Source organism: Rhizobium sp. CNPSo 3670 (assembly GCF_057784555.1).
Window position 1 is genome coordinate 1 of the sequence record NZ_JBXSOL010000005.1, and the last position, 227118, is coordinate 227118.

The 227118-nt window shown below is 61.6% G+C and carries 218 protein-coding genes, 1 pseudogene and 1 riboswitch (1 of these 220 only partly in view); of the genes and pseudogenes, 108 read left to right on the forward strand and 111 right to left on the reverse strand.

Annotated features, from left to right (window positions below; genetic code table 11):
- Nucleotides 1–77: 77 nt before the first annotated feature.
- Nucleotides 78–1103 (reverse strand): LacI family DNA-binding transcriptional regulator, encoded by a 1026-nt coding sequence (locus AC13QO_RS06245; RefSeq protein ID WP_488540186.1) that lies wholly within the window; start codon nt 1101–1103, stop codon nt 78–80.
- A 172-nt stretch (nt 1104–1275) separates the two neighbouring features.
- Between AC13QO_RS06245 and AC13QO_RS06250 the strand changes: the two genes are divergently transcribed.
- From AC13QO_RS06250 to AC13QO_RS06275, 6 genes are all read left to right on the forward strand, one after another.
- Complete coding sequence (locus AC13QO_RS06250; RefSeq protein ID WP_488540187.1) at nt 1276–2535, forward strand: ABC transporter substrate-binding protein; 1260 nt, start codon at nt 1276–1278, stop codon at nt 2533–2535.
- A gap of 60 nt (nt 2536–2595) precedes the next feature.
- Nucleotides 2596–3477: a carbohydrate ABC transporter permease gene (locus tag AC13QO_RS06255; protein ID WP_085781152.1), complete on the forward strand. Its 882-nt coding sequence runs from the start codon at nt 2596–2598 to the stop codon at nt 3475–3477.
- A complete protein-coding gene (locus AC13QO_RS06260) occupies nt 3470–4306 on the forward strand; it encodes a carbohydrate ABC transporter permease (protein WP_488540188.1) in 837 nt (278 codons plus the stop codon). Before AC13QO_RS06255 ends, AC13QO_RS06260 begins: the two co-directional genes overlap by 8 nt.
- A gap of 13 nt (nt 4307–4319) precedes the next feature.
- A complete protein-coding gene (locus tag AC13QO_RS06265) occupies nt 4320–5462 on the forward strand; it encodes an ABC transporter ATP-binding protein (protein WP_488540189.1) in 1143 nt (380 codons plus the stop codon).
- 49 nt (nt 5463–5511) lie between these two features.
- Nucleotides 5512–6873 (forward strand): NosD domain-containing protein, encoded by a 1362-nt coding sequence (locus AC13QO_RS06270; RefSeq protein ID WP_488540190.1) that lies wholly within the window; start codon nt 5512–5514, stop codon nt 6871–6873.
- Between the two features lie 110 nt (nt 6874–6983).
- Nucleotides 6984–8645 carry a glycoside hydrolase family protein gene (locus tag AC13QO_RS06275; RefSeq protein ID WP_488540191.1) on the forward strand — a complete coding sequence of 554 codons (1662 nt, stop codon included), beginning with the start codon at nt 6984–6986 and terminating at the stop codon, nt 8643–8645.
- Nucleotides 8646–8776: 131 nt separating this feature from the next.
- On the opposite strand, the gene AC13QO_RS06280 is transcribed toward AC13QO_RS06275, so the two are convergent.
- Nucleotides 8777–9184, reverse strand: coding sequence for a carboxymuconolactone decarboxylase family protein (locus tag AC13QO_RS06280; protein ID WP_085781147.1), 408 nt, complete (start codon nt 9182–9184; stop codon nt 8777–8779).
- A gap of 302 nt (nt 9185–9486) precedes the next feature.
- Between AC13QO_RS06280 and AC13QO_RS06285 the strand changes: the two genes are divergently transcribed.
- Nucleotides 9487–10416, forward strand: a complete 930-nt coding sequence (locus AC13QO_RS06285; protein ID WP_488540192.1) for a TauD/TfdA dioxygenase family protein — start codon at nt 9487–9489, stop codon at nt 10414–10416.
- Between the two features lie 85 nt (nt 10417–10501).
- Here AC13QO_RS06285 and aspA read toward each other — a convergent pair whose 3' ends face one another.
- The 12 genes from aspA to AC13QO_RS06345 all read right to left on the reverse strand — a co-directional run bounded on the left by aspA (nt 10502) and on the right by AC13QO_RS06345 (nt 24538).
- Nucleotides 10502–11929, reverse strand: a complete 1428-nt coding sequence (gene aspA / locus AC13QO_RS06290) for an aspartate ammonia-lyase (RefSeq protein ID WP_488540193.1) — start codon at nt 11927–11929, stop codon at nt 10502–10504.
- Between the two features lie 123 nt (nt 11930–12052).
- Nucleotides 12053–13129 carry an asparaginase gene (locus AC13QO_RS06295; protein ID WP_488540194.1) on the reverse strand — a complete coding sequence of 359 codons (1077 nt, stop codon included), beginning with the start codon at nt 13127–13129 and terminating at the stop codon, nt 12053–12055.
- Nucleotides 13130–13194: 65 nt separating this feature from the next.
- Complete coding sequence (locus AC13QO_RS06300) at nt 13195–14667, reverse strand: amino acid permease (RefSeq protein WP_488540195.1); 1473 nt, start codon at nt 14665–14667, stop codon at nt 13195–13197.
- Nucleotides 14668–14899: 232 nt separating this feature from the next.
- On the reverse strand, nt 14900–15607 hold the full coding sequence (locus tag AC13QO_RS06305; protein WP_183701072.1) for a FadR/GntR family transcriptional regulator: 708 nt from the start codon (nt 15605–15607) through the stop codon (nt 14900–14902).
- A 48-nt stretch (nt 15608–15655) separates the two neighbouring features.
- Nucleotides 15656–16375, reverse strand: coding sequence for a FadR/GntR family transcriptional regulator (locus tag AC13QO_RS06310; protein ID WP_097600753.1), 720 nt, complete (start codon nt 16373–16375; stop codon nt 15656–15658).
- An 84-nt stretch (nt 16376–16459) separates the two neighbouring features.
- Entirely contained in the window at nt 16460–17281 is an 822-nt protein-coding gene (locus tag AC13QO_RS06315; protein WP_085781141.1) for a bifunctional allantoicase/(S)-ureidoglycine aminohydrolase, read from the reverse strand.
- A gap of 55 nt (nt 17282–17336) precedes the next feature.
- Nucleotides 17337–19193, reverse strand: coding sequence for an ABC transporter ATP-binding protein (locus AC13QO_RS06320; RefSeq protein ID WP_488540196.1), 1857 nt, complete (start codon nt 19191–19193; stop codon nt 17337–17339).
- A 34-nt stretch (nt 19194–19227) separates the two neighbouring features.
- Nucleotides 19228–20424, reverse strand: a complete 1197-nt coding sequence (locus AC13QO_RS06325; protein WP_085781139.1) for an aminotransferase class V-fold PLP-dependent enzyme — start codon at nt 20422–20424, stop codon at nt 19228–19230.
- Nucleotides 20425–20557: 133 nt separating this feature from the next.
- Nucleotides 20558–21070, reverse strand: a complete 513-nt coding sequence (locus AC13QO_RS06330) for a RidA family protein (protein ID WP_085781138.1) — start codon at nt 21068–21070, stop codon at nt 20558–20560.
- Between the two features lie 48 nt (nt 21071–21118).
- Nucleotides 21119–21988, reverse strand: a complete 870-nt coding sequence (locus tag AC13QO_RS06335) for an ABC transporter permease (protein WP_488540197.1) — start codon at nt 21986–21988, stop codon at nt 21119–21121.
- The gene (locus tag AC13QO_RS06340) at nt 21988–22929 is read right to left on the reverse strand and encodes an ABC transporter permease (protein ID WP_488540198.1); all 942 of its coding nucleotides are present in this window, start codon (nt 22927–22929) and stop codon (nt 21988–21990) included. The genes AC13QO_RS06335 and AC13QO_RS06340 overlap by 1 nt, the downstream gene beginning before the upstream one ends.
- Nucleotides 22930–23011: 82 nt before the next feature.
- A complete protein-coding gene (locus AC13QO_RS06345; protein WP_085781135.1) occupies nt 23012–24538 on the reverse strand; it encodes an ABC transporter substrate-binding protein in 1527 nt (508 codons plus the stop codon).
- 224 nt (nt 24539–24762) lie between these two features.
- On the opposite strand from AC13QO_RS06345, the gene AC13QO_RS06350 reads away from it, so the two are divergent.
- From AC13QO_RS06350 to AC13QO_RS06405, 12 genes are all read left to right on the forward strand, one after another.
- Entirely contained in the window at nt 24763–25347 is a 585-nt protein-coding gene (locus AC13QO_RS06350) for a DUF1349 domain-containing protein (protein WP_085781134.1), read from the forward strand.
- Nucleotides 25348–25480: 133 nt separating this feature from the next.
- Nucleotides 25481–25577: riboswitch (TPP riboswitch) on the forward strand.
- 45 nt (nt 25578–25622) lie between these two features.
- Nucleotides 25623–26426, forward strand: a complete 804-nt coding sequence (gene thiM, locus AC13QO_RS06355) for a hydroxyethylthiazole kinase (protein ID WP_488540199.1) — start codon at nt 25623–25625, stop codon at nt 26424–26426.
- Complete coding sequence (thiE, locus tag AC13QO_RS06360) at nt 26423–27058, forward strand: thiamine phosphate synthase (protein WP_488540200.1); 636 nt, start codon at nt 26423–26425, stop codon at nt 27056–27058. Before thiM ends, thiE begins: the two co-directional genes overlap by 4 nt.
- Nucleotides 27055–27864 carry a bifunctional hydroxymethylpyrimidine kinase/phosphomethylpyrimidine kinase gene (gene thiD, locus AC13QO_RS06365; protein WP_488540201.1) on the forward strand — a complete coding sequence of 270 codons (810 nt, stop codon included), beginning with the start codon at nt 27055–27057 and terminating at the stop codon, nt 27862–27864. Before thiE ends, thiD begins: the two co-directional genes overlap by 4 nt.
- A gap of 215 nt (nt 27865–28079) precedes the next feature.
- Nucleotides 28080–28559 carry a GNAT family N-acetyltransferase gene (locus tag AC13QO_RS06370; protein ID WP_085781130.1) on the forward strand — a complete coding sequence of 160 codons (480 nt, stop codon included), beginning with the start codon at nt 28080–28082 and terminating at the stop codon, nt 28557–28559.
- Between the two features lie 24 nt (nt 28560–28583).
- Nucleotides 28584–29606: a glycoside hydrolase family 3 N-terminal domain-containing protein gene (locus AC13QO_RS06375; protein WP_488540202.1), complete on the forward strand. Its 1023-nt coding sequence runs from the start codon at nt 28584–28586 to the stop codon at nt 29604–29606.
- A 42-nt stretch (nt 29607–29648) separates the two neighbouring features.
- Nucleotides 29649–31295, forward strand: a complete 1647-nt coding sequence (locus AC13QO_RS06380; protein WP_085781128.1) for an ABC transporter substrate-binding protein — start codon at nt 29649–29651, stop codon at nt 31293–31295.
- A gap of 57 nt (nt 31296–31352) precedes the next feature.
- A complete protein-coding gene (locus AC13QO_RS06385) occupies nt 31353–32330 on the forward strand; it encodes an ABC transporter permease (protein ID WP_488540203.1) in 978 nt (325 codons plus the stop codon).
- Nucleotide 32331: 1 nt separating this feature from the next.
- Nucleotides 32332–33210: an ABC transporter permease gene (locus AC13QO_RS06390; RefSeq protein WP_488540204.1), complete on the forward strand. Its 879-nt coding sequence runs from the start codon at nt 32332–32334 to the stop codon at nt 33208–33210.
- Nucleotides 33207–34010 (forward strand): ABC transporter ATP-binding protein, encoded by an 804-nt coding sequence (locus tag AC13QO_RS06395; RefSeq protein WP_488540205.1) that lies wholly within the window; start codon nt 33207–33209, stop codon nt 34008–34010. The genes AC13QO_RS06390 and AC13QO_RS06395 overlap by 4 nt, the downstream gene beginning before the upstream one ends.
- Complete coding sequence (locus AC13QO_RS06400) at nt 34007–34906, forward strand: ABC transporter ATP-binding protein (protein WP_085781124.1); 900 nt, start codon at nt 34007–34009, stop codon at nt 34904–34906. Before AC13QO_RS06395 ends, AC13QO_RS06400 begins: the two co-directional genes overlap by 4 nt.
- 69 nt (nt 34907–34975) lie before the next feature.
- Complete coding sequence (locus tag AC13QO_RS06405) at nt 34976–35653, forward strand: spermidine synthase (RefSeq protein WP_488540206.1); 678 nt, start codon at nt 34976–34978, stop codon at nt 35651–35653.
- A gap of 7 nt (nt 35654–35660) precedes the next feature.
- On the opposite strand, the gene AC13QO_RS06410 is transcribed toward AC13QO_RS06405, so the two are convergent.
- From AC13QO_RS06410 to AC13QO_RS06420, 3 genes are all read right to left on the reverse strand, one after another.
- Complete coding sequence (locus tag AC13QO_RS06410) at nt 35661–36455, reverse strand: HpcH/HpaI aldolase family protein (RefSeq protein ID WP_085781122.1); 795 nt, start codon at nt 36453–36455, stop codon at nt 35661–35663.
- A 63-nt stretch (nt 36456–36518) separates the two neighbouring features.
- Entirely contained in the window at nt 36519–36719 is a 201-nt protein-coding gene (locus AC13QO_RS06415) for a hypothetical protein (RefSeq protein ID WP_488540207.1), read from the reverse strand.
- A 91-nt stretch (nt 36720–36810) separates the two neighbouring features.
- Nucleotides 36811–37716 (reverse strand): choline sulfate utilization transcriptional regulator, encoded by a 906-nt coding sequence (locus AC13QO_RS06420; RefSeq protein ID WP_488540208.1) that lies wholly within the window; start codon nt 37714–37716, stop codon nt 36811–36813.
- Nucleotides 37717–37811: 95 nt separating this feature from the next.
- On the opposite strand from AC13QO_RS06420, the gene betC reads away from it, so the two are divergent.
- The gene (gene betC / locus AC13QO_RS06425) at nt 37812–39326 is read left to right on the forward strand and encodes a choline-sulfatase (RefSeq protein WP_488540209.1); all 1515 of its coding nucleotides are present in this window, start codon (nt 37812–37814) and stop codon (nt 39324–39326) included.
- A gap of 18 nt (nt 39327–39344) precedes the next feature.
- Here betC and AC13QO_RS06430 read toward each other — a convergent pair whose 3' ends face one another.
- Together AC13QO_RS06430 and AC13QO_RS06435 are read right to left on the reverse strand one after the other, a co-directional pair.
- On the reverse strand, nt 39345–40205 hold the full coding sequence (locus AC13QO_RS06430; protein WP_285195249.1) for a sugar phosphate isomerase/epimerase family protein: 861 nt from the start codon (nt 40203–40205) through the stop codon (nt 39345–39347).
- Between the two features lie 65 nt (nt 40206–40270).
- Entirely contained in the window at nt 40271–41641 is a 1371-nt protein-coding gene (locus AC13QO_RS06435) for an amidase (protein WP_488540210.1), read from the reverse strand.
- Between the two features lie 270 nt (nt 41642–41911).
- On the opposite strand from AC13QO_RS06435, the gene AC13QO_RS06440 reads away from it, so the two are divergent.
- The 3 genes from AC13QO_RS06440 to AC13QO_RS06450 all read left to right on the forward strand — a co-directional run bounded on the left by AC13QO_RS06440 (nt 41912) and on the right by AC13QO_RS06450 (nt 43626).
- Complete coding sequence (locus AC13QO_RS06440) at nt 41912–42187, forward strand: hypothetical protein (RefSeq protein ID WP_285195281.1); 276 nt, start codon at nt 41912–41914, stop codon at nt 42185–42187.
- Nucleotides 42188–42297: 110 nt separating this feature from the next.
- The gene (locus AC13QO_RS06445) at nt 42298–42735 is read left to right on the forward strand and encodes a DUF1810 domain-containing protein (RefSeq protein WP_488540211.1); all 438 of its coding nucleotides are present in this window, start codon (nt 42298–42300) and stop codon (nt 42733–42735) included.
- A gap of 369 nt (nt 42736–43104) precedes the next feature.
- A complete protein-coding gene (locus tag AC13QO_RS06450) occupies nt 43105–43626 on the forward strand; it encodes a tetratricopeptide repeat protein (RefSeq protein WP_097600785.1) in 522 nt (173 codons plus the stop codon).
- A gap of 117 nt (nt 43627–43743) precedes the next feature.
- On the opposite strand, the gene AC13QO_RS06455 is transcribed toward AC13QO_RS06450, so the two are convergent.
- The 14 genes from AC13QO_RS06455 to AC13QO_RS06520 all read right to left on the reverse strand — a co-directional run bounded on the left by AC13QO_RS06455 (nt 43744) and on the right by AC13QO_RS06520 (nt 56633).
- On the reverse strand, nt 43744–44313 hold the full coding sequence (locus tag AC13QO_RS06455; protein ID WP_183701124.1) for a hypothetical protein: 570 nt from the start codon (nt 44311–44313) through the stop codon (nt 43744–43746).
- A 77-nt stretch (nt 44314–44390) separates the two neighbouring features.
- A complete protein-coding gene (locus AC13QO_RS06460; protein WP_488540212.1) occupies nt 44391–45692 on the reverse strand; it encodes an ATP-binding protein in 1302 nt (433 codons plus the stop codon).
- A gap of 15 nt (nt 45693–45707) precedes the next feature.
- Entirely contained in the window at nt 45708–46649 is a 942-nt protein-coding gene (locus AC13QO_RS06465; RefSeq protein WP_488540213.1) for a type II secretion system F family protein, read from the reverse strand.
- 7 nt (nt 46650–46656) lie between these two features.
- Nucleotides 46657–47610, reverse strand: coding sequence for a type II secretion system F family protein (locus tag AC13QO_RS06470; RefSeq protein WP_488540214.1), 954 nt, complete (start codon nt 47608–47610; stop codon nt 46657–46659).
- Complete coding sequence (locus AC13QO_RS06475) at nt 47607–49055, reverse strand: TadA family conjugal transfer-associated ATPase (RefSeq protein WP_488540215.1); 1449 nt, start codon at nt 49053–49055, stop codon at nt 47607–47609. Before AC13QO_RS06475 ends, AC13QO_RS06470 begins: the two co-directional genes overlap by 4 nt.
- 16 nt (nt 49056–49071) lie before the next feature.
- On the reverse strand, nt 49072–49635 hold the full coding sequence (locus AC13QO_RS06480; RefSeq protein WP_488540216.1) for a L,D-transpeptidase: 564 nt from the start codon (nt 49633–49635) through the stop codon (nt 49072–49074).
- The gene (locus AC13QO_RS06485; protein WP_085781107.1) at nt 49632–50774 is read right to left on the reverse strand and encodes a response regulator/pilus assembly protein; all 1143 of its coding nucleotides are present in this window, start codon (nt 50772–50774) and stop codon (nt 49632–49634) included. Before AC13QO_RS06485 ends, AC13QO_RS06480 begins: the two co-directional genes overlap by 4 nt.
- A 29-nt stretch (nt 50775–50803) precedes the next feature.
- Nucleotides 50804–51430, reverse strand: a complete 627-nt coding sequence (locus tag AC13QO_RS06490) for a TadE/TadG family type IV pilus assembly protein (protein ID WP_488540217.1) — start codon at nt 51428–51430, stop codon at nt 50804–50806.
- Nucleotides 51424–51903 (reverse strand): TadE/TadG family type IV pilus assembly protein, encoded by a 480-nt coding sequence (locus AC13QO_RS06495; RefSeq protein WP_488540218.1) that lies wholly within the window; start codon nt 51901–51903, stop codon nt 51424–51426. The genes AC13QO_RS06490 and AC13QO_RS06495 overlap by 7 nt, the downstream gene beginning before the upstream one ends.
- Nucleotides 51900–53501, reverse strand: a complete 1602-nt coding sequence (locus AC13QO_RS06500) for a TadE/TadG family type IV pilus assembly protein (protein ID WP_488540219.1) — start codon at nt 53499–53501, stop codon at nt 51900–51902. The genes AC13QO_RS06495 and AC13QO_RS06500 overlap by 4 nt, the downstream gene beginning before the upstream one ends.
- A gap of 90 nt (nt 53502–53591) precedes the next feature.
- On the reverse strand, nt 53592–53897 hold the full coding sequence (locus AC13QO_RS06505; protein ID WP_085781103.1) for a hypothetical protein: 306 nt from the start codon (nt 53895–53897) through the stop codon (nt 53592–53594).
- On the reverse strand, nt 53881–55371 hold the full coding sequence (locus AC13QO_RS06510) for a type II and III secretion system protein family protein (RefSeq protein WP_097600795.1): 1491 nt from the start codon (nt 55369–55371) through the stop codon (nt 53881–53883). Before AC13QO_RS06510 ends, AC13QO_RS06505 begins: the two co-directional genes overlap by 17 nt.
- Nucleotides 55372–55426: 55 nt before the next feature.
- Nucleotides 55427–56341 carry a Flp pilus assembly protein CpaB gene (gene cpaB / locus AC13QO_RS06515; protein WP_088392444.1) on the reverse strand — a complete coding sequence of 305 codons (915 nt, stop codon included), beginning with the start codon at nt 56339–56341 and terminating at the stop codon, nt 55427–55429.
- A gap of 97 nt (nt 56342–56438) precedes the next feature.
- Complete coding sequence (locus AC13QO_RS06520; RefSeq protein WP_085781100.1) at nt 56439–56633, reverse strand: Flp family type IVb pilin; 195 nt, start codon at nt 56631–56633, stop codon at nt 56439–56441.
- A 257-nt stretch (nt 56634–56890) separates the two neighbouring features.
- On the opposite strand from AC13QO_RS06520, the gene AC13QO_RS06525 reads away from it, so the two are divergent.
- Nucleotides 56891–57427 carry an A24 family peptidase gene (locus tag AC13QO_RS06525; protein ID WP_488540220.1) on the forward strand — a complete coding sequence of 179 codons (537 nt, stop codon included), beginning with the start codon at nt 56891–56893 and terminating at the stop codon, nt 57425–57427.
- Nucleotide 57428: 1 nt separating this feature from the next.
- Here AC13QO_RS06525 and AC13QO_RS06530 read toward each other — a convergent pair whose 3' ends face one another.
- Both AC13QO_RS06530 and AC13QO_RS06535 read right to left on the reverse strand, forming a co-directional pair.
- On the reverse strand, nt 57429–57629 hold the full coding sequence (locus AC13QO_RS06530; protein WP_097600797.1) for a hypothetical protein: 201 nt from the start codon (nt 57627–57629) through the stop codon (nt 57429–57431).
- Between the two features lie 64 nt (nt 57630–57693).
- A complete protein-coding gene (locus AC13QO_RS06535; RefSeq protein ID WP_085781097.1) occupies nt 57694–58317 on the reverse strand; it encodes a TetR/AcrR family transcriptional regulator in 624 nt (207 codons plus the stop codon).
- A gap of 126 nt (nt 58318–58443) precedes the next feature.
- Between AC13QO_RS06535 and AC13QO_RS06540 the strand changes: the two genes are divergently transcribed.
- Together AC13QO_RS06540 and AC13QO_RS06545 are read left to right on the forward strand one after the other, a co-directional pair.
- On the forward strand, nt 58444–58659 hold the full coding sequence (locus AC13QO_RS06540; protein ID WP_183701157.1) for a hypothetical protein: 216 nt from the start codon (nt 58444–58446) through the stop codon (nt 58657–58659).
- Between the two features lie 71 nt (nt 58660–58730).
- Entirely contained in the window at nt 58731–58907 is a 177-nt protein-coding gene (locus tag AC13QO_RS06545; RefSeq protein WP_488540221.1) for a hypothetical protein, read from the forward strand.
- A gap of 97 nt (nt 58908–59004) precedes the next feature.
- Here AC13QO_RS06545 and AC13QO_RS06550 read toward each other — a convergent pair whose 3' ends face one another.
- A complete protein-coding gene (locus tag AC13QO_RS06550; RefSeq protein WP_488540222.1) occupies nt 59005–59862 on the reverse strand; it encodes an SDR family oxidoreductase in 858 nt (285 codons plus the stop codon).
- 115 nt (nt 59863–59977) lie between these two features.
- Here AC13QO_RS06550 and AC13QO_RS06555 point away from each other — a divergent pair, with 115 nt between their 5' ends.
- The 5 genes from AC13QO_RS06555 to AC13QO_RS06575 all read left to right on the forward strand — a co-directional run bounded on the left by AC13QO_RS06555 (nt 59978) and on the right by AC13QO_RS06575 (nt 62415).
- The gene (locus AC13QO_RS06555) at nt 59978–60226 is read left to right on the forward strand and encodes a type II toxin-antitoxin system Phd/YefM family antitoxin (RefSeq protein WP_085781292.1); all 249 of its coding nucleotides are present in this window, start codon (nt 59978–59980) and stop codon (nt 60224–60226) included.
- Between the two features lie 192 nt (nt 60227–60418).
- Nucleotides 60419–60646, forward strand: coding sequence for a type II toxin-antitoxin system VapC family toxin (locus tag AC13QO_RS06560; protein ID WP_488540223.1), 228 nt, complete (start codon nt 60419–60421; stop codon nt 60644–60646).
- Nucleotides 60647–60796: 150 nt separating this feature from the next.
- Nucleotides 60797–61636 carry an IclR family transcriptional regulator gene (locus tag AC13QO_RS06565; RefSeq protein WP_085781093.1) on the forward strand — a complete coding sequence of 280 codons (840 nt, stop codon included), beginning with the start codon at nt 60797–60799 and terminating at the stop codon, nt 61634–61636.
- A gap of 81 nt (nt 61637–61717) precedes the next feature.
- The gene (locus AC13QO_RS06570) at nt 61718–61972 is read left to right on the forward strand and encodes a FitA-like ribbon-helix-helix domain-containing protein (protein ID WP_488540224.1); all 255 of its coding nucleotides are present in this window, start codon (nt 61718–61720) and stop codon (nt 61970–61972) included.
- Nucleotides 61969–62415 carry a PIN domain-containing protein gene (locus AC13QO_RS06575; RefSeq protein WP_488540225.1) on the forward strand — a complete coding sequence of 149 codons (447 nt, stop codon included), beginning with the start codon at nt 61969–61971 and terminating at the stop codon, nt 62413–62415. Before AC13QO_RS06570 ends, AC13QO_RS06575 begins: the two co-directional genes overlap by 4 nt.
- Nucleotides 62416–62439: 24 nt before the next feature.
- Here the strand turns inward: AC13QO_RS06575 and AC13QO_RS06580 are convergent, their stop codons facing one another.
- Nucleotides 62440–63648: an amidohydrolase/deacetylase family metallohydrolase gene (locus tag AC13QO_RS06580; protein WP_488540226.1), complete on the reverse strand. Its 1209-nt coding sequence runs from the start codon at nt 63646–63648 to the stop codon at nt 62440–62442.
- A 169-nt stretch (nt 63649–63817) separates the two neighbouring features.
- Nucleotides 63818–64687: a sigma-70 family RNA polymerase sigma factor gene (locus AC13QO_RS06585; RefSeq protein WP_488540227.1), complete on the reverse strand. Its 870-nt coding sequence runs from the start codon at nt 64685–64687 to the stop codon at nt 63818–63820.
- Nucleotides 64688–64795: 108 nt separating this feature from the next.
- Between AC13QO_RS06585 and AC13QO_RS06590 the strand changes: the two genes are divergently transcribed.
- A complete protein-coding gene (locus tag AC13QO_RS06590) occupies nt 64796–65254 on the forward strand; it encodes a carboxymuconolactone decarboxylase family protein (RefSeq protein ID WP_085781091.1) in 459 nt (152 codons plus the stop codon).
- Between the two features lie 63 nt (nt 65255–65317).
- On the opposite strand, the gene rhaI is transcribed toward AC13QO_RS06590, so the two are convergent.
- Entirely contained in the window at nt 65318–66610 is a 1293-nt protein-coding gene (gene rhaI / locus AC13QO_RS06595) for an L-rhamnose catabolism isomerase (protein WP_488540228.1), read from the reverse strand.
- Between the two features lie 78 nt (nt 66611–66688).
- On the opposite strand from rhaI, the gene AC13QO_RS06600 reads away from it, so the two are divergent.
- Nucleotides 66689–66847: a YqaE/Pmp3 family membrane protein gene (locus AC13QO_RS06600; RefSeq protein WP_442135343.1), complete on the forward strand. Its 159-nt coding sequence runs from the start codon at nt 66689–66691 to the stop codon at nt 66845–66847.
- Nucleotides 66848–66910: 63 nt separating this feature from the next.
- Here the strand turns inward: AC13QO_RS06600 and AC13QO_RS06605 are convergent, their stop codons facing one another.
- Complete coding sequence (locus AC13QO_RS06605; RefSeq protein ID WP_488540229.1) at nt 66911–69007, reverse strand: bifunctional rhamnulose-1-phosphate aldolase/short-chain dehydrogenase; 2097 nt, start codon at nt 69005–69007, stop codon at nt 66911–66913.
- Nucleotides 69008–69209: 202 nt separating this feature from the next.
- Between AC13QO_RS06605 and AC13QO_RS06610 the strand changes: the two genes are divergently transcribed.
- From AC13QO_RS06610 to AC13QO_RS06650, 9 genes are all read left to right on the forward strand, one after another.
- Nucleotides 69210–70022, forward strand: a complete 813-nt coding sequence (locus AC13QO_RS06610) for a DeoR/GlpR family DNA-binding transcription regulator (protein WP_183701181.1) — start codon at nt 69210–69212, stop codon at nt 70020–70022.
- A gap of 47 nt (nt 70023–70069) precedes the next feature.
- Nucleotides 70070–71065 (forward strand): rhamnose ABC transporter substrate-binding protein, encoded by a 996-nt coding sequence (gene rhaS / locus AC13QO_RS06615; RefSeq protein WP_221156450.1) that lies wholly within the window; start codon nt 70070–70072, stop codon nt 71063–71065.
- A gap of 72 nt (nt 71066–71137) precedes the next feature.
- Nucleotides 71138–72673 (forward strand): sugar ABC transporter ATP-binding protein, encoded by a 1536-nt coding sequence (locus tag AC13QO_RS06620; RefSeq protein WP_488540230.1) that lies wholly within the window; start codon nt 71138–71140, stop codon nt 72671–72673.
- 10 nt (nt 72674–72683) lie between these two features.
- Nucleotides 72684–73685, forward strand: a complete 1002-nt coding sequence (locus AC13QO_RS06625) for an ABC transporter permease (RefSeq protein ID WP_488540231.1) — start codon at nt 72684–72686, stop codon at nt 73683–73685.
- On the forward strand, nt 73682–74689 hold the full coding sequence (locus AC13QO_RS06630) for an ABC transporter permease (RefSeq protein ID WP_488540232.1): 1008 nt from the start codon (nt 73682–73684) through the stop codon (nt 74687–74689). Before AC13QO_RS06625 ends, AC13QO_RS06630 begins: the two co-directional genes overlap by 4 nt.
- A complete protein-coding gene (rhaM, locus tag AC13QO_RS06635; RefSeq protein WP_097600811.1) occupies nt 74686–75006 on the forward strand; it encodes an L-rhamnose mutarotase in 321 nt (106 codons plus the stop codon). The genes AC13QO_RS06630 and rhaM overlap by 4 nt, the downstream gene beginning before the upstream one ends.
- Nucleotides 75003–76382: an FGGY-family carbohydrate kinase gene (locus AC13QO_RS06640; RefSeq protein ID WP_488540233.1), complete on the forward strand. Its 1380-nt coding sequence runs from the start codon at nt 75003–75005 to the stop codon at nt 76380–76382. The genes rhaM and AC13QO_RS06640 overlap by 4 nt, the downstream gene beginning before the upstream one ends.
- An 81-nt stretch (nt 76383–76463) precedes the next feature.
- Nucleotides 76464–77222: a fumarylacetoacetate hydrolase family protein gene (locus tag AC13QO_RS06645; protein ID WP_285195218.1), complete on the forward strand. Its 759-nt coding sequence runs from the start codon at nt 76464–76466 to the stop codon at nt 77220–77222.
- 169 nt (nt 77223–77391) lie between these two features.
- Nucleotides 77392–78171, forward strand: coding sequence for an ABC transporter ATP-binding protein (locus AC13QO_RS06650; protein WP_488540234.1), 780 nt, complete (start codon nt 77392–77394; stop codon nt 78169–78171).
- Nucleotides 78172–78180: 9 nt separating this feature from the next.
- Here the strand turns inward: AC13QO_RS06650 and mmsB are convergent, their stop codons facing one another.
- The 7 genes from mmsB to AC13QO_RS06685 all read right to left on the reverse strand — a co-directional run bounded on the left by mmsB (nt 78181) and on the right by AC13QO_RS06685 (nt 85307).
- The gene (mmsB, locus tag AC13QO_RS06655) at nt 78181–79062 is read right to left on the reverse strand and encodes a 3-hydroxyisobutyrate dehydrogenase (protein ID WP_183701216.1); all 882 of its coding nucleotides are present in this window, start codon (nt 79060–79062) and stop codon (nt 78181–78183) included.
- A 9-nt stretch (nt 79063–79071) separates the two neighbouring features.
- Nucleotides 79072–80667: a GMC family oxidoreductase gene (locus AC13QO_RS06660; RefSeq protein WP_488540235.1), complete on the reverse strand. Its 1596-nt coding sequence runs from the start codon at nt 80665–80667 to the stop codon at nt 79072–79074.
- 62 nt (nt 80668–80729) lie between these two features.
- A complete protein-coding gene (locus tag AC13QO_RS06665) occupies nt 80730–81719 on the reverse strand; it encodes a branched-chain amino acid ABC transporter permease (RefSeq protein ID WP_085781078.1) in 990 nt (329 codons plus the stop codon).
- A 1-nt stretch (nt 81720) separates the two neighbouring features.
- Nucleotides 81721–82608 carry a branched-chain amino acid ABC transporter permease gene (locus tag AC13QO_RS06670; protein WP_488540236.1) on the reverse strand — a complete coding sequence of 296 codons (888 nt, stop codon included), beginning with the start codon at nt 82606–82608 and terminating at the stop codon, nt 81721–81723.
- Nucleotides 82609–82612: 4 nt separating this feature from the next.
- Entirely contained in the window at nt 82613–83314 is a 702-nt protein-coding gene (locus tag AC13QO_RS06675) for an ABC transporter ATP-binding protein (protein WP_488540237.1), read from the reverse strand.
- The gene (locus AC13QO_RS06680; protein WP_221156434.1) at nt 83314–84096 is read right to left on the reverse strand and encodes an ABC transporter ATP-binding protein; all 783 of its coding nucleotides are present in this window, start codon (nt 84094–84096) and stop codon (nt 83314–83316) included. The genes AC13QO_RS06675 and AC13QO_RS06680 overlap by 1 nt, the downstream gene beginning before the upstream one ends.
- A gap of 5 nt (nt 84097–84101) precedes the next feature.
- A complete protein-coding gene (locus tag AC13QO_RS06685) occupies nt 84102–85307 on the reverse strand; it encodes an ABC transporter substrate-binding protein (RefSeq protein WP_085781074.1) in 1206 nt (401 codons plus the stop codon).
- A 175-nt stretch (nt 85308–85482) separates the two neighbouring features.
- Between AC13QO_RS06685 and AC13QO_RS06690 the strand changes: the two genes are divergently transcribed.
- The gene (locus AC13QO_RS06690) at nt 85483–86430 is read left to right on the forward strand and encodes a LysR family transcriptional regulator (protein WP_097600826.1); all 948 of its coding nucleotides are present in this window, start codon (nt 85483–85485) and stop codon (nt 86428–86430) included.
- On the opposite strand, the gene AC13QO_RS06695 is transcribed toward AC13QO_RS06690, so the two are convergent.
- Nucleotides 86431–86769, reverse strand: coding sequence for a cupin domain-containing protein (locus AC13QO_RS06695; protein WP_097600895.1), 339 nt, complete (start codon nt 86767–86769; stop codon nt 86431–86433).
- Between the two features lie 171 nt (nt 86770–86940).
- On the opposite strand from AC13QO_RS06695, the gene AC13QO_RS06700 reads away from it, so the two are divergent.
- The 4 genes from AC13QO_RS06700 to AC13QO_RS06715 all read left to right on the forward strand — a co-directional run bounded on the left by AC13QO_RS06700 (nt 86941) and on the right by AC13QO_RS06715 (nt 90627).
- Nucleotides 86941–88128, forward strand: coding sequence for an acyl-CoA dehydrogenase (locus tag AC13QO_RS06700; protein WP_488540238.1), 1188 nt, complete (start codon nt 86941–86943; stop codon nt 88126–88128).
- A gap of 97 nt (nt 88129–88225) precedes the next feature.
- A complete protein-coding gene (locus AC13QO_RS06705) occupies nt 88226–88687 on the forward strand; it encodes a DUF4126 family protein (RefSeq protein WP_488540239.1) in 462 nt (153 codons plus the stop codon).
- A complete protein-coding gene (locus AC13QO_RS06710; protein WP_488540240.1) occupies nt 88684–90045 on the forward strand; it encodes an FAD-containing oxidoreductase in 1362 nt (453 codons plus the stop codon). The genes AC13QO_RS06705 and AC13QO_RS06710 overlap by 4 nt, the downstream gene beginning before the upstream one ends.
- A gap of 12 nt (nt 90046–90057) precedes the next feature.
- Nucleotides 90058–90627 carry a DedA family protein gene (locus AC13QO_RS06715; protein ID WP_488540241.1) on the forward strand — a complete coding sequence of 190 codons (570 nt, stop codon included), beginning with the start codon at nt 90058–90060 and terminating at the stop codon, nt 90625–90627.
- A gap of 14 nt (nt 90628–90641) precedes the next feature.
- On the opposite strand, the gene AC13QO_RS06720 is transcribed toward AC13QO_RS06715, so the two are convergent.
- The gene (locus tag AC13QO_RS06720; protein WP_183701250.1) at nt 90642–91685 is read right to left on the reverse strand and encodes an NAD(P)-dependent alcohol dehydrogenase; all 1044 of its coding nucleotides are present in this window, start codon (nt 91683–91685) and stop codon (nt 90642–90644) included.
- A gap of 495 nt (nt 91686–92180) precedes the next feature.
- Between AC13QO_RS06720 and AC13QO_RS06725 the strand changes: the two genes are divergently transcribed.
- From AC13QO_RS06725 to AC13QO_RS06760, 8 genes are all read left to right on the forward strand, one after another.
- The gene (locus tag AC13QO_RS06725) at nt 92181–92543 is read left to right on the forward strand and encodes a copper resistance CopC family protein (protein WP_488540242.1); all 363 of its coding nucleotides are present in this window, start codon (nt 92181–92183) and stop codon (nt 92541–92543) included.
- A 326-nt stretch (nt 92544–92869) separates the two neighbouring features.
- Complete coding sequence (locus AC13QO_RS06730) at nt 92870–92959, forward strand: K(+)-transporting ATPase subunit F (RefSeq protein WP_003547774.1); 90 nt, start codon at nt 92870–92872, stop codon at nt 92957–92959.
- A 64-nt stretch (nt 92960–93023) separates the two neighbouring features.
- Nucleotides 93024–94727, forward strand: a complete 1704-nt coding sequence (gene kdpA, locus AC13QO_RS06735; RefSeq protein ID WP_488540243.1) for a potassium-transporting ATPase subunit KdpA — start codon at nt 93024–93026, stop codon at nt 94725–94727.
- A 64-nt stretch (nt 94728–94791) separates the two neighbouring features.
- On the forward strand, nt 94792–96852 hold the full coding sequence (gene kdpB / locus AC13QO_RS06740) for a potassium-transporting ATPase subunit KdpB (RefSeq protein ID WP_488540244.1): 2061 nt from the start codon (nt 94792–94794) through the stop codon (nt 96850–96852).
- Between the two features lie 21 nt (nt 96853–96873).
- The gene (gene kdpC, locus AC13QO_RS06745; RefSeq protein WP_285195204.1) at nt 96874–97443 is read left to right on the forward strand and encodes a potassium-transporting ATPase subunit KdpC; all 570 of its coding nucleotides are present in this window, start codon (nt 96874–96876) and stop codon (nt 97441–97443) included.
- Between the two features lie 316 nt (nt 97444–97759).
- Nucleotides 97760–100468, forward strand: a complete 2709-nt coding sequence (locus AC13QO_RS06750) for a DUF4118 domain-containing protein (protein ID WP_488540245.1) — start codon at nt 97760–97762, stop codon at nt 100466–100468.
- Nucleotides 100465–101157, forward strand: a complete 693-nt coding sequence (locus tag AC13QO_RS06755) for a response regulator transcription factor (protein ID WP_285195202.1) — start codon at nt 100465–100467, stop codon at nt 101155–101157. Before AC13QO_RS06750 ends, AC13QO_RS06755 begins: the two co-directional genes overlap by 4 nt.
- Nucleotides 101158–101210: 53 nt before the next feature.
- Nucleotides 101211–101666, forward strand: a complete 456-nt coding sequence (locus AC13QO_RS06760) for a PTS sugar transporter subunit IIA (RefSeq protein WP_285195201.1) — start codon at nt 101211–101213, stop codon at nt 101664–101666.
- A gap of 47 nt (nt 101667–101713) precedes the next feature.
- Here AC13QO_RS06760 and AC13QO_RS06765 read toward each other — a convergent pair whose 3' ends face one another.
- Nucleotides 101714–102730 carry a porin gene (locus tag AC13QO_RS06765; protein ID WP_097600840.1) on the reverse strand — a complete coding sequence of 339 codons (1017 nt, stop codon included), beginning with the start codon at nt 102728–102730 and terminating at the stop codon, nt 101714–101716.
- A gap of 344 nt (nt 102731–103074) precedes the next feature.
- Here AC13QO_RS06765 and AC13QO_RS06770 point away from each other — a divergent pair, with 344 nt between their 5' ends.
- The 5 genes from AC13QO_RS06770 (at nt 103075) to AC13QO_RS06790 (ending at nt 107929) form a co-directional block, all read left to right on the forward strand.
- Nucleotides 103075–104100, forward strand: coding sequence for a sulfate ABC transporter substrate-binding protein (locus AC13QO_RS06770; RefSeq protein ID WP_097600841.1), 1026 nt, complete (start codon nt 103075–103077; stop codon nt 104098–104100).
- Nucleotides 104101–104108: 8 nt separating this feature from the next.
- The gene (gene cysT, locus AC13QO_RS06775; protein WP_011428112.1) at nt 104109–104966 is read left to right on the forward strand and encodes a sulfate ABC transporter permease subunit CysT; all 858 of its coding nucleotides are present in this window, start codon (nt 104109–104111) and stop codon (nt 104964–104966) included.
- Nucleotides 104956–105828, forward strand: a complete 873-nt coding sequence (gene cysW, locus AC13QO_RS06780; RefSeq protein ID WP_488540246.1) for a sulfate ABC transporter permease subunit CysW — start codon at nt 104956–104958, stop codon at nt 105826–105828. The genes cysT and cysW overlap by 11 nt, the downstream gene beginning before the upstream one ends.
- Nucleotides 105829–105838: 10 nt before the next feature.
- Nucleotides 105839–106879: a sulfate/molybdate ABC transporter ATP-binding protein gene (locus AC13QO_RS06785; RefSeq protein ID WP_085781057.1), complete on the forward strand. Its 1041-nt coding sequence runs from the start codon at nt 105839–105841 to the stop codon at nt 106877–106879.
- Between the two features lie 231 nt (nt 106880–107110).
- The gene (locus tag AC13QO_RS06790) at nt 107111–107929 is read left to right on the forward strand and encodes a cell wall hydrolase (RefSeq protein WP_085781056.1); all 819 of its coding nucleotides are present in this window, start codon (nt 107111–107113) and stop codon (nt 107927–107929) included.
- Between the two features lie 29 nt (nt 107930–107958).
- On the opposite strand, the gene pepT is transcribed toward AC13QO_RS06790, so the two are convergent.
- Nucleotides 107959–109191 (reverse strand): peptidase T, encoded by a 1233-nt coding sequence (gene pepT / locus AC13QO_RS06795; RefSeq protein WP_488540247.1) that lies wholly within the window; start codon nt 109189–109191, stop codon nt 107959–107961.
- A gap of 305 nt (nt 109192–109496) precedes the next feature.
- Between pepT and AC13QO_RS06800 the strand changes: the two genes are divergently transcribed.
- Together AC13QO_RS06800 and ligD (AC13QO_RS06805) are read left to right on the forward strand one after the other, a co-directional pair.
- Complete coding sequence (locus tag AC13QO_RS06800; protein WP_285195198.1) at nt 109497–109811, forward strand: DUF982 domain-containing protein; 315 nt, start codon at nt 109497–109499, stop codon at nt 109809–109811.
- Between the two features lie 248 nt (nt 109812–110059).
- Entirely contained in the window at nt 110060–112705 is a 2646-nt protein-coding gene (gene ligD / locus AC13QO_RS06805) for a DNA ligase D (protein WP_488540248.1), read from the forward strand.
- Between the two features lie 23 nt (nt 112706–112728).
- Here ligD (AC13QO_RS06805) and ligD (AC13QO_RS06810) read toward each other — a convergent pair whose 3' ends face one another.
- The 9 genes from ligD (AC13QO_RS06810) to AC13QO_RS06850 all read right to left on the reverse strand — a co-directional run bounded on the left by ligD (AC13QO_RS06810) (nt 112729) and on the right by AC13QO_RS06850 (nt 121985).
- Nucleotides 112729–113790, reverse strand: coding sequence for a non-homologous end-joining DNA ligase (ligD, locus tag AC13QO_RS06810; RefSeq protein WP_285195196.1), 1062 nt, complete (start codon nt 113788–113790; stop codon nt 112729–112731).
- Nucleotides 113791–113793: 3 nt separating this feature from the next.
- Nucleotides 113794–114612 carry a non-homologous end joining protein Ku gene (gene ku, locus AC13QO_RS06815; protein ID WP_285195195.1) on the reverse strand — a complete coding sequence of 273 codons (819 nt, stop codon included), beginning with the start codon at nt 114610–114612 and terminating at the stop codon, nt 113794–113796.
- A 12-nt stretch (nt 114613–114624) separates the two neighbouring features.
- Nucleotides 114625–115524 (reverse strand): non-homologous end joining protein Ku, encoded by a 900-nt coding sequence (gene ku, locus AC13QO_RS06820; protein ID WP_285195194.1) that lies wholly within the window; start codon nt 115522–115524, stop codon nt 114625–114627.
- Between the two features lie 228 nt (nt 115525–115752).
- Nucleotides 115753–116811, reverse strand: coding sequence for an ABC transporter ATP-binding protein (locus AC13QO_RS06825; RefSeq protein WP_488540249.1), 1059 nt, complete (start codon nt 116809–116811; stop codon nt 115753–115755).
- Nucleotides 116812–116816: 5 nt separating this feature from the next.
- Complete coding sequence (locus tag AC13QO_RS06830; RefSeq protein ID WP_285195192.1) at nt 116817–117647, reverse strand: carbohydrate ABC transporter permease; 831 nt, start codon at nt 117645–117647, stop codon at nt 116817–116819.
- A 4-nt stretch (nt 117648–117651) separates the two neighbouring features.
- A complete protein-coding gene (locus AC13QO_RS06835) occupies nt 117652–118587 on the reverse strand; it encodes a carbohydrate ABC transporter permease (protein ID WP_085781048.1) in 936 nt (311 codons plus the stop codon).
- A 211-nt stretch (nt 118588–118798) separates the two neighbouring features.
- Nucleotides 118799–120058 carry an ABC transporter substrate-binding protein gene (locus tag AC13QO_RS06840; RefSeq protein WP_085781046.1) on the reverse strand — a complete coding sequence of 420 codons (1260 nt, stop codon included), beginning with the start codon at nt 120056–120058 and terminating at the stop codon, nt 118799–118801.
- 35 nt (nt 120059–120093) lie between these two features.
- On the reverse strand, nt 120094–121266 hold the full coding sequence (locus tag AC13QO_RS06845) for a PLP-dependent transferase (RefSeq protein WP_488540250.1): 1173 nt from the start codon (nt 121264–121266) through the stop codon (nt 120094–120096).
- Nucleotides 121263–121985 (reverse strand): FadR/GntR family transcriptional regulator, encoded by a 723-nt coding sequence (locus AC13QO_RS06850; RefSeq protein ID WP_221156424.1) that lies wholly within the window; start codon nt 121983–121985, stop codon nt 121263–121265. The genes AC13QO_RS06845 and AC13QO_RS06850 overlap by 4 nt, the downstream gene beginning before the upstream one ends.
- Before the next feature lie 738 nt (nt 121986–122723).
- Here AC13QO_RS06850 and AC13QO_RS06855 point away from each other — a divergent pair.
- Nucleotides 122724–125252, forward strand: coding sequence for a methyl-accepting chemotaxis protein (locus tag AC13QO_RS06855; protein ID WP_488540251.1), 2529 nt, complete (start codon nt 122724–122726; stop codon nt 125250–125252).
- Nucleotides 125253–125772: 520 nt separating this feature from the next.
- Here AC13QO_RS06855 and AC13QO_RS06860 read toward each other — a convergent pair.
- Nucleotides 125773–126588: an endonuclease/exonuclease/phosphatase family protein gene (locus AC13QO_RS06860; protein WP_285195189.1), complete on the reverse strand. Its 816-nt coding sequence runs from the start codon at nt 126586–126588 to the stop codon at nt 125773–125775.
- A gap of 95 nt (nt 126589–126683) precedes the next feature.
- Nucleotides 126684–128147, reverse strand: coding sequence for a phospholipase D-like domain-containing protein (locus AC13QO_RS06865; protein ID WP_488540338.1), 1464 nt, complete (start codon nt 128145–128147; stop codon nt 126684–126686).
- Between the two features lie 159 nt (nt 128148–128306).
- Between AC13QO_RS06865 and AC13QO_RS06870 the strand changes: the two genes are divergently transcribed.
- The 4 genes from AC13QO_RS06870 to AC13QO_RS06885 all read left to right on the forward strand — a co-directional run bounded on the left by AC13QO_RS06870 (nt 128307) and on the right by AC13QO_RS06885 (nt 131108).
- A complete protein-coding gene (locus AC13QO_RS06870) occupies nt 128307–128948 on the forward strand; it encodes a UdgX family uracil-DNA binding protein (protein ID WP_488540252.1) in 642 nt (213 codons plus the stop codon).
- Nucleotides 128949–129090: 142 nt separating this feature from the next.
- A complete protein-coding gene (locus AC13QO_RS06875) occupies nt 129091–129357 on the forward strand; it encodes a DUF2934 domain-containing protein (protein ID WP_085781041.1) in 267 nt (88 codons plus the stop codon).
- Between the two features lie 269 nt (nt 129358–129626).
- Nucleotides 129627–129797: a hypothetical protein gene (locus tag AC13QO_RS06880; RefSeq protein ID WP_198175570.1), complete on the forward strand. Its 171-nt coding sequence runs from the start codon at nt 129627–129629 to the stop codon at nt 129795–129797.
- Between the two features lie 105 nt (nt 129798–129902).
- Nucleotides 129903–131108: an MFS transporter gene (locus AC13QO_RS06885; RefSeq protein WP_488540339.1), complete on the forward strand. Its 1206-nt coding sequence runs from the start codon at nt 129903–129905 to the stop codon at nt 131106–131108.
- Between the two features lie 31 nt (nt 131109–131139).
- Here the strand turns inward: AC13QO_RS06885 and AC13QO_RS06890 are convergent, their stop codons facing one another.
- Genes AC13QO_RS06890 through AC13QO_RS06915 form a run of 6 tightly spaced genes read right to left on the reverse strand, consistent with a single transcriptional unit; the run spans nt 131140 to nt 136669 of the window.
- Nucleotides 131140–131832 carry an amino acid ABC transporter permease gene (locus AC13QO_RS06890; protein ID WP_097600899.1) on the reverse strand — a complete coding sequence of 231 codons (693 nt, stop codon included), beginning with the start codon at nt 131830–131832 and terminating at the stop codon, nt 131140–131142.
- A gap of 18 nt (nt 131833–131850) precedes the next feature.
- Complete coding sequence (locus AC13QO_RS06895; protein WP_183701300.1) at nt 131851–132558, reverse strand: amino acid ABC transporter permease; 708 nt, start codon at nt 132556–132558, stop codon at nt 131851–131853.
- A 56-nt stretch (nt 132559–132614) separates the two neighbouring features.
- Entirely contained in the window at nt 132615–133433 is an 819-nt protein-coding gene (locus AC13QO_RS06900; RefSeq protein ID WP_488540253.1) for an amino acid ABC transporter substrate-binding protein, read from the reverse strand.
- Between the two features lie 15 nt (nt 133434–133448).
- Entirely contained in the window at nt 133449–134189 is a 741-nt protein-coding gene (locus AC13QO_RS06905) for an amino acid ABC transporter ATP-binding protein (protein ID WP_285195185.1), read from the reverse strand.
- A gap of 9 nt (nt 134190–134198) precedes the next feature.
- Complete coding sequence (locus AC13QO_RS06910) at nt 134199–135674, reverse strand: NAD(P)-binding domain-containing protein (protein WP_488540254.1); 1476 nt, start codon at nt 135672–135674, stop codon at nt 134199–134201.
- A complete protein-coding gene (locus AC13QO_RS06915) occupies nt 135671–136669 on the reverse strand; it encodes a LysR family transcriptional regulator (RefSeq protein ID WP_488540255.1) in 999 nt (332 codons plus the stop codon). The genes AC13QO_RS06910 and AC13QO_RS06915 overlap by 4 nt, the downstream gene beginning before the upstream one ends.
- Before the next feature lie 158 nt (nt 136670–136827).
- On the opposite strand from AC13QO_RS06915, the gene AC13QO_RS06920 reads away from it, so the two are divergent.
- The 5 genes from AC13QO_RS06920 to AC13QO_RS06940 all read left to right on the forward strand — a co-directional run bounded on the left by AC13QO_RS06920 (nt 136828) and on the right by AC13QO_RS06940 (nt 141762).
- Nucleotides 136828–137310, forward strand: a complete 483-nt coding sequence (locus tag AC13QO_RS06920) for a CMD domain-containing protein (protein ID WP_488540256.1) — start codon at nt 136828–136830, stop codon at nt 137308–137310.
- Nucleotides 137307–137882: a peroxidase-related enzyme gene (locus AC13QO_RS06925; protein ID WP_085781035.1), complete on the forward strand. Its 576-nt coding sequence runs from the start codon at nt 137307–137309 to the stop codon at nt 137880–137882. Before AC13QO_RS06920 ends, AC13QO_RS06925 begins: the two co-directional genes overlap by 4 nt.
- A 170-nt stretch (nt 137883–138052) precedes the next feature.
- A complete protein-coding gene (locus AC13QO_RS06930) occupies nt 138053–138259 on the forward strand; it encodes a hypothetical protein (RefSeq protein ID WP_488540257.1) in 207 nt (68 codons plus the stop codon).
- A gap of 11 nt (nt 138260–138270) precedes the next feature.
- Nucleotides 138271–138819 carry a hypothetical protein gene (locus tag AC13QO_RS06935; protein ID WP_285195179.1) on the forward strand — a complete coding sequence of 183 codons (549 nt, stop codon included), beginning with the start codon at nt 138271–138273 and terminating at the stop codon, nt 138817–138819.
- Nucleotides 138820–139026: 207 nt separating this feature from the next.
- Nucleotides 139027–141762, forward strand: a complete 2736-nt coding sequence (locus AC13QO_RS06940) for a hybrid sensor histidine kinase/response regulator (RefSeq protein ID WP_488540258.1) — start codon at nt 139027–139029, stop codon at nt 141760–141762.
- Here the strand turns inward: AC13QO_RS06940 and AC13QO_RS06945 are convergent.
- Entirely contained in the window at nt 141722–142147 is a 426-nt protein-coding gene (locus AC13QO_RS06945; protein WP_488540259.1) for a hypothetical protein, read from the reverse strand. The genes AC13QO_RS06940 and AC13QO_RS06945 overlap by 41 nt on opposite strands.
- Before the next feature lie 176 nt (nt 142148–142323).
- Here AC13QO_RS06945 and AC13QO_RS06950 point away from each other — a divergent pair, with 176 nt between their 5' ends.
- The 3 genes from AC13QO_RS06950 to AC13QO_RS06960 all read left to right on the forward strand — a co-directional run bounded on the left by AC13QO_RS06950 (nt 142324) and on the right by AC13QO_RS06960 (nt 143766).
- Entirely contained in the window at nt 142324–142638 is a 315-nt protein-coding gene (locus AC13QO_RS06950; RefSeq protein WP_302749270.1) for a plasmid stabilization protein, read from the forward strand.
- Between the two features lie 109 nt (nt 142639–142747).
- A complete protein-coding gene (locus tag AC13QO_RS06955) occupies nt 142748–143038 on the forward strand; it encodes a DUF3175 domain-containing protein (RefSeq protein ID WP_183701329.1) in 291 nt (96 codons plus the stop codon).
- A 2-nt stretch (nt 143039–143040) separates the two neighbouring features.
- A complete protein-coding gene (locus AC13QO_RS06960; RefSeq protein WP_488540260.1) occupies nt 143041–143766 on the forward strand; it encodes a glutathione S-transferase in 726 nt (241 codons plus the stop codon).
- On the opposite strand, the gene AC13QO_RS06965 is transcribed toward AC13QO_RS06960, so the two are convergent.
- From AC13QO_RS06965 to AC13QO_RS07000, 8 genes are all read right to left on the reverse strand, one after another.
- Nucleotides 143739–144776: a DNA topoisomerase IB gene (locus AC13QO_RS06965; protein ID WP_285195176.1), complete on the reverse strand. Its 1038-nt coding sequence runs from the start codon at nt 144774–144776 to the stop codon at nt 143739–143741. The genes AC13QO_RS06960 and AC13QO_RS06965 overlap by 28 nt on opposite strands.
- A gap of 15 nt (nt 144777–144791) precedes the next feature.
- Nucleotides 144792–146948 carry a glycogen debranching protein GlgX gene (gene glgX, locus AC13QO_RS06970; protein WP_285195175.1) on the reverse strand — a complete coding sequence of 719 codons (2157 nt, stop codon included), beginning with the start codon at nt 146946–146948 and terminating at the stop codon, nt 144792–144794.
- A gap of 101 nt (nt 146949–147049) precedes the next feature.
- Complete coding sequence (locus AC13QO_RS06975) at nt 147050–147844, reverse strand: SDR family NAD(P)-dependent oxidoreductase (RefSeq protein ID WP_488540261.1); 795 nt, start codon at nt 147842–147844, stop codon at nt 147050–147052.
- 344 nt (nt 147845–148188) lie between these two features.
- Nucleotides 148189–149403 carry an MFS transporter gene (locus AC13QO_RS06980; protein WP_085781027.1) on the reverse strand — a complete coding sequence of 405 codons (1215 nt, stop codon included), beginning with the start codon at nt 149401–149403 and terminating at the stop codon, nt 148189–148191.
- Between the two features lie 133 nt (nt 149404–149536).
- The gene (locus AC13QO_RS06985) at nt 149537–150019 is read right to left on the reverse strand and encodes a GNAT family N-acetyltransferase (RefSeq protein WP_488540262.1); all 483 of its coding nucleotides are present in this window, start codon (nt 150017–150019) and stop codon (nt 149537–149539) included.
- 49 nt (nt 150020–150068) lie between these two features.
- Nucleotides 150069–151274, reverse strand: a complete 1206-nt coding sequence (pcaF, locus tag AC13QO_RS06990; RefSeq protein WP_488540263.1) for a 3-oxoadipyl-CoA thiolase — start codon at nt 151272–151274, stop codon at nt 150069–150071.
- 10 nt (nt 151275–151284) lie between these two features.
- A complete protein-coding gene (locus AC13QO_RS06995; RefSeq protein ID WP_488540264.1) occupies nt 151285–151974 on the reverse strand; it encodes a CoA transferase subunit B in 690 nt (229 codons plus the stop codon).
- Nucleotides 151971–152678: a 3-oxoacid CoA-transferase subunit A gene (locus AC13QO_RS07000; RefSeq protein WP_488540265.1), complete on the reverse strand. Its 708-nt coding sequence runs from the start codon at nt 152676–152678 to the stop codon at nt 151971–151973. The genes AC13QO_RS06995 and AC13QO_RS07000 overlap by 4 nt, the downstream gene beginning before the upstream one ends.
- Nucleotides 152679–152802: 124 nt before the next feature.
- On the opposite strand from AC13QO_RS07000, the gene AC13QO_RS07005 reads away from it, so the two are divergent.
- The gene (locus AC13QO_RS07005; RefSeq protein ID WP_488540266.1) at nt 152803–153561 is read left to right on the forward strand and encodes an IclR family transcriptional regulator domain-containing protein; all 759 of its coding nucleotides are present in this window, start codon (nt 152803–152805) and stop codon (nt 153559–153561) included.
- A 51-nt stretch (nt 153562–153612) separates the two neighbouring features.
- Here the strand turns inward: AC13QO_RS07005 and AC13QO_RS07010 are convergent, their stop codons facing one another.
- The 3 genes from AC13QO_RS07010 to AC13QO_RS07020 all read right to left on the reverse strand — a co-directional run bounded on the left by AC13QO_RS07010 (nt 153613) and on the right by AC13QO_RS07020 (nt 157413).
- Nucleotides 153613–154704, reverse strand: coding sequence for an acyltransferase family protein (locus AC13QO_RS07010; RefSeq protein WP_488540267.1), 1092 nt, complete (start codon nt 154702–154704; stop codon nt 153613–153615).
- An 89-nt stretch (nt 154705–154793) separates the two neighbouring features.
- Nucleotides 154794–156308, reverse strand: coding sequence for a lipopolysaccharide biosynthesis protein (locus AC13QO_RS07015; RefSeq protein WP_488540268.1), 1515 nt, complete (start codon nt 156306–156308; stop codon nt 154794–154796).
- Between the two features lie 19 nt (nt 156309–156327).
- A complete protein-coding gene (locus AC13QO_RS07020) occupies nt 156328–157413 on the reverse strand; it encodes a polysaccharide pyruvyl transferase family protein (protein WP_488540269.1) in 1086 nt (361 codons plus the stop codon).
- A gap of 359 nt (nt 157414–157772) precedes the next feature.
- Between AC13QO_RS07020 and AC13QO_RS07025 the strand changes: the two are divergent.
- The 9 genes and pseudogenes from AC13QO_RS07025 to AC13QO_RS07065 all read left to right on the forward strand — a co-directional run bounded on the left by AC13QO_RS07025 (nt 157773) and on the right by AC13QO_RS07065 (nt 168179).
- Nucleotides 157773–158030: pseudogene (locus AC13QO_RS07025) on the forward strand (FitA-like ribbon-helix-helix domain-containing protein).
- 410 nt (nt 158031–158440) lie between these two features.
- Nucleotides 158441–159505 (forward strand): acyltransferase family protein, encoded by a 1065-nt coding sequence (locus AC13QO_RS07030; RefSeq protein ID WP_488540270.1) that lies wholly within the window; start codon nt 158441–158443, stop codon nt 159503–159505.
- 165 nt (nt 159506–159670) lie between these two features.
- The gene (locus tag AC13QO_RS07035) at nt 159671–160597 is read left to right on the forward strand and encodes an ArsR/SmtB family transcription factor (protein ID WP_170965829.1); all 927 of its coding nucleotides are present in this window, start codon (nt 159671–159673) and stop codon (nt 160595–160597) included.
- A gap of 210 nt (nt 160598–160807) precedes the next feature.
- Entirely contained in the window at nt 160808–162316 is a 1509-nt protein-coding gene (gene arfA, locus AC13QO_RS07040) for an arabinosylfuranosidase ArfA (RefSeq protein WP_488540271.1), read from the forward strand.
- A 179-nt stretch (nt 162317–162495) separates the two neighbouring features.
- Nucleotides 162496–164400 (forward strand): ABC transporter substrate-binding protein, encoded by a 1905-nt coding sequence (locus AC13QO_RS07045; RefSeq protein ID WP_488540272.1) that lies wholly within the window; start codon nt 162496–162498, stop codon nt 164398–164400.
- Nucleotides 164401–164517: 117 nt separating this feature from the next.
- Nucleotides 164518–165522: an ABC transporter permease gene (locus AC13QO_RS07050; RefSeq protein WP_488540273.1), complete on the forward strand. Its 1005-nt coding sequence runs from the start codon at nt 164518–164520 to the stop codon at nt 165520–165522.
- 2 nt (nt 165523–165524) lie between these two features.
- Nucleotides 165525–166382 carry an ABC transporter permease gene (locus AC13QO_RS07055; RefSeq protein WP_064808333.1) on the forward strand — a complete coding sequence of 286 codons (858 nt, stop codon included), beginning with the start codon at nt 165525–165527 and terminating at the stop codon, nt 166380–166382.
- Nucleotide 166383: 1 nt separating this feature from the next.
- A complete protein-coding gene (locus AC13QO_RS07060; RefSeq protein ID WP_488540274.1) occupies nt 166384–167373 on the forward strand; it encodes an ABC transporter ATP-binding protein in 990 nt (329 codons plus the stop codon).
- A 47-nt stretch (nt 167374–167420) separates the two neighbouring features.
- The gene (locus AC13QO_RS07065) at nt 167421–168179 is read left to right on the forward strand and encodes an ABC transporter ATP-binding protein (RefSeq protein WP_285195276.1); all 759 of its coding nucleotides are present in this window, start codon (nt 167421–167423) and stop codon (nt 168177–168179) included.
- Between the two features lie 170 nt (nt 168180–168349).
- Here AC13QO_RS07065 and AC13QO_RS07070 read toward each other — a convergent pair whose 3' ends face one another.
- Nucleotides 168350–169297 (reverse strand): quinone oxidoreductase family protein, encoded by a 948-nt coding sequence (locus AC13QO_RS07070; RefSeq protein ID WP_488540275.1) that lies wholly within the window; start codon nt 169295–169297, stop codon nt 168350–168352.
- Nucleotides 169298–169407: 110 nt separating this feature from the next.
- Here AC13QO_RS07070 and AC13QO_RS07075 point away from each other — a divergent pair, with 110 nt between their 5' ends.
- Complete coding sequence (locus tag AC13QO_RS07075; RefSeq protein ID WP_488540276.1) at nt 169408–170337, forward strand: AraC family transcriptional regulator; 930 nt, start codon at nt 169408–169410, stop codon at nt 170335–170337.
- Between the two features lie 265 nt (nt 170338–170602).
- Complete coding sequence (locus tag AC13QO_RS07080) at nt 170603–171049, forward strand: methyltransferase family protein (protein ID WP_488540277.1); 447 nt, start codon at nt 170603–170605, stop codon at nt 171047–171049.
- A 316-nt stretch (nt 171050–171365) separates the two neighbouring features.
- Here the strand turns inward: AC13QO_RS07080 and AC13QO_RS07085 are convergent, their stop codons facing one another.
- The 9 genes from AC13QO_RS07085 to AC13QO_RS07125 form a co-directional block, all read right to left on the reverse strand.
- Nucleotides 171366–172772 carry an NAD(P)/FAD-dependent oxidoreductase gene (locus AC13QO_RS07085; protein ID WP_488540278.1) on the reverse strand — a complete coding sequence of 469 codons (1407 nt, stop codon included), beginning with the start codon at nt 172770–172772 and terminating at the stop codon, nt 171366–171368.
- Nucleotides 172773–172776: 4 nt separating this feature from the next.
- The gene (locus AC13QO_RS07090) at nt 172777–173631 is read right to left on the reverse strand and encodes a PfkB family carbohydrate kinase (RefSeq protein WP_285196349.1); all 855 of its coding nucleotides are present in this window, start codon (nt 173629–173631) and stop codon (nt 172777–172779) included.
- Entirely contained in the window at nt 173631–173789 is a 159-nt protein-coding gene (locus tag AC13QO_RS07095; RefSeq protein ID WP_488540279.1) for a hypothetical protein, read from the reverse strand. Before AC13QO_RS07095 ends, AC13QO_RS07090 begins: the two co-directional genes overlap by 1 nt.
- Before the next feature lie 19 nt (nt 173790–173808).
- A complete protein-coding gene (locus AC13QO_RS07100; RefSeq protein WP_488540280.1) occupies nt 173809–174669 on the reverse strand; it encodes a carbohydrate ABC transporter permease in 861 nt (286 codons plus the stop codon).
- Nucleotides 174666–175622 carry a carbohydrate ABC transporter permease gene (locus AC13QO_RS07105; protein WP_488540281.1) on the reverse strand — a complete coding sequence of 319 codons (957 nt, stop codon included), beginning with the start codon at nt 175620–175622 and terminating at the stop codon, nt 174666–174668. The genes AC13QO_RS07100 and AC13QO_RS07105 overlap by 4 nt, the downstream gene beginning before the upstream one ends.
- 11 nt (nt 175623–175633) lie before the next feature.
- Nucleotides 175634–176974 carry an ABC transporter substrate-binding protein gene (locus tag AC13QO_RS07110; RefSeq protein ID WP_085781009.1) on the reverse strand — a complete coding sequence of 447 codons (1341 nt, stop codon included), beginning with the start codon at nt 176972–176974 and terminating at the stop codon, nt 175634–175636.
- 121 nt (nt 176975–177095) lie between these two features.
- A complete protein-coding gene (locus AC13QO_RS07115; RefSeq protein ID WP_221095317.1) occupies nt 177096–178109 on the reverse strand; it encodes an SIS domain-containing protein in 1014 nt (337 codons plus the stop codon).
- A gap of 274 nt (nt 178110–178383) precedes the next feature.
- Entirely contained in the window at nt 178384–179415 is a 1032-nt protein-coding gene (locus AC13QO_RS07120; RefSeq protein WP_488540282.1) for a LacI family DNA-binding transcriptional regulator, read from the reverse strand.
- Nucleotides 179416–179552: 137 nt separating this feature from the next.
- A complete protein-coding gene (locus tag AC13QO_RS07125; RefSeq protein WP_085781006.1) occupies nt 179553–180449 on the reverse strand; it encodes a GGDEF domain-containing protein in 897 nt (298 codons plus the stop codon).
- A 348-nt stretch (nt 180450–180797) separates the two neighbouring features.
- Between AC13QO_RS07125 and AC13QO_RS07130 the strand changes: the two genes are divergently transcribed.
- A complete protein-coding gene (locus AC13QO_RS07130; protein WP_488540283.1) occupies nt 180798–183410 on the forward strand; it encodes an AMP-binding protein in 2613 nt (870 codons plus the stop codon).
- Between the two features lie 86 nt (nt 183411–183496).
- Here AC13QO_RS07130 and AC13QO_RS07135 read toward each other — a convergent pair whose 3' ends face one another.
- Nucleotides 183497–184333, reverse strand: coding sequence for an AraC family transcriptional regulator (locus tag AC13QO_RS07135; protein WP_488540284.1), 837 nt, complete (start codon nt 184331–184333; stop codon nt 183497–183499).
- 158 nt (nt 184334–184491) lie between these two features.
- On the opposite strand from AC13QO_RS07135, the gene AC13QO_RS07140 reads away from it, so the two are divergent.
- Nucleotides 184492–184680 carry a YjiS-like domain-containing protein gene (locus tag AC13QO_RS07140; RefSeq protein WP_488540340.1) on the forward strand — a complete coding sequence of 63 codons (189 nt, stop codon included), beginning with the start codon at nt 184492–184494 and terminating at the stop codon, nt 184678–184680.
- A 46-nt stretch (nt 184681–184726) separates the two neighbouring features.
- The gene (locus tag AC13QO_RS07145; protein WP_488540341.1) at nt 184727–185461 is read left to right on the forward strand and encodes a class I SAM-dependent DNA methyltransferase; all 735 of its coding nucleotides are present in this window, start codon (nt 184727–184729) and stop codon (nt 185459–185461) included.
- Nucleotides 185462–185525: 64 nt separating this feature from the next.
- Here AC13QO_RS07145 and AC13QO_RS07150 read toward each other — a convergent pair whose 3' ends face one another.
- Together AC13QO_RS07150 and AC13QO_RS07155 are read right to left on the reverse strand one after the other, a co-directional pair.
- Complete coding sequence (locus tag AC13QO_RS07150; RefSeq protein ID WP_245362218.1) at nt 185526–186680, reverse strand: TadA family conjugal transfer-associated ATPase; 1155 nt, start codon at nt 186678–186680, stop codon at nt 185526–185528.
- Entirely contained in the window at nt 186680–186811 is a 132-nt protein-coding gene (locus AC13QO_RS07155) for a hypothetical protein (RefSeq protein WP_257784635.1), read from the reverse strand. The genes AC13QO_RS07150 and AC13QO_RS07155 overlap by 1 nt, the downstream gene beginning before the upstream one ends.
- A gap of 510 nt (nt 186812–187321) precedes the next feature.
- Between AC13QO_RS07155 and AC13QO_RS07160 the strand changes: the two genes are divergently transcribed.
- The 11 genes from AC13QO_RS07160 to AC13QO_RS07210 are packed head-to-tail and all read left to right on the forward strand — an operon-like array spanning nt 187322 to nt 197617.
- On the forward strand, nt 187322–187525 hold the full coding sequence (locus tag AC13QO_RS07160) for a Flp family type IVb pilin (RefSeq protein ID WP_488540285.1): 204 nt from the start codon (nt 187322–187324) through the stop codon (nt 187523–187525).
- Between the two features lie 13 nt (nt 187526–187538).
- A complete protein-coding gene (locus tag AC13QO_RS07165) occupies nt 187539–188102 on the forward strand; it encodes an A24 family peptidase (protein ID WP_488540286.1) in 564 nt (187 codons plus the stop codon).
- Between the two features lie 5 nt (nt 188103–188107).
- Nucleotides 188108–188905, forward strand: coding sequence for a TadE/TadG family type IV pilus assembly protein (locus AC13QO_RS07170; RefSeq protein ID WP_488540287.1), 798 nt, complete (start codon nt 188108–188110; stop codon nt 188903–188905).
- Nucleotides 188902–190545 (forward strand): TadE/TadG family type IV pilus assembly protein, encoded by a 1644-nt coding sequence (locus tag AC13QO_RS07175; RefSeq protein ID WP_488540288.1) that lies wholly within the window; start codon nt 188902–188904, stop codon nt 190543–190545. The genes AC13QO_RS07170 and AC13QO_RS07175 overlap by 4 nt, the downstream gene beginning before the upstream one ends.
- Nucleotides 190517–191197 (forward strand): TadE/TadG family type IV pilus assembly protein, encoded by a 681-nt coding sequence (locus tag AC13QO_RS07180; protein ID WP_285195496.1) that lies wholly within the window; start codon nt 190517–190519, stop codon nt 191195–191197. The genes AC13QO_RS07175 and AC13QO_RS07180 overlap by 29 nt, the downstream gene beginning before the upstream one ends.
- A 1-nt stretch (nt 191198) precedes the next feature.
- Nucleotides 191199–192110: a hypothetical protein gene (locus tag AC13QO_RS07185; RefSeq protein ID WP_488540289.1), complete on the forward strand. Its 912-nt coding sequence runs from the start codon at nt 191199–191201 to the stop codon at nt 192108–192110.
- A complete protein-coding gene (cpaB, locus tag AC13QO_RS07190) occupies nt 192107–193045 on the forward strand; it encodes a Flp pilus assembly protein CpaB (protein ID WP_488540290.1) in 939 nt (312 codons plus the stop codon). The genes AC13QO_RS07185 and cpaB (AC13QO_RS07190) overlap by 4 nt, the downstream gene beginning before the upstream one ends.
- 19 nt (nt 193046–193064) lie before the next feature.
- Complete coding sequence (locus tag AC13QO_RS07195) at nt 193065–194963, forward strand: TadA family conjugal transfer-associated ATPase (RefSeq protein WP_085780995.1); 1899 nt, start codon at nt 193065–193067, stop codon at nt 194961–194963.
- A gap of 10 nt (nt 194964–194973) precedes the next feature.
- Entirely contained in the window at nt 194974–195837 is an 864-nt protein-coding gene (locus AC13QO_RS07200; protein ID WP_085780994.1) for a type II secretion system F family protein, read from the forward strand.
- The gene (locus tag AC13QO_RS07205; RefSeq protein WP_085780993.1) at nt 195834–196739 is read left to right on the forward strand and encodes a type II secretion system F family protein; all 906 of its coding nucleotides are present in this window, start codon (nt 195834–195836) and stop codon (nt 196737–196739) included. The genes AC13QO_RS07200 and AC13QO_RS07205 overlap by 4 nt, the downstream gene beginning before the upstream one ends.
- A 2-nt stretch (nt 196740–196741) precedes the next feature.
- Nucleotides 196742–197617, forward strand: coding sequence for an FHA domain-containing protein (locus AC13QO_RS07210; protein WP_085780992.1), 876 nt, complete (start codon nt 196742–196744; stop codon nt 197615–197617).
- Nucleotides 197618–197873: 256 nt separating this feature from the next.
- Here the strand turns inward: AC13QO_RS07210 and AC13QO_RS07215 are convergent, their stop codons facing one another.
- Nucleotides 197874–198116 (reverse strand): hypothetical protein, encoded by a 243-nt coding sequence (locus tag AC13QO_RS07215; RefSeq protein WP_085780991.1) that lies wholly within the window; start codon nt 198114–198116, stop codon nt 197874–197876.
- A gap of 575 nt (nt 198117–198691) precedes the next feature.
- On the opposite strand from AC13QO_RS07215, the gene AC13QO_RS07220 reads away from it, so the two are divergent.
- Nucleotides 198692–200449, forward strand: a complete 1758-nt coding sequence (locus AC13QO_RS07220) for an adenylate/guanylate cyclase domain-containing protein (protein ID WP_488540291.1) — start codon at nt 198692–198694, stop codon at nt 200447–200449.
- A 243-nt stretch (nt 200450–200692) separates the two neighbouring features.
- Entirely contained in the window at nt 200693–201463 is a 771-nt protein-coding gene (locus AC13QO_RS07225) for an SDR family NAD(P)-dependent oxidoreductase (RefSeq protein WP_085780989.1), read from the forward strand.
- A 115-nt stretch (nt 201464–201578) separates the two neighbouring features.
- On the opposite strand, the gene AC13QO_RS07230 is transcribed toward AC13QO_RS07225, so the two are convergent.
- The gene (locus AC13QO_RS07230; RefSeq protein ID WP_488540292.1) at nt 201579–202478 is read right to left on the reverse strand and encodes a LysR family transcriptional regulator; all 900 of its coding nucleotides are present in this window, start codon (nt 202476–202478) and stop codon (nt 201579–201581) included.
- A gap of 119 nt (nt 202479–202597) precedes the next feature.
- Here AC13QO_RS07230 and AC13QO_RS07235 point away from each other — a divergent pair, with 119 nt between their 5' ends.
- Nucleotides 202598–203461, forward strand: coding sequence for an NmrA family NAD(P)-binding protein (locus AC13QO_RS07235; RefSeq protein ID WP_085780988.1), 864 nt, complete (start codon nt 202598–202600; stop codon nt 203459–203461).
- Nucleotides 203462–203552: 91 nt separating this feature from the next.
- Here the strand turns inward: AC13QO_RS07235 and AC13QO_RS07240 are convergent, their stop codons facing one another.
- The 7 genes from AC13QO_RS07240 to AC13QO_RS07270 all read right to left on the reverse strand — a co-directional run bounded on the left by AC13QO_RS07240 (nt 203553) and on the right by AC13QO_RS07270 (nt 208471).
- Nucleotides 203553–204413 carry an NmrA family NAD(P)-binding protein gene (locus tag AC13QO_RS07240; protein WP_085780987.1) on the reverse strand — a complete coding sequence of 287 codons (861 nt, stop codon included), beginning with the start codon at nt 204411–204413 and terminating at the stop codon, nt 203553–203555.
- A gap of 226 nt (nt 204414–204639) precedes the next feature.
- Nucleotides 204640–205467, reverse strand: a complete 828-nt coding sequence (locus AC13QO_RS07245) for an aminoglycoside phosphotransferase family protein (protein ID WP_085780986.1) — start codon at nt 205465–205467, stop codon at nt 204640–204642.
- 44 nt (nt 205468–205511) lie between these two features.
- Nucleotides 205512–205877 carry a VOC family protein gene (locus AC13QO_RS07250; protein WP_488540293.1) on the reverse strand — a complete coding sequence of 122 codons (366 nt, stop codon included), beginning with the start codon at nt 205875–205877 and terminating at the stop codon, nt 205512–205514.
- A gap of 99 nt (nt 205878–205976) precedes the next feature.
- Nucleotides 205977–206480 carry an SRPBCC family protein gene (locus AC13QO_RS07255; protein ID WP_085780984.1) on the reverse strand — a complete coding sequence of 168 codons (504 nt, stop codon included), beginning with the start codon at nt 206478–206480 and terminating at the stop codon, nt 205977–205979.
- The gene (locus AC13QO_RS07260; RefSeq protein ID WP_085781273.1) at nt 206473–206820 is read right to left on the reverse strand and encodes an ArsR/SmtB family transcription factor; all 348 of its coding nucleotides are present in this window, start codon (nt 206818–206820) and stop codon (nt 206473–206475) included. The genes AC13QO_RS07255 and AC13QO_RS07260 overlap by 8 nt, the downstream gene beginning before the upstream one ends.
- A gap of 166 nt (nt 206821–206986) precedes the next feature.
- Nucleotides 206987–207496 carry a P-loop nucleotide/nucleoside kinase family protein gene (locus AC13QO_RS07265; protein ID WP_488540294.1) on the reverse strand — a complete coding sequence of 170 codons (510 nt, stop codon included), beginning with the start codon at nt 207494–207496 and terminating at the stop codon, nt 206987–206989.
- Between the two features lie 72 nt (nt 207497–207568).
- Nucleotides 207569–208471, reverse strand: a complete 903-nt coding sequence (locus AC13QO_RS07270; RefSeq protein WP_488540295.1) for a LysR family transcriptional regulator — start codon at nt 208469–208471, stop codon at nt 207569–207571.
- A 125-nt stretch (nt 208472–208596) separates the two neighbouring features.
- On the opposite strand from AC13QO_RS07270, the gene AC13QO_RS07275 reads away from it, so the two are divergent.
- The 3 genes from AC13QO_RS07275 (at nt 208597) to AC13QO_RS07285 (ending at nt 212702) form a co-directional block, all read left to right on the forward strand.
- Nucleotides 208597–208782 carry a 4-oxalocrotonate tautomerase gene (locus tag AC13QO_RS07275; RefSeq protein ID WP_085780981.1) on the forward strand — a complete coding sequence of 62 codons (186 nt, stop codon included), beginning with the start codon at nt 208597–208599 and terminating at the stop codon, nt 208780–208782.
- Between the two features lie 481 nt (nt 208783–209263).
- Nucleotides 209264–210349, forward strand: coding sequence for an AAA family ATPase (locus AC13QO_RS07280; protein ID WP_085780980.1), 1086 nt, complete (start codon nt 209264–209266; stop codon nt 210347–210349).
- Between the two features lie 121 nt (nt 210350–210470).
- The gene (locus AC13QO_RS07285; protein ID WP_085780979.1) at nt 210471–212702 is read left to right on the forward strand and encodes a S8 family peptidase; all 2232 of its coding nucleotides are present in this window, start codon (nt 210471–210473) and stop codon (nt 212700–212702) included.
- A 196-nt stretch (nt 212703–212898) separates the two neighbouring features.
- Here the strand turns inward: AC13QO_RS07285 and AC13QO_RS07290 are convergent, their stop codons facing one another.
- The 9 genes from AC13QO_RS07290 to AC13QO_RS07330 form a co-directional block, all read right to left on the reverse strand.
- Nucleotides 212899–213210, reverse strand: a complete 312-nt coding sequence (locus AC13QO_RS07290) for a DUF982 domain-containing protein (protein ID WP_085780978.1) — start codon at nt 213208–213210, stop codon at nt 212899–212901.
- Between the two features lie 292 nt (nt 213211–213502).
- Nucleotides 213503–214255 (reverse strand): NYN domain-containing protein, encoded by a 753-nt coding sequence (locus AC13QO_RS07295; protein WP_085780977.1) that lies wholly within the window; start codon nt 214253–214255, stop codon nt 213503–213505.
- Between the two features lie 173 nt (nt 214256–214428).
- Complete coding sequence (locus tag AC13QO_RS07300) at nt 214429–216834, reverse strand: protein kinase domain-containing protein (RefSeq protein WP_488540296.1); 2406 nt, start codon at nt 216832–216834, stop codon at nt 214429–214431.
- 41 nt (nt 216835–216875) lie between these two features.
- Nucleotides 216876–218057, reverse strand: a complete 1182-nt coding sequence (locus AC13QO_RS07305; protein WP_488540297.1) for a serpin family protein — start codon at nt 218055–218057, stop codon at nt 216876–216878.
- Between the two features lie 14 nt (nt 218058–218071).
- Nucleotides 218072–220621: a trypsin-like serine protease gene (locus tag AC13QO_RS07310; RefSeq protein ID WP_488540298.1), complete on the reverse strand. Its 2550-nt coding sequence runs from the start codon at nt 220619–220621 to the stop codon at nt 218072–218074.
- Entirely contained in the window at nt 220618–222234 is a 1617-nt protein-coding gene (locus AC13QO_RS07315) for a caspase family protein (RefSeq protein ID WP_488540299.1), read from the reverse strand. The genes AC13QO_RS07310 and AC13QO_RS07315 overlap by 4 nt, the downstream gene beginning before the upstream one ends.
- A gap of 22 nt (nt 222235–222256) precedes the next feature.
- Nucleotides 222257–224218, reverse strand: a complete 1962-nt coding sequence (locus AC13QO_RS07320) for a DUF4384 domain-containing protein (protein ID WP_488540300.1) — start codon at nt 224216–224218, stop codon at nt 222257–222259.
- A gap of 210 nt (nt 224219–224428) precedes the next feature.
- Nucleotides 224429–224806 (reverse strand): hypothetical protein, encoded by a 378-nt coding sequence (locus AC13QO_RS07325; RefSeq protein WP_488540301.1) that lies wholly within the window; start codon nt 224804–224806, stop codon nt 224429–224431.
- A gap of 226 nt (nt 224807–225032) precedes the next feature.
- On the reverse strand, nt 225033–225623 hold the full coding sequence (locus tag AC13QO_RS07330) for a hypothetical protein (RefSeq protein WP_488540302.1): 591 nt from the start codon (nt 225621–225623) through the stop codon (nt 225033–225035).
- Nucleotides 225624–225870: 247 nt separating this feature from the next.
- Here AC13QO_RS07330 and AC13QO_RS07335 point away from each other — a divergent pair, with 247 nt between their 5' ends.
- Nucleotides 225871–227118: the 5' portion of a hypothetical protein gene (locus tag AC13QO_RS07335; RefSeq protein ID WP_488540303.1), read on the forward strand. The gene runs 357 nt beyond the window's last position; 1248 of the gene's 1605 nt are visible here — the first part of the coding sequence; its start codon is at nt 225871–225873; its stop codon lies off the right edge, out of view.

Consider the following 227118-nt stretch of genomic DNA (forward strand, 5'->3'; position numbering starts at 1 on the left):
GCAGCGGATCGTTTTGTCGAAGGCAAGGCTCAAACCAGACATGATCATTCGAGGCAGGCAGTAGAGATTCTCCACGCCTACTGAGGGCCAAAGGCGGCAGAGCTACGTTCAACCAGTTTGCAAGGGACAACCCGACCGCTCGGATAAATCTTCTCGCCCGCTATCAAATCGTTCAGCCACTTCGCACCCTCTCCGCCGAGATCGTAGTATGGCAACGCCGCTGTGGTGAGCTCCGGCTTCAGCGCCATAGTGACTGTTCGAAAATCATCAAAGCCGACGATGCTGACGTCTTGTGGAATTCGCAAGCCCAGTGCCATGGCGGCAATGTAGATTTGAATTGCCATTTCGTCGTTGCCGCTCATGATCGCGGTCGGACGGTCGTCTTGTTTGAGCATTTCGGTCGCTGCCGCAAAGACGTAGTTGTTTTCTGCCCCCACAGGCCCATCCATGCCAAGGCTGATAGAGAGGTCGTTCTCTGTGAGACCGAATTCGCTTGTCGTTCGGCGAAATGCCTCCAGGCGCAGTTCGGCTCCCAATAGGATCGGATTGAGCCGGATGTAACCGATTCTGCGATGACCTCGTTCAAGGAGGTACCGGGTAAGATCTCGCGCCCCCTGATAATCATCGGGCTCGATGGACGGCAGGAGCTCCCTTGTTTGCGGCCGACAGTTTATCATCACTGTCGGAATGCTGACATCGCCGGTCTCCGGATCCACAATGCGGCGGTACATGGTTACATACAAGACTCCATCAATGCGATGGGACTGGAACATTTTCCAGATTTCCACCTCTCGCTCGGAAGAACCACCGGTGTTGGCTATCAGGATGGTTTTCCCATTCGCATTGGCCCAGTCTTGAATTCCGCGGACAATATCCACCGAATAAGGCGTCGTGGAAACATAATCGGTGATAATCCCAAAGGTGTTGGAACGGCTGGATCGTATGAGGCGCGCCGCCATATTCGGGATATAGCCGAGGTCCCGAATGGCTTTTTCCACCCTCTCCCGGGTTTCCTCAGTCACGTAGGGCTCGCCATTGATGACGCGAGAGACTGTTTTATTCGAAACCCCGGCCGCTTTCGCGACGCTGACGATGCTTACCATGTCCGCTAATTCTCCTGATGCGGGTCTGTTGTAAACTACACGCATGACAACGTCGACATATTTTTCTGACAACGTCGACAATTACAATTGACAACGTCGTCATAGCGCGCCTATGGTCCCAACGATGGAACAGCCCGAGGCAAGTGCTTCCGGCGGAACAAGGGAGGAATTCATGAAAAAACTGCTTGGCGCCAGCGCGCTCGCGTTCGTTTGCATTGCGGCCTCCGTCAAGGCCGAAACCATCAATGTCCTCGTGGAAGGCGGCGGCGAAATGCTGCAGAAGGCAGCCGCGGAGAAGTTTACCGCCGAGACCGGTATCAAGGTGGACTTCACCGTCGTTCCCTATCAGGGCGTCTTCGACAAATTTTCCGCCGAAATCGCCTCCGGCTCATCGGCGTTCGATGTGGTAACGATCGACGTCGTGTGGAACGCGAAATTCGCAAGCCATGTCGAAGACCTCGCGCCGCTCTTCACCGACGCGGTTCGCAAGGACCTGCCGCCTGCCTTGCTTGCCGACGCGAAGATCGGCGACAAACTGATCGGCATGCCTGCTTGGGCCAATGCCGAAATTGTTTTTTATCGCAAGGACCTCTTCGACAAGCCGGAAGAACAGAAAACATTCCAGGCAAAATATGGTTATCCCCTCGCCCCGCCGAAGACTTGGCAGCAATGGCGCGACATCGCAACATTCTTCACCCGAGACACCGATGGTGACGGCAAGACTGACTTTTGGGGCACCGACACCATCGGCAGCTTCTCCGAAGAGTGGATGGCACATGTGCTTCAGGCGGGCTCGCCAGGTGTGATCCTCGACAAGGATGGGAAGGTGATCATCGACAACGAAGCGCATAGGAAGGCGCTCGAATTCTACATCGCGCCTCACTGCATCGATCATTCCGTGCCCGAAAACGTCAACGAGATTGGCTGGGGCGAAGCTCAGAACCTGTTCTATCAAGGCAAGACGGCGATGATGAAATTCTGGGCGCACGCCTACAAGATGACGCCCGCCGATTCCAAGGTCAGCGGAAAGGTCGGCGTCGCCCCGATGCTGGCTGGCGATGCAGGAATCGCGGCAATTCCGGGTCCTTGGTACAATGTCGTTCCGTCGACCTCCCAACACAAGGACGCGGCCAAGAAGTTCATAGCCTTCGCGATCGCCAACAATGCTCTTGGTATCGAAGCGCCGCTTGGATTGGCTGCGACGAATTCGGCCTATAATGGCTATGCCAGCAAGCCCGGTTATGAGCATTTCACGCCGCTACTTGAGACGTTGGGCGCTCCTGCGACGCAAGGCCGTCCGATGAACGAAAAATATCAGGAAATTGTCGACGAAGCGGTTCTGCCAGCTGTGCAGCAGGCCCTGACATGCAAAGCGGATGTTGGCAAGGTCCTGACGGACGCCAAGGAAACGATCCAAGACATCCTCGACTAGTCCCTCGGCGGCGAGGAGGACGGGTGGTCCTCCTCGCATCATCAGCTTTCGGAGAGCGCCATGTCGGGTGAAGACCGATTCGTGCTGTGCATGCTTGCGCCAGCCCTCGCCATCCTTGGCTTGCTAGTCGCATACCCGGTAGGGCTTTTGGTGTTCGATTCCTTTTTTAAGGTCGACACCATTACTCCCCACATACGAGAATGGATCGGGCTCAAGAACTATATCGACGCGCTAACCTCGAAGCGTGTCGCGGAAAGCGCATTCAGAACAATCCAGTATTCGATCTTTGCGCTGTTCTTCGAATTTACCTTCGGTTTCTGCGCCGCGCTGCTGTTCACGGCGCTCCCCGGTCAATCGCGCTGGCACCGCACGATCTTCACGCTGCCATTAATGGTGCCGCCCATTGTCGCCGGCCTCTTGTGGCGCTTTCTCCTGGTCGGGAACATCGGCATCTTGAACTACGGGCTCCTCCATCTGGGCGTCATCAGCGATCCCGATGCGATTGCCTGGTTGTCCGACGAAGATATCGTCATCTATTCCGTCTCTTTCGCCGATATCTGGCTGACGACATCCTTTGTCGCCCTCGTCTCCTATGCCGGATTGACAAACATTCCCAAAGACCTGCTCGAGGCCGCGCGGATCGACGGCGCGAACGCGTTCAAGCGCTTCTGGCATGTCACGCTGCCACTGATGCGCCCGGTGATCGCCGTCGTCGTCATCGTGCGTGGGGTGGATGCGGCCAAGACCTTCGACCTCATCTGGATTCAGACGCAGGGTGGCCCCAACCACGCTTCTGAAGTGTTTTCGATGAACATCTATCAGCGCATGGTGCGCTTCGGCGATCTCGGCGAGGCCTCGGCCTCCGGCACGCTGTTTCTGATCGTCATGATGGCTCTGGCTGCTGCTGCCTATTGGAAGATATGGAGGCCGGTCCATGCGTAGTGCGCGCCGCCTCAATTTCAACGGCATCGTGATCAATGCCGCCGCGTTCGTCCTCGTCCTGTCCTATGCGCTGCCTTACGTCTATCTGCTCATGACGTCGATCAAGCCGGCAGCGGATGTCCAGCAGATTCCGCCGAGCTTCTTTCCCGTCGTGATCTCTTTCGAGAATTTTCGCGATGTCCTGCAATCGTCGACCCTGCCGCGGGCCTTCGCAAGCTCGCTGATGGTGGCGGTGCTGACAACCATCCTTTCCCTCGCTGTGGCGGTTCCGGCCGCCTATGTCGCGACCCACTATAGGCGCCGGATCACCACCCTGTTCCTGCTTTTCGCGCTGGTCACGCGCATGGTGCCCTCGGTGTCGCTCGGCGTGCCATTGTTTCAGCTTCTGAAGTCGCTCGGTCTGCTGGATACCGTTCCCGGTCTGGTGCTCGCCCACACATCAGCCGCGGTACCTCTTGCGCTTCTTCTCATGGCAGCCTTCTTCGAAGGCGTTCCGAAGGATCTGGAAGAGGCGGCGCGCATGGACGGCTGCACCCGTTTCCAGGCCTTTCTGAAGGTTATTCTTCCGATCATGACGGGCGGAATCGCCGTTACCGCGCTCTTTACCTTCATCACGAGCTGGAACGAGTTCCTCTATGCACTGCTGCTGACGTCAGAGTCGACCAAAACGGCACCGATCGTCATTGCTGAATACAACTCGGTCTATGGCCTGGCCTGGGGAGCGATGACGGCGGCAGCCGTGCTCTATTCACTGCCCGTCATCATCGTAACGCTCGCACTTCAAAAGCAGATCGTCGGCGGCCTGACTTTCGGCGCTGTAAAAGGATGAGGGAGGCTAAGACATGGCCAGTATAGAACTGCGCAACGTCAACAAGATCTACGGCAACAGCTTTCATGCGCTACACGACCTGAGTTTCAACATCAGGGATGGTGAGTTCATGGTGTTTGTCGGTCCCTCGGGATGCGGGAAATCGACGGCGCTTCGGATGATCGCCGGCCTTGAGAGCATTTCGAGCGGCGAACTCAGGATCGGGGACAGGATCGTCAACCATGTCGATCCCAAGGATCGCGACATCGCCATGGTCTTTCAGTCTTACGCGCTGTACCCGCACAAGACCGTGCGCGAAAACATCGCCTTTCCATTGCTGATGGCGGGGTTGCCAAAATCCGACATTGCCAGCCGCGTGGACGAGGCCGCGCGCATCCTCGAACTGACGGCTCTGCTCGACCGCAAACCGGCGCTGCTCTCGGGCGGCCAGCGGCAGCGCGTCGCCATGGGTCGGGCGATCGTCCGCCAGCCGTCCGCCTTCCTGATGGATGAACCCCTGTCCAATCTCGATGCAAAACTGCGTGTGCAGATGCGCGCCGAGATTGCCAGCCTCCAGAGAAAACTCAACGTCACCACGATCTACGTCACTCACGATCAGGTCGAGGCAATGACGATGGGCGACCGTGTCGCTGTCATGAAGGGCGGCGTGTTGCAGCAAGTCGACACACAGCAGAACCTGTACAGTCGCCCCGACAACGTCTTTGTTGCGGCCTTTATCGGATCGCCCTCGATGAACTTGTACGAGGCCGTCCTGAATGGAAGGACGGTGATCCTGGGCAGCAACAGTTTCGAAATTCCTGACCGGGTTTTCGAATGCCGTCCCTCGCTCAACGGTGCGTCTCACCGTCAAATCCTTCTCGGCATCCGGCCGGAGCACATGAATGACGCTTCAATCCGGCCTTCTTCGGCCGAGATCTCGGCGCCGGTCACTCTTGTTGAGGCGCTGGGTTCTGAATCCATGGTGCATCTGAATATCGATGCACCCTGGGTGGATGCTGGCGACCCGGACGCCATCGCCGACATCGGCGACGAAAAAGCTGCTGTAGCCCGTTTTTCCCCTAAGAGCACAGTGCGAGCAGGTGACATCGCGCGCATCGCTGTCGATGCCGAAGAACTTCACTTCTTTGACCCGGGCACCCGTACCAGCATCTGGTGATGGCACAGCCAAAAGACAAGATTAACCCTCGCTGTCCGCGGAGATGATAATGATTAGCGAAAACTGTTACGACGTTACGAAGTATCCATCAGGCAATTCCCGTGAGGATATTGGCGCCGTCATCAATAACATCATTGCGGATATCAAGAACAGGCAAGCGGTAGTCGATGCAAATGACGGCGGAAAACCTGGATCAGTTATCTATATACCGCCAGGCGATTATCGTCTTGTCACTCAAGTCGTTATAGACGTGAGCTATCTGAAGATCGTTGGCTCTGGGCATGGTTTTACGTCGTCGAGCATCCGCTTCAACACACCAGCAGGCGAGTTGACCCACTGGCACGAGGTGTGGCCGGGCGGAAGTCGAATCCTTGTGGACATTTCTCCAGAGGCCACAGACGTTGAGGCTGCTGGTGCCGCGTTTTATGTCAAGCGCAATGGAAATCCTCGTATAAGCTCTGTGGAGTTTGCTGACTTTTGCATCGATGGCTTGCACTTCATCGATGATGGTTCGGGGCAAGACGACGCAGAAAACACATACAGGAATGGCAAAACGGGAATCTATGTAGGCAGCGCCAATGACTCATTTCGAATAACCGGTATGGGCCTTATCTACCTGGAGCATGGAGTCACTGTTCATGATGCAGATGCGCTCGCGATAGATAATAATTTCATCGCAGAGTGCGGCAACTGTATCGAGCTGAAAGGTATGGGGCAGGCCTCAAGAATAGCAAATAATTTTGTCGGCGCCGGATATAGGGGACACTCAATTTACGCCGAGAATTACGCGGGCATTCTGGTATCCTCGAACAACGTATTTCCGCGAGGAGCAAGCAGTCTCCATTTCTCCGGCGTGGTGCGTTCCTCGGTCACGGGAAATAGGTTCCATTCCTTCTATCCCGGAATGTTGGTGTTTGCTGCTAACTGCTGCGAGAATTTGGTCTCCTCAAATCACTTTCTGCGAGATCGCGAGCCATGGGCGCCGATGCAGAAGTACGACAATGGCTTGGATGATCTGTTTGGGCTTCTGCAGATTGACGGCAGCAACAATTCGCTGATCGCGAACCATATTTCGCACACCATTGACACCCAATATATCAAGCCTCCCGCAGCAAAACCTGTCATGATCAATGTAGTTTCCGGCAGTGGAAACTACATAGCCAACAACCACATTGTGGCCACCACCGAAATACCTCAAAAAGCCGGGAGCGATGCGCCAAACAGCGCCTGTTTTTCAACACAAGTGCGCGCATTGCTTTCAATCGGGAATTCGACTTCGCGCGACGTAACGACCGTGCTGGTGCAAAGGAACTCGGTGGGGAATACGGTCCTGGACTGCGGAAACGTCGAACAAGTGGTGATGGACCGAACGGTAAATGCATTCAGGGGCACTCCGGCTCCTGGGCAATAGACCGCAGCCGCCAGGCCTCTCCCGCCGGTCGTGGGACCACAAGTCCTCTTCCAAGAAAAACCTGGGCCAGTCTTCGGACCGGCCGTTCTTCACTCAGATTGCGTCTCCAAATGGCTAAAGCGACTGTCTCTTTTGTTTCGGGCGAGCGTTTGGAATTCTGGGCCGTTGGCCCCGGGGCCGTCAGTATTTCGCAAGATGGTGAGACCCTCTGGCATGTGCCCGCTTTCGAAGCTCATCCATCATACTATGCCTATCATCACCGCGAGGCCGGCAGCGTTGTCGTTGAATGGGATCAGCCGGAAGCATTCCTCTGGGCCTACTCCTACGATCCGGCAACCGTTGCGGAGGCCGGCATAAAGCTATGGGAATTCAGCACGGATGAAATTCTAATTCGCGCAGGAAAGGAAATTGGCTCATGGCTGCGAGGCGATCCTCAGCGGCCTCGACTTCATTTTTCTCCTTGTCGCAACTGGATGAACGATCCCGTGGGTCTCTGCAGGATCGGCGAGTGCTGGCACCTGTTTTATCAATTCCATCCATGCGGCGGCGACTGGGGGCCAATGCACTGGGGGCATGCTACTAGCCCTGACCTGTTCAGCTGGACACACATGCCGGTTTTTCTCCATCCGGAGCAGAACCTCTGGCGTCTCGGTGCGACCGGAGGCGCATTCTCCGGCAATGCATTTCAGGACAGGGATGGCAGCCTGATGTTCTTCTATACAGAACGCCTGCCCGCCTATGACCTTTTCAAAGGTTATCGAGAAATACAGAAGATCGCCCGGCCGGACCGGCGGATGATCAAGGCGGAAAGCATCTCGACCGTGCTCGAGCAGCGCCCCGAAGGAGTCGAGCACGATTTCCGCGATCCAAAGGTGTGGTGGGACGGAGCCTCCGGCGCTTATCGCATGGTGCTCGGCGCCTCCATTCATGGCGACCCGGCAGTCTTGCTTTACGGTTCGGAGGATCTGCTTGAGTGGAAATACCTGGGACCGCTCTACCGTGCACCGCCCTTCTTCCGCGAGCAGGGCGCCAGGGCAGTTGAATGCCCCGACTTTTTTCCCGTCGACGGCAAATGGGTGCTGATCATGGGACTTGTCGGACACTGTGATCCTGACAGCGGGCGACACAACCTGCTCTATGGGCTCGTCGGAAGTTTCGTCGATGACCGCTTCATTCCGGACTCCGATGCGCTGCAACTCCTCGATTTCGGCAGCGACTTTTATGCGATGCAAAGTTTCGCGACGGGTGGCAGGCAGCTTTCCTTTGCGTGGCTCTTCAATTGGCAGTTCCGCAAGCCTGCCGGATCGCCGTATTCCGGCGAGTTGTCCTTACCCCGCCAGCTATCGCTGGATGCGCGCAACAGGATATGTATGAGACCCGCTGACGAAGTGGAGGAGGCCCTCACACATGCGCCTCTGCCTTCCGCTGAACCCGGCAGATATGTTCTTGACGAAGCGCCCGTCGATATCCGACTGAACGGAATGCTCGACGGAACAAGGATCACCGCGACCGAGGCCGGACGATTGTCATTTTCCATCGTGGTGGAAGATCAAAGTATCTCCGTGCAGCTGCCACAAGATGACGGATCGATCCGTTACGCCGCGATGATTGCCGATGCGACGGATCTGAGAGTCATCCACGATAAGGGCATCTTAGAGATTTTTGCTGACGGAGGAGCTGTCTGCGGCACGCGACGCAACTATCTCAACGTCAGACCGGACAAGCTTGTTATTCTGTCAAAGGCACATGTGAGCGCTTTCAGCGGGGAGTAATCGCATCATGCTGAAGTCGTTGAGGTAGCCGCAAAGTTAAGCAAAGTTGGAATGCAACACTCTCCGCATTTGATGATGCGGGAGATTGCGGACGGGACTGGTTGCATGTGCTTGATCTGAGACATCGTTTCCTATCGCACCTCGAATTCCGGATCTGTGGGAATCTGCATGGCGAGAGCGAGATGATTTGTCTGTGCGGCAAGGCCGATGATCGTCAGGAGTTCGCCATGTTGGGCATCGGTCATGCCGCGCGCCCGGGCGGCTGCGGTATGGGATTGAATGCAGTACTGGCAGGCATTGGCCGTCGACACGGCGATGTAGATCATCTCCCGCGTCAACGGATCGATGGCGCCTTCGACAGTCATGACCGATTTGAGCGTCTCCCACACCCGCTTGAGATTTGCGGGATCGTTTGCGAGAGCACGCCAGAAATTGTTGATGAAATCGGTCTTGCGTGTCGCCCTGATGTCATCAAACACGGCTTGCACGGCCGGAATGGCTGCCGCCTCTTGGTCCGACAGGAGTTTAACTGTTGCCATCGAAAGTTCCTTTCCGCGCGCCGGTCTACGGCCTCAAGCATCACTTGCTCGGCAATCCCACGCTGACGGCGGAACATACGAAGAAATGACAACGCCCGCCAGCCTCGCCTCCCGGCGAGGAAAATCGAAGACGGCCGTTTCAGGAAAACAGTCAAATTTAGAAATTATTGTCTACAGATTTTGTAGATTATAAGGTTCCATAGCCCTGTCGACTTTCAACGATGAGATTTCGAACGCCCGATGAATCCTTCATCTGGCTCAAGCGACCTTCCGACTTCTTCCAATATCAACAGGAGATTTCCATGAGCAATCCGGTTCTCGTCAATCAGATCATTCCCGAGTCCGACGTCGTGCCGCTGACCGGCCGTGTCGGAGCCGAAATCAAGGGTATCCGCCTTGGTGGAGATCTTTCGGATGCAACGGTGACGGCCATCAATCAGCTTCTCTTGAAACACAAGGTCATCTTTTTCCGCGATCAGGGACATCTTGACGATTCCGCCCAGGAAGCCTTCGCACGCCGCCTCGGCGATCTTGTGCCGCATCCGACCCAGGGACCGGTCGCCGGCACGGCGTCCATCCTCAATCTCGATTCCAGCCGCGGCGGCGGCAGAGCGGACCAGTGGCATACCGACGTTACCTTCGTCGACGCCTATCCCAAATTCTCCGTCCTGCGCGGCGTCGTCATCCCGGCGGCCGGCGGCGACACGATCTGGTCCAATACCCATGCCGCCTATGAAAGCCTGCCGGCGCCGCTCAAACTGCTGGCGGACAATTTGTGGGCCATTCACAGCAATGCCTATGATTATGCCGCCGTTCGCCCGCGCGCCACCGCCGAAGAGAAGAAGCATTTCGAGGAAGTTTTCACCTCCACCATCTACGAGACCGAGCATCCGGTCGTGCGTGTCCATCCGGAAACCGGCGAAAGATCGCTGCTGCTCGGCAACTTCGTTCAGCGCCTTGTCGGCCTGTCGAAGAGCGACTCCGTAAAACTCTACGAGGTGTTCCAGTCCTACGTCACTGCCCCGGAAAATACCGTGCGCTGGCGCTGGAGAGCCGGCGACGTCGCGATCTGGGATAATCGCGCCACCCAGCACTATGCCGTCAACGATTATGGCGACCAGCACCGGGTCGTCCGCCGCGCCACGGTTGACGGCGATGTTCCCGTCAGCATCGATGGCCGCCGCAGCACAACCCATGTCAAGACTGCCAAGCCGCAAGCCAAGGCGGCGTGATCGCACACATAGGAGTGTTGCCCGGCCCATGATGCGACAAGAGCTTCATGGGCCGGCCTTCGCAAGGGGAAATGAGCCGCATGCCCTACGAGAAGGAAAGCCTCTCGCTCGGCCGGGTCAGCGTTTCCGGGCGCAAGACCGCATCGAGATGCTCCTTCTGCATCAGGCCGCGCTCGAGAATGATTTCGTAGACCCCACGGCCCGAATGATGCGCCTCCAGCGCGACCTCCGTGGCATTGCGATAGCCGATATAGGGGTTCAACGCCGTCACGATGCCGATCGACTGCTCGACTGTCTGGCGCAGCCGGTCACGGTTGGCGGTTATGCCTTGAATGCAATTGGCTTCGAGCGTCAGGCAGGCATTGGTCAGGTGGCTAAGACTGCGGTAGAGACTGTAGAAGATCACCGGCTCGAAGGCGTTCAGCTGAAGCTGGCCGGCTTCCGCGGCCATGGTGATCGTCACGTCGTTGCCGATCACCTCGAAAGCGACCTGGTTGACGACTTCCGGGATGACCGGGTTGACCTTGCCCGGCATGATCGACGAGCCGGCCTGGCGCGCCGGCAGATTGATCTCGTTCAGGCCCGCGCGCGGCCCCGAAGACAAAAGCCGCAGGTCGTTGCAGGTTTTGGACAGCTTGACCGCCACGCGTTTGAGCACGCCCGACAGCTGCACGAAGGATCCGCAATCCTGCGTCGCCTCCACCAGATCCGGTGAGGTCACCAGATCGACGCCGACGATATCGGACAGGCGCTCGCGCACCAGCGCCGCATATTGGGGATGGGCGGTGATGCCGGTGCCGATAGCCGTGGCGCCGAGGTTGATCTCGCGGATCAGCGAGACGGCTTCGGCAAGGCGCGCCTCGTCCTCCGCGAGCATCAGCGCGTAGGTCCCGAATTCCTGTCCGAGCGTCATCGGCACAGCGTCCTGCAATTGGGTGCGGCCCATCTTGAGGACGTCGGCGAACTCGACCGCCTTGGCCTCGAACGACCGGCGCAGAACGGCCATGGCATCGACCAGACGGTGAACGCCGATCCAGGCGGCGAGCTTCAGCGCCGTCGGATAGACGTCGTTGGTGGATTGCGAGAGATTGACATGCTCGTTCGGATGCAGGTGCTGGTAATCGCCCCTGTCATAACCCATGATTTCAAGCGCCCGGTTCGCAATCACCTCGTTGGCATTCATGTTGGTCGAGGTGCCGGCGCCGCCCTGAATGAGATCGACGACAAAGTGCTCGTGCAGCGCGCCGTCGCGAATCTCGACACAGGCGGCGATGATGGCGTCGGCGCGTGCCCGATCGAGAAGGCCGAGGCTTGCATTGGCCTGAGCCGCTGCCTGCTTGATCGCGGCGAGCGACGCAATCAGATCCGCCGATTCACGCAGGGTCTGACCGGTAATCGGGAAATTCTCGACCGCACGCAGCGTATGCACGCCGTAATAGGCCGAGGCCGGCACCTCGCGATCGCCGATCAGGTCATGCTCGACGCGGATTTTCGCAATATCGGAGATAGTCATGGCTGGACTTTCGAAAGCGGCGCTGCGGACCTGAACTGCGGCGGCAGGCCGGAGAGATGATCGGTTAGGCGCGGCAGAATTGCCGCGTCCGGAAGCGTCGTTGTATCAAGCTGCAGGACTGGACTACTCCCCCTCCGGCTCCGGTATGCGCAGCCTGAACGGAAAGGACACGCCACCGGTCGAAACACCCATGGTGTTCACCCGCTTGGGACGATGGAACGTTGCAAGCTCATGGCGGAGTTCGGGCGAACCGATGCCGAGCTGATCGAGGATTTCCGTCACAACCGCGTAGAGGATTTCGATGTTGCCATCCTCGACCTTGACCGAAATGCCGAGCGCCCCATCCGCCCCCGATCGCCTGGTGTCATCCGAGGCGCGCACACCGATTGCATAGCTGGCATCGGCGCCGAGCTTACCGATCAGCGCGCCGTTGAACGCGCGCATCAGCACTGTGCAGTAACGCCCCTCGCCCGCGACCATTGCGGGGTAGCGCGCCATCGCCCGGAAAATGCGAGCGAGTGCTGCGTCTCGTCTCGACAAACCCTCCTGCCCCTCGCCCCGATCTGCTGCCGAAGCAAGCTTGGCGTAGAGGCGCGCCAGGCGATCCAACGGAAAAGCGGGCGTCGGCAGATTGCATCCGTCGATCCCCCATTCGACGTCCTGCGGATCAAGATCGCAAAGTTCAGCGACTGTACGCTTCACGAGCACCTGCATCGGATGATCCGGCAGGTGATAGTCTTCGGCGCCCGCGCCGATGGCCCGGGCGCCTGCAATCATTCCAACATGTTTTCCCGAACAGTTGCTGCAGACCGCCGACGGCGTATAGTCCTGCCTGATCCAGGCGCGGTTCACGGTTTCGGACAAGGAAGGATGGCCGCCGCAGCGAAGATCGGCCTCTTCTGCCCGGATCTTCGCCAGCATGGTCCGCGTGTGCGCGATATGCCGCTCTTCGCTGCTGTGCGAAGCGCACATTAGCGCGAGATCCGCATCATCGAAGCCGTAACGCTCGATCCCACTCGTCTCCAGGATGGCGAGCGCCTGGGCCGGCTTGGCGGCAGACCGGGCAAGCGTCAGGCGCGTCGGGTTTCCCAGCGCATAAAGCAGCCGGCCTTCTGCATCAACGACCGCCGCATGGACGCGATGGCGGTTCTCGACGATGCCGCCACGGTCGGTGACGACGAAATCCTCACTCGGGATCATTTCTCTCTCCATTGAAGCGGCCCCGGCGGCATTTGGCGCCGGGGCAAGCCTTGCTGTCGCGCCGGTCAGGCCAGATCGAAACCGCCGCGATCGTCGCCTTGTTCGGCCGCGATCATGTGGATGCGCTCCCGCATCAGAAGCCAGCCGACCACCAGCGCCGGAATGATCAGCAGCAGCGACGCGACCGTGTAGGTGCCGACCGGATAATCCAGCGCCATCAGGATCACGACGACCGCAAGGAAGCCGAGCGTCAGCACGCCGGTATAGGGCGCGCCGAACATCCGGAATTCGGGCCGCGCCAGCTTGCCCTGACGCGACAGGTGCCACAGCTTGAGCTGGCACAGAACAATCACACCCCATGCCGCGATGATGCCGAGCGCGGCGACATTCAGTCCGATCTCGAACGCTTCTGCCGGAACGGCGGCGTTCAGCACGACGCCGAAGGCGGTCACGACAGCCGTCACCGCAATGCCGCCATAGGGCACGCCGGATCTGTTCATCTTCGCCAGCGCGGCCGGCGCCGAGCCCGAAATCGCCATGGAATGCAGGATGCGGCCGGTCGAATACAGGCCGGCATTGAGCGACGACAGGACCGCGGTCAGCACGACGAGGTTCATGACGACGTCGGCGCCCTCGACGCCGATCTTGCCGAAGAAGGTCACGAACGGGCTCTCGCCGCCCTTATAGGCGGTATAGGGCAGCAGCAGCGACAGCAGCAGAACCGAGCCCACATAAAAGACCACCAGGCGCAGCACGACCGTTCGAATCGCGCGCGGCATGACCTTGCGCGCATTTTCGGTTTCGCCCGCGGCGGTGCCGATCAGCTCGATCGAGGCATAGGCGAAAACCACGCCCTGGATCACCACAAGCGCGGGCAGGATTCCGTTCGGGAACATGCCGCCGAAGTCGACAATCGTATTGAGGCCTGGAGCGTGGCCGTCGATCGGCGTGCCGGTCACAACGAAGTAGACCCCGACAAGCAGGAAGACGACCAAAGCGAGAACCTTGACGAGGCTGAACCAGAATTCCAGTTCGCCGAAAACCTTCACCGACAGAAGGTTCATTGCGAGAACGAGAACCAGCGCCGCCAGCGCAAAGACCCACTGATCGATCATGGCGATCCATGGAACGTAGGCCTTGAAGAAATTCATGTAGAGAGCCACGGCGGTGACATCGGCGACCGCCGTCATCGCCCAGGTCAACCAGTAGAGCCAGCCGACCGCGAAGGCGAGCTTTTCACCGTAGAATTCACGGGCATAGGAAACGAACGAACCGGAGGTCGGGCGGTGCACGATCAGTTCGCCGAGAGCCCGGAGAACGAGGAACGCGAAAAAGCCGCACAAGGCATAGACCAGCACAAGCGCCGGACCGGCAGCGGCAAGCCGCCCGCCCGCGCCCAGAAACAGCCCGGTGCCGATCGCTCCGCCGATGGCGATCATCTGGATCTGCCGCGGCTTCAGCGCCTTTTTGTAACCGAGATCCTCCTCGGCGAAAATCTGCCCATCGGCCTCGGTTCTGGTGGATTCCATCACTGTCATTTCTCCTCCCTCTCCTGGGTTCGGCAGCCTCCCCGGCCGCCCTCCGCGCAGCTCCGACAACATGTCAATCTGCTATGCGGTCTGACAGGTTTAGCGGATAAATGGAAACATACACCTCCGTCAAGCTCCTTCGTTTGAGGATGTGCATTATATGGAAGCCGGTTCGCCCATCAGGCAGCTACCGATGCGGACGCAACGGTGTGTCAGAAAGCTCCGATAGCGTTGGCGCCGCTTAGCGCGGTTCGGCGCCGATGATGCGATTGACGGCCGCCTCCACCTTTTGGAGATGGATTTCCATCGCGGCCCGGGCTTCGATGTCCGAGCCTGCGCGGATGGCCTCGACGATTGCGCGATGCTCATCATTCGACTCCTGCCGCCGCGGCCCCAACACCGTTAGAAGGCCGGATTGCTGCGCCATCGCCTCCCGAACCTCATCGACGATATCGCGGAAGACGGCATTCTTCGATGCAGCGGCGATCAGTCCATGAAACTCCGAATCCAGCTGCACCCAGGCCTCGGTATTTTCCTCTTGCTCCATCTCGTCGCAAAGCCTGAGCAACCCGGACAGTTCGTCATGGTTTCGACGCAGCGCCGCCCAGCCGGCGGCCGACACCTCGACGTGAGGCCGCGCCTCCCTCAGATCACGCGCCGAATAATCGCCGTAACTGATGTCTCCGTCGCCGGCAGCCGCAAGCACATATGTGCCGCTGCCCGTTCGTGTCTCCGTCAGCCGCAAAATCTGCAGCGAGCGCAGCGCCTCCCGCACGATCGGGCGGCTGACGCCATATTTTGCAGCGAGCTTGGCTTCTGACGGAAGTTTCGAACCGGCGGCGAAACGGCCGGAAAGGATCAGGCTGCGCAATTCCTCGAACACAAGTTCCGAGGCGCTTTTGCGACTGAGGGTCGCGGAATCGGACAGCCAGTTTTCTAGATCGTTCATCGCTTGCATTCGATCGGCCGCACGGGACATCCGGGCGTAAATTTGAAATCATGCCTTCTGGGCAGTTCGCCTTTCATCGGAAATCCCGATGATGGAGCGCTTGACCTCCAGCAGGTGCTCTGCCATTGCCGCCCGCGCATCCTGCTCGCTGCCTGCAGCAACTGCCTCCAGAATTCGGCGGTGCTCCGCATTGGACCTTTGGCGCCGCCCGCGAACATGCTCGACCAGTTCCGACTGCGTCGAGAGCGCGCCGCGAACATCGGCGACGACTTTCCGGAAGATCGCATTGCCTGAAGCCTCCGCGATTTCTCCATGAAAGGCCGCGTCCATCCGCACCCATTTCTGGACATCCTCCTCCTCATCCATTCGGTCGCACAAGGATGTCAGCCGGGCCAGCTGCTCGCCCGAACGACGCAATGCCGCCCAGCCGGCTGCCGGGATTTCAATGCAGGGCCGCGCTTCCATCAGGTCGCGGGCGGAATAGGCGCCGCCGCCGAGCTGCCGCGCGGGGCTGTCCGAAACGATGAAGGTGCCCCGGCCGGTTCGGGTTTGCGTGAAGCCCAGCGTCTGCAGGGAGCGAAGCGCTTCACGCACGATCGCCCGGCTGATGCCGTAGCGTTCGGCCAGTTGCACCTCCGAGGGAAGACGGCTTCCGAGCGGCAGTTTCTGATCCACAATGGCCGTGCGGATATCTTCGAAGACCGCTTCGGCAGCGTTTCTTCGGTTGATTTCGTTCTTCTCCGACAGCCATGAATCCATATCCCGCATCGAACGACGATGCGTGTTAACCAGAGAGCTGTCAAGCAACCGGACAGGTGCGAGCCTGCCTCGTGTGCGGCCTATGCGAGCCGCCTACCAGAGCTTCATATGCCGATTGACATCTTTGTAGAGCAGGTAGCGGAAGCGGCCGGGACCGCCGGCGTAGCAGGCCTGCGGGCAGAAGGCGCGCAGCCACATGAAATCGCCGGCTTCGACCTCGACCCAATCCTGGTTCAGGCGATAAACCGCCTTGCCCTCCAGCACATAGAGGCCGTGCTCCATGACGTGCGTTTCCATGAAGGGGATCACCGCACCCGGCTCCAGCGTCACGATATTGACATGCATGTCGTAGCGCACATCGGCCGGATCGATGAAGCGGGTCGTGCCCCAGCGGCCGTCGGTGTCGGGCATGGCCTGGATCGGATGGTCATCCTCATGCGTAAAAATTGCCGGCGGCGGCTCCAGCCCCTCGACTTCCTGGAATGCCTTCCGGACCCAATGGAAGATCGCCGCGGTCGAACCATCATTTTTGAGGCGCCAAGCCGAGCCGGCCGGAAGATAGGCGAAGGAACCGGCGCGCAGCGCATGGCTGACGCCCTCGAGCTCAACCGTCATGCCGCCTTCGACGACGAAGAGCACCGCTTCGGCTCGTTTGTCGGGCTCCGGCCGGTCGCTTCCGCCGCCCGGCTGAACTTCCATCACATATTGCGAGAAGGTTTCGGAGAAACCGGAAAGCGGCCGTGAGAGCACCCATGCCCGCGTTCCCGTCCAATGCGGAAGGAGGCTCGTGACAATATCGCTCATGACGCCGCGGGGAATGACCGCGTAAGCCGTGGTGAAAACGGCCTTACCGGAAAGCAGTTGGGTCTGCGGCGGCAGGCCGCCGAGCGTCGAAAAATACTCTGTCTTGTTCATCGGTGCGGCTTTCCAAGCATTTGTCTCCGCATCTGCTTTATGCGCCGCTGATCCGTTAGGCAACTCCCAGCCCGGACGAGCGCTCGGCCATGACCAGATGGCCCGGCCCGACCTCGCGATAGGAGGCTATCGGAGGGGCGTAGTCGACCGGGCGCATCGGGCTCTTGATCTCGTCGTTCGCCGCCATCCGCTTCTCGTGGCGGCGGTCGGGATCTGGCACCGGCACGGCGGCGATAAGCTTCTTGGTATAGGGATGCTGCGGATTTTCGAAGACGGCGGCGCGCGGGCCGATCTCGACGATCTCGCCGAGATACATCACCGCCACGCGGTGGCTGACGCGCTCGACCACCGCCATGTCATGCGAGATGAACAGGAAGGCGAGGTTGAGACTCTGCTGCAGATCCAGCATCAGGTTGATGACCTGCGCCTTGATCGAGACGTCGAGCGCCGAGACGCTTTCGTCCGCTACGATCACCTTCGGCTGCAAGGCAAGCGCGCGGGCGATGCAGATGCGCTGGCGTTGGCCACCGGAAAATTCATGTGGGTAGCGCGCCGCCATATCCGCGGACAGGCCAACCTTCACCAGCAGGTCGGCGACGACCTCCCTTGCCTGTTTCGCATTGCCCATCCGGTGTTCGAGATAGGGTTCGGCGATCGCAGCCCCCACCGTCATGCGCGGATTGAGGCTGGCGAAGGGATCCTGGAAGATCATCTGCACGGATTTGCGCATCTCGCGCAGCTCCTTCCTGTCGAGGCCGAGCACCTGCCTGCCCTCGACGAGAACGGAACCCGCCTGCGGCTCGATCAGGCGCATGATGGCTCGCCCCGTCGTCGATTTGCCACAGCCGGATTCGCCGACGAGCGACAACGTCTCGCCGGCATGAAGATCGAAGGAGACGTTTTCGACCGCGTGCACGCGGCTGGTCAGCCGGCCGAAAAGGCCGGAATGGATGTCGAAGCGCTTGGTGAGGTTCTTCACCTGCAGGACGGGCCTTGCCGCGACCGTATCGGCAGCCTCGGCGGGAATGTCCGATTCGCCCGTCGCGGTGTTAACCACGGGAAAGCGCAGCGGCCTCTGCCGGCCCTGCATCGAGCCGAGCACCGGCACGGCGGACAACAGCGCCCTTGTGTAGGGATGTTTGCCGCGGTGAAAGATATCGGCAGTGGCGCCGCTTTCCACCTGTTCGCCGCGATACATCACCACGGTCCTGTCGGCGATCTCGGCGACGACGCCCATGTCATGGGTGATGAAGAGAACAGAAGTCCCCTCCTCTTCCTGCAGCAGCTTGATGAGATCGAGGATCTGCCCCTGGATCGTCACGTCGAGTGCGGTCGTCGGCTCGTCGGCGATCAAGAGCTTCGGCCGACTGGCGAGCGCCATGGCGATCATCACCCGCTGGCGCATGCCGCCGGAAAAACGATGCGGATATTCGTCGAAGCGCGAGGCGGCCGAGGGGATACGGACCTTTTCCAGCAGCCTGATCGTCTCGGCCCTGGCATCGGCCTTGCTCATTGCGGAATGGCAGAGCAGCGCTTCGGAGATCTGATCGCCGATGGTGAAGAGCGGATTGAGCGAGGTCATCGGCTCCTGGAAGATCATCGCCACCTCATTGCCGCGCACCTGCCGCATCGCATGTTCCGGCAGGGCCAGCAGGTCGCGGCCGCCGAGCATGACGCGGCCCTCGATGCGGCTCGTCTCCGCCTGCAGCAGCCGCATGATCGAAAGCGAGGTGACGCTCTTGCCCGAGCCGGATTCGCCGACGATCGCCACAGTTTCACCGGGCGCGACGGTGAAGGAAACGTCGCGCACGACCGGTTTCCAGGCGCCGTCGACCAGGAAGGACGTGGTCAGCCGGTCGACGGAAAGAACGGGGCTCAATGTCTCGATCGGCTGGGCTTGGGCGTTGGCCATATCGGCTCCTCTTGCGGCGGATGAGAACGGCCGATCAATCCGGCCAGCGCAGCAATCCGTCGAAACGGTGCCGGCTGCGGTTTTCGATCGGTGTGGCGATGATCTCGTTGGAGGCGCGCGCCTTGTCGAGTTCCTCAGCGAGGCGGTTTGCGACGATGACCTCCTCGCCCGGATGCAGGTTGCAGGGGTCGAGATAGAAATAGCGGTGCTCCACCTCATGATCGCGCACGATGATCGGCGGACTGCCCTTGGCGAGCGCATCGGCCAGATCCCAGGCGGTGATATGCGCCTCTTCGGGATCGACGATGAGGCGCAGCCGATCGAGCGGATTGTTGGTCGGGTCGGGCTCGATCAGGGCGGTGACGCCCCGACGGCCGTCGAGCGTCTTCTTCCAGAGATTGAGATAGCCGGTCTCGCGCTCGCGGATGCCGGCATGATCGCGCCTTTCCCACGCCTCCAGCGCCGCCATGACGCCGAAGATACTTTCCTTGCCGACCTTCATGCCGCGCCCGATCCCCATATTCTGCAGGAAGGCGTGCCGCACCAGTTCCTTGCTGCCGGCGACGATGCCCGAGGTCGGGCCGCCGAGAAACTTGTGGCCGGAATAGAGCGCGATATCGGCCCCCTGCTCCAGGAAGGTCCTCAGGTCATATTCCGAGGCCGCATCGACGATGACGGGAATGCCCCTGGCATGGGCGATCTCGATAAATTCCTTGAGGTTCAGCAGGCCATAATCGACGACATGGTGGGAAACGACATAGACGGCAGCAGCCGTCTTGTCGGTGATCGCCCTTTCCATGTGGAAACGATGCGTCGAGGTCGCCTGTCCCACAAGCACCACCTTGCCGCCGGCAAGCCGGATCGCCTGGTCGACCGGCGCGCCGTAGCTTACCATATGGCCCATCTGCACCAGCACCTCGTTCCTCTCCGGCACGGCGTCCGGCAGTTTCTCGATCGCCAACAGATTGTCGCCGGTGATTGCGCCGGCGACGGCAAGCGAAATTCCGGCCGAGCAGGAGGCGGTGACGAAACCCGCCTCGCCGCCGGTCAGCCGGGCGATGACGCTGCTTGCCTTGCGCTGCAAGTCGTTAATTTCGACGAAGTGCGGCAGGATCGCTGTCATCGCCTCGATCGCCTGCGGAACGACGATCGAGGCGCCGAGGCTGGTCATCGTGCCGGACACATTGATGACGGGACGAAGGCCGAGCGAAGGTCTGATATCATCGGGCATGAAGATCTCCGGAAGTCTGGGAGGAAGGGCAGAACATGGCGCTGCCATGTGGCAGTGTCGAGCAGCCGGGGGAAGGATGCGTGCTTAAATAGAAAAAAGTCATCCGAAGACCACTCCAAACACGAAAACACGTTCAGCAATGCAGGGCGACGATGGCCTCGATCTCAACGGTGATATTGCCGGGCAGCGAGCCGAAGCCGACGGCCGAGCGGGCATGTTCGCCGGCTGCGCCGAACACGGCGATCAACAGATCCGAGCAGCCGTTGATGACGCTCGGATGATCCTCGAACTCGGGCACGGCATTGACCATGCCGAGCAGCTTGACCACCCGCCTGACGCGGGAGAGATCGCCAAGCGCCTCATGCATGACGGAAAGCAGGTTGATGCCGGTCAGCCGCGCATGCCGGTAAGCTTCCTCGACACCAACGCTGCCGCCGACCTTGCCGGCATGCAGGAAGCCATCGGCCTCGCGCGGCCCCTGGCCTGACAGATAGAGCATGTTGCCTTCTATCACATGCGTCACGAAATTGGCGATCGGCGGCGGTGGCGGCGGCAGCGTTATGCCGAGCGCGGCTAACCGTTGGTAAGGCGAGTTCTCGACCTTGCCGGCGGCGGCGGGGAACTGATTCACGCGAACTCCTGTCATGCGAATTTCGATTGGCGGATTTGGATTGGGCGACCTCTGGTCGGCGGATTAAAGGTCCTTGCGAAGTCTTGGATCGAGCATGTCTCTCAGGCCGTCGCCGACCATCTGCAGCGACAGCACCGAGAGGACGATCGCCACGCCGGGGAAAGCCGTCATCCAATCGGCCTGCCCGATATATTGCCGGCCGGCAGCGATCATCGTTCCCCAGGTCGGCACTTCGGGGCTGACGCCGAGGCCGAGGAAGGAGAGGCCGGCTTCGGCAAGCATAGCGCTGGCAAAGAGGAAGGTGGCCTGTACCAGGATCGGCGACAGCAGATTGCGCAACACGTGTCGGGTCATGATATGGAAGGTCGAGATGCCAAGCGCCCTCGCCGCCTCGACATAGGGCAGCTCGCGGATGACAAGCGTCGAGGCACGGACGATACGGGCAAGGCGCGGCGAGTAGACGAGCGACAGCGCAATGATGACCGTCGTCAAGGACGGGCCGAGAGCGGCGACGAGGGCGATGGCGAGCAGGATATCCGGAAAGGCCATCATCGCGTCGATCAGCCGGGCGATCGGCGTATCGAGCTTTTGAAAGAAGCCGGCAAGCAGGCCGAGCGTCACGCCGATGGCGGCCGACAAGGCCACAACAGCCGCACCGACGAGCAGCGACAGGCGGCCGGCGAAAATCGTGCGCGAGAAGACGTCGCGGCCGAACTCGTCAGTACCGAAAAAGAAGATCTCGCTCGGCGGCTTCAGCCGGTTGACGATGGAAAGCTTCGACGGCGAATAGGGCGCGACGAGCGGCGCGAAGACTGCGAGCAGCACGAAGACCACCAGGATCAGCAGGCCGAAGGCCACTGTCCTGCGCTTCATGAGGCGGCGGACGAACTTGCTGCCTTCGCTTTCGACAGGTTTGGTTGCGACATCCGCCATCAGTAGCGCACCCTCGGATCGACCAGCAGGTAGAGCATGTCGATCGCAAAATTGATCAGCACGTAGAGGGCGGCGATGACGAGCAGCGCCCCCTGGATGACGGGATAGTCGCGGCGCAGCACCGCCGAGACCACGAGATTGCCAACCCCGGGCAAGCCGAAGACGGTTTCGGTGACGACAGCGCCCGAGATCAGCACGGCGGCGGTCAGGCCGAGCACCGTCAGGATCGGGATCAGCGCATTCTTCAGAGCGTGCTTGAGGATGACCTTACGCTCGATTAGCCCCTTGGCGCGCGCCGTGCGGATATAATCGTCGCCGAGCACATCGAGCATCGAGGCACGGGTGAAGCGCAGGATCAGCGCCGAAGAGACGATGCCGAGCGCAAAGGCCGGCAGCGTCAGATGATACATCCGGTCGATGAAAGTTGAGCCCGGGCCGCCATAGCCGGAGACCGGGAAGAGATTGAATCGGACAGCGAAGAACTGCATCAGGATGAGACCGAGCCAGAAGCTTGGAATACTGGCGGCGAAAATGGCGAGGGTCGTTGCCGCCTGATCAATGAAGGAACCACGCCGATAGGCGGCATAGATGCCGATCGGCAGGGCGATGATGCTGGCGATGGCAAGCGAAAACAGCGTCAGGAAGAAGGTCGGTTCGGCCCGGTCGACGAGTGCTACAGTGACCGGCATGTTGAGGAAGATCGACTGGCCGAGATCCCCCTTCAGCAACTGGCCGATATAATAGACATATTGCAGCCCGAGCGACTGATCGAGGCCGAGCCGAGCTCTCAGATCGGCAATATCCTGCGGCGTCGCATCGGGGCCGAGCATGACGGCGGCTGGATCACCCGGCGTCACGCGCACGATGACGAAGACGATCGTGACGACCAGGAACATCACGACGATCATGCCGAACAGGCGTTGGAGGATGTAGCGTATCATGAATGCCGGCCTTCAATCCCTTGCAGATGCGGCAGAAAAGATGACCGGTACCGGTCCCGAAGGGCGGCACCGGCGGTGTTGCTTACTTCTTGATCGAGGCGTTCCAGAAATATGGCCACGGAGCCGGATCGACGCCTTCGAGCTTGATCGACTTCGCCGAGACGGCGTTGAAATCGCCGATCTTCATGAAGGGTGCGTCTGTATAAACGGCCTTCTGGACATCGGCCCAGAGCGCCACGCGCTTCTTCGGATCGACTTCGGAGGTGAAGGCATCGACCGCGGCCTTGCGGGCCGGCGTGTCCCACCAGCCGGGCGAACTCGTCGACAGCGAGCCGATGAGCGCCGGCTCCGGCAAGAAGGGGCTGTGGGTAATGTAGATATCCCAAAGCTTCGGATCGGTGCGACGCTGAGTTAGCGTCGCCCAGTCCACGACCTGCATATCGACGGTGAAGCCTGCAAGTTTCAGATATTCGGCGGCGACCTGCGCCATCTTGTAATGGAACTCGTATTGGCGGCTGGTCAGGATGCGGATCGGCTCGCCATTGTAGCCGGCTTTCTTGGCGGCAGCGGACGCCCCTTCCGGATCGGCGACATTATAGGCGCCCTCGGCGCCGGCATCGGTCGACCAGGCAAAGGACTTCGGGTAGATGGCCCCGTCGAGCGCATAAAAATCCCTGCTGCCGAAGGCCGCCGCCAGCATGTCTTCCATGCTGAGCGCCTGCCGGATCGCCTTGCGCACCTCGACGTTGGCAGCAGCACCTTCCTTGGTGTTGAAGACGAAGACAGGATAACCGAAGGGCTTCAGCATTACCGGTTGCGAGGCGGTCGAGGCTTTCAGCTTGTCGTAGGATTCGACAGGAATCGAGTCGACATAATCATACTGGCCGGAAACGGCGGCCTCGACGCGGGTGTTCGGGTCCGGCACCGGCACAAAGCGGATTTCATCAAGATATTGATGACGCGCGCCGCCATAGCCATCGCTCTCGCCGCTGCGTGGCTTGTACCCATCGAAGCGGACAAGCTGGATATACTGGTCGGCTTTCCGTTCCTTCAGCATATAGGGACCGGTGCCGATGAACTCCTTCATCGGCTCGTCCTGCTTTTCGGACGGGATGATGATGGCCGCCGAATTGTTGAAGGCAAGCAGCGAGGTCAACGGCGCATAGGGCTGCTTCAGCGTGATCGTAACCGTCGAAGGATCGGTAGCCGCGATCTTGTCGATAAAGCCGGCCACCTGCTTGCCCCGCGAGGCGATCTTCATCCAGCGGGTAAGCGAAGCGACCACATCCTCGGACGTCATATCGGTATTGTCGTGGAACTTGACGCCAGTCCTGAGCTTGATCGTATAGGTTTTGCCGTCGGCGCTGATCTCGGGCAGGCTTTCGGCGAGAAGCGGCGTGACGTTCCAGCTCTTGTCGAAAGTGTAGAGCGTCTCGAAAATATGCTGGGTGACGATGCCGACGAGATCGGCCGTCGACGACATCGGATCGAGCGTCGGCGGCTCGCCGATCGTCGCGACATTGATGACGCCGCCCTTTTCCTGGGCAAGCAGGGTCGAAGGCAGGGCGACGAACGCGGTTCCGAGAAGGAATGCGACGAATGTTTTCATATGAGAGCTCCCGATTTAGTTCCACAATTATGTAATTCATCTTTTTGTAACAGAATAGAAGCTGGAGCTATCGTGTCAAGCATGAGTGGTCGATTATGCAGCCGCGGATAGCGCGTTGCCGGAAAAGCACCATCTTCAGCTGCGCTAGTTCTCCGCACGGGGCCTGCGTGGTACGCCAAGTGAGACGACTGCCCTGCGGCAAGATTAAAGGAAGGGAGAAGCGAATGAGCATCGACTTCAATGACGGGAAATGGCTGAACGAGCCGGGCAGCTGGCACGCCGACGAAACCGGCCTGACGATGACGACAGGCGAAAAGACCGATTTCTGGCGCGAGACCTATTACGGCTTCACCCGCGACACCGGCCACTTCCTCGCCTTTCCCACCGGCGACAGCTTCACCGCACAGATCCGCGCCCAGGGCGAATTCCGCACCCTCTACGATCAGGCAGGCCTGATGGTACGCATCGACGAGAGCCGCTGGGTGAAAACGGGCGTCGAATTCACCGACGGAGAAGCCTTCCTCAGCACCGTCGTCACCGACGGAAAGTCAGACTGGTCGGTGTCGCAGCCCTTCAAGGAATTGGAGGATTTCCGCATCCGTGTGACGGTCGCAAACGGCGCCGTGCGCATCCAGGGCTCCCGCGACGGTAGCCGCTGGCCGTTGCTGCGGTTAGCACCCTTCCCGGCTGCCGATCGCTATGAGGTCGGGCCGACAGCCTGTACGCCGGAGCGAAGTGGTTTGAGGGTTCGATTTTCGGAGTTTTCAATCAGCCCGGCGATTACGACGGGGCTGCATGATTTGAGTTAGGCAAAATTGGATGCCGTCAGGATTGCGCTGGGAAGGCCTCCAGCAATGTCCACGCCCAAGGGCAGCCGCTCCGAAATACCGGAATACTCACTTTCGGAGTGACAGCCGCGCCATTCTCTGCGAAAAAGAGCGTGATGAGAGACAGGGGCGTTCGTCGACAGACGGGCTGAGAAGAACCCTTCGAACCTGAACCGGATAATGCCGGCGGAGGGAGTCGCTCGGGGCATCGCCGTAAGAGCAGCGCCCCGCGCCCGCCCCCGCCTGAAAGGGGCACCATGCAGAGCAAGATCACGTCGGGAGCCATGCTGAAGGCGATGCGCGAAAAGCCGCCGCTCGTTCAGTGCATCACCAATTATGTCGCGATGAATATCGCGGCCAACGTCCTGCTGGCCGCGGGCGCTTCGCCCGCCATGGTGCATGCCGCCGAAGAAGCCGGCGAATTCGCCGGCATCGCCAATGCTTTGACCATCAACATCGGCACGCTCTCGACGCAATGGCTCGAAGGCATGCAGGGGGCTGCCAAGGCCGCCAATGCGGCGGGCAAACCCTGGGTGCTTGATCCGGTGGCCCATTACGCCACGGGCTTCCGCCGTGCCGCGTTGGCCGACCTTCTGGAGCTTCGCCCGACGATTATCCGCGGCAACGCCTCCGAGATCATCGCGCTTGCCGGCGGCGAGAGCCGTGGTCAGGGCGTCGACAGCCGCGATCCAGTCGAACAGGCGGAGGGTTCGGCACGGCGGCTGGCGGAGAGGCAGCGGGCCATCGTCGCCGTCACCGGTGCTGTCGATTTCGTCACCGATGGCGCAAGGGCAGTCCGTATTGCGGGCGGATCGGCCCTGATGCCGCAGGTCACCGCGCTCGGCTGCTCGCTCACCTGCCTCGTCGGCGCCTTTGCCGCGACCGCGCCCGAAGATCTCTTCGGCGCGACTGTCGCCGCGCTTGCGACCTTCGCCGTCGCCGGCGAAGATGCAGCGCTCGGCGCCGCCGGCCCGGGCTCCTTTTCCTGGCGCTTCCTCGATGCGCTGGCTGCGATCGACGCCGAAACGCTCGATGCCAGGGCAAGGGTATCGGTCGCATGAAGCGCTTCGACCTTTCGCTCTACCTCGTTCTCGATCCTGATCTCTGCGTCGGGATCGGGATGGTCGAGACCGCGCGCCTTGCCGTTGCCGGCGGCGCGACGATGGTGCAACTGCGCGACAAACAGGCCGGCACGGCCAGGATGATCGAGACCGGCCGCGCCTTGAGAGAGGCGCTCGGTGGAACCGACGCCCTGCTCATCGTCAACGACGATGTCGAGGCGGCCATCGCCATCGGCGCCGATGGCCTGCATATCGGCCAGGAGGATATGGATGCGCGCACGGCGCGCGGGATGATCGGACCCGGGATGATCCTCGGCCTCTCGGTCGAGACCGAGACACTTGCCGCTGCCGTCGATCCCGGTCTCGTCGATTATGCCGGCGTCGGACCGGTGTTTGCGACGCCGACCAAGGCCGATCACAAGCAGCCGATCGGCTTTGATGGGCTTGCTAGGCTGGTGATGGCCTCGCCGGTGCCGTCCGTCGCCATCGGCGGCCTCAAGGCGGAGCATGTGGCGGAAGTGTTTGCAGCCGGCGCCGAAGGGTTAGCCGTTGTCTCCGCCATTGCGGGCACGTCGGACCCCGAAGCGGCCGCCCGCCGCATCGCCGCAGAAATCCGAAAGGTCCGCCCATGATCCGCAACGTTCTCTCCATCGCCGGCTCCGACCCCTCGGGCGGCGCCGGCATCCAGGCCGATCTCAAGGCGTTTGCCGCCCGCGGCGTCTACGGCATGGCGGTGCTGACGGCGCTGACGGCGCAGAATACCCAAGGCGTCAGCGGCGTGCATCTGGTGCCGCCGCAATTCGTCGCCGACCAGATCGATGCCGTCTTCGCCGACGTGCGAGTCGACGCCGTCAAGATCGGCATGATCGCCAATGCCGGCATAGCCGAGGCTGTCGCCGCAGCCCTTGCCGATCGACGGGGAATCCCCATCGTTCTCGACCCGGTGATGATCGCCAAGGGTGGGGCCGCCCTGCTCGCGCCCGAAGCGGTCGACGTGCTGACCCGGCGGCTGCTGCCGCTCGCAACCCTCCTGACCCCGAACCTGCCCGAGGCCGCGGCCCTGTTGCACCAGCCGGTCGCGACCAATCGCGATGAGATGGCGGCGCAGGCCGAGCGGCTGCGCGCGCTTGGCCCCGCCGCCGTATTGGTCAAGGGTGGCCATCTCGGCAGCGACGAGAGCCCAGACGTGCTTGCCACGGCCGACGGCCTGCACTGGTTCGAGGCCAGGCGAGTGCCGACGAAAAATACGCACGGCACTGGCTGCACGCTCTCCAGCGCACTGGCCGCCGAGCTTGCCAAGGGCGCATCGGCCGAGCAAGCCGTCGCCATTGCGAAGGATTACCTTGCCGATGCAGTCGCCGCCGCCGGCAGTCTCACTGTCGGCTCCGGACATGGCCCGGTGCAGCATTTTCATGCGCTTTGGAAGCACGGCGAATAACCGATCCCGCCGAAACGCGCAGGCTCAGGATTACGAGAGAAAAACGGCCCGGCCTCCCCCGGGCCGTTTTCATTCGCGCCAGCCGGCGCTGATCCGAAGCTGGGCGCACCGCTCCGTTTGAAAAATCCCTGTTGACAAGGCCAGTTAGATAGCCAAGTCTATGACATTAAACGGATATATATTCCGTTATAAAGGAATACCTGGAGGAGAGACAGGTGCCAGACCTGCTTGTGAGCTTATATTCCAACAGGCTCGCCGACCTGAAAGAGCGGGCCGACAATGTCCGCGCCTCCATTCGTCCGGCTCTTCCTCCAGAATTGCACCTAGTCGTCAACTGGGTTCGCGAACGATTCAGCGAGAAATGGGCAAGCGAGGTTTCGGTTGCTTTTTCCCGCCAACCCGTCGCCTGCCAGATTGCCATCGACGGCGGCAAGCTGCTCGGCTTTGCCTGCTATGACACGACGGCCCGCGGCTTCTTCGGCCCAACCGGCGTCGATCCCGAGGCGCGTGGCAAGGGCATCGGTCTCGCGCTGTTTTCCGCCTGCCTTCAGACGATGAAGACGCTCGGCCATGCCTATGCCTTCATCGGCGATGCCGGGCCTGTCGATTTCTACGCCAGCACCGCGGGTGCGATCGCCATCCCTGCCCCCGACAAGGGCATTTACGAAGGCATGCTGCGAAGCGCGCCGAAATGACCAGCTGATACCGGAGTTCCAGAAGTGTCCTCGACCCCGCTCGCCCTTTTTGTCGGTCTCCCGAACCCTGCGATTTCGGACGACGAATTCGCCCTGTTTCGCGAGACCAATCCGCTCGGCCTGTTCGTCGGCCGGCGCAATCAGCGCGAGCCGGAGCAGACAAAGCGGCTGATCGAACGCTTCCGCGAAGCCGTCGGCCGAGAGGATGCGCCCGTCTTCACCGACCAGGAAGGCGGCCGCGTCCAGCATCTCGACGCCGGTCCCTGGCCGCTCTTCCGCAGCTTCGGCCAGTTCGCCGAACTGGCCCGCCGCGATTTCGATCTCGGCCAAAAAGCACTGCGCCTTTCCTCCCAGGCCATGGGCGCGATGATGACGGAACTCGGCCTTTCCAGCGGCTGCTCGCCCGTTCTCGACCTCGTCTTCGAGACGACGAGTGCGGTCATCGGCGCCCGCTCCTTCGGCCCCGATCCCGACTTCATCGCTGCCCTCGGCCGCGAGGTGGTCGACGGGCTGCTAGAGACCGGCAACATGCCGGTCATGAAGCATATTCCCGGCCACGGCCGCGCCACGCTCGACTCCCACAAGGAGCGTCCGGTCGTGGATGCCAGCCGTGAGACGCTCACCGCCACCGATTTCAAGCCTTTCGTCGCACTGAAGGATACGCCCTGGGCCATGGTCGCCCATGTCGTCTACTCGACCTACGATGCCGAATTGCCGGCATCCGTCTCGCCTGTCATGCACGACGTGATCCGCAAAGAGATGGGTTACGAGGGCGTGCTGATCTCCGACTGCATCTTCATGCAGTCGCTCACGGGCACCTTGCCGGAACGCGTTGCCCAAGTCCTCGATGCGGGCTTCGATATCGCCCTCCACAGCCACGGAGACGTCAGGGAAAGCGAAGCCGCCGCCAAGGCCGCCCGCCCGCTGACGGACGCCGCGCTGAAGCGTATCGCCGCCGGCAAAGCCCGCCTCGGCAATCTCAAGATCGACGTCCGCGCCGCCCATGCCGAGGTGGAAGATATGTTTGCCAGCGTGCCGGCCGCCTGACCGGCAGATCATTTTTCACGCATAAGAAAAGGGGAATGGAACATGAAAAAATATCTATTTGCAGCCGCCGCACTGACGCTGCTTTCGGGATCCGCCATGGCGCAGGCGATCCTGACGGCGAATATCGAACCGGCCACGACCTGGGTTCGCAACTTCAACCCGTTCAACCAGACCTCGGCGCGCCAATCGACGCTCGATTTCATCTATGAGCCGCTGGTTATTTTCAATCGCTTCGACAGCAACAAGCCGGTCTATCGCCTGGCCGAAAGCTTCAAGCTCTCTGACGACCTGAAGAGCATCGACTTCAAGCTGCGCCCGAACCTGAAATGGTCTGATGGCAAACCGCTGACGGCAGCCGACGTCAAGTTCACCTATGATTATCTGAAAAAGTTCCCGGCGCTCGACTTCGTCAGCATCTGGACCTTCGTCACCGACGTGCAGGCCGTCGACGGCCAGACGGTGCGCTTCGCGCTCGCCAATCCGAGCTCGCTTGCTGCCGAGCAGATCTCGCAGCTGCCGATCGTTCCCGAACATGTCTGGAAGGATGTCGCCGATCCTGTCACCTTCGCCAACGAGAACCCGGTCGGCAGCGGGCCGTTGACCGAGGTGCCGCGCTTCACCGGCCAGACCTACGACCAGTGCCGCAACCCGAATTACTGGGACAACGCGCATCTGAAGGTCGACTGCATTCGCTTCCCGCAGCTTGCCGACAACAACCAGATCCTGACGGCAACCGCCGACGGCACGCTCGACTGGGGTGTCTCCTTCATTCCCGATATCGACAATGTCTATGTCGCGAAGGACCCGGCGCATTTCCATTACTGGTATTCGCCGAGCAGCATGGTCGCCTTCCTGTTCAATCTGGAAACGGCGAACGAGAACAATAGAAAGGCCTTCAACGATGTGAAATTCCGCCGTGCTATCGGCATGGCGCTCGATCGCAAGACGATGATCGACGTCGCCGGCTACGGCTATCCGACGCTGAACGAAGACCCCGGCCTGATGGGCGAGCTCTACAAGAGCTGGGCGGATCCGTCCGTCAAGGCCGACTTCGGCAAGTTCGCGACCTATGACGCCGACGCCGCCAAGGCCCTGCTCGACGAGGCGGGCTACAAGGACAAGGACGGCGACGGCTTCCGTGACAATCCCGACGGCAGCAAGATCTCCTTCTCGATCATCGTCCCGAACTCCTGGACGGACTGGGTCGACACGGTCAACATCGCCGTCGAAGGCATGCAGGCGGTCGGCATCGACGCCAAGATCGAAACACCGGAGGAAGCCGTCTGGACCGGCAACCTCATCGCCGGCAAGTTCGATGCGGCGATCAACAGCCTGCCGGCTTCGGCCTCACCTTATTATCCCTACAAGCGCGCCTTCAGCGCTTCGGACAAGGGCAAGACCCGCTTCACCGCGCAGCGCTGGTTCAACCCGGAGGTCGAGAAACTCGTCACCGAATTCACCCAGACAGCAGACCTTGCCACGCAGAAGGAGGCGATGAACAAGGCACAGCGCATCGTTGCCGAAAACATGCCGATGATTCCAGTCTTCAACAATCCGAACTGGTATCAGTACAACACCAAGCGCTTCACCGGCTGGTCGACCAAGGAAAACCCCTTCGTCAATCCGTCGATCTCGCGCACCAATCCGGCACGTCTGCTGAACCTGCTCGCCCTGGAACCTGTGAAGTAAAGCATCATGGTCTCGGGAGCGGTCTTGAAACGCCGCTCTCGTCACGACGGAGTTCCCATGGCTTTCCTGCTTCGCCGCCTCGTCTTCTATATTGCAGCCTTCATCGCTGCAGCGACGATCAATTTCTTTCTGCCCCGGCTGATGCCGGGCGATCCCGTGCAGATCATGTTCTCAAGCGCCGGCACCGAATTGCCGCCGGAAAGCCTGCAGGCGCTGAAGCTCACCTTCGGCTTCGTCGACGGCCCGCTCTGGCGGCAATATCTCACCTATCTCGGCAGCATCTTCACCGGCGATCTCGGTCGCTCGATCAAATATTTCCCGCTGCCCGTCACCTCGGTGCTCGGCCACGCTCTCGTCTGGACCGTCGGCCTGATGGGAACAGCGACGGTCGTCAGCTTCGCGCTCGGCACCTTTCTCGGCATCGTCGCCGCCTGGCGGCGCGGCAGCCGGTTCGACGTCATCGTCTCCGTCGGCGCGATCTTCGCGACCTCGGTGCCAGCCGTCGTCACCTCGCTGATCGTGCTCTTCATCTTCGGCTTCACGCTCGGCTGGTTTCCGAACGGCTATGCCGCCGACCCGTCGCTCGATCCGGCCTTCAGCCTGCATTATATCGGCAGTGTGGCCTATCACGGCATCCTGCCGATGGTGACGCTCTGCACAGTGCTGATCGGCGGCTTCACCGTCACCATGCGCAACAACATGATCAATCTGCTCGGCGAGGACTATATCGTCATGGCACGCGCCAAGGGCCTTTCCGACCGGCACGTGATGCTGTGGTATGCGGCGCGCAACGCCCTGCTGCCGACCGTTTCCAGCCTGGCGATCGCCATCGGCACCATCCTCGGCGGTTCGCTGGTGACCGAAGTCGTCTATAACTATCCCGGCCTCGGCAATATTCTGTACCAGGCGATCCTCGCCCGCGATTATCCAGTCATCCAGGGCCAGCTCCTCATCATGACCGCGACCATGCTGATCGCCAATTTCATCGTCGACGTCAGCTATATCTTGCTCGACCCGCGGCTGAAGGGAGCTTGAGATGAAAAGCCTGCTTCGAAACCGCAAGGCCCTTGTCGGCCTCATCATCATCGCTTTCATCGTCGTCGTCGCGATCGCAGCGCCGCTGCTGACGCAATACGATCCCGCCGCCCGCACCGGCAGGCCGCACCAGCCGCCGTCGCTCGACCATCTGCTCGGCACCACCCGCATCGGCCAGGATGTTTTCGCCCGGCTGCTCTACGGCGCCCGCACCTCTCTTGCCGTCGGCTTCGGCGCCGGGCTGCTGATTACCCTCGCCGGCACCGCGCTCGGCATCATTTCCGGTTATCGCGGCGGCAAGACCGACGAAGTCATCAGCTTCTTCACCAATATGGTGCTCGTCGTTCCCAACCTGCCGCTGCTGCTCGTGCTCGCCGCCTTCATCGGTCAGGCAAGCCCCGTCGTCATCGCCCTCATCCTCGGCGCCACTTCGTGGGCCTGGGGCGCGCGCGTCACCCGCGCCGAGACGCTTTCCGTCAAGCAGAAGGATTTCGTCAAATCGGCCGAGATGATGGGCGAGCCGCAATGGCGCATCATGACATTCGAGATCTTCCCCAACGTGATCTCGATCGTCGGCATCAATTTCATCGGCAGCGTCATCTTCGCCATCATCACCGAGGCGACGCTTGAATTCTTGGGCCTCGGCGATCCCAAAGCGATCTCCTGGGGAACGATGCTCTACAATGCCCAGAAGGCCTCCGCCCTTTCGGTAGGCGCCTGGTGGGATATCCTTACCCCCTGCTTCGCGCTTGCTTTCCTCGGCATCGGCATGTCGCTGCTGAACTTCGCCGTCGACGAGATCGCCAACCCGCGTTTGCGCACCGGCAATCATCTGAAGCGCTGGTCGCTGCTCATCCGTTCCGGGGAGGGTCGCCTGTGACCCAGCCGCTGCTTTCGGTGAGGAACCTCACCATCGACTACATCGGCGAGGAGAAGGATTTTCGCGCCGTCGACGACGTCAGCTTCGATGTCGCGCCCGGCGAAGTTTTCGGCCTTGCCGGCGAATCCGGCTGCGGCAAGAGCACCATCGCCTTCGCCATCAGCCGCCTGCACAGGCCGCCGGCGCTGATCCGCAAGGAGAGCCGGATCCTGCTCGACGGCCGAGACGTGCTCGGTCTCGACCGGCAGGCGCTTGCCGCCTTCCGCTGGCGCGAGGTGGCGATGGTCTTCCAGAGCGCCATGAATTCGCTGAACCCGGTGCTGCGCATCGAGGCCCAGTTTTACGACGTGCTGCATACCCATAAGGGCATGAGCCGAGCGCAAGCCCGCGAGCGCACCGCCGAGATGCTGAAGCTGGTCGACATCGCGCCGGACCGAATGCGCGACTACCCGCACCAGTTTTCCGGCGGCATGCGCCAGCGCATCGTCATTGCCATCTGCATGGCGCTCGATCCGAAGCTGGTCGTCATGGACGAGCCGACGACGGCGCTCGACGTCGTCGTTCAACGCGAAATCCTGCAGCGGATCAACGAGCTACGCCGCAGCTTTAGCTTCTCCGTGCTGTTCATCACCCATGATCTCGGGCTGATGGTGCAGTTCTGCGACCGAATCGGCATCATGCTTGCGGGCAAGCTTGTCGAACAGAACGGCGCCAAGGCGATCTACAGGACGCCGAAACACGCCTATACGAAAAAACTGTGGGCCTCCTTTCCCTCGCTTCATGGAGGCGTGCTGCTGTGAGCGATGCCATCCTTGCCCTCGACAAGGTGACGAAGACCTTCGGCCACGGCGCCTCCGCCGTTCATGCCGCCCGCTCGATCTCCATTTCGCTGCATGCCGGCCGGGCGCTGGCGCTCGTCGGCGAATCCGGCAGCGGCAAGACCACCTGCGCCCGGATGGCGATGCGCGAATATCAGCCGACATCGGGGCAGATCCTCTTTAAAGGCCGCCCGGTGGAAGGGGCGAGAGCAGATGAGATCGCTCGCTATCGCCGCTCGGTACAGATGATATTCCAGGACCCTTTTGCTTCGCTCAACCCGGCGCATACCATCGCCCATCATCTGAGGCGGCCATTGAAGCTGCACCGGCCGGAGATCAACGGAGCTGAGATCGACATCACGGTCCGCAGACTGCTACAGCGCGTCAGGCTCGATCCCGATCTCGTCGCGCCGAAATATCCGCACGAACTCTCCGGCGGTCAGCGCCAGCGCGTCAATATCGCCCGCGCCCTTGCCGTCAAGCCGGAGGTGATCGTTGCGGACGAGCCGACCTCGATGCTCGACGTCTCGGTGCGCCTGGGGGTGCTCAACCTGTTGAACGAAATGAAGCAGGATATGAATCTCGGCCTGCTCTACATCACCCATGACATCGCCACCGCCCGCTATGTCGCCGAGGATATCGCCGTCATGTATGCCGGCCAGATCGTCGAATGGGGCAGCACCGCCCGAGTGATCGACAATCCGCTGCATCCCTACACAAGACTGCTGCTCTCGGCCGTGCCCGATCCCGATGTCCGCTTCGAAGACCCGAAAGCCCGGCTGAGGCCCGATGAAGTCGAGGATATCCGCCGCCGTTCTGCCGCGCCACGGGATGATATCGTCGAAGTGGAGCAGGGTCACTTCATCCGGATGGTCTAAGATCGGCTCGCTGGCCTCGCTCTTTGCGCTATGCTAGGGACGGTCCCTTTCATGTGAGGCGAAACCATCATGCTGCCCTGGATCCAGCTCGATTCCGCGACCATTCCCGGCGAAGACGGCGAACTCAGGCTGAAGCGGCGCGGCAGCGAATTCTCGATCATGCTCGGCGCCAACGAACTGATGAACAGCCGCCTCAGCGGCTCGGAAGAAGCGCTGGCGACCCTTTCCTGGGAACGGATCAGGACGCATCAGAAACCGAGGATCTTGATCGGCGGGCTTGGCATGGGCTTTACCCTGCGCGCCGCTCTCGCAGTGCTGCCCGAGGATGCCGGCGTCACCGTCGCCGAACTGGTGCCCGCTGTCGTCGCCTGGGCGCGCGGACCAATGGCCGAAGTCTTCAAGGGCTGTCTAGACGACCCGCGCGTCCACCTTCACCAGGGCGATGTCGGCGAGGCGATCCATGCAGGCAAGGCTGCCTATGACGCGATCCTGCTCGATGTCGACAACGGCCCGGACGGGTTGACCCGCAAATCCAATGATCGGCTCTACGATTTCGCCGGCCTTCGCGCCACCCGCGACGCGCTTCGCCCCGGCGGCGTGCTCGCCGTCTGGTCGTCCGGCCCTGATCCCGATTTCACACGCCGTCTCAAGGACAGCGGCTTCTCCGTCGACGTGGTCAATACCCGCGCCAACCGCAAGCGCGGCGCCCGCCACGTGATCTGGCTGGCGGCCAAACCGGCTCGCTGAGACGAGCTCAGCCGCCGGAAGCGATTCTGCGCGCAGCGTTGATCGCCCGGCGAGCGCCGGCGCGCAGTTGCACGGTCTCCGCACCGGCGATGACCAGATCGAATCCGTACTTCAGCAGTTCCCCGGCCCGCTCGCCATCGCCGGCATAGGCGCAGGCGAATTTGCCGTGGGCGCGGCAGCGCGCGACGGCATGCTGCATGGCGCTGTCGATCTCGGCGGCGTTCGGCGCCACCTGATCGCCGTTCGACAGAGCTATCGAAAGATCGGCAGGGCCGACGAAAATGCCGTCGATGCCGGTGACGCCAAGAATGCCGTCGATAGCGTCGAGCGCGGCGCGGGTCTCAACCATGGCGATGGCGACCGTGAGCTCGTTGGCGCTCCTGAGATAGGCATCGGCCGACAGGCCGGTATGGTTCAGCGCCAATGACGGCCCCCAGCTTCGCTCGCCGAGGGGCGGATATTTCGTGGTCCTGACCAGCGCTCGCGCATCTTCGGCCGAATTGATCATCGGCGCGATGATGCCGGAGGCGCCGGCATCGAGCAGGCGCGAGGCGGAAGCGAAATCGCCGACGGGTATGCGGGCGATGGCCGGCTTTCCGGCGAGACGAACCTGAGCGACGGCGTTTGCCGCCGATTGCATATCCCACATCCCGTGCTGCATATCGAGCACGACGGCATCGAAAGCCTCTTGCGCCAAATGGTTGACGAGCATGGCATCGGGGATGCCGACCCAGGCGGAGATCATGCCGCCCTGGTGCTTTCTGATACGGTCGGCAAAACCGTCGATTTCAGCTGCGCTCATGCCATTCTCCTCATTTCGACAGGCCGTCAGCGGCCGGATTTGCCGCCAGACGGCAGCAGCAATTCATCCTCTGCGACGCAGCCGCGAGAGGATGACGATCACCACGATACCCGCTGCGGCCAGAATGGCTCCCCAGAGCATCCAGATCTTTTGAGCGATCATGAAACTGGACGCCGGATAGGGAAAATAGCCGCTTCCCTGCCCGATCCAGATCAGGCCGAACAAGACCATGAGCAGACCTATGACATATCCGATCGTTCGCATGCTTCAGCTACCTTCGCCATCGATTCGGCCCCACAATGTCGATCGCGATCGCCGATGACAAGGCTTCTCCTGGACAGAACTGCAACCGCCGCTAATCATTTCTCTTCACCTCATCCGCCAGCCAGGCGCTGAGCCTCTCGCTGTGAACGTTTGGAGACCGCGGCGGCACCAGCCAGTAACCGCGGTCGGGCGCCTCCAGCGGTGGACCGGCTTCGACGAGCATGCGTGCCGAAAGAAGCGTATCGACGAGGCCCTTCCAGCCGATCGCCACGCCCTGCTCGCTGAGGGCGGCCTGGATGACCAAGGAATAGGTATTGAAGCTGATATCGCCGCGCCCGGCGTTGATGTCGCGCAGGACTGAGAATTCGGCAAAGTAGCTGCGCCAGTCGAACCAGGGCGATGGCAGAGGCCCGTCAAGATGGATCAGCCGCGCCTTTGCGAGCACTCTTGGATCGTCGAGGGGGCCGTTGCGATCGAGAAATCCGCGCGTGCAGACGGGCACGACCCTCTCCGGCAGCAGGAGCGTACCGACGGCTGCAAATTCCTTACGCGTACCGAAAACCACCGCGACATCGGCTTCATCGCGGAATCCGGCCGCGAGCCTCTGCGTCGCAATGATCTGTATGTCCGTTTCTGGATGCAGAAGGCGAAACCTCTCCATCCGTGGTATCAGCCAAAGTGCGGAGAATGCATAGTCTGTCCTGAGCCTGACGACCGGCCGTTGAGCTTCGACGCGAAAACTGCGGGCGAGTGCATCGATGTCGCCGACTGCCTTGGCGGTCACCGCGAGAAGGCGCTCGCCTTCCGCGGTCAGCTCAACGCCACGATGCTGGCGGCGCAGCAGGCTGACACCGAACTGTTCTTCCAGCCGGCGGATCTGGTAGCTGACCGCCGGCTGGGTCAGCCCGAGAAGCGTTGCAGCCGCCGAAAAGCTTCCCAGTCGCGCGACTTCAACGAAAAGGCGCATCCATCCAAGCTCAGGCGGGTGTTCTGCCATAAAAATCCCTTTAGGCAGCTATCGAAAAAAGCTGCCTTTACAGGCGCAATGATAGGCGCTTCAATAAAATCTTCAAATAGCAAAAGGCAAATTATATGGCGCGCCCGAATATCCTCATTCTCATGGTGGACCAGTTGAATGGGACCTTGTTTCCCGATGGTCCCGCCGATTTCCTTCATGCGCCGCATCTGAAATCCCTGGCCGAGCGCTCGGTGCGCTTCGCCAATACCTATACGGCAAGCCCGCTCTGCGCGCCGGCGCGGGCGTCCTTCATGTCCGGACAGTTGCCGAGCCGGACGCGCGTCTACGACAATGCCGCCGAATTCGCCTCCGACATTCCGACCTATGCCCATCATCTGCGCGCCGCCGGTTACCAGACCGCACTGTCAGGCAAGATGCATTTCGTCGGCCCCGATCAGCTGCACGGTTTCGAAGAGCGCCTGACGACGGACATTTACCCCGCCGATTTCGGCTGGACGCCCGACTACACCAAGCCCGGCGAGCGCATCGACTGGTGGTACCACAATCTCGGCTCGGTCACCGGCGCCGGTGTGGCCGAAATCACCAACCAGATGGAATATGACGACGAGGTCGCCTATCACGCCACGCGGAAACTCTACGACCTGTCGCGTGGCCATGACGAGCGCCCCTGGTGCCTGACCGTCAGCTTCACCCATCCGCATGACCCCTATGTCGCGCGCCGCAAATTCTGGGATCTCTATGAGGACTGCCCGGCTCTCGACCCTGCGGTCGCGCCGATCGCCTATGATCGGCAGGACCCGCACTCGCAGCGCCTGATGAAAGCCTGCGACCACGCTGCTTTCGACATCAGCCGCGAACAGATCAGGCGGGCAAGACGCGGCTACTTCGCCAATATCTCCTATGTCGATGAAAAGATCGGCGAAATCCTCGACGTGCTCGAACGCAGCCGCATGGCCGACAACACGATCATCCTCTTCGTGTCCGACCATGGCGACATGCTCGGCGATCGCGGCCTCTGGTTCAAGATGAACTTCTTTGAAGGATCGGCTCGCGTTCCATTGATGATCGCAGCGCCCGGCTGGGCGCCGAAGCGCATCGACCAGCCGGTTTCCACCCTCGACGTGACGCCGACGCTCGCCGGCCTGATCGGCATCGACATCGCCTCGCTGAAGCCGTGGACCGAGGGCTGGGATCTCGCCCCGCTTGCCCAGGGCACCGGCAGCCGCGGCCCCGTGCCGATCGAATATGCCGCTGAAGGTTCCGAAGCGCCGCTCGTCTGCCTGAGGGATGGGCGATACAAGCTGTCGCTCTGCGAGAAGGACCCGCCGATGCTGTTCGACCTCGAGGCCGACCCGCAAGAACTCGACAATCTGGCAGCCGACCCGGCGCATGCCGACACTTTGGCGCGGCTTGTCGAACAGGCCGGGCAGCGCTGGAACCTTGGCGATTTCGACGCAGCCGTGCGCGAAAGCCAGGCGCGACGCTGGGTGGTCTATGCAGCGTTGCGCAACGGCGCCTACTATCCCTGGGACTACCAGCCGCTGCAGAAAGCCTCGGAGCGCTACATGCGCAATCACATGGATCTGAATGTGCTGGAGGAGAGCCAAAGGTTCCCGCGTCAGGAATAAGCGCGAAATCCTTGGACTTTAAGCCGTCCTGCGCTCTGGCGCCTCGCGCAGAAAATCCTCGATGAATTGTTTTTGAAGCAGGATGCCGTCCCATTCATCGGCGAAGAAGGGCGAGTCATAGATGAGCGTGAAAGGCCCGGCGTAACCGGCCTTCTCGCACATCTCCAGGCACTTGCGGTAATCGTCAGCATCGAGACCTGCAGGGCCGTAATCGGCCTTGGCGTGGCAGATTTCCGCCCGGCGCATGATATCGGCAAGACCTTCGTACTTGGCGGGTGCCGACCAATTGCCGAGGTCGCCGTTAAGGCCGACCTTGCCGTCCAGCCGCTCCAGCAGCCAGTTCATCTCCACCGGCGACGGCAGCAGGTCGAACCAGTTCTCGACAACGACGCGCACCCCACTGCCTTTGGCCTTGTCGGCCAACCAGTTCAGATGGCGGGCAGCGCGAGCAAGGTTTTCCTCCGTCGGCTTCTGCTTGCCGGCAATGACGCGCATCCTCTGCGCCCCGAGCGCCGCCGCGATATCGATCCATTCTGCCATCCATCTGACATCGCGTTCGGCCGTTTCGGGATGGCTTGGATCGCCGTCCTCGATCAGCAGGGTCTGGAACAGCACGTTCGAGGCCGCCATCGCGTCGCTGAGTTCAGTTAGATAAGCGGCATCAAGGCTCGGCAGATGGAAGGAACAGATCTCCAGCCGGTGGATACCACGCGCAGCGAGCGCCGCCGGCATGTCGATCAGCGCCGCACCGCCGGGGCCGTAGGGCTCTTTGGGCGCCGCACTTTTATCGGGATCGGGGCTATAGCCATAAACGGCGCCGAGCAGCCGATGCAACGACCAGGTCGAAACCGCCAAGCGTCCGTTCTGCAAAACCTGCACGTGCGTTCCTCCAGGATCTCCTCATCCATCAATGGCAATAAAAACCCGGTGCTTCAATTGCCAATTCAGACGAAATCGCCGCGGACCACCACCTCGGCGGCAAGTGCCGCCCCCAGCAGCGCCTCATCGCGATTTGCGGTCGCCGAAAGAAGCAAACCGACCGGCATGCCTGCTACACCCGTCCCGCAGGGGATGGAAACGCCGCACCAGTCGAGGAAATTGCCGAGCGCGGTGTTGCGCAGCGTCTTGTTATTCGCAGCGAAGAAGAGTTCATCATCCTCTTCCAGCGGCGCGATCGGCGGAGCGACATGGGCGACCGTGGGAAAGGCGATCAGACGATTGCCAATGAGACGGTCGGTATCGGCGATCAGGCGGCTGCGCGCCTGCAGCATCGCGATGTAATCGGGCGCCGTCGTCCTGCTTCCCAAGCGAGTGCGCATGACGACGCGATGGTCCATACGCTCTGCGTCCGGTCCCGCCAAACGCTCCCGGTGAAGGGCGAAAGCCTCCGCCGTCACCAGCGGACCGTATCTTGTCATAAGATCGAAAATTTCGTTGAAGGCGGGAATGACCGTGCGGGAAACAGCGGCGCCCGCGCTTTGAAGGCGTTCCAAAGCTGCCTCGAAAGCCTCGACAACGCCTGGTTCCGCCGCATCGAAAACGATATTTTCGGGCACGAGCAATTCCAGCCCCCGCAGCGGACGCTCGACGACATCGGGCGCGGTCAGGCCACGCATCGCCGCATCGATCCACACGGCATCCCTGACGCTGCGGCAGAGCGGCCCCAGCGAATCGAGGCTTTTTGCCAGCGGGTAAACTCCATCCATCGTATAACGGCCACGTGTCGCCTTGTAGCCGACGATTCCGTTGAACGCAGCGGGAATGCGCACCGAGCCGCCGGTATCCGTACCCATCGCGACAGGCACCAACCCGGCTGCGACGGCAACACCGGCGCCAGAGGAGGAGCCGCCGGGGATGCGCGGGAGATCGGTGCCGCGCGGATTGACCGGCGTGCCGTAATGCGGATTGATGCCCAGACCGGAAAAGGCAAATTCGCTCATATTGGTTCGGCCTATGGCGACCATGCCAGCCTGCCTGAGAAGACCGACGACCGCCGCATCACGGCCGGCGGGTGTGTCGGAAGCCAGGACGATTGACCCCGCCGTCGTCGGCAGGCCTTCAATGTCGAAAAGATCCTTCCAGGCGATCGGAATGCCGTCCAACAAACCGAGCGAGCGCCCTTCCCGCAAACGTTTGGAGCAGGCGCGCGCCTCTTCCATCGCCCGACCTTCGAGCAGTGTGGTGAAGACCGCCTTGTCGGGATAATTCGCAATGGATTCAAAGACCGTCTCGGCCACATCGACCGGATCGGCGGCGCCGCCTTGGATGAGAACGGAAAGCTGGGCGACCGACATCGCGCCGAAGGATTTGCTCATGGGGCGGTCCTTATGAGAGATGCAGTCAATGACTAACCCGGATCATTCCGGCGAGCCAGAGCTTCACGATATTTTGCATCTATTGGTACGAATTTTTGAACACTGAGTTTGAAAATTGCCCCTTCAATTGCCACGATTGAAGACACACATGCTTGCACGCATGCCGAGCCGGTTCGACGCGAGGGTGAGAGTTTACTCTTCGACCGGCCGCATGTGTTGCAGGAGTAATTAAAAATGACAGATTGTGAAACTTTAAGCCGTCGCCAAGACATGGTGACCCTCCACGTGAAAGAGGACGAATCTCTCGGTCCAGGCGAGCGTGACTATGTGGAACATGTCAGCGCGCAGAAACTTTCCGGTTTCGAGCGCATCGTGGTGGTCGCAGCGTTGGTTGTCTTGAGCTTTGTTGGTTTTGCCGCATATTCTTCCAACGTGACGGATCCGGTGACGACATCGGCCATTGCTGCCACCCCTGGCGATACGCCGCATCATCAGCCTTACGGCCATTGCCGTGACAGCAGCCCTTATGCTGAACGGGTCTGCTGACAGCAAGCCGACTACCCCGGGCGACATTGTTGTTCGCCCAGGGAGAAATTTCTTCGCCGGGCATGGAGCCCCTCTGACTCAAGCTGCGTTGACAGCAAAAGGGAAGAACCATGGCCGGCAAGATCGATTACAATCTCGAACGTTTCGTCAATGCCCAAAACGGCGTCTACGAGCAGGCGCTTTCCGAGCTGAAGGCCGGACGGAAAACGTCTCATTGGATGTGGTTCATCTTCCCGCAGATCGCTGGGCTCGGCACTTCTGCAATGGCGGAAAAATATGCCATACGCTCGGCCGGGGAAGCGGCCGCCTATCTCGCCGATCCCACGCTCTCAAGCCGGCTGCTGCGCTGCGTCGAGGCTCTTTTATCGATCGACGGCCGATCGGCCCATGACATCCTCGGCTCGCCTGATGATCTCAAGCTGCGCTCATCGATGACCTTGTTTGCAGCGATCAGCGATCAGGGGTCGCCCTTCCACCGGGCGATCGACCGTTTTTATCAAGGAAAATTCGACGAGCGGACGATCGAGATCCTCAGCGCCAAGGACTAGAGCGGTTCGGCTTTTCACGGAAGCGCAGCACCGCTCCAAGTTTTTGTTTTTACGCAATTCCCGGCAAAGGCGCTTCGCGCTTTGCCTGGGAAAACCGTTTCATAATTTTCCTGGAATTGCTCTAAGCGGAGTTGGTGAACGACATGCGCCGCCAAGTTTTTCTATCAGGCCGAGATTTTGGGGCGCACATGTTGCCTACCCCGAGTAGTTGGCGTTTATTGCCCATGGCGCAAGCCAGCGAAGACCGCCTCTGTCGCCTTTTTTGTGAGTATCTGCTTAAATTCTTGAGTTGTTAGCTTTTTTTCACGATGATGCCACTGAACGCATCCGAGTCTTGGGTAAGAATGTCTGATGGGGATCAAATTGCCAATGCTGCAGATCAGAGCTGGGACTAAATGCATTGCCTTTTTGCTGGCGACCGGAGCGATTTTGGCGGGTTGCCAGTCATCCGGCGTTGATGGTCTGGCTGCTTACGGCGACAGCGCAAAAACTCTCCAGGATGACTCGGCCGTCGCCTTCTACAAGAACGACGAGCTGATAACCAACGGCAAACTGCAGTTTCAGGAAAAGAATTACGGAAAATCCTACGCCATCTACAAGCGAGCGGTTGACGTTTTTCCGGAAGACCCGGCCGCCTGGTTAGGCTTGGCGGCTTCCGCCGATATGGTTGCCCGCTTCGATACCTCCGACCGCGCTTATCAGCAACTCTCGCGGATGATCGGCAACACCCCGGTCTACTACAACAATATCGGCTATTCTCACCTGTTACGCGGTGACCTGCGTACCGCCAGGCGCTATTTCCTGAAAGCCTATGAACTTGATCCCGGAAACGAAGTCACTGCCCGTAATCTCGAACTGATGAAGAACAGCGTGAAGTATGCTCAGCGGTAATCGGTCCTTCAGCGATCGGCAATCTGCGTCGAGATGAGAACGCCCTAGATATGAGCAGCGGCACGGCGCCCCGGGCGGCGTCCACCGATTGCTTTGGAGATTTCGGCGAGTCGGAGTTTACCGTGCCTTCCGAAGAATGAGCTTGCCTTCCGGTGAGAGTGTGCGTTCGTAACGCGGCAGGTTACTGACGGAAATGCCGCCGGCTTCGATCGACGCAAGGGTGCTATCTGCAGTTTGTGTTTCCGCTGACACGCCACGGGGTGCGAAAAACTGTGCCGGTTCCTTGCCGGGTGCACTGAGGACCAAAGCTGAACCCATGCGTGCACCGCTCATGTCGTTGCGCATTCCTTCGTTGATCGACAGAATGGACTTTTGCAGGCTATCCATCTCCTGGCGGATCAGTGCGACTTCGTCGGCCTTGGCATTCTCCGCGATGTTGCGCGACTGCTTTTCCATTTGTCCTCTCAGGCCATCGATGGACCTTTTAAGCGCAGCGATGGTCTCGCGGCTCTCGCGGACATCGGCCGAGTTCTTGGCCGTATAAATGAGAACGCCGGCATTCACAGGCAGGAGCATGAGGATCAAACCGACGAGCAGCGGGTTTCTTGAGACTCTCGGCTCTGGCGTTCGCATATGGCTTGGTTTTGCGCCGTCGACTTCGACGTCGATATTCGGGATGCCGGTCATTCGCTTACTCCCCGTAAGTCATCAAATCTGCGTTGGCATTGTCCAGGAACAGGCCGTGATCAGCGCCAAGTCCGCAATCATTCCGACGTAAATACACCTTCCCACGCGCGTTCGAGCATATCAAGCGACGCGATTCGCGCTAAGCCATTAAACTCGCAGTAGGAACTGACGAAATCGAGAAGATATTTCGGATGGTAGCAAGACGCTAGCACATCGCCGTTGTACTTGCGATCGTAGAACAAGTTCAGCTCTGGGTCAGAGACAACCAATCCAGTGCCGCTGGCGTAGGATTTGAAAATTCTGAGATATTCGTCGCGCGACGGAGTGTTGACAAAAATCTTGTATTTGAGGCGCCGCAAGCCCGCCTCGTCGGAGAGGTCCTTCGGCGCGATATTCGTCGAAAACACGACCAGCTCGTCAAAGGGAACCTTGAACTTCTTGCCGGTGTGCAGCGTCAGAAAGTCATATCCGCGCTCGAGCGGCACAATCCAGCGATTGATGAGCGCCTGTGGCGCCACTTGCTGACGCCCGAAGTCGTCGATGATGAACACGCCGCCGGACGCTTTCAAGTGTATGGGTGCTTCATAGACATTTGGCCCGGCGTTGAAGGTGAGATCGAGCTGATCGAGGGTCAATTCCCCGCCCGTCTTGATCACCGGACGGCGGCATTCGATCCATCGTTGATCGGCTTTCGAATGGGATTCCGTGCCAGCCTCCGATACGGGGTGATGCACGGCCTCGTCATAGAAACTGATGACATGACCGCCGACCTCGATGGCATATGGCACCCAGATCGTTTGCCGAAACAGTTGCGACGTCCGCTCGGCGATGCTGGTCTTCCCGTTGCCGGGCGGTCCGTAAAGCAGGATAGAGCGACCGGAGTTGATGGCCGGGCCGAGTTTCTCGACCAGGGTGTGCGAGAGCACCAGCCCCTCAAGGCTGTCGGTCAGCCGGTCTGGGGTCACGCGCTCGTGATGGATGGACTGCAAACCTATTTGCCGGCAGAACGCGTCGAGCGACACAGGCGCCGGCCCGACATATTGGCATTGGCGCGACGCGGCGTGGGCATATTCGAACCCCTTCATTGACAGCGCATATCGAACATCGGATCTGACATCCTCACCCGCCAGGCCGCGAGCCTCGAGGTATGCGAGTTTCACCAGTTCCTTGATCAGGATATTGACGATCACTTTCGGCAATTTCATGCGTTCAGCGAGATGAGAGGCCGTGGTCGTATCCTGCTCGGCCGCACATTTTGCGGCCAGCCGAAGCAAGAACGACTGATCCAATCCCGCTTGCTCTATGCTTCCCGGTGCCATTGGCATACGCGGATCGAGGGAAATGATGGCATCACGATTCTGTTCGAGCGAATACTGCATACGACCTCGCTTGGCTTAACCGCCGGGTTTCATGCCGACAAGAAGACTGATGACACGCATAACAACGGGCACGAGCACAATGACGAGGCTTACCGGAAAAAGGAACGCGCCCAGCGGCAGCAGCATCTTGACCGGCAAGGCGTTCGCCTTTTCCTCGGCGCGCACAATACGCAGGTCGCGCATTTCCTTGCTGTAGACCCGCAGCGTCTGGGTGACGCTGGTCCCGAGCTCCTCCGATTGGCGGAACAGAACGGACAGGGCCCGGGCCTCGTCGATTCTCAGGCGGGTGGCCAGGTTAGCGAGCGCCTCACGCAGTCGCCGGCCGCCCCGCACTTCCAGCATCATGATCGAGAGATGGAGGCCGAAGTCCTGCTGCTTGGCCACGAATTCCCGGGCAACACGGTTCGCGGCCGCTTCGATGCTCATCCCTGCATCGAGGCAGACGATCAGCATATCCATGAAATCGGGAAAGAGGCGGCGGTACTCCCTCTCCTTGGCGGTGCCACGCCGGTCGATATAAATGTTGACGAGAATAAAGGTCGCGCCCGCAGCAAACATGGCAATGATCAGGGCGCCTATCTGCGGCATGTTCGGCGCGATCCGGTTTAGGGCCCAGACCGCCCCGACCAGCATGCAGATACAAATCACCGCGCGGACCACCTGGAAGGTGGTCACCGCGCCGGCAGCAAAATAGCCCGCCCGAATCAGCCGGTTCTGGGTGGAGTTCAGATTCGTGTCACGTCGCGTAATTTCGAAATAGCGGCGGATCAGGCGGTTTTCCGCCTCGCCGAGATCGGCAATCGTCGTATCGCCGACATGGAAGTCGTCGCCCATCGCCGAGCTCTTCGACACCCGAACGGAGACCTCGCGCTGTCGAAAAAACAATTCCGAGGCTGCCGCCGAAAATATCAGCACTGCAAAGAAGACGATGAGGTAGATTCCATACTCGCTCGACATGACCGCCTCAGTACTCGAAGTTGACCATCTTGTAGAGAATGACATTCCCGATCGCCATGATGGCCAGCAGAATGCTCACAACGGCAGGTCCGTGGCCGCTGTCCCAGACGGGGTCGAAGTAGGTCGGCGATAACGCCTTGATCATCGCGTAGAGCAAAAACGGATAGATCGACATGAAGATCGCCGTGATGCGTCCTTCAGACGAAATCGCCCTGACCTTTGCCTTGAGCATCGACCGGTCTCGCAGAGTTTTCGAAAGGTTCTGCAAGATCTCCACGAGATTGCCGCCGGTTCCGGCCTGTACGCTCAACGATATCGCAAGCAGATTCAGGTCCTCGACCCCGACCCGATCGGCTAAGTTCACAAGGGCATCGTCCAGCGTCACGCCGTAGGTGAGTTCATCCGAGAGGAGGCCGAACTCGGTGCCGATCGGATCAGGCATCTCGCGTGCCACCAAAGAAATCGCCGCCGGCAGCGGGTGGCCGGCGGCCAGGCTGCGATTGGCGACATCGAGCGCTTCAGGAAGCTTCAGCTCGAATTTCTTCATGCGGCTCGCCCGGGCGCGCCAGACGACTAACGCGGGGATGAGCAGGCAGATCAGCAGAAAGACGATTATTCTAAACAGAGTGCTCGGCACGAGGAACTGAACTGCCAGCCACGTAAAAAGTGCGCCAGCGATCGCGAAGAGAGCAAATCGCCTGGCATCGAACTTGATTCCCGACTGGGCGTAGAACCGCAGCAGCCGCTGCATCATGGGGGTTTGTCGCCAACCGCCGGCGACACCGCGCTCCTTGAGCATATCGCTATAGGTCTTGCGATGATCATCGCTGACCTCGAGCAAGCTCAACCGATGGTTCACGGCGCGGTGGCGTTCGGATGTCTTGAAGTAGCCGCGCATAATCGCTTCAACAGCGACAAGGGCCGCAGTAAAAACGGCAGCGTAAACGAGAGTCAGGGTCATTGAACAGGTCCCGTTTGGAGCGGTTTACCGGGATCAAAAATTGTCACGGGAATCTCGATCCCGAGTTCCGCAAATTCCTCGACGAATCGCGGCCGGATGCCGGTGGCGCGGAATTCGCCATGGATCCGCCCGCCTTCGTCAGTGCCGATTTTCTTGAACTTCATAATCTCCTGCATCTGCACGACTTCGCCCTCCATGCCGGTGATCTCGGAAATCGAGACGACTTTGCGGCTGCCGTCGCTCAAGCGCTGGACCTGCACGATGATGGTGATGGCCGACGAGATCTGTGAGCGAATGCTCAACTGCGACATCGGCATCCCCGCCATGCCGACCATCTGTTCGAGTCGGCCGACGGCGTCGCGGGGCGTGTTGGCGTGAATGGTCGTCATCGACCCCTCGTGACCAGTATTCATCGCCTGCAGCATGTCGAACGCCTCGTCGCCGCGGACTTCGCCGACGATGATGCGGTCGGGACGCATGCGAAGAGCATTTTTCAAAAGTTCGCGTTGACGGATCTCGTTGCGTCCGTCGAGCGTCGGCGGTCGGGTTTCCAAACGCCCGACATGGGGTTGCTGCAGTTGGAGTTCGGCCGCATCCTCGATGGTGATCAGGCGCTCCTTTGGAGAAATCTGCGAGGAGAGAGCATTGAGCAAGGTGGTCTTGCCGGAACCGGTGCCGCCTGAAATGACCATCGACACTTTGCCCTTGACGGCGGCGCTGAGAAGGATGCGCATCGCATCGGCCATGGCGCCATATTGCACGAGGCGCTCCAATGTCAGCGGCTTGCGGGTGAATTTGCGGATGGAAACGAGCGGCCCATCGACCGAGATCGGCCTGATGGCGACGTTGACACGTGAGCCATCCTTGAGGCGGGCGTCGACCATCGGCGTCGATTCGTCGACGCGGCGGCCGACGGCCGAGACGATCTTGTTGATCACCCGAAGGAGATGGTCCTCGTCCTTGAAACGCACGGCGGTGCTTTCAAGCTTGCCGCTCCGCTCGACATAGACGCTGCTGTAGCCGTTGATGAGAATATCTGCGATCGTCTCGTCGGCCAGCAGCGGCTCGATCGGCCCCAGCCCGAGCATCTCGTCGGTGATATCGCGGATCAGATCGTTGATTTCCTTGGCATTCAGCGGAAAGTTGTTACTCCGGATATAGTCCTTGACGAGCGGCCGGATCTCGGTCGCGATCTCCTCATTGTCGAGCGTGTCGAGTATCCCGAGGTTGATACGATCGAGCAGGTAACGGTGCAGATTGACCCGCTCGGAAACCATGTCCGGCCCGAGCGACGCCTCATCGCCACCCGCCGTGGCGCTGTCAGAGACCGGTCGGGCAGGCATGTTCTGAGCTGCGACGAGAGACAGGTCGGCGGCCTCCGGATGTTCCCGGCTTTCAGGCTCCTGCTGATGCTTGTAGAAACGCCCCATGATGCCGTTCGCCATGCTTCCCACCCCTGAACTATTTTACAATGACCGTGGAACCGACTTTCACCCTCTCATAGAGATCGATGACGTCGGCATTGCTCATGCGAAAACAGCCCGATGAGGCGAAATCGCCGACCGTCGACTGCTCGTTCGTTCCGTGAATGCGGTAGAGCGTGTCGGTCCCGCCCTTGAAGAGATAGATCCCGCGAGCGCCCAAGGGATTGAGCGGTCCGGCAGGTACCAAGTCCGGAAGTCCGGCCGCGCGCGCCTTCATCTCAGCAGGCGGGCGCCAGTCGGGCCACTCTGCCTTGCGTCCAACCTTGACGGTCCCGCTCCAGCGAAATCCATCACGTCCGACGCCGATCTTGTAACGGATCGCGCGTCCATCAGAGATCACGAGATCCAGCGTACGGTTCGCGCTGACGATGACGATCGTTCCAGCGGCGTAGCCTCTTTCGATCGTCACCACGGTGCTTGTCGTCGGCCCAAGGCTTCGAGGCACAAGTCCGCCTGCCGCAGCATCCCCGGCAACGGCCAGAATGGCCAGAACCACAAGGCCAACGCAGGACCTTAGGCGGCCACGGTCAATCGCCTTCATCGCACCAATGCTCCAAGTTTACCGACCGCGCCGCAGAAGCGCGCGCGGGAATTCACCTGAGCCGGCAACACGCCGCGGTTAACCGCCTCGCTCAAAGTATCCCATTCATCCGCAATGACATGCGTCGGGATGCCCTTGAAGATCTTCTCCGTCTGTTGCCGGCGCAGGCCGAGGCCGAAAAGCTTGGCGCGGTATTTGTTGATGACGATGAATATCTGATCCGAACTGCCTCGCAGCCGCGCCAGATTGGTAAACAAATCCTTGGCTTGGGAAAGCGCGGGAATCGTCATTTCGGTGACGATGTAGATGCTGTTGACCGAAGTGAGCACCTCGTATTTCCACGGCGTGTCATAATAGGGGACGTCGACGACCGTGTGGTCGCTCTCGAAGGCGGCCACGTCGAGCATACGCAGCACGAGTTCACCGCCTTTCGGCGACAGAAGGACTGACGGCTGCTTGAAGGAAAGCAGTGAAAAGCCTCCCGGATGCCGCTTTCGGACGAGATCGATGAATTCAAGATCGACCCGGGAAGGATTGGCGATCACCGGTTTCAAGTCATAGTCGTTCACAAGATTGAGATAGTAGCCAAGCGCCCCGGAGCAAAAATCCGTATCGAACAGGTCTACCCGCGGCGTCGAGTTCTTGGTCGGCTGAGCCAGCGAATGCGCAAGCGACGAAGCGATCATGCTGGCGCCCGCGCCACCGACGGCTGAGACCACGGCATGCACCCGGCTGTCGCTGGCCCCGGTGCCTGGCGCATGGGTCGAAATCATGTCGATGAGGGCGCGGCGCTCCAGCGGCTTCTTCAGCCAGTCATTGCCGTTCAGGCGGAAGAGCAGCCGCATCATGTCGTCCGGCAGGTCTTCGGAAACGACGACTAGCGGAATGTCCCGGTAGCTGGTACGAAACGCGAAGAGCTCCGGTTGCTGCAGCAATTCCCCGTTGTCGACATCGAGAACGATCAGGTCGAACTGCGTTGGATCGAGCCGGCCCTTTTCTCCGAGTGCCTTCAGCGAGAAATGGCGGACATCATAACGCGAAAGAGACCCGAACGTATCGAGCATGAAGCTCGCTGCAGCCGCGTCGTCGGAGAGAACCAGGATCTTGGCGGATGCGGCAATGTTCATGTGCGCTGTCATTTTCGCTTTCCTACGCGTTAATTAAGGAATCAGCAGGTTGAGCAGGTCTTCAGGTCTTCCGTCGTGATCGTTACTGGATGGGCCGGGATGGTGACGTCGTTCAATCCCAACAGCCCGCCGAGGATCGGCAGATCGAAGGTGATGTCGCGCACCTCCAGCCGCATCGTCACCACCGGCCCGTCAGGGCGGCCCCAATAGCCAAGTCCCGATCGCTGATAGGTGACAACCAGATTCTCCCGGTTGATGCGCCAGTTAAGGTCACAAATGCCGGGATGCGGATCGGTTCCTACGTTGCAAACGCCATCGCTTCCCAGGACGATGCGGTTCAATGCCGCCATGCTGCAATTGGCAAGAGCCGGTCCGCAGGTCGACGATATCGTGGCATCGTTCGGAGTGGCTTTGCCGTTGTTGAGCGGATCGGCAGCGTCGGTCGGGAAAACGGCATTGAAATTGGTTGTCAGCGGATCTGATACTGCCGCCAGTCGGGCACCATATTGCAGTGCCTTGACCGTCTGATTCCACTGCGACATGGCATAGCCGAACTCGATGAAAGCGGCGAATACCAGCATGACGATCGGAAAGGTCAGCAATGCTTCGACAAGGCTGACACCACTGCTATCCCGCCAGAATGTCTTGATCTGCCGAAAGATCACCATCCGATATATCTCTCTTCATGGAAGGAACTGAGGGTGATGGCGTCGATTCCAAGAAAGCCGAATACCGGCGAGCTCTGGTAGAGATGCGCAGTGGAAATGGTAATGTTCCCATCGGCATCGGGCGCACTGATGGTAATGTCGGCAGGGTCGTTCCAGCCGGGGACGCGCGGTTGAGCGTTTGCCGCAGGTGTCTGCGTTCCGTAAAAAGCGATCGTCTTTGCCGTTGCCTGATTGCATGTCGGCACATAAGTTCCCGACAGCGGTCGGCATCGCGACAGGTAACGCCCAGCATCCCGCAGACCTGCGTCGATCTGCATCCGCTGCCAGAAAATGCTGCCGAACTCCAGTATGGCCGCGGCAAAGAGCGTCACAAAGGGGATCGCGAGCAGCGCCTCAGCAAGCACTGCGCCCTCATCCCGCCGCCACAAGCCGAGGCAAAGCTGATGCAAGATAAACTTGCGGAGCGCCATCATCTGACCAACTCCGCTTCTTCCCGCAGGAATTCGTCTGCCGTACCGCGACCACCCTTGCCGGTGATGTCGATCATCTCCAGGGAAAGGTATCGTTCGCTGGAATCCTTTATCGCCGGCTTGGTCAGGAACATGCGCGCGAAGGCCACGGCGCGGGTGGCCTTATGACCGTTCAGATGCCCGACTGAGGCTTCATAGCCACAATTGACGATGGCTGAGAAGATTTCGCGGCGATCACCATATTCAGCCGCGGTATAGTTCGAAAGGTCCGGGCCGGTATAGCACTGGCCGCCGGTTGTCGGTTTGCCGGTTTCGCCATTCGCCGAGGCATGGTTGATCAGAGATGGGTTAGCAAGCTCGTAACGATAAACGTCGTAGGCGGAGGGCTGGCTCGGTGTTCCGGTCGCCTGCGGGGGATAGCTGGAGTAGTTGCTGAGGACCGTGCTCACCGAGGGCGCAGCCGTGCCCTGCGCGACATTCCAATAGGTCGTGTAGTTCCAATTGTTGCCGCTGCTGATCTTGCCGCCGGCAAGCGAGCTCATGGCCGCTCCGTAGCCGAGCGGCAAAGCCTTGGTCGCATCGCCGACAACGGATCCGACCATGACCGGAGCATAGGTATCGCAGCCCGGCTTTCCCTTGGTGGTTGTCCGAGCGGAGCGTACGTTTCGCGCAGGACGGTAACGATAATCTCCCCTCGCGCTATTGAACGAGGAGGCGTAAAAGCCGAAGCGCGTATTCACCCCGTCCTCGATGGGCCCCGCCATTGCGCCGGTCTCGGTATCAAGATTGTCCTGTGTGTAGCAGGCGCCGGGATTGCCGGTGGCAAGAGCCTCCGCCAGCACGGACGCACCGTTGCCCAAGGGGGTCCGCAGGAAGCCAAAATTGCCGGGGCCGGGACTGGACGACGAGGTGCTGTGAAGCTCGATCTGCCGACCGTAGAGATTGCCGGCCGCAAAATTGGTGTGCAAGGCGGTTGCGGCAGCTGCGTCTGCGCTTGCACTGGTGTTGCCAGCAGGCTCGAACGGATTGCAGATAAAGATCGGCGTCACGTCGCATGCGCTGGCGTGGTATACCGCCACGGCGTCGGCGGCAATGTTGATCGTATCGCGGTTGAAGCCGACCGGGATCGGAAAGATCGTCTGCATCGCTTGCGGCTTGGCGATGACCCAGGCATAGGAAGCTTCGCTGGGCTCTGTCGTTTCCATCGAAGCCGGGATGGGCGTATCGTCATTGGCCGGGATGCTCTTCAGAAAAAGCACGGTAACCGTGCTTCCGGCATCATTGCCGGCGTCATAGCTCACGCTGATATACGAGCCAAGCGACATGCCGGTCCCGCCGCCGGAGAAAGCCGCGCTATTGGCGATTTTCTCGATCGCCGTCTGCGCCCTCGAAATGGCATCATCGCGGCCATCGAGTTCCCGGGCCCCCGCCAACGCCATCGCATCGACCGCGTTCTGGAGATCGGTATGCAGGTTGCTGCTGCGGCCGACATCGATGACCAGCAGCGAAAAGCCGAGAAGCATTGGCATGGCGATGAGGGTCAAGGCGATGACATAGCCACGATGATCATTCCAGAACCGTCTGACAACCCTGCTGAGCATTGGCGTCCCCCCATCACGGCGCTATCGCCGTGATGACCCGTTTCGTGCATTTCCCCTGCGGCGCGCTGCGCCGTTCATGCCTTCCGCCAGCTACTGGCTGGCGATCGCCCCGTTGGAGGCCCCATTCGCCCCCATGGCCGGCGACGGCTGAACAACGCCCAGCCCGCCGTTCTGATATTGAGTGACCACCCTGCGGATCACCTTGCCGTCGCTTGCGATTCGGGTTCGCTGGGCTTCCGGCGGGAATGGGTCCTCGATCTGGATGGCCTTGTTTGCTTCCACGGCGTTGCCGACCCCGAAGGTGATCGTGTCGCGATGGTTCATGTAGTCGGCGCAGCCGGAAGCGAGGCCGGCGGCCGCAAAGACGAGAAGGACGCGCTTAGCGTTTTGTAGCAACGGCTTGGACTCCCTGGTTCAAGTCGAGACGGTGGCCATAAGGCCCGGTCACACCTACGCCATTTCGAAAGCGTCGGAGCATGTCCTTGTCGACTTCCAGCACACCGAGCGCGAAGAGCTCGACGTCGTTGGACGAACGCGTCTGATCGAGCGGACTGTAGAGGTCCTCACCCGGGCGGGCCGGGCGCACAATGTGTGGCGTGACGACGATGACGAGGTCGGATTCCTTCTTCTGGAAACTGGTCGAACGGAACAGAGCGCCGAGCACCGGTATCTGCCCGAGTCCCGGCAATTGCTGGATGTCTTTGGCATTGATCGACTGCAGCAGGCCCGCCAGGGCAAAGCTCTGGCCGTCGCGGAGCGCGACCGTGGTGCTGGCAGCGCGCGAGATGAATCCCGGATTGCCGTTGACGTTGATCGACGGATCAATCTCGGAAACCTCAGGCTCGATCTCCAGGTTGATGAGACCATCATCAAGAACCACCGGCTTGAAGGTCAGCCGCACACCGAATGGGCGATAGTCCGTCTCTGTGGCCACCGTCGTGCCGTTGTTCGTCGTCTTCAGGATCGGCACTTCACCGCCGGCATGAAAGCTGGCGGTAGAGCCACTCATGGCGATGAGGTTCGGCTGAGCCAGGCGGCGCACCAATCCCTTCTGCTCGAGGGCGTTGATCACAACGTCGATGTGGCCGCCGGAGATTTCCAACACCTTGGCGATCAGCTGGCCGAAGGGCAACGCACCCGTTGCCGCACCCTTGGGATCAAGGAGGGTACGGGCCAAGTTGCCGTTGTCATCAACGGTGATCCCCTGGCTGGCCGTTGCCTTGCCGATGCGATTGTTGTTGCCATAGCCGGACCAACCGATCCCGAGGTCACGACCCGTCTGGCGCGAGGCTTCGATGACACGGACCTCCAGCATCACCTGCTGGCTGTCACTGACGCGCAACTGGTTCAGCACTGGCTGGTCGGAATAGGATTGGGCGATTTCCATCACCCGCTGCAGTTCGATGCCGTCACGGACGAAGCCTGTCAGGCGAATGCGATCGTTGGAGTTGATGACCCTGACCCGAGCCGAGGGCGCGGCAGAGCGAATGGCGGAAGCGACTTCGCTGAAATCGCTCGCAACGCGGATGTCGATGACCCCAAGCAGCGACTTGTCGTCGCCATAGACCGAAATATTGGTGGCGCCGGGCTTTTTGCCGCGGATGAACAGCGACTTGTCGGAAAGCGGCACCACGTCGATCATATCGGCGCTGCCGATGACAAGATCACCGAAGGGCTGGCCTGTATTGAGCGTCAGCGTCTCGTTCGGAGGCAAGGTCACATGCTGGACTGATTCGCCTAAAGTGATGGACTTCTCCTGTGCGTTGGCGCGGCCGGCAACTCCGGGGCCTAAACACACACAGGCCGAAAACACTGCCGCTAGTGCCGCAAGGCTTTTCGTCCTCGCGATTTTTCTCTTGCCGTTCGCCATGCCTGCTTTAGCCCCCTCATCCGGCTCGCCGCACCTGCGGCATTCCGCATCAACATCACTGGACCAGGCCGACTCGGTGCTCCTCGCGCTTCGTCGTGTTCCAGACTCCCACTGTCACCCACTTCGGCTCAACCGGCAACACCGGCTCAACCTTTTGTTCCACAATCTGCACTTGTTTTGCCGGTTCTGGCAACTGCTTTTCCAAATCCTTGCCCAGTTCTGTCGCCATCGCCCCGCCACCGAGGTCGGCGACAGTGATCGGCCGGGTCTGCTCGACTGAGGAAGAGGCAACATTGCGAAGCGCCAGCGAGAGCGTGCCGACACTGGAGCCGAGGGTCAGGCGCTGCGCCTCGTCGGTCGTGACCTCAAAGGTCACCGTTTTCACGACGGATGGCTCGTCCTTGCGCTCGTCTGCCGTCTGGTCCACCGCAAGGACCTTGACGCCTTGCAGCAGCACGTCGACGAAGGTCTGATCGTTGCCCGCCTGCCCGCGCACGACCCGCGTCAGAAGCACGTCGACGCGATCGGAAGGCCTAACGAAGCCGGCCACGCCGAGCACATCGTTGACGCGAATGGAAACGGCCTTCATGCCCTGATCCAGCGCCGCCGACAGAGTGGCGCGTTCGCCAGTACCGGTGATTTTCGACGATAGAACCGGCTCGCCAGGGTCGATCGCCGCCATGGCATAGCGCGGCTGGGCATCATTGCCGACGACCATCTCGATGCTGACGAATGAGCCTGCGGGTGTTTCATTGGAAGGCCACGGAATGGCCCTGAGGTTTTCGGATCGGATCCGGTCACCGAAGCGCATCGGAGTGGCAGCGACAACAAGTGTCCTTTCCTCGGCCTTTACGCCGCTCATCGCCAGCAGCTTGGCCTTCTGATCGGAGAGATACGCGCGCATGCCGAAAACTGCGGCGGCGGCGAGTACAAATGCAATAACGAGGCTTAAAATTGTTGAAGAACGCATCGCGGTTACTCGCTACACTGGACGGAGCGCATCCATTCATTGATGCTAATTTAGAAGAGAGGGGTTAACAAACCCCTCGCTTCTGCGAATGCCAGCTTCAGGCTGGAGCCGTCAGGTTGGCCGTAAACCAAGCTGCCCAGCCGTTCCACACGGTAGCGAGATTGGTACCGGCCAGTGTCACCGCCCCGATCACTCCACCAACCAGCAAGGCAAGCAGAATAAGGTATTCGGTGAGTGCGACGCCATCTTCTTCCCGCGCGAAAGCGCGTACGCTATTTACAAATGCTTTCATCGAGAATTACCTCCCAGGTAAGTGGTGCGCCGTATTTCCCCCGGCACTAGTCGTCGAGACCGCCCCTTCGACTGGAAATATTAATAATCTGTTAAGTCTAATTTAGTCAATTGTTTTATACGCAGACATTCGACATCTATACTTTATGGTTAAGACGAAAAATCGCCGAACTGGTCGTAAAAGCCGACTCCTGTGGCCGATGTTCAGTGACGATGAGCGTACATGGTAGATTAACGTAGCCCAAAAAGGTTGATCCGATGCTGGAAATGGTCGTTGTTATTAATACTATTTCAGTATTACTTTTTCTCTGCGCCGCCTGGACAGATTTCCGTACTTGGAAGATTCCCAACACGCTCGTGCTTGCGCTCGTGACACTTTATGCGCTGCGCGCGCTGGCCGTTATGCTTGGTTCCGAGGATGTCGGCGCGGCCCTGTTTGCTTCGAACGGAATTGGTGGCGACATCGGAGCCGGTCTGCTGATGTTCATGCTTGGGGTGGCGCTCTGGGCGTTCCGGCTGTTTGGCGCAGGAGACGCCAAGCTTTTCCTGCCGATCGGCCTTTTTGTCGGATGGCACGGAATGCTGCCGTTTGCGATGTTGCTGCTTGTGCTGGGCATCGTGACGCTGCTGGCCCTGCGGCTGCCGGTGCCGCTGCCCGTCGCGCATCTCGCCTTTTTCATGCGCATCGAGGAAATTCGGGTGAGCCGGAAGATACCCTATGGCGTCATCATGGTTTTCGCGACGCTCCTGACCCTGGCTTTGCCAATGATCCGGCAGCACCTGCAGCTACGGTGACCTACCCTGAAAGGGCTCTGGCCGACCTGTTCTCCAACGCGGCGATCTCCTCGGAGACCTCGCTCAATCGCTGACGCAGGTCGCTGTCGGTGCCGTCATCGACCTCTTCCTCGCCAAAACAATAGCGTGCCTCGTGAAGCTCGAGCTTGGCTTCGAGCTCGGCGCGTCTGGCATATAGGCGCTTGAGATAGGCGTAGTTCATCTCCCGGTCTCCACATCGTCCCGGTGATGGAAAAACGGTGTGGAGGCGGTAAGGTTCCGGTCTATCAGGTGAAAGAAGCGATCGCTGCTCGGCAGGCCTTGGCGAAATGGCCGCAACAGCCGGCGGCGCCCATTGCCTGACGGCTGACGCGCGCGCCTTCGAGCAGCAGCGTCAGCGTATCGGCAAGAAGTTGAGGTTCGCGCGCACCGGCCGCCGAACAGAGCGCGGCCAGGCGATCGCGCTGTGCGGCCTTGTGCCTCTCGATCATTTCATGGGCGGGATGCCCTTCTCCCTTGAGCTCGATGGCGGCGTTGGCGAGATCGCAGCCGGCGGGCTCGCCGTTCAGACACTGCGCCCGCATCTCCACCCAGGCGTCGAGCTGGGCGCGGGGATCGCCGGGATGAGCGGCCTCCAGATCGCGCCAAATGGCATCGGCCCTTTCGGAGGCACGCCGCAGCGTCTCGCAGACGAGTTCGTCCTTCGAGCCGAAATGCCGGTAGAGCGTCATCTTATTGGTCGAGGCGGCATCGGCGATGGCATCGACGCCGATGCCGCGGATGCCGCGCTCGCGGAAAAGCTCCACGGCCGTCGAGACGATGCGCTCCCGCGGCGGGATGCGATCTTCTGAAACGGTTGCGGAGATTTCATTCGAAGTTTCTGATTTTTTTGCGGACGAAGTCCTTGACATCAATGTGACCGATCGGTAACAACAGCATTGTTACTTACCGGTAACACCACAGGCCGCGAAAGTCAACGCAGAGGGTTGGCGGCGGATGTGGAACACGGGCGACCGCCCACGAAAGGAGGACAAGCCATGAGACAGACCAGAGACGACCTGACAATATCCGAAGCCCTTCGCGACCCCCTGATCGCCATGGTGTTGCGCGCCGACGGCGTGAAGCTTGAAGACTTCAAGCAACTCCTGGAAACGGCCGCCGGGAAACGCGAATCGCGCCCGACGCCGGTGGGCAAGATGATCGGAGCGCTTGCGAGCCGCGCCAATCTGCCGGCTATTCCCTGCTTCGGCTGAAAGCCGCCTGAACACCGGGGGATCTCTCCCTGCCCCCGACAAGGGCTGTCGTCATAAAGAGGCGGCGGCCCTTGCTGCTTCATCGTAGTGGCCGGAAAGCGGCGGCGATCAACTTCTCCTTGTCCGCCCGCGCGCCTTTCACGAGGCCGCGCTTTTCGAACTTTCTCCGCTGCGACCAGGCCCTGCTCGCCGCCGGCGACGCCGTGATCGTCACGACGCCGACCGGCGGCGGCTACGGCAAGCCGTGACTGAAGCGCGCATCCTGCCAGATCGTGATTACGCGCTTCAGCTCCTTCTATCCGTGCACGCCTTCATCCCGGAACCGCCAATTCCGGGCGACATGCATTAAAGGATTGGCTTGCCGCCTGTAACCGCGATGGTCGTGCCGGAAACATAGCTCGACAAGGGATCGGCCAGCATGACATAGGCGGTGGCCAGTTCGGCCGGCTGACCCGGCCGTTTCATCGGTACCTGCTTACCGAAATTGCTGACGCTGTCTTCGGGCAGCGTCGAAGGAATGAGCGGCGTCCAGATCGGGCCCGGCGCCACGGCATTGGCGCGAATGCCCTTGTCGGCCAGAAGCTGGGCCAGGCCGGCGGTGAAATTCTGGATCGCGCCCTTGGTCGTGGCATAGGCCAGCAGCGTCGGGTTCGGATTGTCCGAATTGATCGAAGCCGTGTTGATGATGGCGCTGCCGGGCTTCATATGGGCGACAGCCGCCTTGGTCAGGTAGAACATCGCATGGATGTTGACCTTGAAGGTCAGTTCCCACTCCTCGTCGCTGATCTCGTCGATGCTCTTGAAGCTTGCCTGGTGCGCGGCATTGTTGACGAGAATGTCGATACCGCCGAGCTCCTTGACCGCCGTCTCGACAATTTGTCGGCAATGGGCCGGATCCTGAATATCGCCGCTGACGAGCACGGCCTTGCGCCCGGCCTGCTCAACGAGCCGCTTCGTCTCGTCGGCATCCTCATCCTCGTCGAGATAGGAAATCAACAGATCGGCGCCTTCCCTTGCATAGGCGATTGCCACTGCGCGGCCGATGCCGCTATCGCCGCCGGTAATGATCGCCCGCTTGCCCTTCAGCCGTTCGGATCCGCGATAGGTTTTTTCGCCATGGTCGGGAACCGGGTCCATCTGGGCGGTGAAACCCGGCATCGGCTGTTTCTGGGATGGGAAAGGGGGTGTTGGATAATGCGTCATTATAGCCTCCTGAGTTGAGGGACAAACTCAGGCTGCGGCTGGTTGTTCCAACGGCATTGCAGCCACATCGCTTTCCGAATAAAATGACCAGAAAGTTGGTCACGGGGACAATATGATGGCACGTGTCAACCTGGCGGAAGCAAAAGCCCACCTGAGCGAGTTGCTCAATAGGGTGGAGGCCGGCGAAACGATCGAGATATTGCGGCATGGCAAGCCGGTGGCGCAGCTCGTGCCGGTGAAGACGCCGAAACAACCGATCGATGTCGAACGGCTGAAAGCATTGACGGCCTCGATGAAGCCACCGGCCGAGCCGGTCGATTCCGCGACCTTCATTCGCGATCTGCGCGATACCAATCGTTATTGATGCTTTACATCGACACACCAGTCCTCGTCGCCGCATGGACGGTCGAAACCCGCACGGACGACGTGCAGCAATGGCTGGCGGAGCGTCGATCCGATGAGATCGCCGTCAGCAGCTGGATTAACCGAATTTTCAAGCGCTGTCGGAGTCAAGGCGAGAAACGGACAGATCGATCCGGCCGATCGCAGCAAAGCTTTGGCGCTGTTCAAGGAACTATGTTCAACGAGCTTCGAGTGCCTGCCGATATCGCGGGCGCACTTCATCGAAGCGGCGCGAATGATCGAACAGTTCAATATCGGTCTTCGTGCCGGTGATGCGCTGCATCTCGCCGTCGCAATCGATAGCGACGCCACGCTCGTCACGCTGGACAAGGGGCTGGCAAAAGCCTGCAGCCTCATCGGAGCGCGTCACCGCTTGTTATGAGGTCGGCGGTATCGGCGGATGCGGAAACGCAGTCTCCCGGTTCCACCGCCGCCACATTCGCACCGACGATCAACCTACAAAATGTTGCGATTTGCCACAGCGACCGCTGTACCATAGTAATGTAATATGGTCGCAGTGTTCATGAGGTGCATGAAATTGGACGGAAAGACATCGCCCGCAGTTTACTCCGAAGATGAGAGCCTTGCCGGCGAAGCCGGCGGCAAGAGCGCGCGCCGCGCCCGCGTCAGCGGCATCGACCGCGCTCTTCAGGTGATCGATCATCTCTATGAAACAGGATCGCCGGCCGGCGTCTATGCCATCGCCAAGGCGGTAAAGGCGCCGCTATCGACCGTCTACGTCATCGTCGACGACCTCGTCGAAAAGAATATGCTGACGCGCCAGGCGGATGGCTCGATCTGGCTCGGCGCCCGGCTTTATCATTACGGGCTTGCCTATGCCCGGTCGCTGGATTTCATGAGTATCGCCACCCACGAAATGCACGATCTCTGTCGCCAGGCCGGCGAAACCGTGCAGGTCTGCGGCCGTGACGGCGATTACATGCTGGTGCTTGCCATGGCCGACGGCCCGAGCCACTTCCAGGTGGCGTCGCGCGTCGGTACCCGGGTGCCGCTCAACTGGACGGCGTCGGGCCGCCTGCTCGTCGGCCACCTGCCCGAAGAGGAACGCATCGAGCTTTTCAAACGCTGCGCCCGCTCGTCGCCGACCGGCCGCGCCGAGATCGATCCGCGCACCCTATCGGAAGCGGCCGGCAAGGCCTTCGAGTCGCGCCTGTCGATCCAGGCCGGCGAATCCGATTATGCGGTCGCCTGCATCGCCTCGCCGATCTGCGATCGCGAGGGCCAGTGCGTTGCCACCATTTCGATCGTGCTGCCGGAGCAGAAGGCCTTTTCCGACGAGAACCATTATACGGCGCATGTGCGCAATTCTGCGGAGCGGATCGAAAAACTGATGGGTTGGCGCAACCGCTGACGCGACACGATCCTTGAAGGATTGTCCTCTGACTCGCATTGCATCTATGTTGACGTCACTGACAGCATTTGGGGTCTGAATATGGCCGTTCTGACAGTTCGAAACGTGCCCGATGACGTGCATCGCGCATTTCGTGTCCGGGCGGCGATGCGTGGCCGCAGCACCGAGGCGGAAGTTCGCGAAATCCTGGAAAATGCCGTAAAGCCCGAGCAGCGCATTCGCATGGGAGACGCATTGGCTGAACTCGGCCGGCAATTGGCGCTGACCAATGATGATCTCGAGGTGCTTGATCAGCTGCGCGAAAGGGCGGCGGCGGAGCCCTTGAGGTTTGAATGATCGTACTCGATACGAATGTGCTTTCCGAGACGATGAAACCGACGCCCAGTTTGGCTGTGCGCGCGTGGCTCAACGAGCAAGCCGCGGAAACACTGTATTTGTCGAGTGTTACCTTGGCCGAATTGATGTTCGGCATCGGCGCCTTACCGGACGATCGACGCAAAGCGGCCCTGACCGAGATGTTTGGCGGCTTATTAGCACTCTTTGGGGATCGGGTATTGCCATTCGACGTCGGAGCGGCCCGGCATTATGCCGACCTTGCCGTCAGAGCTAGAACGAACGGCAAAGGCTTCCCGACGCCGGACGGACATATCGCCGCCATCGCCGCTTCGAAGGGCTTTGTTGTCGCGACACGCGATATAAGCCCCTTCGAGGCGGCCGGACTGACTGTCGTAAATCCCTGGAACCATCGATCATCTGAGGCCTCTCGGGAGAATTTATGATCGAACCCCGCCTCGCGGCGGATTCTATCTGTAGGAATAGCCGTGGCTGTGGCGCACCAGCCTGCGCGCCCGCGGCACGTAGCGGCTAGCGGCGACAGCCTCGGCACCCATCACTGCATAGCGTGGCTCGAACAGCTTGTTGAGGACCGAGACATCACCATTCGAATCCGTCGCCTCGAGTTCGGACTCGACGAGGTCGAAAACGGTGAATTCGGCTTGCGCGCCGACCGCAAGCCGGTTCTCCATCGACAGCTTGATGACCGAGGCCGGCGCATGGGTGACTGCTTCCACGACCTTGTCGAAGGGCATGCCGACGCTCAGCAGCTTCGACATCGTCGTCGCCAGGTCCCAGACCGGAAAGTTCATCGAATGGCCGTGCAGGTCGGTCGAGATCGAGAACGGCAGAAGCCCGCGCGCGATCGCCGCTTCGGCGACCTTGAAGGAGAAGGAGGCGCCGCCATGGCCGATGTCGAGGCGGATGCCTTCGGAGGCGCAGCGCTCGGCGAGATTGAAAAGATCCTCGTCCTCCATGAGGCTCGAACCGGCCTTGCCGTTGAAGCAATGGGTGACGACGTCACCGGGGCCGAGAATTTCAAGCACTTCGTCATAAAGCGCCGGCGGCTCGCCGACATGGACCATCATCGGCACTTTCAGGATCTTGGCGATCTTCTTGCCGAGCTTGACGGGAGTGACACCCCAGGAGCCGGTGATGACGTGGCTGGCGCGCACCTTGATGCCGACGATGTGCTCGCTGTTTTCAGCGTAGACTTGGAGAATGCGGTCGAGATCGATATCTCTGATATCCCGGAGCTCGGCGACGCGGTTGCAGGCGACGAGACCGATCGAGCCCAGGTTCAGGAAGGCCTTGATGCGCTCGCGCGAGGGCTCGATGATATACTCGCGGAAGCCATGGAAATTCGCCTCGCCGGCCGAACCGGCGTCGACGAGGGTGGTGACGCCGCGCTCGAGACCGCATTCGGACGGGCGGATGGAGATGTCGGTGCCGCCATGCCAGATGTGGACGTGCAGATCGATCCAGCCCGGCGAAATGAAAGCCCCCTTGCCGTCGATCAGTGCCACATCCTCAGCGGCTGGAAGCGATGGACCGATCCGGGCGATGCGGCCGTCGGCATTGACGAGAATGTCGATCACCCCCTCGGATGCGCCCGCACCGAAAGCCGTCGGCCTGACATTGGTGAGGAGAAGCGGCTTTTTCGCCTGGTCGCCCGACATGATCATAATCCAAATTACATAGTTATGGCATACGAAGCCTTATAATAGAATAAAGTCGAAGAGACTGCTGTCAAGAGAAATGAAGCGCAGCTAGCCGCACGGGAACGGCGGCAGCGCGCTCGTTCTCAGCCGCACCCGCCGTCAAGGAGCGGCAAATTTTCCAGCGATTTCAATCCCGCAGGATTGAATATTCAAGCCGTTCGAGGTGGTGTGGATCGGCGATAGCTTCGATTGCCGCAATCCTGTTGTCGGCGATGGTGAACGCCACCACGACGCGGATCTGACCCGCGATGCGCACGACGAAGCCAAGCTCGCCGTCGACGATGGCGATCTCTGCCGCCTGCGCCCGGCCCTTGAACAACTCTGCCACTTCGGATGCGCCGCGTCTTTCGCCGAAGGCGCCGAAACGCGCCGCCGTCGCATCCAGGCGAAACACGACATCTGGAGCGAGCACGGCAATCAGCGCCTGCAGATCGCCGCTGCGCGAAGCCGTCAGAAAGGCCTCGGCAATCGTTCGTTTGCGGCCGAGATCGACATCCGGCGTCTCGTCCGCGCCCTGCACCCGGCGGCGGGCACGGCTCGCGAGCTGACGGGCGGCGGCGGATGACCGGCCGATAATCGGCGCAATTTCTTCGAAGGGAAGATCGAACATGTCGTGCAGCACGAAGGCAACTCGTTCGGCAGGCGCCAGCGTCTGCAACACGACGAGCAGCGCCACGCCCACCGAATCGGCGAAGGCGGCGTCGCGTTCCGGATCCTTGGCCGGATCGGCGATCGCTGCATGGACCGATGTCTCCAGCCGCTCCTCGCGCCGGGTCCTGCGGGCACGCAGCATATCGAGGCAGATGCGCGCCACCACCGTCGTCAGCCAGCCGGCGAGATTGCCGACGTCAGTCCTATCCGCGCGGGTGAGCCGCAGCCAGGCCTCCTGAACCGCGTCTTCGGCCTCGCTGCGCGACCCCAGCATGCGATAGGCGGCCGCCTTCAGATGCGCCCGGTTGGCTTCGAATTGATCGGCCAGCCAATTATTCTCGTTCATCCGTCACATTCCTTCGCTGCGTTCCGTCACATCAATGACGAATGAAACCGGGCCGGTGTGACAGCGCCGGTGGATCGTCGCACCCTAAACCAATCAAGGAGACCTATGATGCAGGAGAGAATGGGAAATCCCGCCCTCGTGCTTCCAGAAGCCATGCAGGCGCTCAATGCGCTCAGCAAGGTGCCGACCGAAACAGGCCTTTCGCCAAGGCTGCTCGAACTCGTCAATCTGCGCGCCAGCCAGATCAACGGCTGCAGCGTCTGCATCGATGGTCATTGGCGCATTGCCCGCAAACACGGCGAAACGGATGAGCGGCTCTTTGCCGTCGCCGGCTGGCGCGACGCTCCCTATTATAGCGAGGCTGAACGCGCCGCTCTCGCCTTGACCGAGGCGGTGACCCGCACCAGCGACCGCGCCGACCCGGTGCCTGACGAGATCTGGGACGAGGCGACCCGGCATTATGACGGCCGCAGCCTTGCGGCTCTCGTCATCGCCATCGCCAACATCAATGTCTGGAATCGGCTGAACATCGCAACCCGTCAGATCGCCGGCGCCTGGAAACCCTGAGCGATTGCCGGCAGCGTTTCACCCCACGTTGCCGGCGACCACACTTTTATTCAGCCGGGCAGCTCAGATGATACCGCCGCCACCGGCAACGGAAGCCGGACGTTCGGCCGCCACCTTGTTGCGGTAGCCGCTGGCGCGATAGGCCGCGATCGGGTCGATCGCGCCGCCGGCGCGGCGGCGAGCCTCGGCAAGGATCGGCTCGACATCGGCGCGATAGGCGCGCTTCAGCGTTTCTGACGCCATCAGCGCGTCATTGTCCTCTTGGTAGCCCACGAGGGCCTTCCGGTCGACGAGGAGCGCCTGCGCATAGGCGCGGCGGATTTCGTTGGCGCTGTTGATCAGGCTCTCGATCGGATCGGTGACATTGTGCGACTGGTCGATCATGTGGGCCGGATTGAAATCGTTGACGCCGCGCTGTTCGGCATCCACCAGCTCGTTGAACACCAGGAACAGCCGGTAGGGATCGATCACGCCGGCATCGAGATCATCGTCGCCATATTTCGAATCGTTGAAGTGGAAACCGCCGAGTTTGCCGAACTGGATCAGGCGGGCGACGATCATCTCGATATTGGTGTTCGGCGCATGGTGGCCGAGATCGACGAGGCACTGGGCTTTGGGGCCGAGGGTCTGGGCGACCAGATAATTGGTGCCCCAGTCCTGAACGATCGTCGAATAGAAGGCCGGCTCGTACATCTTGTGCTCGGAGAACAGCTTCCAGTCGTCGGGCAGCACCTTGTAAATGTCAGCCATCGAGGCGAGGTAACGCTCGAATGCCTTGGTGAAATTGCTCTGGCCGGGGAAGTTCGACCCATCGCCGATCCAGACGGTCAGCGCCTTGGAGCCGATCGCTTTGCCGATCTCGATGCATTCGAGATTGTGCTCGACCGCCTGGGCGCGTGTTGCCGCGTCGGTGTGGCTAAGCGAACCGTATTTGTAGGAATAAGCCTGCCCCGGCGCGTCGGAAAAGGTGTTCGAATTCATTGCGTCGAAGCCGAGGCCGAGCGCATCACCCTTGGCCTTCAACTCCCGTGCATCCGCCTTGTCCCAGGGAATATGCAGCGACACATTCGGCGTTGCCTGGGTCAACTGGTTGATGACGGCGCAATCGTCGAGCTTGTCGAAGATGCCGCGCGGTTCGCCGGCGCCGGGGAACCGGGCGAAACGCGTGCCGCCGGTGCCCACGCCCCAGGAAGGAACGGCGACGGAAAATTCGCTGACCTTGCTTGTCACCGCCTCGATATCGACGTCGCGCCGATCAAGCGTCGCACCCAACGCCTCATAGTCGGCTTTCAGCGCCGCCGCCCGCTTGTCATTTTCACTCGCGATCAGATCTTGTGCGATCCTGAATTCAGCCATTGTTTCCTCCCACGTCGCGAACCACAGAACGTGGTTTGCGTTCTAAAGCTTACATGTCTTCAAAACTCAGGAGCTACGATGGACGTTATCCGCATTCTTCTTGCGATCATCCTGCCGCCCCTCGGCGTATTTCTGCAGGTCGGGATCGGCCTGCATTTCTGGCTCAACATATTGCTGACGCTTTGCGGCTATGTGCCGGGGATCATCCACGCAATATGGGTGATCCTCCGGAAGTAGCTCTGCCCGTTTGCTTGCGCAATTCCGGACGCAAAACCGCTGCACACTTTTGCCGGAATTGCTCTAGCGCGTAAAACTCTGCACGTTGCCGGCGTCGACGTTGATGATGTTGCCGGTCGATTTCGCCGATAGATCTGACGCCAGGAAGTAGACCGCCTCGGCGATATCTTCCGGGAAGACGTTGAGCTTCAGCATCGACCGCTTGCGGTAATGTTCCTCCAGCTCGTCGACCTCGATCTTCGAGGAGGCCGCACGCTGCTCGCGCCACTCGCCGCTCCAGATCTTCGAGCCACGCAGGACTGCATCGGGATTGACGGTGTTGACGCGGATGCCGGCATCGGCGCCTTCCAGCGCCAGGCAGCGGGCGAGATGGATTTCAGCCGCCTTCGCCGTGCAATAAGCGGACGCGTTCAGCGAAGCGGCAAGACCGTTCTTCGATGCAATGAAGACGATATTGCCGCCGAGCGCCTGACGGCGGAACAGCCGGAAGGCTTCACGCGAGACGAGGAAATAACCGGTCGCCAGAATGTCGATATTGCGGTTCCACGTCGACAGTTCCGTCGTTTCAATCGGCGCGGACGAAGCGATACCGGCATTCGAAACGAGGATGTCGATGCCGCCGAATTCGACGCAGGATTCGGCGAAGGACGCGATAACCGCATCTTCCTTGGTGACGTCGAGCTTCGCCGTGCGCACGGCGTCCGCGCCATACTTCTTCACGAACTCGGCTTCAGTCGATTCAAGTGCCGCCTGATCGATATCGGCGAGCACCACACAGGCGCCCTCGCCGACGAGGCGCGCTGCCGTCGCCCGGCCGATGCCGCCGGCGCCGCCGGTGACGAAGGCGACCTTGCCGGCAAGGCTCTTCGGCTTCGGCATGCGCTGCAGCTTGGCCTCTTCGAGTAGCCAATATTCGATGTCAAAGGCTTCCTGCTCCGGCAGTCCCTGATATTCCGAGACCGTCGAGGCGCCGCGCATGACGTTGATGGCGTTGACGTAGAATTCGCTGGCAATGCGAGCCGTCGCCTTGTCGCGGGCGAAGGACAGCATACCGACACCCGGCACGAGGAAGATGACGGGATTGGCGTCGCGCATGGCGGGCGAATTGTCATGTTTGCAGTCGTTGTAGTAGCGGGCGTAGTCAGCGCGGTAATCCTCCAGCGCCTTGTCGAGACCCGCGACGATCGCGTCGACATCCGGTTTGGCCGGGTCGAAATCGACGATCAGCGGCCGGATCTTGGTGCGCAGGAAATGGTCCGGGCAGCTGGTGCCGAGCGCCCCGAGCGGACGCAGGTTCTTTGAATTGACGAATTCCAGAACGGCATCCTGATCGTCGAAATGGCCGAGCTTGCGCTCCTGCTTGCCGATGCGACCGCGAATTTCGGGCATCAGGCGAGCGGCGATCGCCCGGCGTTCGGCAACCGGCAGACTCTGCACGACCGCGCCGCCGAAGATCGTCTTGCCTTCGGTCTGAGCGGCGAACCATTCAATCGCCTTGTTGATGATATCGAGCGTCAGCTCGTAGCAGGCCTTGGCGTCGTTTGCCCAGGTGAAGAGACCATGGCTTTCGAGCACGACGCCCTTGGCGTTCGGGTTCGCCTTGACGAAGGCTTCGAGATCGAGGCCGAGCTGGAAGCCCGGACGGCGCCAGGGCAGCCAGCCGATCTCGTCACCGAAGATTTGCTTGGTCAGCTCCCTGGAATTCTTCGACGCGGCGATCGCAATGATCGCATCGGGATGCATGTGATCGACATGGGTGAAAGGCACGAAGCCGTGCAGCGGCGTGTCAATCGATGCGGCGCGGCCATTCAGGTTGAAGGTGCAATGCGGCAGGAAGCCGACCATGCGGTCCTCGTCCTCGACACCTTGGTAGATGCCCTTCAGCGATTCCAGCTTGTCCTGGTAGAGTGTGGCGAAGCCGTCGAGCTTGATAGTGCCGACGTCGCCGCCCGAGCCCTTGACCCAGAGAACCTTGACCTTCTCGCCGGTCAGCGGATCGGTCTCCATGACCTTGGCCGAGGTATTGCCGCCACCGTAATTGGTGATGCGCTTGTCGGCGCCGAGCAGATTTGAGCGATAGAGAAGCTTGCCGGGTTCGTCGAGGCCTGCCGCGTAACCCTCGTCCCACCGGTTTTCCAGAAGCCGGACGTTCGCCGCCATGTCATCCTCCCATATGAAATCATTATCGGGACGCGATAGTTCGCGCCCCTTTTCGCTGACCGGTATCGCTCATGAAAATGGGGTTTGTCAATCGAAAACGATCAAATTCGATTATTGTGCAGCGCAATATGAAAATTTATGATCGTTTATGATTGACAGCTTTTAACGGATACGAAATAAATACGACACGAGGAGGAGCCCAATGCACGAACGCGAACGTCATCGCATCATCTTGAGCGCCGTTCAGGAAAAATCCGTCGTCACGATCCAGGACATTTCCGAATTGACGGAAGCTTCTGAAGCGACAATCCGGCGCGACATTGCGGCTCTTCATGTGCAGGGCAAGATCCGTCGCGTCCGCGGCGGAGCGGAGGCGGTGCATCCGCCGCAGCTCGGCAATCTCGCCGGCCGCCCATTCCGGGTTTCAGAATCGGTCAACATCGATAAAAAACGCGCAATTGCACGCGCCGCGGTCGATCTCTGCGAAGCCGGCGACGCCATCATTATCAATGGCGGCACCACGACCTTCCAGATGGTGCATTACATGGCCGGCCATCGCATGCAGGTGATGACCAACTCTTTTGCCATCGCCGAACATCTGGTGAAGCATTCCAAGAACACGGTGACGGTGCCGGGCGGCGCGATCTATCGTGAACAGAGCCTCATCCTGTCGCCTTTCGACAATGACGCGATCCGCAATTTTTATGCGCGGCGCATGTTCATCGGCGCGCAGGGCGTCGGCCCGCTCGGCATCATGGAGGCGGACGCCCTCATCATCCAGAGCGAGCAGAAGCTGATGCACCAGGCCGACGAACTCGTCGTCATGGTGGATTCAAGCAAATTCAATCGCCGGTCGAGCCTCATTCTCTGCGCGCTCGACCGCGTTTCTGTGGTCATCACCGATGACGGGATTACCGACGAGGCGGCTCGCATGGTCGAGAATGCCGGCGTTCGGCTCGTCGTCGCCAGCCCGGTGACCCAGCTTGTGAAGGAGGATTCCTCGTCGGTCGCATGAGGCGCCGCCGAGGTGTGGAAGTCTAATCTTAATGGGAGGAAAGTGACATGAAATTCGCAAAGACACTGGCGCTCGGCGTAGCGCTCGCCGTCGCCATGATGGCCGGCACCGCCAGCGCCAAGGACATCAAGATCGGCCTCGTCGTCAAGTCGCTCGGCAACGGCTTCTTCGACGCCGCCAACAAGGGCGCGCAGGAAGCAGCCAAGGAACTCGGCGGCGTGGAGGTAATCTACACCGGCCCGACCTCGACGACGGCCGAGGGTCAGATCGAAGTCATCAACTCTCTGATCGCTCAGGGCGTTGACGCCATCGCCGTGTCGGCCAACGATCCGGACGCGCTCGTTCCGGCGCTGAAGAAGGCTACCCAGCGCGGCATCAAGGTCATTTCCTGGGATTCCGGTGTTGCACCCGAAGGCCGCATCCTGCAGCTCAACCCGTCGTCCAACGAGCTGATCGGCAAGATGTGCCTGACGCTCGCCAAGGATCATCTGGAAGGCGGCAAGGGCGACTTCGCCATCCTGTCGGCGACGACCACCTCGACCAACCAGAACATCTGGATCGACCAGATGAAGAAGCAGCTCAAGGATTTCCCGGGCCTCAACCTCGTCACCACGGTTTACGGCGACGACCTCTCGGACAAGTCCTATCGTGAAGCCGAAGGGCTGCTGAAGTCGTACCCGAACGTCAAGGTCATCGTCGCTCCGACGACGGTCGGCGTTCTCGCTGCTTCCAAGGTCGTCGAAGACAAGGGTCTTGTCGGCAAGGTCTACGTCACCGGTCTCGGCCTGCCGTCCGAAATGGCCGGCGCCATCAAGTCGGGCGCCACGAAGGAATTCGCCATCTGGAACCCTATCGACCTCGGCTACTCCGCCACCCAGATCGCCTATCGCCTCGTCAAGGGTGAAACCGACGGTAAGCCGGGCAGCGAAATCGAAGCCGGCCGCATGGGCAAGATCAAGGTCGGCGACAACGGCGAAGCCGCCATGGCCGATCCCTTCGTCTATAATGCCTCGAACATCGACCAGTTCTCCAAGGTCTTCTGATCCGAAGCAGCCGTATAAAGCCCGGCGGCCTGATAGCCGCCGGGATTTCTCATTCGACACTGGTAGAAGCTGATGAACGCTGCCTTTCAACAACCCGCCACGGACAGCAAAACCGGCGAAGCGCCCGCCATTCTGGAAATGCGCGGCATCTCCCAGATCTTTCCCGGGGTGAAGGCGCTCGACAATGTCAGCATTGCGCTCCATCCCGGTACGGTGACGGCGCTGATCGGCGAAAACGGCGCCGGCAAATCGACGCTCGTGAAGATCCTGACCGGCATCTACAGGCCGAACGAAGGCGAGATTCTCGTCGATGGCCAGCCGACGAGCTTCGCCAGCGCCCAGGCCGCGATCGACGCCGGAGTCACCGCCATCCATCAGGAAACCGTGCTGTTCGACGAGCTGACGGTTGCCGAAAACATCTTCCTCGGCCATGCGCCGCGCACGCGCTTTCGCACCATCGACTGGCAGGTGATGAACAGCCGCTCGAAGACGCTGCTGACCGCACTTGAAAGCAATATCGACCCGACGATCCGGCTGAAGGACCTCTCGATCGCGCAGCGCCACCTGGTAGCGATTGCCCGCGCTTTGTCGATCGAGGCCCGCATCGTCATCATGGACGAGCCGACGGCCGCCCTTTCGCGCAAGGAGATCGACGATCTCTTCCGCATCATCAAGGGCCTGAAGGAGCAGGGCAAGGCGATCCTGTTCATCAGCCATAAGTTCGACGAGCTTTACGAAATCGCCGACGATTTCGTTGTCTTCCGCGACGGCCGCGCCGTCGGCCAGGGGCGGCTGAAGGAAACGCCGCAGGACGAAATTGTCCGCATGATGGTCGGCCGCGACGTCGAAAACGTTTTTCCGAAGATCGAGGTTGCCATCGGCGGCCCGGTGCTCGAAGTCGAAAAATACAGTCACCGCACCGAGTTCCGCGACATTTCGCTGACGCTTCGCAAGGGCGAGATCCTCGGCATTTACGGCCTGATCGGCGCCGGCCGCTCGGAATTGGCGCAATCGCTCTTCGGCATCACCAAGCCGCTCTCGGGGCGGCTGACGCTCGAGGGCCGGGAAATTTCGATCCATTCGCCGCATGATGCCATCAAGGCCGGCATCGTCTATGTGCCGGAGGAGCGCGGCCGCCACGGCCTGGCGCTACCGATGCCGATCTACCAGAACATGACGCTGCCGTCGCTGACACGGACCTCGCGCAAAGGTTTCCTGCAGGCGGCGGAAGAACTCGCGCTCGCCCGCAAATATGCCGAGCGGCTGGATCTGCGCGCCGCAGCCCTCTCCGTCCCGGTCGGCACCCTGTCGGGCGGCAATCAGCAGAAGGTCGTCATCGGCAAGTGGCTCGCCACGATGCCCAAGGTCATCATCCTCGACGAGCCGACGAAGGGCATCGACATCGGCTCGAAGGCTGCCGTCCACGGCTTCATCAGCGAGCTTGCCGCAGAGGGCCTCTCGATCATCATGATCTCTTCCGAACTGCCCGAAATCATCGGCATGTCGGACCGGGTGCTTGTCATGAAGGAAGGCCTGTCCGCCGGGCTCTTCGAGCGCGATCAGCTTTCGCCGGAAGCGCTGGTGCGCGCGGCGACCGGAAATGCATGAGGTGATGAGCATGGCCAAACTGATCAAAAAACGCGAAAACCTGCTCTTTGCCATCATCGTGGTAATGATTGCCGCCTTCTCGACGCGGGCCGCCGATTTCGCCACACCGGACAATCTCGCCGGCATCTTCAACGACACCGCGATCCTCATCATCCTGGCGCTTGCCCAGATGACGGTCATCCTGACGAAATCGATCGATCTCTCGGTTGCCGCCAATCTCGCCTTCACCGGCATGGCAATCGCGATGATGAACGCGGCCTTTCCGGGCCTGCCGCTGATCGTGCTGATCCTTGCGGCGGTGGTGATCGGCGCGGCCCTCGGCACTATCAACGGCTTCCTCGTCTGGCGCCTCGAAATCCCGCCGATCGTCGTCACCCTCGGCACCCTCACCATCTATCGCGGCATGGCCTTCGTGCTGTCGGGCGGCGCCTGGGTGAACGCACACCAGATGACGCCGACCTTCCTCGCCGTTCCCCGCACGCCGATCCTCGGCCTGCCGGTGCTGAGCTGGGTTGCGATCGTCATCGTCGCGCTGATGTATATGCTGCTGCGCTACAGCCAATTCGGCCGCGCTGCCTATGCGACCGGCGGCAATCCAACAGCGGCCGTTTATGCCGGCATCGATACCGGCCGGACGAAGTTCCTTGCCTTCGTGTTGTCGGGCGCGCTTGCCGGCCTCTCCAGCTATCTCTGGGTGTCGCGTTACGCGGTCGCCTATGTCGATATCGCCAACGGCTTCGAACTCGACAGCGTCGCGGCCTGCGTCATCGGCGGCATTTCGATTGCTGGCGGCGTCGGCTCGGTCGCCGGCACGGTGCTCGGCGCACTCTTCCTCGGCGTCATCAAGAACGCCCTGCCGGTCATCGGCATTTCGCCCTTCACGCAGATGGCGATCTCCGGCACCGTCATCATTCTCGCCGTCGCCTTCAACGCCCGGCGTGAGCGCAACCGGGGCCGCATCATCCTGCGCGACCGCGCCGCAGCCGAAATCAGAACGGAGGCCGCAGCATGAGCACCGCATCCACCTACGAAAAGCGCGTCATCCCCGACCGCCTCGGCACGCCCTTCCGCCGCATCGTCGCAAGCTGGGAAGTGCTGCTCTTTGGCGTCGCCGTCCTGATCTTCATCTTCAATTCCCTGGCCTCGCCCTATTTCCTCGATGCCTGGAACCTGTCGGACGCCACCTTCAACTTCACCGAAAAGGCAATGATCGCCTTCGCCATGGCGCTGCTCGTCATCTCAGGCGAGATCGACCTCTCGGTGGCCGCGATCATCGCGCTCGCCTCGACGGCGATGGGCGCGGCAGCACAGGCCGGCATCGGCACGCCGGGCCTGGTGCTGATCGGCATCGGCACCGGCCTTGCCTGCGGCATCTTCAACGGCGTGCTCGTTTCGGTGCTGAAGCTGCCGTCGATCGTCGTCACCATCGGCACGATGAGCCTGTTCCGCGGCATTTCCTATATCGTGCTCGGCGACCAGGCCTATGGCAAGTATCCGGCCGACTTCGCCTATTTCGGCCAGGGTTATGTCGTCTGGGTGTTCTCGTTCGAATTCGTGCTGTTCATCGTGCTGGCGATTCTCTTCGCCATCCTGCTGCACGCGACGAATTTCGGCCGGCAGGTCTATGCGATCGGCAACAACGATTTCGCCGCCCGCTTCTCCGGCATTCCGGTCGAACGCGTCAAATTCATTCTCTTCCTGCTGACCGGCATCATGAGCGGCATTGCTGCCGTTTGCCTGACCTCGCGCCTCGGCTCGACCCGGCCGTCGATCGCCCAGGGCTGGGAACTCGAAGTCGTCACCATGGTCGTTCTCGGCGGCATCTCGATCCTCGGCGGCTCCGGCACGATCGGCGGCGTCGTCATCGCCGCCTTCGTAATGGGCCTCGTCACCTTCGGCCTCGGCCTCTTGAACGTGCCCGGCATCGTCATGTCGATTTTCATCGGCCTGCTTCTGATCATCACCATCGCCATCCCGATCCTCGCCCGCCGCATCAAGCTCATGAGCTCCCGATGACCCTGGAAAAACACGCCTTCAAGATGCAGCTCAATCCCGGAATGGAAGCCGAATACCGCAAGCGGCATGACGAGATCTGGCCGGAACTGGTCGATCTCCTGCATCAGTCGGGCGCCAGCGACTATTCCATCCATCTCGACCGCGAGACCAATACGCTGTTCGGCGTTCTCACGCGGCCAACCGATCACACGATGGCGAGCTTGCCGGACCATCCTGTCATGAAGAAATGGTGGGCTCATATGGCCGATATCATGGCGACCAATCCGGATAATTCGCCCGTTCAAAGCGACCTCGTCACCCTCTTCCATATGCCATGACCGCCAGCTCCTACCGCCGCATCGCCGTCCTCGACATCGGCAAGACCAATGCCAAAGTCGTCGTGCTCGACAGCGCGACCGGTGCCGAAATTGCCGTCCTGAAGCGGCCGAACATTGCGATCAAGAAAGGTCCCTACCCGCATTACGATATAGAGGCGCTCTGGTCCTTCGCCCTCGACGCGCTGAAGAGCCTGGCGCGGGAACCCGGCTTCGATGCCATTTCGATCACCACCCATGGCGCCGCAGCCGCGCTGCTCGACCGCAATGGCGCGCTCGCCATGCCTGTGATCGATTACGAACACGAATATCCTGAGGCGATCCGCGATTCCTATACCGCTTTGCGTCCCTCCTTCGCCGAAACCTTCTCGCCGCGCCTGGCGATGGGCCTCAATGTCGGCGCGCAGCTGCACTACCAGAAGAGCGCCTTTCCGGAAGACTTCGCCGAGGTCGCAACCATCCTCACCTATGCGCAATACTGGACGGCGCGACTGACCGGAGTCGCCGCCAATGAACTGACGTCGCTCGGCTGCCACACCGACCTCTGGAACCCGAAAACATCAAGCTATTCCTCGCTCGTCGACCGGCTCGGCATCCGCGATCTGATGGCGCCGATCCGTTCCGCCTTCGATGCGCTCGGCCCGGTCCTGCCCGAGATTGCCGCCGCGCTCGGGCTTTCAGCGCCGGTGCCGGTCTATTGCGGCATCCACGATTCCAACGCCTCGCTGCTGCCGCATCTGGTTCATCGCGAAGCGCCCTTCGCCGTCGTCTCCACTGGCACGTGGGTGATCAATTTCGGCGTCGGCGGCGAGCTCGACCATCTTGATCCGAGCCGCGATGCGCTTGCCAACGTCGACGCCTATGGCCGCGCCGTTCCCTCCTCGCGTTTCATGGGCGGGCGGGAATTCGAAATTCTTTCGGCCGAGATCGGTCCGGTGGATGACGAGGCCGCCTGGGCTGCGATCGGTGCGGTGATCGGCAAGGGCATGATGCTGTTGCCCAACGTCGCCCCCGGCTCCGGACCCTTTCCCGGAAAGGCAAGCCGGTGGATCGGCGCGGAGGGAGCAGGCCGCGAGGCGCGTCATGCCGCTGCCTGTCTTTATCTGGCGCTGATGACCGATGCCTGCCTCGGGCTGATCGGCGCCAAGGGCCCTGTTGTCGTCGAAGGGCCTTTTGCCCTGAACGAACCCTATCTTAAGCTGCTCGCCGCCCTCACCGGCCGTGTTGTTGTCGCCCATCCAGGCTCCACCGGCACCAGCCAGGGGGCTGCACTTCTGACTGGCATCAGGCCAGTCTCCGGTGCCGAGACACATGTTCCGCCGTCCGAAATTGCCGGGTTGAAGGTCTATCGCGATCGCTGGTTCGCGGAAATGGAATAGGAGCTTTTCCTGCAACGCCCCCTTGTTCCTCACCGGCTTGCGGTTAGTGTGACGCCTCGAAACTCAGGTCCGGGAGACAGCATGACAGAAGCATTCGATCCGCGCGCCCTAGCAGCCAGGCTTTACAGTCTGCGGCGGGCCGGCAGACAGGAGGCGACCAGCGCCTTTCTGTCGCCTGCCGACCTCCAACAGGCGATGGAAGCGCAGCATTTTCTCGCCGCGGCCGACGGCATTTCCAGCAATGCATGGAAGGTGACGGTTTCGCCGCAAGGCCAGGCCGTCAGCGGTCCGCTGCATCCCTATGCCGAAGCCGTCTCAGGTGCTGAAATCCCCTGGTATCCAGGGCTGAAATTCGAAACCGAGATCGCCGTGCGCCTCGGCAAGGACCTGCCGATCCGCGCGGGCAAGCCGTACAGCCGCGCCGACGTGGTCGAGGCGATCTCCGCCGTCCATCTCGGCGCCGAACTGCTGATCAGCGCCGTCAGGGAAAGCGGCAGCGTTTCCTTCCTGCTGTTTGCCGCCGACCGCCTCGGCAACAGCGGCTATGTGCTCGGCCCGAGGCTCGACAACAGCCTTGTTGATACCGCCGGCGGCACCCCGCTCAAGGTCACGCATGCCGGGCGCACCATCTATGACGGCCCTGCCCAGCATCCGAAGGGCGACGTTCTCACTTGGCTCGTCGACTACGCCAATGACGGCTTGCGTCCGCAAACATCACTTAAGGCAGGCGCGCTGATCACAACGGGCACGTTGAGCGGCGCGATCGAACTGGCCGAACCCGGCGAGATCGACATCCTTTTCGGCGATGCCAGGCTAAGTTTTTCGGTATCGAAGACATGATGAACGTTGATTATACCCGCGGCCGCGGCAATTCCCCGCGGTCTCACCTTCTCCAGAGAAAAGGTAAGTTGACAATCCAGGTTTAGTTTTGCAGGAACCGGGTGTGGATGGGAGGCCGATGCATGTCAGAGGCACTCCCCAACCTGCAGCGCCGAACCCGGAGCAGACCATGCCGTCGTCTTTCCTTGCCCTGTCGGGAATCACCTATGCCATCGGCCCGAAGCCAATCCTCTGCGGCATCGACCTGACCCTTGAAGCAGGCCGCATCTACGGGCTGGTGGGGCCGAACGGGTCCGGCAAGAGCACGCTTTTGAAGATCATCGCCCGCCAGACCGGGCCGCAATCCGGCACCATTACCTTCGGCGGCAGGGCGGCGGCTGACTGGGGGGCGCGGGAATTTGCCCGGCACGTGGCCTATATGCCGCAATTCACGCCGGCGACCGACGGGATGTCTGTGCGGGAACTGGTGGCGCTTGGCCGTTTTCCCTGGCATGGCACGCTCGGCCGCTTCACCGCGACGGATCACAGCAAGGTGGAGGAGGCAATCGCCCGCACCGAGCTTCAGGATTTTGCCAATCGCCTCGTTGCCGACACGTCCGGCGGCGAGCGCCAGCGCGCCTGGATTGCCATGATGCTCGCCCAGGATGCCCGCTGCCTGATGCTCGATGAACCGACATCGGCGCTCGACCTCGCCCATCAGGCCAGCGTCCTCTCCCTGGTACAGCAACTCAGCCATGAACGCGGGCTGACCGTCATCATCGTGTTGCACGATATCAATCTCGCCGCCCGCTACTGCGACGCGATCGTCGCACTGAACCGCGGCCGGATCACGGCCGAAGGCACGCCCGGCGAGATCATGCAGGCCGAGAAGCTGCATTCGATTTTCGGCGTCGGAATGGGCGTCTTCGCGCATCCGGTGCGAAACGAGCCGGTCAGCTATCTCTTATAGGCCGCCGCCTCACACCTTTTCGCGGAACATCTCGATGATGGCGGAGAAATCCCGACCGCCGTTACCCTGCTTTTCGAAGAGCGAATAAAGCTGCGCTGCCTCCGCGCCCAGAGGCGTCGAGGCGCCGCTTGCCAGCGCCGCCTCCTGCGAGAGCTTGAGATCCTTTAGCATCAGCGCCGCGGCGAAACCCGGCTTGTAGCCGTTGTTGGCGGGCGAGGTCGGCACCGGCCCGGGCACCGGGCAATAGGTATTGATCGACCAGCACTGGCCTGATGAGGTCGAGGCGACGTCGAACAGAGCCTGATGCGAGAGGCCGAGTTTTTCGGCCAGCACGAAAGCCTCGCAGACGCCGACCATCGAGATGCCGAGGATCATATTGTTGCAGATCTTCGCCGCCTGGCCAGCGCCGGCCTCGCCGCAATGGACGATCCTCTTCCCCATCGCCTCGAGGATCGGCTTCGCCCGCGCGAAGGCTTCGTCCGAGCCGCCCGCCATGAACGTCAGCGTGCCCGCGCTCGCCCCACCCGTACCGCCGGAGACGGGCGCGTCGAGCGACAGGCAGCCTGCGGCCTTGGCCATTTCATGCGCCTTGCGGCTGCTTTCCACATCGATTGTGGAGCAATCGATGACCAGCGTGCCCTGCGCAGCGGTCTGCAGGATATCGGTCCAAGCCGTCAGCACATGCCGGCCCTGCGGCAGCATCGTGATGATGATCTCCGCGTCCTTGACCGCTTGGCTGGCATGGCTTGCCGGCTTGACGCCGCTTGCCTCGGCCGCCTTCAGCACCGAAGCAGCGAGATCGAAGCCAAGGACCTCGTGGCCTGCCTTGACGAGATTGGCCGCCATCGGGCCGCCCATATTGCCGAGGCCGATGAATGCAATCTTTGCCATGGTCTTCTCCTATCGATTGTCTTCGAGGATCATCGCCGCCGCCTTTTCGGCGATCATGATGGTCGGCGAATTGGTGTTGCCCGAGGTGATCGACGGCATCACCGAGGCGTCGGCGATCCTGAGCTTGCCGAGCGCCCTTAGTTTCAGCCTGGGATCGACGACGCTGTCCCGGTCGGCCCCCATACGGCAGGTACCAACCGGATGAAAGATCGTCGTGCCGATATCGCCCGCCGCCCGCTCCAGATCGGCCTCCGTCTGGTAGTTCGGCCCGGGCTTGAATTCTTCCGGCCTAAAACGGGCGAAGGACGGCTGCGCCACGATCCTGCGCGTCAACCGTATTGAACGGACAGCTATGTCACGGTCGCGCTGCGTCGAGAGGTACTTCGGGCTGATGGTCGGCTGGGCGGCGAAATCCGGGCTCGACAGGTGCACCGAACCGCGGCTTTCGGGCCTCAGATTGCAGACGCTGGCAGTGATCGCCGGGAAAGGATGGACCGGATCGCCGAACTTCTCCAGCGACACCGGCTGCACATGATATTGCAGATCCGGCGTTTCCCGGTCCGGGCCTGACCGGGTGAAGATGCCGAGCTGGCTCGGCGCCATCGCCATCGGGCCGGAGCGGCGGACGAGATATTCGAGCCCGATCGCCGCCTTGCCGATCAGCTTCGTCGCCTTCTCGTTCAGCGTCGGAACCCCGGTCACCTTATAAGCCAGGCGCAGTTGCAAATGATCCTGCAGGTTCTCGCCGACCGCCTTTACCTCGGTGACCACATCGACACCCGCCTGCCGCAGAACTTCGCCCCTGCCAATGCCCGATAGCTCGAGAATATGCGGCGAACCGATGGAACCGGCCGAAAGCACCGTTTCTTTCGCCGCATAGGTGCGCTTCGCAGCGCCCTGATGCTGGAATTCGACGCCGACGACGGCCCCCTCCTCCACCAGCAGCCGCCGGACCTGCGCCTTGGTCAGCACCGTCAGGTTGGCGCGCCGCATCGCCGGGCGCAGGAAGGCCTTCGACGTGTTCCAGCGAATGCCGGAGCGCTGGTTGACGTCGAAATAGCCGGAGCCTTCGTTGTTGCCGCGGTTGAAATCCTCTGTCTCCGGAATGCCGGCTTCCCTCGCCGCCTGCTGGAAAGCGTCCAGCACGGCCCAGCGCACACGCGCCTTCTCGATGCGCCATTCGCCGCCGGCCCCATGCATCTCGTCTTCGCCGCGGTAAAAATCCTCTGACTTGCGGAAGAAGGGCAGAACATCGTCCCATCCCCAGCCGGTGCAGCCCATCTGCCGCCAGAGATCGTAATCGCGCGCCTGCCCGCGCATATAGATCATGCCATTGATCGAAGAGCAGCCGCCGAGCACTTTTCCGCGGGGATAGCTCAGCGCCCGGCCGTTCAGCCCGGCTTCCGGCGCGGTGGTGAAGCACCAGTCGGTGCGTGGATTGTTGATGCAATAGAGATAGCCGACCGGGATGTGGATCCAATGGTAGTTATCGCTGCCGCCCGCTTCCAGCAACAGCACGCGGCTCCTGCCATCGGCGGATAGCCGGTTGGCGAGCACGCAACCGGCACTGCCTGCCCCGATGATGATGTAGTCGTAGCGGTCCATGCCCCTCACGAAACTCCAGATGCTTGACGCCTGCCTCTGCCCGCGCTGCGGGAGAGGAGAGGTCAGCGGCGATAGACGAAGCCCAGCTTCCGCCCCAGTCGCGAAGCGTAGAATTCGCCGATAATGCCGCGGCGGAAGATCAGCACGCAGACCATGAAGACGACGCCGGTGATGATCGTCACCGGGAATTCCGAGGTGGCGAGGTAGTTTTCCAGCGCCACCACCAACCCAGCACCGAAAAGCGGGCCGATCAACGTGCCGATACCGCCGAGCAGTGTCATCAGGATCACCTCGCCCGACATCTGCCAGGCGACGTCGGTGAGCGTCGCGAACTGGAAGACGATCGATTTCACCGCGCCCGCCAGCCCGGCCAGCGCCGCCGACATGACGAAAGCGCCGAGCTTGTAGCGCGCAACCGAATAGCCGAGCGAGATCGCCCTTTGCTCGTTTTCGCGGATCGATTTCAGGATCATGCCGAAGGGCGAATTGATGAAACGCCAGATAATCAGCACGCCGATAATGAACACGGCGAGCACGAAATAATACATGTTGGTCGAGCTGTTGAGATCGATGACGCCGAAGAGATGGCCGCGCGGCACCGACTGGATGCCGTCTTCGCCCTCAGTGAACTTCGCCTGCAGGCAGAAGAAGAAGAACATCTGCGACAGTGCCAGCGTGATCATCGCGAAATAGATGCCCTGGCGGCGGATGGCGAAGAAACCCATGACGAGGCCGAGGAACGCAGCGCCCGCCACGCCAATCAGAATGCCGAGCTCCGGCGGCAGCCCCCATGACTTTACCGTATAGGCGGTAAAATAGGCCGCCCCGCCGAAGAAGGTGGCATGGCCGAAGGAAAGCAGGCCGGTATAGCCGAGCAGCAGGTTGAACGCGCAGGCAAACAGCGCGAAGCACAGCAGCTTCATCAGGAAGATCGGATAGAAGAAGAACGGGGCGAGCAGCAGAAGCAGCAGCCCCACGAGAAGGAAGCCGGCCTGGACCGACAGAGCGGTTCGGCTTTTTTCAGTTCGGATGGTTTCGGTGATGTCAGCCATGTCAAGCATCCCGGCCGAAAAGGCCCGCGGGCCTGATGAGAAGCACGATCGCCATGATGACGAAGATCACGATGTTGGAAGCCTCGGGATAGAAAACCTTGGTCAGTCCCTCGGCGATGCCGAGCACGTAACCGGTGATGATCGCGCCCATGATCGATCCCATGCCGCCGACGACGACCACGGCGAAAACGACGATGATCATGTTCGAGCCCATCAGCGGCGAGACCTGATAAATCGGTGCGGCCAGCACGCCGGCAAAGGCCGCAAGCCCGGCGCCAAGCGCGTAAGTGAGCGTGAGCAGCACCGGCACGTTGACGCCGAAGACCTGCACCAGGACCGAGTTTTCGGTGGCGGCGCGAAGATAGGCCCCGAGTTTGGTCTTCTCGATCAGCAGCCATGTTCCGAGGCAGACGACGAGCGAGACGACGACCACCCAGCCGCGATAGATCGGCAGGAACATGAAGCCGAGATTGGCGCCGCCTGCAAGGGCTGGGGGCGTCGCGTAGGGCTGGCCGGACGAGCCGTAGAGATAGCGGAAGGTGCCCTCGACGGCGAGCGCCAGCCCGAAGGTGAAGAGCAGGCCGTAGAGCGGATCGAGATCGTAGAGCCGGCGCAGGAACAGCCGCTCGATGATCGCGCCGGCAAGTCCGACGATGACGGGCGCCAGGATCAGCGACGGCCAGTAGCCGATGCCAGCATAGGTCAAAAACAGATAGGCGACGAAGGCGCCGAGCATATATTGGGCGCCATGGGCGAAGTTGATCACCCTTAGAAGGCCGAAAATGATCGCGAGGCCGAGGCTGAGCAGCGCATAGAAGGAGCCGTTGATCAGGCCGATCAGAAGCTGGCCGAGCAGCGCCTGCAGGGGAATGCCGAAGATCATCGTCATCTGGTCACACTCCCAGAACCTTGTGCAGCGTATCCATACGCTGCGGCAGTTCGCCGACCGGGAATTCCGACACCATCTGCCCATGATCCATCAGATAGAAGCGATCGGCAATACGGCTGGCGAAGCGGAAGTTCTGCTCGACCAGCAGGATCGTCATGCCGCGCTCCTTGAGTTTCTTCAGCACCTCGCCGATGCGCTGGACGATGACGGGAGCAAGCCCTTCCGTCGGTTCGTCGAGGATCAGCAGCCGCACGCCGGTGCGCAGGATACGCGCGATCGCCAGCATCTGCTGCTCGCCGCCTGATAGTTTGGTGCCCGGGCTGCCGCGGCGCTCGTAGAGATTGGGGAAGAGCTCGTAGATCTCCTCGAGCGTCATGCCACCGCTGGCAACGACCGGCGGCAGCAGCAGATTTTCCGAAACGGTGAGCGTCGAAAAGATACCGCGCTCCTCCGGCACGAAGCCCATGCCGCGATGCGCCGTCTTGTGCAGCGGCACATGCATCATGTCGCTGCCGGCAAAGCTGATCCTTCCCTTGCGGGTTCGCACGATGCCGGTGATGGTGCGCAGCGTCGTCGTCTTGCCGACGCCGTTGCGACCGAGAATGGTGATCGTCTCGCCCTCGCCGACAAGCATGTCGACGCCGTGCAATATATGGCTTTCGCCGTACCAGGCGTTGAGGCCCTGAACTTCGAGGAGAGCGGCCATCAGTGCTCCTCCGTGCCCATGTAAGCCTCGCGCACGCGCTCATCCTGACTGACCGTGGCATAGTCGCCCTCGGCAAGGATTTCACCGCGCTGAAGCACGGTGACGTGCTGGCAGATATTGGCGACGACGGAGAGATTGTGCTCCACCATCAGCACCGCCCGATCGCGGGCGACATCGCGGATGATCGCCGAGACGACGCCGACATCCTCATACCCCATGCCGGCCATCGGCTCGTCGAGTAGCAGCACTTTCGGGTCGAGCGCCAGCGTCGTGGCGATCTCCAGCACGCGCTTGCGGCCATAGGAAAGATCGGCGGCGAAATGGTCGCGCTCCTTGGAAAGGCCGACGCTCGCAAGCAGCTGTTCGGCGCGTTCGTTCAGCCGGTCGAGTGCCGACAGCGGCCGCCAGAATTGCGTCGACAGATGGTTCGGCCGCTGCAGCGCCACACGCACATTGTCGAGGACGGAAAGGTGCGGGAAGACCGCCGAAATCTGGAAGGAGCGCACCAGCCCCATGCGCGCCACCCTGTCGGGCGGCGTGTCGGTGATATCGGTGTCCAACAGGGTGATGGTGCCAGCCGTCGGCTGCAGGAACTTCGTTAGCAGGTTGAAGACCGTGGTCTTGCCGGCGCCGTTCGGGCCGATCAGCGCATGCACGCTTGCGTCGTGCACGTCGAGATCGACATTCTTGACGGCGGTGAAGCCGCCGAAATCGCGGCGCAGGCCGCGGGCGGACAATACCACCCGCGGCTTTTCCTGAGTTTCAATCGCGGAAACCGCCATCGTGCTTACTTCACCAGATCGCAGCCGCTCTTGGCGGGATCGATATAGGCGTCCTTGCCGGGAATGGTCGCGAGAACGTTGAAGTAATCCCACGGCTCCTTGCTGTCGGCCGGCTTCTTGACCTGCAGCAGATACATGTCATGGATCATGCGGCCGTTGGCGCCGACCGTGCCGCCGCGGCCGAAGACGTCGTCAACAGGCATCTCATGCAACTGCTTGGCGACGGCTTCTGTCTCGTCGGTGCCGGCTTTCTGCACCGCCTTCAGATATTGCGTCACCGCGGAATAGGTGCCGGTATGGATCATATTCGGCATCTTGCCGGTGCGGTCAAAGAACTTCTTGGCGAAGGCGCGGCTTTCGTCGTCGCGGTTCCAATAGTAGCCCTCGGTCAACGTCAGGCCTTGAGCCGCTTCGAGACCGAGCCCATGGACTTCGGCCAGCGTGAAGAGCAGCGCCGCCAGATGCTGGCCACCTTGGGTAATGCCGAATTCGGCTGCCTGCTTGATGGCGTTCGAGGTATCGAGGCCGGCATTGGCAAGGCCGATCACCTTGGCGCCGGATGATTGCGCCTGCAGCAGGAAGGAGGAGAAGTCCTGGGTCGACAGCGGATGGCGGACGGCACCGACGACCGTACCGCCACTCGCCTTGACATATTCACTGGTCTGCTGCTCCAGCGAGTAACCGAAGGCGTAGTCGGCGGTCAGGAAGAACCAGCTGTCGCCGCCCTGCTTGACGAGCGCACCGCCGGTGCCGACAGCGAGCGCGTGGGTGTCATACGCCCAGTGGAAGCCGTAGGGCGAGCAGGCCTTGCCGGTGAGATCCGTCGTCGCAGCACCGGTGACGATATCGATCTTCTTCTTCTCCTTGGCGATCGCCTGCACGGCGAGCGCTACGGACGAGGTCGTCAGTTCCATGATCGCATCCACCTGCTCGGTGTCATACCATTGGCGGGCGATGTTGGAGGCGATATCCGGCTTGTTCTGGTGGTCGGCATCGACGATCTCGACCGGAACGCCGAGCACCTTGCCGCCGAAATCCTCGACCGCCATCTTGGCCGCCTCGACGGAAGACTTGCCGCCGAAGTCGGCATAGACGCCCGATTGATCGTTCAGGATGCCGATCTTGACCTTGCCATCGGTCGCGCTCTGCGCGAGCACCGCTGTGCTGCTCGCAAGCAGAAATGCAACTGATGCAACGAGATTCTTACGCATATTCTCTCCTCCCAGAGATGAGCCAGATTGCGGGTCTGTTCAGATTTGGCCAGCCGCACTCCTCAGAGCGGCCGAGCCTTGGCCTACGATCACGGAAATTCCGCATTGAAGCAACGGGTGGTTTACAACTAATTCCAAACAGTATCTGTTCGTTTTTGCACAGATAGGGACGGCGATGACCAATCCACCGCAGTTTACTTGGGATGATCTTCAGTTTTTTCTAGCGGTCGCCCGTACCGGACAGCTCTCGACGGCGGCCCGGCAGTTGCGCTCCAGCCATGCCACCGTTTCGCGACGTATCGACCGGCTGGAATTTACCCTCAAGGTCAAGCTGTTTGAGCGCAATCCGCGTGGTTACGTGCTGACTGCCATGGGCACGCGTTTCATCGAGACGGCCGAGCGGATGGAGCAGGAGACCGAGCGGCTGCGCGCCGACCTTGCCGATGGCTCGATGGCGCAGCGCGGCCTGGTGCGCCTCAGCGCGCCCGAGGGCTTTGCCAATTTCTTCTTCGCCACCGTGCTGCCGCGCTTTGCCGCCCAGCATCCGCATCTTTCGCTCGAGCTGGTGACAATCCAGCAGATCATGTCGCTGTCGCGCAAGGAGGCCGATCTTTCCGTTGTGCTCGACGAGCCGAAAGGCGGGCCTTATTACGCTGAAAAGCTGACCGACTATCACCTGCAGATCTACGGCTCGCGCGACTATCTGGCAAAGGCGCCTGATATCACCAGCCGCGAAGATCTGCTTCAGCATCCCTTCGTTAGCTATATCGAGGAAATGATTTTTGCGCCGGGGCTGGATTATCTCAGCGATGTGCATCCGCGCATCAAACCGCAGTTCCAGAGCTCCAGCATTTTCGCGCAGCTAACCGCCACCCGAAACGGCCTCGGCCTATGCATCCTGCCCTATTTCTTCGCCAGCCGTTATCCCGAACTCGTGCGCGTGCTGCCCGAGGAAATCGACCTCAAGCGCCATTACTGGATTACCTGCCATCGCGACCTGAAACAGGCGCCGCGTGTGCGGGCCGTTATCGACTTTCTGCGAGAGGCAGTGCGCGGCGAAGATGCGCGCTTCGTGCCGCCTTTTGTCGCCAACGCCCCGCGCCAACCAGAATCCGAAACGTGATTACTTGAGAAACTCTGCCCGGTGCGGCGTGAAGGTATCGATCAGCCGGCCCTTTTCCAGTGCCTTGACGCCATGGACGAGATTGGGCGGCACGATGAAGCTGCCACCCTGCCGCAGCAGTTCAGTGCGGCCATCGATCGTCACCTCGAAGCTGCCTTCGGCGACATAGCTTGCCTGGATGTGCGGATGCGAATGGGCTGCACCGACGGCGCCGCTTTCGAACGCCACTTCCACCATCATCATCTCGGGCAGATAGGTCATGATGCGCCTGGTGACGCCCGGCTCCGGATTGACCCATTGGGCACCTTCGGCCGACACGAACAGATCGCTTGACGACATTTCCGCCTCCTCATTCCAGAATCGAACGCGGGCAAACTGGATCATGCCGCGGCGTTTGAAAAGATGGTGCGGCTCGTCTTTTAGACGCGAGCGCCCGCTGTTGACGCCATCGGCCGGGGGGTCTATGGCCAGTTTGAAGGCAAGCCTGATGAATGGTGAGGAGACGCCGCCATGCAGCATACGCGCGAGGTTTTCGACTGGGCCGACCCATTCCGCCTGGTGGAGCAGCTGACCAATGAGGAGCGTATGGTGCAGGATACCGCCCATGCCTATGCGCAACAAAAACTCGCTCCTCGCGTCCTCGACGCCTTTCGCAATGAAAAGACCGATCCCGCCATCTTCCGCGAGATGGGCGAACTCGGCCTGCTCGGCCCGACGATTTCGCCCGATTATGGCGGCGCCGGCCTCGGTTATGTCGCCTACGGCCTGATCGCTCGCGAGGTCGAACGGGTCGACAGCGGCTATCGTTCGATGATGAGCGTGCAGTCCTCGCTGGTCATGGTGCCGATCGAAACCTTCGGCTCAGAGGCACAGAAAATGAAATACCTGCCGAAGCTAGCGGCCGGCGAATGGATCGGCTGCTTCGGCTTGACCGAGCCGGATCATGGCTCCGACCCCGGCTCGATGGCGACACGCGCCAAGAAAGTCGACAGCGGCTACAGCCTGACCGGCTCGAAGACCTGGATCTCGAATGCGCCGATCGCCGATGTCTTCGTCGTCTGGGCAAAGACCGAGGACGGCCTCATCCGTGGCTTCATCCTCGAAAAGGGCTGGAAAGGGCTTTCCGCGCCGGCCATCCATGGCAAGGTCGGCTTGCGCGCCTCGATCACGGGCGAAGTGGTGATGGATGGAGTTTTTGTGCCGGAGGAAAACCTGCTGCCCGGCGTCACCGGCCTCAAGGGGCCGTTCACCTGCCTCAACTCGGCCCGCTTCGGCATTGCCTGGGGCGCACTTGGTGCGGCCGAGGATTGTTATGCGAGGGCCCGGCAATATACGCTGGAGCGCAAGCAGTTCGGCCGGCCACTCGCCGCCAACCAGCTGATCCAGAGGAAACTCGCCGATATGGCCGCGGAAATCGCGCTCGGCCTTCAGGGCTGCCTGCGGCTCGGCCGGATGAAGGAGGAAGGCCATCCGCCGGTGGAGCTGACCTCGATCCTCAAGCGCAACAGCTGCGGCAAGGCGCTTGACATGGCGCGCGCCGCCCGCGACATGCTCGGCGGCAACGGCATCTCCGACGAATTCGGCATCGCCCGCCATCTCGTCAACCTCGAAGTGGTCAACACCTATGAGGGCACGCACGACATCCACGCGCTGATCATCGGCCGTGCGATCACCGGCATCGCCGCCTTCGCGAACTAAGTCAGCGGCGTCGGTCAGCGCTGGCGAATTGCCACGCGCCTGACAATGTGCGACCTTCCCTGGCTGCGGCACACGGCCGGCAATGAGGGGATCGCGCATGTTTCTGCTTCTTGCATTGGTGATCGGTGTCATCTCTGGCCTTCGCGCCATGACGGCGCCGGCCGCCGTAGCCTGGGGCGCGGCGCTCGGCTGGTTCGACGTGTCGCAGACGCCGCTTGCCTTCATGGGCTACCGGTGGACGCCTTGGATTTTCACCCTTCTCGCCGTCGTTGAACTCGTCACCGACCAGCTGCCGTCGACGCCGTCGCGCAAGGTACCGGTGCAGTTCTCCGCCCGCATCGTCACCGGAGCACTTGCCGGCGCCACTATCGGCGCAGCCAGCAGCCTGCTCTTCGGCGGGCTGATCGCCGGGGTGATCGGCGCCGTCATCGGCACCTATGGCGGCGCCGCGCTCCGCGCCAGGCTTGCCGCCGCCTTCGGCAAGGATCTGCCGGCCGCCCTCATCGAGGATGCCGTTGCCGTTGTCGGCGCTCTATTAATCGTGGGAGCCGTATCATGAAGAGCTTCGACGCCATCGTTATCGGCGCCGGCCAGGCCGGCCCGTTCCTCGCCGCCCGCATGGTCGAAAAGGGCATGAAGGTAGCGCTGATCGAACGCAAATTTCTGGGCGGCACCTGCGTCAATGCCGGCTGCATGCCGACCAAGACGCTGGTCGCCAGCGCCCGCGCTGCCCATGTCGCAAGAAGTGGTGCCGCCTACGGTGTCAATATCCCCGGCGAAATCGCTATCGACATGAAGGTGGTGAGAGCCCGGGCGGAAACCGTGACGATGAATGCCCGCAACGGCCTGATCGGCTGGTTTGACAGCATGGAGGGCATGAGCGTGATCTACGGTCATGCCCGTTTCGAGGATGCGAAAACCATCCGCGTCAACGGCGAGACGCTGACGGCGCCGCACATTTTCCTCAATGTCGGCGCGCGGCCCGTCATCCCCGAACTGCCGGGTATCGACGATATCGATTACCTCACCAGCACGTCGATCATTCATCTTGACACGCTGCCGCGGCACCTTGCGGTGATCGGCGGCAGCTATATCGGGCTGGAATTCGCGCAGATGTATCGCCGCTTCGGCGCCGAAGTCAGCGTCGTCGAGCACGGCCCGAAGCTCGCATCACGCGAGGACGAGGATATATCGGACGCGATCGCCGACATCCTCCGTTCCGAAGGCATTGCAGTCCACACCGACGCCGGCGACATCGCCTTTGCCCGAAACGGAAGCGGAGTGAGCGTCACCGCCGGCGCGGCGAAGATTGAAGCAAGCCATGTTCTGATCGCCACCGGCCGCCAACCGAATACCGACGACCTCGGCCTCGATGCCGCCGGCGTGGCGACGGATAAGCGCGGCTACATCACCGTCGACGACAAGCTTGCCACCAATGTCGAGGGCATCTTTGCGCTCGGCGACTGCAACGGCCGCGGCGCCTTCACCCATACCTCCTACAATGATTTCGAGATCGCCGCCGCCAACCTCCTCGATGGCGACGACCGCAAGGTCTCGAGCCGCATCCCGGCCTATGCGCTCTATATCGACCCGCCGCTCGGTCGCGTCGGCATGACGGAGAAGCAGGCGCGTGCATCCGGCCGCAGGATCATGGTCTCGACCCGGCCGATGAGCCGCGTCGGCCGCGCCAATGAACGCGGCGAGACCAAGGGCTTCATGAAGGTGATTGCCGATGCCGAGACCAAAGAGATCCTCGGCGCGGCGATCCTCGGCATCGAAGGCGACGAGGTGATCCACGGCCTGATCGATGCGATGAATGCCGGAACCACCTATCCCGCACTGAAATGGTCGGTGCCGATCCATCCGACGGTGTCGGAGCTGATTCCGACCCTGCTTGGGGATCTGAAGCCGGTTTAAGGCCAAGAACGCGTGTCCATCGAACTACTGATCGAAAATTATGGCCTGCTGGCGATCTTTCTGGGCGCCGCCTTCGAGGGCGAAACCGCGGCTTTTCTCGGCGGCGTGATTTCCCACCGCGGGCTGCTGTCCTATTGGTCGGCGTCGCTCGCGGCCGTCGCAGGCTCCTTCGCCGGCGATCAGTTCTGGTTCTTCGCCGGCCGCTATGCTGGGCAATGGGCTGCCGTCCGCCGGCTGATGGAACGACCCGCGCTCGCCCGTGCGACACGGCTGCTTGAAAAATATCAGACCGGCTTCATCCTGGCGTTCCGTTTTCTCGTCGGCTTGCGCACGATCAGCCCGATCGTCATTGGCACGACGCGGATAACGACCGGTAAATTCGTCATCCTGAATGCGGTAGCCGCTCTGGTGTGGGGGCAGCTCTTCACAGCACTCGGTTATCTGTTCGGCAACGGCATCCAGCAGATACTGGGCCACCTTCCCCTGCACCGGCATCTGCTGATCGCCGTCGCGGCCGCCGCTGTCGTCGCAGCCGCGGCTCTACTCTTTCGCAGGATGAAACCAAGCGGCAGGCATCCGTAAAGGCGCTGCGGCGCCTATTCCATAACGATCTGCAGCTTCACGTCGCTCGGCCGGGCTTCGACGGCGCGGTCGAATGCCTTGACCGAATCTTCGAACTTGAACGTCTCGGAGATCAGTGGCTTCAGATCGACCCGGCCCGAACCGAGCAATGCGATCGACCGCTCATATTGGTGAGCATAGCGGAACACCGTTTCGATGCGGATTTCCTTGGTGGAGGCCATCGAGACGTCGAAGCCGATCGGGTTCACCGGCAGGCCGACGGCGACGATGACACCGCCCGGGCGCGGCAGCGCCACGATCGTCTCCCAGGCCTTCGGCGACCCGGAGCATTCGAAGACGACATCCGCACCCCAGCCGTCGGTCAGCCGACCGACCTCTTCGGCCAGGTTCTTCTCGCGGATGTTGACCGGGATGACACCCTGATATTGCGCGGATATATCGAGCTTCGGCTGGGCGAGATCGGCAACGATCGCGCGAGCGCAGCCGCCGGCAAGAGCGGCAATCGCGACCATCGTGCCGATCGGCCCGGCGCCGAGCACGACGGCAGTATCGCCGGGCGCGATCTTCGCCTTGGCTGCCGCCTGCATGCCGACGGCAAAGGGTTCCACCATCGCGCCTTCCGCGAAGCTGACGTTGTCGGGCAGCTTGAAAGTATAGTTGGCCGGATGCACCACTTCGGGCGTCAGTACGCCATGGATTGGCGGTGTCGCCCAGAAGCTGACGGCAGGATCGATATTGTACATGCCGAGCCTGCTCGCCTTCGAGTTCGGATCGGGAATGCCGGGCTCCATGCAGACACGGTCGCCGATTTTCAGATGTGTCACACCGGCCCCGACCTCGACCACCGTGCCGGCCGCCTCATGGCCGAGCACCATCGGCGCGTTGACGACGAACGGGCCGATCTTGCCGTGGGTGTAATAATGAACGTCCGAACCGCAGACGCCGACAGTATGAATCTTGATCCTCACCTGCCCTGGCCCTGTCTCCAGCGGCAGATCGATATCGCGCAACGCAAGCTCATGCTGGCGCTCCAGCACCAGCGCACGGACTTTGGTCATTGTCGGTTTCCTTCCCTATGGCCCCGAAGATTCAGAGGTGCCGTTGAGGCGACTATAAGACCGCAGGGCGCTTCGATTCAACCGCCTGAGTAAGCTTTTGCCCATCACGCGACGAAATGCTCATGTGCGTAGCCCGAAAGATAAGCGCCGATAAACCTCCGTATGATTCCGGAAGAGCACAGCGCGCGGTACAGTCTTACTCGTGAGCCACGGCAAGGCGGGAAGGCGACAAGTGATGAAGCATGATAACGACAATGTCGGCGGAAGCCGGCTTTCCCAGAGGATGCTTAGACCGCTTCGAAAATTCTGGCGCAGACTGGTGGCCGATTTGAACGCCGCCCTTCGCAGAGACAACCCGGGGCAGCCAATGCGCGTCATTCTGCGGACGCGGGATCGAAATCGCCCCCGGCAGCGTTGATAGCATGCAGCCCGCATGGCGTGGCGGGAGCATGACGGCTCCCGGCGCCAATGGCTCGGCAATATAGGAAGGCCATCATGAAGTCGGTCGTGTCATTCTGCCTGTTCGCATCCCTTCTTTTCGCCGGCAACCAGGCGGCCGCGGCCCTCGAACAAGCGTCGCTGCCCCCGCAGCAGCAGGAACAAGAGCTCGTGCCGGCCAATGTCGAGCTTACCTTCAGCGGTCCCGTCGATCTTGCCCGCTCGACCGCCACCTTGCTCGATGCCCAAGGCAGGGCGCTCCCCCTCGGCAAGCCGTTCCTATCCGGCCCCGAAGGATCCATATTCAAGATCCCTCTCGATCCCGCAATGGCGCCCGGCCTCTATACCCTCGACTGGCGCGTCCTCTCGATGGACGGCCGCAGCGCCGAAGGCCGCTACCAGTTCCGGGTCGACCCTTGAATTTCAAGATCGCGCCCTGCTCTCGTTCCCGCTGCAGCCGCCTGAAAGCATTTATAAGATTTTTATATTGATGCGGTTTCGGCCGTCTCGAACCTTTATGCGCTCCGGCTCCATATTGGTACCCGAGAGATCGAAGGATCCTCTCCACGCCAGACAGCATAAAAGGCAGTCTCCAACGGCGGCGCCCTTTGTCTTGTCTGACTCCAACAAGAACAACATGAGTCACGATCATGATGGATACCATTCTGCTCGGCACAGCGATCCTATTCTTCGCGCTGTGCTTTGCCTATGTCGCAGCCTGCGACAAGCTCTAAGGAGAAGCGACGATGACCCTCGATTATGTCCTGAGCGGCGCCGTAACCGTGTTTCTCACCGTTTATCTCACCTACGCTCTCTTACGCCCAGAACGCTTCTGAACCGGCGCTTGCGAGGCCGCGCTGCGCGACCGAGAACCAGCCGGGTATTGAAAGTTTTAGCTCCATGACCCTCAACGGATGGCTTCAGATCCTGCTCTATTGCGGGATCGTCCTTTTGCTCGTCAAACCGCTCGGCGGCTATATGACGCGCGTCTATAACGGCGAGCGAACGTTCCTCTCGCCCGTCCTCGTCCCGATCGAACGCGGACTTTACCGTATGGCCGGCACCGGCGAAGGCGAGGAGCAGCATTGGACCTCCTATGCCTTGGCGATGCTGATGTTCAACCTTCTCGGCGTCCTCCTCCTCTACGCGTTGATGCGCCTGCAGGGCGTTCTGCCCTATAATCCGGCCGGCATGGCCGCTGTTCCGCCCGACCTTTCCTTCAACACCGCCGTCAGCTTTCCCACCAATACCAACTGGCAGAACTACGGCGGCGAAAGCACCATGTCGTATCTGACGCAGATGGCCGGCTTCACGGTGCAGAATTTCCTTTCCGCCGCCACCGGCATGGCCATCGCCGTCGCCTTCATCCGTGCCTTCGCACGGGCGTCCGGCAAGGCGATCGGCAATTTCTGGGTCGATATGATCCGCGGCACGCTCTACATCCTGCTGCCGATCTGCATCGTGCTGACGCTCGTCTTCGTCTATCTCGGCGTACCGCAGACGCTCGGGCCCTATGTCGACGCGACGACTCTCGAAGGCGGCAAGCAGACGATCGCGCTCGGCCCGGTCGCCTCGCAGCTCGCCATCAAGATGCTCGGCACCAATGGCGGCGGCTTCTTCAACGCCAATTCGGCCCATCCGTTCGAAAATCCCGATGCGATTTCCAACCTCATCCAGATGGTTTCGATCTTCGCGATCGGTGCGGCTCTGACCAACGTCTTCGGCCGCATGGTCGGCAACCAGCGCCAGGGCTGGGCGATTCTGGCCTCGATGGGCGCGCTGTTCGTCGTCGGCGTCGGCATCACCTATTGGGCCGAAGCGGCCGGCAATCCGCTGATGCATGGCTTTGGCCTCGCCGGCGGCAATATGGAGGGGAAAGAAGTCCGCTTCGGCGTCGCGCTGTCCTCGCTCTTCGCCGTCATCACCACCGCCGCCTCCTGTGGCGCCGTCAACGCCATGCATGGCAGCTTCACCGCGCTCGGCGGCCTCATTCCGCTGATCAACATGCAGCTCGGCGAAATCATTGTCGGCGGTGTCGGCGCCGGCTTCTATGGCATCCTGCTGTTCATCATCGTCGCCGTCTTCGTCGCCGGGCTGATGGTCGGGCGTACACCGGAATATCTCGGCAAGAAGATCGAGGCGAAAGAAATGAAGATGGCCGTTCTCGCCATCCTCTGCCTGCCGCTCGCCATGCTTGTTTTTACCGCCATAGCCACGGTGCTGCCCTCCGCTGTCGCCTCGGTCGGCACTCCCGGACCGCACGGCTTCTCCGAGATCCTCTATGCCTACACCTCGGCTGCGGCCAACAACGGTTCGGCCTTCGGCGGTCTCACAGGCAATACGCCCTGGTACAATGTTACGCTTGGAATCGGAATGCTTGCCGGCCGGTTCCTGGTCATCATCCCGGCGCTCGCCATCGCCGGTTCGCTCAACGCCAAGAAGACGATTCCGGCCTCGGCAGGCACTTTTCCGACCGACGGTCCGCTCTTCGTCGGCCTGCTGATCGGCACGATCCTGATCGTCGGCGGCCTGACCTTCTTCCCGGCGCTGGCCCTCGGTCCAATCGTCGAACACCTGGTCGCGATCGCCGGACAGAGCTTCTGAGGCGATGCCGTAACCCACATCCCCAGGTTTCCTTGTCGTCCTCGTTTCAAAGCTGGAGTCTCTTATGAGCCAGGCAAAATCCGCGAGCATCATCGATTCTCGCATCCTTATTCCGGCCGTCGGCGCCGCCTTCAAGAAGCTCGACCCGCGCGCCCTTGCCAGAAATCCCGTCATGTTTGTCGTGGCCACTGTTTCAGTGCTGACCACCGTGCTCTTCCTGCGCGATCTCGTGCCGGGCAACGGCAATCTCGGCTTCTCGTTCCAGATCAACCTCTGGCTCTGGTTCACCGTGCTCTTTGCCAATTTCGCCGAGGCCGTCGCCGAAGGCCGCGGCAAGGCGCAGGCAGATTCGCTGCGCAAGGCGCGCACCGAAACCCAGGCCAAGCTGCTCACCGCCAATAATGGCAGCGACTACCGCATGGTGCCGGGCACCAGCCTCAAGGTCGGCGATATCGTGCTGGTCGAAGCCGGCGACATCATCCCTTCGGACGGCGAAGTCATCGAAGGGGTCGCCTCCGTCAATGAAGCGGCGATCACAGGTGAGTCCGCTCCCGTCATCCGTGAATCCGGCGGCGACCGCTCGGCGGTGACAGGCGGGACGCAGGTGCTCTCCGACTGGATCCGCGTGCGCATCACAGCGGCCGCCGGCTCCACCTTCCTCGACCGGATGATTTCGCTGGTCGAAGGCGCGCAGCGCCAGAAGACGCCGAACGAGATCGCGCTCAACATCCTGCTCGCCGGCATGACGCTGATCTTCGTGCTGGCGACGGCTACGATCCCGAGCTTTGCCATCTATGCCGGCGGCTCGATCCCGATCATCGTGCTCGTCGCGCTTTTCGTCACCCTGATCCCGACGACGATCGGTGCGCTCTTGTCGGCGATCGGCATTGCCGGCATGGACCGGCTCGTCCGCTTCAACGTGCTTGCGATGTCCGGCCGTGCCGTGGAAGCGGCCGGCGACGTCGACACGCTGCTGCTCGATAAAACCGGCACGATCACGCTCGGCAATCGCCAGGCGACGGCCTTCCACCCGGTGCGCGGCGTCTCCGAGCAGGAGCTCGCTGATGCCGCGCAACTCGCCTCGCTTGCCGACGAAACGCCGGAAGGCCGTTCGATCGTCGTGCTCGCCAAGGAGAAATATGCGATCCGCGGCCGCGACATGGCGAGTCTCAAGGCCAGCTTCGTGCCTTTCACCGCCCAGACCCGCATGAGCGGCGTCGATCTCGAAGGCGCTTCGATCCGCAAAGGCGCGGTCGATACGGTGCTCGCCTATGTCAAAGGCGACGCCCCCTCGAAGAATGGCAACGAGCTGTTGCGCGAGCTGCAGTCGATATCGGACGAGGTCGCCAAGTCAGGCGGCACGCCGCTCGCCGTTGCTCGCGACGGCAGGTTGCTCGGGATCATCCAGCTGAAGGACATCGTCAAGGGCGGCATCCGCGAACGCTTCACCGAGCTTCGCCGCATGGGCATCCGTACCGTCATGATAACAGGCGACAATCCGCTGACAGCAGCGGCCATCGCCGCCGAAGCCGGCGTCGACGACTTCCTTGCCCAGGCAACACCCGAGATGAAGCTGGCGCTGATGCGCGAGGAACAGTCCAAGGGCAAACTCGTCGCCATGTGCGGCGACGGAACCAACGATGCCCCGGCGCTGGCCCAGGCCGACGTCGGCGTTGCCATGAACACCGGCACCGTCGCAGCCCGCGAGGCCGGCAACATGGTCGATCTCGACTCGGACCCGACGAAGCTCATCGAGATCGTCGAAATCGGCAAGCAACTGTTGATGACACGCGGCGCGCTGACGACCTTCTCGATCGCCAACGACATCGCCAAGTATTTCGCCATCATCCCGGCGATGTTCCTGACCTTCTACCCGCAGCCCGGCATCCTCAACATCATGGGGCTTTCGACTCCGCAGAGCGCCATCCTTTCGGCGATCATCTTCAACGCGTTGATCATCATCGCGCTGATCCCGCTGTCGCTGAAGGGTGTGCGTTACCGTCCGATCGGCGCTGGCGCGCTTCTGTCACGCAACCTGCTGATCTACGGCCTCGGCGGCATTGTGGTTCCCTTCATCGGCATCAAGGCGATCGACATGGCCGTCGCGGCCCTCCGTCTCGCCTGACATCTCTAGGAGCTAAGAACAATGTTGAAAGAACTTCGCCCGGCCGTCGTTATGATCGTTGCCACTACAGCCATCACGGGCCTGCTTTATCCGCTCGCCATGACGGGAGCGGCCCAGGCGCTCTTCCCGACCCAGGCGAATGGCAGCCTGATCGAGAAGAACGGTCAGGTGATCGGCTCGAGGCTGATCGGCCAGGCGTTCACCAGCGACAAGTATTTCCACGGCCGTCCCTCGGCCGCCGGCGATGGCTACAATGCCGCCGCCTCCGGCGGCTCGAACCTAGGCCCGACCAGCCAGAAACTGATCGACCGCGTAAAGGGCGACTACGAAACAGCCAAGGCGGCAAACCCAAACGCCAAGGTGCCGGCCGACCTCGTCACCGCGTCCGGCAGCGGGCTCGATCCTGATATTTCGCCGGAGGCCGCCTACTTCCAGGTGGCGCGCGTCGCCAAGGCACGCAACATCGACGAGGCGAAGATCAAGGCGCTGGTCGACGGCGCCGTCCGGGACCGCGAACTCGGCATTTTGGGAGAACCTACCGTCAATGTTCTGGCGTTGAACCAGAGCCTTGATGCTTCTATGACTGAGTGAGTTTGGCAGGTTAGATGCTGTGGTTTGGCGACAAGGCCAACCCCACTCTGCGTCATCCTCGGGCTTTACTCACTGGTGTCCGGTTGGCGCTAACGGCTGCCCCTCATCCTAACCCTCTCCCCGTTCTGACGGGGAGAGGGACGTGCCAAGCGAGAGCTAGGCGAGGGACGGAGAGGTCGCGGCGCGTCCCCTTCGCCCCGTTTACAGGGAGAAGGTGGCGGCAGCCGGATGAGGGGCTGCTCTCGCCGCGTCAACATCGGGAATGCCATCCGCCAGCTGAACCTCGATTGCAGCCATTCGCAGAAAGACAACACGCATGCCAGACGACAACCGCGACCAGGCCGGCAGGCCCTCGCCCGATGCGCTTCTCGAAAAAGCCCGGGCGGAGATGCGCGGCCGTCTGAAGATCTTTCTGGGCGCCGCCCCAGGTGTCGGCAAGACCTATGAAATGCTGGTCTCCGGCCGTGCCAAACTCTCCGACGGCCTCGACGTTGTCATCGGCGTCGTCGAGACTCACGGCCGCAAGGAGACCGAGGCACTGCTCGCCGGTTTCGAGATCATTCCTCGCGTCAAAATCGACTATAAGGGCCGTCCGCTCGAGGAAATGGACCTCGACGGCATCCTCGCCCGCAGGCCCGATCTCGTTCTGGTCGACGAACTCGCCCATACCAATGCCGAAGGCAGCCGCCATCCGAAGCGCTACCTCGACGTCAAGGAATTGCTCGGCCGCGGCATCGACGTCTACACGACGCTCAACATCCAGCATGTCGAAAGCCTGAACGACGTCGTCTCGCAGATCACCCGCATCCGCGTGCGCGAGACGGTGCCGGATTCGATCATCGACCTGGCCGACGACGTCGAGATCATCGATCTGACGCCGGACGATCTGATCAAGCGCCTGCATGACGGCAAGGTCTATGTGCCCCGCACCGCCGAGCGGGCATTGGCAAACTATTTCACCCCGGGCAACCTGACGGCGCTGAGAGAACTTGCGCTACGCAAAACCGCCCAGCGCGTCGACGATCAGTTGCTCACCCACATGCAGGCTCACGCGATCTCCGGCCCTTGGGCGGCGGGCGAACGTATCCTCGTCTCGATTGACCATCACCCGCGCTCCGCCTCGCTGGTGCGATATGCAGCTCGTATGGCCTCGCGCCTGCGCGCGCCCTGGGCCGCCGTCTATGTCGAGACCAACCATTCGGTCAATCTGACCGAAGCTGAGCGCGACACTGTTGCCGCAACGCTGCGTCTTGCAGAACAGCTCGGCGGCGAGGCGATCACGATTCCGGGCCGCGAGGTCGCCGAAGAGCTCGTCCGTCACGCCACAGCAAACAATGTCACCCACATCGTCATTGGCGCCCCAAAGATGGCGACATGGCGCGACTGGTGGAGCCGTTCAATCACCGACGAACTGATCCGCAAGACCGGCGAGATCAGCGTCCATGTCATTTCCGGCAATGAGAAGGACGGCACCACCGCGCGCGGCATCCGGGCGGCGGCCACGGCCCCTGAATTCGATTTCAGAGCCTATCTGCTGGCGACCGTCTATGTCGTCATCGCGCTTGGCGTCAGCATCGTGCTCGATCAGGTGCTCGACGTGCGTAACCTTGCCCTCGTGTTCCTGATGGCGGTGCTGACCTCCGCCGTGCTGCATGGGTTACGGCCGGCGCTCTACAGCTGCATTCTCGGCGCGCTGTCCTTCAACTTCTTCTTCCTGCCGCCGCGCTATACGCTGACGATCAGCGATCCGGAAAGCGTGCTGGCCCTGTTCTTCTTCCTCGGCGTCGCCATCATCGCCAGCAATCTGACCGCGACCGTGCAGCGGCAGGCTGCCGCCGCCAGGCAGCGGGCCCGCACGACGGAAGATCTCTATCTTTTCTCAAAGAAGCTCGCCGGCACCGGTACGCTCGACGACGTGCTCTGGGCGACCGCCTTCCAGCTCGCCTCCATGCTGAAGGTCCGTGTCGTGCTGCTCTTGCCGGAAGAGGGCACCATCGCCGTCAAGGCCGGTTATCCGCCCGACGACACGCTCGACGATGCCGATATCGCCGCCGCCCGCTGGGCCTGGGAGCACAATCACGCCGCCGGCCGCGGCGCCGATACCCTGCCCGGCGCCAAGCGGCTCTATGTGCCGCTGAGGACCGGGCGCACCGCCGTCGGCGTCATCGGCCTCGACAGCGACCGCCGCGACGGGCCGCTGCTGACGCCGGAGCAGCAGCGGCTGCTCGATGCGCTGGCCGATCAGGCGGCTCTTGCGATCGAACGCGTCCAGCTGGTCGCCGATGTCGACCGGGCAAGGCTTGCGGCCGAAGCCGACAGGCTGCGTTCGGCCCTGCTCACCTCGATTTCGCATGATCTGAAAACGCCGCTTGCGGCTATCCTGGGCGCCGCCGGCACGCTGCGCGACTATTTCGCCTCCATGCCGGAGGAGGACCGCGCCGATCTGCTTTCCACCGTCGTCGACGAATCCGAGCGCCTCAATCGTTTCATCGCCAACCTGCTCGACATGACCAAGATCGAATCCGGTGCGATGGAGCCGAATTTTGCGCTGCATTATGCCGGCGATATCGTCGGCAGCGCGCTGCGTCGCGCCGCAAAGATCCTCGAGCGCCACAAGACCGAGACGAGCATTCCCGCCGACCTGCCGATGGTGCGCGTCGATCCTGTCCTGTTCGAGCAGGTGATCTTCAACCTCCTCGACAATGCCGCGAAATATGCGCCCGAGGGATCCGTGGTCCATATTGAGGGCTGGGCCGATGCCGACAATGTCGTGCTGCAGGTCTCGGACGAAGGCCCGGGCATTCCACCCGCCGACCTTACCCGCGTCTTCGACACCTTCTATCGCGTGCGCAAGGGCGATCAGGTGCGCGCCGGCACCGGCCTCGGCCTTTCCATCTGCCGCGGTTTCGTCGAGGCGATGGGCGGCACGATCACCGCCGCCAACCGAAAGGGCCGCCCGGGCGCCGTCTTCACCATCCGCCTGCCGAAACCCAACGACATACCGAAACTGGATGAACTCAGATGACCGGTTCAGCCGTCAAGATCCTCGTCGTCGACGACGAGCCTCCAATCCGCAAGCTTCTTCGCGTCGGCCTGACCGCGCAGGGCTACGAGGTGCAGGAGGCGCCGAATGCGGCAATCGCCCGCCAATCGGTTGCCGACGGCAGGCCCGATCTCATCCTGCTCGATCTCGGCCTGCCCGACACGCCTGGCCATGACCTCTTGCAGGAGTGGCGCGACGAAGGCCTGTCCCTACCCGTCGTCATCCTCTCCAGCCGCACCGACGAGGCCGGCATCGTCAAGGCGCTGGAAAGCGGCGCCGACGATTATGTCACCAAGCCCTTCGGCATCAACGAACTTGGCGCCCGCATCCGCGTGGCGCTGCGCCATCGCTTGCAGCAGCAGGGCGAAAAGGCGATCTTCCAGACCGGCGGGCTGTCGGTCGACCTCGTCAAGCGCATCGTCAAGGTCGACGGCGAGGAAATGAAATTGTCGCCTAAGGAATATGACATCTTGCGCGTGCTCGCCCAGCATGCCGGCAAGGTGCTGACACACCAGTTTCTTTTGAAGCAGGTATGGGGGCCGGCGGCTGACGTGCAATATCTGCGCGTCTATATCAGGCAGCTCAGGCAGAAGATCGAGCAGAGCCCCGACCAGCCACACTATATCACCACCGAAACCGGCGTCGGCTACCGGCTCAGGGAAGCGGACTGACATCTCCTCCCCCCCGATGCCGACCACATCGAGCCGCCCACATCGAGAATGACATGAACCTTCACAACATCATCCGGCCGGAGCACACTTTCATCGGTGTCTCGGCACCGACGAAATGGCGCGCGCTGCAGATCATCGCCGATAAGGCGGCGAAGGCCTTCTCCGTCGACGGCCAGACCATCCTGAAGGCGCTCGAAGCGCGTGAGAGGCTCGGCTCTACGGGGATCGGCAATGGCATTGCCATCCCGCATGCCGCCATAGACGGCATGACGAGCCCTCGCGGCCTTCTCATTCGTTTCGCGCAGCCGCTGGATTTCGAGGCGATCGACGATATCCCGACCGATATCACCTTCGTGCTCATCTTCGGGGCGAACAATCGCGCCGAATATCTGAATGTGCTCTCGGCCATCGCCCGGCGGCTGCAATCGGACGGCGTGCTTGCTGCCATGCGCAAGGCAAGGACGGCGGACGAATTCTATTCCGCTTTCATCGCTGATTCCCGGGAATAAAAAGGCGCGGCCCGAAGGCCGCGCCCGCTCGTCTGTATAGGACGATCTTAGAAATCGCGCTGGAAGCGCAGGAAGCCGAAGACTTCGTCGTCGCCTTCGTCCTCATCGTGGTACTGCACGCTGAGCTTCGTCCTGAGGTCGTCCACGATGCGGTAGTCGATCGTCACCCCGGTCGTGTAGGCGCTGCCGCCAGTGAAGCCGTTACCGTCAGCCTCGAGGGCGATGTTTTCGAAGTACTGGAACCCCGGGGTTACCGTCCACTTGTCGTTGACCTTCAAGGCGTATTCTGCTGCGATCGTCCATTCGGACTCTTCGTAGTAGTAGTTGGCGCCGCTTGCCCAGACGCCGGCGATGCCGAGCGTGCCCGGACCGATGTCGGCGTAGACGATGCCGCGGACGGCGACTTCGCTGGTGTCGGTGTCATAACCGGCAAGCAGGTAAGCGCTGATGGCGCCGGCCTTGTAGGAAACCTGGCCTGCGACACCGAAGTTGTTCGGGCCTTCGCCCGGCTTGGTGGCATAGTCTTCTTCCAGCTCGTCGACCGAGAGGCCGGCGGCGAAAGCGCCATTCTCGTACTGATAACGGATCGAGTTGTGGGTCGTCTCGTTGCTGGCGAGCGTATCGGTCTCGCCGCTCATGTCGTCGTCCCACCAGCTATAGAGCTTACCGACGCGGAAACCGGCGATATCGATGTAGCCCTCGTCCAGCAGCGCTTCCTGATCGGAGGCGTTGTCGGCATTGTAACGCAGCGTCAGGACGCCGGTCAGCGTGCCGTACTCGGTGTCGTTCTTGGCCTGGAAGGTGACCTGACCGCGAGTCCAGAAGTTTACGTCGGAATCGCCGGCAATGTTGTCACCGAAGCGCACTTCGGTACGGATGTAACCGCCGATCGAAAGGCATGTTTCCGTTCCCGGAATATAAAAATAGCCGGTACCGTAAGCGTCGCAAACGCGAACATATTCCACGGGCTCGGGTTCCGCCGCCACGATGGCGTCGGCTGCGCGTGCTCCGGAGGCCGCGGCAAGGGCGGCAACGGAGGCAAAAAGGATAGTTCTGATATTCATTTTGAATGGCCCTAACAGGTTTGAATTGTGAGGCGCATTTCAAGGGATGCCCCCACGTAGCGGCCGGTGAACACGACCGCACGGAGGCCCATATAGGAATCCGCAAGTGTCATCGCGGCAAAACCATCACAAAAATCGGCTTCACCATGGCGCTTTCGTGGAAGAACTGTGGCTAAAAAAACACGGTCTGCCCCAATTGGCCGCGGCCAACTTCGGCACGCTCATTTCCAAATCAGCCCCGAAATGGAATGACATTCTAAGGCCAAGCCCGGAACCGGAAGAACCTTTGTTTCATTATACGACTGACTTGATAGAGTTAAGACATAACAGGAGAGGGTTCCTCAATGCAGACACAACGGTTCACCCGGCTCATCGCAGCCGCGGTCATGGCAGGCAGCTTTGCGATCGGGGGCATCGCTCCGGCATTCGCCGATCAAACGCTTCTCAACGTTTCCTATGATCCGACTCGCGAATTGTATAAGGATTTCAACGCCGCCTTTGCCGCCAAGTGGCAGAAGGATACGGGTGAAACCGTGACGATCCAGGCCTCGCATGGCGGCTCCGGCGCTCAGGCCCGCTCGGTCATCGACGGTCTCGACGCAGACGTGGTCACCCTGGCCCTCGAAGGCGATATCGACGCCATCGCCAAGAAGACCGGCAAGATCCCGGCCGATTGGAAGACCAAGTTGCCCAACAATTCGACGCCCTATACGTCGACGGTTGTCTTCCTCGTCCGCAAGGGCAACCCGAAGGGCATCAAGGACTGGGGCGACCTGGTCAAGGATGACGTGCAGGTCATCACCCCCAACCCCAAGACCTCGGGCGGCGCACGGTGGAACTTCCTGGCAGCCTGGGCATGGGCCAAGCAGGCAAATGGCGGTGACGATGCCAAAGCGCAGGAATATGTGACGAAACTGCTGCAGCATGTTCCTGTTCTCGACACCGGCGCCCGCGGTGCCACGACCACCTTCGTCCAGCGCGGCCTCGGCGACGTGTTGCTCGCCTGGGAAAACGAAGCCTATCTTTCGCTCGAAGAACTCGGTCCTGACCAGTTCGAGATCGTGACGCCAAGCTTCTCTATCCGCGCCGACCCGCCAGTCGCCGTCGTCGACGGCAATGTCGACAAGAAGGGCACGCGCAAGGTCGCCGAAGCCTATCTCAACTACCTCTATTCGGATGAAGGCCAGAAGATCGCCGCAAAGCACTACTACCGGCCGATCAAGCCTGAAGCCGCCGATCCGGCCGATATCGCCCGCTTCCCGAAGCTGCAGCTCGCCACCATCGACGACTTCGGCGGCTGGAAGGAAGCCCAGCCGAAATTCTTCGGCGATGGCGGGGTATTTGACCAAATCTACAAGCCGGCCCAATAATAGACTTCATGAAAGCACATAGCCCCACGCGGTGGCGGTTCAAGCGGCCGAGCGTCATTCCGGGTTTCGGAATGGCGCTCGGTCTTACATTGACCTGGCTCACCCTTCTGATCCTCATCCCGCTCTCCGGCCTTGCCGTCCGGTCGAGCGCGCTCGGCTGGGAGAAATTCTGGTCGATCGCGTTCGATCCGCGCATATTGAACGCGCTACGCATCAGCTTCGGCAGCGCTTTCATCGCTGCGATCATCAACGCCGTCTTCGGCATCATCCTCGCCTGGGTGCTGGTACGCTACCGTTTCCCCGGCAAGCGCGTCATCGACGCCATGGTCGACCTGCCCTTCGCGCTGCCGACGGCCGTCGCCGGCATTGCATTGGCGGCGCTCTACGCGCCGAACGGCTGGGTCGGCCAGTTGCTGACACCGCTCGGCATCAAGATTGCCTTTACCCCGGCCGGCATCGTCGTGGCGCTGATCTTCGTCGGCCTGCCCTTCGTGGTGCGCACCGTGCAGCCTGTCATGGAGGAAATCGACAAGGAGGTCGAAGAGGCCGCGGCAACGCTCGGCGCCAACCGCTTCCAGACGATTTTCCGCGTGCTGCTGCCGGGGCTGGCGCCGGCCGTGCTGACCGGCTTCGCGCTCGCCTTTGCCCGCGGCGTCGGCGAATACGGCTCGGTCATCTTCATCGCCGGCAACCTGCCGTTCAAATCGGAAATCGCACCGCTGCTGATCGTCATCAAACTCGAAGAGTATAATTATGCGGCAGCGACTGGCATCGCGGCGATCATGCTGGTGATCTCGTTCGCCTTGTTGCTCGTCATCAATCTCATCCAGAGCTGGAGCAGGCGGAGGTACGGCTATGGCGCTTGATGCGACCGTTCAACCGACGAAACTGCGTTCGGTGACCACCGAACACAGAATGGCGCGATACACGCTGATCGCCGTTTCGCTGCTTTTCTTGCTGCTAATCCTGCTGTTGCCGCTCGCCGCCGTCTTCGTCGAGGCTTTTCGCAAAGGTGCCGGCCCCTTCCTCGAGGCGCTTGGCGATGCAGAGACCTTCTCGGCGATCCGCCTTACGCTCGTCGTCGCCGGCATCAGCGTACCGCTGAACCTCGCCTTCGGGGTCGCCGCCGCCTGGGCGATCGCCAAGTTCGAGTTCAAGGGCAAGGCATTCCTCACGACGCTGATCGACCTGCCCTTCTCGGTTTCACCCGTGATTTCGGGCCTGGTCTTCGTGCTCTTGTTCGGCGCCAACACGTGGCTCGGCCATTGGCTCAGCGCAAACGACATCAAGATCCTCTTCGCCGTGCCGGGGCTGATCCTGGCGACGATGTTCGTCACCTTCCCGTTCGTCGCCCGTGAGCTGATCCCGCTGATGCAGGAGCAGGGAACGGCCGACGAGGAGGCAGCCCTGTCGCTCGGCGCCAGCGGCTGGCAGACCTTCTGGCACGTGACGCTGCCGAACATCAAATGGGGCCTGCTCTACGGCGTGCTGCTTTGCAATGCCCGCGCCATGGGCGAATTCGGCGCGGTCTCTGTCGTCTCCGGCCACATCCGCGGCCAGACGAACACCATGCCGCTGCAGGTCGAAATTCTTTATAACGAATATAATTTCACCGGCGCTTTTGCCGTCGCCACGCTTTTGGCCTTGCTCGCGCTCGTGACTCTTGTTTTGAAGACGCTGCTGGAAATGCGCTACAGCGCTGAAATCTCCGCCAGCCGGCGGCACTGAAGGATCTGGAATGGAAGTACGCGTTCAAAACATCCGCAAGGAATTCGATCGTTTTCCGGCGCTCCACGATGTCTCGCTCGACATCCGCTCCGGCGAGCTGATCGCACTGCTCGGCCCTTCGGGCTCCGGCAAGACGACATTGCTGCGTCTGATTGCCGGCCTGGAAAGCCCGACCGAGGGACAGATCTTCTTCGGCGACGAGGATGCCTCGAAGAAATCGGTGCAGCAGCGCAATATCGGCTTCGTCTTCCAGCATTACGCCCTCTTCCGCTACATGACGGTGCTCGACAACGTCTCCTTCGGCCTGAGGGTCAGAAAGGGCGCGCGGCGGCCTGCGAAGGCCGATATCCGCCGACGGGCGCTGGAACTGCTTGACCTCGTCCAGTTGTCCGGCCTTGAAAAACGCTATCCCGCCCAGCTTTCCGGCGGCCAGCGTCAGCGCGTGGCGCTCGCCCGCGCCATGGCCGTCGAGCCGAATGTGCTCTTGCTCGACGAACCCTTCGGGGCGCTCGATGCTCAGGTGCGCAAGGACCTGCGCAAATGGCTGCGCGAGATCCACGACCGTACCGGCCACACAACCGTCTTCGTCACCCACGACCAGGATGAGGCACTGGAGCTTGCCGATCGCGTCGTCGTGATGAGCCAGGGCGCGATCGAGCAGGTCGGGACGCCCGACGAAGTCTATGATTATCCGAACTCGCCCTTCGTCTTCGGCTTCATCGGCCAATCCAACTGCCTGCAGGTCGAGATTTCGGGCGGCGATATTCTCTTCGAAGGCCGCTCGCTCGGCCTCAATGCCGAGGGCGAGCCGGATGGACCGGCGCAGCTCTACTTCCGCCCGCATGATGTCAGGCTCTGCGAATCAGCCGAAAACTGCATTGGCGGCCAGCCGGTCTCCAGCCGCCGCGTCGCCGGTACGCGCCATATCGAACTCGATATCGGCAATGACCGGCCAAATATCGAAATCGAGCTGCCGCCGAGCGAGGCTGACCGGCTCGACCGTCACCGCGTGGCGTTCAAGCCGACCCGCTGGAAGCTGTTCCGCGGCTGATCCCGATTGCGCGCGTCGTTCCTGACGCGCTCACGGCGCTTGCTTAATAATTCGTTAACCCTCCGGATTTATGCATCGGTCGGTCCCAGGCCTCAGCCGGAATCGCCCTTCGCGGGAGTCCATCCGGCCTTTTGTTATCTGAGGTTGTTTGTATTTCAGTCATATGACGAGTAAAAGATTTTGCGCGTTAATCATAAAGGGCTGGACTAATCCCATAGGAGGCACCTGGCGTTGAGGGCGGAGATTTCCTTTCGAAAATCCCTGATCGGGATTTTATTCGTAGGACTGGCGGCTGCAGGCTGCACCACAACACCGAAGCCGGCGACGACGCCGGCAAAGACAAAACAGGCTCAAGCGGCGAAAGTCACTTTCAATTATACCGCCAAGGATCGCGACTGCCTAAAGCGCGCGATGTATTTCGAATCGCAGCATTCCGACGAGGATGGTTATCTGGCCGTCGGCACCGTCGTCATGAACAGGCTGACGTCAGGCGCCTACCCCCCATCGATCTGCGGTGTCGTCGCCCAGGAGAAGCAGTTTGCGCCCGGGGTCATGACGCGCGAAGTCAAGCCTCAGGCGGAACCGGAACTTGCCACCGCGGCTGATGCGATCCTGCTGAAGGGGGCGCGCCATCCGGCCGTGAAGGATGCAATGTTCTTCCACACCGATGGTCTGAAATTCCCCTACGACAACATGCATTATGTGACGGTCGCCGGCGGCAACGCCTTCTACGAGAAGCGCGATTCGAACGGCATGCTGGAAACGCCGCCGCCGCTGCCGTCCTATGAGGTGGCGATGAATTATGTGCCCGGCGAAAGCATGCTGCCGCCGCAATTCGAGGCGCTGATACCCTCGGCCGTTCCCGTTCCTCTGCCCGCGCCCGATCCGATGGCGACGGCGAGCACGGCGCCAATGCAGATAACGGCTCCGGTGACCCAACCGGAAACCGCGCCTGCGCCCGAGCCGGCGATGCGGATCGCGATCCCGACCCCCCGTCCCGCCTATGACAGCGTGATGCTGCGCGGCGAGATCCCGGTAAATGGCGGCTAAAACTGGATTTTCCTAGCGGGAGGAGCGCCTTAGGCGCGCTCTTCCCAGATCTTTGCAAGCTCCACGATCGTTGCGACCGCCTTTTCCATATCCTGGCGGCTCACCCATTCGAGCGGCGAGTGGAAGGCATGGCCGCCGGCAAAAATGTTCGGGCACGGCAGCCCCATGAAGGAGAGGCGGGAGCCGTCCGTGCCGCCGCGGATGCTGCCGCGTACCGGCGTCATGCCGGCACGACGCACCGCTTCAAGCGCGTTCTCGACAATCTCCGGATGGCGGTCGAGCACCGTCTTCATGTTGCGATATTGTTCCGTCACCTGGAAATGGTAGGTCGAGCCGGGATAGGCCGACATCACCTGCTTGACGATAGTTTCCAGCATCGCCTCCTTCTCAGCGAGCCCCTCCTCCGTGAAGTCGCGGATGATGAAGCTCAGCGACGCCTTTTCCATCGAGCCGGTCACGCCGACCGGATGGATGAAGCCCTGCCGGCCTTCCGTCGTCTCCGGCGCCAAATCTTTCGGCAGCCGGTCGATGATGGCGCCGGCGATCTTGATAGCGTTCTCCATACGGTCCTTGGCGAAGCCCGGATGGATCGCCACGCCTGTTATGCCGATCTCGACGCCGTCGGCCGAGAAGGTTTCGTCCTCGATGTGACCCGCCGTCTCGCCGTCCATCGTATAGGCGAAGTCCGCTCCGAGTTTATCCAGGTCGACCTTGTTGACGCCGCGACCGACCTCCTCGTCAGGCGTGAACAGGATCTTGATCGCTCCGTGCCGGATATCGGGATTGTCGACAAGGATCTGGGCCGCAGTCATGATTTCCGCCAGCCCCGCCTTGTCGTCGGCGCCGAGCAATGTCGTTCCATCGGTCGTGACGATATCGTTGCCGACCTGGTTGTTCAGTTCGGGATGTTCGGCGACACGGATCACCCGGCTCGACTCGCCAATGAGCCGAATATCGCCGCCGGCATAATTCCTGACGATCTGTGGCTTGACATCCGTGCCGCTGAAATCGGGCGCCGTGTCCATATGCGAGCAGAAACAGATGACCGGCACCGCCTTGTCGCTATTGGCCGGAATGGTGGCATAGACATAGCCATGTTCATCGAGATGGGCATCGGAAAGCCCGATCTCCAGCAGTTCGTCGACCAGAATCCGGCCGAGATCCTTCTGCTTCTCGGTGGTCGGCTGCGTCGACGAGGAGGGATCGGATTGAGTGTCGATAACGACATAACGGAGGAAGCGGTCGAGAACAGTGTCGGTCATTTCAATCCAATCCAATGAGATCACCAGAGGATATAGCCCTTCCGGGCGAGGCGACAAAAGAATTTTCCGCTCGGCGCATGGTTCTATGACGACGGCCCCTACTGAGGAGCGGGGATGATCTGGCTCGCCCGGGCGCGTCTAGCCGAGGAGCTGTAGCAATCGTTCTCTCGCATCCAACAGCGGCAGGCGGAATTTGTCCTGTAGGCATACGCCATTAATGGATTATCGCTGCGGTCTTGAACTACCGGCAGCCATTTCCAATATTTTTATGGGATCAAGCTGGCATCGAAAGGAGGAAGAAGAAAATGCCGCTGAACGATGTGCTCTGGACTCGTCCAGTGACGGTCCGGCTGCAGTGCGGCCTGGAACGAACTTTTACGGGCGTCTATGACGCCTTGGATTTCCTGGAAAACGAATGGCCGTTGGGCCACGGAGAGCGCCACAAGCGCGCGGTCAAGACCTGTCGGGGCGCTCTTAACCGGATTATTGCCCCTTTGATTGCGCGGGAGGCTTTCATGGCCGCGTGCGTCGAAGCCGGCATGCCCGCGGTCGTGGCTCCCTGGCAGGTGCAGGCTACGAGCCGCCCGGTGCGACCCACGCGTGTCGCTGCTCTTGGCTAAGGGCCAGGCGTGCGCAGTTCACGTCGGGACCCTGATTTCAAGATACCTGTCGCGGCCCCGGGAGGAGCCGCGCCAGATCAAAACCCAAGGCATCTCGATCTCCTTTGCCGTCTGGGCTTCGGAGCTGAAATTGTAGTTGTTTCCCCGTAGAACCGTCGCTGTCGTGCCTACTCAAACGGGGAACGCTGCCGCGGCTGGAACAACGATCACCAATATTTCGTTTGAGGACCGAATGCCCGGGAACAGCCATGGCCAGCGACAAGCTATCAAGCTATCGATCAAAACGCGACTTTCAGAAGACTGCTGAGCCCAGCGGCGAGCGGCCCCTCAAACGGAGCAACCGCCGTCGCTTTGTCATTCAGAAGCACGATGCGACACGTCTGCACTACGACCTGCGGCTTGAGCTCGACGGCGTGTTCAAGAGCTGGGCTGTCACGAAAGGTCCGTCGCTCGATCCGCAAGACAAGCGGCTGGCCGTCGAGGTCGAGGACCATCCGCTCGATTATGGCGATTTCGAAGGGACGATTCCGAAAGGCCAGTATGGCGGCGGCACGGTCATGCTGTGGGATCGCGGCTATTGGGAGCCGGAGGGGCGGAAGAGCCCTGAGCAGGCGCTTGCCAAGGGCGATTTCAAGTTCACGCTCGAGGGCGAGCGCTTGCACGGCAGCTTCGTGCTTGTGCGCATGCGCAACGATCGCGACCGCAGCAAGCGTACCAACTGGTTGCTGATCAAGCATCACGACGAGTTCTCCGTGGAGGAAGACGGTGCTGCCATTCTGGAAGAGAACGTCACCTCGGTCGCCTCGGGCCGCAGCATGGAAATGATCGCGGCCGGCAAGGGGCGCAAGCCGAAACCCTTCATGGTGGAAGGCGGCAAGATCGAAGCTGACGCCGTCTGGGACAGCAATCACGGACTGGCCGCCGAGGAGCGGCAGGAGGCGAGAGGCGGAAAGCGCGCCAGCACCGCGACGGCGGTTGATCTTCCGGATTTCATCGCGCCGCAGCTTTGCGAGAAGCTGGAGCGGCCGCCTGGCGGCGACAGCTGGATCCACGAGATCAAGTTCGATGGCTACCGCATCCAGATGCGTGTGCTCGACGGCGAAGCGACGCTGAAAACCAGAAAAGGTCTCGACTGGACGGCCAAATACCCCGAAATCGCCGAGGCGGCGTCAGCGCTTCCAGACTGCATAATCGATGGTGAAATCTGCGCTCTCGATGAGCACGGCGCGCCTGACTTCGCCGCGCTTCAGGCGGCGCTGTCGGAAGGCAAGACCGGCAGCCTCGTCTACTTCGCCTTCGACCTCCTCTATGACGGCGGTGAGGATCTCCGCCTCAAGCCCATCATTGAACGAAAAACGCGACTGCAGGAGCTTCTCGCGGAGGCCGGCAACGACCCTCGCATCCGCTACGTCGAACATTTCACAGGCGGCGGCGACGCCGTGCTCAGGTCGGCATGCAAGCTATCGCTGGAAGGCATTGTGTCGAAAAAGGCAGATGCCCCCTATCAATCCGGTCGAACGGCAAGCTGGGCGAAGTCGAAATGCCGGGCGGGGCACGAGGTGGTCATCGGCGCCTATGCCAAGACCAACGGCAAGTTTCGATCTCTTCTCGTCGGCGTTTTCAGCGACGATCATTTTGTCTATGTCGGCCGTGTCGGGACCGGCTACGGCGCCAAGAAAGTCGAAACACTGCTTCCGAAACTGAATGCGCTGGAGACGACGAAGTCGCCGTTCACCGGTATCGGCGCTCCGAAGAAGCAGGCTGAGGTGGTGTGGGTAAAGCCCGAGCTTGTCGCCGAGATCGAATTCGAGGGCTGGACCGCGGACGGTCTCGTCCGGCAGGCGGCCTTCAAGGGCTTGCGGGAAGACAAGCCGGCCAAGGAAGTCGAGGCGGAGAGATCGCCAAGATCATCAACAGCTGAGATTACGGGGCCGACGCCGAGCGCCACACCGAGAACAACGCGCCGTAAGGGTCAGAAGGCCGATGTCATGGGTGTGCTGATTTCAAGCCCGGACAAACCATTGTGGCCGGACGCCAATGATGGTGAGCCGGTAACCAAGGAAGACCTTGCCCGCTATTACGAGGCGGTCGGCGACTGGATGATCGAGCACCTCAAGGGCAGGCCCTGCTCCATCATCCGCGCGCCGGATGGCGTTGGTGGCGAGCAGTTCTTCCAGCGTCATGCCATGCCGGGACAATCCAAACTGCTCGAATTGGTCAAGGTATTCGGCGACAAGAAGCCATACCTCCAGATCGACCGCATCGAGGGGCTCGCCGCAGTCGCCCAGATCGCGGCGGTCGAGCTCCATCCGTGGAACTGTGAACCCGGGCAACCGGAAGTTCCTGGCCGCCTGGTATTCGATCTTGATCCCGGTCCCGATGTTCCCTTTTCCACGGTTGTTGCCGCTGCCCGCGAGATGCGCGACCGGCTGGAAGACCTCGGATTGATCAGCTTCTGCAAGACGACTGGCGGCAAGGGCTTGCATGTCGTGACCCCGCTTACAATCAACAAGCGAAAACCGTTGTCATGGCCCGAAGCGAAGGCCTTCGCGCATGACGTCTGCCAGCAGATGGCCCGAAACAACCCCGATCTCTACCTTATCAAGATGACCAAGAGCCTGCGGGGCGGTCGCATTTTCCTCGATTACCTGCGCAATGATCGCATGGCGACGGCCGTGGCGCCGCTTTCCCCTCGAGCCCGCCCAGGGGCGACCGTGTCAATGCCTCTGACGTGGACGCAGGTGAAATCGGACCTCGATCCTAAAAGGTTTACGATCCGAACCGTGCCTGCTTTGCTATCGAAGTCATCCGCCTGGAAGGATTATTGCGAGGGGCAGCGTCCCCTGGAGCAGGCGATCAAGAGGCTCGGCCGCACCGGTAAGCATGCCGCCTGACACGACTGATCGCCCCGCGGCACTCATCTGATTGCAGCGGCATCAGTCATATCGAAGACGGCTGCGTTATCCTGGATCTCGCGGAGGCCTTTGTATGAGGGGTGGCGGAGGCTGCCCTCACGCGTCCAGCCGCGAAACTCGATTTCCGCGACGAGGGTTGGTTGAGAAAAGACGAGGCGCTTTCCTTTGAGCGGCACGACAGGTTTTTTCGTCTGGAGGCGGTTCAACGTCTTGCGCAGATATTCCGCCTCCGTTCGGTTGAAGCCTGTGCCGACGGAGCCGACATAGATCCAGTCGTGACCCTTTCGACCCGCAAGCAAAAGACTGCCGAGCCCACCGCGGTTGCTGACGGATTCCTCGTACCCGACGATCATGAAACTTTCGCTCTGAACGCACTTGATCTTCTGCCAGTCCCCCAGACGACCACTGCGGTAAGGGCTGTCCCTGCGCTTTGCGATGATGCCTTCCAGGCCGCGATGGCATGCGTGCTCAAGCAGTTCCTCGCCACCCAGATCCAGGTCTTGCGAGAACCGAATAGCGCCATCCTCGGTCTCGGGGATCAGATCTTCGAGAAGATGGCGGCGGACCGAGAGCTCGGTGCGCGTTAGGTCGTGACCGTCGAGATACAATAGATCGAAGGCGTAGAAGAGGGATTCGGTCGAGATTCGTTTGCCGCCCCGTCCGCCGAGCGAGCGCTGCAACGCCCCAAAGTCGGAGCGACCCTCGTCATCAAGGACGACCGCTTCTCCGTCGAGAATGCAGGTCGATACACCGAGTTCTCTTGCCCCTGCGGCGATGTTAGGAAATCGGTGGGTCCAGTCATGTCCGCCACGGGTGAGAATGCGGATACCCTTTGGCTCGATGTGGAGCGCCAATCGGTAGCCGTCCCACTTCACCTCATAAAGCCAATCCGGCCCTTGCGGCACCGTCTGCTTCAGCAAGGCCAGGCACGGCTCCACTCTCGACGGCATCGCATCGAACGGCAGGTTTGGCTGGTCGGGATCACGCCGACGGAGAGGTCGTGATTGTATGGAGGAATTCGAATCGCGAAGAAGCGGAGCGGAGGGGCCGCGTGGTCTGGTCATCGCTCAATGCCTGTCGGGTCGGTTCTCGGCATCGACGGATTTACGCAGGGCGTCCATGATGTTGATGACGTTGCTGGGCACCGGCTCCGCCTTCTCCTTGCCCTTGGATTTTGCTCTGACGGGCTTCTTCATTTGTTTCTTCTTGGCCTCGATGATGTCGAGCAGCCTATCCTGCACGGGGTCGGAGACCATCTTCGGGGTCCAGTGCTGCGTCTGCTTCTTGATGAGCTGCTGGACCAGCGGCATCATCTCACTGTCCGCCGGTTGATCGTCTACCCGCTCGAAATAGCTCTCCGCGTCGCGCACCTCGTCCCCGTAACGCAGGGTCCAAAGAACGATGCCTTTGCCGCGTGGCTCCAGCATCACGGCGCGCTCGCGGCGCGCAATCACCAGTCGCGAGATGCCGACCATGTCCTCGGCGGCCATCGCATCGCGGATCACCGAGAACGCCTCCTGGCCGACCGGATCGTCCGGTGAAAGATAGTAGGGCGTGTCGAGCCAGATCCATTCGACGCCGTTGCGCGGCGTAAAGACCTCGATATCGATCGTCTTGGTGCTTTCAAGCGCAACGTTCTCCAACTCCTCGTCTTCAAGCAAGACATATTCGTTCTCGCCACGCTGATAGGCTTTCACTTCGTCTTCATCTTTCACGTCTTTGCCGGTCACGGCGTCGACATAGTGGCTAACGACGCGGTTTTGGGTGGCGCGATTGAGCGTGTGAAAACGCACCTTCTCATTTTCGGAAGTGGCCGGCATCATCTGCACCGGGCAGGTGACGAGCGACAGTTTGAGGTAGCCTTTCCAGTAAGGCCGGATCGCCATGGAAACCTCCGATCACCCGGCGCGGCGCTGGTGGGCGCCGGCCGGGCTGCGTGATTTCGTCGTCGACGCGCGCGCGGCCTTCTGTCTGCTCTTTCCGGCATTGGCATTTGCAGCGGTGCGCTTCGTCTTGGCCGGCGTCGCCATGCCGGCGCTTTCGCGTAGCGCCTGTAGCAGGTCGCTCGGTTTGGGAGCCGGCGGCGCCTTTTTCTTCGGAAGGGTGCGGCCTTCGATCTTGGCCTTCACCAGTTCGGCGACGGCCGCTTCATAACGGTCGTCGAACTGCTTCGGGTCGAACTCGCCCTTCTTGGTGTTGATGATGTGCTTGGCAAGCTCCAGCATCTCGCCTTCGATCTTGAGATCCGGCATCTCCTCGAATGCCTTCTCGGAGGAGCGAACCTCATAATCGAAGTTCAAGGTTGAGCCGACCAGCCCTTTTCCATGGGGCCGGATGAGGAGCGTTCGCAGGCGCCGGAACAGCACCGTTCGGGCAATGGCCGCGACCTTGGCTTTCTTCATACCATCCCTCAGGAGTTTGAAAGCGTCGCTGCCCATCTTGTCGGGAGCCAGATAATAAGGTTTGTCGAAATAGACGTCATCGACCTCGTCAAAAGGAATAAAGGCCTCCACCTTCAGCGTCTTGTCGCTTTCGGGAATGGCGGCCGCGACTTCCTCGGGCTCGAGCACGACATAGCGGCCGTCCTCGATCTCAAAACCCTTGACCTGGTCCTCGCGCTCGACCGGATCGCCGGTCTCACCGTCCACGAATTCTCGGCGCACCCGGTTGCCGGTCTTCCTGTTCAGCGTATGAAACGCGATCCGCTCGGATGTGGAGGCGGCGGTATAGAGCGCCACCGGGAAAGCCACCTCTCCGAACTTGATAAAACCCTTCCAATTCGCCCTCGGGGCAACCATCTCGCTCGCGCTCCTGACGCAACCTGTGCGAGTCAACCGAATCAGTTTACGATTGGTTCCGAGTCAAAACGAATCAAATTTCAATAGCTTAATCAGAATTACCCACGCTTTTTCCGAGTCTCTTTCATCTCCTTGAATCTGATAGGTGTTTTTCTTGACTAAGTGCTTTTAAGGTGAAAACAACCAGAAGATAAAGCCGCTGCGGACCGATCTCCCTGTAGTGACTGCTCATTCGATGCGTTGTCCCTCGCCGTCGAACACATGCAGATATTGGGGCGGGAAGGCGACATTGACCTTCGGCCCCGCCTTCAGCGCTTCGCGGTCCAGAGTGAAGATCTTGAACGGCAGGCCATGCAGGGCGAGGTGCAGGATAATGCCGAAGCCGGTGGGTTCGACGAGTTCCACGTCGGTGGCAAGCCCGCTCCCGTCGTTCGTCATCAGCACATGCTCCGGCCGAATGCCGAGCGTCACCTTCGTGCCGTCTGCAAGCGGCAGCGGCTTTGCCAGCGGCACGATCGTTCCATCCTTCAGCTTGACGCCGCCTGCGGTGTAGCTGGCCTCGAGGAAATTCATTCCGGGCGAGCCGATGAAACCGGCGACGAAGAGATTGGCGGGGCGATCATAGAGTTCCAGCGGACTGCCGACCTGCTGCACCACGCCGCCATGCATGGCGACGATCCGGTCCGCCAGCGTCATCGCCTCGATCTGGTCGTGGGTGACGTAGATCGAGGTCGCCCTCAGCTCGCCGTGCAGTTTCTTGATTTCGGCGCGCATCTGTTCGCGCAGGCGCGCATCGAGGTTGGAGAGCGGTTCGTCGAACAGGAACGCTTTCGGCTGGCGGACGATGGCGCGGCCCATGGCGACACGCTGGCGCTGGCCGCCGGAGAGCGCTTTGGGCCGCCGTTCAAGCAACGGGTCGAGGCCGAGCTTGGCGGCGGCCGCGGAGACCGCGCTCGCGATCTTCTCCTTCGCCGTTTTCCGCAGCCTCAGGCTGTAGCTCATATTGCCGGCGACATTCATATGCGGATATAGCGCATAGGACTGGAACACCATGGCGATGTCGCGGTCCTTGGGATGCAGTTCGTTCACCCGGGCGCCTGCAATACGGATCTCACCTGATGTGACTTCCTCCAGCCCGGCAATCATCCGCAACAGCGTTGACTTGCCGCAGCCGGAGGGACCGACGAGCACGACGAATTCGCCATCTCTGATGTCTAGGTCGACGCCGTGCAGCACCTGCACGTGGCCATAGGCTTTGCGGATATTCTGGATATCGATCGATGCCATTCTGTTTAACCCTTGACCGCGCCGGCCGTCAGGCCCTGGACGAGATAACGCTGGATGAGCAGGAAGAAGAGGCCGGCAGGAATGAGCGCCATGACGCCCGCCGCCATCATCTGCCCGAAATCCACCGAGAATTTCGAAACGAAGGTGAGAAGCCCGACGGGGAAGGTCGCCGCATCGTTGCCGTTGATCAGCATCAGCGCGAAGAGCAGTTCGCTCCAGGCGGCGGTAAAGACGAAGCCGAGCGTCGCGGCGATGCCGGGCAGCGTCAACGGCAGGATGATCTGGCGAAACGCGGTGAACTGCGTCGCCCCGTCGATCATCGCCGCCTCTTCGAGATCCTTGGGAATGCCGTCGAAGAAGGACTGCATCAGGAAGGTGGCGAAAGGCACGTTGAAAGCGGTGTAGACGATGACGAGGCCGGTCAGGCTGTTGGTCAGATGCAGAGGCGACAGGATCTTGAAGATCGGCGCGACCAACATGACGAGCGGGAACATCTGGGTCAGCAGCATCAGGGCGACGATCCAGTATTTCGCCCGAAAATCGAAGCGCGACAGCGCATAGCCGGAAAGCGAGGCGCAGATGGTCACGGTCACGGCCGTCGAGGCCGAGACGATCAGGCTGTTCTTGAAGAAAGTGGGAAAGGCGCTGTGCTGCAGCACGAAAGCATAGTGATCCCAGCTGGTGCGCGACGGCCACATCCGCACGCCCTCGGTATAGAGCAGATCGTTCGGCGTCACCGAGACCTTGAGCAGCCAGAAGAGCGGGAAGAGCGCGAAAGCGATATAGCAGAGGATCGCCAGACGGTGCGCGATCGTTGGGATGACGGATCGTTTCATGGCCTCAATCCTTGTTCAGCAGCGTCTGCCGCAGCAGGATGATCAGCATCGAATAGGCAAGCAGCAGGGCCAGCAACACCAGCGCGATCGCCGAGGCGTAACCGAAATCGAGCCGCTTGAAGGCCGTGGTGAAGATGTAGCTCGCGACGATCTGCGTCCGGTCGGCCGGCCCGCCATTGGTCATGACGACGATGAGATCGGCGAAGTTGGAGATCCACACGGTGCGCAAGAGCACGGTGATGGCGATCGTCGGCGCGAGAAACGGCAGGGTGATCGAGCGGAAACGCTGGAACCAGCCGGCACCATCGATAGAGGCCGCCTCGTAGAGATCGCGCGGGATGGCCTGCAGCGCCGCAAGCAGGGTGATGGCAAAAAACGGAATGCCCCACCAGACATTAGCGACGATCGGCCCCCACATCGCATGATCGGGATCGGATAGAATGTTGCCCGGCTCATGCATCAGCCCGAGCGCGAAGAGCCAGTGCGGGATCGGCCCGATGACCGGATTGAACAGCCAGGCCCAGTTGAGACCTGCGAGAAAGGACGGCACCGCCCAGGGCAGGAAGACCAGCGCCTGCGCGATTGCGCGGCCCGGGAACGGCTTGTCGAGCAGCAACGCCAGAATGAGGCCGAAGATGAATTGCAAGACGACGGATGCGCCGGTCCACCACAGCGTGTTCCTCAGCGCACCGTAAAAAGCCGCGTCGCTCGACAACTCGCGAAAATGCTCGAGCCCGATGAAGCCGCCGGAAAAGGGGTTGAGCAGCTGAATATCGCGGAAGGCATAGGACAGCCCGAGCGTCAGCGGCACCAGCATCACCGCAATGATCAGGATCAGCGACGGCGCGCTGTAGAGATAGGGCTCCGAAGCATCGGCAAGACGGCGCAGCCACGGCCTGCGGTCGCGACGCATGTCGAGCATATCGGCGGAAATGGTCATCGGATTGCGGTTTCCATTGTCTTGATCAGCGGAGTCTCGCCCGGGTGATACTTCTGAAGCAGGAGGTCGAGGCCCCCTCATCCGCCTGCCGGCACCTTCTCCCCGCTGGGGAGAAGGGAATATGCCGCGACGTCTCCGTTCTCTTCTCCCCAGCGGGGAGAAGGTGGCCCGAAGGGCCGGATGAGGGGGCTCCGCACTCAGCGCCCACCAATTACTTTTTGGCCAGGAACTTCTGCTGCGCCTTGGTCAGATAATCCGCCCACTGGTCAGCCAGGTCCTTCGCCGAGATATCGCCGAGCAAGGCCTGTTGCGAGGTCTTGATCGCGAGCGAATCCTTGAAGAAGGCGAACTCCTCCAGATAGGTCGGCATCACGGTCGGCACGGTGTTCGGATCCGCCAGTTCCTCGAACCAGCCCTTGAACTGGTCACCGGCATAGAAGGGATCCTTCTCGGCCGCCGTATAGGCCGGCAGGGCGCCGATGCGCTTGTTCCACTCGATATTGCCTTCCGGCCCTTCGAGGGTCGCGATCAGCTTCCAGGAGAGATCCTTGTTGGCGCTCGTCGAAAACATCGACCAGCCGCCATAGCCGATGGTCGGGAAGGACTTGCCGTCGGGCCCCTTCGGCAGCGGCGCAACGCCGAAATCGTCCTTCTTCATGCGTTCGGCAATGGCGATCAGCGCATCCGGATCCTGGTCGAGGAAGGCGCAGGTGCCGGAATAGAAGCCGGCGACGACTTCGTTGAAGCCCCAGTTGACGCTGTCCTTCGGCGCATAGCCCTTCTTGTAGAGATCGACCATCCACTCGATACCCTTTGCCCAGCCGGGGCTGTTCATGGTCGAGGTGCCGTCTTCCTTGAAGTACTTGTTGTCGCCGGCCATCGTGGCGGCAAAGATCATCCAGCCATTGAGGCCGCCCGGGCCGCCGCGCATGCAGTAGCCATATTTGCCCGGCAGCTTGGAGACCTTTTCGGACGCGGCAGTAAACTCCTCGAGCGTCTTCGGCGGCGCGGCGACACCAGCCTCCGAAAGCAGCTTCTTGTTGTAGAACATTGCCCTCAAATAGAAGCCATAGGGCAGCATGTAGGCGGTGTTCTTGACGTCGCGGCCGAGCTCGAGCGCGCGCGGCGTCAGCTCCTTGGTGTGCTCCCATTTTTCGAGATAGGGCTCGAGGCTTTCGAGCATGCCGTTATTGGCATAGAGCGACAGCCAGGTATCGGGCATCTCCATCACATCGGGCACGTCACCGGCCGAGACCATGGTCGCGAATTTCTGGAAGGCTTCGTTCCAGGGCAGCGAGATGATATCGACCTTGGTGCCGGGATTGGCGGCCTCGAACTTGCCGACGATCGATTTCAGCGTTTCGGTGCGCTCCGGGCTGGTGATGACTTCGACAAGCTTGAGCGTCGTATCGGCAAAGGCCGTGCCGGCCATCATCGAAGCAAAGAACGTCGAGATTATTAGTTTTTTCATGGCTCAGTTCCCCCTTGTTAGGTTTCTCTCGGGTTTCAGGATTGTGAGGCGGCGGCGAGCGCCTCCTCGATGTCCCTCCACAGAGCCTCGGTTCCTTCGAGGCCGACATGGAGGCGTACGGATCGCGCATGGATGCCGAAGGTTTGCGCGGAGTTCGGCTGTGCCTTCTGCTGAAGCACGACCTCGCCTGGTACGATCAGGCTTTCATGCCCACCCCAGCTTACACCCAGTTTGAACAGCTTGAGATGGTCGGCGAAGGCGCGGATATCGACGCCGTCGCGGAAGATGAACGAGAACAGGCCCGAGGTGCCGTTGAGCCCCGCGGGCAGGCGGTTGGCAAGCCCGGGATGGCAGACCGTCTCCACCACCTCGAGCTTCTGCAGGCGTCTGGCGATTTCAAGCGCCGATGCCTCATGCGCCTTCATGCGCAGCGGAAGCGTGCGCAGGCCGCGGATCAGCAGCCAGGCATCGAACGGCGAAAGCTTGCCGCCGAGATAGGGATAGGCCTCGGCTTTGATGCGCGCGATCATTTCCTTCGAGCCGGCGACGACGCCCGCCACCACATCGCTGTGGCCGCCGAGATATTTCGAGGCGGAATGGATGACGAGCTCGACGCCGAGCGTCAGCGGCCGCTGGAAGAACGGGCTCGCCCAGCTGTTGTCGATCATCGAGACGACGCCATGGCGCTTGGCGAGGGCGGCCAGCGCACCGACGTCGTGCGCCTCCATCACCCAGCTCGTCGGGCTTTCCAGGTAGAGGAGCTTGGCGCCGGGCAGCGCGCTCGCGACCGCTTCCTCGTCGCGCCCGTCGACATAGGTCACCTCGATCTTCATCCGCTTGAGGATGGTGCCGAACAGGCGGAAGGCATCGGGATAGACATGCTTCACGGCGACGATGCGGTCGCCCGGTTCGACGAAGCTCAGCACCGCCGAGGAAATCGCCGCCATGCCGCTCGCAAAACCCAGCGCATCCTCCGCACCTTCGAGCTTGGCCAGCATTTCCTCGAAGGCGCGCACCGTCGGGTTCAGCCCGCGCGTATAGGTCGGCCGCACCTTCTCGCCGCGATAGACGGTGATCATTTCGTCGTAATCGGAAAAGGTGAAAAGCGAGGTCTGGAAGATCGGCGGCACGACGGCGTCGGCGAAGTTGCCGTCGTCGTGGGCGGTGATGAGGGAAGCAAGATCGAACGGATCTGCGCCATTACTCATTTGGACATTTCCTTGATATCTTCCTCGACGATATCGAGAATTTTCAATGTCTCCGCGCGCGCCGCCTCCGGATCGCGGGCAGCGATCGCGTTGAAAAGCGTGCGGTGAAAAGGAAAGGACCGGCGGGCGAAATCCTGCCGGTCGAACGGATGCTCCCAGAAGCGCTCGAATGTCTCGCGCATCTGCTCGAGAAGCTGGCGAAACAGCGGGTTGTGGGTGGCGTCGTAGACGGCGAGATGGAAGGCGAGATCCTCCGGCCCGGATGTGCCCTTCTCCAGGTGCACCCGCTCCATCTCGTTGAGCTTCTCCTCGATGACGACGAGGTCTCTTGTCGTGCGCCGCCGGGCGGCGACCATGCCCGCCTCGCATTCGATGCCGCGGCGAACCTCCAGCGTCTGCAGCAGCGCATCGCGCAGATGCGCCGCGTCGAAGGACAGCGGCATATGGATCGTCGCCCGGGACACCGGCTTCAGCAGATAGGTGCCGCTGCCCTTGCGCGTCTCGATGACGCCGAGCGCCTGGAAATGCCGGATCGCCTCGCGAATGGTCGAACGGCCGACGGCAAGGGCCGCCATCAGCTCCCGCTCGGCCGGCAGCCGATCACCCGCCTGCAACCGCGCTTCCTCCACATAATCCGCCAGCGCATCGGTCACCTGACGCGCCCGGTCCATGACGGGAAGCGGCCGGATCACCGGCCTGTCGCTACGATTTGCCTTCATGGTTCCCCATTTTTTCTATCAGGCAGCCAGATCAATTGGTCTGACATCTTAGCATTTCTCAAACGTGGCAAGACGTCAAGCCGAGTTGTTTATAATAAGGTCGATCTTGCTGCGTCGCTCCCTGGGCAGAAGCGGTTCTATGGTTTGCCATTTTGCGTCGGTAGGTCACCACGTACCAGGGCAGCCTCCTGAAAGGCACCTTGAATTAAAACACAGCTGATTTGGCCAAGCACATTATCAACAGGACCTCGGCAAGGATTGCCCCGTCACCGGGAGCGCCTAAAGTGTCGGCGCCTGCGACCTGCCCGAACCGCGATTTCCACAATCTCGCGCTCCTGTTTCACGAAGTCGCAACGAACGCTGCGAAGTACGGAGCGCTCTCCGTTGGCGACGGGCACGGACGGATGAATGCAGATCCGACCCAGCCCTCTTCGGCTTTGAAAGCATCCTGGAGCAAAGGATAGCGCAAAACCTTGACATCCATATCGAGCGATCATGGACGCCTGATGAATTGTCAATTCGGCTTTCGCTTCTCCGTCTCGTGATCACGTAAGCCTTCCGGCTCGCCCGGGGCTTACAAGGGAGATGCATGGCATGGCCATCGCCATACCGAATGACACCTCCGTTTCGCGATTTGGCCGGTGTTGTTCTCCGCGCGGCAACAGAGGCGACGCCTAGTCCCTTCATCGGTCCTTAAGAAAAGGATGGCAGCTTTACCTCAATTTGGGGGGTGCATATATGGTACATGGGTTGATGTGGCGGGCTCGCATTCAGACGAAGGTGCTCGCGCTTTTGGCGCCATTCGTCATTAGCCTATGCGCAGTAGGGTTGACGGGGTACTACGCGTCGAGCCTTCTCGAAGGTCGGATGGAGATCTCCAACCATATTTTGCAGTCTCTGAACGGGTTCAAGCTTGTTTCTTCAAGCATGACCGGCTTTCTGATGAAGCCGTCGCAGGAAGCTCGTGACACCGCGCTTGCGGACGCCCGAGAGCAATTGGCAAACCTGAAGCAGACGATCGAGACTCTAAGGCCGACGACCGATGTGGGGCTTCTCGACCGCGCGCTCGATCAGTCGCAAATCATCCCGCAAAAGATCGAAGCGATCTGGCAAATCGAAACGGGACAGCAGAAAATTCTCAGCGACGTGGACGCTGCTTCCGCGGCGCTTCTTGACCTGCAAGGGCAGGTTGGCAAGCGCTCGTTCATGCTGATGGCGAGTGCGAAAAAGATGGAAAATGCCAACAAGAGCGGCCTCAGCAACGCCGTCTCCATCACCGCGGCCGCCAGTGTTGCGACAAAACTTAGCAATGATTATACGAACGCTACAACGTCGGCTGACAAGCTTAGCCTTCTAGCCAAATATGCGCCCGATTTGCAGAAGACAAGGGAGCAGCTTTCGCCTGCGATCGGGACCGACAGAGAAGCCCTCGCAACGCAGTATGCCGCTGCGGTAGATGCCATCCTTAACGCTTCGAAGGCGTCGCCAGACACTTTGGATGTCCCGACAACGGATACCGCCATCGCTAATCTTGCTGCTATTGGGGACAGTCTCAAGACAATTGGCGACGATCTGATGCGGACCTCAGTACTCGCGCTTGCCGCGTCGGACAAGGATATCTCTCAGGCGACGAACGTCGGCAACCAACTGCGTGCTATCGTTAACAGCAATAACGAGATCCGCGTCGGCTTCGCCGAACTTGCAGGCAAGCCAGACGACGCGCGAGTGAAGAAAGTCCAGCAATCAATCTACATGTATCAGACCGAGCTCGGCCGTCTCGCCGGCGTGGTGACCGACGATCCGGTTTTTGCCGAGATTCCGAAGAAGGCTCAACCCGTTCTCGATCTGCTTGCGGCGAACGCGGCAGCGCTCTCCGACGGTGCGCTCCGCAAGCTTGCTGAGTTCGACCGCGCCGCGGAGCAGATCGACAACACCTGGAACCTGCTTGCGCAGTTCGCCGAGACGCAGAAGCAAAATGCTGGACAGGATCGTCAACAGGCCAATAGGATATCCGGCGGCGCGATTGTCATCGGCATCCTAATTGCCATGGCCGCAGGTGCCGCGCTGGTCTTCACACTGAAGGGACCTATCGCCCAGATTACCGCAGCGATGCGCAAGATCGCCGAGGGAAGGCTCGACACCACAATAACCGGCGAGACACGGGCCGACGAAATCGGGGAAATGGCCCGTGCGCTTTCGGTCTTCAAACAAAATGCGCTGTCGAAAGTCGAAATGGAACAACAGGCCGAGATCGCGCGTCGTGAGGCAGAATCTGAGCGCGCCCGCAACGAACTCGAGCGACGTAACGCACAGGTTCAGGTTGATGCCGCAATCGAGGCGCTGGCGGAAGGGCTCACGCGGCTGTCGCGCGGGCAGTTGAATTTTGCGATCGATACGCCCTTTGCCCCTGAGCTCGATCGGATCCGTACCGATTTCAACATGTCGGTGGCGGGTCTCAGAGAGACCCTCTGCGAGATCCGTGAGACGTCTTCCCTCATTAGCAATAATGGCCGCCAGATGGCGGAAGCCGTCGATGACTTGGCCAGTCGAACTGAAAAGCAGGCGGCTGCTCTTGAAGAAACCGCAGCGGCTGTGGAGGAGATTTCTTCCGCCGTCAACACCTCTTCAGGACGGGCAGCAGCAGCGCTGGCGCTTGTCCAACGCGCCAAACAGGGCGCCGACGCCTCGGCTTCGGTGGTCCAAAACGCAGTATCGGCTATGGGACGGATCGAGGACGCGTCGGGCAAGATCGTACAAATTGTCAGCGCCATCGATTCCATCGCTTTCCAGACCAATCTCTTGGCCCTGAATGCGGGAGTCGAAGCGGCGAGAGCGGGTGAGGCCGGCAAGGGCTTTGCAGTCGTGGCGCAGGAAGTGCGGGAGCTGGCGCAGCGATCGGCTCGCGCAGCCAAGGAAATCGGCGAGCTCATCAACAATTCTGTCCGAGAGGTTGCGTCGGGCTCCGAGTTCGTCGGCCGCACTGGCGACGCGCTGATGGAGATTTCCAGCGAGATCGTCCACATCGTCGGCCATATTGAACTGATCGCCGCGTCAAGCCGCGATCAAGCGACGACACTCAATTCGATCAATGCGTCGGTGAACGATATTGATCGTATGACGCAGCAAAATGCGGCGATGGTGGAAGAGACCAATGCCGCCACGCAACAGCTATCGTCAGAGGCGCTCGCACTTACCGAGATGATCGCACGCTTTCAGCTTGAAGGCCTTGAGAGCCCGGCTTCTAGAGGCTACGAGGCCGCCGCATGATGGCAGCGTGTACGCAGACCCTGTGACCTGCTTTGAAATGTGAATCATCAGCGACTGCTGCACGTCGTCAGCAGCGTGAGCTCGGTATGCCACAAAGTCCCGACGATCACGATTTGTGGCCAACGGCTGTTGGTCAGGACTGAGCCGGTTAGGCGCATGAGGAGCATTGACGGTTCTGAACGTCGTCGGCATCGCTGCGGACGTGATTGTCACAGACTCATGGCCCAGTGACGCAGAAGAAGGCGAATTGGCGGCCTTATAGGTGTCAGCATCGCCCCTCGACCAAGGCGCCGCAACACAATCTTTTTGCCTTGTCCACCAGTGGCGAGAGGCAGGAAGTGACCGCAGACGCGATGTCACATCCGACATGTCGTTCCCGCGAGGCAAAGGCTTTCCTGCTTCACGCCCAGAACGCATTTGATGGAGTGGGCGACCTCTTAAGCGCAGTCGAGGCAGTTATCGAAGGAGTGTCAGACGCATCATACTCGTCGGGAGCTTTCGAAACATCAGCTTAGAGATGCTACCCACCCACCGGCGTCAGGTCGACGAGCGCCTTGATCGGCAGGTGATCCGAGGCGATGCGGGCGAGCGGTGTATCATGCGCCTCCACCTCGGAGATGATGCCCTTGCGGTTGGCGATGATGCGGTCGAGGGCCAGAAGGGGCAGGCCGGCGGGAAAACTCGGCACGGCGGGCGGCAGCTCGCCGAAGGCGGATTGGAATGTGTTCAGCGACGAGCGGTCGCCGAGCCGCCATTCGTTGAGGTCGCCGAGCAGGATGGTCGGCATCTCATGCCTGTCGTTGATCAGTTCGACGAGGGTCCGGGCCTGCTGGGCTCTGCTGTGGCGCAACAGGCCAAAATGCGCGGCGATGATCCGCAGCGCGCCGCCCTCTTCCAGCTCGATTTCGACGACGAGGGCGCCGCGCGGCTCCAGCCCCGGCAGTTTCACCTGGTGCACATCATGCACCAGCCCCTTCTTGAACAGCACAACATTGCCGTGCCAGCCATGCGCCTTCGCCATGCCGGCGATCGGCACAGGGATCAGCCCCGTCTCCCGCTCCAGCCGGCCGAGATCGAGTATGCCCGTGCGCTCGCCGAAACGTGTGTCGGCCTCCTGCAGCGCGATCACGTCGGCGCCGATTTCATGGATCACGCGGCTGGTGCGCTCCGGATCGAAACGGCGGTCGGTACCGACGCACTTGTGGACATTGTAGGAGGCGATCAACGTTCCGGCGCTCCGCGGCCTTGCCTCCATATGCGCCGCGTCAAGCCGCTTTTTCCTGCTCCTGATCGAGGCGAGAATGCTGGCGGGAAGACTGTCTTTCCTGGCGTGCATTGGGAAGCGCACTTGTTCCGTTGATCAACGAGGCAACTCACTCGGCAGTATAGGCGGCCGCGCGGAACTTGCCATGTCGGAATGCAAAAAATCCGTCAGAGATAGGGCGAACCAAGCCACAGCACCTTCTCAATGAGCCGCACCGGGAAGGGCCGCCCGCGTAAGCCGTCCAGCGTCACCAGCGTTGCCGATTTCAGGGTTTCTTCGATATGCTCGTCGATCTCGGCGGCAAAGCCCTCATTCAGCACTTCGAGGTCGACCTCGAAATTCAGCCTGAGCGAACGTGGATCGAGGTTGGAGGAGCCGACATAGGCCCAGGTGCCGTCGATCGTCAAAAGCTTCGAATGGCTGAAGCTGCCGGTCGAGCGCCAGATGCGGCAGTAATTTTTGAGAATCTGATCGAATTGCGCCGTCATCGCCCGATCGACCAGCATGAGATTGTTGAGAGCCGGTACGACGATATCGACTTCAACGCCCCGCCGCGCCGCCGTCACCAGGGCGCTGATGAGTTCGCGGTCCGGCAGGAAATAGGGCGACATGATGCGGATCGATTGACGCGCAACGGAAAAGGCGCCCATCAGCATCTTATGGTTGGTTTCCAGGCTGCGGTCCGGTCCCGAAGCGACGACGCGCATCAGGATGGGGTCGCCGGGGCTGCGCTGCGGCGGTTCGATACGCCAGGCCTCGTCGTTCAACAGTTCGTCGGTGGTGAACCGCCAGTCTTCGGCGGCAAGATCGAAGAGATCGGCGACGACCGGGCCGGTGACGCTGAAATGCGTATCACGGGCAAAAGTCTCCCCCGTCGCCTCCTCGCTGAAACCCGCCCTGATATTCATCCCGCCTGTCAGCGCAATGCGTCCGTCGACAATCAGGATCTTGCGGTGGGTGCGCAGATTGGCATAGGGCAGCCGCAAACCCATGATGACATTGCCGTTGAAGACAGCGACGGTGACGCCGCCCTCCTTGAGATGGCCAAGAATGCTCGGCACCGAATAACGCGCGCCGACGGCATCGATCAGCACCCGGACCGTCACACCCCGTTTCACCGCGGCAATCAGCGCATCGGCGATGCGCAGGCCGATGACGTCACGGTCGAAGATGTAGGTTTCGAGCAGGATGCTGCGCTCCGCTTCATCGATGGCGGATTTCATCGCGGCATAGGCCTCGTCGCCGGTCTCCAGCATGTCGATTGTATTGCCTGAGGTCAGCGGGTTGCGTGTGACGCGGTCGCCAAGCGTCTGCAGCGCCGCAAAGCGGCGGCCGAACTGGCTGATCACGGTCTCGGCGTCGGCGTCGAACGTCTCCAGCTCGTCGGTCCCGGGCGCAAGCAGCAGGGCGTCGCGACGAATGCTCAGCGATGCGCGGCGGATGCGATTGATGCCGGCAATCGCATAAAGCAGCGCACCGACAACAGGCGAGAGGATGATGACGCCGACCCAGCCGATCGCCGCGCGCACCTCCTCCTTGGTCATGGCGGCATGGATCGCCGCCGCGGCTCCCATGGCGATCGAAACGACAAAGAGGATATGCGGCCAGTAGGTCGACAGGAGATAGAACATCGCTGGCCAATATAGCCGCGAAACGGCGGCGTTCAATTATGCCGCCGCTCCCCCATGGCGCGAAATTTTCCTCGGGATTGTTTTGCCGTGGTCCCCGTTCGATCGCGGGAACAATCGCGATTGAGATCGATTCCTCCTCAGGAGATGAGGATTGCCATCATGAACATCGCAGCAAACGTCGGTCCTGCCTTGGAGCTCGAAGTCGCGGATGCCGAAAGCATTGCCGAACTCCGGCGTCAGGCCGAGGACTGCACCCGCTGTGACCTCTATCGCAATGCGACGCAGATCGTCTTCGGTGAGGGTCCTGGAAAGGCCGAGATCGTCCTTGTCGGCGAGCAGCCCGGTGACCGGGAAGATATCACCGGCAGGCCCTTTGTCGGCCCGGCAGGCCATCTGCTCGACCTCTGTCTCGAGGAGGCCGGTCTGGATCGTCAACGCTGCTACGTCACCAATGCCGTCAAGCACTTCAAGTTCACGCCGCGCGGCAAACGGCGGCTGCATGCGAAACCCAATGCCGGCGAGATAAGGCGTTGCGCCTGGTGGCTCGGCGCGGAACTCAACATCCTGCAGCCGAAACTCGTAGTGGCGCTGGGCGCAAGCGCGCTTTACGCGCTTCTCGGGCCGAAGGCGAAATTGACGCCCGAGCGCGGTCATGTCCTTCAGCCTGCAAACCATCCGCCGGTGCTGGTGACCATCCACCCCTCCTATCTCCTGAGAATTCGCGATGGGGCCGAGCAGCAAAAGCAGCGCCAGGCATTCGTGTCAGATCTGCACAGGGCGGCGGAATTTCAACTTCGATGAATGCCGATTCTCAACCTTGATATGCTGCAATGCGAAATATTTGCGGTTGCGTTCCGATTTCGCTTGAAACCGCGCTCCTCCTCTGGAACCATCCTGACAGTATCGCGTTCGAACGACGGCAAAATGTGACTGGAGATCAGCGATGGCAGAAACTCGGGAAGAGTGGATCAAAAAACGTGCATACGCCCTCTGGGAAGAAGAGGGCTATCCGACAGGACGGGATTCCATCCATTGGGAACAGGCACGCCACGAGCGCGACGCGCTCGAAGGCTCCTCTTCCAACGGCAAAGAGGCCAAACCCCGGGCCAAGCGCGCCGCAACGACCACCAAGGCCGCCCCTGGCGCCAAGACGAACGGCGTTGTCACTCCGGCGCCCAAGCGGACGGCAAGCCGCAAGACGGCATCCTGACTGCTGGAATACCGATCACATTCAAAAAAGGGCGTCGTTGCGACGCCCTTCGGCTGTGCTTTGTCATATCCCTGAATTAGTTGGGTTTTAAGAGAGATTGCAAGCGGACCTGCCGCGCGGGGGTGAACAAAGACCGGATGACGCTGCAAGCTTTGAAGCTTCCAAAAAAGTTGAGGCTTCGCCCGCAAGCCGGGAACAAGACCATACAAAGACTGTTTGTGGCGAAAGAGGAGGCAGCCATGAACGATCCTATCCAAATGGTGTGAGCCATGGAAATATCGCTCGTGCTCATCGCCGCTCTGCTTTATCTAGGTCTGGCGCTCGGCTTCATCCTCGCCGTCGATAACCTGGTCGGACTGGTTTTCCGCGAGTCCCACACCCCGCTGCAACTGCCGTCCTTCGGCATTGGCCGCGCCTTCGCAGCGTCGCAGCGGAAATAACGGTTCTCGGCTGGCGCCCACGCACGATTAAAACGTAGGGTGGGCCTGGCGCGTCGGCCCGAAAATCGGAATTGATTTTCGGAAAGCAGGATGAGATCGAGGACAATGGGACAGGCGCGAAGCGTTCAGCCGGCGACTTGGCTTTTTGCGGCGCGCTCCTTGCGCGACTTCGGCGACGGCTTCGTGGCCATCCTGTTGCCTGTCTATCTCCTTGCTCTTGGATTTTCGCCCCTGCAGGTCGGTGTCATTGCGACGGCATCCCTCTTCGGATCCGCTCTTTTGACGATCATCATCGGATTTCTCGGCGCGCATCATGATCTCCGCCGCCTGCTTTTGGCAGCCGCCGGCCTGATGGTCGCCACCGGTGTCGCCATGCCCATGATCGACGATTATGCGCTGCTGCTCGCCATCGCGTTTGCCGGCACGATCAACCCGTCGGCAGGCAGCGTGAGCATCTTCGTCCCGCTTGAACATGCGGTCCTTGCCCGGGAGGTGACCAGCGTCGACCGAACGAGGATGTTCGCGCGCTACAGCCTCGTCGGGGCGCTTGCTAGCGCCGGCGGCGCGCTTGCCGCAGCGCTGCCTGACGTCATGACCCGGCTCGGGATGACGCAACTGAGTTCGATCAGGCTGATGTTCGTTCTCTATGCGCTCGTTGGCATTCTCGGGGGCCTTCTTTATGCCTGCATACCGCCTCGCCCGGTGACGCACGAAGAGCACAAGCCATCCGCACTCGGGCCTTCGCGCGCCATCGTCATGAAGCTCGCAGCCCTCTTCAGTCTCGATGCCTTCGCTGGAGGTTTCGTTGTGCAGTCCTTGCTCGCGCTGTGGCTGTTCGAACGATTCGATCTTTCGCTGTCCGAGGCTGGAGTGTTTTTCTTCTGGACGGGTGTTCTGTCGGCGTTTTCGTTTCCTGTTGCCGCCCGGCTATCGAAGCGGATTGGACTCGTGAACACCATGGTGTTCACCCACATTCCATCAAGCGTAGCTCTCGCCCTTGCCGCATTCGCCCCCACCTTGCCGTTGGTGCTTGCCTTGCTGCTGGTTCGGGCCGCGCTTTCGCAGATGGATGTGCCAACCCGGTCTTCCTACGTGATGGCTGTTGTCACCGAGGCGGAGCGAGCCGCCGCCGCAAGCTTCACATCGGTGCCGCGCAGCCTCGCATCGGCGGCCAGCCCTGCCCTCGCGGGCGCTCTTTTCGCCGCGTCCTATCGCGCTTGGCCGCTTGCCATCTGTGCCGGCCTAAAGATCATATACGACCTCTTGCTGTTGCTGCAGTTCCGCCACCTCAAGCCGCCCGAGGAATCCTGAAGTGCATTGCCTGCAGTGGGCGCATGCCCCCTCAGGTCCGGACTCTGAGAGCTCGTTCCGTTCTGTCGGCGATTTGGGTCACGGCATAGGCGATCACCATATAGATCACCACGGCGACCAGGAAGGCTTCGAGGTAGTAGAAGTTCAGCGCCGCGGTCAGCTGCGACTGCGCGAAGATGTCGACCACCTCGATGGCGAAGCCGAGCGACAGCGCCTTCATGATCACCATGAAGGAGTTGGCGAGATCCGGGATGGCGGCGACGATCACCTGCGGCAGCATGACCCGGCGGAAGAGCTGGCTCTTCTTGTAGCCGAGCGAATAGGCGGCGTCCGCCTGCCCCGTGTCGAAAGAATTTAGGGCGCCCTTCACGACTTCGGCCTGGAAGGCTGCGACGCAGGCGGTGAGAGCGACGATCAAGGTCACCCAGTTGGGCGTGGAGTGGCCGTTATAGTCGATGCCGACGAGCGACGTCGTGAACTGCAGAAACGACGGCAGGCCGTAGTAGGCAAGGAAGATTACGATCACCATGGGCACGCCTTTGAAGGCGACCTTGTAGGCGACGACGAGCTGGCGGAGCACCGGGATCTTCCGATACTCGACCATGGCAAACAGGCTGCCGACGATCGTCGATAGGACGAAGATTGCGAGCGCCATGGCAAGCGTCAGCGGCACAGCGCCGAGGATCTCATAAAGGTCGGGGAGAAGAACTTCGCTGTCGAAAATCATGCCTTGCCTCCTCGATCAGACGCTGGCCATCAGCGGGGCACGGATCGTCGCGTCGCCGGGCACATATCTTCCCGACCGACGCTCGAAGGACCTCACGACCGCCCAGGCGATGAGGCAAAGGACCGAGTACAGCACCGCCAGTACGAGGTAGGTCTCGAACTGGTATTGGTTGTAGTCCCGCTCCATCACGAGGTGGGCGGTCGCCATCACGTCGGCCGCGCCGATGTACATGACAAGCGCCACGTTGTGGATCAGGTAGATGATGGAGTTGCCATACCCCGGCAGCGCAATGTGGACGGCCTGCGGAGCGATGACGCGCAGTAGCTTTTGGCGGAAGGTGTAGCCCAGGCTGTCCGCCGCATCGTGCTGGCCTCGCTCGACTGCGAGGTAGGCCGGACGCATGACCTCCGAAAGATAGCCGCCATGGTAGAGGCTGAGGCCCAGCATGGCGGCTATCGTCGGCGAGACGAAGTCGCCGATACCGAACAGGCCGACGAGCACGGGAAGCCCATAGAAGGCGACGAACAACTGAAGGACGACGGGAACGCTGCGGGCATAGGAGACGTAGAGGTCGGCCAACTGGCTGATCACCGGGATCCTGCGCACCCGGAACGTCGTCGCGATCAATGCCAGCACGAAGCCGGCGGCCATGGCCGTGAATGTGATCGCAAGCGTCAGCGGCAATGCCGAGAGCAACTCGGGGATCATTATCGAAAGGTCCACTTGGGAACGCTCCTTCTTTCAGTCTTTGGCCTGGTCGCCGGCTTCGAAGCCTGGGGTTACTTCATGTATGTGGTGATGTCCTCGCCGAACCACTTCTGCGAGAGCTTGGCGAGCGTGCCGTCGGCCTTGAGCTCCTTCAGTGCCTTATCGAAGCCGTCGGCGAGCGCCTTGTTCTCTTCCGAGCGGTGGATCAGCACGAAGGTGTTGTTGATCGCGACCGGCTCGCTCGCCTGAAGGTTCAGCTTCTGCTCGTCGATCACCGTCTGCTCGCCGAGATTGGACGGAAGGACGAGCGCATCGTACTTGCCGTTCTCGACTTCCTTCAGACGGTCCGGATAAGGGATGCCTGCGCTCGAAGCGGTGATCTCGATCTTGTAGTCGGGATTCTTTTCCTGCCAGGCCGTCGCGAACTTGTAGATGCCGCCGCCTGCCGTCACCGGCACGATCTTCTTGCCGACCAGATCCTTCATTTCCTTGATGCCGCTGTCCTTGCGGCTGTAGATCTTGATCAGGCTGGCGCCGATCGGAGCTTCCGGGATGAGAAACTGCTTCTCACGAGCCGGAGCACGGTAGTAGCCGCCAGTCGCGACGTCGTACTTGCCCGTCGCAAGACCCGTTTCCTGCGCGATGTCGGCCGCGCCTTCCATCACGAACTTGTACTGCGGCAGCTTGGCGTTGATCGCCTTCAGGACGTCGGGCTCGTAGCCCTGCGGTTCGACGCCGATCGCACCCCACGAGAGTGGCTTCGATTCCGCCGCGGTGGCGATCTTGATCGTCCGAACGTCTTCGGCGAAGGACGCAGTTGCGAAGGCGATCGCGACGCCTGCTACGGCGAGACCGAGACCACGGCGCGAGATTGAACTCATGGAAGTCATTTCAGGCATCCTTTCTTACTGGATCGCGCGTTCGGAATTGAGAAACTGAGCGAGGCGCGGGTTGGAAGGGCTATCAAAGATTTCGAACGGACTGCCGTCGGCTGCGACGACACCCCGGTCCATGAAGACGATGCGGTTCGAGATGTTCTTGGCAAACTGCATCTCGTGCGTGACGAGAAGCGAGGTGATGCCGGAGGACGTGACATCCTTGATCACCTTGAGAACCTCATTCACCAGTTCGGGATCGAGCGACGAGGTCGGCTCGTCAAAGAGCATCACATCAGGTTTGACCGCGAGCGCTCTGGCGATGCCGGTTCTCTGGAGCTGCCCGCCGGAAAGCTGCGACGGATAGTTGTCGAGCTTGTCGGAAAGCCCCACTCGCTCGAGCTCCTGCAGCGCGATGGCGCGGGCTTCCTCCTTCGCCTTGCCCTGCACGACGACAAGCGGATCCATGACGTTCTGGATGACCGTCATGTTCTTGAAGACGTTGAACTGCTGGAACACCATCGCGGTGCGCAGACGGATCGCCCGGACCGCAGCCTTGTCCGGGCGCGCGAAGTCCATCCGGATATCGTCGAAGGCAATCGTTCCGGATGCGGGCTTCACCAGATGATTGATGCACTTCAACAGCGTCGTCTTTCCAGTGCCGCTCGGACCAATGATCGAAACCACGTCACCGCGTTTCACCGACAGATCGACACCGTTGAGGATGTGGGTGCTACCGTAGGACAGCTTCAGCTTCTTGATCTCAAGCATTTTCGGATCTCAGCTCCTTTCGGAAGATAATTCGGAGAGCGCCTCGGTATCGTCATCGGCCCACTCGTCTCCAAGTAGTTCCGGCGTGTCGAAGGCCTGCAGGTTTTCGAAGTGTTTTGCGCGGTCCGCGACGAAGAGCGATCGGACGATGCCGCGCGCCAGGCGGTCCGCGCCCTCGCTGATTGCGGGGATGTCGCCTGTGAGCTTGCCGTGGCTGAGCGTTGCCGGGAAATTGAAGCAATGGACCTTCGACAGGGCCGGGCACAAGCCCGGTTCCCTCTCGAGAAATTCGAAAGCGTCTCCAAGATCGGGCGAACCTTCGAGTTCCGCATTCGCCATCCCGGCCGGCGTTGGAAAGCGGTCGCGCCAGAGGCGGATGAATGGTTCTAGGGCGGCCAGTTCCGGCCGATTGCTTAGGTCGATCTTGAAGCCCGTGCCGAAGATCAGGAAGTCGACCGGATAGCTTGCGCGAGGGGTCGTTACAACGACGTGGTCGCCCTGCTCTTGCAGACCGCTGATTGGGCTCTCGAGATGAAGGTGAGCCTGCTCGAACGAACTGACGCGCAGCACGCTCGGGCGTGGCGGCGGCGTCTGCTGACCCATGGCATAGTTCAGGAAGCGCCACTTCCACTCGTCGGGAAGTCCTGCAAATCCATGCACGACACCCTGGCTGCCGATGCCAGTGAACTTGTTGATCCGCGGCAGCGTCTTGCGGCGGACGAACATATCGAGACGCGCGGCACCGGCTTCGAGCGCGGACGCCGCGTTGTCCATCGCCGACGCGCCAGCGCCGACCACGCCAACCCGCTTGCCGCGCAGCGCCCCAAAGTCGATCGCGTCAGCGGTGTGCGACCAGAATTTTCTGTCGATATGTTCGGCGATGTCGGGCAGGTAGGGGCCGCCGAGGCCGTCGCGCCCCGTTGCCAACACGACGTGGCGGCAAATGATCGTTTCCTTGGCGTCGTCCTGGCTGCAGACGAGGTCGAACATGCCCTCCTCGCGCGGCAGGATCGCATCGACGGCCATGCCGTTGCGCACCGGCAGCTCCAGCACCTTCCGATACCAGATTAGATATTCCATCCACGTCTCGCGAGGCGCGCGCTCGAGCGCGTCCCACGCAGCACGGCCGAAGCGCGCTTCGTAATAGGCCCGGAAGGTCAGCGCCGGCAGGCCCATGGCAGGACCGGTAAGCTGTTTTGGCGAACGAAGCGTACGCATCCGCGCGAAGGTGACCCACGGACCTTCCCGGCCGGCAATCGCCTTATCGAGGACGAGATGGTTGGCAACGCCGAGACGCTTCAGCATTCCGGACGCAACGAGGCCCGCCATGCCGCCGCCGATGATGACAACGTCGACGACCTTCTGGCCATCGGCTTCGCGAGCAGGAACCCAGGCCTTGGAGGGCAATTCCAACCACGAGAGGTCCTGGCGCAGACGCTCTTCGAGAGCGGCGAGGTTGTCGGGAAGCGTAGAAAGGTCGCTCATGTGGGCGCTCCTTCAGAATTGACGGCTTGCCCATAGACAGTATCAGCCAGCGCATCCGCACCATTTGCTTCCAGCAGGCGACAGCCGGGCATTGCCAGGGCCTCCGCGCGTGCGGCCTCGATGACGGCGGTGACCGTCGGGGTGAGCGGCAGCGCCGCTGCTGAGATCGCGCCGAACAGGAAGGGAATTTTCTGGTCGACTTTGCGCATGACGATCCCGTCCATTGGCACGCCACAGACGGTCGCAGGCTCGACGATGGCAACACCCAATCCGGCGCGGACGAGCGAAAGCGCTGTCAGCGAAGCATTCACGTCGATGATACGTTCCGGAGCGACTCCGGCGCGTTCCAGGGCCTCGTCAACGCGATGACGCAGGCGGTATGGATTGGCAAGGGTGATGATTCGGCGATCGGCAATATCCGACAGACGAACCAATTCATCAGCAGCCAGGGGATCGGCTGCACCAATGGCGACGACGCAGGGAGCCTCGGCGATCCAGTGAATTTCCAGACCGGGATGCTCGAGCGGCAGGCTTGATATACCGAGATCAGCCGAGCGAGCGACGATTGCCTGCACCACGTTTTCCGCCGCGAGCGCCTGGACGTGGAGATGGCGAGGAATGAGATCCGCTGGCAGGGCACCCAGTGCCTGCGGCAGGAGCCCTGCCGCAAGCGACGGCGTCGCGGCAATCGTCAGTGTTGCCGGCTCGTCGCGGCCGATCGCCTCCGCCCGCTCCCGGATATGGATGAGGCTCGCAAGGTGACGTTCCACCTCGCCATGAAAACGCAGCCCGCGCGAGGTCGGCTGGATGCGCCCGCTGCTTCTATGGAGAAGCGCGTAGCCGAGATCGGCCTCGAGGTCCTGTATCAGCCGGGAAACTGCTGGCTGCGAACGTCCAAGCAGACGGGCCGCACCGGTTACGCTCCCTGCGGACATTACTGCCGCGAAGGCCTCGAGCTGTCGGATGTCGATCGAGTTACTATGCATATAAGACATCAACCATTCCCTCTCATGTTATTAAAGCATGAGTTTTCCATTAAATCACTGGAGAATAGATAATTATTTCACATAGAGTTCGGAATATCATGCTAATTTGACATGGATCATGACGAGGCCTATCTGGTGCTCTCCGCGAGATGCAAAGGAGCTTCCCCTTGACACTCATCGAAACTCTTGCCGCCGTGAGGCCTGGCTCAGCGCTTGCCGAAGCCATCGAGAAGCGTGCCGAGATTCTTCGCCTAAGCGAGGCTGCTCACGACGCCGTGCTCCTTCCCCGCGATCCGGGCGGCCTTTCGCATGGACTGAGAGCCGCTCTCGCCGCGCGCATGGCCCGGCACAACGGCAACGAGGCGCTCGCCGATCACTACGATGATCTCGTCAAACGCGCCGCAGAAAAGTCAACTGCGTTGCTCGCGCAACCGGGCACGAACGTGGATGACGGCCGGACCGCCGAGATCGTCCGTCACGCCGACCGACTGACGCTGGCGCCGCGCGATTCAACCCGTGGCCATATAGAAGCATTGCGAAGCGTGGGCGTTGGCGATGCCGACATCGTCCGCCTTTCCGAGCTGGCCGCCTTCGTGAACTACCAGGTGCGCGTCATCGCAGGATTGGCGCTGATCGGAGCAAGGCAATGAGCGACGTCGTTCACAGCTTCACCACCACGGTTCCGCGCTGGGAGCCCTACGTCGTACCGGTCGACCTTGAGACCGCCACCGAGGAACAGCGCGAAGCGATGCAGGTCACGCCATCCAACAAGGGCATCTCGACCTATGTCTTGACTCTCGCACACGACCCGGAATCGCTTGCGGTCCGCTCCCCACTATTCAATCTGATCATGTATGGGAAGGACGGGCTTTCATTGGGCGAGCGCGAATTGGGAGCCACGGCCGCGTCTGTCGTCAATCGCTGTGTCTACTGCGCCGCCGTCCACGCGTCCCGGTTCATCAACTATACCAAGCGGACCGACGTGATCGACGCGATCTTCGCCGATGAACTCGGCGCGGAACTCGACGAGCACCTGCAGGCGATCTTCGACTTCTCCGCCCGCCTGTCGACAACGCCTCCGCAAGCGACCAAGGCGGATGCGCAGGATCTCGCCGAAGTCGGTCTCTCCGAGCTTGAATCCCTTGACCTTGTTCTGTCTTCCGCGATCTTCGGCTGGGCGAACCGCCTGATGCATACGCTTGGCGAACCCGTCAAGGATTGAGCTCTGCCGGATTCCGCCCGGCTTTTGTGCCACTGGTCGCGAACTAAACCGGTGAGGGGAAGGTCCGCCGCCCGAAGACGGACCCTGGGTCTCACATCTTGGCTGATAACCGAGCAGGCGCAGTCGGTCCTGAGAGTTGGCCGTCCACATTCGCGCCCTTGATCATCGCTATGCTTGATCTCTGCGCCATCACCCGGCTGCAGTGCGACGGCATCTCGTCCCGCGGCGCCGTGGTCTTCCGGGAAAGGATCTCCTATCTGATGAGAAGGCATCCGCAATTGCTTGCCTCTGTCTCGCGCGCGACGGCCGGTCTGGCCGGCCTCGTGCTCGTCGCCGTCGCCGCGGTCGAGATAGCAAACTGGTTGGACGCGCGATGAGGATCAGGCCGATGCGAAGACTTCAGACTATACTTGCTTCGGCAGCAATTGCGTTCGTGCCTTTCACCACCGCCCTTGCGGACGATGGTCTGTCTTCGTTCGACCGTTTCGTCGATCGCTGTCTGGACCGCGGGCCGCAGTATGATCGCGCGGCCGCCCTCGCCCACCGAAACAAATGGCCGGCGCTTGCTGCCGATATGGTGTTGAGCATTCTTCCTCTTTCGGAGCCGGTGGCGTTCGACGGCTGGATAACCGGGGCGGGCAGCGCGGCGCCCTTCGAAGCCCTGGTCGTTGGAAGAGGCATGGTCGGCGAGAAGCCCGTCGAGAGCTGCACGATGGCCTTCGCCGGGACCGACGCCGCGGGCTTCGAGCACAGTCTTGTTTCGACAAAAGAGGCAAAACCATCCGGCGAGCAGAACGGGGAAGGACGTATCAGGAAGTTCTTCACGATCGAGCGCGATGGGTTGAAAGAGGCGGTGACGCTCGATCTTCCCATCTACCCTAACGGCAGCGACGAGGTGCTCGCGAGCGTCGTCGCCGAGCAGCAGACCGAGCACTGAACTTGCCCCGATGACAAAGCGCTGAATACCGAGCGGCAACCATATTTCAACCCAACCCTTTCCCCGCCATCGCAAGTCTCTATGTTGACGGTGGACGAGCTGAATCCTTACGGCGCCGCGCATCTTTTCAGGCGCCCAAGAAATGCTGTAGAACTTTGAATCGCTGCCGCTCGCACCGGCGCGGTGGCGATAGGGAAGCGGTTTTGAATGGGAAGCGTCGGCAACGGCTGGCCGAGAGGCGGCGGGAAAATCGGCGAATTGTTGCGGCATCCGGCCTTTGACGCCGTCGGTCTCGGACCGGCCGAAAGCTGGCCTGCGTCTCTCAAGCATATCGCCGAAATGGTGTTGAATTCGCGTCAGCCGAAATTCGTCGCCTGGGGACCGGATCTCGCCTTTCTCTACAATGATGCCTACGTGCCTGTTTTCCCCGACCGGCATCCTGGCGCACTCGGAAGACCCTTTCGCGAGGTTTGGGCGGATATCTGGGAACAGTTCTCGCCGATCGTCGCCAGCACGCTTGAAGGCAGGCCGCAGCTCTTCAAGGAGCTGCTCATCCCGATGCGCCGGGACGGCCGCACCGAGGATACCTGGTTTACCTTCTCCTATACGCCGCTGCGCGACGATGACGGCGCCATCGCCGGCATCCTTTGCGCGACCCTCGACGTCACCGACCAAGTGGCGGCCAAGCGGGGCGAGAAGCTGGCGCTGGAAGAACTGCGCGCCAAATCGGAGGCGCTTGCCGTCGTCAACCAGGCGGGCGCCGCTATCACCGTCGAGCCCGATGTCGAACGCCTCACCCAGATTGTCGTCGATGCGGGTGTGACGCTGACAGGCGCCGAATTCGGCGCCTTCTTCTACAATGTCGATGATGGCGAGGGCGGCAGCTACATGCTTTACGCCCTCTCCGGCGTCGAACGGAAGAACTTCGAGAAATTCCCGATGCCACGCAATACGAAGGTCTTTGAGCCGACCTTCAGCGGTGAAGGCATCGTGCGCTCCGACGACATTCTGCTCGACCCGCGCTACGGCCAGAATCCGCCGCATGCCGGCATGCCGAAAGGGCATTTGCCGGTCAGAAGCTATCTTGCCGTGCCGGTGAAATCGCGCGACGGCAGCGTCATCGGCGGCTTGTTTTTCGGCCACGGCGAACCCGGCCGCTTCTCTCAAGCCGCCGAGGCGAGCCTCGTCAGCCTTGCCGGCCAATCGGCGGTCGCAATCGACAATATCCGGCTGTTCCGTGCCGCCAAAATCGAAATCGACCAGCGCCGCCACATGGAAGATCAGCTGCGCAAACTCAACGATATGCTCGAGGTCCGGGTCGCGGCCGAGATCGCGGATCGCCAACAGGCTGAAGCAGCGCTCCGGCAATCGCAGAAGATGGAATCGATCGGCAAGCTCACCGGCGGCGTTGCCCATGACTTCAATAATCTGCTGCAGGTTATCTCGGGCAATCTGCAGCTTCTCGGCAAGGACGTGGCGGAAAATGGCCGGGCCAGAGAGCGCATTTCGAATGCGCTTGCCGCCGTCGAACGGGGCTCGCGACTGGCAAGCCAGCTGCTCGCCTTTGGCCGCCGCCAGGCGCTGGAACCGAAAGTCGTCAATATCGGCCGCCTGGTCACCGGCATGGATGACATGCTGCGTCGCGCGCTCGGCGAGGAAATCGAAGTGGAGACCATCGTCTCCGGCGGCCTCTGGAACACCTTCGCCGATCCTGCCCAGATCGAGAACGCCCTGCTCAATCTCGCGATCAACTCGCGCGACGCAATGGGTGGTGTCGGCAAGCTGACGATCGAGGTCGGCAACGCCTTCCTCGATGATTCCTACAGCCGCACCCATCCCGAGGTGAAGGCCGGCCAATATGTCGTGCTCGCCGTCACCGATACCGGCTCCGGCATGACGCAAGAGGTGATGGAGCAGGCCTTCGAGCCGTTCTTTTCGACAAAACCGGAAGGCAAGGGCACCGGTCTCGGCCTCTCCATGGTTTACGGTTTCGTCAAACAGTCCGGCGGTCACGTGAAGATTTACAGCGAGATCGGCGAAGGTACGACCGTCAAACTCTACCTCGCCCGCTCGTTGCGCAGCGAGGATCGCGCCGCGGCGGCCGACAACCTTCCGGCAACCGGTGGGACCGAAACGATCCTCGTCGCCGAGGACGACGAGGGCGTTCGCGCCACGGTCGTCGAGATGCTCTCGGATCTCGGCTATTACGTGCTGAAGGCGAAGGATGCGCAAAGCGCCCTCACCGTCATTGAAAGCGGTGCCCACATCGACCTGCTCTTTACCGATGTCGTCATGCCCGGTCCGTTGCGCAGCCCGGAGCTTGCCCGCATGGCGCGACAGCGCCTGCCCGACATCGCCGTGCTCTACACCTCGGGCTATACGGAAAACTCAATCGTTCACGGCGGCAGGCTCGATCCAGGCCTGGAGCTGCTCTCCAAGCCCTATACGCGCGAGGAGCTCGCCCGCAAGATCCGCCAGGTGCTCGCCAACCGGCCGCAACGCCACCAGGCAGAGGCCAATGCGCCGGTGTCCAATGCAAAGCAACCCGATCCAAAGGTTCCCGGCACGGCCGGAAAGCTGAAGCTGCTGCTCGTCGAAGACGATGCATTCATCCGGATGGATACCGCCGAAATCCTGCAGGATCTCGGCTACGACGTCATCGAGGCGGGCAGCGGCGAACAGGGCATTGATATCCTTGGTCACACGCTCATCAACGTGATCGTCGTCGATGTCGGCCTGCCCGGCATGTCGGGCTCGGCCTTCGCCGCCAAGGCGCGGGAAGCCTTTCCTTCCGTCGGCCTGGTCTTCGCCACGGGCGACAGCGACCCGCCCGACGCCGCTCGCTTCTCCGGCTCGGTGCTGCTGATGAAACCCTACACCACAGCTGCGCTCGACCGGGCGGTCAAGAGAGCCGTCCAGCTTTCCGAAGCTGAACCGCCCTAACCGCACCGTCGAACTCGGGATATTTGCGCATCAGGTCGACCTCGCTGGTGCAGCTGTCGTCGCGCGCCGTCAATTCGATCGAGATCGTGTCGCCAGGATCGAGGCGGCCGTCGTCATGATGGTCGCCATCGTGATGGCTGCCGCCGTCGTAACGACTACCGTCATTGTGATAGACGGGAATGCGGGCGCCGCTCTGGCTGACAAGCACGGCATCCCTCTTGAAACCCCTCCGCAGCAGCCAGTCGCGCGGCGCCATCAGGCGGATATCGACCTCGTAGGAATGTCCCTTCCCTTCCTTGAAGCTGACCGTGTAGGTGACCGGCGATACCTGGCCGTTCACGTCGATCGTGCCGTTTCCATCGGCTTTGACGATGTGTTTTTCCATGTTCTCGGTTCCTTGCTGCATGCGGGCTTAAGTAGGCGTGCCCATCGAAAACCCGACAAAATCGGCTTTTGTTCCGAAATCTGGGACAATGACCCTCTAGGGAACTTTTCCCCTTCCCACCGGTTGGATTCTCTTACAACCGCGCTCGAGCGCTTTGCAAACCACAGGAGGCGACGATGCCGCGAGGAGACAAATCCGACTATACCGACAAGCAAAAACGCAAGGCCGAACACATTGAGGAGAGCTACGAGGAGCGCGGCGTCTCTGAGAAGGAGGCCGAACGGCGCGCCTGGGCGACGGTCAACAAGGAAAGCGGCGGCGGCAACAAATCCGGTTCCGGCCGCGGCAAGAAGGATACGCATGAATCCTCCAAAAAGGGCGGCCGGGCCGGCGGCGCTGCATCCGCGGCACGCTCGAAGGAGGAACGCTCCGCTTCCGCCAAGAAGGCGGCCGCGACACGCAAGCGCAACGAGCACCATAGCCACCACTAAACATGTGCCGAAGGGTGTGAGCGGTCTCGGGCGGCACCATGCTCCAACCAATCGAGAAGAGGACGGCAGGCGCCAGTTTGTCGCCAGTCCGTCCGGCAAGGATTTTGTCATGGCCAAATCGAAGAAGAAATGGTCGCAGGACGTTACCGAACACAGCAACGCGATGGACCTCAAGGAAGGCGTGTTCAAATCGGACGATCCGAAGGAGATCGCCCGCTCGATCAAGCGCTCCGCCGAGGAAAGCGACCGCCGCAAGTCCAGCCCGTTTCGCGCTGCCATGTCGATGCTGACCTTCTACATCAACCGCGCTGGCGAGCAGCTGTCGAAAAAGCGGCGCGGCACCCTTGAAAAGGCCAAGGACGAACTGCGAAAAGACTTCGGTCGTCAATCGAGGCGTTGAGCATGGCATATGAGCTTTATTATTGGGACGGCATCCAAGGCCGCGGCGAATTCGTACGCTTGGCGCTGGAGGAAGCCGCCGCCGACTATGTCGACGTCACGCGTCAGCCCGGCCGGGGAACGGGCGCCATGCTCGAGATCATGAAGAGCGATGGCGAGCCGCACATTCCCTTCGCTCCGCCCTTCCTGAAGGACGGCGACCTCATTATCCCGCATGTCGCCAACATCCTGTTTTACCTCGGGCCGAAGCTCGGCCTTGCGCCGGAGGACGAAAGCCTTTGCTACGTCGCCAACGGCCTGCAGCTTACCATCACCGATTTCGTTGCCGAAGTGCATGATACGCACCACCCGATCGACCTGTCGCTTTATTATGAAGACCAGAAGCAGGAAGCCAAAGCACGCTCGGCCGCCTTCATCCGGGACCGCATTCCCAAATTCCTCGGTTATTTCGAGCGCGTTCTGAAGCGCAATCCGAAAGGCGCCGATCATATAGTCGGCAATGCGCTCACCTATGTCGACCTCTCGCTTTTTCAGGTGATCGAGGGCCTCACCTATGCCTTTCCCAAGGCAATGAAGAAGAGCAAGGCCGAATACCCCGCTCTCCTTGCCCTTCATGATGCGGTGGCGAAGCGGCCGAACATCGCCCGCTATCTCGCCTCCCCTCGCCGCCTCGCCTTCAACGAGGAAGGGATTTTCAGACACTATCCGGAGCTGGACGGCGCGAGCTGAAGAGATCCCTCGGTCTCGCATATGAGGAAATCAAGCAGCCTGTTTTCTTCGGCCCGCAAGCCCCGCAGCGGCTCGCTACCGCCCTCGATCAAAGGATGATCATTGCCGGCCAGCGCGATGATTGCCGGATGGATATAGCTCGAGCGCGAGATCGCCGGCGTATTGTGCAGCGCCTCGGCCGCAGCCTCCGACATTTCCTTCACCGTCGGCCGTCCGCCGCCGACGATCCTTTCGCGGGCGACCCCGAAGGCCGCCAGCGATCCGGCCCAGGTGCGGAAGGTCTTGGCGGAGATCGGAATGCCCGATATTTCGGCCAAATAGGCATTCAGCCGGCCGGAGTCGACCGGTTTCAGCACGCCGCTTTCATCCTTCCAGACGAAGAGCTGGCGGCCGGGAAGGTCGGAAATCTCTTCCAGGATTTTCTGCAGCCTGGGATGCTTGAGACTGCGCTGGACGCGCTTGCCGCCCTTGGCCCGGAATTTGAGCTCGATCCGCCCGTCGACGATTTTCAGATGCCGCTTCAAGAGCGTCGTCGCGCCATAGGTGCCGTTCTCCCTGACATAGGCCTGATTACCGACCCGCAGATGCGCCTCGTCGAGCAGCGTCGTCAAAGCCGCCAGCACGCCGTTGACATCCTCGACGCCGGTGTCGAGATGCCGCAGGACGGTGCGGCGGATCTTCGGCAGCGCCTGACCGAATTCGATCAGTTGGTAGAATTTTCCGGCGCTGCGGAACGATTGCCAGTCCTTGTGATAGCGGTATTGTTTGCGCCCGCGCGCATCGATACCGGTCGCCTGCAGATGACCGTTCTCGTAGAGACAGATCCAGACGTTCTCGTAGGCTGGCGGCAAGCCGAGCGCGCCGATGCGCGCCCGCTGCGATTCATCCGAAAGCGTCGTACCGTCAGGCATCACATAGCTGAAGCCCTTGCCTTTCCTGCGCCTGCGGATGCCCGGTTCGGTATCGCTGACATAGATTAGGCCAAGTTCGGTAATGGCTTCGGCATTCATGCTGTTGGCGCCCTGCTATTTGCTCCGGCGGCCGAACTGGAACCACCGGCGGCGCTGGGCCTTGGTCGCCCCTTCCGGCGGTTGCGTCTGGCCTGTCGGCGCGAATACGGCGACGCTCTGGGTATAGACCATGACGGGATTGGCTTCGTCGTGTACCTCGAAGGCACCGGTTTCAGCCCCGGTGTCGAGAACGCGTGACCACTGTTTCAGTCCGTTCACGATTGGCAGATGAACCTCGCAATCGCCGCCGGCGTTGAAGACGAGGAAGAGGTCATCCATCTTCTCGGTATCGAGTGCGTGCACGCTCTTCGAGAAGTACACGCCAAGGACCTGCAGTCCATCGTCGTTCCAGGCCGCGTCATCCATAAAATTGCCGTCCGGCTTGTACCAGGCGATCTCGATACGCCCGTCCTCGCTGGTTTCGCCGGTCAGGAACCGCTCCTGCCTGAGGACCGGATGAGCCTTGCGGAAGGCGACGGCCTGCCGACAGAAATCGAGGAAGGGATCGTCGAGCCCATCCCAGCCTGTCCAGCCGATCTCATTGTCCTGGCAATAGGCGTTGTTATTGCCGCCCTGGCTGTTGCCGAGCTCGTCGCCGGCCAGGATCATCGGCACGCCCTGGGACAGCATCAGTGTCGCCATCATGTTGCGCCGCCGGCGTGCGCGTGCCGCGTTAATATTGGCATCATCGGTGGCGCCCTCGAAGCCCATATTGTCGGAATGATTGTCCGAATGCCCGTCCCGGTTATCCTCGCCGTTCGCCTCATTGTGTTTGCCGTCGAAGGAAACCGCATCCATCAACGTAAAGCCGTCATGGGCCGATAGAAGATTGATCGAGGAGGTCGCCCCCCGATCGGAATGGTTGAATTGCGGCGCAGAGCCGGTGATGCGCGCCGCCAGTTCCGACACCATTCCGCTGTCGCCCTTCCAGAAACGGCGCACGTCGTCGCGGAACTTGTCGTTCCATTCGCGGAAAGGGTGCGGGAAACCGCCGACCTGATAGCCGCCCGCGCCGATATCCCAGGGCTCGGCGATCAGCTTGACGCCGGCAAGGATCGGATCCTGACGAATGGCGCCGAAGAACAGCCCCTGCCGGTCGAACTCCAGATCCTGTCGCCCGAGCGTGCTGGCGAGATCGAAGCGGAAGCCATCGATATGCATGACGCCGACCCAATAGCGGAGGCTGTCGAGCACCATGCGCATCACCAGCGGATTGGCGACATTCAGCGTGTTGCCGGTCCCTGTTGTATCGAAGGTATGACGGGGATCATCGGGTGAAAGGATATAATAGCTCGCATTGTCGAGCCCACGGAAGGACAGCGTCGGCCCCTTCTCGCTGCCTTCGGCCGTATGGTTGTAGACCACGTCCATGATGACCTCGATGCCGGCCGCATGGAACCGCTTCACCATGGTCTTGATCTCGGTGATCTTGTCACTCGAGAGATAGCGCGACTGCGGCGCGAAGAAACCGAGCGTCTGGTAACCCCAATAGTTTCGCAGCTTCTTTTCGACCAGATAACGGTCGTCGAGGAAATACTGGATCGGCAGGAGCTCGATCGCCGAAATGCCGAGCTTGACGAGATGATCGATGATCGGATCGCTGCACATGCCGAGAAAGGTGCCGCGCAGCCGGTCCGGCACTTTCGGATGCGTCATCGTCAGGCCCCGCACATGCGCCTCGTAGATGATCGTATCCGTCCAGGGCCGGCGGATCGCCTCTTCACCCGCCCAGTCGAAATCGGGATCCTGCACAACGCTCTTGACCATGAAAGGCGCACTGTCACGGTCGTCGAAGGAAAGATCGTCCTCACCGATCCGATAGCCGAACAGCGCGTCATGCCACTGCAGTTCGCCCGTCACCTGTTTGGCATAAGGGTCGAGCAAAAGCTTGTTCGGATTGAAACGATGGCCGGCGCCCGGATCATAGGGGCCATGGGCGCGATAGCCGTAGACGGTGCCCGGTCCAATGCCGGCGATATAGCCCGACCAGATATCGCCCTCGCGTTTGGGCAAGGGCAGCCGAGCGATTTCATCCTTTCCGTCGGGTGAAAACAGGCAGAGCTCGATCTGTTCCGCATGCGCCGAGAAGACGGCGAAATGAGTGCCGGAACCCGTATACTCCGCCCCCAGCTCCGGCTTGAGGAAGTCGAGTTCCGAAAATGAAAAGCTCATGGCACCCCGCCTGATGAAAAGACCAAGCGGGAAACGTGAAGGTGGTTCGAAAGTTCCGTAGCCCCGGGGAAAGCGGACGCTGTCGTTGCCGATCGAGGCGTTTACGGCATCAGCTGACCGCCATTGACCTCGATGATCTGGCCGGTGATGTAGCCTGAGAGCGTCGGCGAAGCGAGGAAGAGATAGGCGCCGACGCAATCCTCCGATGTGCCGACGAAGCCCATCGGGATCGATCTGCGTTGCAGCTCCATCTGCTCGTCATTGGTATAACGCTCGTGGAAGGGCGTGGCGATGACACCCGGCGCCACCGCGTTGACGCGGATCCTGTCGGCGACGAACTCCTTGGCATGGCCGCGCGTGATGGTCGAGACGAAGCCCTTGGAGGCGGCGTAGAGGACCGCGCCATTGCCGCCGCCGTTGCGGGCGGCGATCGATGTGGTGTTGATGATGAAGCCGCCCTGTTTCTTCAGCCAGGGATGGGCCGCGCGCGTCGCCGCCAGCACCGAGCGGGCATTGAGGTCCATAACCGCGGCATAATGGGCGTCGGTATATTCGGAGGTCGGCTTGCGCCCCAGCATGCCGCCGGCATTGTTGATCAGCCCGTCGAGATGGCCGAAGGTCTTCGCCGTCTCCTCGACGACACGCTCCGTCTCCCCCTCCCTCGACACGTCGCCCTGGATCAGATGCACAGCACCGCCGGCGGCGCGGATCTCCTCGGCGAGCCTCTCGGCCGGCTCCCGGCTGGCATTGTAATGCACCCCGACCTTGGCACCTTGGGCGGCAAAGGCGCGGGCGACGGCCGCTCCAATGCCGGTCGAGGCACCGGTAATCAGTACGGCCTTGCCGGCGAGATCCGGCAGTCTGATGGATGCGAGCAATTGAGCAAGTTCTGTCATGGCCAAGAAGCCTCCCGAAAAACCAAGGACATAGGTGATGAAACAGACGGGGGAAGTCTATCAGCCGAAATCGGCGAAGCGCAATGCACGAAAGCGGGAGATTAGGCTCGTGGGTGATGACATGGCTAGTGGGTTCGGACCGCCTGGCTGCCCCTCACCCTAACCCTCTCGCCGTAAACGGGGCGAGGGGACGTGCCACGCGAGAGGTCAGAGGAGAATGGAGAGACTGCGACATGGTCCCTTCGCCTCGCGTGCGGGGGTCCGAAGGACGGGGCGAGACCCGTGGCTCGACCCCGGTCGGTGCCGGCAGGCGGATGAGGGGCGGACCTCGCCGATCTCCACCCTCAAGAAGACACGCCCAAGACCGCCTCCTGTTCGCGGCGCCCAAGAGGTGGAAATGCGAGCGCGATCGCCGCAGCCCCGAGCCCGACCATGGCCGAGCCGATGAACAGCCAGGAATAATTGGCGAAGGTATCGAAGATCCAGCCGCCGATCAGAGGCCCGAAGGCCATGCCGAGGCTGGAGAGCATCGTCGCCGCGCCGAGGACGGTACCGATGATGCGCTGGCCGAAATATTCCCGCGCCAGCACCGCATAGAGCGGCATCACGCCGCCATAGGCGCTGCCGAAGACGATGGCGAGCGCATAGAACTCCGTCAGCTCGCTGACCAGGAGATAGGTCGCGAGTGCGGCCGCCTGCACCAGGAGGCCGGCGACCAGGACCGGCTTCACGCCGATCCTGTCGGCGAGACTGCCATAGAGCAGCCGACCGCCGAGGCCCGCCAGGCCTTCGACACTGTAGATGCTGACGGCCGCCATCGGTGCGACGCCGCAGATCGTCGCATAATTCACCATGTGGAAGATCGGGCCGGAATGGGCCGCACAGCAGGCAAAGAAGGTGAGGCCGAGCACGATGAACTGCGGTGACCGGAAGACTTTCGAGAGCTGTGGCCGGGCGCCCGCCGCGGCAAATTCGGTACCGGCATCGACGGCTTCGGCAGGCGGACGCCTGACCAGCAGGGCGGCCGGCACCAGCAGCACCCAGGTGGCGATGCCGATGATCAACATGGCAGGGCGCCATTCATAGGCCGAGATCAGCCAGCGGGCGAAGGGCGAAATCGTCATCGGGGCTACCCCCATGCCGGCCGAGACCAGCGACACGGCAAGACCGCGGTTCACGTCGAACCAGGCGGTGGTCGCGGCGATCATCGGCGCGAAGAAAGCGCTGGCGGCCAGTCCGACCAGGATGCCGTAGGTCAGCTGGAATTCGATGAGTGTTGCGGCGCGGCTGGCGAGCACCAAGGCCAGGCCGAGCAGCACGGACCCGACCAGCACGACGATGCGCGGGCCGAAACGGTCGCTCGCCGCACCCCAGAGGAAACCGCCGAAACCCATGACGAGGAAATTGAGCGTCATGGCGCTGGCGATCCCGACATGCGACCAGCCGGTGGCGGTAGCGATCGGCTCCTGGAAAATCGCCAGCGAGAACATTGCGCCAATGGCGACGCACGACATCAGGGCGCCGACGGCGACGATGACCCAACGATAGGAAACACTCATGGCTTCATACCTCCATGCCGACAGAGTGATCGCGACGCGTGCAGCCGGTCGGCCACTTTCCGCGCCTTGCAATTAAAGACGTTCGAACCGCTGAGATTTCGACAGCGCCGTCACACTTTTTTCCACCGGCCGCTTAGAGCGTGCGGAACATCACCAAGGCGTCAACATAACCCTCAGTTGGATGCAGGAAGACACCGGGCAGCCGGCCGACGATTTCGAAGCCGAGGGATTGCCACAGCGCGACAGCGCGGCGATTGCTGCTGACGACGAAATTGAACTGCATAGCCCGAAAGCCCCGTGACCGGGCATGCTCGAGCGAATGTTCGTGCATGCGGCGGGCGACGCCGCGGCCGCTCGCGGCGGCATCGGTCATGTAGCCGCAATTGCAGACGTGGCGCCCGCCGCCGGCCTGATTGGCCTTGATGTAATAGGTACCGAGGATGACGCCGTCCTCTTCCGCGACGAAGGTCTCGCGGTCCGCTCCCAGCCAGTAGGCGAGCGCATCGGCTTCGGAGAGATCGCGGTCGAGCGCATAGGTTTCGCCGGCGCGGATCGTCGGGCCGATGATCCGCCAGATTGCGCTGCGGTCGCTAGTGGCTGCGGGTCGGATCAGCATGCCCGATTTTTACAGAAGCCCGATATGGCGCGCAACAGGCGCTGCGCTCTCACACTCTTTCGAGCGCGATCGCAATCCCCTGCCCCACACCGATGCACATGGTCGACAGCGAATACCGGCCGCCGGTTTCGACAAGTTCCAGCGCCGCCGTGCCGGTGATGCGGGCCCCCGACATGCCCAAGGGATGGCCTAGCGCAATCGCGCCGCCATTGCGGTTCACCCGCCGGTCGTCATCGGCGATGCCGAGTTCGCGCAGCACCGCCAGCCCCTGGCTGGCGAAGGCTTCGTTGAGCTCGATCACGTCGAACTGGTCCTGTGTCATGCCGAGCCGCGCCATCAGCTTGCGCGAGGCAGGGATCGGCCCGATGCCCATGACCCGCGGCGGAACCGCGGCGGCAGCACCGCCGAGGATGCGGGCGATCGGCGTCAGACCGTATTTTCGCACCGCCGCTTCCGAGGCGACGATCAGCGCCGCCGCCCCGTCATTGACGCCGGAGGCATTGCCCGCCGTTACCGTGCCACCTTCCTTTTTGAAAGGGGTGGCGAGCTTCGCCAGAGCCTCGATCGTCGTCGCGCGCGGATGCTCGTCCTTGTCGACGACGATGGGCTCACCCTTGCGCTGGGGAATGGTGACCGGGACGATCTCCTTCGCCAGCCGTCCGCTCGCCTGGGCAGCCGCCGCCTTCGCCTGGCTACGCAGCGCGAAGGCGTCCTGATCGGCGCGGCTGACATGATAGTCGGCGGCGACGTTCTCGCCCGTCTCCGGCATCGAATCGACGCCATACTGCTTCTTCATCAGCGGGTTGACGAAGCGCCAGCCGATCGTCGTGTCGTGAATTTCGGCGGCCCGCGAAAAGGCCGTCTCGGCCTTCGGCATGACGAAGGGCGCGCGCGACATGCTCTCGACGCCACCGGCGAGCATCAGTTCCGCCTCGCCGGCGCGGATGGCGCGCGCCGCCGTCATCACTGCATCCATGCCGGAGCCGCAGAGCCGGTTGATCGTCGTGCCCGGCACCGTGATCGGCAAGCCGGCCAAGAGCGCCGACATGCGGGCGACATTGCGGTTGTCCTCGCCCGCCTGGTTGGCGCAGCCGAAGATCACGTCGTCGACGCCTTCCCAGTCGACGCCGCCGTTGCGCGTCATCAGCGCCCTCAGCGGAATAGCGCCGAGATCGTCGGCGCGCACTTGGGATAGCGAACCGGCGAAGCGGCCGATCGGCGTCCTGATATAGTCGCAGATGAAGGCTTCGGTCATGGCATTTCCCTTAGAGTTTCGGAACGACGAGATCGGCCACCGGGCCGTCGACGTGCAGTCGCGCGCCGGTCATCGCCTGCAGTTCTTCCAGCGAGATGGCTGCGAGCTTCTCGCGCAGGACGAAGCGTCCCTCGACGATGTTGATGACGGCGTGGCTCGTATAGACGCGGGTGATGCAGGCGACGCCGGTCAACGGGAAGGTGCATCTCTCCACCAGCTTCGGCTCGCCTGTCTTGGTGACGTGCTCGGTGATGACGCAGACCTGCTTGGCGCCATGCACCAGGTCCATGGCGCCGCCGACGGCCGGCACACCCTTGCTGCCGACCCGCCAATTGGCAAGATCGCCATTCTCCGCGACCTGATAGGCGCCGAGGATCGCGACGTCGAGATGGCCGCCGCGCACCATGGCGAAGCTGTCGGCGTGGTGGAAGAAGGCCGCTCCCGGCTTCAGCGTCACCGCCTTCTTGCCGGCGTTGATCAGATCCCAGTCCTCTTCACCTTCGGCCGGCGGCTCGCCAAAATTGAGGATGCCGTTTTCGGTATGGAAGATCGCCTGACGGCCGGGCGGCTGGTAGCGGGCGACCATTTCGGGAAAGCCGATGCCGAGATTGACATAGGCGCCGTCGGCAATGTCCTGCGCCGCGCGCCAGGCGATCTGCGCATTGGAAAGTTTGATGTCGTCCCTGATATCGACGGTCATACGTAGACCACTCCGGCTCGGATGAGCTCTTCTTCCTGCTGCGGATGGGGCACGGCGACGAGACGGTCGACGAAGATGCCGGGGGTGACGACATGCTCGGGATCGATGCCGCCGGCCGGCACGATCGAGGAAACCTGGGCGATGGTCCTGGCGGCCGCCATGCACATCAGCGGATTAAAATTGCGGCCTGCCTTGTTGTAGGTGAGGTTGCCGTGGACATCGCCGACCGCAGCCTTGACGATCGCAAAATCGGCTTTCAGCCAGCGCTCCTGCACATAATGGCGGCCGTCGAATTCGGCGATCACCTTGCCTTCCGCGAGTTCGGTGCCGTAGCCGGTCGGCGTATAAAAAGCCGGAATGCCGGCGCCGCCGGCGCGGATGCGCTCGGCGAGCGTGCCCTGCGGCACCAGCTCGAGCTCGATTTCGCCGGCCAGGTATTTGTCGGTGAAAGCGCGCGGATCCGAAGAGCGCGGGAACGAGCAGATCATTTTCCGGACCAGGCCGGCGTCAATCATCGCGGCGATGCCGATGCGGCCGTTGCCGGCGTTGTTGTTGATCACAGTCAAGTTTTTCGGACCCCTGTCAATCAGGGCATGGATCAGCTCGATCGGCGCGCCCGAGCCGCCGAAGCCGCCGATCATGACCGTCGCGCCGTCGCCGATCTCGGAGACGGCCTCAGCCGTGCTCGCGATTGTCTTGTCCATGGGGATCTCCTCAGCCCGTCTGCTGTCAGAAGTATACCGCCGCAGGAGCAGCCGCAAGATATTCCGTGCGATATTTGACATTTGTTCGTATATCGCACACAAATGCTGGCGGAGGATCGAATCCATGCGCGAAACGGATTTCGTCAGCGGCTTTGCCCGCGGCCTGAAAGTCATCGAGGCCTTCGGCGAGACGCGGCAGCGGCTGTCTATCGCCGAAGCCGCGAAGCTGACCGCGCTCGACCGCGCCACGGTGCGGCGTTCGCTGCTGACGCTTGCCGATCTCGGCTATGCCGATTATGACGGCAAGTTCTTCACGCTGACGCCGAAGATCCTGCGGCTCGGCCATGCCTATCTCGCCGCAACGCCGCTGCCGGCGCTCCTGCAGCCGCATCTCGACCTTCTCTCGGAAAAGTCCGGCCAGAGCGCCTCGGCCTCGGTGCTCGACGGCACCGAGATAGTCTATATCGCCCGCGCCGCGCAACGCCGGGTCATGTCGATCAATCTGACCCCCGGCAGCCGCCTGCCCGCCTATTGCGCCTCGATGGGCCGGGTGCTGCTGGCGGCCCTTTCCGAGACAGAGGCGCGCGCCATCCTGGCCAGGAGCGAGCTGAAGCAGAACACGGCCAATACCAAAACCGATCCGGACGAACTCATCGAAGAATTCCGCCGGGTGCGCGCAGAAGGCTGCGCCGTCATCGATCAGGAGCTGGAGATCGGCCTCTGCTCGATTGCCGTGCCCGTTGAAAACGACCGCGGCGAAACGATCGCGGCGATCAATATCGGTGCCCCGGCCGCCCTCGTCCCGGCCGCCGAGATGAAGGTGCGCTATCTCAAGCTGTTGAAGGAAACACAGGCCGCACTGCGGCCGCTACTGCGGCGGTGACAGCAGCTGGAACTGCGCATGCCAGATCACTCGCGGTTGCCTGTGATCGAACTATGCGGCCCGACGCGCCCGGAAAGCCGTGGCTTTGTCTATGAGACGAGCGGTCATGTAAGCGAAACAGACCACCGCACCGAGAAGCACCAGAAACGCGAGGGGGCCATTCAGACCAATCGAACCCGCAAGGGGCTTGAAGACGCCGATCACGCCTCGGTGCAGGATGTAGACGGGATAGGAGATGTATCCAATCCACGTCGCCAACCCTTCTGCCTGGGCGGGCATCTCCAGCAACAGGCCGAGTGTGACGATGAGCGGCGCCAGGGTGATCGCGAAGATCAGATCATAGTAGGGCCGCAGTACGAGCGGAACCGGAGCTACGATGCAGATCAGCAAAAGCAGGCAGGGCGCCAGTGCGACCCAGCCCCTCCTCCAGGCCGAAACGCCGTTGAAGAGACGGCTGATAACGACGCCTGCGGTAAATGAGAACATCACCCTCGGCAGTCCACCCACTGCGGAAGGCCACTCCCAGCCGATATTCAACATGCCGTACTTCAGACCGACAAAAACCAAGAATGCCGCCGAGACGAGCGCAACGGCGCAGAGGGCGCGGACGGAGAGCCGGAAGAGCCACAGTGCGAAGACGATATTCACCAGCAATTCCCAGAACATCGACCAGGCCGGGCCGTTGACCGGAAACATCCCTTGCATCGGATGCGCTTGAAGGAAATACATCGGGCTGGGCAAAACGAAGGTGTTGGCTGCGCTCGACACCAGCAGATCGACCGTGCTTTGGGCTCGCAGTCCCCAGCTCGTCAACAGAATGATCTGCACGAGGCCAACCAAGATCCCGAGCAGATAAAGCGGATACAGGCGTTTGATGCGGGCCTTCATGAATGACTGAAATGGCAGGCCGCGCGACAGCCTTCGTCCATAAATGTCAGCGATAATGAAGCCGCTGAGAACGAAGAAAAAGTCGACCGCCAGATAAGCCGATGGCGCGTATCTCTCCTGGAAGTGCGTGGCGACAACACAAATGGCGGCAAAGCCGCGCATGTCATCGAGCGTATAGTAGCGGCTGCGGCCACTTGTCGAAACATCTGCCCGGTGAAGCTGATGTAACGGATAATCGCGGTCGAGATCTGTCATCTTGTCGATTATCCCATGCGCTTGCGGCCGAAGGCCGTTTGGGTTGAGAGACGGGCGGCGAAACAATCCGCCGGGCTGGAGCCAGGAAATCACACAGGGGTGGCCACTGCGCCCCTGTTACCCTTGCGCTGCCGAGCCTGTTTGATGCTGCCGATCAGGACATTCAGGCGCGCCCTGCACAGCAAGAATATCAGGCTGCAGTAAGCGATGCCGCCTGCAAGGGCTTCTATAGCCAGACGTGCGTAGGGCGACCAATGAAGCAACAGTTCGTGCAGCAGCAAAACGACAGCCACCATCGCTGCACTGGCCGTGGTCGGCCGCAGGAACTGCGCCAAATATGCCGGCACACTCAGCTCTATATGCTGCGACACCTTCCAGCTGGTGATCGGCCAGAACAACAGGACTTCGATCATGATCGCAAACACGACTGTCGTCACGCCGTAGGGGTAAAGAACTGCGATGGTCAGAAGCGTGAGAACATTTCGAGCCAGCTGGTAGTAAAACCACCAATCCATCTCTCCCTGGCTTTTTATCAGGGATGCCTGCACGTAGCCGATCCCAGCCATCAAGCCAATAACGCAGTAGAATCGAACCGGCCAAACTGCCTCGATCCAGTGCGCTCCGAAAATCGTCGTGATTGCATCATCGGCAACTGCCGCAAGCCCGATGAAGACGGGGTAGGAAACCAGGGCACAGCCAAACGTCGCCATCAGGAATGCTTCCCGGACCTTCTTCGGATCGGCCCGCAACGAAGACAGCAGCACGTGCGTCACCGACGTCAGGCCGCCGGCGATGACGTTGTTGATCATGTCGAACAGGCGCTTGGAAAAGTTATAGATGCCGAGCGCCGACGGGCTCAGGAGCACGCCGATGAGCAAGTTGTCCAGGCTCATCGTCTGTAAAAAACGGGTGCCGGATGCAAAGAAACCGTAGTGAAGCAGATCATTGAGGCTCGCTTTCTTTATCTTCAGGCCGGGAATCCAACCCGCACCCCAGAAAGCGGCGCCGCACGATGCCGCTGTGGCGGCGATCTGGGCAATGGCAAGCCCCCACAAGCCGAAACCGGCGAGAACCAGAACAAGGCAAAGGCAAGCAGACGTGACAGTCGCGATGACTGTGCGGACGGCCACCAGATGGAATGACATTTTCCTGTTCACGATCGCATTCGGAACGACGGCCGTGAAGTCGAAGAATACCTTCAATCCCATGATGTAAATGAGATAGGTGACTTCCTTATGCCCGACATAGGCCGCGATCGACGAAGCGGCCAGGCATAAGGCGCCGTAGACCAGGAACGAAAAGCCGAGCGAAAGCAGGAATATCGTGTCGAGGTGGCTGCGCCTGATCTCGGCTCTCTGGATGATCGCTTCGCCAAAGGCAGTCGGCCCGAAACTCGCTGCAAAGGAGACGATGCTGAAGGACAGCGCGACAAGACCGAAGTCCTGAGGCTGGAGAATACGAGACGTGACAACAAAAACAGCGAAGGTCAGGACCGTCGGAATAAGGGTACTGAGTGCCGACCAGAAGGCACCCGTTACGGCTGCGGCGGACCGGTTCTCACTGACATGGCTGAAGAGAATATCGTCGTCTTGCAAAACCGACAAACTGAGCTCCTACCGATAATCAGACTATGGAAGGTTGAGGGACCAGATCGGGGGCGGGAATACTGGGACCGACAGTCATGGGCCGGCTCGACTTGTACCAGGTGCCGCCGATTTCATAGGGCAGGCGAGACATTGCAGCGAAAATCTCGCTTGCGTTCGTCGCTTTCTCAACCAGAGGGCTGTCGCAAGTCCGGCTATCGATGAAAGCGTGAAGATTGCTGCCGTCTCTCGCGACCGCGACATGCGGCTTATTGAGCAACAGACAGAGAATGTGACCGTGTAGATGGTTGGTAATAATCCGCTCTGCGCCGGACAGGATCCTCACGCCATAATCGACATAGCGACGGGCGACATCCTCGCGGTGCTGCGCCATCATCGCCGTGCGGCTCAATCCATGCCGCAGCGCTGAGCTGACGATGCTCGACATGCGCAGGCGCGACAAACTGTCTGGACCATTGATCCAATTGGTCAGAGGTCCGTCAACAATCGCTCGCGCGTTGGCTATATCGACGTCGTCCTCGCCAAGAGGCTGCATGACATACAACACTCTCAGAGGGTCAGCGTCGAAGGGCTTCAGCGTCTCGATACCGAATGCCGTGTCCGGGCCCGCCTCGACCTCACAATCGAAGTTCGCTCTTGCCAGTTCGAAGCTCTGGTCATCGCGCGTCAGGCAGAAGAAGTTGCGATGCCTGCCAATCGTGCGTTTGGCGTATTCCTTGAGCGACTCGTTGGCGAAGTGGACCCTCTGCGGCATCTGGATGATCGTCCGATCCGGGTATTTCCATAGCAGGCGGCAGCGAATATCATCCCTGCCCGACCGCAAATCCCCAAAATCACTCCACCCGCAAATGAAAATTGGGGCGTCAGCCGGCGTTGCATTTATCTCGTCCAGACTTTGAGATGCGCCGCAAGTAAGCACGGGCATCCGGCCCGTTACTTCTTTTAAAACTAGCGAAAGGCCGAGCCAGCTTGCATGGTGCCCCGGATCTTTTTGTGATGGACAATCCACTATTATGTAAGGATGCCCGGGTTTTGCAAACTTCCTTAGTATTTCAACCAGCTTTTGTTTTTGTCTCTGTATTACAACCTGGCCGAGATGATGCATAAATTCTACTTGATTCTCTAAATTTCATCAGGATGACTTTATATCTCCAGGCTTTATCAGTCAATGGACTTCGGCGCGACATAGAAGCGCACTGGATTTACATTACTTTTTCGTAAGGTTAGACATGCTGGATTGTCGGATGAGGGCCTTCTATCGCTTACTGCGCCGGTCTTCTCCCAGCGTTCGGCTCGTCCGATCAGCCGTGGCCAAACATAGTGATGGAAAAGCTCGGCCCGATATTGTCCCGGCGTTGATCTTCGCGGCGGCTGGGTGTGCTCTGCCTCGCCTGATAAACTGACGACAGGAATAGTTTCGCGACCGTTGCTCGAGAACATGCAATCAGTGATTTATATGCTATCATTGATAAACGGAGGCAAACGGCCAGCGTGACGATCCGTAATCTGGATGAGGGATTGAAGCAGCGGCTGCGCGTTCGCGCCGCGAGGCATGGCCGTTCCATGGAAGATGAAGCACGCATATTCTGCGTACGGCACTTGCGACCACTGGCGGCGCGCAACCTGGCCGAGATCATTCGCCCGCTGCAGCCGGTCGGGGGAGTTGAACTCGAAATTCCACCCCGAGAGCCGATCCGCGACGCGCCGGACTTCGACGCGTGATCATTCTCGATACCAACGTCATTTCGGAACTGCTCATACCGCTGTCGTAAATACCGATGAGGGATGTTGTGCGCCCAGCCATTCGATGACGGCCACATCCGGCGCCGGCGTAGGCCGAGGCGCTCTGGCCGGACTTTTCCCGAGAGAAGGTCGAGATGCGGCTGCAGGAGCGCCGGCAGGACCGCTGCCTCGATCCGGCGCCGACCGGGAGAGAGGAGGCGCAAGCCATATAGAATATCCGCTTCGGTGTCCTACGCCCTGGTCGCCGGACCGAGCTGAGCCACCTGTCGGAGGCGCATTTGGGTTGGATCGGAGAGTATCTCAGCTCAGCCGCGTTTTCACACCGGCTCGTGACAACATTCCAAACTCCCCTTAATGGTTGTTAGCTTTGGAAGCGCCGGAGGTTTCGCATGCACGGGGGAAAGAAGGCATTTTACCCGAACTTCAACATGATCAGGCTCGTCGCAGCCTCGACGGTGATCTTCTCGCATGCCTTCCTTATCGTGGAAAAGACCTCGGCGAACGAGCCCTTCGAGCGGTTGTTCGGAGAGGGTAATATCCTCGGCCTATTCGGCGTCTATGTGTTTTTCATCACCAGCGGATTCCTCGTTACGCAGAGCGCGCAGTTCGGCGGCGCGGTTGGTTTTCTCTGGCGGCGGGCCCTGAGGATATACCCGGCGTTCATCGTCTGCACCCTGCTCAGCGTCTACGTCCTGGGCGCCATGTTCAGCCCGCTGGGCGTCAGTGGCTACTTGCTGAAATCGCTTCATCTGAAGACGACGTTGCATTCGCTGCTCGACCCGAACTTTGGCATGACCCTGCCGCATGTGCAGTTTTATGATCCGGCAATCTCCTGGCTCGCCACTTCCGTCAACGGCTCTCTCTGGACGATCGGGCAGGAAATCTTCTGCTACCTGATCGTCGCGGGATTGATGGCAATCGGGCTTCTGCGAGCGCCGCTGATGGCACTTGCCGTCGCCGCGGGCGTGACATGGCAGCTTTTCTTCGATCATCCGTGGCCAAACATACGCTTCCTGACGGATTTCACCTTTATCGCTCCCTATTTCTTCTGCGGTTCGCTTCTCTGGTTCGTGATGGAAAAGCGGCGGCCCAGCATTGTCCTGGCATTGGTCTTTGCGGCGCTCGGCGTGCTCTTCCTCGTCTTCTGGCCCGGCTATCTTTACGGCCGCATGTTGTTCGCCTATCCGCTTGTCTACATCGCGACCTCGCCCTCCCTACGCCTGCCGACTCTCGAACGATTGGGCGACATCTCCTACGGCACCTATCTCTATGGCTGGCCAGTGGAGCAGGTGATGAACCATGCCCTCGGCCAGTACAGCACATGGTGGGCCGTCTTTGCCCTTTCGCTGCCGACAGCATGGTTGCTCGGCTGGCTTTCATGGCATCTCCTGGAAAAGCGTGCGCTGCGCCTGAAGCGGATCCCGCTCCTCCAGCGACAGCCTGTCAGCCCTTGAGAAAAGCTGACTTCCGACCCACAGTTCGCAGCGACGTTTGACGCTCTGATTGTCGCAGCCGGACCTTGGCGCGTGATTGTTCTCGCTTAGCGCATCATTCCGAACTACTCCACTTGCTGCATCATAATTTCCGATATACATCATTCTATCGGAAACTATGGGGAAATGATGGAACGCTCGTTTTTGACGATCGCCGCCGGCGAGAACAGTGAGGCGATACGGGCGCTTTCGGCGCCGGCGCGGATCGAGATATTGAAGCTGCTCTGCGCCAAGGGGCCGCTTAACATCAACGATATCGCCCAGGCGCTTTCCCTTCCCCAATCCACCGTCGCCACCGGCATCCAGATCCTGGAAGATGCCGGGCTCGTCGATTCCCGGCTGGCCAAGGCGCGCAAGGGCAACCAGAAGATCTGCTCGGCGGTCTATAGCGAAATCCTGATCAGCTTCGAGGAAAGCGCGGCGCAAAGGGCCAACAATATCATCGAGGTCGAGATGCCGGTCGGGCTTTATACGAGCTGCGACGTGCATGCGCCCTGCGGTCTCTGCTCGACCGAGAGCGTCATCGGCCCGCTCGATGTGCCGGACTATTTCCTCGATCCGCAGCGCATGCAGGCCGGGCTGGTGTGGTTTGGCCGCGGTTATGTCGAATATAAATTCCCCAACAATGCCAAGGTGTTGAACAAGGATATTCGCGCTATCGAATTTTCGCTGGAGCTGTCATCCGAAGTGCCCGGCACCAATCCGGACTGGCCCTCCGACATCACGCTCTGGGTCAACGGCATGGCGATCGGCACCTGGACCTCGCCGGGCGATTACGGCGACAAGCGCGGCGCCTTCACGCCCGCCTGGTGGAAGCTCGAAGGTTCGCAATACGGGACGATGAAAACCTGGCGGATCTCGACGCGCGGCACCTTTATCGACGGTATCGCCGCATCGAATATCACGCTCAGCGATCTGGCGCTCGGCCAGCATTCGTCGATCCGCCTGCGCGTCGGCATCGCCGAAAATGCCGGCCACACAGGCGGCGTCAATATTTTCGGCCGCGGCTTCGGCAATCACGGCCGCGATATCACCATGCGGCTGCATGTCTGAATTTATAATATCGGATATCCTGATTTAAAAATCGCATTTATTTCGTGTTTCAGCAGCCGCTAAACTTAATTAAGCTATTGCATTTCAATATCTTTCCTCCGGATCTGCATTAGTATGATTAAACCGGCCTCTCGGTTGACATCACGACATTCCTGATATCAAGTTAGAGGCAAGAAAACAAAATTTCTGATACATAAACGGGAGGATCCGTTGAAGACGAATGTCGTTGCCCACCGCGATTTCCGCATCGCGACCATTGACGCCAGGCTCTACAGCTCGTTTCTCGAGCATCTCGGCAGAGCGATCTACGGCGGCATCTATGAGCCCGGACATCCGACAGCCGATGAAGACGGCTTCCGCCGCGACGTGCTCGATCTGGTGCGTGAACTCGACACGCCCTACTGCCGTTATCCCGGCGGCAATTTCGTCTCGGCCTATAATTGGGAAGACGGCGTCGGCCCGCGCTCGGAGCGCCCGGTTCGCCTCGATCTTGCCTGGCGCACCCGCGAAGCCAACCAGGTCGGCGTCAACGAATTCGTCGACTGGTGCAAGAAGGCCAATACCAAGCCGATGCTGGCCGTCAATTTGGGATCACGCGGCCTCGACGCCGCCCGCAACTTCCTCGAATATTGCAACCATCCCGGCGGCACCTACTGGTCGGACCTGCGCCGCAAACACGGCTGGTCCAATCCGCATGATGTCAAACTCTGGTGCCTCGGCAACGAGATGGACGGCCCCTGGCAGGTCGGTCACAAATCGGCCTATGAATATGGCCGGCTGGCGGACGAGACGGCCAAAGCCATGCGCGGCTTCGACAAGTCGCTCGAACTCGTCGTCTGCGGCTCGTCGAATTCCGACATGAAGACCTATCCGCAATGGGAGGCCGAGGTTCTCGACCAGTGCTATGACAGCGCCGACTACATCTCGCTGCATATGTATTTCGCCAACCGCGAGAAGAACACCCTGAACTACCTCGCCCGGGCGACCAAGCTCGACCGCTACATCACCACGATCGGCGGGGTGATCGATTACATCAAGGCGAAGAAGCGCTCGAAGAAGACGATCGGCATTTCCTTCGACGAATGGAATGTCTGGTACCATTCCAACCAGCAGGACAAGGAGATCCTGGCGCGCGACGAATGGCCGGATGCGCCGCATCTGCTCGAGGACGTCTATAATTTCGAGGACGTGCTGCAGGTCGGCGGCATCCTCAACACCTTCATCCGCCGCTCCGACCGGGTGCGCATCGCCTGCATCGCCCAGCTCGTCAACGTCATCGCCCCGATCATGACCGAGGACGGCGGTGCGGCCTGGCGCCAGACGATCTATTATCCCTTCTATTACGCCTCGCGCTATGGCCGCGGCACGGCACTGCAGCTCGTCGTCGACGGCCCGACCTATGACAGCGACGAGGAGAACGAGGTTCCCTATCTCGACGTCTCGGCCGTGCATTCCGAGGATGGCCGGTCGCTGACCTTCTTTGCCGTCAACCGGCATCCCGATAGCGCGCTCGATCTCGACGTGCGGCTCGAAGGTTTCGGCGGCGCCCGGCTGATCGAGCAGGTGGAGATGACCCATGGCGATCTCGAAGCCGTCAACACGGCGCGGCGGCCGGAGACGGTCGTGCCCGCCAAGGTCGAGACGGCAAGGATTGAGGATGGACGGGTGCGGGCGGCGCTGAAACCGCTGTCCTACAACGTCATCCGGCTGTCGGTGTGACAGCCGGTGCCGGGGTAAGCCCGGGCTGAGAGATCGGTCGCTCGCGAGGAGGCAGGCGGCCGGAGGATGGTTCGCCGAAGACTAGGGCTCGCAAGCTCCGGCTTCTGCGAACCGACAACCGCGACATGCCCCTGCGTGCCTCGAAGGCCGCCGCATCGTCGCTTACAAGGGAGGAGTTCATGCAAAAGTGGAAGAGGTTTGCATTCGGCTTCGTGCTGGCCACGCTCGGTCTGACCGGTCTGGCTATCGCTGAAGACTACACCTCCTTGCCGCGCAAGGAGACGCTCATCGTTGAAAATCCGGAAGGGACGATCAAGAATCCCGGCTGGTTCAACATCTGGGTCAATGGCGGCGGCGGGGTTTCGACCGGGCTGCAGCAGCTGACCATGGATACGCTCTGGTATATCGACCCCGAACAGGGGCTTGGCGGCGCGGCCTGGGACAATTCGCTCGCCGCCGACAAGCCGCAATATAATGCCGACTTCACCGAAATGACCGTGAAACTGCGCAAGGGGCTCTACTGGAGCGACGGCGTCGAGTTCACCGCCGACGACGTCGTCTATACCGTCAAGACGCAGATGGATCATCCCGGCATGGTCTGGAGCGCGGCCTTCTCGGTGCAGGTGGCAAGTGTCGAGGCGACCGATCCGCAGACCGTCGTCTTCAAGCTGAAGAAGCCGAATTCGCGCTTCCATGCGATCTTCACCGTGCGCTGGAACGGCGCCTGGATCATGCCGAAACACGTGTTCGAGAAGGTCGAAGATCCGCTGCGCTACGATTTCGCCAATCCCGTCTCGCTCGGCGCCTACAAGCTGAAGGCCTACGATCCGCAGGGCAAATGGTATACCTGGGAGAAGCGCGATGACTGGCAGCGCACCTCGCTTGCCCGCTTCGGCGAGCCGGCCCCGAAATATGTGACCTATACCGATCCCGGCCCGCCGGATAAGCGGACGATCGCCCAGCTCGAGCACAATCTCGATATCATCCACGACAATACGCCGGAGGGCATGTTCACCCTCAAGGAGAAGTCGAAGACCATCGATACCTGGTTCCCGGGCTTCCCCTTCGCCCATCCGGATCCGACGCTGCCGGCCGTGATCTTCAACACCCAGGAAGCGCCCTTCGACAAGGCCGACGTGCGCTGGGCGCTGGCCCTGTTGATCGACATCAAGGCCGTCGACATGGCGAGCTACCGCGGGGCGGCGACGCTTTCCGCACTCGGCGTGCCGCCGACGGCGGCGACGATGAAAGACTATCAGGCGCCGATGCAGGACTGGCTGAAGGATTTCGAGATCGATACCGGCAAGAGCAAGATCAAGCCCTATGACCCGACGGTCGGGCAACAGATCGCCGATATCCTGCGCAAGCAGCCGAAGTTCAAGGACCAGATCCCGACCGATCCGGAAGCGATCAGCGGTGCCTTCGGCTATGGCTGGTGGAAACCGAACCCGAAAGCGGCCGGCGAACTGCTGGAGAAGGCCGGCTTCAAAAAGTCAGGCGGCAAGTGGCTGACCCCGGATGGACAGCCCTTCAAGATCCGCATGACGGTCGAAGGCGACACACGCTCGGTCTTCACCCGCGCCGGCACGCTGATTGCGCAGCAATGGGCGGCCTTCGGCATCGACGCCAAAGCTGTGCCGGCCGCGAAACTGTGGCAGACGGCGCTGCAGCCCGGCGATTTCCAGGTGGCGATCGCCTGGAGCGTCGAAACCTGGGGCGGCGATCCCGACCTCTCCTTCTTCCTCGACAGCTGGCACTCCCAGTTCGTCGCCAAGAAGGGCGAGGTTCAGCCGCCGCGCAACTGGCAGCGCTGGTCCAATCCGGAGCTCGACAAGATCATCGAGAGCATCCGCGGCATCAGCGCCGACGATCCGAAGGGCATGGAGCTCGGCAAGGATTATCTGAAGCTGGTCGCCCGCGAAATGCCGACGATCCCGCTGATGTCCTATAACGTCTTCACCTCGATGGATACGACCTATTGGACCGGTTATCCCACCATCAAGGACCCCTATACGGATCCGGTGCCGAACTGGGCGAACTCCAGGTTGATGATGGTCAAGCTGAAGCCGGCTCAATCGCAATAACCCTCCCAACGCCGGCGTGCGAGCCATCGCGCCGGCCCCCTCATCGGCGGGCATGTGCCTCGGTTGCCATGCTCGTCGATCCTTTCAAGAAAGGAAGCAGAAAGGAATTTCCGCCTTATGACGCCCTATCTGATCTTTGTGCTGAAGCGGTTTGGTCAGTTTCTGCTCGTCGTCTTTCTCGGCGTGACGATCACCTTCTTCGTCACCCACCTGACCCCGATCGACCCGGTCGAAGAAAGCATAGGCGCCATCACCCAGATGGGTCAGTCCGATCCGAATGCGATCGAACTGATGCGCCAGTCGCTGCGCGAGCTCTACGGCATGCAGGGCTCGATCTGGGAGCAATATCTGCATTTCTGGCTGCGGCTGGCGACCGGCGATCTCGGCCCCTCGCTCTCGGCCTTCCCGACCCCCGTCTCCACCATCATCCTGCGCTCGCTGCCCTGGACGATCGGGCTGATGACAGTCTCGACGCTGATCACCTTCGTGCTCGGCAATGCGATCGGCGCGCTTGCCGGCTACTACCGCAAGGACATGGTGCTGAAGGCCGTCAGCCTCGTCTTCATCGCGATGCTGCCTATTCCCTATTACATCCTCGCCTTCGTGCTGCTCATCGTCTTCGGCTTTATCTGGCCGGTGCTGCCGATCAATGGCGGTTATGAGATGAACGCCAATCTCGAGCTCTCCTTTGCGCTCGTCCTCGATATCCTCAAACACTCCATCCTGCCGGCCTTGTCGCTGATCCTCGTCGGCGCCGGCAGCTGGCTGATCGGCATGCGGGCGCTGGTGTCCAACATCATCACCGACGACTATGTCGTCTTTGCCGAGCTCGGCGGCGTGCCGAAGGGCAAGATCCTGCGCTCCTACATCGCCCGCAACGCCATGGTGCCGCAATTCACCGGGCTTGCCATGTCGCTCGGCGCGATCTTCAACGGCACCGTCATCACCGAAATCGTCTTCGGCTATCCCGGCATCGGCAATCTCTTGATCGAAGCGGTGCATGCCGGCGACTACAGCCTGGTGCTCGGCCTCAGCGCGCTATCGATCGTCGGCGTCGCCGCCGCCGTCTTCATCATCGACGTGCTGAGCCCGCTGATCGATCCGCGCATCAAGGTGGAATAGCCATGTTTACCATCATCCGCGACCTCGCCCGCCAGAACATGGAATTCCTCTGCGGCCTGCTGCTCTTTGCCGTCATCGTCGGGCTGGTGATCCTGTCCTATTTCTCGCCCTATGGCGCCACCGACATCTATCTGCTGCCGCCCGATATGCCGCCGGACGGCGAATATTGGCTCGGCACCACATCACGCGGCCAGGACGTTTTCTGGCAGCTGACGATCGGCCTTCGCAACACGCTCTATTTCGGCATCGGCGTCGCCTTTCTCTCGCGCATCATCTCGCTGGTGGTCGGCCTGGTCGCCGGTTATGCCGGCGGCGCGGTGGACCGGGTGCTGATGGCGATCAACGACAGCGTCATGGTGATCCCGCAATTTCCGCTGCTGATCCTTTTCTATTTCGTGCTGAAGGACAACATGACCTGGGTGGCGCTGATCGTCATCATGGCCTCGCTCGGCTGGTCCTATGATGCGCGGCTGATCCGCTCCGTGGCGCTCGGCCTGAAGAGCCGGCCGTTCACCACCCAAAGCGTCTATTCCGGCATGACGATGCGCAAGATCCTGGTCGAGGAGCACCTGCCCTATGTGCTACCGATCGTCTTTGCCACGACGATGAACAACATGATTTGGTCGATCGGCATGGAGATCACGCTTTCGGTGCTCGGCTTCACCGATATCGAGACGCCGACCATGGGCATGATGATCTACTGGGCCAATGCGCATTCGGCGCTGATCTCGGGCATCTGGTGGTGGGTGGCCGCCCCCGTCGCCGTCATCGTCATTCTCTTCCTGGCGCTCTTCCTGCTCTCCATGTCGATGAACGAATACAATGATCCGCGCAGCCGGCTGAACCGGATGGGAAGTTAGCATGGAGAATCTGGTCGAAATCGACAACCTGAAAGCCTATTACCGCGCCTTCCTCTATGGCGTCGATCGCGAGGTGCGCGCCGTCGACGACATCAGCCTGACGATACGCCGCGGCGAGGTCTATGGCGTCGCCGGCGAATCGAGCAGCGGCAAGACGACGCTGATCAAGACCATTGCCGGCGCCATCCGGCCGCCGCTCCGCGTCGTTTCCGGCAGCGTCAAATTCCATTTCGGCGGCGGCACCCAGGATCTCTATGCGATGACGCCGGAGGAGCGCGTGGCGCTGCGCTGGAAGCATCTCTCCTATATCATGCAGGGCTCGATGAATGTGCTCAATCCGGTGCGCCGGATCCGCCATTCCTTCACCGATTTCGCCTTCCGCCACATGAAGGTGAGCAAAGCAATCTTCTTCGAGAAGGTCGCCAACCACCTGGAGCGGCTGAAGCTCGATCCGCAGCTGCTCGATGCCTATCCGCACGAACTCTCCGGCGGCATGCGCCAGCGCATGACCATTGCGCTCGCCACCATACTGACGCCGGAATTCATCATCGCCGACGAGCCGACGACGGCGCTCGACGTGATCGTGCAGCGCGACGTCTTGTCGATGATCCGCGACATCCAGCGCGAGATGGGCTCGTCCTTCCTGTTCGTCACCCATGATATGGGCGTGCATGCGACGGTCTCCGACCGCATCGGCATCGTCTATGCCGGGCGGCTGGTCGAGGAGGCGCCGACGGCCAAGCTCTTCAGCGCGCCGCTCCATCCCTATACGCAGCACCTCGTCGGCAGCCTGCCGAAGATCGGCGACCCCACCACCCGGCCTTCGCTGGAGGGACGGCCGCCGAATCTCGCCATGCCGCCGGAAGGTTGCCGCTTTCACCCGCGCTGCCCGAAGCGCATGGAGATCTGCTCACAGAAGGTTCCGCCCATGGTCACCGTCGCGCCGGAGCGGCGGGTGGCCTGTTTTGCGGTTACGGGGGATCAGGTTTGACTCTGCTTAGCCTCTCGCATGTGACGAAAATCTACCGCCAGGGCGGCATGCTCGGCCGGCGGCTGATCACCGCCGTCAAGGATGTCAGCTTCGAAATCGGCGACGAGCCGGAGATCCTCTCGATCGTCGGCGAATCCGGCTCGGGCAAATCGACGGTGGCGGCGATGATCCTCGGCCAAGCCGAACCGACCGAAGGCGAGCTGCAATTTGCCGGCAAGACCGTCGCGATCCACAGCCGGGCCGAACGTAAGGCCTTCATGAAGGTGGTGCAGCCGGTGCTGCAGAACCCCTTCGAAGCCTTCAACCCGCTGAAGCGGGTGGACCGCTACCTCTTCGAGACCGCCCGCAATTTCTCCGCCTCCGGCAAGCGGCCGGACCGGCGGGAGGTGGAGAGGATGGCCGATACCGCCCTCCACCACGTCGGCCTGACGCTGGAAGAGGTGAAAGGCCGCTTCCCCCACGAACTCTCCGGCGGTCAGCTGCAGCGCGTCGCCATCGCCCGTGCGCTGATCCCTGAGCCGCGCCTGCTGGTGGCCGACGAACCGGTCTCGATGGTCGACGCATCGCTGCGCATGGCCATCGTCAACCTCTTCGGCCGGCTGAAAAACGAGCTCGGCCTTTCGATCATCTACATCACGCATGATCTCGCGACGGCCTATTATGTCAGCGACAATATCATCATCATGCGCAAAGGGGAGATTGTTGAGCGAGGGCGGGCTCGGGCAGTGCTGGATGATCCGCAGCATGCGTATTCAAGGGCGCTGAAGGATGCGGTGTTGGCGGCGGAGTTTGGTGAGGCGGGGTAGATCGCGAGTCGCTGAAATCGGCTTGGCTTGGGGGCACTGCCTAATTTGGGGTCGCCTGCGGTCTGACTGCATCCCGAATGCAAGAGACAAAAGCGGCCAGTCCGCGGCGGTTTGCCGGAGTCCGCGATCCGCCCGAAGCGCACTTCGCTTCGGGTGAATTGTTCTGAGGATCATTGCGCCGGCAGGATGACGTAGCGCCTATTGGAATCGTCGTTCCAGGCCTCCCCAATCTTACTCAAGGGCACACTCGCAAAATCGGTATCAAAGCTTGCTGCCGGGGCTGCCTCCAGAAGCTCGCCTGCGCAGGCCAACAGGTCGGTCACGGCAACGCTCCCAATACCGCTGCCCATCAGCTCGAGCCCGGTACTGCGAAGCATATCTCCTCTGATAGGTATTTCCGAGCCCGCCATCGTACCCAACTGGACATAGCGCAGACGCGGTTCGCCGAGGCGGGACCCCCGGTCCCTGGTTGCCGCCTGAAGGATCCGAACGGCGGGTTCACCCCAGACAAAGTCGAGAACGACGTCGATGCCGTGGTCGAACTGCGCGCGCAGCAAATGATCCGCTCCGTCGTCCAGCGCGATCTTGACGTCCGCATCGAGCCTATCGAGCTTCTGATTGTTGCGGCCGACGGCGACAATCTTGGTTGCGCCGAAATGCCGGGCAGTCTGAATTGCCATGCTGCCCGACGAGCCAGTTGCGCCGACAATGAGGACAGTTTCACCTTTCTGCAGCTTGGCCCGGCGCGACAGCGCCACCCAGGATGCCAGCGCGCCTGTCGCCAAGGCCGCAGCTCGATCGCTTGGGAGGATGTCGGGAACCGGAACGGTCATAGCTCGGGCCGACAGTGATTTCTCTGCCAGCGAGCCGAAAGGTGCCTTCGGGAAAAGGAAGTAGACGCGCTTGCCGTCGGCATCCCGACCTATACCATCCACGCCCGGAACGAACCCGGCCTTTGCGGTGCTAGTGTAGTGACGGCCGGAGGCGAGTAGCTTGACGATTGGGCTGATCGCGGCAGCCTCGACGGTGACGACCGTCTCGCCATCGCCGGCTTCCGGTTCGGGGAACTCCTGGAATGACGGCGTGACACCAAAGGCGTTAACGACTGCAGCTTTCATGTGGTTGAGCTCCTTATTGTCTGCTCCCAGCTTGGTAGACCTTCGCACCTGAACGCTCTATGCCTTGAAGTCGCAAGTTTGTTCGCCATCGTCCAAATTGGGGGCTGACAATGGATGTCCTTTCCGAACTTCTCAGTCTTTTGAAGCCTCGGAGCTATATAACCGCCGGATTCGATGCGGGCGGTCAGTGGGCATTGACGCTCGATGATCTCGCAGGGAGGATAAAATGCTATGCGGTAATGAAAGGCGAATGCTGGCTCTCGATAGAGGGCATCGGCGGGGCGCTGAAAGTGTCTGCCGGGGATTGCTTTGTTCTTCCTAGCGGTCGACCAGTCCACATCGCGAGTGACCCTCAGGTCGAGCCGAGACGAGCGAGCGAAGTGCTTGATCCCAACCGCAGTGGAGAAGTCGTCACCTATAATGGCGGCGGAGACGTCCTCTTAGTCGGCAGCCGATTTGAGGTCGATGGGCGCCATGCGGCATTCATGCTGAAAACCCTGCCTCCGCTCATTCGCGTCGATACGTCGTCAGATAAGGCCAGGCTGCGGCTCTACCTCGACCTCATGATGGCGGAGCTGAAGGAGATGAAGCCGGGGGCGATGTCCGTCGCCCAGAACCTGTCGCACATGATCCTGGCCCAAGCGTTACGACTTTATCTCGAAACGGTGTGTGAGGCGGAGGTCGGCTGGTTCGCCGCCCTTTCGGACGCCCGCCTAGGAAAGGTTATAGAGGCGATGCATTCCGAGCCGTCACGCGCCTGGACTCTGGAAGCGCTTGCCGACAAGGCCGGAATGTCGCGTTCGAGCTTCGCAAATCATTTCCGAAGACGCGTCGGAGAGACCCCTATGTCATATCTCACGCAGAGACGCATGATGTCGGCAGCAGAGAGACTCTCTCAAGGAAGGGAGTCCATCGCACAGATTTCGGCTTCGCTCGGATATGCGTCGGAGCATTCCTTCAATACCGCTTTCAAGCGTGTTATGGGCCGGCCGCCCCGGCAGTTCGGCAGGGGTAAGGAACAACTTGGCACAACTACTTGAACCAGCGGATACGACCTCGCCGTCGCGTAACCACCGTATCTGGCTTTTGACCTCTATTGGCGCGCAGGAGACAGGTCGCCGCTGCGGAGCTATGTCGGCTTTAGGGCTAGCGCGATGGCGACTTTTACGACCGATATGAGGCGCTTTGCTGATCGGCCGCTTCCGACTCATAGCGGCCGCAAATGGCTTTGAGGGGCAATATTCCTTATAGTCGCTCCCGGTGCCGGCAACAGAGCGCCGGTCGCGCTGCGCGAGGTGAACGAATATGTTGAAACTTCCACCACCGATATGGGCCCTTCTCTTCTTGATCTTCACTGCGGGCGCCAGCTACTTGTTCGGGTGGCCCGCCGTACCTTGGGTACATAGCCTCTTCGTCGGGATCGGGCTCATCGCGGTGAGTTTCATTGCTCCAGTTTGGGCCTTGATACTGTTCCGACGTGAGGGCACCCAGGTCAATCCCACCTCGGAAACCAACAACAAGCTGGTCACCGGCGGACCTTTTCAGTTCACCCGCAATCCGATGTATCTGGGCCTCGTTGTCCTCAGCCTCGGTGTGGCTGTGGCGACGGGCGCTATTCTTATGTTCGTCGCCCCCCTCTTGGTGTTTGCTACCGCCAATTGGGTCCACATCCCCTTCGAGGAAGCCAAGATGCGCCGCCAGTTCGGCCCGGCTTTCGACGAATACGCGCGTAACGTGAGAAGGTGGCTCTAGAGCCTCGCTTGTTTCGGCTGCGCGACAAAGCAGGTACTATGGTTCGGCGTTCGGAATGGCTGCTCGCCGCCCATACAGGAGGTGGCTCAGACGTCCAGCGGAACGTCGGCTTTGGACATTAATGGCCGGAATGAGGGCGCGAAGCGGCCGTAGATCCTTGTTCGGTTCTCAAATCGGGCGTGAGCCCGGCGTCGGTGCGGTCGGCCGGCGATCTGCCCCCCGACACTCATCTCGGAGGTCTGGCCGCGAACTCAAGCGGCGGGCGTGCCGCTCCTGTGCTCCCTTTCGGCGGCCGCCTAATGGCAGGCGCATCACATCAGCCGCCGGGCTTCAATTCGGAGATGTAGCGGACGATCGGGTTGACCGGCCGGTTCTCGATTTCGGCATCGTTGCGAAGGCGGATCGCCTTGCGGACGAGCCTGGCGCCGAGATAGCGGATCGGCTCCGGCGGCAGCGGCTTGCGCTTGCCAAGTCCGACAAGACTGCTGCGGCTCCATTGATCGTCTCGTCCGAGAACCAGACTGGCGAGGATGCGGCCGGCGACGGGGGTCTGGGCTATCCCGGTGCCGTTGAAACCGATGCCGAAGAAGATATTGGGCTGGCCGGTGAGATGGCCGAAGATCGGCAGGTGATCTGCGGTGCAGTCGATCGGCCCCGACCAGTCGTGCTCGATCTTCACTGTTCTCAGTTCGGGATAGACCCGGTCCAGCTCGCGCCTGTTGTCGGCCCCCTTTTCCGTACCACGGTTGAAGGAGGAGCCGATCCGATCGCCGTAGGCGATCTTGCCGCTGCCGCGGCCGAAGATGACCCGCCCCTCCGGCGTGCGCTGGTAATAGAGCACATGCGCCTGCGCGTCGCAGATCGATTCGCCGCCCGTCCACCCCAGGCGCTGAAGCAGATCCGGCACAGGTTGCGTGGCGACGATCTGGCTTTCGACGACATAGATGTGGCGCAGGAGCTCGGGAATGGATGCAAGCCAGGCATTCGCCGCCAGCACGACGCGGCCGGCGCGAAGGCGGCCCTGCGGCGTGTGCAGGGTGGCGACGGCTCCCGGCTCGATTGCGGTGACGGGCGTCTTTTCGTGGATGATCACATGGCGCGCGAGAGCGAGCCGGCGCAGGCCTGTGGCGAGCTTTGCCGGCTGCACCGTTCCTGCCCGCATCTCGGCAATGCCCATGTAGGAGGCGCGAGAGCCGGTGCGGCGGGCAATCTCGCCGGCATCGAGCCGGGTGAAGCGCGCTTCGCCCTGGGCCTCCGCCATGTCAAGCGCCTTCTGCCATGCGCCTTCCTGGGCCCTGGCGCTTGCCGTCCATAGCCATCCGTCCAGCCTGAGATCCATGTCGATCGCGCCGCTTGCCTGCAGGGCCTCCAGCTCCCCGATCGCATCGGCGGTCGCCCGGCAGAGCGAAAGCGCCTCCGTCTCTCCCACCACGGCGGCGAGGAGATCAATCTCGGCAAACCAGGAGTGGACCTGGCCGCCATTGCGGCCGGATGCCCCTGCCCCGCAGCAATCCGCCTCGAGCAGGACGATCTTGAGCCCGGGATCCTGCTCCTTCAGGCGCAGCGCCGTCCACAGGCCGGTATAGCCGCCGCCGACGATCGCGACATCGGCGGCCTGATCGCCCTCGAGCGGCGTGGTGGCGGGGGCGGCACCGGCGTCCTGGAGCCAGAAGGAGCGGTCCGGGCCACGCGCCAGTACCGGCGGTCTCAAGGTGTAGCGCATGATGTCAGCCCTCCGCGGCAGAGATTTCGGCGGCATATTTCTGCAGGAGCCATGGCGGAATGGCACCCAGCCTCTGCGGGAAGCCCCCTTCGTGCAGGCAGGTCCCGGCGGCCGCATCGGTCGCGAGGCGCATGGCCGCCCCGGCGTCCATGCCTTTCAGAAGATGCGCGACAACGAAGGTGGCGATGAAACTGTCGCCGGCGCCGCAGGTATCGACGACATCGATTGCCTGCGCAGGCACATGGACGAGCTCTGTACCATCGTCAAAGAAGGCGCCGCGCCGGCCGCAGGTCAGGACGATTCTCGCGCCGCCACGATCCTTCAAAGTTCCTATGACGGGCTCGACCGGCACGTTCGGCTCATCCGGCCCGGATGCGAAGACCAGCGGCACGCCCTTGAGATCCAGGGACTGGTGCACCGTCGAGACGTCAATGCTGAAGCGAATGCGGTCTTCGATCAGCCGCTCGATGAGCTCGGCGCTGGAATTGGTGCCGAGGTGAACCCAATCGGCCCGCCGCAGCGCTGCATAGCGCTCCGGAGACGGAACGTAATTGCGCCCGACCCCGAGATCCTCCAGCAGGAACCTGCGGTCACCATTTTTTTCCAGGAGCAAGGTGACGGCGGTGGCGCCGTCGCGCCGTTCGAGGTCCGCGCCGGGCAGACCGACGGCTTTGATCGCGGTGGCGATCACGTCGCCCTCGGCATCCCTGCCGACAACGCCGAAATAGCGGGCATCGCAGCCTTGCCGATGCCATTGCGCCGCCACATTCAGCGCATTGCCGCCGACAGCCATGCTGTTCTTGCTGAGGTAAACGTCCAGGCAGTTGTCACCAACCGCAATCAGCCGCATCGCCGCCATCACGCGACCTCCCCTGCCGGCTGGAGATAAGGCGCGATCCCCCAGGGTTCGATTTCGGCAAAGCCGAAGCCGCGGATCACTTCCGCAACCTTTTCGAAGGGAGAGTGCTGAAAGCTGAGATTGGCGCCGATCAGCTGCCTGGCCGAGAGTTTTGGCACTTCCGGTTTCCTCATGAAGTCACTTGCCGATGCCTTCGGTGAGGCCGCGGATGAAATAACGCTGGGTGAAGAAGAAGATGACGACGATCGGCAGCGCCGAGATGGTCATTGCGGCGAAGACCTCGGCGAAATTGGTGCCATGCTTGGCCATCAGCGAGGTCAGGCCGACCGGCAGGGTCTGCACGTCGATCTGGTTGGTGAAGATCATCGCGAAGATATATTCGTTCCATGCAAACAGGATGTGCAGGATGATGCAGGAGACGATGATCGAGCGGCAGAGCGGCAGCATGATCTTGCGGAAGATCTGCCCTTCGCTCGCGCCATCGATCATGGCCGCCTCGTCGAGATCGCGCGGCAGATCGAGCATATAGGCGCGGATCAGGAAGGTGGTGAAGGGCACGCGGAAGGCCGTGTAAAGGATGATCAACGCCCAGTGCGTATTGTAGAGACCAAGGCTCTGCATCATCTGCACGAGCGGCACCAGCGCAACCGTCGGGCTGAGCATCATGCCGCCGAGCACGAAACCGACGATCACAGGCTTGCCGAACATCTGCGTCCGGGTCAGGCCATAGGCGGTCCAGGCACTGATGAAGACCGTGGTGATGGTGGAAACGACCGTCACCAGCAGGCTCGAGAACAGGAAATTGCGCACACCCTGGTTCCAGGCCGCGACGTAATTGTCGAATGACCAGCGGTCGGGAAGCGCGAAGGGATCGCTGAAGATCTGGCTGTTCGACTTGAAGCCGCCGAGCGCCATCCAGATCAGCGGGTAGACGACGAGAATGCCCGCCGCCACCAGCAGCGCCATCAGGACCCCCTTGCCGATGACCAGCCAGGGGTTGCGCAGCGCCGCGCCCGCAGGAATGACCACCGCGCTCATGCCTCAACCCTCCGCCGCTTGGTGTACCAGAGCTGGAGCAGGCCTGTCGTCAGGGTGGCGAGGAAGATGACCACGCCGATTGCCGCCGCATAGCCCATGTCGTTCTGGTTGAGGCCCTGCTCGTAGAGCCATGTCCCCAGCACCTGGCTCGAATTGTTCGGCCCGCCGCCCGTCATCACCATGACTTCGTTGAAAACCTGGAAGGCGCCGGCAATGGTGACGATGATCATCATGCCGGTCATTTCGCGGGTGAGCGGAAAGGTGATGCAGAAGAGCTGGCGGAGCGGCCCGGCCCCATCGACGGTGGCGGCATCGTAGAGTTCGCGCGGGATCTTCTGGATGGCGATGGTGAAGAGCAGCGTCGAATAGCCGAAGCCCTGCCACTGGCTCATCGCGATGATCGCGTAGATCGCCGTGCGCTCGTCACCCAGCCAGGTGTAAGACAGGTTCTGCAGCCCGAGCAGATGCAGCAGGGCGTCGAGAAGGCCGATATCGGGCTGGTAGATGAAATAGAAGAGCAGACCGGTGACGGTGGTGGAAATCGCCGAGGGAATGAAATAGACGGCCCGCCAGAAATTCCGCCAGGCGCGGCTCCTGAGCCCCTCGATGATGGCGGCAAGCACGAAGGCGGCGAAGACCTGGAAGACGACGGAGAGCACGGCATAGAGGCCGTTATTGGTCAGCGCCCGCCAGACGACCGGATCGTCCAGCAGCCGGCGGTAATTGTCGAGCCCGACGTAAGCGACCTCGCCGGTGAAGATGTCCTGGGTGGTCGTGCTGACAAACAGGTTGTCGACGATCGGATAATAGACGAACCAGCCGACGATGATCAGCGCCACGATGCCCCAGCGCAACGCCGCCAGCTGCTGCAGCAAGCCGTGCCGCAGCCATCTGCTGCGGTTGGAGACGGCGCCGCTGAGGGCGGCACCGTTGCTTGTCGGGGTTGTCGTCACGCTCGCCATCGTCATTGTCTGGCGGCAGCCGCGGCGGCTTTGCGAACGGAGGCGAGAAGATCGTCCGCCGACATGGAGCCGCCGGCGAAGGCCTGCAGGCCGGAGAGCCAGGCAGCGGCGACACGCGGATGGTTGACCGTGTCGAGCCACGGCATGAGGTAGCTTGCCTTGGCGATCTCCTCCATGCCTTCGGCGACATTGGGATTGATCCTGGTCTTATCCGCGCCGCCGATCACCGCGCTCGGCTGGCCATAGGGCGGCGCCGACAGCGTCCTGCCGTTTTCCTGGCTGGTGAGGAACTTCAGGAAGTCGATCGCCAGGGGAACGTTCTTCGCCTTGGCATTGACCATGTAACCCTCCGGCGCGCCTTCGAGCGCCGTCGCCGAACCCTTGCCATCGCTCGGCGCCGGCAGCTTGAAAAAGCCGAACTCCTCCGGCTTCAGGGCCGTCTCCTTGGTCGCAGCCTGATCGAACTCGATGATCTCCTGGTAGTACATGGCCGCCTTCTTGTCGCTCATCGACTGGAGTGCGGTCTGGTAGGAGAGGCCGTTGACCTGGGCGCCGCCGGCGCAGCGCTCCTGAAGCGAGCGGTACTGCTCGAGCGCCGCGACATAGCCGGGATGGTCGAAGGTCGCCGTCTTTGGGTTGAAATCGCGCTCCAGCGTCTCGGTCGGCACGTTATAGGCCAGCAATTGCCCGAGATAATGGACGAGCGGCCAGGATTCCTTGTTGCCGATGGCGATCGGAACGACCCCCGAATCCTTCAGCGCATCGCACGCCTTCAAGAGCGCGTCGAAATCCTTCGGCGGCTCGATGCCGAGATCGGCGAACATCTTCTTGTTGTAGCCCATGAATTTCGCGTCGAGATAAAGCGGCACGCCAAAATATTTGCCGTTATACGAAAAGGCCTTCACGGCCGCCGGGCTCAGCGTCTTGCCCCATTCGGTCTCCGGCCCGATGACCTTGGACAGATCGACGGCGCGATTGCCGCGGATGAAGTTCTCGCCCCAGGTCCCCGTCCAGGAGAAATAAATGTCCGGCAGCGAATTCGAGGCGACCAGGGTCTTGGTCTTGCCCTTGATGCTGTCGTCGTTCTCCTGGATGAGCTCGATCTTCACGCCGGGATGCTGCGCCTCGTAGGCCTTGGCGACATTGACGAAATAGGGGGAAAGCAGCTGCAGGCCGAACTTGGTCAGGATCGTCAGCTTGCCGCTGTAGTCGACCTTGGCGGCCGGATCGGCAACCGGCGCATCGCCGGCCGCAGAGGCCGTTGCCGGGAAGGCTCCCCAGTAAATCGAGATGACCGATACTGCCGCAATCATCGCCGCAGTGGAGTGGATGGACCGTTGCATGTTTCATTCCCCTTTTGCTTGTTGATCGTGCGGCAGATCGCGGCGTGCTTGCGTCCGCCATCCGCCGGTCAGAAGCGGCGAGCCTCTTTCGCCGCTGCGGCGAAGAGGCTCGCGGCATGCATCAATACTCGACCCGCTTGTAGTAGCGGCGAGTGGTCAGCGGGTGCTGGCGCAGCACCTCGAGATGGGCGCTCAGCCGCTCCAGCAGGGTGGCGAGAACCACCGGCGAGATCAGACTGCGGACCTGCGGCGAAATGCCGGGAAGGGCAACGGATGCGGAATCGAGGATCCAGACCTTGTCGGTGTAGCGATGGACGAAGCGCTCGACCCGCTCGCCGAGCGGCCGCAGCGCATCCTCGCCCTTGAACAGGAAGACGCTGACGCCCGGCTCGACCAGTTCCAGCGTGCCGTGGAAGAAATCGGCGGCATGAACGGGCCGCGTGCGGATCCACTGCATTTCTTCCAGGATGCACATTCCGTAATAATGCGCCTCGGGCCAGACCGAGCCCGCGCCGGTGAAGATATGATAAGGCTCGTCCTTGATGGACTGGGCGAGCTTCGCCGCCTCGTCTTCATAGGCGGCCTTGGCCTCCGCCAGCAGCCCCGGCAGCCTCTTCAGCTCGGAAACGATCGCGTCGAAATTCGCGATCCTGCCGGTTTCGGCCAGCAGCGCCAGGACGATGATCATGGTCTGCAGGTAGAACGACTCCGACGACGTGTCGTCTTCGGCGAAGTTGGTATAGGTGTGATCGGCCTGCTGGGCGAGCGGCGTGTCGGCATGGCCGGTGAGCGTCAACAGGCGCACGCCGCGTTCCTTGAGGAAAGGCAGAAGCGCGACACTCTCCTTGGTCGTGCCCGACAATGACGGCATCACCACCAGCGCCTTTTCGTTGAGCCCGGCCGGCGGATCGAGGATAACCTGGGCCGGGAAGCAGGCCGATACCGGAAAGGTCGTATGGCGGGCGGCGAGCTCGATCGCAGGAAAGGTCAGGAGCTGCACGCCGCCGGTGCCCATGAAGTAAAGCCGCTCGATCCCCGCATCGAGCAGTTCGCGCATCAGCGGGCGGATCCAGTCAGCAATCGCAACGGCGCCCGTCTGGATCTTCAGGAAGCGGGCTTGGTCAAAGTTCAACATTCGGGTCCCTTGTCTGTCGGTAGTAAGCACGCACACGTCCCCCACTTCAGGCGGCGGACTGCGGCGCGCCGGCATGCAGTCGCCAATTCAATGTGATATCGATCTCACACGTGGATCAAAAGAAAGACCGGCCTCTCCTCGGGAGTGATGAGAGACCGATCTCACACGCGGATTAATGCATGGTCCGGTCGGCATGGCAAGCCACTTTTTGCAGAAATTTCACCTGATGCTGGAAAGAGCCTGTCTCGGACAAACCAGGAGAGGCGCGGACAGATCAGCGTCCGGTCGTGCGGGAAGGCCGGGAGACGGAGCCGCGCACCACCAGGCGCGTCGGGAACTGCTCCCTGTGCGGCGGCTCACGGCTGCCGTTGATCCGCTGCATCAGCAGCTTCACCGCAAGCGGGCCGATCTGCGCGATCGGCTGCGCCACGACGGTGATCTGCGGGTCGGTGAACGTGGCGAGGTTGAAGTCGTCGAAGCCGACCAGGGAAACGGCATGCGGCACGGCAAGCCCCATCGAGCGCAGCCCGAGAAGCGCCCCTTGCGTCATCAGGCTGTCGACGGTAAAGACCGCTGTCGGGCGCGACGGCCGGCTGAACAGGCGGATGGTGGCATCGATTGCATATTCCACGGTCGATCGCGAGACGATGATCAGCGATTCGTCCACCTCGATGCCATGGCTCTGCAGCGCCTGGATATAGCCGGCGAGACGGCCGCGGGCAGTCGTGATGCGGGAATCGTCCTGAATGAGGCCGATGCGGCGATGGCCGTTGGCGATCAGATAGCTCACGGCCTCGCGGGCGCCGCCCTCATTGTCGACGGTGACGCTGTCACAGGCAACCTGCGGCAAGGCGCGATCGATGAGCACGAGGGGCGTTCCGTCCCGGACCAGCCCGTCCAGGTGCTCCTTGTTGTCGGCCGAGGTCGGAGCGACAATGAAGCCGCGCACATTGAGGGACCTCAGGCTTTCGAGCAGTTCCACCTCCTGTTCCGGATCCTCCTCGCTGCTGGCGATCAAAAGGTTGTGGCGAAAGGCGCGCAGATCGACATCGGCGTCATGGGCGATCCGGGCAAAAAACGGGTTCTGGATGTCGCCCGGCATGAAGCCGATGAGCGGCAGCTGCCCTCGCCGCAAGGCCTGCGCCACGCGATTGCTGCGATAGCCGAGCCGATCGGCCGCTGCCAGCACACGCTCTGCCGCGTCTCCGCCGACATAGCCGTAACCGTTCAATGCGCGGGCGGCGGTCGCGCGCGACACGTTCGCGGCGCGCGCAACGTCTATCAGCGTCACTGCCTTTGGCGCCACTTCCCTGGTCCCCGCTGGATCTTGTCCGGCCTTCAAAGCCAGGATGACGCCTAGCAGAGGATGCCCGACCAATTCAAGAGCGGCATCTGGAATGCGCACCGACCAGAGCCGCTCGGCCGGGACCTCGGCATCTTATCCTACGCCGCCCTTACCCGATCCCGGCCGCTCATCTTCGCATCATACAGCGCCTGATCGGCCCGCCGGTAAAGCTCCGACGCGCTGTCCGTCGGCACGCACGCGGCGATCCCAGCGGAGCAGGTGTAGCTGAAGTCGGGAGAGTCCGGCAGCGGCCGGGAGAAGCGGATCACTGTCAGCATGCGCTCGACCATGGCAAGCGCGTCTTCCGGGCCGGTGGCCGGCATGACGAGCAGGAATTCTTCGCCGCCGACCCGGCCGAAACAATCGCTGCGGCGGACATTCTGGTGGATGCGGTGGGCGAAATCGCGCAGCACGAGATCGCCGGCGTGGTGGCCGAGCCGGTCGTTGATGCGTTTGAAATTATCGATGTCGAAGACGGCAAGGCAGCCGCTGCTGCCATGACGGGCGGCTTCAAGCATGTCTTCGACGCGCGCCATGACGAAGCGGCGGTTGGCGACGCCGGTGAGTTCGTCGGTGTAGGAGGCCTTGATCGCCTGGTCGCGATCCTGCCGGACAGTGCGGCCATGGACCTTGAGACGGGTGATGTCGCTGGCGATGCAGAGCATCCAGCCGTTCTTCTGCACCGCCTCGGTCATCCACAGCCAGCGGCCATCGGAAAGATCCGTCTCGAAGGCGCGATAGCCGATCTTGCCGCGGCGCGACTGGGTGGAGCGCAGCCATTCCTCGAAATTATCCGTGCGGATAACGGTGCCGCGGCCGAGATCGAAATTGCGCCGCATCAGATCCGGCCAGAGCGGCGTTTCCTCCGGCTCGATGAAATAGGCCGAGCGGAAGGCGCTGTTGGCATAGCGCAGCCGGTCATCGCCATCGTAGACCGCCATCAGCGTTTCCGTCTGTGCGGAAAGATGGAGAAACTGTTCGATTGTCTCGTCCATACAGCACCCTGTCTGGTTGCCCCGGCAAGAGATGGCGCAGAAATCCTATGAGAAAAGGGCCGCCCGGCAAGCAAAGGCGCTTGGGGTGATTACGGAAACGTCAACAGGCGCCATTCCCGCTGGTGATCGGACATCGGCTGCCGCGGGATCGACGCGGAAGCCATCCGATGCTGCAAGGCTGGTCTCGCCGCCGCGGTGAAACGGCCGCGGCGATAGGCAAGGGCTCGCCGCGGCGCATGCCAGGGGCACAGTTGGCCGGGCGAGGTAATGCACCCGGAAATTAGTTGACTGCGATAGTCAAGGATTATACGCGCTGGCGCCAGTTCTCTGCCAATCCGAAGCGTCAGCATGATCCCCGCCAACCTGTTTTCCGAAATCGCTCGCGCCGACGATCGCCCTGCCCTTGTTTTCCCGGACGGACGGACGCTCTCCTATGCCGATCTCAACGCCCGGACGCGGCGCTTTGCCGAGCGGCTGGGAGGCGGGGAAAAGCGGCTCGTGGCGATTTCGGCCGATCTCTCGGAACATGCGATCGTCGCCTATCTCGGTGCCTTGCGCGCCGGCCATGCGGTGGCCATGCTGCCGCCCTGCGACGACAGGCTGTGGCGAGAGTTTCTGGCGGCCTTTCAGCCCGACTTCACCTACCGCCCGGCCGATGGCCGCTGGCGGCTCGTCGAGGAAAGCCAACCTGGAAGAAATGCTGCGCCGCTGCATCCGGATCTCGCCCTGCTGCTGATGACATCGGGCAGTTCGGGCCCGGCGAAGGCCGTTCGCCTTTCGCATGCCAATCTTGACGCCAATGCGCGCTCGATCGCTTCCTATCTCGAGCTCACCGCTGCAGACCGAACCGCGCTCGTCCTGCCGCTTCACTATTCCTACGGCCTCTCCGTTCTCCATTCGCATCTGGTTGCCGGCGCCAGCATCTTCATCCCGGGCGTCTCAGTGGTCAGCGAGAATTTTGCGAGGCTGCTCGGCGAAAGCGGCTGCACCAATCTTTCGGGCGTGCCCTATTCCTATGAGCTGATGGAAAAAACCGGCTTCCGCACGAAGACGCTGAAGACGCTGCGCTTCATGACGGTGGCGGGCGGCCGGCTGGCGCCGGAACTGATCCGCCTCTACCGCGACCATATGCGCGCCAACGGCGGCCGCTTCTTCGTCATGTATGGCCAGACCGAGGCCGCCGCCCGCATCGCCTTCGTGCCGCCGGAGAGCCTGGCGGATAATGAAGAGCGGATCGGCATCGCCATTCCCGGCGGCAGCCTCAGTCTCGTCGACGATGACGGGCAGCCGCTCGACCGAGCCGGTGTTGCCGGAGAGCTCGTCTATGCCGGCCCGAATGTGATGATGGGCTACGGCGCCGACCGCACCGATCTTCAGCGCGGGGCCGAGGTGGCGGCATTGATGACCGGCGACATCGCCATGCGCGACGAGGACGGTTTCTACCGTATCGTCAGCCGCAAGAGCCGTTTCGCCAAGGTCGCGGGGCTCAGGATCGGCTTCGATATCATGGAGCAGGTTCTGGCCGAAGCGGGGATCGCGGCCGCCGTCGTCGGCGACGATCAAGGACTGCAGGCCTTTGTGAGCGATGCACGTGACGCCGACAGGGCGCTCCAGGTGCTCACCGAGGCGAGCCATCTTCCCGCCAACCTTGTTAGCGCCAATGTGCGAAGCGAGCTTCCGAGGCTTGCCTCCGGCAAGATCGACTATGCGGCCCTTAGCGAGCAGATGCTGGCGGCGCGCGAGACGAGCCGCGCGGTGGCGGTCAGCGTGCTCGATGCTTATGCGGGAGTGTTCTACCCCCACAAAGTGAGCCGCAACGACAGCTTCGTCTCGCTCGGCGGCGATTCCCTGCGCTTCCTGCAGCTGACGATGGAGCTCGATCGGCTCGGCGTCGAGCTGCCGGAAGGCTGGGAGCAGCGGCGGATCTGCGAGCTCGATATCGGCCCGCGGGTCGCCGCGTCCGGCCGGAGCGGGGAGATCAGGGCGCTGCCGACCGATCTGGTTCTGAGGGCAATCGCCATCCTGCTCGTCGTCACCCATCACGAGATGCTCTGGCCCATTCCCGGCGGATCGGGCGTGATGCTGCTTCTCGTCGGCTTCAGCCTGGCGCGCTTTCAGTCTGGCCATTTCCTCGCCGGTTATTTCGGCCATGCGCTGCGGCCGGCGATCAATGTCCTCATTCCCTATTTTCTCATCGTCGCCGCCTATGGGCTCGCCTGGCGCACCATTCCCTGGGCCTCGATCACGCTCACCGGCAATTTCGGCTATGCCGAGCCGGAGCGTCACGAGATGCTTCCCTATCTCTACTGGTTCATCGAAGCCTATGCGCAGACGCTTCTCGTCTTCACGCTCGTCTTCGCCGTGCCTGATGTGCGCAGGCTGGCGCGATCGCAACCCTTCGCCTTCTCGCTGACGCTGCTGGCGCTCGCGGTCACCGCGCGGTTTTCGCTGCCGCACGTCTTCGACATCGGCCAGCGGCAGATCTTCACCCTCTACTGGGGCCTTCACCTCGCCGTTTTCGGCTGGTGCGCAGGTCTCGCCGGCAGGCCGGCGCAACGTATCATCCTGACGATCATTGCCGCCGCCGTGCTCGGTTATCTCGCCTTCTGGGAAACGCTCTGGATCGGAACGACGGTCAAATATCTGACGATCTTCGCAGCTCTCATGGCCCTGCTCTACCTGCCGCGCATTCCCCTGCCGGTGCTGCTGGGGCGCCTGGTGACGCTGATCGCCGTCTCGGCCTTTCCGACCTACCTGCTGCACCGCTTCGTCCCGGAACTGCTGATGCCTCAGGTCGCCGGCGCGCTACCGGCTCCGCTCTTTCATCTGCTGGCGATATCAGGCGGCCTGGCGCTCGGCGTCATCGCCAACAGAGCCGCGGCGGAGCTTCGCAACCTGCTGGGCGGTATGGCGATGACGCGCGCCACGGGCGGGCGGGCCATGGCGGCGGAGACGGCCTGAGCCGTTTTCGTTGCGGCTTTGGAGACAATCTCCGATGGGCCGTCAGGCGATGATTCTGGCTTTGCCGTTTTGCGCCAGCGGACGCGTCATTGCGCCGGCCGCGCGGAAAATCCGGCGCCATGGCCCGGAAAGCTTCCCTGGAAATATTGTCCGGGGGAGACACCGAAGGCAGTCCTGAACACCGCAATGAAGGCGCTGGGGCCCGAGTAGCCGAGCGAGAAGGCGATATCGCCGACGCTTCGGCCGGCGGCGAGCCACTCCACTGCTTTGAGGAGTTTCGCCTGCTGACGCCAGGCGCGGAAACTCATGCCTGTCTCGGATTGGAAATGGCGCTGAAAGCTGCGGGCGGACATGGCCGCACGCGAGGCAAGTTCATCGAGCGGCCAATCGGCACCCGGTTCGTTGCGGATGTCCGAAGCGATGCTGCGGAGGCGTTCGGATGCCGGCGAGGGAAGCGACAGCGGCGCGACCGTACTCGTCTGAAGCTGGTCGAGAATGACGGCGACGAGTCGTTCGGCAGGGGCACTGCCGGCATTCGCGCGCGGTATTTCCAGGAAGGCCAGGATCAGTTCGCGCAGGAGCGGCGTCGTACCGATCACTGAGACCTCGGAGGGCAGGTTCACGACCGCGTCGGGCCGGAAGAAGAGGAAGCTGCGCTCCGTCTCCTGCAGGTATGTCACTTCGTGGAGGACGCCTGACGGCACGAACACAGCACGTTCGGGCGGAACGATGAAGTAGCCCCGCTCCGTCTCCAGCCGTAGCGAACCGCGCACGATCTGGAAAAGCTGAGCGCGGTGGTGCACGTGGAAAGAATAGGTTCGCCCGGCGGGCTCTGCTCCACCCTGAGCGACGGCGGTGTGCGGATAATCTCCAAATGCGTCTTCCGGTAGATGAACATTGGTCAGGTTGTCGCAGGCAATCATGGCGTCTCACACACATAATTTGACAGAATACCGATAACACGTCGGACGGCATTTCACTAGATTGATATCACCGCAACACAACTTGGACGTAGGTCATGACATTCGAACTCCGGCACATTGAAATTTCGGATCGTTTTGCTCCCAGCCTTCTGACGAAGATGGCAGCTTTGCGGTTTGCAGCGCCCGCCCTCCTCCGCTGGTGGCAACGGCGCGAAACGGAACAGGCACTAGAGTGGCTGTCGGACCGCGATCTGGAAGACATAGGCGTTGCCCGCCACGAGATTGGCGAGCTGGCTCGATCGCTTGGACCAATTGACGCGTTGCCCGCGAAGCGGCGGGCAAGGTGATGGCACTCCCGGTCCTCAGGCAACCGCTATCAGAGAGGTAAGTAAGATGCACGACGATGGTTTCTTTGACGATGAGGTCGCCGCTTCCTACGACGATGCTGACGGGATCTCGGCCCCGGAGGTCGTTGATCCGGCGGTCGATCTCCTGGCCGAGGTCGCAGGCGGCGGGCGCGTGCTCGAATTCGCGATCGGGACCGGGCGCCTGGCGCTGCCTCTTGCGCGGAAAGGGGTGGAGGTGGAAGGCATCGAGCTGTCGCGAGCGATGGTGTCTCGCCTTCGCGCCAAAGAGGGCGGCGCGGAGATTCCGGTCGTGATCGGCGACATGGCGACAACCCGTGTCGAGAGGCGCTTTTCCCTGGTTTATCTGGCTTTCAACACGATCAACAATCTGACGTCGCAGGAAGCCCAGGTCGCCTGCTTTCAGAACGCGGCCGCGCATCTTGAAACTGGCGGGCGCTTCCTGATCGAGGTTGGCGTCCCGCCGCTTCAGCGGCTTCCGCTCGGCGAGACGATCCTGGCGTTCGACCGCAGCGAGACGCATTGGGGTGTCGACGAGTTTGACGTGGTAAGCCAGAACTTCACGTCCCATCACATCCGGATGCGGGACGGGAACTACCGAAGCTTCTCGGTGCCGTTTCGTTATGCATGGCCAGCGGAATTCGACCTTATGGCGCGGCTGGCCGGCCTGAAACTCAAAGACCGATGGGGCGGCTGGAAAAAGGAGCCGTTCACAAAGGTCAGTGATCGACATGTCTCCGTCTGGCAGAAGATCGCAGGTTAGGCCAGGAGATGAACGGCGAGGTCGCTCGCGACCGTGGTCGAGCTCGGCCAGACCGATCTCCGCTTTACTCAGGCCGGTGAGCGGTCGCCACCGGCTTCATCCAGCTCGGGAGCTCCGCCTGGCTGCTTCCCAGCTCCTCAAAGGCTTCCGTGGCGAAGCTCGGCACGGCGCCTGTCCAGCGCAGCTCTCCATCCGCGTTGGAATGGCCGCCGCCGTCGAGCTTGTAGATGCTTTCGACGACATACTGGCCGTCATCATTGAGGCCCTTGATCTCGGAAATTTCGATGACGCGTCGCCGCCCGGTGCGCTTGAACCGGGCAATCTGGACGACGACGTCGACGGCGGAAGCGATCTGCGAGCGCAGCGGCCGCAGCGGCATGTCGATATCCGACATCAGCGCCAGGGTTTCCAGGCGGTGCAGCGCGTCATAGGGCGTATTGGCATGCACGGTCGAAAGGCTGCCGCTATGGCCCGACGTCATCGCCTGGATCATATCGAGCGCTTCGCCGCCGCGGCACTCGCCGACGATGATGCGGTCCGGCCGCATTCGCAAGGAAGAGCGGAACAGCTCGCGAATGCTGGCGCCGCCGCGACCGAACCTGTCGGGCTTGGTGACTTCGAGATAGACGACGTGCTCCTTGCGGATCTGCAGCTCCGAGGTGTCCTCGATGACGATGACGCGCTCATGATCGGCGAAGGCTTCCGACAACGCGTTCAGCATCGTCGTCTTGCCGGTGCCGGTGCCGCCGGAGATGATGACATTCTTCTGCAGCCCGACCGCCGCCTGCAGCAAGGACAGCGACTCCTCCGTCAGGCTTCCCTGGGTGACGAGATCGCGAATGCTGCGATGTTCTCTCAGGAAGCGGCGGATGGAGATGCAGAGCCCGGTTCGGGCGGCCGGCGGCTGGATCATCTGCACGCGCGAACCGTCCGGCAGACGGGCTTCGACGCTCGGTTCCTCCGGCGTCAGCCGCTTGCCTGAGAATTGCGCGATGCTGCGCGCCGCCGATTCCAGATCCTCGCGGCTGGCGAAGCGCGTATCGGCGCGCTCGAGCTTGCCTCGCCGTTCGACGAAGATGTCGGAGGTTCCGTTGATCAGGATTTCGGAAACGCTCGGATCCTCGAGCAGGAAGCGGATGGGCGCCAGGAGCTTGTCCAGCGCCCGGGTCAGAACCTGGAAGGTCGCCTGTTCGGCAGCGTCGTCGGAAACGGCTTTCATCAGAGCGGCATCCCGACGAGGACGGAGCTCATGCCGAACAGCGTCACCATCATCTGAACCGCAGTCGGAAAGAACAGCATCAGTGGAATGAGGACCAATGCAAGTATCAAGACGCTGCTCATCGTTTCCATGGTTTTGTCTCCGGAACGACTGACTGGCCATAGCCAATATTGAAGACGAGCTTAATCCAGATCGGCAAGCAATGCCATGGGGGCGCCCTCGCCCGCCCGCCACTATGGGCGCGTTGCTTCCGTCTGTTCTATCACCTTGAAACAATTGGCCAATAATGGAGCAGCTGACGATATTTGCGAAAACGGCTTCACTGGATGCCTCACCCAAAAAAATTACCGCTTAATCAGCCGGTTAGCGTGAAAACGTCACCGTCAACCGCATTCCTTCAAGCGACGCCTCCAAGACAATTGGAACCCTGCCTTCCGTTTGCTTGACGGAGGGCTGGCCTTGGGCGCACTCTTGGGTCTTAATGATGTTGCTCAACAAGCGTTGGCGACCGGGGAAGAAAAGCAGAAGCAGAAAAAATCATTGGAACGAGCAACGTGCTGGTTCGGATCGATAGCGTATGCTTGCTTCTTCTTCACTAAGGTCTTCGATCCGAAACAAACCAAGGAACGAGGAATACGCAGATGTTCGGAAAACTCAAGACTCTCGCAATTGCACTTCACAGGGACGAACGCGGCGACATGGCCCAGATCGTCCTGGCCGTCGCCCTCATCGTCATTCCACTCATGCTGATCCTGCTCGCATTCGGCACCAAGATCGCCGGATGGTTCAACGAGAAGAACGAGGCCCTTACCAGCGCCGAGAGGATCCCCGAGCCGGGCCAATAAGCGGATCCGTGTCATGGATATGACCTACGATCTGACCCAGATGCCAACGGCGGCGGCTCTTGCCGTCGCCTGCGCCACGACCGCGGCGGTGTTCGATCACCGCCATGGTCACATCCCGAACGCGGTGACCTATCCCTGCCTGCTTGCCGGCTTCATGCTGGCAGCGATCAGCGGCGGTCTGGCAGGGATCGGCCTTGCTTTTGCCGGCCTGCTTGCTGCAGGCACGATCTTCATTATCGCCTTCGCAGCCGGAAGCTGCGGCGGCGGCGATGTCAAGCTGATGGCGGCGCTCGGCGCCGTTCTCGGCCTCTGGCCCGCCATCGACGTGATGCTCGCATCGCTGATGATCGGCGGCATGATTGCGGTTTTGTCCATGGCGCGGCGGGTTCAATGGGGCGCGCTGGCGCGAACCGTCGGACTGTTCGCCCTGCTTCTGCCTGTCGGCATTCGAAGCGCCGCTTCTGTGCTGAAACCGCGCGAAACCCATCATACCATCCGTTTCGGCGTCGCCGCCGCTCTCGGACTTCTCTGGTGCCTGTTCATGCCTGATTTCACCCCTCTTGCCCTCGTGAGGTAACGGCAATGCGCGCGGAACTCGAACGCCCCACTTTCGACGGTGCTTTCTGGAGTTCGATCCTGCACTCGCGGACCTTCTGGATCCCTGAGGATCATGGCGCACTTCTCGGCACCTTCGCGATCGCCATGCTGTTGCTAACCTCGATGCTGCTGCTGCCGCGGCTTTCCGCCCGCCGGCGGCGGATATCGGAGCTTCACGGCGATATCTCAGGCAGCACGACGATGATGGATTTCGTGCTGGTCACGCCGATCTTCGTCTTCTTCATGTTCGTGGTCTTCCAGTTCACGATCCTGGCGAAGAACCACCTCTTCACCCATTATGCCGCCTATGCGGCGGCGCGCAGCGCCCGCGTCTATTTCTGCCCGGCCCTGCCGATCACCATCCACAGCTTCATCGGCCCCAAGACCTGCGATAACGACGCTGCAGCGGGCAAGGCCGATCTTGCCGCCCGCCTGGCGCTGATCCCGGCCGCTCCCTACGACCAGCTGAAATGCGTCGGCGCCTGCCAAGCGCCGGAAGAGGCGCTGAAGAGCCTTGCCGACGCCTCGGGCCTGTCGAAGAACTGGCGCGCGATGCGCAACCAGGCGCGCTACATGTTCGACCCGCAGAACGTTACGGTCACCGTCGACCGCGCCCCGATGGCGCTCTATGCCGCCATCAACCGCTCGCCGCATGTGCCCGTGACGGCCAAGGTCGAAGCGCGCTTCCTGCTGCTCGAATATGCCGGCTGGGTCTTTGCCCGCGGCCAGCGGAAGGATGGGCGCTACTATACGATTTCGACGGCGGAGGTGAACCTGTTATGACACCGTCCTTCATCCATCGCCTGCACCGCGACCAGCGCGGCTTCCTGTCTCCGATCATCCTCTACATGACGATTGCGCTGGCGCTGATGATCGTCTGGATCCTGAACACCGGGCAGATGATCTACGACAAGCAGCGCACCCAGGATACCGCCGATGCCGCCGCACTCGTCCATGCCGATTGGGAGGCGCGTTATCTCAACATCATGGCGATGAACAATGTCGCCTCCTCGCAGGCCACCGTGGTCATGGCGACCTCGGTCGCCTATCAGCTGACCACCGCGGAACTGGCCCTGCGCTCGGCCGCCATTTTGGCGAAACTCGCCCAATATTCCTTCACCGAAGGCTTCGGACCGGCCTCGCTCCTGCCGCCGCTGCCGCCGATGCCCTATTGCCCCGGCTGGCAGAAGGTTCCGATCGTCGGCGGCATCATCTACGGCGCTTGCCTGGCATTCCAGGGGTTCCGGGCGACCGAAGCCACCAAGGCGATCGCCTATACGGTGGCGGCGCAGGTCAAATACGATCCGCTGGGTCTGATCAATAAAAGCAGCGACATTATCGATGCGATGAATGACCTGAACGACTATCTGGTCGAAAGCTTTCCTGAGCGGGTCGGCAACGACGCCTTGCATCTGGTTCGTTTGAACAAGTCGGATCACGTCGTCTTCCATCCGCCCTGCGAATCCTGCGGTCAGGCCGGAGAAGGCGCCGGCGGCAACCTGCCGGTGGATCGCGACGGCGTCAATCCAGCCGCCGCCTATACGGAAATGTGCCTTGCCATGTCCTATGGCACCCAGGGACAGGATCCGTTCCTGATGCGCGGCGAATACGCCAATCGCGGCTTCCCCGACGGCAAGGGTCCTTTGACGGCAGGCGGCGTCGACGGCAGCCATATCCGCGACTGGGTCAACCACGAGAGCGGCATCGACGATCAGCTGGTGGAGTTCTACATCTTCTACGAAGCCTTTGGGCCGGCCTATCTGAGCAAGGTCCCGTTCAAGGCGATTGTCGAGCAATATGCCGGCGATCTCAGCTGGTGGCAGGAACTGGCGCTCGATGCCAGCTTCTGGATCGCCGACAAGGTCTTCGGCGTCGGCTTCGGCATCACCAACCCCTTCCAGCTGCCGATCGACGTGCCGCCGCGTTATTCCGACAAACAGACCAAGGACGAGAACGACTTCACCCGCAAGTTCGACATGATCTGGAACCAGGTCTGCGGCCCTGGGGGCGGGGCGATCTCGGTGACCGGTGTCAGTCTCCCGCTTCTCTCCTTTCCGAAGCCCTACTGGCTGAAGGGACGCATTCCCTTCAACTTCACGCCCTTCGGCGGCGACCAGCTCACCGACTACCAGACGCTGGCGATCGTTTCGCGTGCGCCGCGCGCCAGGCTCCAGGTTCGTCTGTTCAAGGACAAGACGCCGTCCGCTTATGCGCTCGCGCAGAGCTGGGTCCATAATTACACGGCCTTCGATCTCTACACGCAGGACTGGCTTGCCTCGCTGGCGCCAGCGACACTCGCCGACGATATCGGCGCTGTTTCCGGCACCATCAAGCAAAGCCCGGCCGCCGACAGTTTCACCGGCCTGACACGCGTCTTCGACCAGGGAGGAGCCAATGCCTGGGCTGCCGTCAACACACACTGAGCAAGCCGGTGACGCTCCGGCCGGCGGGTTCATGATGCGGCTGCACCGCGATCGGCGCGGTCTTGCCTCGATCGAATTCGTGCTCGCCGCGCCGGTTATCCTGCTGATCGTGATCTTCGTCATTCACGCCAACAAGATCTCCACCAAGAAGGTCGCGACCATGCTCGCCATGCGCAATGCCGCCTTCGCCGAGGCGAGCGGCCTGAATTGCACCTCTGATTTCTCCAACGTCTTCCCGATCCCGGCCTTGCCGGCCCTGCCTGGGGGAGACGCGATCAACTGCTCGCGCACCCCTTCGCATGAAGGCGACGGCGATCCTCAGCGGACCTTTGTCTGGGATGACGTGCAGAAAACCCTCAAAGGCAATGGTCGCGACTTCGGCGATATGGTCGGCGAGCTCGCCGACGAGAAGCCGCAGCTCGTCACCGCGACCGCCGACCGTGTCTACAAGTTCAGGGATTCCGACGATCTCGACACCATCCGCAGCATCCGCTGGAAGGATGCGTTCACGGTGGACGACTCGACGCTGTTTATCTCGCACAACAACGATACCACGCGGCGCGGCTACGACCCGACGCTGCGTCGGGAAATCCGCGATGTGGCCAGCGATTCCGGCGATCTCTTCGACGGCGTCTTTCCGGGGGCGAAGTGACATGGCACAGCGGTCGCGCATCTCCGTTCATCTCCTCGGCACCGCCCTGGTCGTCGGCCTCGCCGTGATGGCTACACCGGGCCGCGCCGAGATCTACAAGGATATCCGGGTGACGCTGAATTCGATGCTGGCCGGCATCCTCGGGGCGCCGGAACGGGCGCCGCGTGATCTCGTCATCAACGGCCAGCCGCTCGAGTTCACGCCCTACCAGAGCGATCGCAGCATTGCCGATATTACCGACGAGTGGCTGCGGGTGCTCGCCGCCAATACGCGGCCGGCCATGCCGAAAAGCAGTGACCGGGAGGAACTGACCGCCGTCATCGCCGCCAACATGATGATCGTCCCGAAGGTGAGCCGCATCCGCGACGATCTCGCCGTTGTCGTGCGCTTCTTCGACGGCGACGGCGAGGCTGCGCTCGACTACATGAGACAGCAGGATCCGAATGATCCTTCGGCGAGAGCGCCGATTCCGGGCGTCTCGATCATGATCAGGCGGCCTGCCGATGCGCCGATGACCGAAGTGCTGATGAGCCGCTTCGACGATGTCGCCGCCACGCTGCCGGCCTTCGCCGCCCCTGCCGATGTCGCCAAGCTGCCGATGTCGCTGCGCCCGTCGGCCGGCGTCGAGGTGCTGAGCGATATCGGCGACCATGACAAAGGCCATATGTCGCGCACGGTCGTGTCGAAGGGCACGCTCGCCGCCGCGCGCTGGTCCGATCAGCGCGCCGACCTGCTTGTCCGCGACGGCTTCACCATCGAAACGCCGCCGGCTGAGCGCGGCGGCGTCACCGCGCTTTACGGCCGGCGCGGCAGCGTCGAAGCCAATGTTCTCTACACCAGAAGCAGAACCGACGGCAGGACCGTTGAGGTCATTCAAATCAGGCAACCCTTCGTCGAAGGAACAACACCATGAACTGGAAGCTCATTGCCGCTGTGATCGTCGGGCTGATCACCGGCGTTCTCCTCTACTTCTGGACAGAGAGCGTCAAGAACGAGCAGGTGGCCTATGCCTTCATGCGGCTGCAGCCCGACAAGAAGGTGACGAGAGGACAGGCGATCACCCCCGACATGCTCGCCGAACCGGTGATGCTGCCGGAAAGCTTCGGGGCGCTCGCCAAGCTCGCCGTGCCTGCCGCCAGCGCCTATCAGGAATGGCTGAAGGACCGGACGGCGGCGGCCGACATTCCGGCCGGCTCGGTGCTGCTCTTCCAGTATTTCGACGATACCGACGGCGGCCGGCTGACGACGATGATCGCGCCCGGCAAGCGGGCGCTGACCCTGCCGGTCAACGCCGCCGAGGCGGTCGGCCATTTCGTCGAGCCGGGCAGCTATGTCGATATTCTCGGCACGGTCGACGAACCGGTCGAGCCGGTGGCGCCGCCCGCCGCGACGCAGCCGGGAACCCCTGGGCAGCCACCGGCCGCACCCGGCCAGACGCCCGCCGCAACCACGCAGCCCCAGGCTCCGGCCCAGCCGCCCTCGCCGGTCGAGCAGATGCTGAAGAATTATCTCACCCAATATCCGGGCGCCGACGAGAACGACATCAACGCCTACCGGAAGCAGGCGCAGGACTACAAGCTCGGCATCAGCTCACGCACCCGCGTCGTCACCCGCACCTTCCTGCAAAACGTCAAGGTGCTCGCCGTCGGGGCGGCAACCACGCCGGAAGGTGCGGTCACCAAGGCCAATAGCAGCTATAATCACGTGACGGTCGAAGTGACGCCGTCGGAAGCCGAGATGCTGATCTTCGCCATGGGCCAGGCGAATGGCAGCCTCAACCTCGTGCTGCGCAATCCGACTGACAACAGCGTCGAAGACCTGCCGAGCATCAACTGGACGCGCATGTGATCGTTTCGGGGATTGAGCCATGCTGTTGAAGATTTCCTATGAGGACGGCAGCGGACGGGAGGTGATCCCGCTCTCGGCGAACGAGACCTATTTCGTCGGCGAAAGCAGCACGCTTTCGCTTCCCGCCGGCGCCGGCGTCGTGCGCCTGCGCGGCAGCCACGTCTCCTCGCCGCAATTCGTGTTGCGCAAGTCCGGCCAGGGATGGTCGGTGCAGCATCATGGCCGCAACCCGACCCGGGTCGACGACCAGCCGCTTCGGGCCGGCACGCCGGTGGCGGTCTCGGCCGGCATGTCGATCTGGGTGCCGAATGTCACGATCGAACTCGTCGAGCCGGCGGCGGCGCCGGAGGCGGTGACGCAGTTTCCGGACCAGGAGCGGGTGCTGGCGCTGCAGATGGAGATCCATGAGCGGTTGCTAAAAGACACGCAATATGACCGGCTGGTGAAATCCTCCGATTTCGGCCGCGAGGAGACGCGCAGCCGCATCCGCGAGCGCCTCGACCTGTTCATCAAGGAGGCGCTGGACGCCGCACCGCAGGATCTCGTCATCCTCGTCATCAAGAACGCCGTCTACCGGTGGCTGGCAAAACGCATTGCCCGCACCGGCCGGCGCGACGGCGCATCGAATGCGGCAAGCCTCGCACGCGAAGAGCAGGACAACCGCCGGCTCTTCGATGTCGGCAAGGCGCTGATCTCGGCGCTGCAGCTGAAGCTCAACTTCGAATCCACCCGTTCCGACTTCGCGCAGCTCGACACCAAGTTCGGCGCCGCCTTCCAGGCCAGGCAGGCGCTGTTCAACGCCGGCGACCGCTACGAGATCGCCCATATGCACCTGCGCTCGAATATCGAGGAGCTGATGTATCGCTGGGGCACGATCTCGGAACTGATGGATCTCGACGTCATCTCGGAAATCATGGTGACGCGGTACGACGAGATCTATGTCGAGAAATTCGGACTGCTCGAACGCTATCCCTTCGCCTTCGCCAATGAGCGGCAGCTGATGAAGGTGATCGAGCGCATCGCCGTCGATTCCAACCGCTCTATCAACGAGAGCGAGGCAATGGCCGACTTCCGCATGCCGGACGGTTCGCGCGTCAACGCCGTCATCCCGCCGCTCGCCGTCAAGGGCGCCTGCCTCACCATCCGCAAGTTCGGCGGCAAGTCGCGGCTCGATATCAGCAAGCTGGTGGCCGCCGGCGCCCTCAGTGAACCGATGCGCGCCTTCCTCGAGGCGGCGGTGCGCGCTCGCAAGAATATCGTCGTCTCAGGCGGCACCGGCTCCGGCAAGACGACGCTGCTGAACAGCCTGTCGCAATTCATTCCGGTCGGCGAGCGCGTCGTTGCCGTCGAGGACACGTCCGAACTGCAGCTCGACGGCATTCACGTTGTCTACCTGCAATCGCGGCCGAAGACGGCGGAGAGCGAAACCAGCGTCACCATCCGCGACCTCGTGCGCAATGCGTTGCGCATGCGCCCCGACCGCATCATCGTCGGCGAGTGCCGCGGCGCCGAGGCGATCGACATGCTGCAGGCGATGAACACCGGCCATGCCGGCTCGATGACGACGGCGCATGCCAACACGCCGCAGGACATGATGACCCGCCTTGAGGTGATGGTGCTGCAGGGCCAGAGCTCGCTGCCGGTGACGGCGATCCGCCAGCAGATCGTCGCCGCCGTCGAGCTCGTCGTGCAGCTCAACCGCCTGGAAAGCGGCCGGCGCGCCGTCACCGAAATATCCGAGGTGATCGGCATCGATCCGGATACCGGCCTCATCATCGTCGAGCCGATCTTCAATCTCGTCGGCCGCGCCGGCGGCCAGGCGGTGCATGCCTTCACCGGCTATCTGCCGAGCTTCGTCGCCGAACTCGTCGCCTTCGGCGAAGACGGCGAGATCAAGAACCTCGATATGTTCGTTTGAGGGTGGAACCATGGACATCAGCCTTCTGCAGATCGTGACGATCGCCCTCGGCGCAGTGACGGCGGGGCTGCTCGTCTGGGGCGCGCCGATGCAATGGCCGGCGCCGCTGCTTCGCGCCACCGAACGCGATATCGCGCTCGCCAGCGAAGCGGCCCAGGTCTTCGGCCGCGACGCCGTGCCGCCCTATACGATGATCCTCGCCTATACCATCACCGCCATCATCGTCTTCGCTCTGATCTCGCTGATCTTCGGGCCGATCTTCGGCATCGTCGTTGCCATTCCCGTCGCCTTCTTCCTGCCCAAGGCGACGATCCGTTATTTCCTGCGGCGCCGCTGGCTGCAGATCGAATCGCAGCTTCCCTATGCCGTCGACCAGATCGTTTCGGCGGTGCGCACCGGCAAGCCGCTCGCTGTCGCCGTCAATGCGGTCGCCGACACCGGCCAGATGCCGGCCTCGCGCGAATTCGAGCGCATCGCCCGCGAACAGAAGCTCGGCATCGGACTGGTCGAAGCGCTCGACCGCCACGGCCGCACGGTGCCGAGCCTGCATTTCAAGATGGTTGACGCCGCCCTCGGCCTGTTTGCCCGCCAAGGCGGCGACATATCCGAGCCGCTGACGGAAATGTCGAAATCCTTCAAGGAGATCTGGAAGCTCGACCAGAAGATCAGCACCTCGTCGTCACAGGCGCGGATGAACTTCCGCGTCGTCAATGGCGGCGCGCTGTTCATGATCCTGATGATCTTCTTCGGCCAGCCGGAGCTGATCGACAAGGTGTTCGGCAACGCCATCGGCATCGTCATCGCGATCGTCGGCGCCATTCTCTATGCCACCGGGTTCTTCTGGATGCGCTCGATGATGAAGGTGTCGGTATGATGTCGGAACTCCCCCTTGCCCCGATCATCATCGTCCTTGCCGGCGTCACTGCGGCGCTCATCGTCTGGTGGATCGGCGATCTCCTCGGCAGCATCAAGGTGGTGCGGCGGTCGGCCGGTGGCGACGGGCCGCCTCCGAATATCGTCGACAGCATCGGCATGCGCACGCCGGTCGAATTCGTGCTGAGGCAGTTCGAGCCGCTTCTGGCCGATTTCGGTGCGCAGCTCGAAAAGAAGCTGATCTATGGCGGCCGGCCCTTCGGCGGCGTGACGGGGCGTGAATATATCGCCCTTCTCGTCGTCCTCAGCCTCTTCGGCTTCATCCTGCTCGGTATGCTGTTCGGCATTGCGAGCGGCAGCGTCATCGGCGGGCTAGCCGCCGGCCTGATCCTCGGCTTCATCCCCGCCATCTACTTCTGGGTCGTCGCCGACGACAAGATGCAGGACCGCAAGGAACGCATCTCGCGCGAATTTCCCTATTTCCTCGATCTCGTCGTCATGACTCAGCAGGCGCAGGCGACCCTGCCGGAAAGCCTGCGGCTCTATGCCGAGGCAGCACCGGGCACCGTGATGACCGAGGAGATCGAGCAGACGCTGAAGGACGTGGCGCTCGGCACCGGCATGATCGAGGCGCTGCAGCGCCTGGAGGCGCGCATGACGGCCGAGGAGGTGGTGCGCGTCATCCGCGCCGTCATCCAGGGCGAGGTCGAGGGCAGCAACCGCGTCGAGCTTTTGCGCGAACATGCGCGCGACCTGCGCTTCCGCCGCTGGGAAAAGGCCGACAGGGCCAGTGAGAAGCTGAAGGCCAAGATTGTCATGCCGGCGATGTTGATCGTCGTGTCGATCCTGCTTCTGGTGCTGGCGCCTGCTATCGTCGAGATGATGTCGAGTGGGATGTTCTGATCATGGTCTTTTCCTTTTTTCGCGGCAACAAACCGAGCCTTCTGCAAACCGGCCCCGGCGGCCAGAGCCGCAGCCATGTGCTCGACCGGGCGGAAATGTCGATCGGCCGGGCAGCCAATGCCGATATCGTCGTCGATGATCCGTTCCTGGCGCCGATCCACGCCCGCATCGAAAAGCAGAGCGACGGCGGCTTCATCATCCGCCGCATGGGGCTGAACCCGATCATGCTGCGCGGTGAGGCGCTGCTGCAGACCGCCTCGCTCAAAACAGGCGACAGTTTCCGTCTCGGCAAGGATGTCGAATTCCAGTTTCTGGAGAAGGCGCCGGCCAAGGAGGCGCCGAAAAAGGAGGCTGCCAAGGCAGACGACGGCAAGCCGAAAAAGCCGCTTTTCAAACAGCCGGCCTTCCTCGCCGCCATAGGCCTCGTCTACCTCGCCGTCGTCGGGATCATCGGCTACGTCATCCTCTCCGGCGGCGGCAGCACGGAGGCCGGCCCGACGGCCGAGCGCATCAATGCCGAAGCTGCCCGCATCCCGACATGCATCAAGAACGCCAGGCGCCTGCGCCAGGTTTCCGAGCAGACTTTCAACGGCGCCGTCGGCGGCCGCGTCGGCCGGGATGGCGATGTCACCTATGCCGCGCTTGCGCTGGCAACCGACCCCGCCGACGACGCGGCGCTGGCAAAAGCGGCGGAGCCGATCGTCGAGGCCTACAAGCGCACGGCGCTCGCCGCCCTTGCCTCGGAAAACCGCGGCAACAACACACTGGCGCAGAGCCTCTACCAGCAGACGTACGATCTCGTTCCCGACGTCAACTGCTCGGCCGCGCGTTTTGCACTGCAGCGGCGCGCCGCCACCAAGCCGCCGGCGCGGCGGTGATTGGCGGTTCGAAACTCTTCAAAACGGCTCGGAGGGTCGACCGGCCAGAGCGCGCCGCAGTCACGCCTACGGCCAAGCCGGCCGGTCGATCAGGCGGCCCGCAGATTCGCCTGGCAAATCTGCGGAACCCCCCGGAGGCACCTTGAGTATGCCCTCGCCACGCCTTTCGCATGACGAAAATCTGTGCGGCAGAGTTAGCCATCCAATGGATTGGCTTTGCCACGTTTGTCCAAACGCGATGCCGTCCGGATTAGCCTCATTTGTTGCCGGGCCCGCTCGAACCGCAGTCGTTGCAGTTGAAGTTCTCCGGGTTGCCCTTGTTTGTTGAGGTGTCCTTGGTGCCGCTGCTGCTTCCTGCATTGTCGTTCGGCGGCGTCTTGCCGCTTTCGCCCATGGTTGTGGTCTCGTCCCGTGAATTGCTGTTGGCAGCAAACGTCGACTGAAGCCCACCGAGCAGAAGTGCGAGGGCGGTGAAAACCGAAAGCGTAAGTCTGGACATGGTACATGCTCCTTGATCGGGGTTCACTAACATCAGGCATGCGCCAGAGCGTTCTTTTGAGATATGTTGGCTCCCCTGGCGTTGGTCGCCAACGGACGACGATTCCTCCGCCTCGCGGCGGGAGCTGAATCGGATGTTAGGATTCTCCTCATTGGAGGTCGGCTATCGGCTTCAACGCGCGATACGCAATCCATCTGACACGTGAGAACGTTTTGCCCATAGCAAAAACCTCCATTTCCGGCTGATCTCTGCAGTCGGAGGAGGATTTATGCCTTCCCATAAGATAGAGAGACTATAATCAGAGCGGCGACAGATCAACTTACTAATTGTGTGATCTTCTTAGTTAATTCGGGCTAAGACGTGAGTAGACTTGCACGCCCGGGGATCGGACTCTATTTGCGTTGACCGCTTCGCGGCTCCTGTTCTGTTGGAGGCGGCACCCTTATGAAGCGTCGCCATATGACGGTCTCAGTGGTATCATGAACCGGCACGGTCGCGGTGTCGGGCAGCCGGATGGTGCATGTTGCGTCAATCGCCTGGACTTCATTCGGCGCATCTCCTGAGGGGAGACAGCCATGGCAACCGCAAGAGCAGAACGGCGGCTGGCCGCGATCCTGGCCGCTGACGTCGTCGGCTATTCCCGCCTCGTCGAACATGACGAGACTGGGACGTTTTCGGCCCTCAAGATTCTGCGCCGGGAGGTGATCGATCCGCTGCTGGCTGAGCATCAGGGCCGTATCGTCAAGCTGATGGGCGACGGTGCGCTCGTGGAGTTCGGCTCGGTCGTCGATGCCGTCGCGTGCGCTGTCGCCATCCAGAAGGGGGTTGCCGAGAACCAAGCGGATATCCCGACGGAGCGACGCATCGTCTTCCGGATCGGAGTCAATCTGGGTGATGTGATCCACGAGCTCGATGGGGATCTCTACGGCGATGGCGTTAACATCGCGGCCCGCCTCCAGACCTTGGCGGATCCGGGGGGCATTTGCATTTCCGGCACGGCCTACGATCACCTCCAGGGCAAGCTTGACTGCGACTTCGAAAACCTCGGCGAGCGCGCGCTGAAGAATATGGAAAGGCCGGTGCGACTGTACCGCCCCCTTCAGGAAAGGACGGCCGCCGGAACGGCATCGTTGAGGTCTGCACTTCCGGAGCGGCCATCCATTGCCGTGCTGCCGTTCAATGCCCTGAGCGCCGAGCCGGAGCAGGACTTCTTCAGCGATGGGCTGACCGAGGACATCACCACCGCGCTATCCAAGCTCAAGGGCTTCTTCGTGATCGCCCGCAACACGATGTTCACCTACAAGGGAAAGCCCGTGGATGTGCGCGCCATCGGGCGCGAACTCGGGGTCCGCTATGTTCTCGAGGGGAGTGTCCGCAAGTCCGGCAGCCGGATGAGGGTGACCGCGCAGCTCATCGATGCGGCCTCCGACGTCCATCTCTGGGCCGAGAGGTACGACGGCGACCTCGGCGAGATCTTCGCCATTCAGGACGAAATCACCGCAAGCGTCGTCGGCCGCATCGGCCCGGAACTCCTGGCGGCGGAGCATGCTCGCGAAAGCCCAAAGCCGCATCATGGCCTTGATGCCTGGGAATGTGTCGTGCGGGCGGTGTTCCTGTGTTCCCAACTGTCTGAGGAGAGCAGCAGGAAGATGCTCCCGCTGCTCGATCGGGCAATCGAACTTGCCCCCGGCTATGCTCAGGCGCTCGCCATGAAAGGTTGGATTACCACGTGGCGCGCGTTCCAGGGGTGGGAGGACATGGGATATGCCTTGGCCCTTGCCAGGGATGTCGTCCAACAAGCCATTGCCGCGGACGATAAGGAACCGTGGACTTACCTTGCGCAGGCGATGATAGCCTTTGCGACGCGCGACAATGTCCTGGCGGTGGCAGCGATCAGCCAGGCTGTCGCGATCAACCCCAACTCCGCGTTTGCACACGGCCAGTTGGGACTTGCGCATGCCAACGGGGGCCGCGCGGCGGACGCCATTCCTTGCATCGACTACGCCCTCAGACTGAGCCCGCGCGAGGCTTTTCTCGGCGACTTTCAGTTTTACTACGCCATGGCTCATTTCCAGGGCGCGAATTACGAACTTGGATTGAGTTACGCACGGGAGGCGCATCGATTGCGGTCCGGCCATGCGGTTCCACTGATCATTGGCACGGCCTGTGCCGGACTTCTCGACAACCGGGAGGCTGCCACGGACTTGCTCGAACGGCTTAAATCGCTAGTTCCTGACATCTCACGGGACGCGGTCGGAGCAACATCTTCTTTCGTCCGCGCCGAGGATCGGGCGCGTCTGATCGAAGGACTTACCCGTGCCGGCCTGAATTGACGGGTTGGATTGACCTCGAGAACCGATAGTGGCGTTAGCTACCGAATGCTGCAACGCTGCTTCTTGCATGTCTCAACGCCTGAGCGCCCGCCTCGTCCTTCGAGGCCCTGCGGGGCTCCTCAGGATGAGGCTCTCTTGAATCCTGGCGCTACAGTCCGGCGGGGATGCCGCTGCACATGCGCAGAGCATCTGGCATCCGCGCCGACCCTGGCATAAATTGATTTCATCAAGGGAGGAACCATTATGCAGAGGCATGCGCCGGACTTCAGCCTTGAGGGCAAAGTGACTTTGGTAACAGGAGCGAGCCGCGGTATCGGCCGGGCTTGCGCGCTTGCCTGTGCCGCGGCAGGCTCCGATATTGTTTTGGGAGTTCGCAATGTCGCAGTGGCGGCGGAGCTGGTCGCGGAAATCGAGGGTGCGGGGCGAAAAGCCCTCGCCGTTGAACTGGACCTTCCCAACAAGGCCCATATCGCACAAGCCATCGACGCGGCGCTGACGGCATTTGGCCGGATCGATGTCCTCGTCAACAATGTCGGCGTGGCTCCAGGCAATCTCGCCGAACTCGTCGAGGAGAAGGACCTCGACGAGATCCTCGATGTCAACATCAAGGGCACCTTCCTGATGACGCAGGCCGTCGGTCGTCAGATGATCAAGCAGAATGGCGGCCGGATCATCAGCATCAGCTCACAGGCCGGCACCGTGGCGCTCCGCGGCGAGGCAATCTATTGCATGAGCAAGGCGGCCATCAATCACCTCTCGCGCTGCCTTGCAGCCGAATGGGCACGCTACAATATCACCGTCAACACCGTATCGCCGACCTTCATCCACACGGATGGGACGGCACCCTTTCTATCCGACCCCGCCAATCGCCAAGCGACGCTCGATCACATTCCCCTCGGCCGGATCGGTGAAACCGATGACGTGGTGGGCGCCGTCGTGTTCCTAGCATCGCCGGCGGCGAGCCTGATCACCGGCGCGAACCTGCTGGTGGATGGTGGCTGGTCCGTCGCCTGAGGCCAGCCCACGCCGTCGGCAAGTGCGATGCGACTTATGCCGCGCTTTTGCGGCCGCTGAATCCGTCCGAAGATGCTGGTGGCAAAAGACTCCGAGCCGATCTCCGCAGCGGCATCTAGCCGACGATTTCGACGCAGAAATCAATAAAGGCTCGGACCTTGGCCGGTACGTGATGGCGAGAGGTGTAGAAGCAGTGCAACGGAAAGGTCTCATCGGGCCAATCCGGATAGAGATCGACCAGCTGGCCGCAATCGAGATAGGGCTTCATGCCGAGCGAGAAGACCTGGGCAATGCCGATCCCGGCGAGACAGGTAGCAAGGGCCGTACCGGCATCATTGACGAGGATGCGCCCATGCGTTTGGATCGGCACGACCTTCTTTCCGCGTCGCAACTCCCATTCGAAAGGCCTGCCCGTCAAAGGGTCCTGATACTGGATGCAGGTATGATCGGTCAGGTCTGCAGGCAGCTTCGGCGTGCCGTGCCGTGCAAGATAGGACGGCGCGGCAACCGTGATCACCCTCGTGCGAAACAGCTGCCGGGCAATCAGCGAGCTCTTCGCCGGGATTTCGCCGAAGCGCACCGCCACATCCATGCCGTCGGCGACAAGATCGCCGATCTCGTTCCTTGTCACCAGCTCGAGCTGAAGATCGGGATAGCGGTCGAGAAAGGTGCCTAGCTTCGGCGCGAGGATCAGCCGCGAAAAATACGGATCGACATTGATCCGCAGCCTCCCACGCACCGTCTGCGTCGTTCCGGCCGCATAGGCAGCGGCTTCTTCGATGCCGCCAAGTAGCGGCACGACCTGCTCGTAGAAACGCATACCGTCATCGGTGAGCCTCAGGGAACGGGTCGTCCGCTCGAGCAGGCGCACGCCGATGCGGCTCTCAAGTCGCGCCACCGCCCGGCTGACTCCGGAAGCTGTCAGCCCCAGCGCCTCGCCGGCCCGGGCAAAACTGCCGCTCTCAACGACGGCGGCCAGCACGCTGACCCCATTCAGCAATCGTCCGTCGAACATCATCCAATTCCTGATATTTTGTCATGAATTATCTGACAAAAGGGCAATTCAGTCAAAAGCGACTTTGGCGCATCTTTTCTTTCATCGCGGCGCAAGCCGCTGCCAAAAGGAGTCCGAGAATGTTTGCCGTGACTGGAATAACAGGTCAGGTTGGCGCCGTGGTCGGCGCGAAATTGATGGATCAGGGACTGCCTGTCCGTGCAGTCCTGCGCAATGCGGAAAAAGCAGGCGCCTGGCGGGATCGCGGAGCGGAAATCGCCATTGCCCAAATAACGGACGCGTCGTCCCTTGCCCTCGCCTTCGAAGGCGCCGAGGGCGTCTTCCTGCTTCTGCCGCCAAGCTTCGATCCCGCGCCGGGTTTCCCGGAGGTAAAGGCAATCATCGAGGCGCTGAAGACGGCGCTCACAAAGTCGTCACCGAAGAAGGTGGTCTGCCTATCGACAATCGGCGCTCAGGCAAAGCAGGAGAATCTGCTCAGCCAACTCGGCCTCTTCGAGCAGGCAATTTCGACACTTCCGATGCCGGTAGCGTTCCTGCGCGCCTGCTGGTTCATGGAGAATTCAGCCTGGGACATCGCGCCGGCAAGGGAGAGCGGCATCATGCCAAGCTTCCTGCAGCCGGTCACCAAACCCGTGCCAATGGTTTCCGTGCGCGATGTCGGCGCCACTGCGGCTGAAATGCTGCAGGAGGACTGGACCGGTAAACGCATCGTCGAGCTTGAGGGTCCTTTCCGCATCACGCCGCTGCAAATGGCGGACACCTTCTCTACCGTGCTCGGCAAGTCGGTCCGTGCCGAGCCGGTTGCAAGGGAGACATGGGAAGCGCTGTTTTTGAGCCAGGGCATGCAGAACCCCCGACCCCGTATGCGCATGCTTGACGGCTTCAACGAAGGCTGGATCGAGTTCGAAGGCGGCGAGGCCCGATCGCGCAAGGGCACAACGACCTTTGAGACCGCTATCCGCAAACTGGTCGAACGCGGTTGATGAAAACGCCGTGGCGGCTTCAGCGATCCCATGGAGGTCGCCACCTGAAGACGAGGCGCCTGCCCCGGCACAAGTCCCATACGAAGGCGCGTCAGCACGAGTCCCGAACGAGCCCATCTATGTATGTCTGGAGCGAGATCGATCCGCGAATTGAACCCTCGGGATATTCGGGGCCATCGACGGTGCGCGCCGTCATCCTGGCGTATGAGTGGGCTGCCGCGTCGGAGAAGCCCAAATTGCGGTATGCGTCTTCCCAGGTTTCGCGCGGGATCACCTCGACGCGAACTGTCCGTCCGATGGCGGCGGCGAAGGCTGCGGCAACGTCATTGGGAGAGTAACGTTCCGGCCCTTCGACGGGGTATATGCCGATCCGGTCGATCGGCTCGTGCAGGAGCCGCGCGGCCACCTTTCCGAGATCCTCCGGCGCGACCATCGGGAGCTTGAGATCGGCCGGGAGCATGGTCGATAGCACGCCGTCCTTCGTGACAGGCCCCACCATCGTGTCCCAGTTGCTGTAGTAATAGGCTGCGCGGATGATACTGGCGGGGATCGGCTGGCTTCGCAGCCCCGTCTCCAGTTCATAAAGGACATTGAGATCGCCGCATTGCTCGCCCGGCTGCGCGCCCATCGTTGATTGCGCCACCACCTTCTCCAGTCCAGACCCTTCGATCGCCTCCAGCAGGCAGCGCACGGTCTCGCGTTCCTCCCGATCCGTATCGCTCGCGATGTCAGCGTTGGGGTTCAGCAGGAAGGCCCGCTTCCCGCGGCGGAACACCGTCCGCAGCGAGGTGACGTCGTGGACGTCGGCGAGCGCGACTTCTGCGCCCCGCTGTCGCCATGCGTCCGCCTTCTCAGGGTTTCGCGCGACGATGGTGACAGCTTCGCCCTGGTCGAGCAGCGTCTTCGCCACTGCGGAGCCGACGCGCCCCGTCCCGCCAACAATGATGTACATCGGTCATGCCTCCCGCAATCATGCCGAGCACAACACTTCGCTCCCGCCAAAGGTTCCCTTGCCGGCGCAGGCGCAGTGCACGGATGCGAAGCTCTAACCGGCGGCTCTGAGAAGAGCCGGAAGCAACCATCGGATGGGCCAGTGACTTGGGCGAACCATGGTGGCTGCAAGAAATCCCAGGGTCTCAATCCAGCTGTCGCCTCCCCCGCGCCATATGATCCAGAGGCTATGACGACGCACCAAGTCGCTGTACCAATTCCCGTGCGTGTTGTTCCATCCAGGCCACTTCGAGCGCGCCTTCGTCAAGGACGCCACGGCGTTCCAATTCGATTTCCCATGCAGAGCCTGAGGCAGCGAGATTGCGCATGTGTTGCTGCATCTGCCGCACCCTTTCGATGGCTGCCCGCATGATCTCAACCTCCGGCTCTATCCCATAGGCGTCGAGGAACAGCTGGAAGCGCCGCGCTTTCTCGCGGATGCCTTTCGGCAAACCATGCGCTTCGCATTTGTCGTCTCGCCAAAATGGCACCCAACGCCACGCAATGAAGCCGAGGTCCCAGGAGCGTGGTCCTGGTGCTGCAGCATCCCAATCGATGAACGCGACAGGGAGGCCAGCTTGGAAGACGGTATTCCACGGTGACAGATCATTGTGACAGATCGTTTCGACGGGTTCCCGAGGTTGAAGACGCCAGTTGCGCTCATTCCAGGGGAAGCTTGCTGCAGCATCGTGGTAGGATCGCAGCAATTTCCCTAATTCGGCAAGGGCTCGGTCGCTCCAGACGTAGTCGGGAAGCCGGACGTCGAAGCGGCCAAGTTGATCAGGGATGAAGCCTTTGCCCAAGCCGACTTCACCTTCAATGTAAGTGAGACATTCGCGTCCCTGATCATCGAAGCCGAGCGCACGGGGAGCCCCCTCGAATCCTTGCCGTTCAATGTGGCGAAGCAGGTCGAGGACGGCGGAAGACCATGCGCGGCCACCGCGCCGAACCGTGCCGCCGACCCGGACAACATTGGAATCTGCGCCGCCTGTGAGAGGAATTTCCGGCTCGCCCATGCCCAAGCTTAGGCACGGGCAAACCAGAGGGTCAAGCCGCGGCCCTATCTTCGCCGCGTATCGAACGGCCGAGAGGGCGGCTCCGCAAGGGTGATGCGATTGCCGTCCGGATCCGCGATCTGGGCGATCCTTCCGTAGTCGCCCTCGGATTCACCTGTGAGCGTCACGCCAATCTCTTCGAGCGCTCCGCAGGCTTCATCCATTTTCGGCACCACAATCGTCAGCCTGCCGAAGCCGGCATTCTCCTTGTCGAGGAAGATTTGAATGTTCGCTCCGGCGACATTTCGCCATTGGATCAACGCCTCCATGGGGCGATCATCGGGCTCCCGCTCGAACAGCTGAGTGTAAAACTTCTCCGCCTTATCCATGTCTGCAGTTGCGAGCGCGGCGTAGATTCCCTGGATCAGCATTGTAACTCCCCTTTCTTACCGCCTCCACGGTAATGAAACAGGACGAGTTGCGTTCCAAACCTGCGTGGATGGCGGCAAAGGCGGTCTGAAGGCCGTCCGCTACTCGGTCAGGCTGGGAAGCAATTCGTCGAGCTGTTCCAACTGCTCCGGCAATGCGACAGCCGAGCCCTGGAGTGCTTCCTCAAGCGCCTCCCTGGACGGATAGACTTCCTGGAAAATCACAAGCGTCTTCCCGCCTTGGTCCTCGAAGGTCACCGTCGTGATCGCGCCCTCTTCGCCCTCGTCGTTGGTCCAGACGATGCGCTCGTTCGGCACCACCTCGAGATACTTGCCATAGAAGGCCATGGTGTCCGAACCACCGGCGCCGAATTCCAGCCGATATTTGCCGCCGGTGCGGACGTCCATGTCGCACGATACCAGCGAAATCCCGGGTACCGATTTCGGCACCCACCAGCGCTGGAACAGCTCGGGCTGGCTCCACGCCCTGTAAACCGTGCTCGGCGGCGCATCGAATATCCTGGTTATCACGAGTTCGCGATCCCCTCTGCGCTCGACCGACGTGCGGATCTGCGCGCTACCTGCCCTTTCAACCTGCTCAGTCATCGCTTCCCTCCTGTTTTATTTCGTTGATGATTTCATCCAATGCTTCGAAGCGGGCCTCGAAGAGCTGGCGATGCGCCTCGATCCACTCGGCCTCCGCCTTGAGGCCGCGTTTCCCAAGCTTGCAGGTCCTCACCCGTCCGACCTTCTGCGTGACGACGAGCCCCGCCCGCTCGAGAACCTGGACGTGCTTCTTCATGCCGGTCAGCGTCATCTGGAACTTATCCGCGAGACTGGTGATCGACGCGTCGCCTCGCCCAAGCTGATCGATGATCCCGCGGCGGGTCGCATCGGACAGCGCCGCGAACGAGAGATCGAGGGGAGGATCTAAATACTGAACCATATGGTTCAGTGTATAACGCGCTCGCATCGAAAGCGCAAGCGTCCCGAGCTTTCCTGCCGTGGATCGATCATTCGAGGTCATGAACCGCGGCGGCGGCAGCGAAAGATAATCTAGCGCCGGCCTACAACAGTGATCGAGCGCTTCGCATCCGATGCAGCTTAGGACCTCAGGTGAGTTGAGCGAGGATATCGTCGACGACACCTGTAATGCTACCCGCCGTGTCGATATTGATACCGACGGGAAGATGCTCCCGGGTCTTATGGTAACGGAGCACCAGAGCCCGCTCGGCCGGCTCGAAGCCCGGCTCATCGGGGCGCCCATCCAATCGCCGGTTCAAAGTCTCGACGTCGATGTCGAGAACGAAAACCTTGTCGAACAGGTGCAGGAATTTGTGGAAATTGCGCGAGCCGCCACAGAAGAAAGTGACAGGGTGGGTGGTGTCGGCAGCAATGGCCCGGACCCTTTCGGCAGGCCAGATCCAATGCGCATATCCCCAGGCAATGCGGTCGGCGCCATCGGGCGGTCCTGCGAGTGCACGGCCTATCTCGGGGTCGCCCACATATGCCAGGACGCGGTCGCCATGGACAACATTGTAGCCCCGCCGCTCCAGTTCGGAAGCGACAGACGTTTTTCCAGTGCCCGAACTGCCTTCGATCAAATAGTTCCTAATGCCCATGAGCGCTTTTATCACGGGCTTTGATCCGGTGAGAAGAGTCACCAGGCGGACGATGTGCCGACATGCCCGTCGCTATGTCACGTCGATCTGCTTAGCAAACCGTTCCACCAGGAAATCGATCACCGTCCGCAGCATCGCTGTCGGGCGCCGGTTCGGGGCGTAGATGAGGAACATCGGCACAGGCCTGTAGGACCATTCCGGCAGTACATGCTCGAGCCGGCCTTCGGCGATGTCGGCGGCGAGCAGCAGTTCCGGCTGAAGCACGATTCCCGCACCGCTGAGCGCTGCCATGCGCAGCGCCGCGCCCTGGTTCGTGGAGAACTTTCCGGAGATCGGCACGTCGCGCACTTCGCCGCCCGGCCCGACCAGGTGCCAGAGATCCGACATACGCCAATAGGAGTGGCCGAGGCAGAGATGGGTCGTCAGATCCTCCGGCGCCGCCGGTCGGCCATGGCGGGCAAGATAGGCTGGCGCGGCAGCGAGGATGCGCCGATAAGGCGTGAGCGGTCGGGCGACGAGGCTGCTGTCTGAGAGCGGGCCGATGTGGATGCCGAGCTCGAACCCCTCGCCGACGAGATCATGGACATTGTTGTCGAGCGACAGCTCGATGCTGACGTCGGGATAGGCGTTCTGGTATTCGATCAGCGCCGGCACCAAGACTTGCGTGCCGAAGCTGACGGGCGCCACCAGCCGAAGCCGGCCGCGCGGCGCTGATTGCAGCTCGCTCGCCGAGGCCTCGGCCAGCGCCACTTCGGCAAGCGCGCGCTTGCAGCGCTCGTAATAGAGCTGGCCGACCGCCGTCAGCTGATGGCGGCGCGTGGTGCGATGGATGAGCTTCGCCCCGAGCCGGGTCTCGATCGTCTTGATGTGCTTGCCCACCATGGCAGGCGACACCTGCGCGATCTCCGCGGCCGCCGCGAAACTGCCATTGTCGATGACCCTGACGAACATCGCCATGCCGGCCAGCTTGTCCATGATTGCCTACCTCAGGGTTTTGAATGACGACACCGGCAGCTTATTTATCAACCTCACCATTTACAACATAGTCATCATGCCGGCGCCAAGGCGACGGACAGCACCAACCCGACGAAGGAAAAACCATGCCCATTCTTCACCTGCAGATGCATCCCGGCCGCACCAACGAGCAAAAGCGCGCCTTCGTGCGCGAAGCGACCAAGGCCGCCGTCGACACCCTGGCCTGCCCGCCGGAATCGCTGGAAATCCTGATCACGGAGATCGCCAAGGATTCCTGGGCGGTTGGCGGCAAGCTGAAATCTGACGCTTGAGTGACGACTGCAGCGTCAAGGCTCCGGCTGCGGTAAGCCGGTCATAGCATTGGAAAGGGAGCCAGCACTCGGCTCCCGTGCTTAGCGGGCTAGGGCAGCCGCAGGTCCACCGCGCGGGCCTATGGAAAGCCGACCTTTGGATTTAGGCCCCGAGCAGACTTCTTCCTTTACCGAAGAGAAAGGCTGCTTCGCGCCTACATCTGGCCGTTAAGCAGTTTTCCTTGCTCACCTAAAGCGGACTTCCTGAGCGGCCAGTCCTCGGTTGACCGTGGCTGTTTTCGCTTTGTATGGACGTGTCGCCTGTAGGCGCTCCTTGACGTGGCAATTGTGTGTGGTGACGGCAGAATTGCAACTCACGACCGAGAAAACACGATTCATTGGTGGCGGAATTTGGTCTGCTCTCTTCCATTAACCGTTCGAAGCTATAAAGTTCTCTGAGGTGGTTCTACAGATCACCGGAGACAGTGGAAGTCGCACAGCCATGGCATCGGCACAGCAACTAATAGGGCTTGTCAAGAGTCACGCCGAAGGTGACGAAGAACGCTTCTTCGATCTCGCCATGCAGCTTGCTGCCGCCGAAGATCAGAAAGGGCATGCAAGGCTTGCCGAGCAACTGCGCCAATGGGCAGAGGTTAGTCGGACGCCACCCAAATCCGCCGCCGGAAGGCCTACGCCGCTGGCGGCGCCACGCGGTGATCTTGCCGGTTTCCTTGATGCGAGCTACCCCTCGACACGGCTCAATGACGTCATTCTGCCGTTCCATCTCGAGGATGAACTCAGGCATCTCGTCACCGAAACCCATATGCGAGAGCGGCTGGAGGAAAAGGGGCTGCGGCCGCGCCGACGGCTCCTGTTCGCCGGTCCCCCAGGAACCGGCAAAACCTTGAGTGCGGCTGCGTTGGCTGGCGAGCTGCGATTTCCTCTTTTTACCGTGCTGCTGCACGGGTTGATAACAAAATTCATGGGCGAGACTGCCCAGAAGCTGCGCATGATCTTTGATGCAGTCCGCATGACGCGGGGCGTTTACCTATTCGACGAGATTGACGCCCTTGCCGCAGCACGGGGCTCTGAGAACGATATAGGTGAGGCGCGACGCATCCTGAACTCGTTCCTGCAATTCCTTGATGAGGACACAGGTCCGTCGATCATCGTCGCCACCACCAATCTTCCGGAAATTTTGGACCGGGCAGTGCTGCGTCGCTTCGACCTAGTGCTGCCTTACGAGATGCCCAAGGGTGCGGCGATTGAAAAGGCGTTGCGCCGCCGGTTGACCGGTTTCGACGCCAAAAATGTCGATTGGGCGGACGTCGCGCGCCATGCCGAGGGATTGTCGACTGCCGACGTCGTCGCCGCTGCGGAAGACGCCGCAAGACGCGCAGTGTTGGCCCATATGGAGAGCATCGAGACAACATCCCTCGTCGCATCCCTGGATCGCCGCCGCTCACTGCATGGAATAGGAGGAATGGGCGGGTATGCCGAGGGATCGCGAACACTTCATTCTGCAAGGCTTAGGAAAAGCCCAGGTCTTCAAGGCCAAGGGCGGCGGGTCGGCAAGAAGACCAAGTGATGTCGCTAACCGCGCTGACCATGCGCAGGCTCTCCTCCAGGCGCTCGACCATCTCCCGAACCTAGCCGCCGAAGATCGGCCCGGACTCTACCTAGACGTCGCGGGGCGGCCAGGAGAGGTAATGGTGACGTCCGGCCTCGACGCCAGTGGCCTGACGCTCCTCAAGGTGCAGCCGGCAGCAGGTGAGCAGCTGGCGGTGCGCGCGACGGTGTTTGCCTCCCGAGAAGGCATCGACAAGCTTCGGCAGAAAGTCGCTGACTTTGGCGAGAAGAACCGGATCAAGAATGATGGAACGGAAGGTCGGCCCTACAACGCCGATCTTGTCCAGAGCATCGGGGCGATCGCCGAAGCGGGCTTGCGAGCGCTGTGGCGTAGCCCCAATCAGAAGTTTCCCGACGGCAATGACGCGAGGCCCTGGGAGATCTGGCTCGATAAGGCTGCGGCGGGCGATTTCATTGCCGGCGCTCCCGGCTATGGCGTTGCCATCACCGCCGATCTACTAGAGTTTCCCGAAGACATTGTCGTCATTGGCACGGCAACAAGCGACGCGTTGGCCTTGGCAGTGCGCCGGCTAGGTGGCGTTCGCGCGCTGGCTGCTCCTACGGTCACGGCGGACTACTTCGATGCGCTTGAAATCGAGGAGCAGCTTGAATGGGTGGATGACGTCGTCGGCAGGGCGACATTCGATGGCGGCGGCGATCCCAATTACATCACCCTGCTCGACCGCGGCGTCAGCAGGGCGCATCCGCTGATCGCGCCGGCGCTTGCCGTCGCCGACCGCCATGCGGCAGAGCCGGCGTGGGGGCTGGACGATATGGTTGGCCATGGTACTCAGCTAGCTGGCCTCGCTCTCTTCGGCGACCTCACTACAGCGGTGCAGACGATGAATCCCATTCAGGTTCGGCATCGCCTGGAGTCGGCCAAGATCATTCCGGACGCCGGACACAATCCTCATCATCTTCTTGGCGTGGTCACCCGCAAAGGCATCAATGCCGTCGAGACCACCGGCGACCGGCGGCGCACCTTCACGCTGGCAACCACCACAGAGGACGATACTCCCCACGATGGGGCGCCCACGTCATGGTCGAGTGAGGTCGACCAGTTGGCCTCCGGTGTGTCAGGCAATAGGAAGATCAAGCGCCTGGTCCTCCTGTCGGCCGGAAACACCAACCAGAACCAGTTCGGCAATAATGATTACCTCGCAGTCTGTGATCTTCCCGAGAACGAGTTGGAGTCGCCCGCTCATGCCTGGAACGCGATCTGCATCGGCGCCTATACGGAAAAGAACGTGTTGCCACCCGGTGAGGTGGGTCTACCGCTCGCACCAGTTGGCGACCTCGCTCCATCCTCGCGGACGGCCAGTTGGTCATCGCACTGGCCGCTGAAGCCCGACGTCGTCTTCGAAGGCGGCAACTGGCTGGTGGATGGTGCTCCTCCACCGATGAAGCATCCAGCGCTTTCGCTTCTTACCACCGATCACCAGTACCCGCAGCGGGCCTTCACGACCACAGGCGAAACGAGCGGCGCCACGGCGCTGGCAGCGCGGGCCGTAACCGAGATCTGGTCGGACTATCCCGATCTTTGGCCGGAAACCATCCGCGCCCTGTTCGTGTCGTCCGCCCGCTGGACCCCTCAGATGAGAAGCCACCTGCCAGTCAATCCTGCCAAGGGGGATTATGCGCCGATGTTCAAGCGCTATGGCTATGGCGTTCCCGACCTTAATCGCGCGCGGCGAAGTGCTTCAAATGCTCTCACCCTTATCGCGCAGGATACGATCAGGCCCTACCGAAAGGCAAGCAAGCCGTCGGCGCAGCACGTTCACAATGAAATGAAGGTTTTCCAGTTGCCGTGGCCGGTTGAGGAATTGCGGAAACTCGTTCAGAGCCCAGTGACGCTGCGCGTAACGCTCAGCACATTCATCGAACCCAACCCTTCCGAGCCGGCACGAGGTTCCAAATTTCGATATGCGTCGCACAACTTGCGCTTCAAGCTGAACCGGCCCAACGAGAATCAAGCCGCATTTTTGGCCCGCATCAGCAAGGCTGGAGAGCAGCCGGAGGACCCGGTTGTCGACGAAGATGACAACTGGATCTTTGGCCGCAATCGCCGGGATGTCGGATCACTGCACATCGATGAACTGGTCTGCCCGGCATCCGATCTGGCGCGCCGCAATCTAATAGCTGTACATCCCGTTGCAGGTTGGTGGAAGGCCAAGGCCGTCCCTGACCCGGAAGAAAAGATTGCGCGGTTTGCCCTGATAGTAGAAATTGATGCGGGGGAAACAAACGCGGAGCTCTACGCCGAAGTGCAGGAGGCGATTGCGGTACTTAATGTTGTGGAGAACGTCGTCTGACAGCCTATGGGGATAAGGGTGCCCAATGGTGGCGCACAAGTCTTTTTTCAGAGGGCTGCTAAAGACCGACATCAACTTCGACCGTTGTCTGCTATTCGAAGAACTAGTGCCAAAAGCTGACCGACCGCAAACGGCCCCAAACCGGTCGCTCCTTCACGGGCACCTGGCGAAAGCGGATAGTCCGCTAAAGGAAAGCCTATATGCGCATCGTGGGGAGAATGCCGGGCCGCCGCTCACCCACTCCCTGCGGAACCAGCGATAGAGTACGGATGCCCGCCTCGTCGGCCGCCCGCAGAAGCACTTCGCGGAATTGTTCCGGGGCAATTTTGCCGGTGATGGCATCGACGCAGGCTTTGACGGCAGCCATGTATTCCTCGCCGTCATCGCAAGGCCAATCGTTCATCAGGAGGCGCGCCGCGTCGCCCAATGTCCACACGATCTTGCGAGATTTCGGACCTCGCAAAGCAAACCCGACAGGCGTGAATGCTGATGATGTATTCCAGCACATTTTCCCCGACCCCTCAACGCACGGATACTACAGTCCCCATGTTCAATGTACGCGCGTATTTGGAAATTTGGAATTGAAAATTATTGTGACGCACGGCTTGAACGCGAATTTGTGATTGAAAGTTCGCCGTAATTCGACGCTTACGCTGACGAGGCCGCCGCCGGAGCGGAGGGAGCGCCAATCCAAATCATATCGAAACGCAAAAACCCTCGCACACATTCTGATGTTTCGGCCGAAACCTGCGAGCGCTTTTGGGGATCTGAGATCCAATCTCGCACTATCTGCCGATGCGTCAGGTTGCCGGCTTCACGCTGCCTTTTGTCGGCGCAGGTTTCAGGCGGATACGAAAGGGACGACCTTCGGCATGATCTACCTCGAAGGCGTTCGTCTTTTTGACCAGATCGCCCAACTTCTTGAATCCGAACGTCCGTGGATCAAAGTCGGATGCCAGATTGGCAAGTTGCTTTCCAACCACGCCAAGCGAGATCCATCCATCCTCAGAGTCCATCTGCGCGATTGCTCTTTTGATGATCGGTGTTGCGGCGCTAGGCGGCCGTAGTGAAGGCGCAACCTGTGTGGCGTCCGCTCCGTTCGACACGACTGAAGGCGCCAGATTTTCCGTATAGATAAACCGACGGCATGCTTGGCGGAAACTCTCCGGGGTCTTCTGTTCCCCGAAGCCGAAGACATCGATCCCTTGTTCCCGGATGCGTGAGGCGAGACGCGTGAAATCGCTATCTGACGACACCAGGCAGAAACCGTCGAAGCGGCCGCTATGGAGCAAGTCCATCGCATCGATAACAAGCGTGATGTCGGACGCATTCTTACCCGTGGTGTAGGCAAACTGTTGTTGAGGGATGATCGCGTGTTTTGCAAGGACGTCGATCCATGCCTTGGAGCGAGCATTGGCGAAGTCGCCATAGATGCGCCGCACGCTCGCTTCACCAATCTTGGCTATTTCCTCGAATAGACCGTCAACGATCTTCGCGGAGGCGTTGTCGGCATCGATAAGAACCGCGAGGCGTGGCGAGCGTGGTTCAGGCATGTCGAAGCTCCATGGTGATTGATAGGCCCTAGAGGGACTATGAATGGCGTGCCGCGTGGCCCCCTCATCCGCCCTACGGGCACCTTCTCCCCGCTGGGGAGAAGGGGAGCAAGGCCCGCTGACACTTCCCGAACGAGACGCGCCATCCTGGAATCTCCCTTTCATTCTCCAGGTCACCTCAACTCAGCACTCACCCGAAAAATCCCCCCGGCGGAAGCGTCCGAGCAGACGACGAAGGTGGAGCCTTCCTGCGCCATGAAGGCGACGTTGCCGCCGGCTTCGCAGGGGGTGGCGCTCCATTGCAGGATGATGTCGCCATTGTCGGGCAGTTTCTCCGGCATCAGCTTGACCGCGCTCGCCATCCATTCCGTCGCCGACGGCAGGTGGACGGGGGCGTTCAGCTGTTTCGACAGCCAGGCGGTATAGTTCTGCGCCTCGGCAAGCGGCACGTCGTCGGCCGGCTGCTCGGGATTGCCGGCATAGGCCTGGGCGGAGGCCGGGTCGGCATTGGCGGTGTAATACTGCGCCATCTCGGCGCGGGTGACTGCTTTGGCCTGCATGCAGAAGGATTTTTCGACCTTCACGGCGCCATTGGCGACGCCGAGCATGCCGCCGAGCTCCTTCAGCGACGAGGTCATCAGCCGGACATTGTCGAGCGAATAGCTTCCGGCGGGAATAGTCTCGAAGGCGACATTCGGTGCAACCGGGCAGAAGCCGCGCGCCGACAGAGCTTCGAGATCGGTCAGGATCGGCTGGTAGGCTGCGATTGCGAGCTTGTAGGCCTCAGCGGTGTAGCGGCCGTCGGCCTCTGTGAGCTTCGGCGCCAGCGCGGCAAGCGTCGGATCGGCGGGGCCGGCGCGTGTCGCCAGCGATGCGTTGAGATCAGTGACCTTCTGCCTGAGCGCCGTCGCCTCGTCCTTGGCGGCCATGACATCCGATATCAGCGCGGCGAAGAGTTTGGCGGCGTCGGCGTAGCCCGAGGTCGCTGCCGGCAGCTGCCATTGCTCGGCCTTGGCCTTGGCCTCGGTCATCAGGCCGCTCGCCTTGGCGACGTCGGGGCTGTCGCCGGCGCCGATGCGGGTGACGGTTTCGCGTTTTGCCGCGGCGTCCTTTTCGGCCGCCGTCAGCGCCGTCAGCGCCTTGGCGAGATCGTCGTAAGCCGTTTTCGCAGCCTCGTAGTTATCGACCGCGCCATGCATCTGCTGGGCGGCGGCGCTGTCGGCCGCGGCCTTCATCTTGCCGTCGGCCTCGGCAAAACTCGGGGCCTTGTCGCCGCCGGCGGCGGCAGCAGCCGATTTGGCCTTTTCGGCATTTTCTTTCGAGATGGCGATTAGCGACTTGCCGAGGCTGATCGCCGCCTTCTGGTAACCGGGAAGCGCCTTTTTATAGTCTTCGTCCTTGAGCAGGGCATTGGCCTCGGTCAGTGCCGCGGCCCCGGCATCATAGGAAAGCTTCGCCTCATCTTGGGACGGGCGTTCCGGTGCCTTGGCGGCGATGGCCTTGTCCCTGCGGCTTTCGGCCTCCTTCTTCCAGGTGCCGACATCGGCGACGAGCTTGGGATCGGGACGCAGCAGCTTCGGGATGGTGACGACACCGACGCCGATGCAGATCAGGAGCAGCGCACCGATCATCGAGAAATGCGCGAGCGTCCATTTCTTCCGCTTCGGGGCATCAGGCTGTGGCGGCATGCCGCCGCGCGGATCCCAGGCCATCGGCTGGATGCCCGTGGTGACGCGGCTGAATTCGCCGAGCGCATCGGCGCCCATGCGCGGCCGCTGGGTCGGGTCGCGGCTCAGCATTCTTTCGACCAGGCTGGCCAGTCCCTCGGGAAAACCGGGGATCAGCACGTCGAGGCGCGGGAAGATGTTGGACGGGTCGAGATGGATGTTCTTCCAGCTCTGCTCGCGCTGGTGTTCGTCCTCCCAGACCATGACGCTGTCGAAGACGCTGGCATAGGTCTGCCGCGGCAGGAAGAGCTTGTAGGCGATCATGCCCATCGCATAGATGTCGAGTGCGGCGGAGGCCGAGAAGGTGCCGCTGGCATAGATCTCCGGCGCGCCGAATTCCGGCGCATAGGGCGGAATGATGTGCTCGCCGATCTTGGAGATCAGGTGCAGGTTGCCCATCCGGACCGAGAGGCCGGAATAATCCTCCGAGACGTAGATGCACTGGTCGGTCAGCGCATTGTGGGCGTAACCCGCCCCATGCAGCGTCGCCAGCCCTTCGAGGATGTGGCGGCCGATCTCGATGGCGCGATCATAGGCCACCATTTCGGTTTCCTCGAGATATTGGTGCAGCGTCTTCGACGGCCGCTTCTCGACGATGTAGAAATTGTCGTCCTCCGGCGACGGCGGGATGAGGTCCTCGATCTCGACGAAGCGCCGCGCCGTCAGCGACTTGGCCTCGTTGACCGAGGTCCAGACCCGCTCGAAGCGCGCCTTGTCCAGTTTCAGCGCCACATCAGGCGCGACGATGAAGACCGAACGATCCATCCGCTTGTCCTGCGCCGGATAGACGATGAACTCGTTCTCATAGACCGGCTCGCCGATCGTGTAGCGGGCGATCAGATCACTTCTCATGCACGTGTCCCCCTGCCATTTTGTCTTCATCAAAGCGCATGTCATTCACCCGCCAGAAGCGGATCGCCGATCAGCCCGGCGGCGAGAAACAGGCCGGTCTTCGTATCGCGGAGCGCGAAGGCAAATCGGGCATCCGCGCTCACCCGCACCAGCTTCGGATCGATGCTGCGCTCAGTGACCACGGCCGTTGCCGCCGCCGCTTCCGTGCCGTTCTCATCGACCTTGATCATCGTCTTCTGCAGAACGCGCGACAAGCTGATGTTTTCCGTGGTGAACTTGGGAAAAGCCGCATCGCTCGCCTTTTCGGGCGAAAGGCCCATCGCGTGGAGTGTCGGCATCAGATCACGCCCGTCATTGAGGGAAAAGCGGGGCAGGAAGATTTCGCCCTTGGCGGCTTCGAATTTCTCGCCCTGAAGCCAGGAGGCAAGGGTCTTGAGATCGGCGCCGCCGACGCCTTGTTCCGAGCGCGCCGCGATCACCACCATGCGGTAGGTTTCGCCTGCATAGGCGAGGTCGACGGCTGCGAAACGATCGTCGACGCGGAATTTCTGGCCGTCGCCGGCAAGATGCATCATCGGCACCGAGACCGTCGAGCCGTCCGGCCGCCGGAACGGGGCCGCCGGGCTCTGAGCCTCGAAAGCGGTCTTCCAGCGGGCCTTGAAGGAGAGCGCCCCGAGGCTGATGAAGCCGCCGCCTGGCGGCGTTTCGAGGATCGCCGGGATGGCGTCGCGCGTCGCCTGCCTGACCCAGCCGTTGATATGCTCGACCGATTGGGGTTGATCGAGATCCTCGATCGACGGCTTGACGCGGTGGCCGGCGAGCATGGAAAGGGCATCGGGGACGAGCGCCAGCTTGTCGTCGAAGACGATCGCAACACCTGAGGCCAGCGGCGCCTCGGCCGCCGGCGGCGTCTTCGGGTTCATCTCGTCGAGCACCTTCTCCGGCCCCTTGACCGCATCGCCGAAACCCAGCCCCCGGGCGATCGCCGCCTTGCCCGCGTCCGAGGCGCCGAGGCCTGCCAGACCGAGCGCGGCGGCCAGGCTTGCCGGCGATACCATGATGTTGGCCGCCCCCTCCTTCGCCAGCGTGCGGTCGATCAGGTCGACGGCAAGCCCGGCCTGGGCGGCAAGCACAGCCCTGGCATCAGTGGCATCGCCCGCATGGGCCGGCGCCAGCGTCATCAGGGAAGCGGAAAGGCCCGCCAGCAGAATGGATCTCGACATCACTCGCCTCCCTTTCAGCGGATGCGATAGAATTTGGAATCGAACGACCATTTGCCCTGGACGCCGGTCTCGTCGTCGCCGACGATCCTGAGGCTGCGGGCGAGGTCGTAGACATAGTTGAAGGCGGCGCGCTGGCCGACGAGCGGTGTCGGCACGTCAGGCAGGTCGAGCACTTCGATCGGCTTGTCGCTGAGAATGGCGACGACCATGCCGACGCCGGCCGGCCCCTCCACCACATATTCGAAACCGATATAGGGATTGCGGGCATCGGGCACGACCACCGGCCGGGCCGGATCGAGCCGGTTGTCGCCGCCCTTGGCCGTCGGTTTCAGGCCCATCGAGCGCTTGTTAGGATAAAGCTGCGTCAGCTTGCCGGCGGCGTCGATATCGACGAGGATAAGGTAACCTGATTTCTTGGTGGAGACGCGCATCGCCACCTTGTCGCCGATGCTGACCGAGGTGCCGGGCAGCACGTCGACGGCAACACCCGCCTCATTGTCGGTCTTCAACGTGTTTTCGACGGCGGCGACCGGCGTCTTTGCCTCCTCGCCGGTGACGACATCGCGGCCGAGCGCGTCCGGCAGGCCGTAGAATTGCGGTACCGGCGTGAAGCGGCAGTCCTCGGAGTGCGCCCGGCAATATTCGTCGGATTTGCGCCTGACATAATCGAGCAGGGCGGCGTTGCTGACCTCAGGCTTGTCGGAAGCGCGCGCCACCCCTTCCTGCACGCCTTCGATGAAGCGGCGGGTGAAGACGCCGAGCGGCGGTTTGGCCTCAGTATCGACCAGCGCCCATTGGCCTGCGTTGACGGCCGACCAGACCATCGCCGTTTCGCCGCCGAAGGAGAACTTGGCTTCCTTGCCGGAGCGGTTCGGCGGCTGCAGCGACGCCAAAGCCGGGCCGAGGCAGCGCACCGTGCCGCCGGCGGGTGCGGCCACCGCGCTGCGGCTGCCGGGACCGACATGGCAGGCATCGATCAGCAGCGTGACGCGGCGGTCCTTGAGGCTGTTCAGCCGGGCGGCGATTTCGGTCTCGCGGATCTGGTTGGTGACGGTCACCTTGGCCCCCTCGCGCACCAGCTTGGCATCGGCGGCAACCAGTGTCGGGCTCGTCGTCGCCTCGGCGCCCATTTCCTCGGAGCCCTGGCCGCTGAAATAGAGGAAGACGCGGCTGCCGGCTTGCGACTGGCGCACCAGCCAGTCGTCGATTTCGGCAAGGATCGCCGCGCGGCTGGCCTTGCGGTTGGTGAGCGTGTGGATCTGTTCGGGACGGTAGCCGACCGTCTTGACGAGGAAGAGTTGCATCGCCTTCACATCGTCGACGGAGCCCGTCAGCTTCGCCTCGCGCATTTCATAGTCGTCGATGCCGATCAGAAGCGCGCGGTCGCCGGGAGAACGCACGGTGATCGGCAGCTCGGCAGCCGGCGCCTGAACCTCGGGCTGGCTGACGTGGGGCGAAGCGGCGGGTGGAGTCTGCGTCGTTTCCGCTGGCGCCTTCGTAGCGTCGGGCGGCGTGGTGATCGCAAGGTTGGCCTCTAGCTCATCGGCGGGCGTCTGTTTTTGCGTCGTTCCGCCCGCCGGGTCGCTCGCCGCAGGCCGGCGCTTGGTGGCGATCGCCGCCACCTGGTCGTCGCCGGCGGAAGCGCCTGAGGTGTCCGGCGCGTTCGGCACGTCGCCATCGGTCTTCTCGGCGATCCAGTCGCGGAAAGCGGCGACGCGGGTGTAGACGCCGTAATGTTCAGCCTCGGCACAGCCGGCGCCCCAGCTGACGATGCCGAGCTGAATCCAGCGCTTGTCGGGGCGCTGCGCGACCAGCGGCCCGCCGCTATCGCCCTGGCAAGCATCCTTGCCGCCCTCGGCATAACCGGCGCAGACATTGCGCTCGTCGATCGGGTTCATGCGCATCGAGCTTTCGCGGTAGGCGGCGCGGCAATCCTCGCGCGAGACGAGCGGCAGCTCGACCTCCTGCAGTTCGGTCGGCAGGTATTTGTCATCCCAGCCGTGATCGGCCTTTGTGTAGCCCCAGCCGGTGACGACGGCGGTGTGGCCGGGGCTTTCGACGGCCTCGTCCGAGGCCGAGGCGAGGATCGCCGGCTTCGAAACGGCGGGTTCGGCGAGCTTGATGAGGGCGATGTCGTTGGCGAAGACCTTGCGGTCGAAATCCTCGTGGATGATCACGTCTTCGACGGAGAGGCCCGGCTTGTCAGGCCCGTCGACCGAGATCACCTTGTCGATCTTCTGCTTTCCCTCGACGATCAGGAGGTCGCGGGCGAAAAGATCCTGCTTGCCGGAACGGCCGCTGGTGACGCAATGGGCGGCGGTCAGGATCCAGCGCGAGGAGATCAGCGAGCCACCGCAATGGCCGCCGAAGCGGCCGCGCTGCTCGGGATCGGGCGCCAGGATCTTCACCTGCCAGGGCCATTCGCCTTTCTTCGCCGCCTGGCCGCCGATCACCCGCCCGCCATCCTCGCCGGCGAAATCCGTGTCCTGCTGCGCCAGGGCGGGAGTGGCCAGAAGCAGAAGGACGGCCGCAATGTTGAGGACCCTGCTGATCGACGTACTCATAGCCTGGCTCCGGCGGAGGTATAGAGGACCGTAAATCCGAGGCGTGCGCCCTCGGGCAGAAGCTCGCCGAGATGTCTGGCGATGTTGCCGGCGGTGCGGCGCCTGTCGTTCTGTTTCAGGAATTCGACCAGACCAGGCATCGGCGCCTCCGAGGTGACGGCGACGAGCAGGTCGGTACCGAAGGGGCCGACGACGGAAAGATCGAGATCGAAGGTTGCGGACATGTCGGCATCGGCTTCCCTGTCGCCGGGATAGAGGAACTGCACCGTGCCGTCGCCGGTGACGTCGAACAGCACGAGCTTGCGCCCGGCAAGATCGGAAACCGTGACGCCGACGCGCTCGCCGTCGCGATGGACCTTGTCGGATGGTGTCACCCGCACGGTCTGCGGGTTGATCTCCGACAGCCGCTTCAGCGTGTCGAGCGCCGCCATCCGGTCGACGACGAAGGGCATGTCGCCGGCGCCAACTTCGGAGGCGACGACATCGCCGCCGGCGATCGCCTCGCGCTTTTGCGGATCGAAGACGAGTTCGGCATGGGCGCCGTCCGTCAAGTTGAACGGCGTGACGGCCGGATCGATACCCTGCAGGACCGGCTCGGAACCGAGGGCGGCGACGGTGATCGGGGCAGGCTCGGGCGGCGGTTGCGGCACGTTCGATTTCTGCGCTTCCGCCGGGCCTGCTGTGTCATAGGCATAGACGACGGCGTGGTCGAGATCCGCCCCGGGCGGGCTTTGCGTGAAAATGTTCTGCCGCTGGTCGGTGAACTGGTAGACCGACTGGCGCACATATTCGAACAGCTCGCGGCGGGTCACAGTGCCGTCGCCGTTGCGGTCGGCCGCACCTTCGAAGGCGCGTGCCGTGGCATAGCTCAGCGCCCCGCGCTTCTCAGCGATGCCCGGAATCGTAATCTCCGGCGATTTGGTGTTGTCGTCGACGGCGGCAAGGAAGGTCAGCCGCTTGTAATCGAAGCCGGTGGAGAGCGCATCTGTTGTCGTCGAAATCGGCGCGAGGTCATCCTCCTCGATCGTATAGGACGGCGCCTGGCGCCAGGTGATCTCGGCGCCGCGCGGATCGACGTTGCGGGTCATGCCGCCGGCATGGCAGGTATCGGCGATGAACAGGACCTCAGCGCCTTTTTCCTCCAGCTTGTGGATCAGCACCTTGAATTCGTCGCCAAAGATACGCTCGCGCGATCCCGGCAGCCTCGTATCGAAGCCGGCCAGCACATAGACCTCGTCGCGACCGCTCGGTTTCGAGCCTTTGACTCGCTCCGGCTCGCTCGATCCATGGCCGGCAATGCCGAGCACGATGAGATCGCCCTCGCCTGCCCTTTCCGTGACGGCGCCGATCGCATCGAAGATGCCCTGGCGGTCGGCGGCGCCGTTCTTCAAGAGCGTCATGTCCTTAACGCCGAGCGAGCGCAGCGACAGGGAAAGATCCTCGGCATCGGCGACGGCGCCGTGCAGCGGCGGGACATTGCGATAGAGATCGATGCCGATCAGAACGGCTCTGACCGTGCCGCGCTCGGGAGCCTCGATCGTCCTGGCGAGGCCATCGGTGCCCACCAGGGCAAGAAGGGCGAGTGCGGCGGCCATGGGAGCGAATGTGGACATGGCCGGTTCCCCCTCGCCCCCTCTATTCGCGGCGCCATTCGACGCGTCGGTTGAGCGCGTCGATATCGTCTTCGGTGAGGTTGGCGGTGGCGGTCACGTCCACCGGCTCGGAGGCGCCGCGGCCTTCGGCATCGATCGTGGCGTCGATGCCGTGGTTCTTGAGGAAATCGGCAACGGCCTGGGCGCGGCGCTCGGAGAGCTTCTGATTATAATCGTCGCCGCCCTTGCGATCGGTATGGCCGATCAGGATGATGCGGCCGGGCTTCTGCTCCTTCAGCGCCTCCAGCAATTCCTCGGCGGCTTCGGTGCCGACCGAGGTGAAGGTCGACTTGTCGAAATCGAAGGTGATCGGCACCGGGATGGAGACCGGCACGATGCCGCGCACATTTTCCGAATAGATGCCGCCGAGCACGCCGCTGCGGTGATCCTTCTCGGCCGGCACGAAGCTGCCCTGCGGGTTGTCGCTGGTCGGGTTGGCGGCAAGAATCCGGGCCTGGGCGGCGCGCTGGATGAGATCGGAGATCGTATCGGCCGGCGGCGCCTTCGGCGTGCGGGTCTCGTTCTTGATGATCTCGATCGCCTGCTGGTAATCGGCGGCGGCATCGGCAAAGCGGCGGGCGGAGAAATAGATCTCGCCGAGCGTGGCGGAGGCCTGCCAGAGCACCTGCGGGCTGTCGGCGGCGACGAGCAGCGGCTCATACTCGGCGACCGGCTTGTCGGCAGCCATCATTTCCTGGGCGGCGGCGAGCCTGAGGGCTGCGACGCGGCGCTGGGCGTTCACCTGAAACTGGCCGCATTCGGCGCTGACGGCAATTGCATCGGCCTCGGAAGCGGCAGCGGTGATGTCCTTGGCGGCAACGGCGGTGTTCAGTTTGTCGAGCAGGGCGTTGCAGGCCGGCGTATCGGCATTGGCAACCTCGATCTCCTCTCCGGCCTGGCCGGGTTCGGCCGAACGGCCGAAGCTCAACGGCGGCATCTTGATGCTGAAACCGCCGGGAAGCTTGAATTGCGGCATCTTGATCTGCGGCATCGGCAGTTTCGGCATATTGGTCTGGGCAGACTGGGCCGGCTGCTTGTACGGCTGCTGATATTGGCTCGGTTGTTTATATTGGTTGGGGCGGGTGGAGGCGGTGGTGTCGGCGGGGCCGATCAGCTGCAGCTCGTCGGCGGCGAGCTCCTGGCCGGGCGCCAGATTGGTGACGATCTTGTATTTCTTCGGCGGCTGCGTGGTCGCCTGTTCGACGGGTTTGGGCGCCGGCTTCGGCTTTTCGATCACCTCAGGCTTTTTGGCGACATCGGGTTTGACGGCCGGTTTCGGTTTGGGAGCGGCCGGCGGTTTCGGTGCAACGGGCGGCTTTGCCGCCTGTTCGACCGGCGCGGGTTTTGCGGCGGGAACGGCGGCGACGGGCGGCACCGCGGAGGGCGGCAGGGCCGCCGTGCTGTCGACGGTGGTCAGCGTCAGCGTCTTGCTGCTGATCTTGGTGCCGAGGCTGCGGGCTTCTTCGAGGCTGCGGGAGACGGCATCCATGCCGCCGTCGATCGAGCGGAACATGCCGCTGCCGCTGCCGCCGAGATCGGCGAAGATGGTGAGCGGCTTGGAGGAATAGAAGACCTTGATCTGTTCCTGCCCGACCGGGCCGGACACCTGCAGCCTGGCGCCGCTTGCCGGATCCGGCACCTGCACGCGCTTGCCGGCGGCAACGAGGGCATCGGTCTGGTATTTGTTCGGAAAGAGCTTGGTGACGGAGCCGTTCGGCGAGACGTTCAGCACGGTGACATAGGCGTTCTCGCTCGACTGGATGAAGAGGCCGACGACTTCGCCGATGGCATATCTGGCTTCGGCGCGATCGAAGGTAATGCTGACCGGCCCGCTCTGAGCCGGCGCTTCCGTCAGCGTGCGTTCGTTCTGCGCCCCGACGTCGGGGATCGGCGAAAAAAGCGAAAGACATGTGGCTGCGGCTAGGATGGCTTTGCGGCTGAGCATCGGAACCTCCCCCTTCGAACAATCTCACACTGTGCTGAAGATGAGAATAGCACTGACCGGCGAAATTGGGATGGCTTTGGCTGTCTTGCTTGAGGGAGGGTTACAAATTATTTGGAGCCGGGAAGATTGCGCCAACGCGGAGATGCGACAAGACTCGCGGTGGAAATATCCGGCGTCCTTTTATAGTCGGACTGGACTGGAGTGATGGCGTTAGTTCTTCGGCTTCTGGCCGGCGGATTTCAGAATCGAGATCAGGTCGCTCATTCCCTCCGGCGAGGAATTGTAGAGCCAGAGAATATCCGGATTGTCCGCTGTGAATTCCTTGCCAGAGCCCGAGCCCATGTCGCGGCCGGGCGATGTCGTCTCCGGCAGCTTGCCCTGGTCGGGCGTCAGCCCCTCGGCGCGTTCATGGTCGGCGATGATAGCAACGGCGGCGGCAAAGGCCTTTTCGTCGTGCTGGCGCAGCGCCGCAAGCGTGGGGTTTCGCGCCGCCAGCGCATCCTCGACAGGCCCCGCAAACCCGAGCTCGGGCATCGCAAGCGCCAGAGCGAGGCCGATCGACAAGCTTATGAGCCGGGATTTCTTCATCGTCGTCACATCCGTCCAAGGGGGCGCCATCGCGCGACTAGAGAAATTCCGTTTTTCTTCGAATCACGGAATTGCTCTATGTCTATGTTTTCACGCAATTCCGAGCGCAAAACCGCTGCACACTTTTGCTGGAATTGCTCTAAACCGACAATAGGGAGAGGCCGGATGGAAGGCAACGGCGCTCGGCGCCAATCGATTGGGAGGGGTGAAATCGGCTGGAGAGAGGTCAGAGTATCTTCAGCTGCTGCAGGCTGAGCCGGAGATTGCGCAGCATTTCGCCGAAGATTTCCTCGATCCTGCCGGTCGACCAGACCACCATGGTGCCATAGGGCGAGCGTTTGCGCTGCATGAAGCCGGCCGTCTCGAAATCGATCAGCGTCTTGCGGCAGGTCTCGCTCGACATGACGGCGACCAGGAAACGGGCGAGATTGGACTGGTCGATGGCGCCTGATTTTTCAGCCCAGTTCTGGATCAGCCGCGGCTTGGTGTCGGCGGTGAACATCGAGGCGAGCGCACGATCCTGCGACAGCCCGAGGCGCTGCAGCTTGGCCGGATCGCGGGTGAGCGACACCACGTAATCATTGTGCAGATCGGCGAAGCGCTCGATATCTTCGGCCGTGTTGATGCCGAAGACCTTCATCGAATAGAGAAACTCGGCCATCAGATAGGTCGGCTCAGAGCGCAACTGCGCCAGATGTTTCTCGTCCTTGCTGGCCGAGGCGGCGCAGACGCGATCGGAAAACCCGATCCTTGCCGCGCGCACCTGCTCCAGCAGGCTGACATCGAGCGCCAGTTCGTCACCGTTCCAGTCCAGCATAGGCTTCCCTGCCAGTAAAACTTCAAGACGATAAACTTGTACTATCGCCGACGCCGATCTCCAAATCGTTTGGAAAGCAACGCCTTGCTGACGAGCCGCTTCTATCCTAACATTTTAAGGACTTGGGGCATGATGCCGAAAGTTGTGAGCGGTTTTCCGACGACATCATTCTCTCGCTCTCTAATTGTGAACAGGCTTCAGATTGAGGCCCCATGGCCAAAATGATCCTGTTTCGGGGTTCACGGCAATGCGCAGTTTCAGCTCGCATATTCTGATGGCCGCAGCGATCGCAATCGCCTGGCCTGTCCTCGCCAAAGACACTGTGATGATCGAGCTTCCGGGCGGCGACGGCGCCCGTTCGGTCGGCATCATTTCCGCCAATGAGGAGGTCGAGGCGTCAGGACCGGCGGCGATCACCATCGGCGACGACGGCACCGTCTACATCCTCGACCAGAACAATGGCCGCGTGCTCGCCGTCGATGGCGAACGCTCGCAGGCCGATCCCGAGATCCTGCCGCTGCCGGAGAATACGGCGCCGGAGGATCTCGCCGTCGTCCACAACGAACTCTACCTCTGGTCTGACGGGATCGTGCCGCTCGAGCGCGCCACCGGCGCCGATGGCCGCTCGCAGACCCTGCGCGCCATCGACGGCGGCGATGCCGACGATTACACCCGCTCGGTCTTCGCCTCGATGGGCTCGGTGCCGCCCGGCCCGCTGAACAGCATCATCGACGAGATCGGCCGCAGCACCAGCCGGCCGCCAGCCCGCCCGCCGGTGGTGCAATATGTGCCGAGCCGCGGGCTCGGCGATATCGTCGCGGAAGTCTCGGCGGCAAACGACAAGGCGGAGATCCTGCTGCGGCGCGCGAGCTCGGAGGAGAATTTCCTCTCCCTTCAGCTCACCGGGGAAAACCGCATCGGCACCGTCGAACTGCTCGACATCGACACGACGGGCAGACCCTATGCGCTGGTCGAACTCGTGCCCGCCGACCGGCCGGAACGGACCGGCATGCTGGTGGTGCGCTTCACGCCGAACGGCGTGCTGGAGCGCGTCTACGATCTGCCGATCGAACCCGGCACGGTGTTTTCCAGGCGCTTCGTGGCGATCGGCCCGCGCGGCGACGTGCTGTTTCTGCGCTCGCAGGAAAGCCGGGCGCAGGTGCTGAAACTCGAGGGGCGCGAGCCGGGCCGCAAGCTTGCCGTCGCCAGGCCGGCCAAGCCGGCAATTGCGGCCAAACCCGGAAAGGGAACTAAGGTCGCCATCCTGCCGAAATCGCGCGGCGACGTCATCGAGCGGGCGATCGGCTTCGAGACGCTGAACTGGCTGGTGACGCCGGCGGCCTATGGCAAGGATCCGGGACCCGGTTGCGTCAACATGAACCGCCTGCGCCGGCCATTCTACCTGTTCGGCAAACGCGGCCAGACGGTGAAGGGCGTGCCCTATTGCTGGGGCTGCAAAACGCCGCTCGAGGATTTCACCAATGGTGTCATGGAT

Bases quoted from the DNA above. Each gene is read 5' to 3' on its own strand.
- AC13QO_RS06345 (WP_085781135.1), bottom strand. From the start codon at position 24,538: ATGAAAACATTCGTCGCATTCCTTCTCGGAACCGCGTTCGTCGCCCTG.
- AC13QO_RS06380 (WP_085781128.1), top strand. From the start codon at position 29,649: ATGAAAAAATATCTATTTGCAGCCGCCGCACTGACGCTGCTTTCGGGA.
- AC13QO_RS07290 (WP_085780978.1), bottom strand. From the start codon at position 213,210: ATGTGCTGGAATACATCATCAGCATTCACGCCTGTCGGGTTTGCTTTG.
- AC13QO_RS07145 (WP_488540341.1), top strand. From the start codon at position 184,727: ATGCACGACGATGGTTTCTTTGACGATGAGGTCGCCGCTTCCTACGAC.
- AC13QO_RS06855 (WP_488540251.1), top strand. From the start codon at position 122,724: ATGGTACATGGGTTGATGTGGCGGGCTCGCATTCAGACGAAGGTGCTC.
- AC13QO_RS06390 (WP_488540204.1), top strand. From the start codon at position 32,332: ATGAAAAGCCTGCTTCGAAACCGCAAGGCCCTTGTCGGCCTCATCATC.
- kdpC (WP_285195204.1), top strand. From the start codon at position 96,874: ATGTTGAAAGAACTTCGCCCGGCCGTCGTTATGATCGTTGCCACTACA.
- AC13QO_RS07325 (WP_488540301.1), bottom strand. From the start codon at position 224,806: ATGAAGAAATCCCGGCTCATAAGCTTGTCGATCGGCCTCGCTCTGGCG.
- AC13QO_RS07100 (WP_488540280.1), bottom strand. From the start codon at position 174,669: ATGAGCGCGGTGGTCATTCCTGCGGGCGCGGCGCTGCGCAACCCCTGG.
- AC13QO_RS07260 (WP_085781273.1), bottom strand. From the start codon at position 206,820: ATGGTTCAGTATTTAGATCCTCCCCTCGATCTCTCGTTCGCGGCGCTG.
- AC13QO_RS06285 (WP_488540192.1), top strand. From the start codon at position 9,487: ATGAGCAATCCGGTTCTCGTCAATCAGATCATTCCCGAGTCCGACGTC.
- AC13QO_RS07205 (WP_085780993.1), top strand. From the start codon at position 195,834: ATGATGTCGGAACTCCCCCTTGCCCCGATCATCATCGTCCTTGCCGGC.
- ku (WP_285195194.1), bottom strand. From the start codon at position 115,524: ATGGTTGCCCCGAGGGCGAATTGGAAGGGTTTTATCAAGTTCGGAGAG.
- AC13QO_RS06865 (WP_488540338.1), bottom strand. From the start codon at position 128,147: ATGTTCTATCTCCTGTCGACCTACTGGCCGCATATCCTCTTTGTCGTT.
- ligD (WP_285195196.1), bottom strand. From the start codon at position 113,790: ATGACCAGACCACGCGGCCCCTCCGCTCCGCTTCTTCGCGATTCGAAT.
- AC13QO_RS06490 (WP_488540217.1), bottom strand. From the start codon at position 51,430: ATGGTGATCTTTCGGCAGATCAAGACATTCTGGCGGGATAGCAGTGGT.
- AC13QO_RS06335 (WP_488540197.1), bottom strand. From the start codon at position 21,988: ATGGCGGATGTCGCAACCAAACCTGTCGAAAGCGAAGGCAGCAAGTTC.
- AC13QO_RS07135 (WP_488540284.1), bottom strand. From the start codon at position 184,333: ATGATTGCCTGCGACAACCTGACCAATGTTCATCTACCGGAAGACGCA.
- AC13QO_RS06510 (WP_097600795.1), bottom strand. From the start codon at position 55,371: ATGGCGAACGGCAAGAGAAAAATCGCGAGGACGAAAAGCCTTGCGGCA.
- AC13QO_RS07255 (WP_085780984.1), bottom strand. From the start codon at position 206,480: ATGACTGAGCAGGTTGAAAGGGCAGGTAGCGCGCAGATCCGCACGTCG.
- AC13QO_RS06930 (WP_488540257.1), top strand. From the start codon at position 138,053: ATGCTTGATCTCTGCGCCATCACCCGGCTGCAGTGCGACGGCATCTCG.
- AC13QO_RS06475 (WP_488540215.1), bottom strand. From the start codon at position 49,055: ATGGCGAACGGCATCATGGGGCGTTTCTACAAGCATCAGCAGGAGCCT.
- AC13QO_RS06630 (WP_488540232.1), top strand. From the start codon at position 73,682: ATGAGCACCGCATCCACCTACGAAAAGCGCGTCATCCCCGACCGCCTC.
- AC13QO_RS06340 (WP_488540198.1), bottom strand. From the start codon at position 22,929: ATGATACGCTACATCCTCCAACGCCTGTTCGGCATGATCGTCGTGATG.
- AC13QO_RS06265 (WP_488540189.1), top strand. From the start codon at position 4,320: ATGGCCAGTATAGAACTGCGCAACGTCAACAAGATCTACGGCAACAGC.
- AC13QO_RS07300 (WP_488540296.1), bottom strand. From the start codon at position 216,834: ATGAGAAGTGATCTGATCGCCCGCTACACGATCGGCGAGCCGGTCTAT.
- cysT (WP_011428112.1), top strand. From the start codon at position 104,109: ATGAAAGCACATAGCCCCACGCGGTGGCGGTTCAAGCGGCCGAGCGTC.
- AC13QO_RS06455 (WP_183701124.1), bottom strand. From the start codon at position 44,313: ATGACCGGCATCCCGAATATCGACGTCGAAGTCGACGGCGCAAAACCA.
- AC13QO_RS06625 (WP_488540231.1), top strand. From the start codon at position 72,684: ATGGCCAAACTGATCAAAAAACGCGAAAACCTGCTCTTTGCCATCATC.
- AC13QO_RS07180 (WP_285195496.1), top strand. From the start codon at position 190,517: ATGCCTGGGCTGCCGTCAACACACACTGAGCAAGCCGGTGACGCTCCG.
- AC13QO_RS07265 (WP_488540294.1), bottom strand. From the start codon at position 207,496: ATGGGCATTAGGAACTATTTGATCGAAGGCAGTTCGGGCACTGGAAAA.
- AC13QO_RS06995 (WP_488540264.1), bottom strand. From the start codon at position 151,974: ATGACCGTCGATATCAGGGACGACATCAAACTTTCCAATGCGCAGATC.
- AC13QO_RS06350 (WP_085781134.1), top strand. From the start codon at position 24,763: ATGAGCATCGACTTCAATGACGGGAAATGGCTGAACGAGCCGGGCAGC.
- AC13QO_RS06710 (WP_488540240.1), top strand. From the start codon at position 88,684: ATGAAGAGCTTCGACGCCATCGTTATCGGCGCCGGCCAGGCCGGCCCG.
- AC13QO_RS06320 (WP_488540196.1), bottom strand. From the start codon at position 19,193: ATGGCCAACGCCCAAGCCCAGCCGATCGAGACATTGAGCCCCGTTCTT.
- rhaM (WP_097600811.1), top strand. From the start codon at position 74,686: ATGACCCTGGAAAAACACGCCTTCAAGATGCAGCTCAATCCCGGAATG.
- AC13QO_RS07005 (WP_488540266.1), top strand. From the start codon at position 152,803: ATGCGCGAAACGGATTTCGTCAGCGGCTTTGCCCGCGGCCTGAAAGTC.
- AC13QO_RS06610 (WP_183701181.1), top strand. From the start codon at position 69,210: ATGCACGAACGCGAACGTCATCGCATCATCTTGAGCGCCGTTCAGGAA.
- AC13QO_RS07160 (WP_488540285.1), top strand. From the start codon at position 187,322: ATGTTCGGAAAACTCAAGACTCTCGCAATTGCACTTCACAGGGACGAA.
- ligD (WP_488540248.1), top strand. From the start codon at position 110,060: ATGGCCAGCGACAAGCTATCAAGCTATCGATCAAAACGCGACTTTCAG.
- AC13QO_RS07215 (WP_085780991.1), bottom strand. From the start codon at position 198,116: ATGTCCAGACTTACGCTTTCGGTTTTCACCGCCCTCGCACTTCTGCTC.
- AC13QO_RS06915 (WP_488540255.1), bottom strand. From the start codon at position 136,669: ATGTCTTATATGCATAGTAACTCGATCGACATCCGACAGCTCGAGGCC.
- AC13QO_RS07235 (WP_085780988.1), top strand. From the start codon at position 202,598: ATGTTTGCCGTGACTGGAATAACAGGTCAGGTTGGCGCCGTGGTCGGC.
- AC13QO_RS07090 (WP_285196349.1), bottom strand. From the start codon at position 173,631: ATGGCGGCGATGCGGCTGATTGCGGTTGGTGACAACTGCCTGGACGTT.
- AC13QO_RS06975 (WP_488540261.1), bottom strand. From the start codon at position 147,844: ATGACAGAACTTGCTCAATTGCTCGCATCCATCAGACTGCCGGATCTC.
- AC13QO_RS07240 (WP_085780987.1), bottom strand. From the start codon at position 204,413: ATGTACATCATTGTTGGCGGGACGGGGCGCGTCGGCTCCGCAGTGGCG.
- AC13QO_RS07230 (WP_488540292.1), bottom strand. From the start codon at position 202,478: ATGTTCGACGGACGATTGCTGAATGGGGTCAGCGTGCTGGCCGCCGTC.
- AC13QO_RS06875 (WP_085781041.1), top strand. From the start codon at position 129,091: ATGGCAGAAACTCGGGAAGAGTGGATCAAAAAACGTGCATACGCCCTC.
- AC13QO_RS06450 (WP_097600785.1), top strand. From the start codon at position 43,105: ATGCTGCAGATCAGAGCTGGGACTAAATGCATTGCCTTTTTGCTGGCG.
- glgX (WP_285195175.1), bottom strand. From the start codon at position 146,948: ATGAGCTTTTCATTTTCGGAACTCGACTTCCTCAAGCCGGAGCTGGGG.
- AC13QO_RS06280 (WP_085781147.1), bottom strand. From the start codon at position 9,184: ATGGCAACAGTTAAACTCCTGTCGGACCAAGAGGCGGCAGCCATTCCG.
- AC13QO_RS07285 (WP_085780979.1), top strand. From the start codon at position 210,471: ATGGTGACGTCCGGCCTCGACGCCAGTGGCCTGACGCTCCTCAAGGTG.
- AC13QO_RS07200 (WP_085780994.1), top strand. From the start codon at position 194,974: ATGGACATCAGCCTTCTGCAGATCGTGACGATCGCCCTCGGCGCAGTG.
- AC13QO_RS06445 (WP_488540211.1), top strand. From the start codon at position 42,298: ATGGCCGGCAAGATCGATTACAATCTCGAACGTTTCGTCAATGCCCAA.
- aspA (WP_488540193.1), bottom strand. From the start codon at position 11,929: ATGACTATCTCCGATATTGCGAAAATCCGCGTCGAGCATGACCTGATC.
- betC (WP_488540209.1), top strand. From the start codon at position 37,812: ATGGCGCGCCCGAATATCCTCATTCTCATGGTGGACCAGTTGAATGGG.
- AC13QO_RS06440 (WP_285195281.1), top strand. From the start codon at position 41,912: ATGGTGACCCTCCACGTGAAAGAGGACGAATCTCTCGGTCCAGGCGAG.
- kdpA (WP_488540243.1), top strand. From the start codon at position 93,024: ATGACCCTCAACGGATGGCTTCAGATCCTGCTCTATTGCGGGATCGTC.
- AC13QO_RS06965 (WP_285195176.1), bottom strand. From the start codon at position 144,776: ATGAATGCCGAAGCCATTACCGAACTTGGCCTAATCTATGTCAGCGAT.
- AC13QO_RS06730 (WP_003547774.1), top strand. From the start codon at position 92,870: ATGACCCTCGATTATGTCCTGAGCGGCGCCGTAACCGTGTTTCTCACC.
- AC13QO_RS06590 (WP_085781091.1), top strand. From the start codon at position 64,796: ATGCAGGAGAGAATGGGAAATCCCGCCCTCGTGCTTCCAGAAGCCATG.
- AC13QO_RS06260 (WP_488540188.1), top strand. From the start codon at position 3,470: ATGCGTAGTGCGCGCCGCCTCAATTTCAACGGCATCGTGATCAATGCC.
- AC13QO_RS06905 (WP_285195185.1), bottom strand. From the start codon at position 134,189: ATGCTTGAGATCAAGAAGCTGAAGCTGTCCTACGGTAGCACCCACATC.
- AC13QO_RS06760 (WP_285195201.1), top strand. From the start codon at position 101,211: ATGAACCTTCACAACATCATCCGGCCGGAGCACACTTTCATCGGTGTC.
- AC13QO_RS06485 (WP_085781107.1), bottom strand. From the start codon at position 50,774: ATGACAGCGCACATGAACATTGCCGCATCCGCCAAGATCCTGGTTCTC.
- AC13QO_RS07310 (WP_488540298.1), bottom strand. From the start codon at position 220,621: ATGAGTACGTCGATCAGCAGGGTCCTCAACATTGCGGCCGTCCTTCTG.
- AC13QO_RS06520 (WP_085781100.1), bottom strand. From the start codon at position 56,633: ATGAAAGCATTTGTAAATAGCGTACGCGCTTTCGCGCGGGAAGAAGAT.
- AC13QO_RS07295 (WP_085780977.1), bottom strand. From the start codon at position 214,255: ATGCCTGAACCACGCTCGCCACGCCTCGCGGTTCTTATCGATGCCGAC.
- AC13QO_RS06405 (WP_488540206.1), top strand. From the start codon at position 34,976: ATGCTGCCCTGGATCCAGCTCGATTCCGCGACCATTCCCGGCGAAGAC.
- AC13QO_RS06985 (WP_488540262.1), bottom strand. From the start codon at position 150,019: ATGCTGATCCGACCCGCAGCCACTAGCGACCGCAGCGCAATCTGGCGG.
- AC13QO_RS06435 (WP_488540210.1), bottom strand. From the start codon at position 41,641: ATGAGCAAATCCTTCGGCGCGATGTCGGTCGCCCAGCTTTCCGTTCTC.
- cpaB (WP_088392444.1), bottom strand. From the start codon at position 56,341: ATGCGTTCTTCAACAATTTTAAGCCTCGTTATTGCATTTGTACTCGCC.
- AC13QO_RS06720 (WP_183701250.1), bottom strand. From the start codon at position 91,685: ATGACCAAAGTCCGTGCGCTGGTGCTGGAGCGCCAGCATGAGCTTGCG.
- AC13QO_RS06585 (WP_488540227.1), bottom strand. From the start codon at position 64,687: ATGAACGAGAATAATTGGCTGGCCGATCAATTCGAAGCCAACCGGGCG.
- AC13QO_RS06700 (WP_488540238.1), top strand. From the start codon at position 86,941: ATGCAGCATACGCGCGAGGTTTTCGACTGGGCCGACCCATTCCGCCTG.
- AC13QO_RS06565 (WP_085781093.1), top strand. From the start codon at position 60,797: ATGAAATTGGACGGAAAGACATCGCCCGCAGTTTACTCCGAAGATGAG.
- pcaF (WP_488540263.1), bottom strand. From the start codon at position 151,274: ATGACCGAAGCCTTCATCTGCGACTATATCAGGACGCCGATCGGCCGC.
- AC13QO_RS07155 (WP_257784635.1), bottom strand. From the start codon at position 186,811: ATGGAAACGATGAGCAGCGTCTTGATACTTGCATTGGTCCTCATTCCA.
- AC13QO_RS06270 (WP_488540190.1), top strand. From the start codon at position 5,512: ATGATTAGCGAAAACTGTTACGACGTTACGAAGTATCCATCAGGCAAT.
- AC13QO_RS06660 (WP_488540235.1), bottom strand. From the start codon at position 80,667: ATGGACCGCTACGACTACATCATCATCGGGGCAGGCAGTGCCGGTTGC.
- thiM (WP_488540199.1), top strand. From the start codon at position 25,623: ATGCAGAGCAAGATCACGTCGGGAGCCATGCTGAAGGCGATGCGCGAA.
- AC13QO_RS06675 (WP_488540237.1), bottom strand. From the start codon at position 83,314: ATGGCCGCTCTCCTCGAAGTTCAGGGCCTCAACGCCTGGTACGGCGAA.
- AC13QO_RS07030 (WP_488540270.1), top strand. From the start codon at position 158,441: ATGCACGGGGGAAAGAAGGCATTTTACCCGAACTTCAACATGATCAGG.
- AC13QO_RS06765 (WP_097600840.1), bottom strand. From the start codon at position 102,730: ATGAATATCAGAACTATCCTTTTTGCCTCCGTTGCCGCCCTTGCCGCG.
- AC13QO_RS06800 (WP_285195198.1), top strand. From the start codon at position 109,497: ATGCCGCTGAACGATGTGCTCTGGACTCGTCCAGTGACGGTCCGGCTG.
- AC13QO_RS06300 (WP_488540195.1), bottom strand. From the start codon at position 14,667: ATGACAGTGATGGAATCCACCAGAACCGAGGCCGATGGGCAGATTTTC.
- AC13QO_RS06385 (WP_488540203.1), top strand. From the start codon at position 31,353: ATGGCTTTCCTGCTTCGCCGCCTCGTCTTCTATATTGCAGCCTTCATC.
- AC13QO_RS07140 (WP_488540340.1), top strand. From the start codon at position 184,492: ATGGCAGCTTTGCGGTTTGCAGCGCCCGCCCTCCTCCGCTGGTGGCAA.
- AC13QO_RS06295 (WP_488540194.1), bottom strand. From the start codon at position 13,129: ATGATCCCGAGTGAGGATTTCGTCGTCACCGACCGTGGCGGCATCGTC.
- AC13QO_RS06325 (WP_085781139.1), bottom strand. From the start codon at position 20,424: ATGCCCGATGATATCAGACCTTCGCTCGGCCTTCGTCCCGTCATCAAT.
- AC13QO_RS06960 (WP_488540260.1), top strand. From the start codon at position 143,041: ATGGCATATGAGCTTTATTATTGGGACGGCATCCAAGGCCGCGGCGAA.
- AC13QO_RS06255 (WP_085781152.1), top strand. From the start codon at position 2,596: ATGTCGGGTGAAGACCGATTCGTGCTGTGCATGCTTGCGCCAGCCCTC.
- AC13QO_RS06885 (WP_488540339.1), top strand. From the start codon at position 129,903: ATGGGACAGGCGCGAAGCGTTCAGCCGGCGACTTGGCTTTTTGCGGCG.
- AC13QO_RS07000 (WP_488540265.1), bottom strand. From the start codon at position 152,678: ATGGACAAGACAATCGCGAGCACGGCTGAGGCCGTCTCCGAGATCGGC.
- AC13QO_RS06525 (WP_488540220.1), top strand. From the start codon at position 56,891: ATGCTGGAAATGGTCGTTGTTATTAATACTATTTCAGTATTACTTTTT.
- AC13QO_RS07050 (WP_488540273.1), top strand. From the start codon at position 164,518: ATGACGCCCTATCTGATCTTTGTGCTGAAGCGGTTTGGTCAGTTTCTG.
- pepT (WP_488540247.1), bottom strand. From the start codon at position 109,191: ATGACCGACACTGTTCTCGACCGCTTCCTCCGTTATGTCGTTATCGAC.
- AC13QO_RS07045 (WP_488540272.1), top strand. From the start codon at position 162,496: ATGCAAAAGTGGAAGAGGTTTGCATTCGGCTTCGTGCTGGCCACGCTC.
- AC13QO_RS06770 (WP_097600841.1), top strand. From the start codon at position 103,075: ATGCAGACACAACGGTTCACCCGGCTCATCGCAGCCGCGGTCATGGCA.
- AC13QO_RS06980 (WP_085781027.1), bottom strand. From the start codon at position 149,403: ATGAGTGTTTCCTATCGTTGGGTCATCGTCGCCGTCGGCGCCCTGATG.
- AC13QO_RS07275 (WP_085780981.1), top strand. From the start codon at position 208,597: ATGCCCATTCTTCACCTGCAGATGCATCCCGGCCGCACCAACGAGCAA.
- AC13QO_RS06950 (WP_302749270.1), top strand. From the start codon at position 142,324: ATGCCGCGAGGAGACAAATCCGACTATACCGACAAGCAAAAACGCAAG.
- AC13QO_RS06750 (WP_488540245.1), top strand. From the start codon at position 97,760: ATGCCAGACGACAACCGCGACCAGGCCGGCAGGCCCTCGCCCGATGCG.
- AC13QO_RS06415 (WP_488540207.1), bottom strand. From the start codon at position 36,719: ATGCGAACGATCGGATATGTCATAGGTCTGCTCATGGTCTTGTTCGGC.
- AC13QO_RS06690 (WP_097600826.1), top strand. From the start codon at position 85,483: ATGACCAATCCACCGCAGTTTACTTGGGATGATCTTCAGTTTTTTCTA.
- thiE (WP_488540200.1), top strand. From the start codon at position 26,423: ATGAAGCGCTTCGACCTTTCGCTCTACCTCGTTCTCGATCCTGATCTC.
- AC13QO_RS06305 (WP_183701072.1), bottom strand. From the start codon at position 15,607: ATGAACGATCTAGAAAACTGGCTGTCCGATTCCGCGACCCTCAGTCGC.
- AC13QO_RS06955 (WP_183701329.1), top strand. From the start codon at position 142,748: ATGGCCAAATCGAAGAAGAAATGGTCGCAGGACGTTACCGAACACAGC.
- AC13QO_RS06570 (WP_488540224.1), top strand. From the start codon at position 61,718: ATGGCCGTTCTGACAGTTCGAAACGTGCCCGATGACGTGCATCGCGCA.
- AC13QO_RS06530 (WP_097600797.1), bottom strand. From the start codon at position 57,629: ATGAACTACGCCTATCTCAAGCGCCTATATGCCAGACGCGCCGAGCTC.
- AC13QO_RS06645 (WP_285195218.1), top strand. From the start codon at position 76,464: ATGACAGAAGCATTCGATCCGCGCGCCCTAGCAGCCAGGCTTTACAGT.
- AC13QO_RS07055 (WP_064808333.1), top strand. From the start codon at position 165,525: ATGTTTACCATCATCCGCGACCTCGCCCGCCAGAACATGGAATTCCTC.
- AC13QO_RS07080 (WP_488540277.1), top strand. From the start codon at position 170,603: ATGTTGAAACTTCCACCACCGATATGGGCCCTTCTCTTCTTGATCTTC.
- AC13QO_RS06870 (WP_488540252.1), top strand. From the start codon at position 128,307: ATGAACATCGCAGCAAACGTCGGTCCTGCCTTGGAGCTCGAAGTCGCG.
- AC13QO_RS07245 (WP_085780986.1), bottom strand. From the start codon at position 205,467: ATGGGCGAGCCGGAAATTCCTCTCACAGGCGGCGCAGATTCCAATGTT.
- AC13QO_RS06680 (WP_221156434.1), bottom strand. From the start codon at position 84,096: ATGGCGGTTTCCGCGATTGAAACTCAGGAAAAGCCGCGGGTGGTATTG.
- AC13QO_RS07020 (WP_488540269.1), bottom strand. From the start codon at position 157,413: ATGCATCATCTCGGCCAGGTTGTAATACAGAGACAAAAACAAAAGCTG.
- AC13QO_RS07225 (WP_085780989.1), top strand. From the start codon at position 200,693: ATGCAGAGGCATGCGCCGGACTTCAGCCTTGAGGGCAAAGTGACTTTG.
- AC13QO_RS06650 (WP_488540234.1), top strand. From the start codon at position 77,392: ATGCCGTCGTCTTTCCTTGCCCTGTCGGGAATCACCTATGCCATCGGC.
- AC13QO_RS06830 (WP_285195192.1), bottom strand. From the start codon at position 117,647: ATGAAACGATCCGTCATCCCAACGATCGCGCACCGTCTGGCGATCCTC.
- AC13QO_RS06845 (WP_488540250.1), bottom strand. From the start codon at position 121,266: ATGAGTAATGGCGCAGATCCGTTCGATCTTGCTTCCCTCATCACCGCC.
- AC13QO_RS07185 (WP_488540289.1), top strand. From the start codon at position 191,199: ATGGCACAGCGGTCGCGCATCTCCGTTCATCTCCTCGGCACCGCCCTG.
- AC13QO_RS07115 (WP_221095317.1), bottom strand. From the start codon at position 178,109: ATGTTGAACTTTGACCAAGCCCGCTTCCTGAAGATCCAGACGGGCGCC.
- AC13QO_RS06410 (WP_085781122.1), bottom strand. From the start codon at position 36,455: ATGAGCGCAGCTGAAATCGACGGTTTTGCCGACCGTATCAGAAAGCAC.
- AC13QO_RS06725 (WP_488540242.1), top strand. From the start codon at position 92,181: ATGAAGTCGGTCGTGTCATTCTGCCTGTTCGCATCCCTTCTTTTCGCC.
- AC13QO_RS06500 (WP_488540219.1), bottom strand. From the start codon at position 53,501: ATGCTCAGCAGGGTTGTCAGACGGTTCTGGAATGATCATCGTGGCTAT.
- cysW (WP_488540246.1), top strand. From the start codon at position 104,956: ATGGCGCTTGATGCGACCGTTCAACCGACGAAACTGCGTTCGGTGACC.
- AC13QO_RS06550 (WP_488540222.1), bottom strand. From the start codon at position 59,862: ATGACGCATTATCCAACACCCCCTTTCCCATCCCAGAAACAGCCGATG.
- AC13QO_RS06935 (WP_285195179.1), top strand. From the start codon at position 138,271: ATGCGAAGACTTCAGACTATACTTGCTTCGGCAGCAATTGCGTTCGTG.
- AC13QO_RS06925 (WP_085781035.1), top strand. From the start codon at position 137,307: ATGAGCGACGTCGTTCACAGCTTCACCACCACGGTTCCGCGCTGGGAG.
- AC13QO_RS07250 (WP_488540293.1), bottom strand. From the start codon at position 205,877: ATGCTGATCCAGGGAATCTACGCCGCGCTCGCAACTGCAGACATGGAT.
- kdpB (WP_488540244.1), top strand. From the start codon at position 94,792: ATGAGCCAGGCAAAATCCGCGAGCATCATCGATTCTCGCATCCTTATT.
- AC13QO_RS06705 (WP_488540239.1), top strand. From the start codon at position 88,226: ATGTTTCTGCTTCTTGCATTGGTGATCGGTGTCATCTCTGGCCTTCGC.
- AC13QO_RS06940 (WP_488540258.1), top strand. From the start codon at position 139,027: ATGGGAAGCGTCGGCAACGGCTGGCCGAGAGGCGGCGGGAAAATCGGC.
- AC13QO_RS06685 (WP_085781074.1), bottom strand. From the start codon at position 85,307: ATGCGTAAGAATCTCGTTGCATCAGTTGCATTTCTGCTTGCGAGCAGC.
- AC13QO_RS06555 (WP_085781292.1), top strand. From the start codon at position 59,978: ATGGCACGTGTCAACCTGGCGGAAGCAAAAGCCCACCTGAGCGAGTTG.
- AC13QO_RS06945 (WP_488540259.1), bottom strand. From the start codon at position 142,147: ATGGAAAAACACATCGTCAAAGCCGATGGAAACGGCACGATCGACGTG.
- AC13QO_RS06670 (WP_488540236.1), bottom strand. From the start codon at position 82,608: ATGACGATGATCTTCGGCATTCCCCTGCAGGCGCTGCTCGGCCAGCTT.
- AC13QO_RS07060 (WP_488540274.1), top strand. From the start codon at position 166,384: ATGGAGAATCTGGTCGAAATCGACAACCTGAAAGCCTATTACCGCGCC.
- AC13QO_RS07085 (WP_488540278.1), bottom strand. From the start codon at position 172,772: ATGCGCTACACCTTGAGACCGCCGGTACTGGCGCGTGGCCCGGACCGC.
- AC13QO_RS06605 (WP_488540229.1), bottom strand. From the start codon at position 69,007: ATGGCGGCGAACGTCCGGCTTCTGGAAAACCGGTGGGACGAGGGTTAC.
- AC13QO_RS06315 (WP_085781141.1), bottom strand. From the start codon at position 17,281: ATGAACAAGACAGAGTATTTTTCGACGCTCGGCGGCCTGCCGCCGCAG.
- AC13QO_RS06640 (WP_488540233.1), top strand. From the start codon at position 75,003: ATGACCGCCAGCTCCTACCGCCGCATCGCCGTCCTCGACATCGGCAAG.
- AC13QO_RS06540 (WP_183701157.1), top strand. From the start codon at position 58,444: ATGAGACAGACCAGAGACGACCTGACAATATCCGAAGCCCTTCGCGAC.
- AC13QO_RS07150 (WP_245362218.1), bottom strand. From the start codon at position 186,680: ATGAAAGCCGTTTCCGACGACGCTGCCGAACAGGCGACCTTCCAGGTT.
- AC13QO_RS06330 (WP_085781138.1), bottom strand. From the start codon at position 21,070: ATGACAGGAGTTCGCGTGAATCAGTTCCCCGCCGCCGCCGGCAAGGTC.
- AC13QO_RS06785 (WP_085781057.1), top strand. From the start codon at position 105,839: ATGGAAGTACGCGTTCAAAACATCCGCAAGGAATTCGATCGTTTTCCG.
- AC13QO_RS07110 (WP_085781009.1), bottom strand. From the start codon at position 176,974: ATGCAACGGTCCATCCACTCCACTGCGGCGATGATTGCGGCAGTATCG.
- AC13QO_RS06840 (WP_085781046.1), bottom strand. From the start codon at position 120,058: ATGAAAAAACTAATAATCTCGACGTTCTTTGCTTCGATGATGGCCGGC.
- AC13QO_RS07065 (WP_285195276.1), top strand. From the start codon at position 167,421: ATGCTCGGCCGGCGGCTGATCACCGCCGTCAAGGATGTCAGCTTCGAA.
- AC13QO_RS06600 (WP_442135343.1), top strand. From the start codon at position 66,689: ATGGACGTTATCCGCATTCTTCTTGCGATCATCCTGCCGCCCCTCGGC.
- cpaB (WP_488540290.1), top strand. From the start codon at position 192,107: ATGAACTGGAAGCTCATTGCCGCTGTGATCGTCGGGCTGATCACCGGC.
- AC13QO_RS07280 (WP_085780980.1), top strand. From the start codon at position 209,264: ATGGCATCGGCACAGCAACTAATAGGGCTTGTCAAGAGTCACGCCGAA.
- AC13QO_RS06460 (WP_488540212.1), bottom strand. From the start codon at position 45,692: ATGCAGTATTCGCTCGAACAGAATCGTGATGCCATCATTTCCCTCGAT.
- AC13QO_RS07035 (WP_170965829.1), top strand. From the start codon at position 159,671: ATGATGGAACGCTCGTTTTTGACGATCGCCGCCGGCGAGAACAGTGAG.
- AC13QO_RS07315 (WP_488540299.1), bottom strand. From the start codon at position 222,234: ATGTCCACATTCGCTCCCATGGCCGCCGCACTCGCCCTTCTTGCCCTG.
- AC13QO_RS06665 (WP_085781078.1), bottom strand. From the start codon at position 81,719: ATGGCTGACATCACCGAAACCATCCGAACTGAAAAAAGCCGAACCGCT.
- AC13QO_RS07175 (WP_488540288.1), top strand. From the start codon at position 188,902: ATGACACCGTCCTTCATCCATCGCCTGCACCGCGACCAGCGCGGCTTC.
- AC13QO_RS06580 (WP_488540226.1), bottom strand. From the start codon at position 63,648: ATGTCGGGCGACCAGGCGAAAAAGCCGCTTCTCCTCACCAATGTCAGG.
- AC13QO_RS07070 (WP_488540275.1), bottom strand. From the start codon at position 169,297: ATGAAAGCTGCAGTCGTTAACGCCTTTGGTGTCACGCCGTCATTCCAG.
- AC13QO_RS07270 (WP_488540295.1), bottom strand. From the start codon at position 208,471: ATGGACAAGCTGGCCGGCATGGCGATGTTCGTCAGGGTCATCGACAAT.
- AC13QO_RS06245 (WP_488540186.1), bottom strand. From the start codon at position 1,103: ATGGTAAGCATCGTCAGCGTCGCGAAAGCGGCCGGGGTTTCGAATAAA.
- AC13QO_RS07075 (WP_488540276.1), top strand. From the start codon at position 169,408: ATGGATGTCCTTTCCGAACTTCTCAGTCTTTTGAAGCCTCGGAGCTAT.
- AC13QO_RS07305 (WP_488540297.1), bottom strand. From the start codon at position 218,057: ATGTCGAGATCCATTCTGCTGGCGGGCCTTTCCGCTTCCCTGATGACG.
- AC13QO_RS06850 (WP_221156424.1), bottom strand. From the start codon at position 121,985: ATGAAGGCAAATCGTAGCGACAGGCCGGTGATCCGGCCGCTTCCCGTC.
- AC13QO_RS07330 (WP_488540302.1), bottom strand. From the start codon at position 225,623: ATGCTGGACTGGAACGGTGACGAACTGGCGCTCGATGTCAGCCTGCTG.
- AC13QO_RS06755 (WP_285195202.1), top strand. From the start codon at position 100,465: ATGACCGGTTCAGCCGTCAAGATCCTCGTCGTCGACGACGAGCCTCCA.
- AC13QO_RS06465 (WP_488540213.1), bottom strand. From the start codon at position 46,649: ATGTCGAGCGAGTATGGAATCTACCTCATCGTCTTCTTTGCAGTGCTG.
- thiD (WP_488540201.1), top strand. From the start codon at position 27,055: ATGATCCGCAACGTTCTCTCCATCGCCGGCTCCGACCCCTCGGGCGGC.
- AC13QO_RS06860 (WP_285195189.1), bottom strand. From the start codon at position 126,588: ATGCACGCCAGGAAAGACAGTCTTCCCGCCAGCATTCTCGCCTCGATC.
- AC13QO_RS06470 (WP_488540214.1), bottom strand. From the start codon at position 47,610: ATGACCCTGACTCTCGTTTACGCTGCCGTTTTTACTGCGGCCCTTGTC.
- AC13QO_RS07210 (WP_085780992.1), top strand. From the start codon at position 196,742: ATGGTCTTTTCCTTTTTTCGCGGCAACAAACCGAGCCTTCTGCAAACC.
- AC13QO_RS06250 (WP_488540187.1), top strand. From the start codon at position 1,276: ATGAAAAAACTGCTTGGCGCCAGCGCGCTCGCGTTCGTTTGCATTGCG.
- AC13QO_RS07195 (WP_085780995.1), top strand. From the start codon at position 193,065: ATGCTGTTGAAGATTTCCTATGAGGACGGCAGCGGACGGGAGGTGATC.
- AC13QO_RS06620 (WP_488540230.1), top strand. From the start codon at position 71,138: ATGAACGCTGCCTTTCAACAACCCGCCACGGACAGCAAAACCGGCGAA.
- rhaI (WP_488540228.1), bottom strand. From the start codon at position 66,610: ATGGCTGAATTCAGGATCGCACAAGATCTGATCGCGAGTGAAAATGAC.
- AC13QO_RS06900 (WP_488540253.1), bottom strand. From the start codon at position 133,433: ATGACTTCCATGAGTTCAATCTCGCGCCGTGGTCTCGGTCTCGCCGTA.
- mmsB (WP_183701216.1), bottom strand. From the start codon at position 79,062: ATGGCAAAGATTGCATTCATCGGCCTCGGCAATATGGGCGGCCCGATG.
- AC13QO_RS07220 (WP_488540291.1), top strand. From the start codon at position 198,692: ATGGCAACCGCAAGAGCAGAACGGCGGCTGGCCGCGATCCTGGCCGCT.
- AC13QO_RS07170 (WP_488540287.1), top strand. From the start codon at position 188,108: ATGCGCGCGGAACTCGAACGCCCCACTTTCGACGGTGCTTTCTGGAGT.
- AC13QO_RS06880 (WP_198175570.1), top strand. From the start codon at position 129,627: ATGGAAATATCGCTCGTGCTCATCGCCGCTCTGCTTTATCTAGGTCTG.
- rhaS (WP_221156450.1), top strand. From the start codon at position 70,070: ATGAAATTCGCAAAGACACTGGCGCTCGGCGTAGCGCTCGCCGTCGCC.
- AC13QO_RS06825 (WP_488540249.1), bottom strand. From the start codon at position 116,811: ATGGCATCGATCGATATCCAGAATATCCGCAAAGCCTATGGCCACGTG.
- AC13QO_RS06275 (WP_488540191.1), top strand. From the start codon at position 6,984: ATGGCTAAAGCGACTGTCTCTTTTGTTTCGGGCGAGCGTTTGGAATTC.
- AC13QO_RS06420 (WP_488540208.1), bottom strand. From the start codon at position 37,716: ATGGCAGAACACCCGCCTGAGCTTGGATGGATGCGCCTTTTCGTTGAA.
- AC13QO_RS06310 (WP_097600753.1), bottom strand. From the start codon at position 16,375: ATGCGGGATATGGATTCATGGCTGTCGGAGAAGAACGAAATCAACCGA.
- AC13QO_RS06575 (WP_488540225.1), top strand. From the start codon at position 61,969: ATGATCGTACTCGATACGAATGTGCTTTCCGAGACGATGAAACCGACG.
- AC13QO_RS07320 (WP_488540300.1), bottom strand. From the start codon at position 224,218: ATGCTCAGCCGCAAAGCCATCCTAGCCGCAGCCACATGTCTTTCGCTT.
- AC13QO_RS06495 (WP_488540218.1), bottom strand. From the start codon at position 51,903: ATGATGGCGCTCCGCAAGTTTATCTTGCATCAGCTTTGCCTCGGCTTG.
- AC13QO_RS06910 (WP_488540254.1), bottom strand. From the start codon at position 135,674: ATGAGCGACCTTTCTACGCTTCCCGACAACCTCGCCGCTCTCGAAGAG.
- AC13QO_RS06535 (WP_085781097.1), bottom strand. From the start codon at position 58,317: ATGTCAAGGACTTCGTCCGCAAAAAAATCAGAAACTTCGAATGAAATC.
- ku (WP_285195195.1), bottom strand. From the start codon at position 114,612: ATGGCGATCCGGCCTTACTGGAAAGGCTACCTCAAACTGTCGCTCGTC.
- AC13QO_RS07165 (WP_488540286.1), top strand. From the start codon at position 187,539: ATGGATATGACCTACGATCTGACCCAGATGCCAACGGCGGCGGCTCTT.
- AC13QO_RS06695 (WP_097600895.1), bottom strand. From the start codon at position 86,769: ATGTCGTCAAGCGATCTGTTCGTGTCGGCCGAAGGTGCCCAATGGGTC.
- AC13QO_RS07130 (WP_488540283.1), top strand. From the start codon at position 180,798: ATGATCCCCGCCAACCTGTTTTCCGAAATCGCTCGCGCCGACGATCGC.
- AC13QO_RS07125 (WP_085781006.1), bottom strand. From the start codon at position 180,449: ATGGACGAGACAATCGAACAGTTTCTCCATCTTTCCGCACAGACGGAA.
- AC13QO_RS06480 (WP_488540216.1), bottom strand. From the start codon at position 49,635: ATGAAGGCGATTGACCGTGGCCGCCTAAGGTCCTGCGTTGGCCTTGTG.
- AC13QO_RS06835 (WP_085781048.1), bottom strand. From the start codon at position 118,587: ATGACCATTTCCGCCGATATGCTCGACATGCGTCGCGACCGCAGGCCG.
- AC13QO_RS07010 (WP_488540267.1), bottom strand. From the start codon at position 154,704: ATGACAGATCTCGACCGCGATTATCCGTTACATCAGCTTCACCGGGCA.